General features: G+C 68.4%; 201 protein-coding genes and 2 riboswitches. Of the genes, 108 read left to right on the forward strand and 93 right to left on the reverse strand.

The features are described 5' to 3' along the window. Window positions 1–117: 117 nt before the first annotated feature. The 19 genes from HFGMBDPB_RS00245 to HFGMBDPB_RS00335 form a co-directional block, all read right to left on the reverse strand. Complete coding sequence (locus HFGMBDPB_RS00245) at window positions 118–1,404, reverse strand: TRAP transporter large permease (RefSeq protein WP_016452769.1); 1,287 nt, start codon at window positions 1,402–1,404, stop codon at window positions 118–120. 149 nt (window positions 1,405–1,553) lie between these two features. Then, window positions 1,554–2,069, reverse strand: a complete 516-nt coding sequence (locus HFGMBDPB_RS00250) for a TRAP transporter small permease (RefSeq protein WP_013800419.1) — start codon at window positions 2,067–2,069, stop codon at window positions 1,554–1,556. A gap of 150 nt (window positions 2,070–2,219) precedes the next feature. Beyond that, window positions 2,220–3,206: a TRAP transporter substrate-binding protein gene (locus HFGMBDPB_RS00255; RefSeq protein ID WP_046237939.1), complete on the reverse strand. Its 987-nt coding sequence runs from the start codon at window positions 3,204–3,206 to the stop codon at window positions 2,220–2,222. Window positions 3,207–3,439: 233 nt separating this feature from the next. Further along, window positions 3,440–3,772: a helix-turn-helix domain-containing protein gene (locus HFGMBDPB_RS00260; RefSeq protein ID WP_013800421.1), complete on the reverse strand. Its 333-nt coding sequence runs from the start codon at window positions 3,770–3,772 to the stop codon at window positions 3,440–3,442. Continuing rightward, window positions 3,769–4,113 (reverse strand): type II toxin-antitoxin system RelE/ParE family toxin, encoded by a 345-nt coding sequence (locus HFGMBDPB_RS00265; RefSeq protein ID WP_013800422.1) that lies wholly within the window; start codon window positions 4,111–4,113, stop codon window positions 3,769–3,771. Before HFGMBDPB_RS00265 ends, HFGMBDPB_RS00260 begins: the two co-directional genes overlap by 4 nt. 152 nt (window positions 4,114–4,265) lie before the next feature. Next, complete coding sequence (gene putP / locus HFGMBDPB_RS00270) at window positions 4,266–5,768, reverse strand: sodium/proline symporter PutP (RefSeq protein WP_046984091.1); 1,503 nt, start codon at window positions 5,766–5,768, stop codon at window positions 4,266–4,268. Between the two features lie 78 nt (window positions 5,769–5,846). Next, window positions 5,847–9,884 (reverse strand): trifunctional transcriptional regulator/proline dehydrogenase/L-glutamate gamma-semialdehyde dehydrogenase, encoded by a 4,038-nt coding sequence (gene putA, locus HFGMBDPB_RS00275; RefSeq protein WP_212644675.1) that lies wholly within the window; start codon window positions 9,882–9,884, stop codon window positions 5,847–5,849. A 200-nt stretch (window positions 9,885–10,084) separates the two neighbouring features. Beyond that, entirely contained in the window at window positions 10,085–11,107 is a 1,023-nt protein-coding gene (locus HFGMBDPB_RS00280) for a fimbrial protein (protein WP_212644676.1), read from the reverse strand. A gap of 86 nt (window positions 11,108–11,193) precedes the next feature. Then, a complete protein-coding gene (locus HFGMBDPB_RS29600) occupies window positions 11,194–11,793 on the reverse strand; it encodes a fimbrial protein (protein WP_223275367.1) in 600 nt (199 codons plus the stop codon). Window positions 11,794–11,800: 7 nt separating this feature from the next. Further along, complete coding sequence (locus HFGMBDPB_RS00290) at window positions 11,801–14,893, reverse strand: fimbria/pilus outer membrane usher protein (RefSeq protein WP_212644677.1); 3,093 nt, start codon at window positions 14,891–14,893, stop codon at window positions 11,801–11,803. Between the two features lie 274 nt (window positions 14,894–15,167). Further along, on the reverse strand, window positions 15,168–15,929 hold the full coding sequence (locus tag HFGMBDPB_RS00295; RefSeq protein ID WP_212644678.1) for a fimbrial biogenesis chaperone: 762 nt from the start codon (window positions 15,927–15,929) through the stop codon (window positions 15,168–15,170). A 113-nt stretch (window positions 15,930–16,042) separates the two neighbouring features. Then, window positions 16,043–16,630: a fimbrial protein gene (locus HFGMBDPB_RS00300; RefSeq protein WP_034363243.1), complete on the reverse strand. Its 588-nt coding sequence runs from the start codon at window positions 16,628–16,630 to the stop codon at window positions 16,043–16,045. A 623-nt stretch (window positions 16,631–17,253) separates the two neighbouring features. Next, on the reverse strand, window positions 17,254–18,051 hold the full coding sequence (locus HFGMBDPB_RS00305; protein WP_026062949.1) for an HAD-IIB family hydrolase: 798 nt from the start codon (window positions 18,049–18,051) through the stop codon (window positions 17,254–17,256). Between the two features lie 86 nt (window positions 18,052–18,137). Continuing rightward, complete coding sequence (locus HFGMBDPB_RS00310) at window positions 18,138–19,973, reverse strand: hypothetical protein (RefSeq protein WP_212644679.1); 1,836 nt, start codon at window positions 19,971–19,973, stop codon at window positions 18,138–18,140. Between the two features lie 47 nt (window positions 19,974–20,020). Further along, window positions 20,021–20,977, reverse strand: coding sequence for a glycosyltransferase family 2 protein (locus tag HFGMBDPB_RS00315; RefSeq protein WP_212644680.1), 957 nt, complete (start codon window positions 20,975–20,977; stop codon window positions 20,021–20,023). 16 nt (window positions 20,978–20,993) lie between these two features. Next, entirely contained in the window at window positions 20,994–21,338 is a 345-nt protein-coding gene (locus HFGMBDPB_RS00320; RefSeq protein ID WP_212644681.1) for a DMT family transporter, read from the reverse strand. 20 nt (window positions 21,339–21,358) lie between these two features. After that, window positions 21,359–22,702, reverse strand: a complete 1,344-nt coding sequence (locus tag HFGMBDPB_RS00325) for a hypothetical protein (protein ID WP_212644682.1) — start codon at window positions 22,700–22,702, stop codon at window positions 21,359–21,361. Window positions 22,703–22,772: 70 nt separating this feature from the next. Next, window positions 22,773–24,788, reverse strand: a complete 2,016-nt coding sequence (locus tag HFGMBDPB_RS00330; protein ID WP_212644683.1) for a hypothetical protein — start codon at window positions 24,786–24,788, stop codon at window positions 22,773–22,775. A 34-nt stretch (window positions 24,789–24,822) separates the two neighbouring features. Further along, window positions 24,823–26,451, reverse strand: coding sequence for a peptide chain release factor 3 (locus HFGMBDPB_RS00335; protein WP_212644684.1), 1,629 nt, complete (start codon window positions 26,449–26,451; stop codon window positions 24,823–24,825). Between the two features lie 289 nt (window positions 26,452–26,740). On the opposite strand from HFGMBDPB_RS00335, the gene HFGMBDPB_RS00340 reads away from it, so the two are divergent. The 11 genes from HFGMBDPB_RS00340 (at window position 26,741) to HFGMBDPB_RS00390 (ending at window position 40,776) form a co-directional block, all read left to right on the forward strand. Further along, a complete protein-coding gene (locus HFGMBDPB_RS00340; protein ID WP_013800438.1) occupies window positions 26,741–26,839 on the forward strand; it encodes a potassium-transporting ATPase subunit F in 99 nt (32 codons plus the stop codon). Window positions 26,840–26,953: 114 nt separating this feature from the next. Continuing rightward, window positions 26,954–28,660 carry a potassium-transporting ATPase subunit KdpA gene (gene kdpA, locus HFGMBDPB_RS00345; protein ID WP_016448469.1) on the forward strand — a complete coding sequence of 569 codons (1,707 nt, stop codon included), beginning with the start codon at window positions 26,954–26,956 and terminating at the stop codon, window positions 28,658–28,660. Window positions 28,661–28,731: 71 nt separating this feature from the next. Next, window positions 28,732–29,466, forward strand: coding sequence for a potassium-transporting ATPase subunit KdpC (kdpC, locus tag HFGMBDPB_RS00350; RefSeq protein WP_212644685.1), 735 nt, complete (start codon window positions 28,732–28,734; stop codon window positions 29,464–29,466). A gap of 3 nt (window positions 29,467–29,469) precedes the next feature. After that, window positions 29,470–31,554, forward strand: coding sequence for a potassium-transporting ATPase subunit KdpB (gene kdpB, locus HFGMBDPB_RS00355; protein WP_016452759.1), 2,085 nt, complete (start codon window positions 29,470–29,472; stop codon window positions 31,552–31,554). Window positions 31,555–31,636: 82 nt separating this feature from the next. Beyond that, window positions 31,637–32,512, forward strand: coding sequence for a TorF family putative porin (locus HFGMBDPB_RS00360; RefSeq protein ID WP_016448466.1), 876 nt, complete (start codon window positions 31,637–31,639; stop codon window positions 32,510–32,512). Window positions 32,513–32,546: 34 nt separating this feature from the next. Continuing rightward, window positions 32,547–35,252, forward strand: a complete 2,706-nt coding sequence (locus tag HFGMBDPB_RS00365; RefSeq protein ID WP_016448465.1) for a DUF4118 domain-containing protein — start codon at window positions 32,547–32,549, stop codon at window positions 35,250–35,252. An 11-nt stretch (window positions 35,253–35,263) separates the two neighbouring features. Further along, entirely contained in the window at window positions 35,264–35,998 is a 735-nt protein-coding gene (locus tag HFGMBDPB_RS00370; RefSeq protein ID WP_212644686.1) for a response regulator, read from the forward strand. A 7-nt stretch (window positions 35,999–36,005) separates the two neighbouring features. Then, window positions 36,006–36,090, forward strand: a riboswitch (S-adenosyl-L-homocysteine riboswitch). Window positions 36,091–36,160: 70 nt separating this feature from the next. Continuing rightward, complete coding sequence (gene ahcY, locus HFGMBDPB_RS00375; protein WP_016448463.1) at window positions 36,161–37,591, forward strand: adenosylhomocysteinase; 1,431 nt, start codon at window positions 36,161–36,163, stop codon at window positions 37,589–37,591. A gap of 157 nt (window positions 37,592–37,748) precedes the next feature. Next, window positions 37,749–38,951, forward strand: coding sequence for a TlyA family RNA methyltransferase (locus HFGMBDPB_RS00380; RefSeq protein ID WP_017406719.1), 1,203 nt, complete (start codon window positions 37,749–37,751; stop codon window positions 38,949–38,951). A 22-nt stretch (window positions 38,952–38,973) separates the two neighbouring features. Next, entirely contained in the window at window positions 38,974–39,801 is an 828-nt protein-coding gene (gene metF, locus HFGMBDPB_RS00385; protein WP_016448461.1) for a methylenetetrahydrofolate reductase [NAD(P)H], read from the forward strand. A 78-nt stretch (window positions 39,802–39,879) separates the two neighbouring features. Next, window positions 39,880–40,776 carry a septal ring lytic transglycosylase RlpA family protein gene (locus tag HFGMBDPB_RS00390; RefSeq protein WP_212644687.1) on the forward strand — a complete coding sequence of 299 codons (897 nt, stop codon included), beginning with the start codon at window positions 39,880–39,882 and terminating at the stop codon, window positions 40,774–40,776. A gap of 6 nt (window positions 40,777–40,782) precedes the next feature. Here the strand turns inward: HFGMBDPB_RS00390 and HFGMBDPB_RS00395 are convergent, their stop codons facing one another. Further along, window positions 40,783–41,655 carry a 23S rRNA (adenine(2030)-N(6))-methyltransferase RlmJ gene (locus HFGMBDPB_RS00395; RefSeq protein WP_017406717.1) on the reverse strand — a complete coding sequence of 291 codons (873 nt, stop codon included), beginning with the start codon at window positions 41,653–41,655 and terminating at the stop codon, window positions 40,783–40,785. Between the two features lie 267 nt (window positions 41,656–41,922). On the opposite strand from HFGMBDPB_RS00395, the gene rplM reads away from it, so the two are divergent. From rplM to HFGMBDPB_RS00430, 7 genes are all read left to right on the forward strand, one after another. Continuing rightward, window positions 41,923–42,351, forward strand: a complete 429-nt coding sequence (gene rplM, locus HFGMBDPB_RS00400; RefSeq protein WP_012207711.1) for a 50S ribosomal protein L13 — start codon at window positions 41,923–41,925, stop codon at window positions 42,349–42,351. Between the two features lie 10 nt (window positions 42,352–42,361). Next, window positions 42,362–42,754: a 30S ribosomal protein S9 gene (rpsI, locus tag HFGMBDPB_RS00405; protein WP_012207710.1), complete on the forward strand. Its 393-nt coding sequence runs from the start codon at window positions 42,362–42,364 to the stop codon at window positions 42,752–42,754. Between the two features lie 202 nt (window positions 42,755–42,956). Next, the gene (gene erpA / locus HFGMBDPB_RS00410; protein WP_016448458.1) at window positions 42,957–43,331 is read left to right on the forward strand and encodes an iron-sulfur cluster insertion protein ErpA; all 375 of its coding nucleotides are present in this window, start codon (window positions 42,957–42,959) and stop codon (window positions 43,329–43,331) included. 115 nt (window positions 43,332–43,446) lie between these two features. Continuing rightward, entirely contained in the window at window positions 43,447–44,889 is a 1,443-nt protein-coding gene (gene mdtD, locus HFGMBDPB_RS00415) for a multidrug transporter subunit MdtD (RefSeq protein ID WP_016448457.1), read from the forward strand. Between the two features lie 279 nt (window positions 44,890–45,168). Continuing rightward, window positions 45,169–46,782, forward strand: coding sequence for a xanthine dehydrogenase small subunit (xdhA, locus tag HFGMBDPB_RS00420; protein WP_016448454.1), 1,614 nt, complete (start codon window positions 45,169–45,171; stop codon window positions 46,780–46,782). Window position 46,783: 1 nt separating this feature from the next. Further along, window positions 46,784–49,210, forward strand: a complete 2,427-nt coding sequence (xdhB, locus tag HFGMBDPB_RS00425; RefSeq protein ID WP_016448453.1) for a xanthine dehydrogenase molybdopterin binding subunit — start codon at window positions 46,784–46,786, stop codon at window positions 49,208–49,210. 176 nt (window positions 49,211–49,386) lie between these two features. Further along, entirely contained in the window at window positions 49,387–50,685 is a 1,299-nt protein-coding gene (locus HFGMBDPB_RS00430) for an NCS2 family permease (RefSeq protein ID WP_016448452.1), read from the forward strand. A gap of 197 nt (window positions 50,686–50,882) precedes the next feature. Here HFGMBDPB_RS00430 and HFGMBDPB_RS00435 read toward each other — a convergent pair whose 3' ends face one another. After that, window positions 50,883–52,031: an anhydro-N-acetylmuramic acid kinase gene (locus HFGMBDPB_RS00435; RefSeq protein WP_212644688.1), complete on the reverse strand. Its 1,149-nt coding sequence runs from the start codon at window positions 52,029–52,031 to the stop codon at window positions 50,883–50,885. 104 nt (window positions 52,032–52,135) lie between these two features. Then, entirely contained in the window at window positions 52,136–53,530 is a 1,395-nt protein-coding gene (locus HFGMBDPB_RS00440; RefSeq protein WP_052151611.1) for a peptidoglycan DD-metalloendopeptidase family protein, read from the reverse strand. Between the two features lie 164 nt (window positions 53,531–53,694). On the opposite strand from HFGMBDPB_RS00440, the gene tyrS reads away from it, so the two are divergent. Beyond that, window positions 53,695–54,927 (forward strand): tyrosine--tRNA ligase, encoded by a 1,233-nt coding sequence (gene tyrS, locus HFGMBDPB_RS00445; RefSeq protein WP_047327906.1) that lies wholly within the window; start codon window positions 53,695–53,697, stop codon window positions 54,925–54,927. Between the two features lie 152 nt (window positions 54,928–55,079). Here tyrS and HFGMBDPB_RS00450 read toward each other — a convergent pair whose 3' ends face one another. Then, window positions 55,080–56,054, reverse strand: coding sequence for a LysR substrate-binding domain-containing protein (locus HFGMBDPB_RS00450; RefSeq protein ID WP_012207701.1), 975 nt, complete (start codon window positions 56,052–56,054; stop codon window positions 55,080–55,082). A 104-nt stretch (window positions 56,055–56,158) separates the two neighbouring features. Between HFGMBDPB_RS00450 and glmU the strand changes: the two genes are divergently transcribed. Together glmU and HFGMBDPB_RS00460 are read left to right on the forward strand one after the other, a co-directional pair. After that, on the forward strand, window positions 56,159–57,589 hold the full coding sequence (glmU, locus tag HFGMBDPB_RS00455) for a bifunctional UDP-N-acetylglucosamine diphosphorylase/glucosamine-1-phosphate N-acetyltransferase GlmU (protein WP_070080840.1): 1,431 nt from the start codon (window positions 56,159–56,161) through the stop codon (window positions 57,587–57,589). A 94-nt stretch (window positions 57,590–57,683) separates the two neighbouring features. Continuing rightward, window positions 57,684–58,541 (forward strand): sensor histidine kinase, encoded by an 858-nt coding sequence (locus HFGMBDPB_RS00460; protein WP_016448447.1) that lies wholly within the window; start codon window positions 57,684–57,686, stop codon window positions 58,539–58,541. A 25-nt stretch (window positions 58,542–58,566) separates the two neighbouring features. Here the strand turns inward: HFGMBDPB_RS00460 and HFGMBDPB_RS00465 are convergent, their stop codons facing one another. Next, window positions 58,567–59,691, reverse strand: a complete 1,125-nt coding sequence (locus HFGMBDPB_RS00465; protein ID WP_016448446.1) for a GGDEF domain-containing protein — start codon at window positions 59,689–59,691, stop codon at window positions 58,567–58,569. A gap of 217 nt (window positions 59,692–59,908) precedes the next feature. Beyond that, window positions 59,909–60,424 (reverse strand): Lrp/AsnC family transcriptional regulator, encoded by a 516-nt coding sequence (locus HFGMBDPB_RS00470; RefSeq protein WP_016448445.1) that lies wholly within the window; start codon window positions 60,422–60,424, stop codon window positions 59,909–59,911. 137 nt (window positions 60,425–60,561) lie between these two features. Between HFGMBDPB_RS00470 and glmS the strand changes: the two genes are divergently transcribed. From glmS to HFGMBDPB_RS00490, 4 genes are all read left to right on the forward strand, one after another. Beyond that, on the forward strand, window positions 60,562–62,481 hold the full coding sequence (gene glmS, locus HFGMBDPB_RS00475; protein ID WP_046238518.1) for a glutamine--fructose-6-phosphate transaminase (isomerizing): 1,920 nt from the start codon (window positions 60,562–60,564) through the stop codon (window positions 62,479–62,481). Window positions 62,482–62,734: 253 nt separating this feature from the next. Further along, window positions 62,735–62,890 carry a hypothetical protein gene (locus HFGMBDPB_RS00480; protein ID WP_164474684.1) on the forward strand — a complete coding sequence of 52 codons (156 nt, stop codon included), beginning with the start codon at window positions 62,735–62,737 and terminating at the stop codon, window positions 62,888–62,890. A gap of 39 nt (window positions 62,891–62,929) precedes the next feature. Next, window positions 62,930–63,085, forward strand: coding sequence for a hypothetical protein (locus HFGMBDPB_RS00485; RefSeq protein WP_016448436.1), 156 nt, complete (start codon window positions 62,930–62,932; stop codon window positions 63,083–63,085). Window positions 63,086–63,234: 149 nt separating this feature from the next. After that, complete coding sequence (locus tag HFGMBDPB_RS00490) at window positions 63,235–64,281, forward strand: hypothetical protein (protein ID WP_212644689.1); 1,047 nt, start codon at window positions 63,235–63,237, stop codon at window positions 64,279–64,281. A gap of 113 nt (window positions 64,282–64,394) precedes the next feature. On the opposite strand, the gene HFGMBDPB_RS00495 is transcribed toward HFGMBDPB_RS00490, so the two are convergent. From HFGMBDPB_RS00495 to HFGMBDPB_RS00510, 4 genes are all read right to left on the reverse strand, one after another. Continuing rightward, a complete protein-coding gene (locus HFGMBDPB_RS00495; RefSeq protein ID WP_212644690.1) occupies window positions 64,395–66,920 on the reverse strand; it encodes a TonB-dependent receptor in 2,526 nt (841 codons plus the stop codon). Between the two features lie 96 nt (window positions 66,921–67,016). Beyond that, window positions 67,017–67,970, reverse strand: a complete 954-nt coding sequence (locus tag HFGMBDPB_RS00500) for a FecR domain-containing protein (protein ID WP_212644691.1) — start codon at window positions 67,968–67,970, stop codon at window positions 67,017–67,019. Between the two features lie 2 nt (window positions 67,971–67,972). Then, window positions 67,973–68,452, reverse strand: coding sequence for a sigma-70 family RNA polymerase sigma factor (locus HFGMBDPB_RS00505; RefSeq protein WP_070081029.1), 480 nt, complete (start codon window positions 68,450–68,452; stop codon window positions 67,973–67,975). A 147-nt stretch (window positions 68,453–68,599) separates the two neighbouring features. After that, entirely contained in the window at window positions 68,600–69,238 is a 639-nt protein-coding gene (locus HFGMBDPB_RS00510) for a TetR/AcrR family transcriptional regulator (RefSeq protein WP_017407121.1), read from the reverse strand. A gap of 140 nt (window positions 69,239–69,378) precedes the next feature. On the opposite strand from HFGMBDPB_RS00510, the gene HFGMBDPB_RS00515 reads away from it, so the two are divergent. The 8 genes from HFGMBDPB_RS00515 to HFGMBDPB_RS00550 are packed head-to-tail and all read left to right on the forward strand — an operon-like array spanning window position 69,379 to window position 76,424. Next, window positions 69,379–70,725: an NAD(P)/FAD-dependent oxidoreductase gene (locus HFGMBDPB_RS00515; RefSeq protein ID WP_061288794.1), complete on the forward strand. Its 1,347-nt coding sequence runs from the start codon at window positions 69,379–69,381 to the stop codon at window positions 70,723–70,725. Beyond that, window positions 70,722–71,474 (forward strand): DUF1365 domain-containing protein, encoded by a 753-nt coding sequence (locus HFGMBDPB_RS00520; RefSeq protein ID WP_047468187.1) that lies wholly within the window; start codon window positions 70,722–70,724, stop codon window positions 71,472–71,474. Before HFGMBDPB_RS00515 ends, HFGMBDPB_RS00520 begins: the two co-directional genes overlap by 4 nt. Beyond that, window positions 71,471–72,739 carry an SAM-dependent methyltransferase gene (locus HFGMBDPB_RS00525; protein WP_016448428.1) on the forward strand — a complete coding sequence of 423 codons (1,269 nt, stop codon included), beginning with the start codon at window positions 71,471–71,473 and terminating at the stop codon, window positions 72,737–72,739. Before HFGMBDPB_RS00520 ends, HFGMBDPB_RS00525 begins: the two co-directional genes overlap by 4 nt. Before the next feature lie 17 nt (window positions 72,740–72,756). After that, window positions 72,757–73,326: a chalcone isomerase family protein gene (locus HFGMBDPB_RS00530; protein WP_016448427.1), complete on the forward strand. Its 570-nt coding sequence runs from the start codon at window positions 72,757–72,759 to the stop codon at window positions 73,324–73,326. A gap of 17 nt (window positions 73,327–73,343) precedes the next feature. After that, the gene (locus HFGMBDPB_RS00535) at window positions 73,344–74,624 is read left to right on the forward strand and encodes an MFS transporter (RefSeq protein WP_212644692.1); all 1,281 of its coding nucleotides are present in this window, start codon (window positions 73,344–73,346) and stop codon (window positions 74,622–74,624) included. Next, entirely contained in the window at window positions 74,621–75,181 is a 561-nt protein-coding gene (locus HFGMBDPB_RS00540) for a DUF3833 domain-containing protein (RefSeq protein ID WP_016448425.1), read from the forward strand. The genes HFGMBDPB_RS00535 and HFGMBDPB_RS00540 overlap by 4 nt, the downstream gene beginning before the upstream one ends. 5 nt (window positions 75,182–75,186) lie before the next feature. Beyond that, the gene (locus HFGMBDPB_RS00545; protein WP_016448424.1) at window positions 75,187–75,978 is read left to right on the forward strand and encodes an SDR family NAD(P)-dependent oxidoreductase; all 792 of its coding nucleotides are present in this window, start codon (window positions 75,187–75,189) and stop codon (window positions 75,976–75,978) included. Window positions 75,979–75,983: 5 nt separating this feature from the next. Continuing rightward, a complete protein-coding gene (locus HFGMBDPB_RS00550; RefSeq protein ID WP_212644693.1) occupies window positions 75,984–76,424 on the forward strand; it encodes a nuclear transport factor 2 family protein in 441 nt (146 codons plus the stop codon). Here HFGMBDPB_RS00550 and HFGMBDPB_RS00555 read toward each other — a convergent pair. After that, the gene (locus tag HFGMBDPB_RS00555; protein ID WP_016452725.1) at window positions 76,408–77,775 is read right to left on the reverse strand and encodes an aminotransferase-like domain-containing protein; all 1,368 of its coding nucleotides are present in this window, start codon (window positions 77,773–77,775) and stop codon (window positions 76,408–76,410) included. The genes HFGMBDPB_RS00550 and HFGMBDPB_RS00555 overlap by 17 nt on opposite strands. Window positions 77,776–77,843: 68 nt before the next feature. Between HFGMBDPB_RS00555 and HFGMBDPB_RS00560 the strand changes: the two genes are divergently transcribed. From HFGMBDPB_RS00560 to HFGMBDPB_RS00570, 3 genes are all read left to right on the forward strand, one after another. Continuing rightward, window positions 77,844–78,248 (forward strand): VOC family protein, encoded by a 405-nt coding sequence (locus HFGMBDPB_RS00560; protein ID WP_016448421.1) that lies wholly within the window; start codon window positions 77,844–77,846, stop codon window positions 78,246–78,248. A 63-nt stretch (window positions 78,249–78,311) separates the two neighbouring features. After that, window positions 78,312–79,169: a PhzF family phenazine biosynthesis protein gene (locus HFGMBDPB_RS00565; RefSeq protein ID WP_034363277.1), complete on the forward strand. Its 858-nt coding sequence runs from the start codon at window positions 78,312–78,314 to the stop codon at window positions 79,167–79,169. A gap of 22 nt (window positions 79,170–79,191) precedes the next feature. After that, window positions 79,192–79,752 (forward strand): DinB family protein, encoded by a 561-nt coding sequence (locus HFGMBDPB_RS00570; RefSeq protein ID WP_061288814.1) that lies wholly within the window; start codon window positions 79,192–79,194, stop codon window positions 79,750–79,752. Here HFGMBDPB_RS00570 and HFGMBDPB_RS00575 read toward each other — a convergent pair. The 8 genes from HFGMBDPB_RS00575 to HFGMBDPB_RS00610 form a co-directional block, all read right to left on the reverse strand. Further along, window positions 79,722–80,480, reverse strand: a complete 759-nt coding sequence (locus tag HFGMBDPB_RS00575; protein ID WP_212644694.1) for a glycosyltransferase family 2 protein — start codon at window positions 80,478–80,480, stop codon at window positions 79,722–79,724. The two genes, HFGMBDPB_RS00570 and HFGMBDPB_RS00575, sit on opposite strands and share 31 nt — an antisense overlap. Further along, entirely contained in the window at window positions 80,477–81,085 is a 609-nt protein-coding gene (locus HFGMBDPB_RS00580) for a methyltransferase domain-containing protein (protein WP_071956938.1), read from the reverse strand. The genes HFGMBDPB_RS00575 and HFGMBDPB_RS00580 overlap by 4 nt, the downstream gene beginning before the upstream one ends. Beyond that, the gene (locus HFGMBDPB_RS00585) at window positions 81,082–81,840 is read right to left on the reverse strand and encodes a PIG-L deacetylase family protein (protein WP_212644695.1); all 759 of its coding nucleotides are present in this window, start codon (window positions 81,838–81,840) and stop codon (window positions 81,082–81,084) included. Before HFGMBDPB_RS00585 ends, HFGMBDPB_RS00580 begins: the two co-directional genes overlap by 4 nt. After that, window positions 81,828–82,904: an acyl-CoA dehydrogenase family protein gene (locus HFGMBDPB_RS00590; protein WP_212644696.1), complete on the reverse strand. Its 1,077-nt coding sequence runs from the start codon at window positions 82,902–82,904 to the stop codon at window positions 81,828–81,830. The genes HFGMBDPB_RS00585 and HFGMBDPB_RS00590 overlap by 13 nt, the downstream gene beginning before the upstream one ends. Before the next feature lie 111 nt (window positions 82,905–83,015). After that, entirely contained in the window at window positions 83,016–84,542 is a 1,527-nt protein-coding gene (locus tag HFGMBDPB_RS00595) for an alpha,alpha-trehalose-phosphate synthase (UDP-forming) (RefSeq protein WP_212644697.1), read from the reverse strand. Beyond that, the gene (otsB, locus tag HFGMBDPB_RS00600; RefSeq protein WP_209800122.1) at window positions 84,539–85,357 is read right to left on the reverse strand and encodes a trehalose-phosphatase; all 819 of its coding nucleotides are present in this window, start codon (window positions 85,355–85,357) and stop codon (window positions 84,539–84,541) included. The genes HFGMBDPB_RS00595 and otsB overlap by 4 nt, the downstream gene beginning before the upstream one ends. A gap of 7 nt (window positions 85,358–85,364) precedes the next feature. After that, complete coding sequence (locus tag HFGMBDPB_RS00605) at window positions 85,365–85,598, reverse strand: hypothetical protein (RefSeq protein WP_212644698.1); 234 nt, start codon at window positions 85,596–85,598, stop codon at window positions 85,365–85,367. Between the two features lie 251 nt (window positions 85,599–85,849). Beyond that, window positions 85,850–86,173, reverse strand: coding sequence for a hypothetical protein (locus HFGMBDPB_RS00610; protein WP_016448411.1), 324 nt, complete (start codon window positions 86,171–86,173; stop codon window positions 85,850–85,852). Between the two features lie 318 nt (window positions 86,174–86,491). Between HFGMBDPB_RS00610 and HFGMBDPB_RS00615 the strand changes: the two genes are divergently transcribed. Beyond that, on the forward strand, window positions 86,492–87,457 hold the full coding sequence (locus tag HFGMBDPB_RS00615) for a ferritin-like domain-containing protein (protein WP_016448410.1): 966 nt from the start codon (window positions 86,492–86,494) through the stop codon (window positions 87,455–87,457). 25 nt (window positions 87,458–87,482) lie between these two features. On the opposite strand, the gene HFGMBDPB_RS00620 is transcribed toward HFGMBDPB_RS00615, so the two are convergent. Next, window positions 87,483–88,895 (reverse strand): short-chain fatty acyl-CoA regulator family protein, encoded by a 1,413-nt coding sequence (locus HFGMBDPB_RS00620; protein WP_212644699.1) that lies wholly within the window; start codon window positions 88,893–88,895, stop codon window positions 87,483–87,485. A 117-nt stretch (window positions 88,896–89,012) separates the two neighbouring features. Here HFGMBDPB_RS00620 and HFGMBDPB_RS00625 point away from each other — a divergent pair, with 117 nt between their 5' ends. The 3 genes from HFGMBDPB_RS00625 to acnD are packed head-to-tail and all read left to right on the forward strand — an operon-like array spanning window position 89,013 to window position 93,283. Further along, window positions 89,013–89,411: an acyl-CoA thioesterase gene (locus HFGMBDPB_RS00625; protein ID WP_074922441.1), complete on the forward strand. Its 399-nt coding sequence runs from the start codon at window positions 89,013–89,015 to the stop codon at window positions 89,409–89,411. Beyond that, a complete protein-coding gene (prpC, locus tag HFGMBDPB_RS00630; RefSeq protein WP_212644700.1) occupies window positions 89,408–90,595 on the forward strand; it encodes a bifunctional 2-methylcitrate synthase/citrate synthase in 1,188 nt (395 codons plus the stop codon). The genes HFGMBDPB_RS00625 and prpC overlap by 4 nt, the downstream gene beginning before the upstream one ends. A gap of 60 nt (window positions 90,596–90,655) precedes the next feature. Then, window positions 90,656–93,283: a Fe/S-dependent 2-methylisocitrate dehydratase AcnD gene (acnD, locus tag HFGMBDPB_RS00635; RefSeq protein WP_212644701.1), complete on the forward strand. Its 2,628-nt coding sequence runs from the start codon at window positions 90,656–90,658 to the stop codon at window positions 93,281–93,283. Here the strand turns inward: acnD and HFGMBDPB_RS00640 are convergent. Further along, entirely contained in the window at window positions 93,271–94,185 is a 915-nt protein-coding gene (locus HFGMBDPB_RS00640) for a LysR family transcriptional regulator (RefSeq protein WP_043790963.1), read from the reverse strand. The two genes, acnD and HFGMBDPB_RS00640, sit on opposite strands and share 13 nt — an antisense overlap. Before the next feature lie 144 nt (window positions 94,186–94,329). Beyond that, on the reverse strand, window positions 94,330–94,896 hold the full coding sequence (locus tag HFGMBDPB_RS00645) for a TetR/AcrR family transcriptional regulator (protein ID WP_043790964.1): 567 nt from the start codon (window positions 94,894–94,896) through the stop codon (window positions 94,330–94,332). Between the two features lie 137 nt (window positions 94,897–95,033). Here HFGMBDPB_RS00645 and HFGMBDPB_RS00650 point away from each other — a divergent pair, with 137 nt between their 5' ends. The 3 genes from HFGMBDPB_RS00650 to HFGMBDPB_RS00660 are packed head-to-tail and all read left to right on the forward strand — an operon-like array spanning window position 95,034 to window position 100,935. Next, on the forward strand, window positions 95,034–96,263 hold the full coding sequence (locus HFGMBDPB_RS00650; protein ID WP_212644702.1) for an efflux RND transporter periplasmic adaptor subunit: 1,230 nt from the start codon (window positions 95,034–95,036) through the stop codon (window positions 96,261–96,263). Between the two features lie 26 nt (window positions 96,264–96,289). Then, window positions 96,290–99,439 carry a multidrug efflux RND transporter permease subunit gene (locus tag HFGMBDPB_RS00655; protein ID WP_212644703.1) on the forward strand — a complete coding sequence of 1,050 codons (3,150 nt, stop codon included), beginning with the start codon at window positions 96,290–96,292 and terminating at the stop codon, window positions 99,437–99,439. A 5-nt stretch (window positions 99,440–99,444) separates the two neighbouring features. Next, window positions 99,445–100,935: an efflux transporter outer membrane subunit gene (locus HFGMBDPB_RS00660; RefSeq protein ID WP_212644704.1), complete on the forward strand. Its 1,491-nt coding sequence runs from the start codon at window positions 99,445–99,447 to the stop codon at window positions 100,933–100,935. Here the strand turns inward: HFGMBDPB_RS00660 and dsbG are convergent. The 3 genes from dsbG to HFGMBDPB_RS00675 all read right to left on the reverse strand — a co-directional run bounded on the left by dsbG (window position 100,881) and on the right by HFGMBDPB_RS00675 (window position 104,745). Continuing rightward, window positions 100,881–101,489 (reverse strand): thiol:disulfide interchange protein DsbG, encoded by a 609-nt coding sequence (gene dsbG, locus HFGMBDPB_RS00665; protein WP_212644705.1) that lies wholly within the window; start codon window positions 101,487–101,489, stop codon window positions 100,881–100,883. The genes HFGMBDPB_RS00660 and dsbG overlap by 55 nt on opposite strands. Before the next feature lie 346 nt (window positions 101,490–101,835). Next, complete coding sequence (locus tag HFGMBDPB_RS00670) at window positions 101,836–102,963, reverse strand: FecR family protein (RefSeq protein ID WP_212644706.1); 1,128 nt, start codon at window positions 102,961–102,963, stop codon at window positions 101,836–101,838. A gap of 18 nt (window positions 102,964–102,981) precedes the next feature. After that, window positions 102,982–104,745 (reverse strand): methyl-accepting chemotaxis protein, encoded by a 1,764-nt coding sequence (locus HFGMBDPB_RS00675; RefSeq protein ID WP_212644707.1) that lies wholly within the window; start codon window positions 104,743–104,745, stop codon window positions 102,982–102,984. A gap of 223 nt (window positions 104,746–104,968) precedes the next feature. Here HFGMBDPB_RS00675 and HFGMBDPB_RS00680 point away from each other — a divergent pair, with 223 nt between their 5' ends. From HFGMBDPB_RS00680 to cobJ, 4 genes are read left to right on the forward strand one after another with little or no spacing between them, the layout of a single operon-like run. Beyond that, window positions 104,969–106,213: a ferredoxin-like domain-containing protein gene (locus HFGMBDPB_RS00680; protein WP_212644708.1), complete on the forward strand. Its 1,245-nt coding sequence runs from the start codon at window positions 104,969–104,971 to the stop codon at window positions 106,211–106,213. Beyond that, complete coding sequence (locus HFGMBDPB_RS00685) at window positions 106,213–106,842, forward strand: precorrin-8X methylmutase (protein WP_013800507.1); 630 nt, start codon at window positions 106,213–106,215, stop codon at window positions 106,840–106,842. The genes HFGMBDPB_RS00680 and HFGMBDPB_RS00685 overlap by 1 nt, the downstream gene beginning before the upstream one ends. Then, entirely contained in the window at window positions 106,832–107,602 is a 771-nt protein-coding gene (gene cobI, locus HFGMBDPB_RS00690; protein ID WP_212644709.1) for a precorrin-2 C(20)-methyltransferase, read from the forward strand. The genes HFGMBDPB_RS00685 and cobI overlap by 11 nt, the downstream gene beginning before the upstream one ends. Then, window positions 107,596–108,438 carry a precorrin-3B C(17)-methyltransferase gene (cobJ, locus tag HFGMBDPB_RS00695; RefSeq protein ID WP_212644710.1) on the forward strand — a complete coding sequence of 281 codons (843 nt, stop codon included), beginning with the start codon at window positions 107,596–107,598 and terminating at the stop codon, window positions 108,436–108,438. The genes cobI and cobJ overlap by 7 nt, the downstream gene beginning before the upstream one ends. On the opposite strand, the gene HFGMBDPB_RS00700 is transcribed toward cobJ, so the two are convergent. Beyond that, window positions 108,363–109,166: a cobalt-precorrin-6A reductase gene (locus HFGMBDPB_RS00700; protein ID WP_212644711.1), complete on the reverse strand. Its 804-nt coding sequence runs from the start codon at window positions 109,164–109,166 to the stop codon at window positions 108,363–108,365. The two genes, cobJ and HFGMBDPB_RS00700, sit on opposite strands and share 76 nt — an antisense overlap. On the opposite strand from HFGMBDPB_RS00700, the gene cbiE reads away from it, so the two are divergent. The 7 genes from cbiE to HFGMBDPB_RS00735 all read left to right on the forward strand — a co-directional run bounded on the left by cbiE (window position 109,165) and on the right by HFGMBDPB_RS00735 (window position 115,235). Then, window positions 109,165–110,367 (forward strand): precorrin-6y C5,15-methyltransferase (decarboxylating) subunit CbiE, encoded by a 1,203-nt coding sequence (gene cbiE / locus HFGMBDPB_RS00705; protein ID WP_212644712.1) that lies wholly within the window; start codon window positions 109,165–109,167, stop codon window positions 110,365–110,367. The genes HFGMBDPB_RS00700 and cbiE overlap by 2 nt on opposite strands. Continuing rightward, a complete protein-coding gene (locus HFGMBDPB_RS00710; protein ID WP_047219211.1) occupies window positions 110,364–110,861 on the forward strand; it encodes a cobalamin biosynthesis protein in 498 nt (165 codons plus the stop codon). The genes cbiE and HFGMBDPB_RS00710 overlap by 4 nt, the downstream gene beginning before the upstream one ends. Further along, window positions 110,858–111,736 carry a precorrin-4 C(11)-methyltransferase gene (gene cobM / locus HFGMBDPB_RS00715; protein ID WP_212644713.1) on the forward strand — a complete coding sequence of 293 codons (879 nt, stop codon included), beginning with the start codon at window positions 110,858–110,860 and terminating at the stop codon, window positions 111,734–111,736. Before HFGMBDPB_RS00710 ends, cobM begins: the two co-directional genes overlap by 4 nt. Next, window positions 111,733–112,530, forward strand: a complete 798-nt coding sequence (gene cobF / locus HFGMBDPB_RS00720; protein ID WP_212644714.1) for a precorrin-6A synthase (deacetylating) — start codon at window positions 111,733–111,735, stop codon at window positions 112,528–112,530. Before cobM ends, cobF begins: the two co-directional genes overlap by 4 nt. Window positions 112,531–112,593: 63 nt before the next feature. Next, window positions 112,594–112,923 carry a DHCW motif cupin fold protein gene (locus tag HFGMBDPB_RS00725; RefSeq protein ID WP_013800515.1) on the forward strand — a complete coding sequence of 110 codons (330 nt, stop codon included), beginning with the start codon at window positions 112,594–112,596 and terminating at the stop codon, window positions 112,921–112,923. A gap of 275 nt (window positions 112,924–113,198) precedes the next feature. Next, entirely contained in the window at window positions 113,199–114,608 is a 1,410-nt protein-coding gene (locus tag HFGMBDPB_RS00730) for a chloride channel protein (RefSeq protein WP_046988679.1), read from the forward strand. 114 nt (window positions 114,609–114,722) lie between these two features. After that, window positions 114,723–115,235: an MgtC/SapB family protein gene (locus HFGMBDPB_RS00735; protein WP_016448386.1), complete on the forward strand. Its 513-nt coding sequence runs from the start codon at window positions 114,723–114,725 to the stop codon at window positions 115,233–115,235. 14 nt (window positions 115,236–115,249) lie between these two features. Here HFGMBDPB_RS00735 and HFGMBDPB_RS00740 read toward each other — a convergent pair whose 3' ends face one another. The 5 genes from HFGMBDPB_RS00740 to HFGMBDPB_RS00760 form a co-directional block, all read right to left on the reverse strand. Then, window positions 115,250–115,741, reverse strand: a complete 492-nt coding sequence (locus HFGMBDPB_RS00740) for a type II toxin-antitoxin system YhaV family toxin (RefSeq protein WP_212644715.1) — start codon at window positions 115,739–115,741, stop codon at window positions 115,250–115,252. Beyond that, the gene (locus HFGMBDPB_RS00745) at window positions 115,738–116,067 is read right to left on the reverse strand and encodes a type II toxin-antitoxin system PrlF family antitoxin (protein ID WP_016452695.1); all 330 of its coding nucleotides are present in this window, start codon (window positions 116,065–116,067) and stop codon (window positions 115,738–115,740) included. The genes HFGMBDPB_RS00740 and HFGMBDPB_RS00745 overlap by 4 nt, the downstream gene beginning before the upstream one ends. A 97-nt stretch (window positions 116,068–116,164) precedes the next feature. Beyond that, on the reverse strand, window positions 116,165–118,405 hold the full coding sequence (locus HFGMBDPB_RS00750; RefSeq protein WP_209671824.1) for a TonB-dependent receptor: 2,241 nt from the start codon (window positions 118,403–118,405) through the stop codon (window positions 116,165–116,167). Between the two features lie 123 nt (window positions 118,406–118,528). Then, on the reverse strand, window positions 118,529–118,933 hold the full coding sequence (locus HFGMBDPB_RS00755; RefSeq protein ID WP_209671825.1) for a hypothetical protein: 405 nt from the start codon (window positions 118,931–118,933) through the stop codon (window positions 118,529–118,531). 28 nt (window positions 118,934–118,961) lie between these two features. Next, a complete protein-coding gene (locus HFGMBDPB_RS00760) occupies window positions 118,962–119,624 on the reverse strand; it encodes a pyridoxamine 5'-phosphate oxidase family protein (RefSeq protein ID WP_212644716.1) in 663 nt (220 codons plus the stop codon). A gap of 70 nt (window positions 119,625–119,694) precedes the next feature. Here HFGMBDPB_RS00760 and HFGMBDPB_RS00765 point away from each other — a divergent pair, with 70 nt between their 5' ends. Further along, a complete protein-coding gene (locus HFGMBDPB_RS00765) occupies window positions 119,695–120,528 on the forward strand; it encodes an AraC family transcriptional regulator (RefSeq protein ID WP_212644717.1) in 834 nt (277 codons plus the stop codon). Between the two features lie 66 nt (window positions 120,529–120,594). Beyond that, a complete protein-coding gene (locus HFGMBDPB_RS00770) occupies window positions 120,595–120,870 on the forward strand; it encodes a ribbon-helix-helix domain-containing protein (RefSeq protein WP_016448378.1) in 276 nt (91 codons plus the stop codon). A 31-nt stretch (window positions 120,871–120,901) separates the two neighbouring features. Here HFGMBDPB_RS00770 and HFGMBDPB_RS00775 read toward each other — a convergent pair whose 3' ends face one another. Both HFGMBDPB_RS00775 and HFGMBDPB_RS00780 read right to left on the reverse strand, forming a co-directional pair. Beyond that, window positions 120,902–121,594, reverse strand: a complete 693-nt coding sequence (locus HFGMBDPB_RS00775; protein WP_212644718.1) for a GntR family transcriptional regulator — start codon at window positions 121,592–121,594, stop codon at window positions 120,902–120,904. 57 nt (window positions 121,595–121,651) lie between these two features. Then, entirely contained in the window at window positions 121,652–123,430 is a 1,779-nt protein-coding gene (locus HFGMBDPB_RS00780; protein ID WP_212644719.1) for an IlvD/Edd family dehydratase, read from the reverse strand. A 203-nt stretch (window positions 123,431–123,633) separates the two neighbouring features. Here HFGMBDPB_RS00780 and HFGMBDPB_RS00785 point away from each other — a divergent pair, with 203 nt between their 5' ends. From HFGMBDPB_RS00785 to HFGMBDPB_RS00815, 7 genes are all read left to right on the forward strand, one after another. Beyond that, window positions 123,634–124,662 carry a Bug family tripartite tricarboxylate transporter substrate binding protein gene (locus HFGMBDPB_RS00785; protein WP_212644720.1) on the forward strand — a complete coding sequence of 343 codons (1,029 nt, stop codon included), beginning with the start codon at window positions 123,634–123,636 and terminating at the stop codon, window positions 124,660–124,662. Between the two features lie 150 nt (window positions 124,663–124,812). After that, complete coding sequence (locus HFGMBDPB_RS00790) at window positions 124,813–125,754, forward strand: AraC family transcriptional regulator (protein ID WP_212644721.1); 942 nt, start codon at window positions 124,813–124,815, stop codon at window positions 125,752–125,754. Window positions 125,755–125,884: 130 nt separating this feature from the next. Continuing rightward, the gene (locus HFGMBDPB_RS00795; protein WP_016448373.1) at window positions 125,885–126,469 is read left to right on the forward strand and encodes a carboxymuconolactone decarboxylase family protein; all 585 of its coding nucleotides are present in this window, start codon (window positions 125,885–125,887) and stop codon (window positions 126,467–126,469) included. Then, window positions 126,459–127,547, forward strand: coding sequence for an acyl-CoA dehydrogenase family protein (locus HFGMBDPB_RS00800; RefSeq protein WP_016452686.1), 1,089 nt, complete (start codon window positions 126,459–126,461; stop codon window positions 127,545–127,547). Before HFGMBDPB_RS00795 ends, HFGMBDPB_RS00800 begins: the two co-directional genes overlap by 11 nt. Further along, window positions 127,544–128,359, forward strand: a complete 816-nt coding sequence (locus HFGMBDPB_RS00805) for an ABC transporter ATP-binding protein (RefSeq protein WP_013800535.1) — start codon at window positions 127,544–127,546, stop codon at window positions 128,357–128,359. Before HFGMBDPB_RS00800 ends, HFGMBDPB_RS00805 begins: the two co-directional genes overlap by 4 nt. An 89-nt stretch (window positions 128,360–128,448) precedes the next feature. Next, the gene (locus tag HFGMBDPB_RS00810; RefSeq protein ID WP_212644722.1) at window positions 128,449–129,690 is read left to right on the forward strand and encodes an ABC transporter substrate-binding protein; all 1,242 of its coding nucleotides are present in this window, start codon (window positions 128,449–128,451) and stop codon (window positions 129,688–129,690) included. Continuing rightward, a complete protein-coding gene (locus HFGMBDPB_RS00815) occupies window positions 129,687–130,445 on the forward strand; it encodes an ABC transporter permease (protein WP_016452684.1) in 759 nt (252 codons plus the stop codon). Before HFGMBDPB_RS00810 ends, HFGMBDPB_RS00815 begins: the two co-directional genes overlap by 4 nt. A gap of 22 nt (window positions 130,446–130,467) precedes the next feature. Here HFGMBDPB_RS00815 and HFGMBDPB_RS00820 read toward each other — a convergent pair whose 3' ends face one another. Continuing rightward, window positions 130,468–132,054 carry an Ig-like domain repeat protein gene (locus HFGMBDPB_RS00820; RefSeq protein WP_212644723.1) on the reverse strand — a complete coding sequence of 529 codons (1,587 nt, stop codon included), beginning with the start codon at window positions 132,052–132,054 and terminating at the stop codon, window positions 130,468–130,470. Window positions 132,055–132,283: 229 nt separating this feature from the next. Between HFGMBDPB_RS00820 and HFGMBDPB_RS00825 the strand changes: the two genes are divergently transcribed. The 3 genes from HFGMBDPB_RS00825 to HFGMBDPB_RS00835 all read left to right on the forward strand — a co-directional run bounded on the left by HFGMBDPB_RS00825 (window position 132,284) and on the right by HFGMBDPB_RS00835 (window position 134,317). Further along, window positions 132,284–133,036: a helix-turn-helix transcriptional regulator gene (locus tag HFGMBDPB_RS00825; protein WP_043790986.1), complete on the forward strand. Its 753-nt coding sequence runs from the start codon at window positions 132,284–132,286 to the stop codon at window positions 133,034–133,036. 396 nt (window positions 133,037–133,432) lie between these two features. Then, window positions 133,433–133,600, forward strand: a complete 168-nt coding sequence (locus HFGMBDPB_RS00830; protein ID WP_080649906.1) for a Com family DNA-binding transcriptional regulator — start codon at window positions 133,433–133,435, stop codon at window positions 133,598–133,600. A 9-nt stretch (window positions 133,601–133,609) separates the two neighbouring features. After that, window positions 133,610–134,317, forward strand: coding sequence for a hypothetical protein (locus HFGMBDPB_RS00835; protein WP_016452681.1), 708 nt, complete (start codon window positions 133,610–133,612; stop codon window positions 134,315–134,317). A 75-nt stretch (window positions 134,318–134,392) separates the two neighbouring features. Here the strand turns inward: HFGMBDPB_RS00835 and HFGMBDPB_RS00840 are convergent, their stop codons facing one another. Further along, complete coding sequence (locus HFGMBDPB_RS00840) at window positions 134,393–134,644, reverse strand: DUF2191 domain-containing protein (RefSeq protein ID WP_502757455.1); 252 nt, start codon at window positions 134,642–134,644, stop codon at window positions 134,393–134,395. A 166-nt stretch (window positions 134,645–134,810) separates the two neighbouring features. On the opposite strand from HFGMBDPB_RS00840, the gene HFGMBDPB_RS00845 reads away from it, so the two are divergent. The 4 genes from HFGMBDPB_RS00845 to HFGMBDPB_RS00860 all read left to right on the forward strand — a co-directional run bounded on the left by HFGMBDPB_RS00845 (window position 134,811) and on the right by HFGMBDPB_RS00860 (window position 139,724). After that, entirely contained in the window at window positions 134,811–136,484 is a 1,674-nt protein-coding gene (locus HFGMBDPB_RS00845) for a VRR-NUC domain-containing protein (RefSeq protein ID WP_212644724.1), read from the forward strand. Beyond that, window positions 136,481–138,835, forward strand: coding sequence for a helicase C-terminal domain-containing protein (locus HFGMBDPB_RS00850; protein WP_212644725.1), 2,355 nt, complete (start codon window positions 136,481–136,483; stop codon window positions 138,833–138,835). The genes HFGMBDPB_RS00845 and HFGMBDPB_RS00850 overlap by 4 nt, the downstream gene beginning before the upstream one ends. Window positions 138,836–138,914: 79 nt before the next feature. Beyond that, entirely contained in the window at window positions 138,915–139,268 is a 354-nt protein-coding gene (locus HFGMBDPB_RS00855; protein WP_012207609.1) for an energy transducer TonB, read from the forward strand. 66 nt (window positions 139,269–139,334) lie between these two features. Beyond that, window positions 139,335–139,724 carry a VOC family protein gene (locus HFGMBDPB_RS00860; RefSeq protein ID WP_016452676.1) on the forward strand — a complete coding sequence of 130 codons (390 nt, stop codon included), beginning with the start codon at window positions 139,335–139,337 and terminating at the stop codon, window positions 139,722–139,724. Window positions 139,725–139,757: 33 nt separating this feature from the next. Here HFGMBDPB_RS00860 and HFGMBDPB_RS00865 read toward each other — a convergent pair whose 3' ends face one another. After that, window positions 139,758–141,542 (reverse strand): monovalent cation:proton antiporter-2 (CPA2) family protein, encoded by a 1,785-nt coding sequence (locus HFGMBDPB_RS00865; RefSeq protein WP_017405210.1) that lies wholly within the window; start codon window positions 141,540–141,542, stop codon window positions 139,758–139,760. Between the two features lie 139 nt (window positions 141,543–141,681). Between HFGMBDPB_RS00865 and HFGMBDPB_RS00870 the strand changes: the two genes are divergently transcribed. From HFGMBDPB_RS00870 to HFGMBDPB_RS00885, 4 genes are all read left to right on the forward strand, one after another. Then, a complete protein-coding gene (locus HFGMBDPB_RS00870) occupies window positions 141,682–142,542 on the forward strand; it encodes an ABC transporter ATP-binding protein (RefSeq protein WP_126311024.1) in 861 nt (286 codons plus the stop codon). 6 nt (window positions 142,543–142,548) lie between these two features. Continuing rightward, on the forward strand, window positions 142,549–143,388 hold the full coding sequence (locus tag HFGMBDPB_RS00875; protein ID WP_212644726.1) for an ABC transporter permease: 840 nt from the start codon (window positions 142,549–142,551) through the stop codon (window positions 143,386–143,388). 5 nt (window positions 143,389–143,393) lie between these two features. Continuing rightward, the gene (locus tag HFGMBDPB_RS00880) at window positions 143,394–144,209 is read left to right on the forward strand and encodes an ABC transporter permease (protein ID WP_043796569.1); all 816 of its coding nucleotides are present in this window, start codon (window positions 143,394–143,396) and stop codon (window positions 144,207–144,209) included. Between the two features lie 189 nt (window positions 144,210–144,398). Further along, window positions 144,399–144,869, forward strand: a complete 471-nt coding sequence (locus HFGMBDPB_RS00885) for a RidA family protein (protein ID WP_212644727.1) — start codon at window positions 144,399–144,401, stop codon at window positions 144,867–144,869. A 35-nt stretch (window positions 144,870–144,904) separates the two neighbouring features. Here HFGMBDPB_RS00885 and HFGMBDPB_RS00890 read toward each other — a convergent pair whose 3' ends face one another. Then, a complete protein-coding gene (locus tag HFGMBDPB_RS00890) occupies window positions 144,905–145,096 on the reverse strand; it encodes an oxidoreductase-like domain-containing protein (protein WP_016448358.1) in 192 nt (63 codons plus the stop codon). Between the two features lie 61 nt (window positions 145,097–145,157). Between HFGMBDPB_RS00890 and HFGMBDPB_RS00895 the strand changes: the two genes are divergently transcribed. Next, window positions 145,158–146,321: a Kelch repeat-containing protein gene (locus HFGMBDPB_RS00895; RefSeq protein ID WP_212644728.1), complete on the forward strand. Its 1,164-nt coding sequence runs from the start codon at window positions 145,158–145,160 to the stop codon at window positions 146,319–146,321. Window positions 146,322–146,340: 19 nt separating this feature from the next. Here the strand turns inward: HFGMBDPB_RS00895 and HFGMBDPB_RS00900 are convergent, their stop codons facing one another. Continuing rightward, window positions 146,341–147,261: a LysR family transcriptional regulator gene (locus HFGMBDPB_RS00900; RefSeq protein ID WP_212644729.1), complete on the reverse strand. Its 921-nt coding sequence runs from the start codon at window positions 147,259–147,261 to the stop codon at window positions 146,341–146,343. 83 nt (window positions 147,262–147,344) lie between these two features. Here HFGMBDPB_RS00900 and HFGMBDPB_RS00905 point away from each other — a divergent pair, with 83 nt between their 5' ends. The 5 genes from HFGMBDPB_RS00905 to HFGMBDPB_RS00925 all read left to right on the forward strand — a co-directional run bounded on the left by HFGMBDPB_RS00905 (window position 147,345) and on the right by HFGMBDPB_RS00925 (window position 152,425). Further along, entirely contained in the window at window positions 147,345–148,562 is a 1,218-nt protein-coding gene (locus tag HFGMBDPB_RS00905) for an alpha-hydroxy acid oxidase (protein WP_047327857.1), read from the forward strand. 65 nt (window positions 148,563–148,627) lie between these two features. Continuing rightward, entirely contained in the window at window positions 148,628–149,305 is a 678-nt protein-coding gene (locus HFGMBDPB_RS00910; RefSeq protein WP_047327856.1) for an RraA family protein, read from the forward strand. Next, entirely contained in the window at window positions 149,305–150,357 is a 1,053-nt protein-coding gene (locus tag HFGMBDPB_RS00915) for a hydroxyacid dehydrogenase (protein WP_212644730.1), read from the forward strand. The genes HFGMBDPB_RS00910 and HFGMBDPB_RS00915 overlap by 1 nt, the downstream gene beginning before the upstream one ends. Before the next feature lie 65 nt (window positions 150,358–150,422). Further along, the gene (locus HFGMBDPB_RS00920) at window positions 150,423–151,424 is read left to right on the forward strand and encodes a tripartite tricarboxylate transporter substrate binding protein (RefSeq protein WP_016450801.1); all 1,002 of its coding nucleotides are present in this window, start codon (window positions 150,423–150,425) and stop codon (window positions 151,422–151,424) included. A 44-nt stretch (window positions 151,425–151,468) separates the two neighbouring features. Continuing rightward, complete coding sequence (locus HFGMBDPB_RS00925) at window positions 151,469–152,425, forward strand: Bug family tripartite tricarboxylate transporter substrate binding protein (RefSeq protein WP_034363353.1); 957 nt, start codon at window positions 151,469–151,471, stop codon at window positions 152,423–152,425. Window positions 152,426–152,524: 99 nt separating this feature from the next. Here HFGMBDPB_RS00925 and HFGMBDPB_RS00930 read toward each other — a convergent pair whose 3' ends face one another. From HFGMBDPB_RS00930 to HFGMBDPB_RS00970, 9 genes are all read right to left on the reverse strand, one after another. Next, window positions 152,525–153,529, reverse strand: coding sequence for a fimbrial protein (locus HFGMBDPB_RS00930; RefSeq protein ID WP_235434685.1), 1,005 nt, complete (start codon window positions 153,527–153,529; stop codon window positions 152,525–152,527). Between the two features lie 272 nt (window positions 153,530–153,801). Further along, on the reverse strand, window positions 153,802–155,700 hold the full coding sequence (locus HFGMBDPB_RS00935; RefSeq protein ID WP_212644731.1) for a family 2A encapsulin nanocompartment cargo protein cysteine desulfurase: 1,899 nt from the start codon (window positions 155,698–155,700) through the stop codon (window positions 153,802–153,804). Window positions 155,701–155,712: 12 nt separating this feature from the next. Beyond that, window positions 155,713–156,645, reverse strand: coding sequence for a family 2A encapsulin nanocompartment shell protein (locus HFGMBDPB_RS00940; RefSeq protein WP_013800566.1), 933 nt, complete (start codon window positions 156,643–156,645; stop codon window positions 155,713–155,715). 82 nt (window positions 156,646–156,727) lie between these two features. Then, window positions 156,728–157,000 (reverse strand): helix-turn-helix domain-containing protein, encoded by a 273-nt coding sequence (locus tag HFGMBDPB_RS00945; protein ID WP_012207587.1) that lies wholly within the window; start codon window positions 156,998–157,000, stop codon window positions 156,728–156,730. Further along, window positions 156,997–157,911, reverse strand: coding sequence for a serine O-acetyltransferase EpsC (gene epsC / locus HFGMBDPB_RS00950; protein ID WP_013800567.1), 915 nt, complete (start codon window positions 157,909–157,911; stop codon window positions 156,997–156,999). Before epsC ends, HFGMBDPB_RS00945 begins: the two co-directional genes overlap by 4 nt. A 12-nt stretch (window positions 157,912–157,923) precedes the next feature. After that, window positions 157,924–158,403 carry a rhodanese-like domain-containing protein gene (locus HFGMBDPB_RS00955; protein WP_034363355.1) on the reverse strand — a complete coding sequence of 160 codons (480 nt, stop codon included), beginning with the start codon at window positions 158,401–158,403 and terminating at the stop codon, window positions 157,924–157,926. Window positions 158,404–158,552: 149 nt separating this feature from the next. Then, entirely contained in the window at window positions 158,553–159,923 is a 1,371-nt protein-coding gene (locus tag HFGMBDPB_RS00960) for an Nramp family divalent metal transporter (protein ID WP_212644732.1), read from the reverse strand. Window positions 159,924–159,968: 45 nt separating this feature from the next. Beyond that, window positions 159,969–160,208, reverse strand: a complete 240-nt coding sequence (locus HFGMBDPB_RS00965) for a hypothetical protein (RefSeq protein ID WP_212644733.1) — start codon at window positions 160,206–160,208, stop codon at window positions 159,969–159,971. 91 nt (window positions 160,209–160,299) lie between these two features. Then, window positions 160,300–161,271, reverse strand: coding sequence for a ferritin-like domain-containing protein (locus tag HFGMBDPB_RS00970; protein ID WP_016450780.1), 972 nt, complete (start codon window positions 161,269–161,271; stop codon window positions 160,300–160,302). 311 nt (window positions 161,272–161,582) lie between these two features. On the opposite strand from HFGMBDPB_RS00970, the gene HFGMBDPB_RS00975 reads away from it, so the two are divergent. Further along, entirely contained in the window at window positions 161,583–162,146 is a 564-nt protein-coding gene (locus HFGMBDPB_RS00975) for a fasciclin domain-containing protein (RefSeq protein WP_016450779.1), read from the forward strand. Window positions 162,147–162,187: 41 nt separating this feature from the next. Here the strand turns inward: HFGMBDPB_RS00975 and HFGMBDPB_RS00980 are convergent, their stop codons facing one another. Continuing rightward, a complete protein-coding gene (locus HFGMBDPB_RS00980) occupies window positions 162,188–162,754 on the reverse strand; it encodes a winged helix-turn-helix transcriptional regulator (RefSeq protein ID WP_034363362.1) in 567 nt (188 codons plus the stop codon). 162 nt (window positions 162,755–162,916) lie between these two features. Between HFGMBDPB_RS00980 and HFGMBDPB_RS00985 the strand changes: the two genes are divergently transcribed. Both HFGMBDPB_RS00985 and HFGMBDPB_RS00990 read left to right on the forward strand, forming a co-directional pair. Next, window positions 162,917–163,723, forward strand: a complete 807-nt coding sequence (locus HFGMBDPB_RS00985) for an SDR family NAD(P)-dependent oxidoreductase (protein WP_212644734.1) — start codon at window positions 162,917–162,919, stop codon at window positions 163,721–163,723. Window positions 163,724–163,786: 63 nt separating this feature from the next. Further along, complete coding sequence (locus HFGMBDPB_RS00990; protein WP_013800576.1) at window positions 163,787–164,203, forward strand: tautomerase family protein; 417 nt, start codon at window positions 163,787–163,789, stop codon at window positions 164,201–164,203. 15 nt (window positions 164,204–164,218) lie between these two features. On the opposite strand, the gene HFGMBDPB_RS00995 is transcribed toward HFGMBDPB_RS00990, so the two are convergent. Then, window positions 164,219–165,208 (reverse strand): tripartite tricarboxylate transporter substrate binding protein, encoded by a 990-nt coding sequence (locus HFGMBDPB_RS00995; RefSeq protein WP_016450776.1) that lies wholly within the window; start codon window positions 165,206–165,208, stop codon window positions 164,219–164,221. A 234-nt stretch (window positions 165,209–165,442) separates the two neighbouring features. Here HFGMBDPB_RS00995 and HFGMBDPB_RS01000 point away from each other — a divergent pair, with 234 nt between their 5' ends. Beyond that, window positions 165,443–167,653, forward strand: a complete 2,211-nt coding sequence (locus HFGMBDPB_RS01000; RefSeq protein ID WP_212644735.1) for a rhodanese-like domain-containing protein — start codon at window positions 165,443–165,445, stop codon at window positions 167,651–167,653. A 724-nt stretch (window positions 167,654–168,377) separates the two neighbouring features. Here HFGMBDPB_RS01000 and metC read toward each other — a convergent pair. The 10 genes from metC to HFGMBDPB_RS01050 form a co-directional block, all read right to left on the reverse strand. Beyond that, complete coding sequence (gene metC / locus HFGMBDPB_RS01005; RefSeq protein WP_097201319.1) at window positions 168,378–169,601, reverse strand: cystathionine beta-lyase; 1,224 nt, start codon at window positions 169,599–169,601, stop codon at window positions 168,378–168,380. Beyond that, window positions 169,598–170,269 carry a cysteine dioxygenase family protein gene (locus HFGMBDPB_RS01010; protein ID WP_154833492.1) on the reverse strand — a complete coding sequence of 224 codons (672 nt, stop codon included), beginning with the start codon at window positions 170,267–170,269 and terminating at the stop codon, window positions 169,598–169,600. Before HFGMBDPB_RS01010 ends, metC begins: the two co-directional genes overlap by 4 nt. Before the next feature lie 25 nt (window positions 170,270–170,294). Beyond that, complete coding sequence (locus HFGMBDPB_RS01015) at window positions 170,295–171,182, reverse strand: amino acid ABC transporter ATP-binding protein (protein ID WP_016448808.1); 888 nt, start codon at window positions 171,180–171,182, stop codon at window positions 170,295–170,297. Then, a complete protein-coding gene (locus tag HFGMBDPB_RS01020) occupies window positions 171,169–171,990 on the reverse strand; it encodes an amino acid ABC transporter permease (RefSeq protein WP_212644736.1) in 822 nt (273 codons plus the stop codon). The genes HFGMBDPB_RS01015 and HFGMBDPB_RS01020 overlap by 14 nt, the downstream gene beginning before the upstream one ends. Next, the gene (locus tag HFGMBDPB_RS01025; protein ID WP_034397155.1) at window positions 171,980–172,729 is read right to left on the reverse strand and encodes an amino acid ABC transporter permease; all 750 of its coding nucleotides are present in this window, start codon (window positions 172,727–172,729) and stop codon (window positions 171,980–171,982) included. The genes HFGMBDPB_RS01020 and HFGMBDPB_RS01025 overlap by 11 nt, the downstream gene beginning before the upstream one ends. After that, on the reverse strand, window positions 172,726–173,997 hold the full coding sequence (locus HFGMBDPB_RS01030; RefSeq protein WP_212644737.1) for an aminotransferase class I/II-fold pyridoxal phosphate-dependent enzyme: 1,272 nt from the start codon (window positions 173,995–173,997) through the stop codon (window positions 172,726–172,728). The genes HFGMBDPB_RS01025 and HFGMBDPB_RS01030 overlap by 4 nt, the downstream gene beginning before the upstream one ends. Beyond that, window positions 173,994–175,535, reverse strand: coding sequence for an FAD-binding oxidoreductase (locus HFGMBDPB_RS01035; protein ID WP_212644738.1), 1,542 nt, complete (start codon window positions 175,533–175,535; stop codon window positions 173,994–173,996). Before HFGMBDPB_RS01035 ends, HFGMBDPB_RS01030 begins: the two co-directional genes overlap by 4 nt. Next, window positions 175,532–176,350, reverse strand: a complete 819-nt coding sequence (locus tag HFGMBDPB_RS01040; RefSeq protein ID WP_016448804.1) for a transporter substrate-binding domain-containing protein — start codon at window positions 176,348–176,350, stop codon at window positions 175,532–175,534. The genes HFGMBDPB_RS01035 and HFGMBDPB_RS01040 overlap by 4 nt, the downstream gene beginning before the upstream one ends. Further along, window positions 176,347–177,270, reverse strand: coding sequence for a transporter substrate-binding domain-containing protein (locus HFGMBDPB_RS01045; RefSeq protein ID WP_016448803.1), 924 nt, complete (start codon window positions 177,268–177,270; stop codon window positions 176,347–176,349). The genes HFGMBDPB_RS01040 and HFGMBDPB_RS01045 overlap by 4 nt, the downstream gene beginning before the upstream one ends. A 102-nt stretch (window positions 177,271–177,372) precedes the next feature. After that, window positions 177,373–178,233, reverse strand: coding sequence for a transporter substrate-binding domain-containing protein (locus HFGMBDPB_RS01050; protein ID WP_212644739.1), 861 nt, complete (start codon window positions 178,231–178,233; stop codon window positions 177,373–177,375). 224 nt (window positions 178,234–178,457) lie between these two features. Here HFGMBDPB_RS01050 and HFGMBDPB_RS01055 point away from each other — a divergent pair, with 224 nt between their 5' ends. Continuing rightward, window positions 178,458–178,871 (forward strand): lysozyme inhibitor LprI family protein, encoded by a 414-nt coding sequence (locus HFGMBDPB_RS01055; RefSeq protein WP_212644740.1) that lies wholly within the window; start codon window positions 178,458–178,460, stop codon window positions 178,869–178,871. Window positions 178,872–178,886: 15 nt separating this feature from the next. Here the strand turns inward: HFGMBDPB_RS01055 and HFGMBDPB_RS01060 are convergent, their stop codons facing one another. From HFGMBDPB_RS01060 to HFGMBDPB_RS01085, 6 genes are all read right to left on the reverse strand, one after another. After that, window positions 178,887–179,975 carry a fimbrial protein gene (locus HFGMBDPB_RS01060; RefSeq protein WP_283247995.1) on the reverse strand — a complete coding sequence of 363 codons (1,089 nt, stop codon included), beginning with the start codon at window positions 179,973–179,975 and terminating at the stop codon, window positions 178,887–178,889. A 338-nt stretch (window positions 179,976–180,313) separates the two neighbouring features. Continuing rightward, on the reverse strand, window positions 180,314–181,282 hold the full coding sequence (locus HFGMBDPB_RS01065) for an ADP-ribosylglycohydrolase family protein (protein WP_227468491.1): 969 nt from the start codon (window positions 181,280–181,282) through the stop codon (window positions 180,314–180,316). After that, entirely contained in the window at window positions 181,279–181,860 is a 582-nt protein-coding gene (gene ybiA, locus HFGMBDPB_RS01070; RefSeq protein ID WP_212644741.1) for a riboflavin biosynthesis intermediates N-glycosidase, read from the reverse strand. The genes HFGMBDPB_RS01065 and ybiA overlap by 4 nt, the downstream gene beginning before the upstream one ends. Next, complete coding sequence (locus HFGMBDPB_RS01075) at window positions 181,857–182,615, reverse strand: DUF4291 domain-containing protein (RefSeq protein WP_349305355.1); 759 nt, start codon at window positions 182,613–182,615, stop codon at window positions 181,857–181,859. Before HFGMBDPB_RS01075 ends, ybiA begins: the two co-directional genes overlap by 4 nt. A 17-nt stretch (window positions 182,616–182,632) precedes the next feature. Continuing rightward, window positions 182,633–183,565 (reverse strand): diacylglycerol kinase catalytic domain-containing protein, encoded by a 933-nt coding sequence (locus HFGMBDPB_RS01080; protein WP_016448796.1) that lies wholly within the window; start codon window positions 183,563–183,565, stop codon window positions 182,633–182,635. After that, a complete protein-coding gene (locus HFGMBDPB_RS01085) occupies window positions 183,552–184,625 on the reverse strand; it encodes an SPFH domain-containing protein (RefSeq protein ID WP_012207555.1) in 1,074 nt (357 codons plus the stop codon). Before HFGMBDPB_RS01085 ends, HFGMBDPB_RS01080 begins: the two co-directional genes overlap by 14 nt. 88 nt (window positions 184,626–184,713) lie before the next feature. Here HFGMBDPB_RS01085 and HFGMBDPB_RS01090 point away from each other — a divergent pair, with 88 nt between their 5' ends. After that, on the forward strand, window positions 184,714–185,448 hold the full coding sequence (locus HFGMBDPB_RS01090; RefSeq protein ID WP_016448794.1) for an NUDIX hydrolase: 735 nt from the start codon (window positions 184,714–184,716) through the stop codon (window positions 185,446–185,448). Window positions 185,449–185,479: 31 nt separating this feature from the next. On the opposite strand, the gene HFGMBDPB_RS01095 is transcribed toward HFGMBDPB_RS01090, so the two are convergent. Then, entirely contained in the window at window positions 185,480–186,442 is a 963-nt protein-coding gene (locus HFGMBDPB_RS01095) for a threo-3-hydroxy-L-aspartate ammonia-lyase (RefSeq protein WP_016454412.1), read from the reverse strand. Between the two features lie 44 nt (window positions 186,443–186,486). Next, entirely contained in the window at window positions 186,487–187,128 is a 642-nt protein-coding gene (locus HFGMBDPB_RS01100; protein ID WP_016448792.1) for a helix-turn-helix transcriptional regulator, read from the reverse strand. An 81-nt stretch (window positions 187,129–187,209) separates the two neighbouring features. Between HFGMBDPB_RS01100 and HFGMBDPB_RS01105 the strand changes: the two genes are divergently transcribed. The 11 genes from HFGMBDPB_RS01105 to HFGMBDPB_RS01155 all read left to right on the forward strand — a co-directional run bounded on the left by HFGMBDPB_RS01105 (window position 187,210) and on the right by HFGMBDPB_RS01155 (window position 201,842). Further along, on the forward strand, window positions 187,210–187,701 hold the full coding sequence (locus HFGMBDPB_RS01105; protein WP_016454410.1) for a YbaK/prolyl-tRNA synthetase associated domain-containing protein: 492 nt from the start codon (window positions 187,210–187,212) through the stop codon (window positions 187,699–187,701). 57 nt (window positions 187,702–187,758) lie between these two features. Further along, window positions 187,759–188,649, forward strand: a complete 891-nt coding sequence (locus tag HFGMBDPB_RS01110; RefSeq protein ID WP_212644743.1) for a CHAD domain-containing protein — start codon at window positions 187,759–187,761, stop codon at window positions 188,647–188,649. A gap of 54 nt (window positions 188,650–188,703) precedes the next feature. Further along, window positions 188,704–188,987: riboswitch (cobalamin riboswitch) on the forward strand. A gap of 129 nt (window positions 188,988–189,116) precedes the next feature. Continuing rightward, entirely contained in the window at window positions 189,117–191,348 is a 2,232-nt protein-coding gene (locus tag HFGMBDPB_RS01115; protein WP_212644744.1) for a TonB-dependent receptor, read from the forward strand. Between the two features lie 10 nt (window positions 191,349–191,358). Then, complete coding sequence (locus tag HFGMBDPB_RS01120) at window positions 191,359–192,300, forward strand: ABC transporter substrate-binding protein (RefSeq protein ID WP_212644745.1); 942 nt, start codon at window positions 191,359–191,361, stop codon at window positions 192,298–192,300. After that, window positions 192,297–193,319 carry a FecCD family ABC transporter permease gene (locus HFGMBDPB_RS01125; protein ID WP_017407715.1) on the forward strand — a complete coding sequence of 341 codons (1,023 nt, stop codon included), beginning with the start codon at window positions 192,297–192,299 and terminating at the stop codon, window positions 193,317–193,319. The genes HFGMBDPB_RS01120 and HFGMBDPB_RS01125 overlap by 4 nt, the downstream gene beginning before the upstream one ends. Next, complete coding sequence (locus HFGMBDPB_RS01130; protein WP_212644746.1) at window positions 193,316–194,080, forward strand: ABC transporter ATP-binding protein; 765 nt, start codon at window positions 193,316–193,318, stop codon at window positions 194,078–194,080. The genes HFGMBDPB_RS01125 and HFGMBDPB_RS01130 overlap by 4 nt, the downstream gene beginning before the upstream one ends. Before the next feature lie 4 nt (window positions 194,081–194,084). Next, on the forward strand, window positions 194,085–195,107 hold the full coding sequence (locus HFGMBDPB_RS01135) for an LLM class flavin-dependent oxidoreductase (protein WP_212644747.1): 1,023 nt from the start codon (window positions 194,085–194,087) through the stop codon (window positions 195,105–195,107). A gap of 27 nt (window positions 195,108–195,134) precedes the next feature. Further along, window positions 195,135–196,184 carry a cobalamin biosynthesis protein CobW gene (cobW, locus tag HFGMBDPB_RS01140; protein WP_046241471.1) on the forward strand — a complete coding sequence of 350 codons (1,050 nt, stop codon included), beginning with the start codon at window positions 195,135–195,137 and terminating at the stop codon, window positions 196,182–196,184. Window positions 196,185–196,213: 29 nt separating this feature from the next. After that, window positions 196,214–200,032 carry a cobaltochelatase subunit CobN gene (cobN, locus tag HFGMBDPB_RS01145; RefSeq protein ID WP_154833510.1) on the forward strand — a complete coding sequence of 1,273 codons (3,819 nt, stop codon included), beginning with the start codon at window positions 196,214–196,216 and terminating at the stop codon, window positions 200,030–200,032. Beyond that, on the forward strand, window positions 200,029–201,171 hold the full coding sequence (locus HFGMBDPB_RS01150; RefSeq protein WP_212644748.1) for a magnesium chelatase ATPase subunit I: 1,143 nt from the start codon (window positions 200,029–200,031) through the stop codon (window positions 201,169–201,171). Before cobN ends, HFGMBDPB_RS01150 begins: the two co-directional genes overlap by 4 nt. 209 nt (window positions 201,172–201,380) lie before the next feature. Further along, window positions 201,381–201,842 (forward strand): vWA domain-containing protein, encoded by a 462-nt coding sequence (locus tag HFGMBDPB_RS01155; RefSeq protein ID WP_235434683.1) that lies wholly within the window; start codon window positions 201,381–201,383, stop codon window positions 201,840–201,842. Window positions 201,843–201,860: 18 nt separating this feature from the next. Here the strand turns inward: HFGMBDPB_RS01155 and HFGMBDPB_RS01160 are convergent, their stop codons facing one another. Continuing rightward, window positions 201,861–202,934 (reverse strand): ATP-binding protein, encoded by a 1,074-nt coding sequence (locus HFGMBDPB_RS01160; protein ID WP_016448780.1) that lies wholly within the window; start codon window positions 202,932–202,934, stop codon window positions 201,861–201,863. Further along, entirely contained in the window at window positions 202,931–203,665 is a 735-nt protein-coding gene (locus HFGMBDPB_RS01165) for a response regulator (RefSeq protein WP_016448779.1), read from the reverse strand. The genes HFGMBDPB_RS01160 and HFGMBDPB_RS01165 overlap by 4 nt, the downstream gene beginning before the upstream one ends. 380 nt (window positions 203,666–204,045) lie before the next feature. On the opposite strand from HFGMBDPB_RS01165, the gene HFGMBDPB_RS01170 reads away from it, so the two are divergent. After that, window positions 204,046–207,186 (forward strand): multidrug efflux RND transporter permease subunit, encoded by a 3,141-nt coding sequence (locus HFGMBDPB_RS01170; RefSeq protein ID WP_160852778.1) that lies wholly within the window; start codon window positions 204,046–204,048, stop codon window positions 207,184–207,186. A gap of 375 nt (window positions 207,187–207,561) precedes the next feature. Next, window positions 207,562–209,187: an ABC-F family ATP-binding cassette domain-containing protein gene (locus HFGMBDPB_RS01175; RefSeq protein WP_212644749.1), complete on the forward strand. Its 1,626-nt coding sequence runs from the start codon at window positions 207,562–207,564 to the stop codon at window positions 209,185–209,187. Here HFGMBDPB_RS01175 and HFGMBDPB_RS01180 read toward each other — a convergent pair. Further along, a complete protein-coding gene (locus HFGMBDPB_RS01180) occupies window positions 209,184–209,891 on the reverse strand; it encodes a Crp/Fnr family transcriptional regulator (RefSeq protein ID WP_017407025.1) in 708 nt (235 codons plus the stop codon). The two genes, HFGMBDPB_RS01175 and HFGMBDPB_RS01180, sit on opposite strands and share 4 nt — an antisense overlap. 116 nt (window positions 209,892–210,007) lie before the next feature. On the opposite strand from HFGMBDPB_RS01180, the gene HFGMBDPB_RS01185 reads away from it, so the two are divergent. The 3 genes from HFGMBDPB_RS01185 (at window position 210,008) to HFGMBDPB_RS01195 (ending at window position 212,607) form a co-directional block, all read left to right on the forward strand. Continuing rightward, window positions 210,008–211,651 (forward strand): adenylate/guanylate cyclase domain-containing protein, encoded by a 1,644-nt coding sequence (locus HFGMBDPB_RS01185; protein ID WP_212644750.1) that lies wholly within the window; start codon window positions 210,008–210,010, stop codon window positions 211,649–211,651. Between the two features lie 163 nt (window positions 211,652–211,814). After that, window positions 211,815–212,177 carry a DUF4148 domain-containing protein gene (locus HFGMBDPB_RS01190; RefSeq protein ID WP_212644751.1) on the forward strand — a complete coding sequence of 121 codons (363 nt, stop codon included), beginning with the start codon at window positions 211,815–211,817 and terminating at the stop codon, window positions 212,175–212,177. Window positions 212,178–212,184: 7 nt separating this feature from the next. After that, window positions 212,185–212,607, forward strand: a complete 423-nt coding sequence (locus tag HFGMBDPB_RS01195) for a DoxX family protein (protein WP_047218891.1) — start codon at window positions 212,185–212,187, stop codon at window positions 212,605–212,607. Between the two features lie 166 nt (window positions 212,608–212,773). On the opposite strand, the gene HFGMBDPB_RS01200 is transcribed toward HFGMBDPB_RS01195, so the two are convergent. The 4 genes from HFGMBDPB_RS01200 to HFGMBDPB_RS01215 all read right to left on the reverse strand — a co-directional run bounded on the left by HFGMBDPB_RS01200 (window position 212,774) and on the right by HFGMBDPB_RS01215 (window position 216,810). Next, entirely contained in the window at window positions 212,774–213,448 is a 675-nt protein-coding gene (locus HFGMBDPB_RS01200) for a GntR family transcriptional regulator (protein WP_012207532.1), read from the reverse strand. 70 nt (window positions 213,449–213,518) lie between these two features. Continuing rightward, window positions 213,519–214,574: a threonine aldolase family protein gene (locus tag HFGMBDPB_RS01205; RefSeq protein ID WP_212644752.1), complete on the reverse strand. Its 1,056-nt coding sequence runs from the start codon at window positions 214,572–214,574 to the stop codon at window positions 213,519–213,521. Beyond that, a complete protein-coding gene (locus HFGMBDPB_RS01210) occupies window positions 214,574–215,575 on the reverse strand; it encodes a tripartite tricarboxylate transporter substrate binding protein (RefSeq protein ID WP_212644753.1) in 1,002 nt (333 codons plus the stop codon). The genes HFGMBDPB_RS01205 and HFGMBDPB_RS01210 overlap by 1 nt, the downstream gene beginning before the upstream one ends. Before the next feature lie 68 nt (window positions 215,576–215,643). Then, window positions 215,644–216,810 carry an ABC transporter substrate-binding protein gene (locus HFGMBDPB_RS01215; RefSeq protein ID WP_016448770.1) on the reverse strand — a complete coding sequence of 389 codons (1,167 nt, stop codon included), beginning with the start codon at window positions 216,808–216,810 and terminating at the stop codon, window positions 215,644–215,646. A gap of 406 nt (window positions 216,811–217,216) precedes the next feature. On the opposite strand from HFGMBDPB_RS01215, the gene HFGMBDPB_RS01220 reads away from it, so the two are divergent. From HFGMBDPB_RS01220 to HFGMBDPB_RS01245, 6 genes are read left to right on the forward strand one after another with little or no spacing between them, the layout of a single operon-like run. Further along, window positions 217,217–217,966, forward strand: a complete 750-nt coding sequence (locus tag HFGMBDPB_RS01220) for a DUF969 domain-containing protein (RefSeq protein ID WP_016448769.1) — start codon at window positions 217,217–217,219, stop codon at window positions 217,964–217,966. 1 nt (window position 217,967) lies between these two features. Beyond that, complete coding sequence (locus HFGMBDPB_RS01225) at window positions 217,968–218,921, forward strand: DUF979 domain-containing protein (protein WP_016454392.1); 954 nt, start codon at window positions 217,968–217,970, stop codon at window positions 218,919–218,921. A gap of 16 nt (window positions 218,922–218,937) precedes the next feature. After that, on the forward strand, window positions 218,938–219,606 hold the full coding sequence (gene pcp / locus HFGMBDPB_RS01230) for a pyroglutamyl-peptidase I (RefSeq protein ID WP_016454391.1): 669 nt from the start codon (window positions 218,938–218,940) through the stop codon (window positions 219,604–219,606). Between the two features lie 33 nt (window positions 219,607–219,639). Continuing rightward, the gene (locus HFGMBDPB_RS01235) at window positions 219,640–220,398 is read left to right on the forward strand and encodes a LamB/YcsF family protein (protein WP_034397115.1); all 759 of its coding nucleotides are present in this window, start codon (window positions 219,640–219,642) and stop codon (window positions 220,396–220,398) included. A 9-nt stretch (window positions 220,399–220,407) separates the two neighbouring features. Further along, window positions 220,408–222,015: a 5-oxoprolinase subunit B/C family protein gene (locus tag HFGMBDPB_RS01240; RefSeq protein ID WP_212644754.1), complete on the forward strand. Its 1,608-nt coding sequence runs from the start codon at window positions 220,408–220,410 to the stop codon at window positions 222,013–222,015. A gap of 10 nt (window positions 222,016–222,025) precedes the next feature. Beyond that, window positions 222,026–223,753 (forward strand): acetyl/propionyl/methylcrotonyl-CoA carboxylase subunit alpha, encoded by a 1,728-nt coding sequence (locus tag HFGMBDPB_RS01245; RefSeq protein WP_212644755.1) that lies wholly within the window; start codon window positions 222,026–222,028, stop codon window positions 223,751–223,753. The last annotated feature ends 680 nt before the right edge of the window (window positions 223,754–224,433 follow it).

Here is a 224,433-nt window from a genome sequence, read left to right on the forward strand (position 1 = left end):
AAAAAAGGCCCCCACGCTGCCCTTGCTGCGCAAGGTCCGCTGCCCACCAGGGGGGCGCTTTATGCCTTGGGGCGGCCAGGCGGCAAAAAAAAGGGCCTCACTCGGAGGCCCTTGTCGTCACTGGAAGCCCAGCGTATGCGGCAACCAGGTGGACAGCGCGGGGATGAAGGTCAGCAGGCACAGCACCACGAAGTGCGCCAGCAGGAACAGCGGCATCTCGCGCGTGAGATCGGTGATGGACACGCGCGTGGCCACCGAAGTCACGAACAGCAGCCCGCCCACGGGCGGCGTGATCATGCCCAGCGTCAGGTTCACGATCACCACCATGGCGAAGTGCGTGGGATCGATGCCCAGGCTGAACGCAATGGGCGCCAGGATGGGCACCAGGATCATCACGCCGGGCAGCGGCTCCATGAAGATGCCGAACACCAGCAGCAGGATGTTCACCGCGATCAGGAACAGGGTGGGCGACAGCTGCCAGCTCACGATCAGCTCGGACAGGTACTGCGGAATGCCCTCCACCGTCAGCACCCAGGCAAAGGCCGCCGAAGTCGCCATCACCAGCAGCACCGAGGCCGTCAGCATGGCCGAGCGCGCCGCAATGCCCGGCAGCGCCGACCACTGCAGCGTGCGGTACACCCACTTGCCGCAGACCAGGGCGTAGAACACGGCCACCACCGAAGCCTCGGTGGGCGTGAAGATGCCGAAGCGGATGCCCACCACGATGAGCACGATCAGCATCAGCGCGGGAATCGCCTTGAAGCTGTTGATCCACATCGTGCGGCCGTCGGGGCGCGGCTCGGTGGAGCGGTAGTCGCGCTTCTTGCACACCCACCAGTTCACGGCGGCCATGGCCAGCGCGATCAGGATGCCGGGGATGAAGCCGGCCATGAACAGCCCGCCCACCGACACGTTCTCATCCTGCAGCGCGTAGATGATCATGCTCACCGACGGCGGAATGATGGGTCCCACGATGGCCGTGCTGGCCGTCAGCGCCGCCGCGTAGGAGCGCGCGTAGCCGGCCTTGTCCATCATCTTGACCATCATCGAGCCGGGGCCGGCCGCATCGGCCAGGGCCGAGCCCGAAATGCCCGAGAACAGCGTCAGCGACAGCACATTGGCATAGCCCAGGCCGCCGCGCAGATGGCCCACGAACTGCGCGGCAAAGCGCAGCAGCACATGCGTGAGCGCCCCGCCCGACATCAGCTCGGCCGCCAGGATGAAGAAGGGCACGGCCATCAGCGGAAAGCTGTCTATGCCCGTGAACATCTCCTTGAACACGATGAGCTGCGGATAGCGGCCGCCCACGAAGACGGCCAGTGCGGCGGAGATCGCCAGCGCGAAGGCCACCGGAAAGCCCAGCGTGAGCAGGACGATGATGGCGATGAAAAGCGTGATACCCATGATGTGCGTTCGAATCAGTTATTCATGGCAGAGCGATGGAACTGACACGCTCCAAGGCAGGAGACACCAAGCAAGGGCCTGGGCCGGCCGCGCCGCCCCGCAGCGAGGGTGTCGTCCCCTGGGGGAAGGCGCGCAGCGACTCAGGGGGGTCATATGGATGCGGCTGCGTCGGCATCCATCTCGTCGGATTCGGCGAACGAGCCGTCTGCGATATAGCCGCGCGCAATGAACAGCAGATGCACCAGCATCAACACGAAGCCCACGGGCATGGCCGCGTAGACGAAGGAGATGGGAATGTCCGTGGCCGCCGTGGTCTGGAAGCGCGTGGCCCAGACGTACTGCGACGAGGCCACCGCCATCACCGCGCAGAACAGGCCCACGCCCAGCACCACAAGGCGGCGTAGCCACTGCGCCTTGCGCGTGCCCACCGAGCGGTGCAGGTTGTCGATGGCCACATGGCCACCGAAGCGCAGGACCAGGCCCGCGCCCAGGAAGGTGACCCAGATCATCATGTGCCGGGCCACTTCCTCGGCCCAGACAATGGAGTCGCCCGTGGTGTAGCGCAGCACCACATTGGCAAACACGATGCAGGCCATGGCCAGCAGCAGCACGATCAGCAGCCAGCGGTTGCAGGCCACAAGGGCGCGTTCGATTCGGTTGAGCATAGGAGTGGGCGAGGGCAGGAGGGGAGTGGCGCAAGGGCCGGGCTGCCGCCGGAGGTCAGATCATCGGCGCGGGCGCCGTGCGGGGCCACAGGTGTTGCCCGCAGCGGGTCGCCCTGCATTGCGGGCCGCAGCCCGCAATGCGTCAGGGGGTTACTTGGCGTTGGCGATGGTGTCCAGCGTCTTCTGGCCGAACTTCTTCGCGTATTCCTTATAGGCCGGCTCCAGCGCGGTGCGGAAGGCGGCCTGGTCCACCTTCTCCACCACCTGCATGCCGTGGCTCTTGGCCTCTTCCACGCCCTTCTTCTCCACCGTGTCCACGAACACGCGCGAAGCGATGGCACCTGACTTGGCGCCCTGCGTGAAGGCCGCCTTCTGGCTGTCGTTCAGCGTGCCCCAGAACGAGGGCGACACCAGCAGGGCCATGGGCGCGTACACGTGGGCCGTCAGCGTCAGGTGCTTTTGCACCTGCCACAGCTTGGCCGAGGCCAGCACCGAGATCGGGTTCTCCTGGCCGTCGATCGTGCCCTGCTGCAGCGCACCGATCACTTCGGGCCAGGACATGGGCGTGGGCGATGCGCCCAGCGTGCGGAAGGCCGTGATGTGCACGGGGTTCTCGGTCACGCGGATCTTCAGGCCCTTGAGATCGGCCACGCCGTTGACGGCGTGCTTGTTGTTGGACAGGTGGCGAAAGCCCTGCTCGCCCCAGGCCAGCGCGACCAGGCCGCGCTTGCTGAACTTGGCCAGCAGCTCCTGGCCGAAGGCGCCGTCCAGCACGGCGCGCGCATGCTGCGTGTCGCGGAACAGGAAGGGAATGTCCACCACGCCCACATCGGGCACGAAGTTGCTGATGGCGCCCGTGGAGACGATGGCCGCCTCCACCGTGCCCAGCTGCAGGCCCTCGATCAGCTCGCGCTCGCCGCCCAGGGCGGAGGCGGGGAACTGCTTGAACTTGTAGGCGCCGTTCGTGCCCTTTTCCACCGCATCGGACCAGGCCTGGGCGGCCGCGCCGTAGTGCGAATTCACGGCCAGGGCGTAGCCCACCTTGACCTCCTTGGTCTGGGCCAGGACGGCGCCAGCCGAGGCAGCCGCCATGGCGGCCACGCAGGTCGAAAGAAGGGTGCGGCGGATCATTTGCATAGCGGCAGTCTCACTTGTTGTGTGTTGAAAAATGGCCCCCACGCTCCCCTTGCAGGGCAAGGTCAGTGGCTGTCCCGCAGGGAGCCGTTTTTCATCCTGGGGCGGCCCGGCGATGAAAAAAAGAGCCCATGGATTGTAGTGACCACTCCCCTTGTGGCGACCACGTACAAAGCGCTCGTCATGTGCGTTGAGGTACATCTGATTTGGCGATGTCGTGGGCAGCGACCGGCATATCAACCAATGGACAGACGCACCGGCTTTCCCACGCGGCTCAACATTTCAACCAGGGCGTCAATGGTGAACTTTGCAGTCTTTCTGTTCACCACATCCGAGATGCGCGGGCGGGACACCATCAGGATCTCTGCCGCGTCTGACTGCTTCAGGTGATGCTGTGCAATCCATTGCGCCAGCTCCGCCATCAGCTGCTCCTTGAGAAGATGGGTGTCGTTGATCTGCTGGCGCGATGCAGCTTGCAGCTTCAATGCCTCGTCTTCAGGAAAGCCCAGCTCCAGAAAGAGGTTTGCCTTCGCCTTGGTCACATGGCGGATTTCTGTATCGATCTTCATTTGTTGGCCTTTCTCATGTGGACCACGGCACGGTAGCGCGCCGATGCGATGTCCTTGTCGTGCCGGCTTGTCACCTGTGATTTCTTCTGGAAGCAGTGCAATACATAGACCGCTTCCTCGAACTTGGCCACATACATCACCCGGAACGCTCCGCTGGCGTCCCTCACGCGGATCTCCCGTGTCCCGGCGCCCACGTCGTCGAAGGGTTTCCAGTCCTCCGGTTCCTGGCCTGCCTGAACCTTGCTCAACTGAAAGCCCGCATCTCGCCTGGGGCCTGCGGGAAAGTCCCGCAGATCGTCGTATGAGGATCCGACCCAGCGGATGTCTTTGTCCTGCTCCATGGAAGATCCTTGTATAAAATTTTATACAGGCATGCCGAAGGCGTAAAGCGGCTGTATGGCCTTTCGAGTGCGTGCATCAAAGCAAAAACGCCCGAGGCGCAGGCATCGGGCGTTTTGCGTCATGGCAGGGGTGCCGTCTTCGTGCGCACGGCTCAGCGTGCCCCGATCCGCTCGAACTCGCTCTCCACCGCCGCATGCGCCTTCAGGATGCTTTGCGAAGGCGCAGGGCCCATGCGGCTGACGACCACCGTGGCCAGCCAGGCCAGGATGAAGCCGGGGATGATCTCGTACAGGCCCAGCCAGCCGAACTGCTTCCACACCAGCACCGTCACGGCGCCGGTGATGATGCCGGCCAGCGCGCCGCCGCGCGTCATGCGGCTCCAGAACAGCGACAGGATGATCACCGGGCCGAAGGCGGCGCCGAAGCCGGCCCAGGCGTAGCTGACCATGCCCAGCACCTTGGAGTCGGGGTTGCTGGCGATGGCGATGGCGATCAAGGCCACCAGCAGCACCATGGCACGGCCGATCCAGACCAGTTCGATCTGGCTGGCGTTCTTGCGCAGGAAGGTGCGGTAGATGTCTTCGGTCAGCGCGCTGGAGCACACCAGCAGCTGGCACGACAGCGTGCTCATCACGGCCGCCAGGATGGCCGCCAGCAGCGCGCCCGAGATCCAGGGGTTGAACAGCTGCTTGGTGATTTCCATGAACACCGTCTCGGCATTGGCGTTCACGGCGGCAGCGCCAGCGGGGTTGGCCGCGAAGTAGGGGATGCCGATGAAGCCCACGGCCACGGCGCCGGCCAGGCACAGGATCATCCAGGTCATGCTGATGCGGCGGGCCGAGGGAATGGTCTGCACCGACGATGCCGCCATGAAGCGCACCAGGATGTGCGGCTGGCCGAAGTAGCCCAGGCCCCAGGCCAGCAGCGAGACCACGCCCACGAAGCTGGCGCCACGGAACAGGTCGAACTTCTCTGCCGCCACGATGGCGTGCAGGTCCTGGCCCGGCTGCAGATGGCCCTGCACGGCCAGCCAGGCGATCACGGGCGCCAGGATCAGGGCCGTGATCATCAACGATGCCTGGATGGTGTCCGTCCAGCTCACAGCGAGGAAGCCGCCGATGAACACATAGGCGATGGTGCACAGCGCGCCCACCCACAGGGCCGTGCTGTAGGGCATGCCGAACATGTTCTCGAACAGGCGCGCGCCCGCCACCACGCCCGAGGCGCAGTACAGCGTGAAGAACACCAGGATCACCACGGCCGTCACGATGCGCAGCACGCTGGAGTGGTCCTCGAAACGGTTGGCCAGGTAGTCGGGCAGCGTCAGCGCATTGCCGGCACGCTCGGTGTACAGGCGCAGCCGCGCCGCCACCAGGCGCCAGTTCAGGTAGGCGCCCAGGATCAGGCCGATGGCGATCCAGGCTTCCGACAGGCCGGACAGGTAGATGGCTCCGGGCAGGCCCATCAGCAGCCAGCCGCTCATGTCCGAGGCGCCGGCCGACAGCGCCGTCACGAAGCTGCCCAGGCTGCGGCCGCCCAGGATGTAGTCGGAAAGATTCTTGGTGCTGAAGTAGCCGATGGCGCCGATGCCGAGCATGGCGACCAGGTAGATGGCGAACATGATCGCCGTCGGGTCGTTCCAGTTGAATTGCATTGAAGTGTCCTGCGTTGGTCGTGTTTTTCGGGTGGTGCGGGGCGCTTGCCAGGGGCCGGTTGTGCCGGCCCCGGCGGTTCAAGCCATGGTCATGAGCTGTGCATTACCGCCTGCGGCGGCGGTATTGGTGCTGATGGATTGCTCGTGGAACAGCGCAGCCAGGTCATAGCCGCGGCCCGCATGCAGCTCATCGCTGTTGCGGCTTTCCACGCGCACCAGGGCACCGTCGCGCGCGGCGACCTGGGCGCAGACCTGCAGCAGGGCGTCGCCATCGCCCTCGAACAGCAAGGCCGCCATGGGCGCTGCCGAATCGCCCAGGGAGTCGGCGCTGGCGCTGTGCAGCCATGGCACACCGGCATCGCCCGCAGCGGCGCGCAGCGCCTGCCAGGTGGCGGCGCAGCCGCTGTCGGCGCCTGTTCCGTTGTCGGGCAGCACGGCATGGCAGGCGTTGCCGCTGGCCAGGGCTGCTGCCACCTGGGCCACCAGGCCCAGCGGCGTACGCGGCAGTGCCCAGACGGGGCCGCGCGGCAGCAGGCGGTAGCGGTTGGATTCGCCCGTGGGGCCGGGCAGCGGCATGGCCGCGTCCAGGCGCGATGCGGAGGCTGCCGCGTCGCAGGCGGCCAGGGCCTGCACCTGCTCGTCGGCGGACATGGCATCCGGCGGCGCCTTGGTCAGCGTCTCGCGCAGCAGGCCCAGCAGCTGCAGCGGCGCCTGGACGGGCGACTCCGCCCGTGCGAAGACCGACAGCGCCGCGCTGGCAGGCCCCTGCACCAAGCGGTGCAGATACAGCGGGCCGCCGGCCTTGGGGCCCGTGCCCGACAGGCCCATGCCGCCAAAGGGCTGCACGCCCACCATGGCGCCGATCACATTGCGGTTCACATAGATGTTGCCCGCATGCACGCGCTGGGTGAGGTGGGCAATGGTCTCGTCGATGCGGCTGTGCACGCCGAAGGTCAGGCCGTAGCCGGTGGCGTTGATGCCATCGACCAGCGCGTCCAGCTGCTCACGCCTGAAGCGGATCACGTGCAGCACGGGGCCGAAGACCTCGCGCTGCAGGCGCTCCGTGCTGTCGATCTCGATGAGGGCGGGTGCCACATAGTGGCCGTTGAGCACGCCGTCCTTGCGCTCCACGCGGGTGACCTTCTGGCCCGCTGCGGTCATCTGCTCTATGTGCTCCTCGATCTGGCGGCGTGCCGCGTCGTCGATCACGGGGCCCACATCGGTGCTCAGGCGGTCGGGGTTGCCCAGCGTCCACTCCTGCAGCGCATCGCGCAGCATGGTCAGCGTGCGGTCGGCCACCTCTTCCTGCAGGCACAGCAGACGCAGGGCAGAGCAGCGCTGGCCGGCCGAATCGAAGGCCGAGGCCAGCACATCGGCCACCACCTGCTCGGCCAGGGCCGAGGAGTCCACCACCATGGCGTTCTGGCCGCCGGTCTCGGCAACCAGCGCAATGGGGCGGCCTGCGGGCGACAGGCGGCGCGACAGCTGGCGCGCAATCAGGCGTGACACCTCGGTGGAGCCCGTGAACATCACGCCGGCCACCAGCGGATGCGCCACCAGGGCGGCGCCCACGGTCTCGCCCGCACCGGGCACCAGCTGCAGCGCATCGCGCGGCACGCCGGCCTCGTGCAGCAGGGCCACCATGGCGGCGGCCGTCAGCGGGGTCTGCTCGGCGGGCTTGGCCAGCACGGTATTGCCGGCAGCCAGGGCTGCGGCCACCTGTCCGCAGAAGATGGCCAGCGGAAAATTCCAGGGGCTGATGGCCAGCACCACGCCCAGCGGGCGCTGCGTGGCGTTGTCGAAATGCGCAGCCACCTGGGCGCCGTAATAGCGCAGGAAGTCCACCGCCTCGCGGATCTCGGCCACCGCGTTGGGCAGGGTCTTGCCGGCCTCTCGCATGATCAGGCCCATCAGCGGCTGGCTGCGCTGCTCCAGCAGATCGGCGGCGCGGGCCAGCGCATCGGCGCGGGCGGCGGCAGGCGTGCCGGCCCAGATCGGCGCGGCCTGGGCGGCGCGGGTGGCGCAGGCCTCGGCCTCCGCAGCGGTGGCCTCGCGCACCCAGCCCACGATGTCGGACAGCTCGGCCGGATTGCGCATGGCCTGCCAGCCCTCGGTACGCGCCGGGTCGGCAGGCAGGTCGGCCTCTGCGGGCGCGGCCAGATAGGTCTGGCGCGTGCTGTGCAGCAGTGCGGCGGCCAATGAGGCCAGCTGCTGCTCGTGCGCCAGATTCAGGCCCTGGGAATTGGCGCGGGCCTGCGCGTCTTTCTCGCCCTGCCGTGCAAACAGGTCGGCCGGCAGTGCAATGCGCGGGTGCGGCGCACCCAGCCGGCCTTCAACGCGGGCGATCTTCATCACCTCGTCCACCGGGTCGGCCACCAGCTCGGAGACCGGCACGGAGGCGTCGCCGATGCGGTTCACGAACGAGGTGTTGGCACCGTTTTCCAGCAGGCGGCGCACCAGATAGGCCAGCAGCGTCTCATGGCTGCCCACGGGCGCATAGATGCGGCAGGGGCGGGCCAGCTTGCCTTCGGAGGCCGGGCCCGTCACCTGTGCGTACAGCGGCTCGCCCATGCCGTGCAGGCACTGGAACTCGTACTGGCCGCTGTAGTAGCTGCCGCCCACAGCCTGGGCCATGTGGTAGATGCTGGCCAGCGTCTGCGCGTTGTGCGTGGCGAACTGGGGGTAGACGGCGTCGGGCGCATCCAGCAGCTTGCGCGCGCAGGCCAGGTAGCTCACGTCCGTATAGACCTTGCGCGTATAGACGGGGTAACCGGCCTGGCCGCCTTCCTGGGCGCGCTTGATCTCGCTGTCCCAATAGGCGCCCTTGACCAGCCGCACCATCAGGCGGCGGCGGCTGCGGCGGGCCAGGTCCACCAGGTGGTCCAGCACCTGCGGGCAGCGCTTTTGATAGGCCTGCACCACGAAGCCTATGCCGTTCCAGCCCTTGAGCGAGGGCGCCGCGCACAGCGACTCCAGCAGGTCCAGCGACAGCTCCAGCCGGTCGGCCTCTTCGGCGTCGATGTTCATGCCGATGTCGTACTGCTTGGCCATCTCGGCCAGCCGCAGCACGCGCGGCAGCAGCTCGGCCATCACACGCTCGTACTGCGCGCGGCTGTAGCGCGGGTGCAGGGCCGACAGCTTGATGGAGATGCCCGGCCCCTCGAAGATGCCGCGCCCGTTGGACGCCGCGCCGATCGCGTGGATGGCCTGCTCGTAGGCCTGCAGGTAGCGCTGCGCATCCGCCTCGGTGGCGGCCGCCTCGCCCAGCATGTCGTAGCTGTAGCGAAAGCCCTGCTTTTCATAGGCGCGGCTGTTGGCCAGCGCCTCGGCGATGTCCTGGCCCGTCACGAACTGCTCGCCCATCAGCTTCATGGCGCGGTGCACGCCCTGGCGGATCAGGGGCTCGCCGCCCTTGCCGATCACGCGCGTCAGCGCCGAAGACAGGTTCTTCTCGCTGCTGGTGGATGTGAGCTTGCCCGTCAGCACCAGGCCCCAGGCCGCCGCGTTCACGAACAGCGAGGGCGAGCGGCCCACATGGGCGCGCCAGTCGCCCTTGCTGATCTTGTCGCGGATCAGCGCATCGCGCGTGGCACGGTCGGGAATGCGCAGCAGCGCCTCGGCCAGGCACATCAGCGCCACGCCTTCCTGGCTGGACAGGGAAAACTCCTGCACCAGCGCCGCCACGCCGCTGCCGGCCGGCGCATCGCGCAGGCCCTGTACCAGCCGGGTCGCCAGCTCGCGCACCCTGTCGGCCTGCTGGGCATCCTGGGCGCGTGCCAGCGGCAGCAGCACGGGCAGGCACTCGGGCTCGGGCCGGTGCCAGGCGGCCGTGATCGCGGCGCGCAGCGGCGTCTGCGGCAGGATGGATTGGGCGAATTCCAGAAAGGGTTGCACCTCTTGGCCGGCATTGGGTTGCGCCTCTTCGATCGCGACATCGCCAGGGCTGTCGCCTGCGCCTGCAAGCCGGATGATGGTTGCGCCGCGCTCCAGCGCATCGACGTACTGGACGACGGCCTGCTTGATCAGCCAGTGCGGTGTGCGACCCATCTGCTGGGCTGCGACGCGGATGCGCTCGCGCAAGGCGTCGTCGACTTTGATGCCTACGGTGGTGGACATAATGGATTGGAAAGGGAAAGTGGTTTTTCGATGACTGGGGTGCAACCGGATTCGGCGTGATTTCACATGGGTTGCACCTTTTTTGATAGGGGGTAAACCCTTTGTGTTTGCCCAGGTAGGCTGGGTCCCGTGGAGCCCGTCCAGGCGGGCCGCTCTCACGGCCTCTCGGGTCTTCCCCCGGATGGCTCCAGCGCCTGCGCTTACTGATAGTGGATGGTGAACTCTGCGGAAGCATTGGCGCTGCCGGGTACAACCCGTTCTTCCGTTTGAACGTAGCGCCCCTGCAGCGGAATCGAGAACGCCGTCTGCCCTTGCGGAACGTCGCCAGCCAACCATCGGCTGGTGCCGTCCGCCTCTGAGCCGAACCGCACCGGCTTGCCGTTGCTGAGGATTTGCGCGGCAATGCCGCGTGCCGTGGAGGTCCTGTTCAGCGTGAGGTTGGAGGACGTGTTGTTGCGGTCGGTCACATCGGTCAGCGTCACGTACACCTGCGTTGCGGTTCCTGTATCGCCACCCGAGCAGTCCAGCTGAACGCTCTGTTCCTCGCTGCTAGCGCTGGTGGCTCCCACGCCACCGGACGACCTCATGAGTACGGCGCCCATGTCGAACCTTATTTCTTTCATCCTGACCTTGCAGGTAGGAACGCGGGGACGAATGACGACCGGGGCCGCGAAACGAAAATCGACCAGCAATTGTCCGGCCGCATCATTGGCGCGGGATTGAGCGAAAGAGCCAGATAAGATTCCACCGCTGGTGATGGGACCCATTTTGATTAATTCGATATCATAATAAAAGCTCGCTTCATTCCAATTGCCACTTGTCTTTGGAACTGTTGAGTAGACCAAAAAAGGGAACGGAATTGTGAAGGCGCTTAATTTTAACTTGATGTTCTTGATGGTTCCAGGGGCTGCATAGAGACCATTTTCATGAGGGCCGATGCCTGTGAGGTAGTCTTCTATTCCAGGAACACATTCAAACTGTGGTTTCTTGGATTCTGGGATTTTATTGGTAAGTTTCAACGGACCGCTGTATTTGTAGATGGTGCTTCCAATGTTGTAGTCACCAGGCGCGAATTCGGGAACTGTCATGCCGGAGAGCTCGGCCGTAAAGTACGGCAAGCCGTCGCTGGTGTTCAATTTGCACAAGGCCCATGTTGAAGGGGTAGTCAAGGCCCAAGTCAATGGAATAAATGAACTTTTGAGGAGGCGAAGTGCATTTTTCACGGAGTTTCCTTTCGAGCATCAGGTAAGGGCTGCCCAATGCACGCATGAACGTTGTTTCCCCAAAAGCTCAGAAGTACCAGACCGTGCTACTGATAGCTCATCGTGAATGTGGCCGCACCATTGGCCTTGCCAGACATCACCTGGGCGACGGTCTTCAGATAGCGGGCCTTCAAGGGGATGTCCAGTTTGCCTTGCCCAAATACGGCGTTGCCTGCAAACCACTGGTTTGTATTGCCCGCGGCTGCGGAGTTCTGGCCGAATTTCAGTGGAGTATCGAGCCTGGTGATCTGGATGCCTACGCCTGTTGCGTTGGATGCCTGGGACGCCGTTGCGATGTTGCCCCCAGCGCGATTCAGCGAAATATTGAAGGCTTGTTCGCTGGCTGTGGTGCCCACGGGCGTGGAAGACGGAAAGAACACATTCCCCAAAGGAAGATTTATGGTGGAGGCGGATACGCGGCAGGTTGGCACCTGAGGGATGATTTGTACTGGTGTGATTGTTTGAAAATCGACCAAGAGTTGGCCAGAATTGCTGCCGGCACGGTATTGCAATATTGAACCGCTCAATTTTTCAATCTGCTGCGTGCCGCTGGCGCGTAAATGGGCGCTATCGAAAAGCTTGTCGGTTGCCGCACCATGTGGTGTTTCCTGGGCGAGCGCGAACCCTCTTTTGGGAAGAGGGCTCACCTCAGGTTCAGGTCTTGTCCGCCGCCTTCAAGGCGCTGATCTTCAGGCTGGGCTGCAGGATGGCCAGCGGACGGTCAGCCCGCAAGGTTTGCTGCGGCGGCTTGTGCTTGCCGGTGCCTGCGTCGTGCCCTGCCGCTACGGGAGTTCTGCCCGCGTTGCCGATGACTGGTGCAGTGGTGGGCAAGGCGCTGATCTTGACGCTCATGCGCAGGCCGTCCAGGTCGCGCTCCAGCTTCAGTGCCTGCTGGCTGCCGCTCGGCTGTGTGGCACGAGCGGGCAGCACTGCCGCCGCAGTGACTGCCGGGGCGCTGGCGACTGCCGTGGCCGGTGCCGTTGCTGCCATGCGTTCCTGGGTGATGCCGGCCAGAGACACAGCCGACGCAGCGTTGGAGGCCGGGGCGCCTGCCACGGCTGTCTTGGCATTGGTGGTTGCGGTTGAGGTTGCCGCGGTCTTGCCCGGCTTGGCAGATGCCACGTCGGTGGCCGCAGGCAGCAGCTTGTTGCTGGCCACGCAGGGCAGTTCCAGGCTTTGCGGCGGCTGGTGGGTGGTGCTGCGCTTTCTTTCAGGCAGGGTATAGGAGAGGTTGCAGCCCACCATGCCGGTGTCGGTCTTCCACTGCACCTGCAGCTCGCCCTGGTCTGATAGCCCGCGCGCCAGCAGCTTGCCGGCCTGGCCGATCACGCCCAACTCCTTGCCGTCCATGTCCAGCACGCTGGCGCCAAAGGGCACAGGCATGTTGCCGGCCTGCCGCGCGCGGATCACGGCCGAGCGGCCGTAGGCCGTCTTGAAGACCAGCAGCGGCACGGCACCGGCCAGCGGCGCGACGTGCTGGCTGGTTTCCTTGAGCTCAACGTCGGTGGAAAGGCCCTTGGGATCAATGGAGACTTCGTTCATCGAGAACGGTGTGAGGTAGGGCACGACGGCATAGCCCCGGCTGTCCACCTTCACTCCGGGCGCGTTGTTGATGCGCGCGCCCTCCGCGTTCTTGGCCTCCACGATGGCAAAGGTGTCAGACACCGATTGCGACAGCGTCACGCCGCCCGGGTGGGCCACGATGGCGCCACGCGCGCCTACCGAGAACTGCTGGTAGCCGCTGCTGGCGCTGACGCTGCCGCTGAGTTCGGTCTGCGATGCGCGGTAGGTGGCGTTGGCGCTGGCACTGGTGCTGCTGCCATTCATGCCACCGGTGTTGTGGCTGGCGCTGAGGCCGTAGGAGATGGCGTTGTCGTCGCCCAGCAGACCGGACAGGTTGGCCTGGGCCTGCACGCGGCCGCGCGAGTCGCGGTTGGTATTGGTGGAAAGCATCATGCCGCGCTCCATGCTGAGCGGAATCGACAGGCCCACGTGCAGGAACGTGTTGGACTGTCCCCAGGCATCACGCTGGCGCGCCGCAGAGAGGTTGTAGGAGATGTTGCGGAACGAGTTGCTGTAGCCAATGGCGTAGTCGACGTTGGAGCCCTGTCGGTTCCAGTACTTGGCAGTGGACGCCGTGAGGCTGAGGTTGCCTCCCCCAGGCCCGAACTGCTGTCCCATGACCAGGGAGGCGCGGTTGCGCGGCCGGTACAGGTCCGTGGAGGGCCGTAGCAGATTGGCCTGATCCCGTGCGCGCATGGCGTCGTTGAGGCCGAAGAATCCGTTGGTGGAGTAGCGATAGGCGGCAATGGCCACGTGGGTGCCGGTCTGGGCAAAGGATTTTGCGTAGCTGGCCCGCAGGCTCTGCCCGGAAAAGGAACCGTCGTGGGGGATGCTGGTGGAGGCGTGCGTGATGTCTGCACCGAAGGCGCCCCAGGGCGTGGTGAGCGCTGCGCCAATCATGGGCGAGATATGGCCCTTGGCCAGGGACACGCCGCCGTAGCCTGTCAGCATATTGGTGAAGCCGTGCTGCCACGTGGCCTGGGAGAACATGGGCGAGGTGTTGGGCAGGTGGCGCACCACGCCCGCAGTGAGGCTGTATCGGTTCTGCCCTTCACGCAGCGACAGCGGCACGGCCGCGTAGGGAACGGAGAAGCTGCGCACGGCGCCATTGGCCTCGGTGATGCTGACTTGCAGGTCACCACCGTAGCCCGTGGGATAGAGGTCGTTGATGACGAAGGCGCCGGGCGCCACCGTGGTTTCGTAGAGCTTGATGCCGTTCTGCGTGATGGTGACTCGGGCATTGGTGTTGGCCACGCCGCGCACCACGGGCGCGTAGCCGCGCTGGGAGTCGGGCAGCATGCGGTCATCACTGTTCAAGCGTATGCCGCGAAACGAGGTGGAGTCCATCAGGTCGCCACCCGTGTAGGTGTCGCCCAGTATGAGCTGGGAAGACCAGTCGGCAATGTCGCGCTGTGCGTAGGTGGAGATGTTCTGGTAGTTGCCCCGTCCAGTGTCCGCCCAGCTGAAGGAGCCGTTGTGCCGGAAATGCCAGCGGTCGATGTTGACGCCGCCGTTCAGGCCCAGGTAGCTCTGCGTGGTGTTTTCTGCGTTGCTGGAGCGCCCGTGGTAGGTGTTGAACTGGTAGCCGAGCAGGCCGACAGGCACGCCGACGCTCCATTGGTCGGGACTGACATAGCCGCGCACCGAACGGCGTAGCGAGGCCTGGGGCACGCTCAGGTCCAGTCGCTGCTTGCCGAAGTCGAAACTGGTCAAGGCGCCCGCAACGATCTGGTCCAGACGGTTGCAGCCACCGTCGGCCGCCAGCTTCAAGGCGGCCTCGGGCGGCAGGCGTGAGAGGTCGATGCCCACCTTCTCCAGCAGGGCCTTGTCCAGGCAGGGCAGCGCGTCCTGTGAGCCGGACTGGGCCTTGAACTGCACTTCGCGGCGGCCAACCCAGTTGCCGTTGATGTAGATGTCGGGGCTGTAGTTGCCGGGCGTGACCACGTTGGCGCGCGAGTAGCGCGAGACGTCAATGGTCTGCTTGCCGGTGTTCAGAAAGCTGGGGTCGAAGTCGACGGCAGCCGGCGTGGGCTGCCACTGGCCGGTGGACGTGGAGGTCGTGACTTCCTTGACCTGCTGCCCCTGCTGGGCCTCGGACTGCCAGCACACCAGCACGGAGAGCAGCAGCGCATGGCCGGGCTTCAGTTGGAAATATCCGGCAGGGCCTTGGCCTGGCCCCGGCATTGTTCCTTTTCCTTGCCTTGTATGCCGGCTTTTGATTCCCTTTTCTGAATCTGGAAAGACTGGCCTGATCATTTGCTTATCTCCTAATGCTGTGCGCCCGATGCAAAGCGAACGGCCAAGGCCGATGTGCCAGTCCCGGTAAAGAGACCGATGCCGTTTCGCCGGGTATTAACGCTGGGTATCGGTGTGCTGGCCGGGCTGAAAATGCAGTGGCATTAGATAATCAGGCCGGAAAGGACGGGGGATTCGCGTGGCTGTGCTCGCATTGCCCTGTTTATTGGGCGGAATTTCCGATTCTGGCTTCGTGGTTGAGACTGGCGCCCCAATCATTGATGCTGCTGAACATCACCGTGGCACCTGCCGCGCCAGCCATGTTGGCACCCGCAGGTTCCTTGATTGGAAAGGTGGCCACCTGGCCGGGAAGAACGGGCCCGACGCCTGCCTCGAAGGATTTGCCGCCGAGTTGCACTTCAACGCCAGCCACATTGACCACAAAGGCGCTGGGATTGCGTGCTTTCAATACAGGCTGGTTTTTGGCGTCAACGTCTACCGACCATTGAAGCTGGGTAGGAGCTTCCTGGGCATTGCCGGGCAGGTTGCTGGGTCGGTATATGAGCTTGACACGGGTGCGAAAGGCGAACTGGAGATTGTTGGAGTCGCCTTCCATTTCCGCCTTGGGCGGGACGTCCAGCACGTTGAGCCAGAACAGGGATTCCTTGTCGGCAGGCAGTGCTTCGCCCGAATAGATGATGCGCAACGTCTGGCTCTTGCCCGCCTCGATGCGCATGATGGTGGGCGTGATGACGAAGGGAACGTCGATGTTCTCAGGCGATTCCTGGTTGTTGCCCTTGTCCAGCCAGGTCTGCACCAGGGCAGGTTTGCTGCCTTCGTTGGTGAGCTGGATGGTGGCTTCCTTCTCGCCACTGGGGAAGATGATGCGCGTGCCCGTCAATGTCACGCTGGCCTGTGCCGCCGTTCCAAGAAGAAGGGACAACAGGATGGCAGCAAGCCCATATGAACGTTTGATCGTCAGCATCGGAGAACTCTCTGGGTTTTGAGCGAAAGAATGGGGCCAGGCCCATGTCGTGAAAGCAGAAGACACGGCATATCGACCACCGCAAGGCGGCCGATATGCCTGAAAGTCAGTGATTACTGATAGACCAGCGAGTAGGTCACCGAGGTGTCGGTACGGCCTGCGGTCACGGGGCCTGTGGCCACGTATTCGGAGGCGAAACGCATGATGGCCCGGCCATTGCCACCGACCTTGTTGTCGATGTCCACAAAGCGCGATTGGGCGGAACCGATCTTCAGGCGCTCGTTGTTGCTGGGATCCACGATGGCGATCTGGACACCGGAGGCCACGGCGGGCGCACCAGTACCGCTGGCCGCTGCGGGCTTGAGCATGCCGGTGACCAGGTCCACGTTGGGGCCGGCTTCGAAGAACACGGCGACCTTGGAGACGGGCGCTGTGGAGGTGGCGGTGGCCAGCTCACAGCCGCTGAGTTCCAGCGAGAACGCCTGGCGGCCGACCGTGGCACCCACGGTGGCCAGCTGGTTGTTCGCCACGTTGGGCAGCTTCACGCCGTCCTTGGCGGCGCCGGCGACCGTGGTGTCCACCTTGCAGGTGGTGGTGACCACCTCGCCCGTGAAGTTGATGGTGCCGTCTGCTGCTTGAGCGGTGTTCATGGCCATCATGACCAGGCCGGCAACCGATGTCAGCAATGCGATCTTTTTCATGGGTATTCCCTCGAGTTGAAGAGATAAATGAAATTCCAGCAGCGATGAATGCGCTGATGGAATAGGAGAGTGTGTGAATGGTTGAGTGGTTAATAAATCATCAGTGTTCCATGTTCACCTCATCAATCCAATGGTTGGTAACTGTCAGCATGGTCAATGATTTGCAGGGGTTGCGATCATGCTGGAATAGGTGGTGGCGCTGACATGGAGAAATTGTTCGGATGAGGGAGCGTTGGCGAGGGATGGGCGAGGTTTGTTTCTCTGGCATGTTTGAAATTGAATTGCTCAAAGACACCAGTGCCCAATGGCGCGGACGGGGTTCAGGAGAGAATATGTCAAAGAAAAAGGCGAAAAAACCTGTTCTTTGGGTATGTGATGGATTCTAGGTGTGCGCCGCCGTTATATGAAATAGGGCGCATTCTGATTATTGGAGCCTGAATCTAGGAATAGTCCTAGATTTGCTCTGTCGAATGGGGGAAAGAGGGTGCGCAGCCCGCCTGCGCCGGGCGGTTGCCTGTGCTGAGGGTGATGGTGTCTGCGGAGGGGGCGCGGGTCCCGCAGATCGGGAGGGGTGGTCGAGGGCGAAGGCCTGCAAGGGCAGCACCGGCCCTCGGCCCTGTGGATCAGGGGCGCTGGGACAGCAAATACTGCGCCATTTCGGCAAAGCCGTCGCCGCGCTCGGCCTGCGTGACATGGCGAGGCAGGTGCTTGAGCTGGGGCACGAAGCGCGCGATGTTGGCCACGCCCAGGCTGTGGGGCATGTGCTCGAACATCAGCTGGTCGTTGGTGGAGTCGCCGATGTAGATCCAGCGGTCCAGCGTGGCGTCGAGGTCGATGTCGAACAGGGTGCGCAGGATCCATCGCGCGCCTTCGAGCTTGTTGTGCGCGCCAAACCAGCCGTTGATGTGGATGGAGCTGACGGTAGCGTTCATGCCCGCCGCCTTCATGATGGCCACGCACCGGTCAATGTCCTGCTGGGGCATCTGCGTGAATTCGCTGTGGTCCACGGCAATGTCGCATTCGCGGCCCGCCGAGTCGGTGGCGCGCAGCGCGCCGGGCACGGTGGCCTCGATCTCGGCCAGCACCTGCTGCATGCGCGCGTAGTTGGCAGTGCGTGTGGCCTCGTCCTGCTGGTAGAGCTTGTCCAGCCCGCCCTGCGCATTGCGCCGCAGTGCCACGGCGCCGTTCTCGGCCACGATGGCATCCACGGGCCAGGCCTGGGCAAACGGCTCGCTCCAGCCTACGGGGCGGCCGGTGATCGGTACCACGCGCAGCCCGGACTGCTTGAGCTGGGCAATGGCATCAACGACATGGGCCGGCACCACGCCTTCCGTGGTCAGGGTGTCGTCGATGTCGGTGAGGATGCCGAGCGGCGATGCGGGAGGTGTCCAGAGGGACAGCGGCTGGAGGGTTGTAGGCACGGTCGTCAAAATGCAAAAAGCCGCCCGGGGCGGCTTGTAGAAGGGCAGCGTTTGCACGCACGGACCGTGCGCGCAAGGGCTCCATCCTACTGCCTGGCGAACTCGACGATGGCCTTGTAGAACTTGTCGGAGCCGTCCTTGGGGTTGTCGGGGGACAGTTCCATGCGGTTGACGCCGTGTTCGGCCGCGCCCAGGCGGGCGGGAATCAGCGAGAAGTAGTAGGGACTGATGAAGGTTGCGCCGTTGTCATAGTGCGACTGCATGGCTTTCAGGTGCGGTCCTTCGCGCTTCCACTGCTGCGGGTTGAACTCTGGGACGCCGTAACTGGTGATGCCAATTTGCCTCATGTAGTTGCGCATCCACTCGCTGTTGGTGGTGCCGCCATACATGTTCACGCCGGTTCGCCAGGGTGTATCGCCACCGATCGTCTTGTCGGAGGCAAGCAATTGCGGGTTCCAGGACGAGTTCACATTCGCCACGATCTGATGCGAGTAGATTTTTTCAGCCGGCAGCCCTGCATCTACGGCCTTTTGGTGGAAGGCTTTCAGAAGACCGTACACCTGCGATTCGCGGTAGGTGTTCCAGTCGTGCGCCAACGGGTTGTAGTAGAGGTCTTGCGGTCCGGCCGGCATGTCCAGCCAGGTGCGCACTCCGCGCAGCGTTGAGATCCGCTGCATCCATCCCAGTCGCTTGGGCGGCTGTGCCGATACCTTGCTCTGGTCGCGCGGAACGACCATAAACTCCACATTGGCCAGCAGGTACCGTCGTTCATGGGTTGCGGCAACGACCTGTGCGATGTGCTTTCCTGGCGGCAGGTCTCGATAGTCCAAGTCATGCCGAAAGCCAGTGTTGGGATCGGTGATCGCATCCAAGGCACGGTAGACATCCAGCCTGCCCAGGCCGCGGGCAACAGGCGCGACGAATTTGCCATCCACGTACAGATCCAGCTTTTTCACGGCCTGCTCAGGGTCCCACAGCCAGCCTGCAATCGGCAGCGTGCCACCTGCGAAGGCGTCATAGTGCTCGCCAAAGGAGCTCAGGCGCTCCTTGCGAATGTCCTTGGATGGGGCTGGGACGGCATCAAACGAAGGATAGTCCAGTCCGGTCTGCATTTTCAGCTGTCCCACATCCTTGTACTTGGACTGCAACCAGCGCCGAAAGCCTGCAACGGAATCCGGACTGTAGTCTGTGACTTGGATGGATTGGTAGGCGCCCATGCCGTTCTGGAAGTCAGGGAACATGTGGTGCAGTTCGCCCGGCAGCGTGTAGGCGACGATGCGCTTTTGCACCGCCTCGGGAAGCGCTCGGATTCTCTTTGCAACGTACTCCAGCGCCTTGAAACGGTACAGGTTGACGGCAATGGCGGGGTCATCCGACAGCGTGTACGGCATGATCCGATAGCCGAAATAGCCAAGCTCCAATCGTTTGCCATCACGCAACTGCATCAGGTTGCGAGGATCTTGGGCAAGGTCGACGACGATGGGGCCCGTGGAGTCGAAGTGATCTGCCATGAGATAGACCACAACCGGGCGCTCCACCTTGCGGATGACATTCAAAAAGCTTTCCACACGGGATGCGTCGATCTCCCAGCCTTGAGGGGTATGCCCATACAGCGTCAGCAGGGGCAGGGTGATGGTGTAGCCCACTTGGACGGAGCCTTGAGGTCCACCCGGCTCCAGCTTGTTCAGCAATTGCTCGATGGCTGGAGCACCATCAAGGCCTCTCGTGCGGCAGAAATTGAACAATTCCTCGAGCGTTCTCAACTTCGCATTGCCAGCAGCCTCATCGCAGATGAACCATCCTTCGATGCTGGGAGCGAGGATAAGCGGCGACCGAGAAGGTGAGGCCGCTTGCGATCCGCTGGCAGCGGCGGTACATGCAAGTGCAAGCACCGCCAAGGAAAGACGAAGATGTTTTTGCATTGGACTGTGCGACGGGGTGGCGTACTGGATACGTTGATCGTTACGTATCAATTGGCCGAGTCTTCCAGAGAAAGGCTGACAGGCTCGGAGGGAACACTGTCGACGTCATAGTGCAGAAAGGCGATCAGGCACTGGATACCGATGATGATGGGCAGGGCCGCAAGCATGACGGTGCCGCTGGTCGCGGGATGGCTGCCGCTCCCAATCCAATGCCAGAGACCGAAGAGTGTGCCCAACAAGACAAGCAGCGTACCGCTCAGGCTGTATATCGTGCCTATATTGAAGTCGCGCACCAGATAGTTGTAGACGTAGCGCCGCCATAGGCGCGAAGCATGCTTGCGCAGGAACTCAGGCAGCACCTTGCCGATCTTGAGGTTGGATTCTTCATCCGCGTAGACAGAATCCATGGGCACATCCTTGACTACGGCGCGCACCGTGTTCAAGCGAAACAGCATGTCGGTCTCGAAGAAGTAGCGGTTCTCCAGCTTGTCCAGTGGCAACTCGGCCAGCACGCAGGTGCGCACGGCGGTGTAGCCGTTGGTGGGGTCCATCACGTTCCAGTAGCCGCAGCTGAGCTTGGTCATGAAGGACAGAACCGCATTGCCGAACAGGCGCACAGGCGGCATATCCTGCACGGACTCCGGCCGGTAGAAACGGTTGCCCTTGGTGTAGTCGGCCTGTTTGCGCAGCAGTGGCCGCACGAACAGCGGCAGCAATGAAGGGTCCATCTGGCCGTCGCCGTCAATCTTGACCACGATCTCCATGCCGTCGGCAATGGCTGCCTTGTAGGCTGTGACGATGGCTCCGCCGACGCCACGGTTCTCTGGGTTGTAGAGCACACGTACGCGCGGGTCGGTGTTGTGTTCCTCAATGAAGCGTCCGCTGCCGGCGGGGCAGGCATCGTCCACGGCATAGATGACCTCGACCTCGGGGCCGATGGCATGGATGACACCGAGCACATGCTGGGTGACCTTGTAGCAGGGGATGGCGACGGCTATACGCATGTTCTGTTCTTTCTATTTACTGAGACGCTAGAGCGACACCGGCAAGTATCAGTGTGCCTCCGACAAGCGTGCGCCAGTGCAAGGGCTCACCCAGGAGCAACCACGCCAGAGTAGGAACAATGATGAAGGCAAGGCCCATGAAAGGATAGGCGAGGTGCAACGGCGCTTGGCGCAGTATCCAAATCCAGCCCAGCGTGGTGACACCATAGAGTGCAAGTGATGTGATCAACCACCCATTTAAGACCCAATCCATCCACGTCGCGTCAATGGGAATGGCAAAGGCCGCCTTCTTAAAGAGAATTTGGCCCAGAGAAATGCATACAACACAGATTATTGTGAGGAACGTGAGAAGAAGTGTCATAAAATAATGTCAGGTTCGCATCATGTTTTGCTAGGCTCATTTTTCCGCATTGAAAAAATTGGCAGCAAAACTAATGACAGTGTGAAGAATGGTAGTAAATATCGATATTCCGCTGCGATCGAGAATATGAAAATTGCCCCCAACTGGATGAGCATAGGAAGGGAAATTAATAATATTGGGATATCGCGCAGATTGAATCCTTGGCGAATTGCCCATATCAATAGTGCAATGCCAAGGAATGGAGTCCAGAATATCCAGCGGTATGTGTAGCTAACATCAAACATGCCGAAGAGGAAATCTTCTGATGTTTTTAAATTGAATTTACGGAAGATAGATTCTGATTTCACAAAATCCAGTACATGCTTGGCATAACCGAACCCTGGTAACCCCCCGTCGGCGAAGGCGGATGCCAAGAAGATATTAACTCGGCTGCCCATGAATTTTGGAATGTTGTGCCATACGTTATAGCGCAGAAACTCCTTGGTAATTATCTTTCTGTCGGTTTTTGGAATGGACATCACGCGCGGTCCGTCTGGCTTGAAGTTCAGTGTGTCCCAATAGTCGGGATCGTAATTCTTTATGTAAGTTTCCAGAGGATGATTTTTTTCCAATGTCTCGACTGTCAGAGGTGAGAGCCTGGGGCTTGCCGTCCACAAGTTCATGGGGCGAGGTTGCAAAAAATTGACAGTTTCGAAAATGGCCATCGGGTAGATGGCGCCATGGCTTGCAGACCGGTGGGCATTCATGCCTACTGCCATTAACGCTGTCCAAGAAAGGAGAATGACGCTTAATAGAATCTTGCTTCGACGTTCAACGAGGAATATTAGTATAAAGATCGGTATGAGAAAGATGATTCCGTTAGGTCGAGCAAATGCGGAAATAGGCAATGTCAGTGCAATGATGAACAATGAGGCTGCCTGGGCTTTTTTGGCTTTTGCTATAAGCCATATTTCAAAAAGCAGTCCGGCGATGGCGATGGAGTAGATCCCGTCTGGATAAAGCGAGCCAGCAAAGAAAATCAAATGTGGCGTTAGGCAGACAAAAAACAGAAGGAAGATCGTCGTCTTGTATATTTTCTGATCCCAACACCATGCCAGTATACGAGCCAGTATGGCGGCACTCATGAGCAGCATAGCCCCAATGGGTACCTCGGCCCTCTGATGTCCTTCATAGAACACTCGAACAAAATAATACCAGAAGGCTGGTTTTCCTGAGTTCTGCTTTTCAGGGTCTAGAACTTCCAGAAGAATTCCCAGGCTATCTTCGCCAAGAATCCCTGGCCAGAAGGTCATAAGCCAGTAACCGTAGAAGGTTAATAATAGCGAGAAAAGTAAAATAAAAGGGTTATTTATCTTCTTGGGCATAACATAATGGTGAGAAATGCTTCTTGATTTTGCTAGGTAAAAATCATTAAAGAGCCAATAATATTTCGCCTTATTGTAGGATATCTCCCCGATAAGGATTGATCGGCGTGCCATCCCGTATGAGGGCGCGAGCGGCTTGAGGCGTTGCAACGCCTAGCAACTCGGCGGCTCCCCATGTCACCAGAGTTCCTGGTGGGCAGGCAAAGCTGATATCAAGGTGGCCTGTGCCAGCAGGGCGCAATTGATCGTTTCCGAAGATTGCGTAGGTATGCATAGTCGCATCAAGCTTCAAATTGATAACCTGTTCTACTGGAAAACTATGTCGCGACACAGCTAGGCTATTGCCTAGTGTCACACGAGCTTTTCGGCATGAGCGGGGAGCATTTGGTGGAGTCGATACCGCAAACCGCAGGCGCCAAATCGCATCCATTATTTGCGTATGTGATAGCGCATCGGGATCGGGTGGTGCGATGGGTAGCCGTAGTACGGCGCTATGAGATTCCAGAAGCCATCGATCATCGCCCTGAAATGTGGCTGTGGCCGAATCGATGGTGCCCATCGCACTGCTGTCAAGCAATTTAAGGGTAGGTCCTGGACGATGAGGATCCATGCCCCAGGTTTCGTAGCGCAGCGAGTATCTGGTGAGTGCGGAAGGAACAGTCGCAAGAATCAAACCGGCAATCAATACCTTCGCTCCCCAGCTGGCCTTGACGCCCATTCCATCGAGCGTAAGCAGGTTTGATGGCGATACGGGAGTGAGTTTGGGTATTTGAAGCAGCACCGCAATGCTCACGCCTGTAAGTATAATTAGCCAAGGCTCCATGAAGAAAAGGTTGTAGCGATCATTGTAAAGGACAGGGGTTAATTGAATGGCCATTCCTAAAGTTGCCACCAATAGGCCACTGATCAGCGTGAGTTTTTTGTGAGGTTTTTCGTGACATCCAGGGAGTATTGGGAGACTGGATTTTGAGAGGCTGAGGCGCCATGCCATAACAATCGATGCGAATGCAATGGACATCAACTCGAAAACTCGGACGGTACGCTTGGGTTCAGTACGCAATTCCGGGGTGCTATAAAATATCCAAGTCTTGAATTTAAAAAGAAAGAATTTAAGATTGTCAAGCAGTGATGTATTTTTTATTATCTCAATTGCGACCTGTTTGTTAATTTCGTCCGCCCTGCGCATCAGTGGATTGCCGAGTGTTTCGGGGTCAGCTGTGCCAGGGATAACGCTAGCATCATAGCTAAATCCAGAGAATGCGGGTTCAAGTCCCATTTTGAATGGGCTGATTCCATAGTATAAGGCTGCTCCCGTTCCGGTGCTTATTCCCCATACGTTGAAATAAGCGCTATTTTTAATAACGGTAGCGGCTGGTAGTAATAAGGCGAGCATCAATGCAATGCATAGTTGACGGTTCACGATCTTATCAACTGAGACCCATCTTTCGGAGGAAGATGATTGCCTTCGTCCAATCCGCAGTGATACTAAAATGAAAATTGCCAAGGAGAGTAAGGCAAAGTACTGCAAAACGGGGCGGGTAAGCAGTGTAATTGATAGTCCGCAGGAAAGAAGTCCAAGCCAAAATATGCGTAATTTTGGATTAAGAACATATTCAATGGTTGCTGCTGTAAAAAGTAAAAGTCCAAATAGATAAAGGGACTCTGTCAGAACTTGCGGGATGTAGTAAATGAGCGTAGGATGGTAAACCAGCAAACAGGATGCTACAGTTCCGGCCCACCAGCCACCCAGTCGTTGGGCACAATGCCATATCAATATGACAGAAATCAAGAAGATGGCGCAATTGGCTATCTGGGTATCTGTTGGGCTCGCTCCCCAGAGCGCCGGCCAAATATAGCCCATGGGTGCTACGTGATAACTTTCGGGTGATTGCGTTAGAAAACCCCAAGGGTCGGACAGAATTTTCTTCGCATTGGGTATGTAAACCCAATGGGCATCTGAATTAAGGGGCGCACCAGGTTCTGGTAAATATTGAGTAAGACGCTTGATGGCTTCGTAAAGTATCCATGCGAGCCATCCTGCGGTTGCATAAAATCTCAATGAATACGATTTTTTTTTATTGAACATCGGACTACTGGTGCGCCTGGCGATTGTCGGTAAGTTAAGCGCTGACTTGCAACGCCAACCCCGCATGCTCGCGCAGCGGATGGAAATGGATCTTCGGAAACCGCTCCTGCGCCAGCCGCACGTCATACGGTGACGTGCACAGATAGGCCAGCGTGTCGGCCGCATCGCGCGCCATGCGCAGTGGGTAGGCGTTCTCGAATTCGCGCAGTTCGCCCGGCGTGTCGGCCGTGATCCAGCGGGCGGCCGTGTACTGGCAGCCTTCCAGGCGGATGTCGCAGTCGTATTCGGTGTTCAGGCGGTGCTGCACCACTTCGAACTGCAGCTGGCCCACGGCGCCCAGCAGCATGTTGCCGCCGGCTTCGGGTTTGAAGACCTGGATGGCGCCTTCCTCGCCCAGCTGCATCAGGCCCTGCTGCAGCTGCTTGGTGCGCAGCGGGTTCTTGAGCACCACGGTCATGAACATTTCAGGGGCGAAGAAGGGCAGGCCCGTGAATTGCAGGCTCGCGCCGTCGGTGATGGTGTCGCCCAACTGCACGCCACCATGCGTGGTGAAGCCGATGATGTCGCCCGCATAGGCTTCTTCGACGGCTTCGCGGCGCTGGCTCATGAAGGTCACGACCGAGGTGGGGCGCAGTTCCTTGGCGGTGCGCTGCACCTTCATCTTCATGCCGGGCGTGTACTTGCCCGAGGCCACGCGCACGAAGGCGATGCGGTCGCGGTGGTTGGCATCCATGTTGGCCTGGACCTTGAAGACCACGCCGGAGAAGCCTTCGTCCTCGGGGTGGATGATCTTTTCCACAGGCTGCTTGTTGACCAGCAGCGAGCTTTTGCGGGGGCCGGGCGGGGGCGACATGTCGACCACGGCATCCAGCACTTCCATGACACCGAAGTTGTTCACGCCCGAGCCGAAGAAGACCGGCGTGAGCTTGCCGGCCAGGAAGGCCTCATGGTCCCAGGGGGCCGAGGCGCCCTGGGCCAGTTCCATGCTGTCGAGCGCGTCGTCAAAGGCCTGCCCGAAGCGCGCACGCAGCTTGTCGGCCTCGGCCAGGGGAATGGCCTCGAAGTCCTGGGGGCGGCGTTCGCTGCCAGGCTGGAATACCGTCATGGTCTGGGTGAGCAGGTTGATGATGCCGCCAAACTGCTTGCCCTGGCCCACGGGCCAGGTGACGGGGCAGCAGGGCATGCCCAGCTCGCGCTCCACTTCGTCAAGAATGTCCAGCGGATCGCGCACTTCGCGGTCCATCTTGTTGACGAAAGTGATGATGGGGGTGTCGCGCTGGCGGCAGACCTCGATCAGGCGGCGGGTCTGCGATTCCACGCCGTTGGCGGCGTCGATCACCATCAGCGCCGAGTCCACGGCCGTGAGCACGCGGTAGGTGTCTTCCGAGAAGTCCTTGTGGCCCGGGGTGTCGAGCAGATTGACCACATGGTCGCGGTAGCTCATCTGCATGACCGAGCTGGCCACCGAGATGCCGCGCTGCTTTTCGATTTCCATCCAGTCGGAGGTGGCATGGCGGCTGGCCTTGCGGCCTTTGACGGCGCCCGCGATCTGGATCGCGCCCGAGAACAGCAGCAGCTTCTCGGTCAGCGTGGTCTTGCCCGCGTCGGGGTGGGAAATGATGGCAAAAGTCCGGCGGCGCCGGGTTTCAGAGGCGTATGACACAGTATTGAAAGCGCAGAGGCAGGGCGGTGCCTGCCAGAAAAGGGAGACGTAATGTCTGTCGCGGGCGGCCATTGGGGCATGGAGCCAAGCGAGGCCGCAAATGGCCGCCATTCTACTTTCGCACCGGGAATATCGGCGAACAGGGATGTAAGTCGTGTCCCTGGTTTCTTGATGCCGTCTTGATACGGCACGTCGCAATCTCAATCCGCTTTTGACAGCCCCGGCCCTAGAGTTTTCCCCATCGCAACAACAGGTGCCGCCATGCGGCGCCGATGCGGGAGAAATCCCTATGACCCTGACCGAAATCACCGGATGGCTGGGCGCCCTGGGCGCCCTGGCTGTGTTTGTCTACCTCGGATACGCATTGCTGCGGCCCGAACAGTTCTGAGGTGGCGCAGATGCAAGACCTGATCTTTATCGCCCTGAGCCTGGGCTGCTTCGGGGGCCTGCTGGCCTTCGTGGCGGCGCTGGGCCGGATTTGACTGCCTGAAAGGAGACCTCCATGTGGTTGACCTGGATGGAATATGCACTGGTGCTGCTGCTGATGACGGCGCTGGCCGTGCCCATGGGGCAGTGGCTGGCACGCTGCTTCACGAGTGAGCACCATGCCTGGATCGAGCGGCTGAGCTTTCGCGCCCTGGGCGTGAACCCGGCCGAGCGCATGGGCTGGCAGCGCTACGGGCTGGCGCTGCTGCTGTCCAACGGCGCCATGCTGCTGCTGGGCTATGCGCTGCTGCGCCTGCAGGGCTGGATGCCGCTCAATGCGCTGAGCAATGCGGCTCAGACACCGGACCTGGCCTTCAACACAGCCGTGTCCTTTGTGACCAATACCAACTGGCAGGCGTATTCGGGCGAGAGCAGCCTGTCCAACGCCACGCAGATGGTGGCCATCACCTTCATGATGTTCGCTGGCGCGACCACGGGCGTGGTCGCCGCGGCGGGTGTCATCCGCGGCCTGGCGCGCTCCAGTGCCTCGGACCTGGGCAACTACTGGGTGGACTATGTGCGCATGCTCTGGCGCGTGATGCTGCCGCTGAGCTTTGTGGTGGCCCTGGTCTATGTGTGGCAGGGTGTGCCTCAGACGCTGGATGGCCAGGTCTGGGCGACGACGCTGGAGGGCGCTCGCCAGCAGATTCTTCTCGGCCCCGTGGCCAGCCTGGAGAGCATCAAGCACATCGGCACCAACGGTGGCGGCTTCTTCGGCATGAATGCTGCCCATCCGTTCGAGAACCCCACGCCGCTGACCAACGCATTCCACATCCTGGGCATGCTGCTGATCCCGTCGGCGCTGACCTATGCGCTTGGCTCCATGCTGCTGCGCCGTCGCCAGGGCTGGGTGCTGTTCGGCGCCTGCCTGGTGATGTTCGTGGGCTTTCTGGCGCTGGTGTTCACGGCCGAGCAGGCCGGCAATCCGCTGCTCACGGCCGCAGGTGCCGACCAGCAGATCAGCGCCACCCAGCCGGGCGGCAACATGGAGGGCAAGGAGCTGCGCTTCGGCATCGCCGATACGGCGCTGTTCGTGACTACGACCACGGCCGCGACCACGGGCTCGGTCAATGCCATGCATGACTCGCTGACGCCCCTGGGCGGGCTGGTGCCGCTGGCGCAGATGATGCTCAACTGTGTGTTCGGCGGCGACGGCGTGGGCCTGATCAACCTGCTGCAGTACGCCATCCTCACGGTCTTCCTGGCCGGCATGATGATCGGCCGCACGCCCGAGTTCCTGGGCAAGAAGATCGAGGCGCGAGAGATCAAGCTGGTGATGCTGGCCGTGATGGCGCACCCGATCTCCATCCTGGGCTTCACGGCGTTGGCTGCGGTCTGGCCCGACACCATGGCCAGTCTGACCAACCGGGGGCCGCACGGCTTCTCGGAGGTGCTCTATGCCTATGCCTCGGGCACGGCCAACAACGGTTCGGCCTTTGCGGGCCTGAATGCGAACACGCCGTTCTTCAACACCACCATCGGCCTGGCCATGCTGGCTGGCCGCTATCTGACACTGCTGCCCATGCTGGCCCTGGCCGGCAGCCTGGCGGCCAAGCCCACCGTGCCTGCGGGGCCGGGCACCTTCCCGACGGCCACGCCGCTGTTCATGGGCTTGCTGGTCTTCGTGGTGGTAGTGGTCGGTGGACTGACCTTCCTGCCTTCGCTGGCCCTGGGCCCTGTGGTCGAGCAACTGCAGATGCTGTCAGGACAGGTCTATCCCTGAACACCCCTGAGCCCGTTTTTTTCCTGGCCGCCTGCTGTGCCTGACACAGCAGCGCGGCGGAGGTTTCCGAAATGCAAGTTCAAACACACACTTCCGGCCCGTTGCCGGTGCTGCGCACCGATGCGCAGGTTCCATCCCAGACCGATGCCGGCGGGCTGCGCTCGCTGTTCGGCCCCAGCCTGCGGTCGGCGCTGTTCGTCGCCGTGGTCACGGGCCTGGCGTATCCGCTGGTCACCACGCTCGTGGCCCAGGCCGCGTTTCCCAAGGCCGCCAATGGCAGCCTGATCACGCGCCAGGGCTCGGTCGTGGGCTCGGCCCTGATCGGGCAGGAGTTCGCTTCGCCCCGTTATTTCCAGGGTCGGCCCAGCGCCACCACGGCGCCGGATCCCGACAAGGCCAATGCCACGGTGGCCGCGCCCTACAACGCCGCGCTGTCGGCTGCCACCAACCAGGGGTCGACCCACGCGGCGCTCAAGGAGTCCGTGGCGGCGCGCGTGGCGGCCTACCGCGAACTCAATGGTCTGGCGGCAGATGCCGCTGTACCTGTGGATGCCGTGACGGCCTCGGCCTCCGGCCTGGATCCGCACATCTCTGTGGCCAATGCCGAGCTGCAGCTGTCGCGCGTGGCACGCGAGCGCCAGCTGCCTGTGGCCAAGGTCCAGGAACTGCTGCGCCAGCAGATGCAGCCGCGCGTTCTGGGCCTGCTGGGTGAGCCGCGCGTGAACGTGCTGCAGTTGAATCTGGCGCTGGACGATCTCTCGGCCGCGACGCTGCAGCCTGCGGCAGCCAATGCCGCCAAGGAGTAAGCCATGTCGCGCAAAACTGCTTTGTCCCTGTTCGATCCTTCGCTGGTGCGCCAGGCGCTGGGTGACTCCATCCGCAAGCTGGCACCGAGCGCGCAATGGCGCAACCCGGTGATGTTCGTGGTCTATCTGGGCGCCATCTTCACCAGCCTGCTCTGGGCCCAGGCCCTGGCGGGCGAGGGCGAGGCGCCTGCGGGCTTCATCCTGGCCATTGCGCTGTGGCTGTGGTTCACCGTGCTGTTCGCCAATTTTGCGGAGGCGCTGGCCGAGGGGCGCAGCCGCGCCCAGGCCGCGAGCCTGCGCAGCATGAAGCGCAGCACGGTCGCCAAGAAGCTGGAGCAGGCCAGCTACCAAAGCCGCTGGCATCCCGTGGGTGCGGAAGAACTGCGCTCGGGCATGTGGGTGCTGGTCGAGGCCGGCGACACCATACCGCTGGACGGCACGGTGATCGAGGGCGTGGCCTCGGTGGACGAGAGCGCCATCACCGGCGAATCGGCCCCCGTGATCCGCGAGGCCGGCGGCGACTTCTCTTCGGTCACCGGCGGCACGCGCGTGCTGTCGGACTGGCTGGTGGTGCAGATCACCGTGAACCCCGGCGAGTCCTTCCTGGACCGCATGATCTCCATGGTGGAGTCGGCCCGCCGCCACAAGACGCCCAACGAACTGGCGCTGACCATCTTGCTGGTCGGACTGACACTGCTGTTCCTGCTGGTCATCGTCACGCTGCGGCCCTATTCGGCCTTTGCGGTGGAGCTGACGGGCAGCGGGCAGGTCGTGGGACTGACGGTGCTGGTCGCCCTGCTGGTGTGCCTGATCCCGACCACCATCGGCGGCCTGCTGTCGGCCATTGGCGTGGCAGGCATGAGCCGCATGATGCAGGCCAACGTGATCGCCACTTCGGGCCGCGCCGTGGAGGCGGCCGGCGACGTGGACGTGCTGCTGCTGGACAAGACCGGCACCATCACGCTGGGCAACCGCCAGGCCAGCGAATTCCTGCCCGCTCCCGGCGTGACGGCCGCGCAGCTGGTCGATGCGGCGCAGCTGGCATCACTGGCCGACGAGACACCCGAGGGCCGCAGCGTGGTCGTGCTGGCCAAGGAAATGCATGGCCTGCGCGAGCGTGACCTGGCAACCCTGCATGCCGTCTTCGTGCCCTTCACGGCCCAGACGCGCATGAGCGGCGTGGACATGCCGCAGCCCGACGGCGGCACGCGCAGCCTGCGCAAGGGCGCGGCCGACGCCGTGCGCCGCCACGTCGAAGCCATGGGCGGCAAGTTCCCGCCCGCCATGCTCAAGGTGGTGGAGGATGTCTCGCGGCGCGGCAGCACGCCGCTGGTGGTGGCCGATGGCGCCCGCGTGCTGGGCGTGATCGAGCTCAAGGACGTGGTCAAGCACGGCATACGCGAACGCTTTGCCGAGCTGCGCCGCATGGGCATCAAGACCGTGATGATCACGGGCGACAATCCGCTCACGGCCGCCGCCATTGCGGCCGAGGCCGGCGTGGACGACTACCTTGCCGAAGCCACGCCCGAGGACAAGCTGCGCCTGATCCGCGAACACCAGGCCGCCGGCCGGCTGGTGGCCATGACCGGCGACGGCACCAATGACGCACCCGCCCTGGCCCAGGCCGACGTGGCCGTGGCCATGAACAGCGGCACCCAGGCGGCCAAGGAAGCCGGCAACATGGTGGACCTGGACAGCAACCCGACCAAGCTCATCGAGGTCGTGGAGACCGGCAAGCAGATGCTGATGACGCGCGGCGCGCTGACCACCTTCAGCGTGGCCAACGACGTGGCCAAGTACTTCGCCATCATCCCGGCCGCCTTCGTGGGCACGTATCCGCAGCTGTCGGCGCTCAATGTCATGGGACTGGCCAGCCCGGGCTCGGCCATCCTGAGCGCCGTGATCTTCAACGCGCTGATCATCATCGTCCTGATACCGCTGGCCTTGCGTGGCGTGCCCTACCACGCCATCGGCGCCTCGGCCCTGCTGCGGCGCAACCTGCTGGTCTACGGGCTGGGGGGCCTGGTCGTCCCCTTCATCGGCATCAAGCTGATCGACATGCTGCTGGTGGCTTTCGGCCTGGCCTGATCTTTGGCGGCAAGCCTGCCCGCCCGGGCAGGCACCGCCTTGCTTTCTCTGTACAAAAACCAAGATGAAATCCGCTTCTTCCATGACGGCCGCTTGTGCCGTCCCCCGCTTCTTCCCCCGTGCCTCACTGGCTGCACTGCTGTCGCTGGCGGCTGCGTCCTGCCATGCCCAGGCCGAGACCTCCCCAGTCAACGCTGCCAGTGCCGATGCCCAGCAATCGCCCGCACCCGCCTACGCGCTCACCGGCAGCGTGGCGCTGCTCAGCGACTACCGTTTCCGTGGCATCTCGCAAAGCTGGATGGGGCCGGCGCTGCAGGGCGGGCTGGAGCTGTCGCTGCCGCGCGGCGCCTACCTGGGCGTGTCCGGCTCCAGCGTGTCGCGCCACAGCTATCTGGACGGCCGCGCGCTGGAGCTGGACCTGTACGGCGGCTGGCGCACCGAGCTGCTGCCGGGCTGGACGGGCGACATCGGCCTGCTGCACTACAACTACCCCGGCGCGCGCGTGCCCCGCGGGGATGGCAGCGGCGGCGTGCGCTACGACACCACCGAGGCCTATCTGGGCGTCACCCACGGCGGCTTCAGCGCCAAATGGTCGCTGGCGCTGACGCCTTACTTCGGCCTGCGCGACAGCACGGCGGCCACGGCCTTTGCCGAGGCACTTCCCGGCAGCGGCAGCTCACGCGGCAGCAGCTATCTGGACCTGAACTACCAGCATCCGCTGGGCGACTGGGCGGTGCTGGGCCTGCATGCCGGCCACACGCAGGTGCGCAACTACAGCGAACTGTCGTACGCCGACTGGCGCGTCTCGCTGGCCCGCAGCTGGGGGCCATGGACGGCCACGCTGGCCTGGGCCGGCACCTCGGCCGACACGCGCTACTACCGCGCGGCCAATGCGGCAGGCCAGATGCAAAGCCTGGGCCGCAGCGGCTGGGTGCTGTCGCTGTCGGCGGCGTTCTAGTGTGGGAGCACGCTCTGGTGCTAGGCTGAGAACCATGCCCATTTCGTCCTCTGCCGAGCCGGCGCCGCCCGGTCTGCCGCGCCCCGATCCCGACGCCCTGGTCGCGCGCCTGCGCCATGAGCGGGCGCAGGAGGGGCGGGGCAAGCTGCGCATCTACTTCGGATCGAATGCAGGCGTGGGCAAGACCTACGCCATGCTGGCCGCCGCCCAGCGCGAACGCCAGGGGGGCCGCGAGGTTCTGGTGGGACTCGTGGAAACCCATGGCCGCAAGGAAACGGCGCAGCAGCTGCATGGCCTGGAGCAACTGCCGCTGCGCGAGCTGCCGCACCAGGGACGGACGCTGCGCGAGTTCGACCTGGATGCGGCGCTCGCGCGGCGTCCGCGCGTGCTGCTGCTCGATGAACTGGCGCACAGCAATGCGCCAGGCTCACGCCATCCCAAGCGTTGGCAGGACGTGCAGGAGCTGCTGGACGCAGGCATCGATGTCTGGACCACGATCAACGTGCAGCACCTGGAAAGCCTGAACGACGTGGTGGGCGGCATCGTCGGCATCACGGTGCGCGAGACCGTGCCCGACCAGATCTTCGACGATGCCGACGAGGTCATCGTCGTCGACATCTCGCCCGACGAGCTGCTGCGCCGCTTGAAGGACGGCAAGGTCTACATGATGGAGCAGGCCGAGCGGGCCTCGCGCAACTTCTTCAGGCGCGGCAACCTGCTGGCGCTGCGCGAGCTGGCACTGCGCCGCACGGCCGACCGCGTGGACGAGGACATGCGCGACTACCGGCGCGAGCGCTCCATAGGCACGGTCTGGCCTGCGCGTGAGCGCCTGCTGGTGGCCGTGGCAGGTCATGCGGGCGACGACGCCCTGGTGCGCCAGGTGGCGCGCATGGCACGCCGGCTGGATGCTGGCTGGATGGTGGTGTACGTGGACGCGCCCCAGCGCCAGCACCGCCCACGCAGCGTGCAGGCCGCCGTGCTCAAGACCCTGGCCCTGGCCGCGCGCCTGGGGGCCGAGACGGCCACGCTGCCGGGCGCCGATGTGGCCGAGGCCCTGGTTGCCTTCGCGCGCGAGCGCAACGCCAGCCGCCTGGTGCTGGCCCAGCCGCCGCGCCCGGCATGGTCGCCCTGGCGCTGGTGGGGCCGCAGCCTGCCCGACCGCATCGTCCAGCTGCATCCCGACATCGACGTGCTGGTGCTCTCCGGGGGCTCCAGCGCGGCCCGGACCGAGGCCGCGCCTGCCGCACCGCTGCGGCGCAGGCCGCTGCCCTGGAAGGGCTATGCCGGCGTGACCCTGGCCTGCTTGACCGCCACGGTGCTGGCCGAGCAGCTGCTGCGCATCTTCGACCCGGCCAACGTGGTGATGCTGTTCCTGCTCATCGTCGTGCTGTCTTCGTTGCGCTGGGGGCGTGGCCCGGGCGCCTGGGCGGCGCTGCTGTCGGTACTGTGCTTCGACTTTTTCTTTGTGCCCCCGCGCGGATCCTTCCATGTCAACGACACGCAGTACCTGTTCACCTTCGTGCTGATGCTGGGCGTGGCCCTGGTCTGCGGCCAGCTCATGGCGCGGCTGCGCCACGAGGCGCGCGTGGCGGCCGAGCGCGAGCGGCGCGCGGGCGCCCTGGCGCGGCTGGCGCGCGACCTTTCGGGCGCGCTCACGCAGGAGCAGGTGGTGGAGATTGCGCTGAGCACGGTCTCGGGCGTGTTCGACGCCCAGGCCGGGCTGCTGTTGCCCGATGCCGACGAGCGCCTGCGCCCCGCCGGCGGCGGCTCCTGCCCCATGGACGACAGCATTGCGCGCTGGGCCATGGACCACGGTCAGCAGGCCGGCCAGGGCACGGACACGCTGCCGGCCGCGCCGGCCCGCTACGTGCCGCTGGCGGCGCCCGTGCGCATGCGGGGCGTGCTGGTGCTGCAACTGCGTGCGCCCCAGCGCCTGGAGGTGCCCGAGGAGCAGCGCCTGCTGGAGGCCTGTGCCAGCCAGGTGGCGCTGGCGCTGGAGCGTCAGCACTTCGTGGCCGTGGCCCAGCAGACCCAGATCGCCATGGAGGGCGAGCGCATGCGCAACACCTTGCTGTCGGCCGTCTCGCACGACCTGCGCACGCCGCTGACCACCATCCTGGGCGCGGCCGAGGCCGCGCAGCGCCATGTGCCGCCGGGCGGCGCAGCCGACATGCTGGAGCAGGTCCGCATCCAGGCCCAGGCCATGCAGCGACTGGTGGAGAACCTGCTGGACATGGCGCGCCTGCAGCAAGGCGGCGTGCACCTGCAGCGCGAATGGCTGCCGCTGGATGAAGTGGTCGGCAGCGCGCTGCGCCAGATGCGCGCGCGCCTGCACGAGCATCCCGTGAGCACCGACGTGCCCGCCAGCCTGCCGCTGCTGCAGCTCGATGCCGTGCTCATGGAGCGCGTGCTGGTCAACCTGCTGGACAACGCCGCCAAGTACACGCCGGCCGGCACGCCGCTGACCATCCACGCACGCGAACAGGACGGCGAGGTGCTTGTGGCCGTGCAGGATGGCGGGCCCGGCCTGCCGCCACACCTGCCCGTGGAGACGCTGTTCGAGCCCTTCACGCGCGGCACGGCCGAGTCCACCGTCTCGGGCATAGGCCTGGGGCTGGCGCTGGTGCGCAGCATTGTCGAGGCCCATGGCGGGCGCATCGAGGCCGCTGCCGCGCGCCCAGGCCCCGGCACCGTGTTCACGCTGCGCTTTCCGGTGCCGGAGCAGCCATTGCTCGATTAGAGTCTTGCGCCATGAGCACGCCCACCAACCGCATCCTGATGATCGAGGACGACCCCGGCATCCGCCGCTTCGTGCGCCTGGTGCTGGAGGACGAGGGCTGGCAGGTCTTCGAGGCCGACAGCGCGCGCCGGGGCCTGATCGAGGCGGCGAGCCGCCAGCCCGATCTGGTCATCCTCGACCTGGGCCTGCCGGATGCCGACGGCAAGCAGGTTCTCACCGAGCTGCGCGGATGGTCCTCCGTGCCCGTGCTCGTGCTTTCCGCGCGCGAGCGCGAGGACGAGAAGGTGGCCGCCCTGGACGCCGGCGCAGACGATTACCTGGTCAAGCCTTTCGGTGTGCCCGAGCTGCTGGCCCGGCTGCGCGTGATGCTGCGCCGCCGCCAGCAACTGGGGGCCGCAGGCGGCGCAGTTGCATCCAGCCAGGTGCACTTCGGCCAGGTGCAGGTGGACCTGGCCACGCACGAGGTGCGGCGTGCGGGCCAGCCGGTGCACCTCACGCCCATCGAATTCCGCCTGCTGGCGGCGCTGATCGCCGCCCAGGGCCGTGTGATGACCCACCGCCAGCTGCTGCTGCAGGTCTGGGGACCCGAATACCTGGGCCGTGCCCATTACCTGCGCGTGCACATGGCCAATCTGCGCCAGAAGATCGAGGACGAGCCGGCCCAGCCGCGCCACCTGGTGACCGAGCTGCAGGTGGGCTACCGGCTTGTGGGGCTGGGCGGTGAGACATCCCCGGGATCGGTATAATCAGCGCCTCTCCGAGGAGCGTTGCAGCAGGCCCATTCACCAGATGCGGTCTGCGAGGCTCGGAGTCATTCCTGCAACGACGCTCGCCCACGCTTTCTGTGCGGTGAGCTTTTTTTCGTCTCCCGCAGAACGTGGTTTTTCATTCATCTTTTGGAGAAAACCATGAACGCTGCTGTTCGTCCCGTTTCCGCCGACACGGCCATCGCTGACATTTCCCTCGCCGCCTGGGGCCGCAAGGAAATCCTGATCGCCGAAACCGAAATGCCCGGCCTGATGGCCACGCGCGAGGAATTCGCCGCGGCGCAGCCGCTCAAGGGCGCGCGCATCGCCGGCTCGCTGCACATGACCATCCAGACGGCCGTGCTGATCGAGACGCTCAAGGCCCTGGGTGCCGACGTGCGCTGGGCCTCGTGCAACATTTTCTCGACGCAGGACCATGCCGCCGCCGCCATCGCCGCCACGGGCACGCCCGTGTTCGCCATCAAGGGTGAATCGCTGGCCGACTACTGGGACTACACCCACCGCATCTTTGAATTCGGCGCCGCCGGTACCGAAGGCGAAGGCCCCAACATGATCCTGGACGACGGCGGCGATGCCACCATGCTGCTGCACCTGGGCATGCGCGCCGAAAAGGACCTGTCCGTGCTGGACAACCCCGCCTCCGAGGAAGAGAAGATCGCCTTCGCCGCCATCCGCGCCAAGCTGGCCCAGGACCCCACCTGGTACACGCGCAAGAGCGCCCACATCATCGGCGTGACCGAAGAGACCACCACCGGCGTGCACCGCCTCAACGAGATGTCGGCCAAGGGCACGCTGAAGTTCCGCGCCATCAACGTCAACGACTCCGTCACCAAGAGCAAGTTCGACAACCTCTACGGCTGCCGCGAATCGCTGGTGGACGGCATCAAGCGCGCCACCGACGTGATGATCGCCGGCAAGGTCGCCGTGGTGGCCGGCTACGGCGACGTGGGCAAGGGCTGCGCCCAGGCGCTGCGCGCGCTGTCGGCCCAGGTCTGGGTCACCGAGATCGATCCCATCAACGCCCTGCAGGCGGCCATGGAAGGCTACAAGGTCGTGACCATGGAGTGGGCGGCAGACAAGGCCGACATCTTCGTGACCACCACCGGCAACCGCGACATCATCCGCCACGAGCACATGGTGGCCATGAAGAACGAAGCCATCGTCTGCAACATCGGCCACTTCGACAACGAGATCGACGTCGCCTCCATCGAGCAGTACCAGTGGGAAGAGATCAAGCCCCAGGTGGACCACATCACCTTCCCTGACGGCAAGAAGATCATCCTGCTGGCCAAGGGCCGCCTGGTGAACCTGGGCTGCGCCACCGGCCACCCCAGCTTCGTGATGAGCGCCTCGTTCGCCAACCAGACCATCGCCCAGATCGAGCTGTTTACCAAGCCCGATGCCTACGAGGTCGGCAAGGTCTACGTGCTGCCCAAGATCCTGGACGAGAAGGTTGCCCGCCTGCACCTGAAGAAGGTCGGCGCCATGCTGACCGAGCTGACGGACGGCCAGGCTGCCTATATCGGCGTGAGCAAGCAGGGTCCCTACAAGCCCGAAACTTATAGGTATTAAGCACCCCCTGAGGCGCTGACGCGCCTTCCCCCTCTCTACCCGCTTCGCGGGGGAGGGGGACGACGCCCTCGCTGCGGGGCGGCCCTTGCTTGGCGTCCCTGAGTTGGGTCGCGCCGGTTTCGGGCATTAGTCAACTGAGATTTCCTGGAGCGACGCTATGCGCGCAGATGTATTTTTGGTGGAAGCCGGCCATGCGGCCACGCGCTCGCAGGCGCAGCGGCTGATTGCGGGTGGCGTGCAGTGGCGCATGACGCCGTTGACGCCGTGGAAGAAGGTCGCCAAGAACGGTGACGAGATTCCCGCAGGTGCCGAGCTGCAGTTGCTGGACGGGGCCGAGGCCCGGTTCATCTCGCGCGGCGGGCTGAAGCTGGAAGGCGCGCTGGCGGCCACCAAGCTGTCGGTGGACGGCCTGCGCTGCCTGGACGTGGGCCAGAGCACGGGCGGTTTCACCGACTGCCTGCTGCAGGCAGGCGCCGCCCAGGTCATCGGCGTGGACGTGGGCCATGGCCAGCTGCATGACCGGCTGCGCTCGGATGCGCGCGTGATCTGCGTCGAAGGCGTCAATGCCCGCGCGGTGACGGCCGAGGGCCTGCAGGAGGCCTGCGAGGAAGTGCTGTCCGAACGCTGGGAAGAAGATCCCGACGACAACGACACCCAGCCCGTGGCGCCCTATGCCTGGATGCGCAACGGCGGCGTGGTCGACGAGGACTACGACGACAGCGACGACGCCAAGGAAAACGAGATCGAGGCCTTCAAGGCCGAGCGCGCGGCCAAGGGCAAGGCGCGCGATGAGGGCACGGTGGCCACGCAGCGCCGCCGCCGCGCCGAGTTTGCCGACGTGGACATCACGCCGCAGTTCGACTTCGTCACGGGCGATCTGTCCTTCATCTCTCTGACCCTGGTGCTGCCGGCCGTCACGCGCCTGCTCAAGCCGCATGGCCAGCTGCTGATGCTGGTCAAACCGCAGTTCGAGCTGCAGCCGGGCCAGGTCGGCAAGGGCGGCATCGTGCGCGATGCGGCCCTGTTCACCGAGGTGGAGCAGCGCATCCGCACCTGCCTGGGCGAGCTGGGCCTGGAGGTCAAGGGCTGGATGGAGTCGGCCATCGAAGGCGGCGACGGCAACCGCGAATTCTTCGTGCATGCCCAGCAGGCGGCCGTGGTGAAGGAGCCAGAGCAGCCTGAAGCGCAGGACGACGACCAGCCCCGTTCGGCCGTGAAGGCCGCTCCTAAGCCGGCCGCGCCTAAGCGCGTGTCCCGCACCGTGCTGCGCGAGCAGCGCAACGAGCGTGTGATCGACACCAGTACCGAGTTCGGCGTGCCCGGTCCGGGCCGCGCCAAGCTGCGCAAACGCAACGAATGAAACACTGAGCAGCGAGTCTTACATGAGCTTTCCGATCAGCTTCGAGTTCTTCCCGACCAAGACGCCCGAGGGCGCGACCAAGCATGTGCAGGTGCGCAAGAACCTCTATGCGCGCAAGCCCCAGTTCTGCTCCGTCACCTATGGCGCGGGCGGCTCCACGCAGACGGGCACCTTCGCCATGGTGCGTGACATCCAGAACGAAGGCGTCAGCGCGGCATCGCATTTCTCCTGCGTGGGCGCCACGCACGACAAGGTGCGCGCCGAACTGCAGGAGCTGAAGGCCATGGGCGTGCGCCGCATCGTCGCGCTGCGCGGCGACCTGCCCAGCGGCTATGGCCTGGGTGGCGAATTCCAGTACGCCAGCGATCTCGTGGAATTCATCCGCCGCGAGTTCGGCGACTGGTTCCACATCGAGGTGGCGGCCTACCCGGAGGTCCATCCGCAGGCGAAATCCCCACAGTCCGATCTGGATGCGTTTGCGGCTAAAGTGCGCGCTGGCGCGGATTCCGCGATCACCCAATATTTCTACAATGCCGACGCCTACTGCCGTTTCGTTGATGCGGCGCGCGGCATGGGGCTTGATGCACCGGTTGTTCCCGGCATCATGCCCATCACCAGCTCTACGCAGCTGATGCGCTTCTCGGACGCCTGCGGCGCCGAGATCCCGCGCTGGATCCGCCTGCGTCTGCAGGCTTACGGAGATGACACGGCGTCCATTCGCGCCTTCGGCCTTGATGTCGTGTCCCGTCTATGCGAGCAGTTGCGCAGCCAGGGCGCTCCCGGGCTGCACTTCTATACGATGAACCAGAGCGTCGCCACGCTGGAAATCTGCGATCGATTGGGCCTTTGAGCGCGCAGCCACTGCGCCGGCCCCGGGCGACCCTCTAGAACTTGGGAACGGTCAGGCGTTCCCTGGAGGTTTTTGCCCATGGATCGTGGTTTTCGACGCCTGCACTGGCGCTGGCTGGCCATGTGCGCCATCACCGCCACCCTGGCCGGCTGCGCGCCGGCTCCCGTGGCACAAAGCGATGCCGAGTCCGGCGCCCTGACCGCAGGTGCGGCGGCAATGGATGAAGGCCAGACGCCAGCGGCCGTGCCCTCGGCCGGCAAGCGCGGTGGCCGCACATCGCGGGCCGCGCAGCCGGCCAGCAAATCCCCGGATGCCGAGCCCTCCGAGTCGGCCTCGCCCGAAGACAGTGCCGAGGCTCCCTCCAATCCCGACTTCGCCCTCGTGCCCTCGCGCGACAGCGACCAGCAAGGCCTGGCCTCCTGGTATGGCCCGGGCCTGCATGGCCGGCTGACCGCCAGCGGCGAGCGTTTCGACAAGGAAGAATTGACGGCCGCGCACCGCAGCTTTGCCTTCGGCAGCCGCGTCTGCGTGCGCAGCGCCGCCACGGGCAAGACAGTGGTGGTGCGCATTAACGACCGCGGGCCGTTTGCGCCTGGCCGCGTGATCGATCTGAGCCAGGCCGCAGCGCAGGAGCTGGGCATGGTCGGCCTGGGCATCAAGCCCGTGGAGCTGTGGCAGCTCGACGATGGTGAGCAGGAATGCCCCGAAACCCTGGTCACGGCCAGGAAGGCCAAGTCCATCGAGAAGACGCAGCAGGCCAAGGCACAGGCACAGACAACACAGGCACGGACCCGGGTTCAGGCCAAGGCGCCAGTGCGTCCGCGTGTCCAGGCCAAGGCGCCTGCACCCAGGCCCAATGCACGCACGGCCGTGGCCAGCCGTGCCGTCCCTGCCGCCAAGCCGGTGGCGAAGGCTGCGGCGCCCGCCGCTGCCTCGTCCACCGCAGTGGCCTCTGCGGCCTCGAACGCGCGCTGAACGGGCTCAGCCGCCGGATTCGAGCGTGAAGGCCGCGTTCTCGTCCTGACCTAGCAGCTTGACCAGCTGCGGCATGGCCGGCTTGAGCTGTTCCTTGAGATTGAACGGCGGATTGATCAGGAACATGCCGCTGGCCGGCAGGCCGCCGCGCTCCGAGGTCTTGTTGCTCTTGACCGTGAGCTCCACATGCAGCCAGCTCCTGCCGGCCTTGGTGGTCATGGTCTTCAGGCGGCGCGGCAGATCGTGCGCCTCGGGGCGCGGGATGATCGGATACCAGAACGCATACGTGCCCGTGGCAAAGCGCTTGAGGCTGTCGGCCGCCATGTCCAGCACCTTGGCGTAGTCGCTCTTGAGCTCGTAGCTGGGGTCGCACAGCACCAGGGCTCGGCGCGACGGCGGCGGCAGGAATTTCTTGATGCCCTCGAAGCCGTCCTCGTGCAGCACGGCCACCTGGCGGCCCGCTTCGAGCTGGGCAATGTTGCCGGCCAGCGAGCGCATGTCGGTGGGATGCAGCTCGAAGACCTTGAGCTTGTCGCGCTCCTGCACGCGCAGCAGGGACTGGATGATGAACGGCGAGCCCGGATAGTTGCGCAGCTGCGCTCCCTGGTTGAAGGAACGCACCGAGGCGATGTAGGCCTGCAGCACCGGGGCCAGCTCGGACTCCTTGGCCTGGGCCAGGCGCAGGATGCCGTCTGCGGCCTCGCCGCTCTTGTTGGCATAGTCGCCGTCCAGACGGTACAGGCCGGCGCCGGCGTGCGTGTCCAGCACCGTAAGGGCGGCCTCCTTCTGGAGGAGGTATTGCAGGGTGGCGATCAGCACGGTGTGCTTGAGCACATCGGCATGGTTGCCTGCATGGAAGGCGTGGCGGTAACTGAACATAGGCGTGATGGTAACCAGCCGCGCTGGCGGGTGGACACCCATGGCGGCTGCAAGGTTGCCCGGCGCTGGCGCCTCGCGGCGAGGGCTGCCGGGGACTTGCGGATCGGGGGGATGGTGCGGTTGCGCCAGTTTTGTATAATGGCGGGCTTCGCAGCGATTTTATGGGTCCCGCGGCGAAGTTTACATCCCCGCCTAAGAGGCTTCCTTTTTGAAGAAGCACCGACCGCGGAAAAGGGCCCGCCAAACCTTTCTTGAAAGAGAAAACTCATGTCTACATTCAGCGCAAAGCCCGCTGAGGTGCAACACGAGTGGTTTGTGATTGACGCCACCGATAAGGTGCTCGGACGTGTCGCCAGCGAAGTGGCACTCCGTCTGCGCGGCAAGCACAAGGCCATTTACACACCTCACGTTGACACCGGCGACTTCATCGTCATCATCAACGCCTCCAAGCTCAAGGTCACCGGCACCAAGAACCTGGACAAGGTGTACTACCGCCACTCTGGTTTCCCCGGCGGCATCACTGCCACCAACTTCCGCGACATGCAGGCCAAGTTCCCCGGCCGCGCTCTGGAAAAGGCCGTCAAGGGCATGCTGCCCAAGGGTCCCCTGGGCTACGCAATGATCAAGAAGCTCAAGGTGTACGGCGGTGCTGAGCATCCCCACACCGCCCAGCAGCCCAAGGCTCTGGAAATCTAAGGAGACCTAGATGATTGGTGATTGGAACAATGGCACCGGCCGTCGCAAATCCAGCGTCGCACGCGTGTTCCTGAAGAAGGGCTCCGGCAAGATTACCGTGAATGGCAAGGACATTCAGGAATACTTTGGCCGCGAAACTTCGATCATGATCGCAAAGCAGCCCCTGGCTCTGACGAGCAACCTGGAAGCTTTCGACATTCAAGTGAACGTCCACGGTGGTGGTGAATCCGGCCAGGCCGGCGCTACCCGCCACGGCATCACCCGCGCCCTGATCGACTATGACGCAGCGCTCAAGCCCGTCCTGAGCCAAGCCGGCTTCGTGACGCGTGACGCTCGTGAAGTCGAACGTAAGAAGGTCGGCCTGCGCTCCGCACGCCGCGCCAAGCAGTTCTCCAAGCGTTAATCCGCTGGCACTGCAGGAAAGTCCCCCGGGGCTTTCCCCAGAAAAAAACCGCCTTTGCCGGCGGTTTTTTTCTGGGCGATGCAAACCTTTCTCATTCAGTGGGCAATGCCCCCACTTGCACTGTCGTCAAGCCGGCAGCCCCGGGAATTCCCGAGCCCTTTGCTGTACCATTCGGGCCAATTGAGAACTTCGGAGTATCCCCATGAGCGCCGTCGCAGAAATCACCGAAACCACCACCGCCGAAATGCCCACCCCGATCGTCTTCACCGACAGCGCAGCTGCCAAGGTGGCCGATCTGATCGCCGAGGAAGGCAACCCTGACCTGAAGCTGCGCGTGTTCGTGCAAGGTGGCGGCTGCTCGGGCTTCCAGTACGGCTTCACCTTCGACGAGATCACCAACGAAGACGACACGACCATGACCAAGAATGGCGTGTCGCTGCTGATCGACGCCATGAGCTACCAGTACCTGGTGGGTGCCGAGATCGACTACAAGGAAGACCTGCAGGGCGCGCAGTTCGTGATCAAGAACCCCAACGCCTCCACCACCTGCGGCTGCGGATCGAGCTTCTCGGTGTAAGCCTTGTCGGCCGCGCTGCAGTGAAGCCCGCAGCAGCCCGCCGCACAACACGCCACCAACCGCCGCGCAGCAATGCGCAGGCGGTTTTTTAACGCCTGCGCATTGCTGCCTTGCCATGATTCCTGAAGACAAAAGCGCTTCCGCCTCCACCACATCCTCCTCGCGTTCGGTGCTCCTATGGCTCGTGGCCATCGGCTTTTTCATGCAGACGCTGGACGGCACCATCGTCAATACCGCGCTGCCCACCATGGCCGAGGCCCTGGGCGAGAGCCCGCTGCGCATGCAGTCCGTCATCGTCGCCTATTCGCTGACCATGGCCATGCTGATCCCGGCATCGGGCTGGATGGCCGACCGCTTCGGCACGCGGCGCGTCTACCTGTGGGCGATTGCGCTGTTCGTGCTGGGATCGGTGCTGTGCGCGATTGCTCCCAACCTGCAGCTGATGGTGGCCGCACGCGTGCTGCAGGGCATGGGCGGTGCGCTGCTCATGCCCGTGGGCCGGCTGGCCGTGCTGCGCGCCTTTCCGCGCGAGCAGTTCCTCAAGGCCATGAGCTTCGTGGCCATTCCCGGCCTGGTCGGGCCGCTGATCGGCCCCACGCTGGGCGGCTGGATGGTCGAGTACGTGAGCTGGCACTGGATCTTCCTGGTCAACGTGCCCGTGGGCCTGATCGGCCTGGCCGCCACGCTGCGCTTCATGCCCGTGGGCGACCGCTTCGCCGTCAAGCGCTTCGACGGCGTGGGCTATGCGCTGCTGGCCTTCGGCATGGTGGCCGTGTCGCTGGCGCTGGACAGCATGTCGGGCAAGGGCATCCACGGCGCCATGGTCTTCGTGCTGCTGATCTTCGGCCTGGCCAGCCTGGCCGCCTACTGGCTGCATGCGCTGCGCCGGCCCGACCCGCTGTTCGCCCCCGAGCTGTTCGCCGTGCGCAGCCTGCGCGTGGGCCTGCTGGGCAATCTGTTCTCGCGCCTGGGCAGCTCCTGCATGCCCTTCCTGATCCCGCTGGTGCTGCAGGTCTGCCTGGGCTTTTCGCCGCTGCAGGCCGGCATGATGATGCTGCCCACGGTGCTGGCCAGCATGGCCATGAAACGCCAGACCACCACGCTGATCCAGCGCATCGGCTACCGCCGCGTGCTCATGGGCAACACCCTGGTGCTGTCGCTGATGATCGCCAGCTTCGGCACGGTCTCCACGGCGCTGCCGCTGTGGGTGGTCATCGTCCAGCTGCTGATCTTCGGCGCCACCAACTCCATGCAGTTCACGGCCATGAACACCGTCACGCTCAAGGACCTGGATGCCGGCAACGCCAGCAGCGGCAACAGCCTGCTGTCCATGGTGCAGATGCTGGCCATGGGCATGGGCGTGGCCGCCGCAGGTGCGGTGCTGGCCGGTTTCAGCGAATGGTTCGGCGGCGATACGCCGCAGCACACCCTCAATGCCTTCCGCGCCACCTTCGTCTGCATGGGCGCGGTGACGCTGGCCTCGACCATGATCTTCTCGCAGCTGGGCGACGATGAGGATGTGCGGCCCAAGCCTTTGGAGCCGGCCGAGCACGAGTGAGGGCTGTGCATGCCTTTTGCACCCTGAACCGCTGCAATCCACACTTTTGTTGCGGGTTTACCCTTGTTTTTGGCAAGGATATATGGCAGCCCGCATAGGAAATATCGAGGCCGTCTTATGCGTTTGGGCGGGGCTGGACTTAATCTCGCGTACATCCGCAGGACTTACGCAAGCAAGAACGCAAACACGCCATCGCCACAGGGCCAGCGGCTTTCTTCCTCGGAATTTGCGTAAGTCGTGATCCGAACAGTCCACGCACCAGCAGTTGCCCCCACGAGCATGAGCCAGAGCCCCAGTTCCCAACCCATCCGCTTCTATCACCGCGGCCAGATCGTCGAGGTACAGGGGCCGCATCCCACGCGCTCGGTGCTCGACTGGCTGCGCGGCGACGCGCGCTGCACCGGCACCAAGGAGGGCTGCAACGAAGGTGACTGCGGCGCCTGCACCGTGGTCATCGCCGAGCTGGCCGAAGACGGCGCGCCCGACGCCGTGGGCGGCCTGCAGCTGCAGACGGTCAATGCCTGCATCCAGTTCCTGCCCACGCTGCACGGCAAGGCGCTGTTCACGGTGGAGGACGTCAAGGGCCAGTGCGCCGGCAAGCAGGGCTGTGCCACGGGCAAGCCCGCAGGTGGTGCCGAGCTGCACCCCGTGCAGCAGGCGCTGGTGGACTGTCACGGCTCCCAATGCGGCTTTTGCACGCCGGGCTTCGTGATGTCGCTGTGGTCGGCCTACGAGCACCACCAGCAGGCCGGCACGCGTCCCTCGCGCCAGCAGCTGGCCGACGAGCTGTCGGGCAATCTGTGCCGCTGCACGGGCTACCGTCCCATCCTGGACGCAGGCCAGCGCATGTTCGACCTGCCCGCCACGCGCATGGCCACCGAACCCGTGGTGCAGGCGCTGCAGGGCCTGCGCGCGCAGGATGCCGGCCTGGACTACGCCGCTCCCAACGCCGCCCAGGGCGGCCGTGTGGACAGCTTCCACGCTCCGCGCACGCTGGACGAGCTGGCCGCCGTGTGCGAGACCAAGCCCCGCGCGCGCCTGCTGGCAGGCTCCACCGATGTGGGGCTGTGGGTGACCAAGCAGTTCCGCGACCTGGGCGACATCGTCTATGTGGGCGACGTGGCCGAGATGAAGCGCGTCGAGGAGCGCCGCGGCGCGGGCAGCCTGGACGGCGGCGAGCTGTACATCGGCGCCGGTGCCTCGCTGGAATCGGCCTGGTCGGCGCTGTCGCAGCGCTTCGAGGGGCTGACCGATGTGTGGCTGCGCTTTGCCTCCGTGCCCATCCGCCATGCGGGCACCATGGGCGGCAACGTGGCCAATGGCTCGCCCATTGGCGACTCCCCGCCCGTGCTGATGGCGCTGGACGCGCAGATCGAGCTGCGCAAGGGCGCGCGCGTGCGCCGCATGCCGCTGCATGACTTCTATCTGGACTACATGAAGAACCAGCTGGAACCGGGCGAGTTCGTGCAGGCACTGGCCGTGCCGCTGGACGCTGCACGGCGCCAGACCCGTGCCTACAAGATCAGCAAGCGCTTTGACTGCGACATCTCGGCGCTGTGCGCAGGGCTGGCCATCGAGCTCGATGGCGAGGTGGTGAAGTCCGCGCGCCTGGCCTTTGGCGGCATGGCCGCCGTGGTCAAGCGTGCGGCCCTGGCCGAGGCGGCCATCGTGGGCCAGCCCTGGGACCAGGCCGCAGTGAAGGCCGCCCAGGCCGCGCTGGCCCAGGACTTCAAGCCCATGTCCGACATGCGCGCCAGCGCCGACTACCGGCTCAAGGTGGCGCAGAACCTGCTGCAGCGCCTGTGGCTGGAGACACGTCCGCAGCAGCCGCTGCCGCTGCAGGCCACCAGCGTCTGGAGCGTGATGCCCCACGCAGTGCACCAAGGAGCCTGAAATGAACCGCCCCATCGACCCTTCCCTGCTGCACTCGTCCGAGGCCTTTGCGCATTACCTGAAGAACACCGCCTTCCGCGTGGACGAGCGTGCCGAGGCCGGTGCCCACACCCAGGGCCAGCGCGTGGGCATCAGCCGCCCGCATGAGTCGGCCCATCTGCATGTGGCCGGCGAGGCCGCCTACATCGACGACCTGCCCGAACTGGACGGCACGCTGCACTGTGCGCTGGGCCTGTCGCCCGTGGCCAATGGCCGGCTCAATGCGCTCAGGCTGGATGCCATCCGCGCCATGCCCGGCGTGGTGGCCGTGCTCACGGGCGAGGACATTCCCGGCGTCAACGACTGCGGCTCCATCATCCACGACGACCCCATCCTGTGCAGCGGCGAGATCCGCTACCTGGGCCAGCCGCTGTTCGCCGTGATCGCCGAAAGCCGCGAGGCGGCGCGCCTGGCTGCGGCCCAGGCCAAGGCGGCGGCCGACATCACGGCCGAGCCGCCCGTGCTCACGCCCCAGCAGGCGCATGAGCTGGGCCAGTACGTGCTGCCGCCCATGCACCTGGCGCGCAGCACGAATGAAGGCGGCGCGCGCCGCGCCATGGACGAGGCGCCGCACCGCCTGAAGTCATCGTTCTACGTGGGCGGCCAGGAGCAGTTCTACCTGGAAGGCCAGATCAGCTACGCCATCCCCAAGGAGGACGGCGCCGTCCACCTGTACTGCTCCACCCAGCACCCCAGCGAGATGCAGCACCTGGTGGCGCATGCGCTGGGCGTGGCCTCGCACGCCGTGCATGTGGAGTGCCGCCGCATGGGCGGCGGCTTCGGCGGCAAGGAGTCGCAGTCTGCCCTGTTCGCCTGCGTGGCCTCGGTGGCCGCGACGCGGCTGCGCCGCCCCGTCAAGCTGCGCCTGGACCGCGATGACGACTTCATGATCACGGGCCGCCGCCACTGCTTCTGGTACGAGTACGAGGTGGGCTACGACGACGAGGGCCGCATCCTCGGCGCCGAGATCTCCATGGTCTCGCGCGCCGGCCACTCGGCCGACCTGTCCGGCCCCGTGATGACGCGCGCGCTGTGCCACTTCGACAACACGTACTGGCTGCCCGATGTGTCCATGCACGGCTACTCCGGCAAGACCAATACGCAGAGCAATACGGCGTTCCGCGGCTTCGGCGGCCCGCAGGGCGCGATCGCCATCGAGAACATCATGGAGACGGTGGCGCGCGAGCTGGGGCGCGACGCGCTCGATGTGCGCCGCGTCAACTTCTACGGCAAGACCGAGCGCAATGTCACGCCCTATAGCCAGGTCGTGACCGACAACGTGATCCACGAGCTGGTGGCCGAGCTGGAGACCTGCAGCGACTACCGCGCGCGCCGCGATGCCATCGCCGAATTCAACGCGGCCAGCCCCGTGCTCAAGCGCGGCCTGTCGCTGACGCCGCTCAAGTTCGGCATCTCCTTCAACGTCAAGCACTTCAACCAGGCCGGCGCCCTGGTCCATGTCTACAACGACGGCTCCATCCTCGTGAACCACGGCGGCACCGAGATGGGCCAGGGCCTGAACACCAAGGTGGCCCAGGTCGTGGCGCACGAGCTGGGCGTGGGCTTCGGTCGCGTGCGCGTCACGGCCACCGACACCACCAAGGTGGCCAACACCTCGGCCACGGCGGCATCGACGGGGGCCGACCTCAACGGCAAGGCCGCGCAGGACGCGGCGCGCCAGATCCGCGAGCGCCTGGCCGCCTGCGCCGCAGAGCGCCATGGCGGCCGCGCGGAGGACGTGCGCTTCGCCAACGACCAGGTCCACGTCAACGGCAAGGTGCTGGACTTCAAGGCCGTGGTGGGCGAGGCCTACATCGAGCGCGTGCAGCTGTGGTCCGACGGCTTCTATGCCACGCCCGGCCTGTCGTGGAACAAGGACACCATGCAGGGCCGGCCCTTCTTCTACTACGCCTACGGCGCCGCCGTGAGCGAGGTGGTGGTGGACACGCTGACCGGCGAATTCAAGCTGCTGCGCGCCGACGTGCTGCACGATGTGGGCCGCTCGCTGAACCCCGCCGTGGACGTGGGCCAGGTCGAGGGCGCCTTCATCCAGGGCATGGGCTGGCTGACCACGGAGGAGCTGGTCTGGCATCCGCAAAGCGGCAAGCTCACCACGCACGCGCCCAGCACCTACAAGATCCCGACGGCCAACGACTGCCCGCCCGTGTTCAACGTGCGGCTGTTCGAGGGCGACAACTTCGAGGACTCCATCCACCGCAGCAAGGCCGTGGGCGAGCCGCCGCTGCTGCTGCCGTTCTCGGTGTTCTTCGCCATCCGCGATGCCGTCTCGGCCGCGGGCGGGCACCGCAGCAACCCGCCGCTGCAATCGCCGGCCACGCCTGAATCCATCCTGCGCGCCATCGAGGCCGTGCAGGCCGCCGGGAGCTGAGCGGACCGGCGCCGCCCCCTCATTCCTTGAATCCGCGCGCAGCGATGCGCGCAACCAGGTCCATGGCCGCCCGGCAGGGTGCCATGCCTTGTGCCGGCCTGGACAGCCGGTGCTCAACCCTGGGCGCTTTCACAACCGTTGCGCCCCGCATGCGAAAACAACACGGAGACAATGCGATGAACTGGATGGAACGGGTGTTCAAGCTCAGTGAGCACGGCACCAATGTAAGAACCGAGCTGGTCGCGGGCCTGACGACCTTTCTGACGATGGCCTACATCATCTTCGTCAATCCCTCGATCCTGGGGGATGCGGGGATGCCCAAGGGGGCCGTCTTCGTGGCCACCTGCCTTATCGCGGCGCTGGGCACGACCATCATGGCGCTGTACGCCAACTATCCCATCGCGCTGGCGCCGGGCATGGGCCTGAACGCCTATTTCGCCTACGTGGTGGTGCTGCACATGGGCTTCACCTGGCAGGCCGCGCTGGGCGCGGTCTTCGTCTCGGGCTGCCTGTTCCTGCTGGTGACGCTGTTCGGCCTGCGGGAGCTGATCATCAAGGGCATACCGCAGTCCATACGCATAGCGATCACCGTGGGCATCGGCCTGTTCCTGGCGCTGATCGCGCTCAAGAGCGCGGGCATCGTCGCCGCATCGCCGGCCACCTTCGTGACCCTGGGCGACCTGCACAAGCCCGAAGTCATCCTGGCCTCGCTGGGCTTTCTGATCATCGTGGTGCTGGACCGCCTGAAGGTGCCGGGCGCCATCCTGATCGGCATCGTCGTGGTCACCGTGGCCTCGTTCTTCTTCGCGGGCAACGAGTTCCACGGCGTGTTTTCGGCGCCGCCCTCCATTGCACCCACCTTCCTGCAGCTGGACATCAAGTCCGCGCTGACCGGCGGCATCCTCAACGTGGTGCTGGTGTTCTTCCTGGTCGAGCTGTTCGATGCCACGGGCACGCTGATGGGTGTGGCCAAGCGCGCGGGCCTGCTGGTGCCCAGCCGCATGGGCCGCTTCAACCGCTCGCTGCTGGCCGACAGCGGTGCCATCTTCGCGGGCTCGCTGCTGGGCACCTCCAGCACCACGGCCTACGTGGAAAGCGCGGCCGGTGTGCAAGCGGGTGGCCGCACGGGCCTGACGGCGCTGACCGTGGCCGCGCTCTTCCTGTGCTGCCTGTTCCTGTCGCCCCTGGCCGGCGTGGTGCCCGGCTACGCCACGGCGCCCGCGCTGTTCTTCGTGGCCTGCCTGATGCTCAAGGAGCTGACCGAGATCGAATGGGGCGAGACCACCGAGGCCATCCCCGCTGCCGTCACGGCCCTGCTCATGCCCTTCACCTACTCGGTGGCCAATGGCCTGGCCTTCGGCTTCATCACCTATGCCGTGCTCAAGCTGTTCACGGGCCGTTCCAAGGAAGTGCACTGGATGGTGTGGCTGATCGGCGGCGTCTTCCTCTTCAAGTTCGTCTATATAGGCGGATAGCACCCCCTGAGGCGCTTACGCGCCTTCCCCCGTATGCACGGCGCCCTCTCTCGCTTCGCGGGAGGGGGACGACGCCCTCGCCGCGAGGCGGCTCTTGCTCGGCGTCCCTGCTTTTGGGCCGCGCCAGTTTCATAGGCTTTGGGCTCAGGCAAGATGTTTGGTGGGCCCATGCTTGGCGGATGCCTTGCATGGTTTTTTTATGCGGGGTGGATGGCGCCCAGGATGCGCGGGCCGCGTGCGCCTGTGACGGCCGGCAGGTTGCCGGGCAGGCCCAGCAGGGCCTGGCGCGCCAGCCAGGCGAAGGCGGCGGCCTCCACCTGCTGCGGCGGCAGGCCGCGCGCGGCCGTGGTGTCCACGGCCACGCCGGGCAGCAGGGCGGCGATGCGCTGCATCAGCTGCGTGTTGAAGGCGCCTCCGCCGCAGACCAGCAGCTCGCCGCCGCCACGCCCGAAGCGCTGCACGGCACCGGCGCAGGCGCGGGCCGTGAATTCGGTGAGCGTGGCCTGCACGTCGGCGGGGCGGGCATCGGCGGCGCTGGTTGCACTGGCGGACAGATGGCCGGCCAGCCAGTCCGTGTGGAACAGGTCGCGCCCCGTGCTCTTGGGCGGCGGCTGCTGCAGGAAAGGCTCGGCCAGCAGGCGGTCGAGCAGGGCGGGCAGCACCTGGCCCGTGGCCGCCCACTGGCCGCCGTCGTCATAGGGCTGGCCCGTGTGCGTCTGGCACCAGCCGTCCATCAGCGCATTGCCGGGGCCGCAGTCGAAGCCCAGCACCGTGCCATCGCCGGCCAGCACGCTGAGATTGGCGATGCCGCCGATGTTGAGCACCAGTACCGTCTCGCCGGGCCGGCCGAACACGCCCTGGTGGAAGGCGGGCACCAGTGGCGCACCCTGGCCGCCAGCGGCCACATCGCGGCTGCGCAGGTCGGCCACCACGGCAACGCCGCTGAGCTCGGCCAGCAGGGCCGGGCTGTTGAGCTGCAGCGTGTAGCCCATGCCGTCGAACATCTGCGGCCGGTGGCGCACGGTCTGGCCGTGGGCGCCGATGGCGGCGATCTGGCCGGGCCTCAGGGCTGTGGCCTGCAGCAGCTCCCGCACCACCTCGGCATAGCTGCGCGCCAGCGCATTGGCCGCCAGCGCCGCGCGGTGCAGCTCGTCGCGGCCCTCGGGGGTGTTCAGGGCCAGCAGCTCGGCGCGCAGCGCGGCATCAAAGCCACGGCTGGCATGCCACAGCACCTGCGTGCCTTCGGCAAAGTCCACGAGAACGCCGTCCACCCCGTCGAGCGAGGTGCCGGACATCAGGCCGATGCAGTAGCGGTGGGCGATGGGGGAGGGGGCTGGCTGGTTCATGCCGGCAATGGTAGCCCTGCAGGACCCCGGGGCTGGCGATCACAAAAGGATGCGTCTGAAACAACAAAGGCTGCCAGGGCAGCCTTTGGAGGGGGGTGCAGTGCTCAGCGCTCGGTGGCCAAGGCCAGCGCCTCGTTCGATGCCTGCAGCTCGATGCGCATCTGCGCGGCCATCTTGTCGAAGGCGGCGCGGCCGGCCTTGGAGACGGGGCGGGCGGCATCGGTGGCCTGGACGATGGTCATGGGGTCGCGGTGCTCGCCATTGACGCGGAACTCGAAGTGCAGGTGCGGGCCCGTGGCCCAGCCCGTGGAGCCCACGTTGCCGATGATGTCGCCCTGTTCCACGCGCTGGCCGCGCGTGACGCCGATGTGGCTCAGGTGGGCATAGACCGTGGTGTGGTTGTTGGCGTGGTCCACGAAGATCACGTTGCCGTAGCCGTTCTGCACTCCCGCGAAGGAGACGGTGCCGTCGCCCACGGTGCGTACCTTGGTGCCCGTGGGCGCCGCGAAGTCCGTTCCCAGGTGGGCTCGCCAGGTCTTGTGGATGGGGTGCATGCGCATGGCAAAGCCGCTGCTGATGCGCGAGAACTCCACGGGCGAGGTCAGGTAGGCCTGGCGGCGGCTCTTGCCGTCCATGGTGTAGTAGTCGCCCTTGGCCTTGCCTTCGTCCTGGAACCACAGGGCCTGCACGACCTTGCCGTTGTTGTGGAACTCGGCGCTGAGCACGCGGCCCGCGCGCAGCGGCTCGCCATCGGCTTCCAGCGATTCGTAGACCACCGAGAAGCGGTCGCCCTTGCGCAGGCCGCGGCGGAAGTCCACGTCGCCCTGGAAGATGTCGGCCATCTGCATGGCCACGGCGTCGGGAATGGAGGCCGCATCGGTGGCGGCGAACAGCGAGCTGCGGATGATGCCGCCGGCCAGGCGCGGCGAGGCGGTCAGCTTGCCCGTCTCGATGCGTGTGCTCAGTTCATTGTTCTTGCGCTCGACCACGAGGCGGCGGAAGCTGCCGTCCTCGTCGGGTGCCCAGCGCACGGTCAGCAGGGACAGTTGGTGGTCGGGCGTGGTCTCGGCCGTCACCAGGCGGCCGGCGCGGCCCAGCACATGCTGGCGCACCTGGTCGTTGCCGCGCATGAAGGCGGCGGCGGCCGGATCGGCCACGCCCAGGCGCTGCAGCAGGGTTTCGGCCGTGTCGCTGCCACGCGTGTATTCGGAACGGTACAGGGACATGCCCTGCACGCTGTCGGTCAGCTCGGCCAGCGTCTGGCCCTCGGCCAGCGATTCCACGGGCGTGGACAGCATGCGCACCGGCAGGTCGGCAGGATCGGGTCCCAGGTTGGCCACGGCGAAGGCGCCGCCGCCGCCCGTGAGCAAGATGGCTGCCAGTGCCGCGGTGACACGCTGGGGGTGTTGCTGGATCACGGAGGTCAGCCGCGCAACAAGAGCACCGCTGGCATGGTTCAAGCCATATTTCACAACATCAGATCCTTGGGTTGCGCGCATCCGGCCTGGGGGCCGGACAGCATCGCAGCGGCGGGATACGCTCTCCAGACGGGCAACAAGTCCGCGCTCTGTGGTGCGGAAAGGCGGGCGTCTAGAATTCGCCGCAGCGGGAAAATCCCCGGAGTATACCGACGCGGTCCTACGCGGCCTGGCGAAAAACCCTTATGAATCAATCTGCTGTTACAACATACCCGGTCACTGAAGGTGTAGGCCAAGCGCTTGAAATCACCCTGCGCGGCGTGGATGAACTGCTGCCCCAGGCCGACTGGGTGCAGAAACTGGCCCGCTCCGAGGCCACGGGCGTGCCGCTGCGCATCAAGCTGGGCCTGGATCCGACGGCGCCCGACATCCATCTGGGCCACACCGTGGTGCTCAACAAGATGCGCCAGCTGCAGGACCTGGGCCACCAGGTGATCTTCCTGATCGGCGACTTCACCACCCTGATCGGCGACCCTTCGGGCCGCAACAGCACGCGCCCGCCGCTGACGGCCGAGCAGATCAAGGTCAATGCCGAGACCTACTACACCCAGGCCGCCAAGGTGCTGGACCCGGCGCGCACCGAGGTGCGCTACAACAGCGAGTGGTGCGACAAGCTGGGCGCGCGCGGCATGATCGAGCTGTCGGCCAAGTACACGGTGGCCCGCATGATGGAGCGCAACGACTTCCACCAGCGTTTCACCGACGGCAGCTCCATCAGCCTGCACGAATTCCTCTACCCGCTGCTGCAGGGCTATGACTCGGTGGCGCTGCGCGCCGACCTGGAAATGGGCGGCACGGACCAGAAGTTCAACCTGCTCATGGGCCGCCACCTGCAGCAGGAATACGGGCAGGACACGCAGTGCGTGCTCACCATGCCGCTGCTGGTGGGCCTGGACGGCGAGCACAAGATGTCCAAGTCCAAGAACAACTACATCGGCATCACCGAGGACGCCAACACCATGTTCGCCAAGGTGCTGAGCATCTCGGACACGCTGATGTGGAACTGGTACACCCTGCTGTCATTCAAGAGTCTGGCCGAGATCGCCGCGCTCAAGGCCGAGGTGGAAGGCGGGCGCAATCCCAAGGACGCCAAGGTGCTGCTGGCCAAGGAAATCACGGCGCGCTTTCACAGCGCGGCGCTGGCCGATGCGGCCGAGCAGGATTTCAACAACCGCAGCAAGGGCGGCATTCCCGACCAGATCGACGAGGTCAGCCTGTCGGGCGCGCCGCTGGGCATCGGTGCCCTGCTCAAGCAGGCCAACCTGGCGCCCTCGACCAGCGAGGCCAACCGCCTGATCGACGGCGGCGGCGTGCGCGTGGACGGCACGGCCATCAGCGACCGGGGCCTCAAGCTCGAAGCCGGCACCTATGTGGTGCAGGTGGGCAAGCGCAAGTTTGCGCGCGTGACGCTGGGCTGATGCCCGCGCCGGGCCATGCGCCCGGCTGCACAGGAATGAAGGACGCCGGCATGCCCGCGTCCTTTTTTCATCGCCGGGCCGCCCCAAGATGAAAACGACCCCCTCGGGGGGGCGCGGACCTTGCGCAGCAAGGGGAGCGTGGGGGTTATTTTTCAAGCCGGGGGCGATTCGACGGTTTCGCGCGTGACCTCGGCCTGCTCCTGCAGCCACCGGCAGAAGGCGGCCACCTCGGGACGCGCGGCGCTGCGCGGGCCCACGATCAGCCAGTAGGCCAGCGGCGATTCCAGCCGGTGCGCGGGCAGCACCTCGACCAGGTCGCCAGCCGCCAGCGCATCGGCCACCAGCGGCAGCCGTGCAATGGCCAGGCCCTGTCCGGCCAGTGCGGCTTGCACGATCTGGTGGGCGTAGTTGAAGTACAGCCAGCGCGGCGGCTGCAGCTGGTCGCAGCCCTGCACGCCGAACCAGCGCTGCCAGCCCAGCCACTCCAGCTGGGGCATGCGGTGGGCGTCGCCGGTCTCGATCAGCGTGTAGCGGGCCGCGTCGGCCGGCGTCCTGAGCGGCGGGCCGCCGGCCAGCAGGCGCGGGCTGGCCACCACGGCCAATTGCTCGCCGAACAGGCGCTGCGCCTGGGGCCAGCCGTCGCCCGCACGGCCGTAGCGCAGGGCCAGGTCCACATCGGTGGTGTCCAGGTCCATCACGGTGTCGCTGGTGTCGATGCGGATGTCGATATCGGGCCAGGCGCGCTGGAAGGACTCCAGGCGCGGGATCAGCCACATGGCGGCAAAGCTGGCCCAGGTGGTGATGGCCACGCTCTTGCGGCCCACGGTCTGGCGGATCTGGCGCACCGAGGCGTCGATCTGCTCCAGCGCGGGCGCCACCGAGCGCAGCAGCTGGGCGCCGGCCCCGGTCAGCTCCACGGCGCGCGTGTGACGCAGGAACAGCGGCACGCCGACTTCATCCTCCAGCGACTGGATCTGGCGGCTCACGGCCGACTGCGTCAGCGACAGCTCGTCGGCGGCCGCGCGGAAATTCAGGTGCCGGGCCACGGCCAGGAAGGCACGCAGATGGCCGGCTCCGATGGCGCGTGTGCGCAGCAGGGGAACGGGTGCAGTGGTGGCATGGGGCATGGCGCCGCCAGCATACGTCAATCGTGTGACCGGCCGCAGCCCTTGGCGGACAGATAATTGGCGGCGTTGCCGGCACAGGTTCTGGCGTTTTGGATGAATCACCTATGACAGCACCTCTGGATCTCGTCATCATGGCCGCGGGCAAGGGCACGCGCATGAAAAGCCGCCTTCCCAAAGTCCTGCAGCGCCTGGCGGGGCGCCCGTTGCTGGGCCATGTGCTTTCCACGGCGGCGCAGCTGGATGCGCGCTCGGCCGTGGTGGTCACGGGCCACGGCGCGGACCAGGTGGAGCCCGCCATGGCGGCGGCCTGCCAGGGCGGCTCCATGGCGCTGAAGTTCGTGCGCCAGGAGCCGCAGCTGGGCACGGGCCATGCGGTGCAGCAGGCCGTGCCTGCGCTGGCGGGCGACGGCATGGTCATCGTGCTCTCGGGCGATGTGCCGCTGACGCAGGCCGACACGCTGCGCGCCCTGGTCGATGCGGCCGATGGCCAGCGGCTGGCGCTGCTGACCGTGCGCCTGCCCGATCCCACGGGCTACGGCCGCATCGTGCGCGGCGAAGACGGCACGGTGCAGCGCATCGTCGAGCAAAAGGATGCCAATGACGCCCAGCGCGCCATCCAGGAAATCTACAGCGGCATCATGGCCGTGCCGGCCCGCCACCTGGCCGGCTGGCTGGCCCGCCTGACCAATGACAACGCCCAGGGCGAGTACTACCTGACCGACGTGGTCGCCATGGCCGTGGCCGACGGCGTGCCCGTGGTCGCGCACTGCATTGCCGACCCCGTGCAGGTGGCCGGCGTCAACAGCCCGCTGCAGCTGGCCGAGCTGGAGCGCGCCCACCAGGGCGCCCAGGCCCGCACGCTGATGGAGCAGGGCGTGCGCCTGGCCGACCCCGCGCGCTTTGACCTGCGCGATGACCCGCGCACCGGCCGCGCGGCACGCCTGGTCTGCGGGCAGGATGTGGAGATCGACGTGGGCTGCATCTTCAGCGGCCATGTGGAGATTGGCGAAGGCGCGCGCATCGGCGCCTATTGCAGCATTGCCAACGCCACGATTGCGGCGGGCGCCGTCATCCATCCGTACACGCATGTCGATGGCGAGAAGGCCGGCGTCAGCGTGGGCGAGGGCGCCCTGGTGGGCCCGTTTGCGCGCCTGCGCCCCGGGGCGCAGCTGGGCCGCGAAGTGCACATCGGCAACTTCGTCGAGGTCAAGAACTCCGTGCTGGCCGATGGCGCCAAGGCCAACCACCTGGCCTACCTGGGCGATGCCACGGTGGGCGAGCGCGTCAACTACGGCGCCGGCTCCATCACGGCCAACTACGACGGCGTGAACAAGCACCGCACGGTGATCGAGGCCGACGTGCACATCGGCAGCAACTGCGTGCTGGTGGCGCCCGTCACCATTGGCGCGGGCGGCACGGTGGGCGGCGGCTCCACGGTCACCAAGAGCACCGAGCCCGGCGTGCTCACGGTATCGCGGGGCAGGCAGGTGAGCATCACCAGCTGGAAGCGCCCGGTCAAACTGCCCAAGTCCTGAGACTTCCGAGACACGTGGGCTCGAGGGCCCGCATCGCCGGCGGGTCCCGTACGGGGCAAGCCGATTTTCCGAATCTCCTGACCCTGTCCATGCCATGACGGAACCTTTCGCCCACCCTCCGCCCGACCCTGCCGCCGACCTGCAAGGCCCGCCCCGCACGCTGCAGGACGCGCTGGAGCGCCTGGCCCAGCGCGAGCAGGAGCTGCAGGCCCTGCGCGCCGCGCAGCAGGAATGGCTGCACGCGGTGTCGCACGACCTGCGCGCGCCGCTGCGCCATGTGCTGTCCTTCGGCCCCCTGGTGGACGAGCTGCTGTCGCAGGCCGCGCCTTCGCCGCAGGAACTGCAGGAGGCACGCGGCTTCCTGCAGACCATGGACCAGTCCGCCCGACGCATGGGCGGCATGCTCGACGGCCTGCTGGCCCTGGCGCGCGCCGCCCGCACGCCCATGCAGTGGCAGCCCATCGCCTTGCAGGAACTGCTGGAGCAGGCGCGCACGGCGGTGCTGGCGCAGCCGCGCTGGGCGGCCTGCGGCGCGGCGGCGCGGCTGCAATGGAGCCTGCCGCAGCAAAGTCCCGCCGTGCGTGCCGACGCGGCCCTGCTGCGCCAAGTGCTGGAGGCGCTGCTGGACAACGCCGTCAAGTTCACCCAGCCCGTGGCCCAGCCGCGCATTGCCATCGATGTGGAGCGCCATGCCGACGGCGGCATCACGCTCAGCGTGACGGACAACGGCGTGGGGTTCGACCCCTCGCGTGCGGGCGCGCTGTTCGGCATCTTCCAGCGCATGCACCGTGAGTCGGAGTTTCCGGGCCTGGGCACGGGCCTGGCCCTGGTGCGCGGCGTCATGCGCCGCCACGGCGGCGAGGCCACCATCCGCGCCACGCCGGCGGGCGGCTGCAGCGTATGCCTGAACTGGCCCGGCGGCGAAGTGCGGCGCACGGATCGCGGGCTCTGAGTCTGCCTGCCGCTGGCGCCAGCCCTCAGATCAGCGTGTCGTCCGGCTCGGGCTGGTGTGCCTGGCGCGAGGCCTCGCTGCCCGCGTCCGTGCCCGACCTGGTGGGCGCGCTGCCGGCCATCAGCGGCGCAGCAGGTATCACCTGGTCGCGCCCGGCGTCCTTGGCGCTGTAGAGAGCGCTGTCGGCCGCATTGATCCAGTCCTTGACCGACAGAAAGCTGGGGTCCGCCGCCGCCACGCCAATGCTGGCGCTGACGCGCAGATGCGGGTGCTCGCGCACGCGCAGCTGGCTCAGCTGGTTGCGTATGCGCAGGGCCACCGCATAGGCATCGTCCAGATGGGTGTGCATGCACAGCACGGCGAATTCATCGCCTCCGTAGCGGCCGGCCGCGTCATGCGATCGCAGGCAGTGCCGGATGGTCAGGCCGATGGCCTGCAGCACCTCGTCACCCACGGTGTGCCCAAAGCTGTCGTTGATGCGCTTGAAGTGGTCTATGTCCACGATCAGCAGGCAGGCCGAGGTCTGCGTCTGCCGGTAGTCGCGCAGCGCGGCGCGCGCCTTCTGCCACCAGTAGTCGCGGCTGTACAGCGTGGTCAGGGGGTCGATGCGGCTGAGCACCTGCAGCTTCACGTTCTGTCGTGCCAGCTTGCGCACCAGCTGGCGCGTGGACCAGCTGGAGAACACGCTGTGCAGCAGGAGCAGGGGCAGCATGCTCAGCTGCACTGCCAGGCTGGCCTCCCACTCGGGCGCGGGCCGCAGCAGCAGGGCCCCCGCGGCGGCGGCCAGGAAGGTGGCGAACAGCGATTGCAGCCAGCCGTCGCGCGTGGCCGTGTGGTTGCGGTCTGCAATGCTGATGGCCAGCAGCGCAATGCTGGGCAATGCACAGAAATGCATGACGGGAATCCAGCTGCCGATGATCAGCGCATCTATCTTCAGATTGGCGTGTTCGGCGCGGTGGCTGTCACGGCTGTGGCGGGCGTGGAGAAAGGCGATGTGCGGCCAGACCAGGGCGCTCACCAGCACAAAGCCCCAGACAGCCGTGCTGGCGCCCAGCTCGGTCATGGTCGTGCCCACGACGAGGCCACCCAAAGCCATGCTGGAGACGCGCAAGGGATAGGTGCGGCGATGGATGCGCTGGCGCAAGGACATGGCGGTGCGAGCCGAGTGCGCGCCGATTGCCTAGCGCGTCAGAAAGTGTTGTTGCATCAATTTGTATCATTGTCCCCGTGCGTGCGCAACGCCTTAAAGTCCAACGTTGCCCAAAGTTGGCGTTCGGGACACATTGCAGGCTTGCTGTCCTACGCAGTCCCGCCGCCGCGCAGTTTCCTGATGCGCACAATTACTCGCAAAATCAAGCGTCCTGGCCTCATTGGGCGCCTGTTCCGGGATTTGCCGGCGGCAGCGGCATGGCGGTGGAGAACTTGGCGCGCCTGACGCTGAAAAAACTCTTGACATTGCGCACGTTGGCGTCGCCCGTGAATAGCGCCCGGCTCAACTCCAGGTAGGCCGGCATGTCGGGCGCGGCCACCACGAGGATGAAATCAGGCCCCGCCGATACGCGCCAGCACTGCTGCACGGCGTCCAGCGCCACGGCGCGGCGCTCGAATCCGTCCAGCGCGTCACTGTCCTGGCGGTCCAGCGAGACCTCCACAATGGCCTGCAGCCCATGGCCCAGGGCGGCGGCCAGGCGTTCGGGCTGCAGGATGGCCACCTGCCGCTCGATCAGCCCGGACTCCTGCAGCCGCCGCACGCGGCGCAGGCAGGTGGGCGGCGACAGCTGCAGCAGCGCGGCCAGTGCCTGGTTGCTGCGGCTGCAGTCTTCTTGCAGCAGCTGCAGCAACTGCAGGTCGGTAGCGTCCAGCTGAATGGAATTTTGGTTCATTTTGTTATTTATATTGAAATAATATTTCTTGAATGCCTGATGATGAAATATTAATTCAATAGATAAGGAAATCTGGAGAGAAATTTCTTTTCAACCTGCGTAGCATCCGTCGTCATCTCGAAACAAGGAGCTTGTCCATGTGTGGCATCGTCGCAGCGGTTTCCTTCCGCGATATCGTCCCCGTTCTCGTCCAGGGCCTGCAGCGCCTGGAATATCGCGGCTATGACTCCTGCGGCGTGGCCGTGCAGGCGCTGGACGCACAGGGCGTGCACAGCCAGGGCCTGCGGCGCGCCCGCTCCACGGCGCGCGTGGCCGAACTCATGGACCAGGTGCAACAGGACAAGGTCATCGGCCACACCGGCATTGCCCACACGCGCTGGGCCACGCATGGCGAGCCGGCGGTGCGCAACGCCCATCCGCATTTCAGCCACGGCCCTGGCGTCTCGCCCGTGGCCGACACCGACCAGCCGGCCCGCGTGGCCCTGGTGCACAACGGCATCATCGAAAACTACGAAGCCCTGCGCGCCGAGCTGCAGTCCAAGGGCTATGTCTTCGCCAGCCAGACGGACACCGAGGTCATCGCCCATCTGGTGGACAGCCTCTACGGCGGCGACCTGTTCGAGGCCGTGCAGGCCGCCACGCAGCGCCTGCATGGCGCCTTTGCCATCGCGGTCATGCACAAGGACGAACCGCAGCGCGTGGTGGGCTCGCGCGCCGGCTCGCCGCTGATCCTGGGCGTGGGCCAGGATGGTGCCGAACACTTCCTGGCCAGCGACGCCATGGCCCTGGCCGGCGTGACCGACCAGATCGTCTACCTGGAAGAGGGCGACATCGTGGACCTGCAGCCTGGCCGCTACTGGCTGGTGGGCAAGGGCGGCGAGCGGCTGGCGCCCGAGCAGCGCCCCGTGCGCACCGTGCACGCCCACAGCGGCGCGGCCGAGCTGGGTCCCTACCGCCACTACATGCAAAAGGAAATCTTCGAGCAGCCGCGCGCCATTGCCGACACGCTGGAAGGCGTGCAGGCCATCGTGCCCGAGCTGTTCGACGGCGTGGCCTCGGACGGCAAGGCCGGCACTTCGGCCTGGCGCGTGTTCAAGGAGATCGACCGCGTGCTCATCCTGGCCTGCGGCACCAGCTACTACAGCGGCTGCACTGCCAAGTACTGGATCGAGTCGCTGGCCGGCCTGCCCTGCAGCGTGGAAGTGGCCAGCGAATACCGCTACCGCACCAGCGTTCCCCATCCCAAGACCCTGGTCGTCACCATCAGCCAGTCGGGCGAGACCGCCGACACCCTGGCCGCGCTGCGCCATGCCCAGAACCTGGGCATGAAGCACACGCTGACCGTCTGCAACGTGGCCACCAGCGCCATGGTGCGCGAATGCGAGCTGGCCTACATCACGCGCGCCGGCGTGGAGATCGGCGTGGCCTCCACCAAGGCCTTCACCACCCAGCTGGCAGGCCTGTTCCTGCTGACCCTGGCCCTGGCCCAGTCGCAAGGGCGGCTGAGCGAGGAAAAGGAGCAGCAATACCTGGCCGCCATGCGCCACCTGCCCGTGGCCCTGCAATCCGTGCTGGCGCTGGAGCCCCAGGTCATCAGCTGGTCCGAGGACTTCGCCAAGCGCGAGAACGCGCTCTTCCTGGGCCGTGGCATCCACTACCCGATTGCGCTGGAAGGCGCGCTCAAGCTCAAGGAAATCAGCTACATCCACGCCGAGGCCTATCCGGCCGGCGAGCTCAAGCACGGTCCGCTGGCCCTGGTGGACAGCGCCATGCCCGTGGTCACGGTGGCGCCCAATGACGAGCTGCTGGAAAAGCTCAAGAGCAACATGCAGGAAGTGCGTGCGCGCGGCGGCGTGCTCTATGTGCTGGCCGATGCCAAGACCAACATCGAAAGCAGCGAAGGCATGCACGTCATCCGCATGCCCGAGAACTACGGCGCGCTCAGCCCCATCCTGCACGTGGTCCCGCTGCAGCTGCTGGCCTACCACACGGCTTGCGCACGCGGCACCGATGTGGACAAGCCGCGCAACCTGGCCAAGAGCGTGACGGTGGAGTGAGGCGGGGGCCGGGGTAGGGCGCAGGCCGTGGCCTGCCCTGGTCCTTCGTTGCCCCCTGTGCGAAATGTCCGTCGGACACCCGGCGGCTGGCCTACCTGCGGTGTCGCAACATGGGGCTGCGCACGCTCTGGCCGGTCCTACGGCTGAGCCGCATGTCCGGGCCCACACTGGTTACCAGCGCAGTGCATATCTGCGCTGCAGTCGGGCGCTTCGTTTGACGCGCCTCTTTGACCACCATGTGAAGGAGATACCCATGGCTCAGCAAAACGACCAGCAACAGCAGCAAAACAACCCGCAGCAGCAGAACCCGAACCAGCAAAACCCGGGACAGCAGCAGCAGGACAACCCCCAGCACAAGCAGCCTGGCCAGAACCAGCCAGGCCAGCAGCAGCCCAATCAGCCCCGCTGACAGGCTGGGCGGCGTTCCGTTTGACGTGAGGATGGAACCATGAAACAGCTTCTTCCCACGAGAGGCCCGCAGCATCCGGCCTATGTTCCCATGCAGATGGGGCAACCCATCACGGACAGGAACTACAGCCAGATGCAGTGCAAGGCGAACGTCCGCCAACAAGGGCAGCCTTTGCGCCAGCCACAGCAACGCTGATTGATCGCAGCCAGCGCTGGTGCAGCGCTCCCTGGAACCGGCCGCCTTCGGGCGGCTTTTCCATGTCGAGGGCCTGCCCTGGCCGGGGCCGCCGGAGATATCCCCGCACAATGACGCCTTTCCAGCATCAACCTCCAAGGATTTCAACGATGACACTGCAGCGCCCCTGCCTCGTTTTGCCGACCCTGGTGCTCGCCCTGGGATTGTCGGGGTGTGCCGCGCCGCCTTCCAGCGGGCAGCTCGAGAAGGAGGAAGCGGAGCAGGCGAAGACGCTGTGGGTGATCAGCGAGGCCTTGAAGGCCAACATGGCCGTGGTGCTGGTGGCTGACTTGACGCCGCACAAGTCGCTGGCCGACGCCAACGGCATGTCCAAATGGACCTCGAACGTGCTGTGGACCCACCAGGACAGGCCGGAGATCGTGTTCGGCCGCAAGTTCCAGAACAACGCGCTGCAGCGCGATCCCAAGACCACCTACCTCTTCAAGGCCTTCGAGGTCCATGTCCTGCCCCCCGGCAAGTACCTGCTGACGGGCGGCGATGACTACTGGCTCAATGCTCGGCTCGACCAGCTGGGGGCCAAGGCGGGCGCTGCGGGCGCAGGCCGCGGCGCCAGCGGCACGGTGTCCCTGGCGCCCGAGACCTACCGCGAGTTCTATACCGAGATGAACTGGAAGGAGGCCACCACGCACACGCAGACCCGCACCGAGAAGTACTGCACCACGGTGCACCGTGCCTCGGGCCATTGCGTGGCCTGGGGCGAGCGGCAGGTCACGGACAGTACGCCGGGCATGGGTGCGGGCTACTACCAGGATACGGACTCGCGCGACATCCCCGCGCTCAAGGTCCAGGTGCGCGTGCCGCCCCGGCAGGCCCTGGCCAGTTTCACGCTGGAAGGCGGGCAGCTGGTGCTGAGCCAGCGCTCGTATCTGAAGACGCCCAGCTACCAGTTCCGCCAGGCGGGCTGCCGCAAGGTGGCGGCCGAGAAGGTCGAATGCCCGCTGGAGGACTTCACCGTCCACACGCTGCCGGTGCCCATGGAATTCACGCGCACCTATCTGGCCTCCCGCGCCAACCTGACCCCTGACCAGGAAAAACTCATGGCGCGGCTGGTGCCCATGCAGGTCACCACCCTGGGCCGCCAGGGCGCCGCCGATCCGATCTGGGGCACGCCGATCTCGCTGCGCAAGGGGCCTTGAGGTCCGGGCGCAGCCGATGGTCGATGGTCGTTGATCGGCTGCGTCGGGTGGAGGCCCTTTCCTTGCCCGGCCGGTTGTTGGCGGGCTGCGGCGACCGGTGCCTGCCTATGGGGTCACCAGGTGTGCGCGTAGCTGATCTTCAGCACCGTGCCGGCCGCTGGCAGGCGGCTGGTGTTGTTGTTGCTGCGCAGCAGCTGGCTGTAGAGCGGGAAGTACTGGCGGTTGAACAGGTTTTCCACGCCCAGGGACACACGGTTCTTGGGGTCGATCTTCCACTGGCTGATCAGGTCCACCGTGGTGTAGCCCCGTGTGTCATAGCGGCCGAAGCCGGTCTTGCCGTCCAGGCGGTAGTCCTTGGAGGCATAGGCGGTGGCCTGGAGGCGGTGGCTCCAGCGCGTGTCGGGCCGGTACTCCACATAGGCGGTGAGCTTGAGCGGAGGGATGCGAAAGCCCGTCATGTCCTGGTAGCCGCTGGCGGCCTGGGGCAGCTCGCGGCCCTTCATCCAGGTGAAGCTGCCGCCCACGCTCCAGTGGTCGTCGTCGCTGAAGTAGTCCAGGCCGCCTTCGATGCCATGGATCTTCTCGCGGGTGCGCAGCAGGGTCAGGCCATTGTTGAAGCTCTGCACGGCGCCCAGGTTGGAGCGCGACTGGAAGACGCTGAGGTTGGCCATCACGTTGGAGAACTTGCCGCGCCAGCCCATTTCATAGGTGTTGGTCTTGACCGCCTGCAGGTTGGAGTTGCCCAGGTTGAAGGCCGGCGTGGCATTGCGCACCACCACGCCGATGTCCGGCAGCTCGAAGCCCTGGCTGTACGAGGCATAGAGCTCCTGGCCGGGGACCGGCGTGAAGACCGTGCCCAGGTTGTAGGTCCAGGCGTTGTACCGGACGGTGCCGCCGTTCACGGACTGGGGGCTGGGGGCGCGTGACTGCGACAGCGGCGTGAAGTCATTGAAGCTGGCCTGGGCGCGGTCGTAGCGCAGGCCGCCTTCCGCCGACCATTGCGCATTGAACCGGTGCTGCAGCTGGGCGAAGGCGCCGATGCTGCGCGTGGTGACGGGCGGCATGTAGATCAGCTGGCCCGTCTTGTGGAAGACCAGGCCGCCGCTGGCGTCATAGGCCCGGGGATCGAAGATGTCGATGGGCATGTCGGTGCGCTCCTGGTTGAAGTCCGCACCCCAGATCAGCAGGCTCTTCTTGCCGGCGCCCAGCGGCGTCTTCAGGGTCAGGCGCCCGCCAAAGACCTCGGAGTTCTGCATGGACTGGTCGACATTGGCGCCCCGCACCGGCACGGCGCGTGCGTCGAAGGGCGCAAAACGGGTGAAGAAGTCCCGGTAGTAGAGCTGGGCGGCCAGCGTGCTGCCTGCGATGTCCCGGTTCTCGTAGTCCAGGCCCAGCATGGTGTTCTTGATCTGGTTCTGGTCGGCCAGCACCAGGCCCTTGATGGGGCGGGCCGCCGCCGTTCCTGCCGGCAGCCGCGCCACCGACGGGTCGGAGGCGTAGTCCGTGTCCTGGGCTGCGTTGTAGTGGCTGGCGGTCAATTGCAGGCGCTGGTCGGCATCGAGCTTGAAGCCGATCTTGGCCGAGGCGTTGTAGATGTTGGAGTCGAACAGGTCGCCCTGGCTGGGCTCGGGCGCAATGCGGTTGCCCTTGGCGTCGAAGGCGCCGCCCATGTGCCTGGCGCCCAGGCTCACCGAATAGTCGACCACCTCGCCACCGCCGGACAGGTAGTGCTGCACCTCGCCGCCCAGTCCTGCGCCGCGCAGGCGGGACAGCGGGGCCGAGCCGGTGACGATGGTCTCGGCCCGCGTCTCGCCCGAGGGCCGCTTGGTGCGGATGGAGACAATGCCGCCCGCCGCACCGCTGCCGTAGATGGCGCTGCTGCCGCGCAGCACCTCGATCTGCTCGATGTCGGCCGGGTTGATGTTGGCCAGGTTCCTGGACGAGTCGCGGTTGGTGTTCAGCGGAACGCCGTCCACCAGCACCAGCATGTTGCGGCCCCGCAGCGTCTGGCCGTAGTCGGTGATGGTGTGGCTGGAGTCCGCCATGCCGGGGACCACCTTGCTGAGCATGGTGGCCAGGCTGTCCGAGCCCTGGCGCAGCTGCTCCACCTCCTGGCCTTCCAGGATCGTGACCTGCCGCGAGGGTGCGACCAGGTTGTTCTGCGTGCGTGCGGTCACCGTGATGGCGGCAAGCTCCGTGGCCTGTGCTGCGACCAGGGCTGCGGCCGGCGCTGCGGGCACGGCCGCTGCAGCGGACGGCGCCTGGCGGGCCGCCGCAGGCAGCTTCTCCAGCGCGTAGTTGCCCGCACCCACGCGGCGCGCTGTCCAGCCTGACGTGTTCAGCAGCTGCGCAAAGCCGTCTTCCACGGAGAACGTGCCGGACAGGCCGCGTGTCTCCATGCCGACGAGCTGCTGCAGGTCCATGCCCAGGTTCACGCCTGCCTGCGCGGCAAAGGCCATCAGCGCCGGGCCCAGCGGACCCGGCTGGATCTGGTAGCTCCGGGCAGCGGCGCTGGCGGCCGGCTCGGCCGCCTGGACTGGCAGCGCGTGCAGCAGCAGCGAGGTGCTGACGGCCAGGGCCGCCAAGGCGGTGGCGCGCAGGCTGGCGCGTGGTCCGGCGGTGGAAGAAGGGGAGTGCATGGTGTTCTGTCCTCTGGGCTGTCGATGAAAGTGGTCTTCGCAAGCCTTGACAGGCGAGAGCGAAAAACCGGACAGCCACGGCAGAAAAAAATCGGATCAGCGCCGCGCCACCGTCACCCAGTACCGGCTGCGCTCGTGCACGCGCACCGGCAGGGTCTGGGCCAGCAGGGCCAGGATGCGGTCGGTGTCATGCAGCTGGTAGGTGCCGGAGACGCGCAGGTCGGCGACATCGTCGTCGCACCGCACAAGGCCCTCGCGGTAGCGCGACAGCTCGGCCAGGAAGTCCTGCAGGCGCAGGTTCTCGGCATAGAGCACGCCCAGCGTCCAGGCCGAGTCCCGCGGCGCCACCGGGCGGGTGGCGCTGGCGCCTTGTCCATCGAATTGCAGTTGCTCGCCCGCATGCACCACCACGGCCTTGGCCGATGCTGCCGGCGTGACGAGCACCGCGCCCTCCAGCACGGCCAGCGCCGTGCCCCGCTCCAGCTTGCGCACGATGAAGCGCGTGCCCAGGGCCTGCATCTGGCCGTCGTCTGTCTGCACCATGAAAGGCTGGGAGGCGTAGGGCGCCGCATGCGCGGTCTCGACCAGGATTTCCCCGGCATGCTGGCGGATGCGCCGCGCCGTGCCATCCATGCGCACGCTGATGGCGGAGGCCGTGTTCAGCTGCACGCGGCTGCCATCGGCCAGCGTGACCGCGCGGCGCTCGCCCCTGGCCGTGCGGTAGTCGGCCGTCCAGTCCTGCAAGGGCAGATGGCGCCAGGCCAGCCAGCCCAGCGCAGGCGTGGCCAGGGCCAGCACGGCCGAGCGCAGCAACTGGCGCCGTGCCGCCGAGGGGCGCGCGCGGTTGAGCGTGGCCATGCCGACGGCGGCGGGCACGGTGTTGAAGCGGCCCTTGAGCTGCTCGGCGCATTGCCAGATCTGTTCATGCCGGCTGCTCTGGCTGCGCCAGCGCGCCAGTTCGGCCTGCTCGGCCGCGCTGAAGTCCGAGGCGTGCCTGCGGGCCAGCCAGCGGGCGGCCTCGTCCAGGATGCGTGCGTCTGCGGCCTGCATGCTCAGCGCTCCAGCATCACCAGCAGGCATTGCCGAAAGCCCTGGGCCATGTAGCGCGTCACGGTGCGCACGCTCAGCTGCATCCGGTCGGCAATGTCCTCGTAGGACAGGCCTTCCAGCTGGGACATGAGAAAGGCCGTGCGCACCCTGGCGGGCAGGGCGTCCAGCAGCGCATCGAGCTCCTGCAGCGTCTCCAGCAGGATGGCCCGCGCCTCCACGGACGGCACGGTGGCCTGGGGCAGGAGGTGCAGCGACGCCAGGTAGGCCTGCTCCAGCGAGCGGCGTTCGAGGTGATTGACCAGCAGCCGCCTGGCCACTGTCGTCAGGTAGGCCCGGGGCTCCCGGATGTCCTCGATGGCCTGCGTCCTGGCGCTGACCCAGATGCGCGTGAACGTGTCCTGGGCCAGGTCGGCCGCATCGCAGCGGTTGCCCAGCCTGCGTTGCAGCCACGCGACCAGCCAAGGGTTGTGCTGCGCGTACATGCTGCCCAGAGCCTGGCTGGCGCCACTGTCGGTGGATGGATGCACGTGCCGGGCCTTTCCTCTTGTGCGTCAAGAAACTGCCGGCATTTTATCCAGTTGATATGAATTCTCATTTGCATTGGGGTCGGTGCGATCCCGCGCACCGGATCAGCCCGCCGCCGCCAGCCCGTCGAAGGTCGTGCTGGTCACCCAGTCGATGATCTGCGCGTGCGTGTACTGGCCCGACTCCTTGAGCAGTGCCACCACCGGATCGCAGGCCCGCGCGAACAGCGTGTAGAGCACCAGTTCGGCCGGCAGCGTGGCCTGCATCTGGCCGCTGGTCTGGGCCTCGGTGATCCAGATGCTCAGGCGGTTGCTCAGCGCGATCAGCCGGTCCATGTAGTCGTCGTTGGATTGCAGCGAGGCGCTGAGGTTGGAGTTCTGCGCGGGCAGGGAGGGCATCTCGCCTTCCAGCTGGGTCTGCATGGCCCAGCGCGTCACGGCCTTGAGCTGGTCCAGCGGGCGCGTGGGCGTGCCGGCCTCGGCCGCCAGGCTGGCTTCGTCGCGCAGGCCGTCCACGAAGGCCAGGGCGCGGTCCAGCACGCCCACCATGGCGGCCCCTGCCAGTTCTTCCTTGGAGGTGAACAGCTTGTACAGGCTGGCCTTGGCCATGCCGGCCTCGGCCGCCACCTCGTCCACCGTCATGGCGTCGTAGCCCTTGGTGGCCAGCAGCCGGTTGACGGCCGCCACGATGGCCTGCTCGCGCACGCGCTGTATCTGTTCTTTGATGGAGGAGCGGCTTGTCATAGCCATATTTTAGACCCGACAGGTCATATCCGATACCAAATAGTGCAAAGCGAATACGTTTGGTATATAGTTTGAACTCATCAGTTCACAGTTTGATCTTCATGGTCTGACTGATCGATTCAACCAGGAAGGACGCTCCCATGCATCGCATTGCAGTCATCGGGTCGGGGATTGCGGGGCTGGCCGCAGCACGGCGGCTGGCCGGCGCGCCGGGCGGGCATGGCGTGACCCTGCTGGAGGCAGGCAGCCATTTCGGCGGCCATGCCAACACGGTCGATCTGGCGCTGGGCGGCGTGAGCCAGGGGGTGGACACGGGCTTTCTGGTGTTCAACCACCGCACCTATCCGCTGCTGACCCGTCTGTTCGAAGAGCTGCAGGTGCCCACGGCGGAGGCCGAGATGTCGTTTTCCGTGCAGGTGCCGCAGGCCGGCGGCCGGGCGGGCCTGGAGTGGAGCGGCAGTTCGCTGGGCGGTGTGTTCGCCCAGCGCAGCAATCTGCTGCGGCCCCGTTTCCTGAAGATGCTGGCCGAGATCCTGCGCTTCAACCGCCTGACCACGCGCATCGCCGAGGAAGGCGATGAAGCGCGGCTGCGCAGCTGCATCGAAGATTTCCTGGACGACCACGGCTTCGGGCCGGCCTTTCGCCAGGACTATCTGCTGCCCATGATGGGCTGCATCTGGTCCTGCCCCACCGACCAGATGCTGCGCTTTCCCGTGGCCACGCTGATCCGCTTTTGCCACAACCACGGCCTGATCCAGGTCACGGACCGGCCGCAGTGGCGCACCGTGCGCGGTGGTTCGCGTCAGTATGTGCGGCGCATGGTGGCCGCGCTGCAAAAGGACGGCCGCCACGAGGTCCGGCTGAACGCGCCCGTGCTGGGCCTGCGCCGCGCCGCCCACGGCGTGCTGCTGCAGATGGCGCACGGCACGGAGCGGTTCGACGCCGTGGTGCTGGCCTGCCACAGCGACCAGGCCCTGCGCCTGCTGGGCTCCGATGCCACGCCGCTCGAGCGCAGCGTGCTGGGCGCCATCCGCTACCAGCCCAACCAGGCCGTGCTGCACACCGATGCCGGCGTGCTGCCGCGCCGCCCGGCGGCCTGGGCCGCCTGGAACTACGAACGCGCCGCCGATCCCGGAAAAGACCGGGCCGGCGTCTGCCTGCACTACCTGCTCAACCGCCTGCAGCCCCTGCCGTGGCAGCAGCCCGTGATGGTGTCGCTGAACCCGGTGCGCCCCATCGATGACAGCCAGGTCCACGCGCGCATCGAGTACAGCCACCCGGTGTTCGACCTGGCCGCCATCGAGGCCCAGGGCCGGGTGGATGCCCTGCAAGGCCAGCGCAGGACCTGGTTCTGCGGCGCATGGTGCGGCTACGGCTTCCATGAGGACGGCCTGCGCTCGGGCCTGGTCGCGGCCGACGGCCTGCTGCATGCCCTGCAGACCTTGCCCGTCCTGCCCGCCAGCGCGGCCTTCGAGGGGGTCGCATGACGGCCCGGCCGCTCATCGGCTTCGGCCATGTCTGGCACCGCCGCCTGCGGCCGGTGGAGCATGCCTTCCGCTACCCGGGCTATTTCCTCATGCTGCCCATGCGCAGCCTGCGCACGCAGCCGGACGCCGCGCTCAGGCGCAACCGCCGTGGCTGGCTGAGCTTCCATGACAGCGACCACGGCGAGGGCGGCTGCGACGCACTGGCCTGGTTCGAGCAGCTGCTGCACAGCGAAGGCATAGCCGACGCCGATGGCGAAGTCTGGCTGCACACCTTTCCGCGCGTGCTGGGCTACGTGTTCAAGCCCGTGAGCTTTTGGTATGCGCACCGCGCCGACGGGTCGCTGGCCGCCGTGCTGGCCGAGGTCAACAACACCTTTGGCGAGCGCCATGCCTATCTGCTGGCGGGGCCGGACCTGGCCTGGGGCCGCGAGCAGGTGGCGCGCAAGCAATTCCACGTCTCGCCGTTCTGCGAGGTGCGCGGCGAGTACCGCTTCCGCTTCGAACGCAGCGAAGACCGCACCCTGGCACGCGTGGACCTGCATGACGAGGACGGCCCGCTGCTGCAGACCAGCGTGGGCGGCGTGCTGCAGGTGCTGGATGCCGCCGCCGTGCGCCGCGCCTTCTTCGGCACCCCTTTGATGACGCTGGGCGTGGTCGCCCGCATCCACTGGCACGCGCTGCGCCTTTGGGCCAAGCGCGTGCCTTTCCATGGCAAACCCTCCGCGCCCAAGCGCTTCGTCACAAGATGAACACTACCGCCGCCCCCCTGCTGAGCCCCACCGCCGCAGCGCCGCGCCGCACGCCTGCGCGGGCACGCCGTGTGCTGAACCTGCTCGAACGCCTGCCCCACGGGCAGCTGGACCTGGAGCAGCCCGATGGCCGCCTGCTGCACCTGCCCCGTCCGCCGTCGGGGGCTGCCGACGCGCATTGCGTGCTGCACGACTGGCGGGCGCTGGAGCGCACCCTGAAATCGGGCGACATCGGCCTGGCCGAAGGCTATATCGCCGGAGAATGGGACAGCCCCGACCTGGCCGCCCTGCTGCGCCTGTGCATGGCCAACCGCGACCATGTGCAAAGCCTGGTGTACGGCAGCTGGTGGGGCCGGCTGGGCTACCGCCTGCGCCACCTGCTGCAGCGCAATACGCGGGCCGGCAGCGCCAGGAACATCCATGCCCACTACGACCTGGGCAACGATTTCTACCGCCTGTGGCTGGACCCCGGCATGAGCTACAGCGCCGCCTGGTTCCAGGGGCGCACGGGTGAATCGCTGCGCCACGCCGACCTGCAGGACGCCCAGCAGGCCAAGCTCAGGCGCACGCTGGACGAGGTGCGGCTGCAGCCCGGCCAGCGCCTGCTGGAGATCGGCTGCGGCTGGGGCGGGCTGGCCGAGGCGGCGGCGCAGGAGTTCGGCGCCCGGGTCACGGGCGTGACGCTGTCGCGCGAGCAACTGGCCTGGGGACAGCAGCGCATGCGGCAGGCCGGCTTGGCCGACGCCGTGGAGCTGCGCTACCAGGACTACCGCGACCTGCCGGCACGGCATGCGGGCGAGCCCTTCGATGCCATCGTCTCCATCGAGATGTTCGAGGCCGTGGGCCGAGAATACTGGCGCGGCTACTTCCAGACGTTGCGCGACTGCCTCAAGCCCGGGGGCCTGGCCTGCATACAGACCATCACGCTGCGCGAGGACCTGTTCGCGCGCTATCTGCGCTCCACCGACTTCATCCAGCAGTACATCTTCCCGGGCGGGCTGCTGCCCAGCATTCCTGCCTTCGAGCAGGAGGCACGGCGCGCCGGCCTGGTGGTGGAGCGCCGCATGGCCTTCGGCCGCGACTATGCGGAGACGCTGCGGCGCTGGCGCCAGGCCTTCGATCACCACCTCGACGCCGTGCGGGCCCAGGGCTTTGACGAGCGCTTCGTGCGCATCTGGACCTTCTACCTCGCCTACTGCGAGGCGGCCTTCGACACCGGCAACACCGATGTCGTCCAGTTCACGCTGCGCAGGCCCCTGCCATGAAATCGCCACCACGTCACATGCCGCGCCGCCAGGCGCTGGCCTGGGGCGCCGCCTGCGCCCTTGTCCCTTCACTGATCGCCATGCCCAACGAACTCCACGCCAAGACTCCGACTGCCGACCTTCCGGCCGAACTGCGCAGCGCCCTGCCGGCCGCGCGCCTGGTGGGCACGGGCGTGCTGCGCTTTTTCGGCCTGCGCGTGTACGAGGCACGGCTGTGGGCCGCACCGGGCTTTGTGCCCGAGGACTACGCCCGCCACCCGTTCGCGCTGGAGCTGGTCTATGACCGCAAGCTCGAAGGCGCGGCCATCGCCGAGCGCTCCATCGCCGAAATGCGCAGGGTCGACGGCTTCACCGAGGAGCAGTCCCGCCAATGGCTGGCGCTGATGAAGCAGGCGTTTCCCGATGTGGCTGCCCAGGACCGGCTGCTGGGCCTGAACGACGGCCAGGGCGAGGTGCGCTTCTTCCACAACGGCCGCCAGACTGCACAGCTGCGTGATGCCGACTATGCGCGCCTGTTCTTCGGCATCTGGCTCGCGCCCCAGACCTCGGCACCTGCCATGCGCAGCTCGCTGCTGGGCCAATCCTGAGCGCCCGGGACCACGCCATGGCCTCGCACCCTGCCGCCGCCCCCTTGCTGCCCTGGCGCACAGGGCTGGCCTATGGCGGCCTGGCCGCGCCGCTGGCGTTCGTGTCCCTGCCGCTGTATGTGAACCTGCCCTACCACTACGCCAGCGTGGCCGGTGCGCCGCTGGCGGGGCTGGGCGCGGTGCTGCTGGCCACGCGTGCCTTCGATGCCCTGGTGGACCCCGCCATCGGCCGCCAGGCCGACCGGCTGCTGCGCCGGGGCATGCGGCCAGCGTGGTGGGCGGCTGCACTGGCCAGCCTGCTGATGGTCCTGGGCTTCTGGGCGCTGTGGCATCCGCCGCGCGGTGCCCAGGCCGCCATGCTGGGCTGGCTGGCCTGCAGCCTGCTGGTGTGCACGCTGGCCTACAGCTTCGTCACCATCGTCCACCAGGCCTGGGGCACGCGCTGGGGCGGGCAGCCCGCCTGGCGGGCCCGCGTCACGGCCTGGCGCGAGGGCGCTACGCTGGGCGGTGTGCTGCTGGCCAGCGTGTTGCCGGCCTGGCTGGGCTTGGACGCCACCAGCGCCGTGCTGGCGCTGGGCCTGGCGCTGGGGCTGGTGGGGCTGTACCGGCTCAAGGCGCCGGTGACGCTGCCGCAGCAGGCCACGGCGGACACCTCTCGGCTCTCACCATGGGCGGATGCCGGCTTTCGCCGGCTGCTGGCCGTCTTCATGGTCAACGGCGTGGCCGCGGCCATTCCGGCCACCTTGCTGCCCTTCTTCGTGGCCGATAGATTGCAGGTGCCCGGGATGCAGCCCCTGCTGCTGCTGTGCTTTTTTGGCGCGGCCGCCCTGGGCCTGCCGCTGTGGGTGAAGGCCGTCTCGCGCTGGGGCCTGGCGCCCAGCTGGCGCGCGGGCATGCTGGCCAGCGTGCTGGCCTTCGGCTTCACGCCCTGGCTGGGCACGGGTGACGGCCTGGCCTTCGCCGTGATCTGCCTGGCCAGCGGGCTGGCCCTGGGCGCGGACCTGGCCCTGCCGGGCGCACTGCTCACGGGCGTGATCCACGAGTCCGGCCAGGGCGGCCAGGGCGAGGGCCGCTACCTGGGGTGGTGGACCTGCGCCACCAAGCTCAACCTGGCCCTGGCCGCGGGCCTGGCCCTGCCCCTGCTGTCCGTTGCGGGCTACCGCAGCGGCAGCACCGATCCGGCCGGCCTGCAGGCCCTGGCCTGGGCCTATGGCGGGCTGCCCTGCCTGCTCAAACTGGCGGCGGCCGGGCTGCTCTGGCGCGCCGAGCGACTGCATTCTTCCTGGAGGCACACATGAGCCACATCACCCACTGCGCTTCGTTTTCACCACTGCGGCGCGCCTGCCTGGGGGCGGCATTGGCGCTGTCTCTGGCGGGCTGCGCCGGTCCTTCCGTGCAGGACTACGCCAAGGAGCAGCCGACGCTGGACCTGCGCCAGTACTTCAACGGGCCGCTGACGGCCCACGGCATGTTCACGGACCGCTCGGGCAAGGTGGTCAAGCGATTCACCGTGCGCATGACGGGCCGCTGGAATGGCGACGAGGGCACGCTCGATGAGCACTTCGTCTACAGCGACGGCAGCACGCAGCAGCGCATCTGGCATATCCGCCACCTGGGCGAGGGCCGCTACAGCGGCCGGGCCGACGACGTGGTGGGCGAGGCCCAGGGCCAGAGCGCGGGCAATGCCATCCGCTGGAGCTACGTGCTGGCCCTGCCCGTGGACGGAAGGGTCTGGAACGTCAGCATGGACGACTGGATGTACCTGATGGACGGGCGCACCCTGCTCAACCGCACGGCCATGAGCAAGCTCGGCCTGCACCTGGGCGACGTGACGCTGGCCATCATCAAGGAGTGATGGCCATGCCACTGTTATCCCGCCGGCTGAACCCGCCGCTGCGCGACTGGAAGGGCCGCTCGGCATGGCTTCTGGGCGCCTCTTCGGGCATAGGGCGCGCCACGGCCGAAGCGCTGCACGGCCAGGGCGCGCGCGTGATTGTCTCTGCGCGGCATGGCGGTGCGCTGCAGGATTTCGTGCGCGGCCGCGAAGGCTGCCTGGCCCTGCCGCTGGACGTGACCGATGCCCAGGCCGTGGCACAGGCAGCCCGTGCCGTGCGGGCCCATGTGGGCAGGGCGCCCGACCTGGTGGTGTACTGTGCCGGCCACTACCGGCCCCAGCGCGCCACCGAGTTCGACCTGGCCGAGATGCAGCGCCACCTGGCCGTGAACTATGGCGGCGCGCTGCACCTGCTCGATGCGGTGCTGCCCATGCTGCTGGAGGCCGGCCAGGGGCATCTGGCCCTGGTCGGCTCGGTGGCAGGCTATCGCGGGCTGCCCATGTCCCTGGCCTACGGTCCTACCAAGGCGGCGCTCAACAACCTGGCAGAAAACCTCTACCTGGACCTGCACGGCCCGGGCCTGGGCGTGTCCATCATCAACCCCGGCTTTGTCGATACGCCGCTGACGGCGCAAAACAGCTTCAGCATGCCGGCCCTGATCGGTGCCGACGAGGCCGCCCGGCACATGCTGCAGGGCTGGGCACAGGGGCGCTTCGAGATGAATTTTCCGCGCCGCTTCACGCGCTGGGTGCGGCTGCTGCGCTGCCTGCCCGATGCCTGGTATTTCTCGGCGGTTCGCCGCATCACAGGAGCCTGAAACCGATGAGCACTGCCCTCGGCGATCCCCGACTGGACCGGCTGGCCCAGGCCTATGAGGCGCTGCGCCGCGACAACCTGCCGGCGCTGCTGGCCCTCTATGCGGAACAGGCCCGGTTCAAGGACCCGTTCAACGATGTGCGCGGCCACGCAGCGATACAGCGCGTGTTCGCCCACATGTTCGAGCAACTGAACCGGCCCCGCTTCGCCGTCAGCCAGGGCGCGGTGCAGGGGGACAGCGGCTTTTTGCTGTGGGAGCTGGGCTTTGTCAGGGCATCGGGCCAGCCCATGCACATCTGCGGCACCAGCTACCTGGAGTTCGATGCGCAGGGACTGGTGGCAGTGCACCGCGATTTCTGGGACCCGGTGGAGGAAATCTTTGCCAAGGTGCCCGTGCTGGGTGCCGTGGCCAGGGCGCTGCAGAACAAGCTCAGGGCTCCGCAGTAAGCAGCCTGGCCAATTGCGCCAGGGCGCCGTCCAGGTCGTCCAGGCCTGGGGCGCCCAGGCAGATGCGCAGCCCGCTGGCACGGTCGTGCGGCTCCACCATCAGCGAGCCCGGATCGGTCAGCGTCACGCCCAGCGCCGCTGCGGCCGACACCAGGCGGTCGGCGGCCTCGCGCTCCATGGGCAGCCAGGCGTTGTAGGCCTCGGGGTGCAGCACCAGGCGGCTGTCGCCCAGGTGTGGGGCAAGGTGCGATGCGGCCAGCCGCACGCGCCGCTGTGCCTCATGGCGCAGGTCGGCCTGCAGGGAGGCGACCACGCCCTGGGACAGCCATTCATCGACCACGGCGCATGACAGGGCCGAAGGCGCCATGGACAGCTCCTGCAGCGTCGCCAGCGCGGCGCCGCACAGCGCTGGCGGCAGCACCAGCGTGCCCACCTGCAGCCCCGGGCCCAGCGACTTGGACAGCCCGTTCACATGCAGGGTGATCTCGGGCGCCAGGGTCGCCAGGTGCGCAAGGCGCGCGTGATCGGGCGAGCAGGCGGCATACACGCCGTCCTCGATGATCCAGGCGCCTGCGTTCCGGCAGATATCCACGATCGCCCGCCTGCGCTCCGCGCCCATGGTGGCCGTGGTCGGGTTGTGCAGCGTGGGGGTGAGGTAGAGCACCTTGCCTTCGGCGGCGGGAATGCCGTGCAGCGCCTCGGCCAGCGCCTGCGGCAGCAGGCCCTGCGCGTCCATGGCCAGGCCCTGCAGGGCGCAGCCCTTGCGCCGGGCCAGGGCAATGGCACCGGGGTAGGTGATGCGCTCGGTCAGCAGCCGGCCCCGGGGCTGGCAGACCAGGTCCAGGGCCAGGGACAGCGCCTGGCGCGCGCTGCTGGTCAGCACCATGTGGCCGGGTTCCACGTTCAGGCCCAGCGTCTGCAGCCAGCGCGCGAGCACGCGGCGATGCTCCGCATGTCCGCCCGGCGGCGCGTAGGAATTGAAGTGATCGGCATCGATGCGGCGCGCAATCGCGGTCAGCGTGCGCGCCAGCAGGCGTTCGCTGATGGCGGCCGGCGGCGCGTTGGAGGACAGGTCGATGGCCTCGCCGCCCTGCGTCCGCCGGGCGGCCACGAAGGTGCCCCGGCCCTTGACGCTGCGCGTCAGCCCCCGGCGCTCCAGCAGCGCATAGGCCCTGGTCACCGAGCCCAGGCCGATCTGCAGCCTGTCGGCCAGGTCTCTGTGGGCGGGAAGGCGGTCGCCGCCGGCCAGCCGGCCTTCGACGATGTCGTCGGCCAGGGCGCGCGCCAGCCGCTCGGCGGCACTGGCTTCAATGCGCGCAAGACGGGGTGTCCAGGGGGAGGGCAGGAGCATGGTCGGGGCAAGGAAAAAAGAGTGTGCCGTGACACTATTTCATTTATCGATAGTGTAACGTTCACCCCATGTTCAGCCACATCACCGTCGGCGCCCGTGATCTCGAGCGGGCCGGCCGCTTCTATGACGCGGTGCTTTCCCCGCTGGGACTGCAGCGCCGCGCCGTCCAGCCCGATGGCGGGCCGGCCGCGCTGTGCTGGGTGGCGCCGCAGGCTTCCTTGCCGCGCTTTTATGTCTACAGCCCCTTCAACGGCGAGCCGGCCACGGCGGGCAACGGCAGCATGGCGGCCTTTCTGGCACCGTCGCCCGAGGCGGTGGATGCGGCCCATGCCGCCGGGCTGGCCCGGGGCGGCAGCGACGAAGGCCCGCCCGGCCCGCGACCGCATTACGGTGATGGCTACTACGGTGCCTACCTGCGCGACCCCGACGGCAACAAGGTCCATGTGGTGCATCGCGCCGATGTGCGGCCCTAGCGCAGATCGGGCCCGCCGCCCGTTTCCCCTTCTTTTCCTTCCCATGCAACAAGGACTGTCTTCATGAGCATTGCCGTTCATATGGTCGACGTTTTCGCCAGCGGCCCGCTGTCCGGCAATCCGCTGGCCGTGATCACCGGTGGGCAGGCGCTGACCACCGCACAGATGCAGCAGCTGACGCGCTGGTTCAACCTCTCCGAAACCGCATTCCTGCTGCCGCCCACGCAGGCGCAGGCCGACTACCGCGTGAGGATTTTCACGCTGGACCGGGAGATGCCTTTTGCCGGCCATCCCACGCTGGGCAGCTGCCATGCCTGGCTGTCCCAGCGCGGTGCGCCCAGGAACGCAGGCCACATCGTCCAGGAGTGCGGGGCGGGCCTGGTGCAGATACGGCAGGAGCATGGGCGGCTGGCATTCGCCGCGCCGCCCATGCTGCGCTTTGGCGCGCCCACCGCCGACGAGCTGGATGCCGCGCTGCGCATGCTGGGCATCACCGCCGAAGAGGTGCAGGCCGCCTCGTGGATAGACAACGGCCCCGGCTGGCTGGGCATCCGCCTGGCCTCGGCCGAGCAGGTGCTGGCACTGAACCCGGCCCGGCAGTGGCCCACGCGCATGGACGTGGGCGTGGTGGGACCCTATGCCAGGGGTGTCGGCGGTGCCAGCCCTGCCGCCTGCGAGGTGCGCGCCTTCTTCTCCGATCACCAGGGCGCCATCGTCGAAGACCCCGTCACCGGCAGCCTCAACGCCTCGCTGGCGCAGTGGCTGTTTGCGACGGGGGTGATGGACAGCGACTACGTTGCCGCCCAAGGCCGCTGCCTGGGCCGTGACGGCCGCATCTTCCTGACCCGTGACGGTACGGGCCAGGTCTGGGTGGGCGGCACGGCGCGCACCCATGTCGAAGGCGCACTGAGCGGCCTTTGATCCACACCGAAAGAACCCACGAATGACAGCGATCCAAGAGAGCCTGTGCGCTCCCGTCTCATCGGCCAGGGCCAACCTGAAAATGCTGGTGCGCTACAAGGCCTGGGCCAACGGCCTGACCTTCAAGAGCGTGATGGAGCTGCCCGAAGGCGAGGCCTTGAAGCAGCGCCCCACGAGCTTCGGCAACATGGTGCGCACGCTGAACCACGTCCTTGTGGTGGAGGACATCTTCAGGCACCACCTGCAGGGCCGCAAGCATGGCTACACCATGCGCAACACCGACCACACGCCCACGCTGCAGGCGCTGTGGGAATCCGTGCAGGCAATGGACCGCTGGTATGTGGAGTTCGTCGATGCGTGCCCGGACGAGGAACTGGCGAAGGTCGTGCACTTCGAGTTCGTGGGCGGCGGGCAGGGTGCCATGACGCGCGAGCAGATCGTGCTGCACGTGGTGAACCACGGCAGCTACCACCGTGGCTTTGTCAGCGACATGATGTACCAGGTGCCCTTCGTGCCGCCGGCCAACGACCTGCCGGTGTTCCTCAGGGACTGCTACCGCGTGGACGAGCCGGCCTGCGGTTGAGGCAGGGCCAGGGCCTGCTGCGCCAGGGCGCCCCGGAGCACGGGCAGCGCAGGCGGCGCGTCGCCGGGCAGGGCCCATCCCTGGCGCAGCGCACCGGCAAAGCCGTCGGCCACGCGCGAGTAGGCGCGGCCGCTGGTCATCACCCGGGGCCGGGCCGACCAGGCGATGCGGGCGCCGCCGGCCGCCAGGCGGTCCACCAGGTCCTGGTCCTCGCCGCAGGTGCGTGCGTCGAACCCGCCGGCCTGGCGGTAGTGCCAGGCCGAGATGCCCAGGTTGGCACCATGCACGTGGCGGTGGCCGTCGCGGTCCGTGTAGGTGGTCTCGAAGTGCCGCCGCGCCGTGTCCGCCTGGACGCCGTGGGCCGACCAGTCGGCCACCTGCACCGTGCCGCAGACCACGTCGGACTGAAGCGCCAGCTGGTCGGCCAGCCAGCTCGGCGAGACGGTGGTGTCGGCGTCCGTGAAGGCCAGCCAGCGGGCGCCCAGCAGCAGCAGGTACTCCGACCCCAGGGCCCGCGCCTTGCCCACGTTGCGCGCGGCAATGGACAACGGGATGGCGGGCCAGCGGCGCACGGCCGATTCGGTGGCGTCCTGGCAGCTGTCCAGCACCACCACGACGGCCACGGTCTCGCCTTGCAGGTCGGCATGGGCGGCCGCGCAAAACACGCTGTCCAGGCAGCGGCCTATGAGGTCTTCCTCGTCATGGGCTGGTATGCACACGCCGATCATCTGTCCGTCCTTTCAGGGGTTTTCTGCCAGATGTCCAGCTGGAAATCCGGTTCGCTGTGGCTCAGCAGCAAGTGCAGCTGCGCATGGGCCGACACGCTGTCATGCAGGGTGCGAGTGGTCTGCAGGTGATCGTGCGCCCCATGCCGCCAGTGGCACATGAGCCAGTGGCCGCCGCCCTGCAGTGAGGCCAGGCACTGGCGGTTGAAATGCGCCAGTGCCGCGTCGTCGAAGTAGTAGGCAAGCTCCGAGACCACGATGAGATCGAAGCCTTGCTGCGGCACCTGGGGCACCTGTGGCCATTGCCAGGGCAGGGGCAGGGCCTGCAGGTCCAGGCGGGCGCGGTCCTGCGGCGCAATCCGCTGCCGGCACAGATCCACGGCCCTGTCCGAGAAGTCGACGGCGCACAGCCGGTCGCAGCGCTGCAGCAGGCGCTGCGTGGCCTCGCCATTGCCGCAGCCGGGCTCGAAGCCGTGGGCATAGCGCTCGCGCGGCAGGGCGGCCAGCAGCAGGTCGCGCTTGCGCCGTTCGTACCAGCGTGATGCGACCTGCCAGGGGTCGGGGTCGGCCTGGTACATCTGCTCGAAGTGCTGCCGGGCGCCGTTCATAGAAACACCACTTCAAACGGACGCAGCAGGCGCTGCGTGGCCCAGGACGGCAGGATGGCGTCGCGGCCCGTGGACGGGTCGGGCAGCAGCTGGCTGCGAAAGCACGACAGGGCCTGGCGCTTGAGCGCCAGCTCCTGCGGCGCCAGCGCAATGGCGGCGGCGCGGTGCCAGGGCACGCGCGTGTCGCCGGGCTCGGCCCAGTGCCAGGCCCAGATCGGCAGCTCGAAGAGCCGGCAGCCCGTGCGCCGGGCTGCCGTGGCGCAGGCCTGGCCCGTGGCCTCGTGGTCCGGGTGCCCGTCTTCGCGCCAGGTGCACAACAGCGCATCCGAGGGCTGCAGCAACGGCTCCAGCCGCTGCAGCAACTGCGCTGCATGCTCGGCGATATGGCCGTCGGGCAGGCCCAGCCGCAGCACCTGCGCCTGCGGCGCAAGCAGGGCCAGGGCCTGGGTGCTCTCCTGCACGCGCTCGCGCACCAGACGCTGCGGCGGCCACAGCGTCGAGTCGGGGTGGCTGGCTCCGCCATCGGTCACGGAGACGATGAGGCAGGGCATGCCCCGCTCGGCACAGCGGCGCAGCAGGCCGGCGCAGCCCAGGATCTCGTCATCGGGGTGCGGCGCGACGATGACGGCGCGGCGCCGGCCGTCCAGCAGGTCGTCCATGGATACCTGCGCTGGCCGGCGCTGCGCAAACCAGGCCTGCCAGCGCGATTCGGGCGTGCCCCGGCCCTCGATGAGGCGCGGCTTCACAGCATCCATGCCGCGCCTCCCGGTGCCTGCGAGGCCTGTGCCTTGTCGGCCAGCAGGCGGCCCAGCGCGGCCTGGTCGCGCTCGGCATGGCTTTGGCGGATGAAGACGGGCAGGTCGGCCATCAGCTGTGCCAGGCCCCTGTTCTTGCACAGTGGGCCCGGTCCGATGGCGCGCGGCACGCGCCGCAGCACCTCTTCGGCGGCGGCTTCCACGGCCAGGCGGGCGCGGTTCACGGCCAGCAGGCAGGGGTCCGAGGGCGTGGCATCGATGCGGGCTGCAGCGTCGCGCAGCAGGCCGGCCGCGCCGGCCAGGGCCACATCCAGCGCGCCCAGGTGGGCCTGGCGGTGCGGGTCCTCGCCTTGACCGACGGCCTGCTGCAGATGGCTGGCGATGCGCGCTGCCGCGCCATGCCAGCAGGCAGCAACGCCCGCGCCGCCATGGTGAAAGCCGGGGCGGCTCAGGTACTGGCCCGGGGCCCCGACCAGCACGCCGGTGGCGCCGTCGAAATGCACGTCGGCGCTGGCGCTGGCGGCCATGCCCACGGCCTGCCAGTGGCTGTCGTCCCTGCGGATGCCGGGCTGGTCCATGGTGACGGCGATCAGGCAGCGCCGGCCGTCGGCCAGCCAGCCGCTGACCAGGGCACGGTCCACCGCGCGCGCGCCCGAACACCAGGGCTTGTGGCCGGACAGCTGCACGGCCATGCCGGCATGTGCCGCAGCATGGGGAGCCGTGGGCGTGGCCTGCACGCGCTCGCCCGGCGGCTCGGCGCACCAGACGGCCCAGCGCAGGCCTTCGGTGGCCAGGTCGGCCTGCAGTTCGGACAGGATGGCCAGGGCATCGGTATGGCCTTCATAGAGCTTGGCCAGGCTCAGGCTGTGGGCGGCCACCTCGGCCAGTGCGCGCCAGCGCTGCAGCGTGTGGCCATGGCCCGGCAGCGGCAGGCGGTCGGCGCCCTGCGCCACCAGCAGGGCCAACTGGTCCGCTGGCGACAGGTCCGTGTGGCCGCGCAAGGCCTGCGCCAGCGTGTCGCTGCATGTCCACGCATGGGCGTGCTCGTTGTCGTGCTGGGCCATCGCCGCTTGCCTTCCTTTTGTGTGTCGTGCGCAGCCCTGGAAATGGGGGTGGGGCCGGGCGATGCCATGGTGCCGGGAGGATGAACGCGGCGCCGCAGGAGCAGGAAGGCATTACCTGTCGGAGACCACCGACCGGCAGGCGTCCCGTTCCACGCCGTCGGCAGGGCAGGCGGCCAGCTCCAGGCGCAGCGGTGCCTGCTCCTGCCTGATCGAAGGAACGGGGATGCCGAAGGCTTCCCTTTCCCTGTGCTCCAGCGGTCTGGCCTCTTTCAAGGCAGACAGAAAGGCCTTGCGCCACCAGTGCACGTCCTGCTCGGCGATGCGCTGCAGCAGCCGCTGGTGCCGCTGGCGCCTTTCCTGCAGGGGCATCTGCAGGGCCTGCTGCACCATGGCGGCCGTGCCGTGCACGTCGTAGGGATTGACCAGCAGCGCCTCCTGCAGCTGCTCGGCCGCGCCGGCAAACCGCGACAGCACCAGCACGCCCGGGTCGGCCGGGTCCTGGGCCGCCACATATTCCTTGGCCACGAGGTTCATGCCGTCGCGCAGCGGCGTGACCAGGCCCACGGCCGCCGCGCGGCACAGGCCCGGAATGCCATCGCGCGGCAGGGTCTGGTGGATGTAGCGCACGGGCATCCAGTCCAGCTCGCCGTAGTCGCCGTTGACGGCGCCGCATAGCGATTCAAGCTCCCGCCGTATGTCGGCATACGCGTCCAGGCCCTCGCGCGTGGGCGAGCCGATCTGGATCAGCGTGGCGCGCCGGCGCTGCTCGGGATGGCGGGCCAGCAGCTCCCGGAAGGCACGCAGGCGCTGCGGCAGGCCCTTGGAGTAGTCCAGCCGGTCTATGCCCAGCAGCAGGCGACGCTGTGCGTACTCGTGCTTCATGCGCGCATGCATGTCCTGCGATGCGCCGGACAGGGCCAGCGCCGCGAAGCCCTCCACATCGATGCCGATGGGGAAGGTGCGGCACACCAGGCGCTGCCCATGGGCACGCAAGGCGCCATCGCCCAGCGACTGGCCCCCGGCCTCGTCGCAGACATAGCGCTCGAAATGCTGCACGTCCTGGCGGGTCTGCAGGCCCACAAGGTCGTAGGCAAACAGGCAGCGCATCAGCCATGCATGCTCGGGAATGGCCGCCAGCAGGGTCGGCGGGGGCAATGGGATGTGCAGGAAAAAGCCGATGCGCTGGCGGCAGCCCAGGGCGCGCAGCTCGGCCGCCAGCGGGATCAGGTGGTAGTCATGCACCCAGAGGATGTCGTCCTGCGCCAGCAGGGGCAGCAGCCTGCGCGCAAGCAGCTGGTTCACGCGGCGGTAGCCGGCCGCATGGCCCGTGTCGAAGCTCGCCAGGTCCAGCCGTCCGTGAAAGACGGGCCACAGTACGCCGTTGCTGTAGCCCGCGTAGTAGCTGTCATGGTCCGCGCGGTCCAGGTCCACCGTGGCCAGCGTGACGTTGCCTGCCTGGGTGCGGTGCACATGGCCGGCCGGCGCGGCCTGGGCACCGTCGTCGGTGACGGTCCCGCTCCAGCCGAACCACAGGCCGCCCGTCTGCCGCAGCGCATCGCCCATGGCCACGGCAAGGCCCCCGGCCGCGGCCCTGCGCGGATCGACCACGCGGTTGGAGATCACCACCAGCCGGCTCATGGCAGCACCTCCGCGCAGGTCTGCGCAGCCAGGTGCATGCATGCGGACTTCAGCCAGGCATGCACGGCCTGCGGGCTGCCCAGCCGGTGGCGGGCCCTGCTTGCGCCTTCGCCCACCTTGATCGCCATGCCGCCGTGCGCCTGCACCACGGCAAAGCCGCTCTCGTCCGTGACATCGTCACCGGCAAACACCGGGGTGCGGCCGGCGAACGGCGCTTCGCGCAGGAAGGCCGCAATGGCGTGGCCCTTGTCCACGCCTGCGGGCCTGACCTCCAGCACGCATTTGCCGTGCAGCAGCTCCAGACCGGGCTGGTGCCGCAGTGCGCGGCCCAACATGTCCAGGCACAGCGCCGCCAGCTCTGGCGCACGCCGGTAGTGCAGTGCGACCGAAGAGCGCTTGCGCTCCACCAGCAGGCGCGGATGATCGGCCGCCAAGGCATTGCACATCTGCAGCACGGTCTCTGGCATGGCCGATGCCTGCATGTGCAGGCGGCCTGCGGCATCCCGCCGCTGCAGGCCGTGCTCGCAGGCGGCGGGCAGATGCAGCGGCGCCAGAAAGTGGTCCAGCATCTCGACCTGCCGACCCGTGACGATGGCCAGCGCACCGCCCAACAGACCCTGCAGCCTGGCCAGCATGGGGATCAGGACGGGGTCTGGCGCAATGGCGTCCGGGGTCTCGGCCAGCGGCACGAGCGTGCCGTCGAAGTCGAGGAACAGTGCGGATCTGCAGGTGGGGAATGGGGGTGTTTCCATGGAGGCGCCAGGGTATGGGTTGCCGGTTTCGTGGATCGACATCAGGAAAGCGTCTGCTGCCATGGCCTGCTCACCGCTCGGCCTTGATGGAGCCGCGGATGTTGGTGATGGCCAGGCAGAACTGCAGGCTCACCAGCGCCCAGGCCGCCGTGGACCAGCCCCATAGCGACCACAGCGCATTGCTGAGCATCAGGATCCAGAAGCCCAGGTTGCGCCTTTGCGCAGAACGCGAGCCCACACACCAGGCGCCGGCGATGGAGGCCAGAAAGGCAGGCCACTGGAGCCAGTCGGGAATGTCGGACATGGGGTTGCTCCTGTATGGAGTAAAGCGCGGGCACCTCAGTTGCAGGGCCGTGCCGGGTCGTCTTTGTCGATGGAGTGGCATTCCTTGCAGGCTCCGCTTTCGTGCGCGCGGGCGGCCAGATTGACGTGGAAGGCCGCCCCTTGCTGCAGCTGCTCCCCGTCCAGAGCCCTTCGATGCCGGTCATGCGGTTGCTGGCGATCTTGTTGGCTGCCAGCAGCTCGTTGCGCTTCAGGTGCAAGCTTCAGGTGCCATCAAGGCTGCTTGCGCACCATCTTCTTGCGCCGTTCGGCATCCAGGCCCGGCGTCTGGCGCATGTCGGTATCGACCTGGCCGGAGGCGAGGTCGTCATGGGCCTGGCGCATCACCGGATCGGGCGCATCGCTGGTAGCGTCCAGGCTCTGGTCGCGCTCGTGCGGAAGGCGCAGGCCCTGTTCGGATGCGTCGGATGCATCGGATTCACCGGGCGCATGGGGCGCCTTGCCGACCTGTCCGGGCAGCTTGGTCTGGCCATCGCCCGACGGCTTCGCCTGTGTGGGTGCAGAGGACTTGGATGCGGATGGGGTCTTGTCTTTCATGGCGTCTTCCTTTCATTCGCGGGCCTGCGCAGGCGGCGCTTGGGCCATGGTCTCTTGGCCCTTTCGCAGCCGCCGTGGGACCACGCCGAAAGCGCAGGAACGAAAAGATGCCTCGCGCATGAACGCCGTTCTCAGGCACGCCGATTGCCCTGTGATTGCCCTGTGCCGGGGTGCGAAAAATGTCCACAGGCCACTGGCGCGATGTCCGCAAGGCCCGGTCGCCGCGTTCCTACGGCACATGGCCGCAAGCGCGCACGCCGGCGGCGCGCCACGGCGATCACGATAGACATCACTTTCAACTGCCAAGGAGCACATTCCATGACGCAATCGAATCCCGCAAACCGTGACCCGCTGTCCGACGCGCCCGGCGCACATCCCGTGGGCACCGGCATAGGCGCTGCAGGCGGTGCCGTGACCGGCGCTGCATTCGGCGCAATGGGCGGCCCCATCGGTGCTGCCGTGGGCGGTGTGGCCGGTGCCGTGGTCGGCGGGCTGGCCGGCAAGGGCGCGGCCGAAGCCGTCAATCCCACGGTCGAGGACGCCTACTGGCGAGACGCCTACCAGAACGAGCCCTACTACGTGGCAGGCCGCAGCTACGAGGAATACCGCCCCGCCTACGAGCTGGGCTGGAACGCGGCCGCCGCGCGCCGCGATGCCGATTTCGATGCCTTCGACGCCGAATGGGAGCGCGAATGGACCACGCGCCGTGGCGCCAGCCATCTGGACTGGGACCAAGCCCGGCCCGCAGCGCGCGCAGCCTGGGAGCGCGCAGGCGTTCGCGATGTCCGTGATGACACGGGGACCATCGTGGCACCGGCCTACACCGGCGACATCGACAACGACGATGTGGCCGACGTGCTCAACGACCTGCTCGAATCCTGCCGCGATGGCGAGTACGGTTTTCGCACCTCGGCCGAGAACGCCGACTCGCCGGACCTCAAGACCCTGTTCCTGCGCCATAGCGCCGAGTGCGGCGCCGCCGCGCTGGAGCTGGAGGCCGAGATCCGCAAGCTGGGCCGCGAGCCCGCATCGGGCGGCACGGTGGCCGGCGCGCTGCACCGGGGCTGGGTGTCGGTGAAGACGGCGCTGACCTCGCAGGACGACAAGGCCGTGCTGGAGGAGTGCGAGCGCGGCGAGGATTCCGCCGTGGCCCAGTACCGCAAGGCGCTCAAGCAGCCGCTGCCTCCGGCCATCCGCGTGATGGTGGAGCGCCAGGCCCAGGGCGCGCAGCGCAACCACGACGAAGTGCGCGATCTGCGCGACCGCATGCGCGCGGCCTCCTGACCCGGCACAGGATGCCTGGGGGTTGCTAGCCGCCTACGCCGTACGGCGCAAAGCGGCTGGCGTTCTCATCCACATGCAGCGCCTTTCCCACATAGGGAAAGGCGCGCTGCGTGCACTGGTCGCGCTCGCAGACCTTGCAGCCCATGCCGATGGGCGTGGCCGATTCCGGATCGCCCAGGTCCAGCCCCTTGGCATAGACCAGGCGCGCGGCATGGCGTATGTCGCAGCCCAGGCCGATGGAGAAGGTCTTGCGCGGCGAACCATATCCGCGCTGACCGTGCGAGACCGAGCGTGCAATCCACAGGTAGCGCCGCCCGTCGGGCATGCTGGCGAGCTGGCGCAGCACCTGGTCGGGCTGGCCGAAGGCCTCGTACACCGTCCACAGCGGGCAGGTGCCGCCGGTGCGGCTGAAGTGGAAATGCGTGGCCGACTGGCGCTTGGAGATATTGCCCGCGCGGTCCACGCGCACAAAGAAGAAGGGCACGCCGGGCGCGCCGGGCCGCTGCAGCGTGCTCAGCCGGTGGCAGACGGTTTCAAAGCCCACGCCAAAGCGCTGGCCCAGCAGGTCGATGTCATAGCGCAGCTGCTCGGCCGATTCCAGGAACAGGTCGTAGGGCAGCAGCAGCGCGCCCGCAAAGTAGTTGGCAAGGCCCACGCGGGCGAGCTTGCTTGAGGCCGGGTCGCCCTGGAAGGCGGCGGTGGCGATCAGCCGGTCCAGCGTGTCGCCCATCTCCAGCAAGGCCAACTGCGTGCCCAGCTGGAAGGCCTGTTGCGCAGGCTCCAGCGCCGAGGACAGCCACAGCGAGCGCGTGGCCGGGTCGAACCGGCGCTGGCTTTGCCGGGAGTCTTCCAGGCGATGCACCTGCACGCCGTGGCGCTGCTGCAGCCGCCGGACCAGCCAGTCCGCCAGATGGCCCGGGTCCGCACGCGCCTCGCCGGCCAGGGCCTGGGCCGCGCGGTCCACTTCATCGAAGTAGTTCTGGTGCGCAAAGAAGAAATCGCGCACGGCCTCGAACGGCATGGTGCGCGCCACCGGCATGTCCGAGCGGTCATCGCCCAGCCTGAGCGACATGCTCTCGATGCGCTCCAGGGCTTCCAGATGGCGGCGGTGCAGCGCCATCACCGCACGTCCCAGGGCGGGCATCTGCGTGGCGACTTCCTGCAGCTCGGGCAGGGCAATGGATTCGGGCGCCTCGGCAAGGGCCTCGCGCAGGCCGGCGACCAGGCGCGCTTCCTCGTCCTCCGAGAACTGCTGGATATCGACGCCCAGCGCGCGGTTGAGCTTGAGCAGCACCGACACCGTCAGCGGCCGCTGGTTTTGCTCCAGCTGGTTCAGGTAGCTGGGCGACAGGTCCAGCGCGTGGGCCAGGGCGATCTGGGACAGGCCGTGCTCCGCGCGCAGTTTGCGCAGCTTGACGCCCATGAACGTCTTCTTCATGGCTGTTTCCTCGGGTGGCTGTTATTCGCAGAATTTGCAAATTCGCGGACTTCGTTTCGCAAGAATTCGCCTTTTCAGCACTATGGCAGGGGCGCTATTTTGCGTAAATTGCGAAACATGACAACACCCACCGGAACCGCCGAGTTGCATGAACTGGTATTGCCCGCGCTGGCCAACCACCACGGCACGCTGTTCGCGGGCCAGGGCCTGCAGCTCATGGCCAAGGCGGCCTTTCTCGCTGCGCGCAGCCTGGCACAGCGCGAGGTCGTGATGGCCGCCGTCACCGGCGTGGACTTCCTGGCACCCGTGCCCGTGGGCCACGAGATCGTCCTGCGCGGCTGGGTCAGCCGCGTGGGGCGCAGCTCCATGACGGTCTGCGTCACCGCATCGGCCCAGGCGCCGGGCATTGCCTGCGAGGACGTGCTCAAGGGCCTGTTCGAGATGGTGGCTGTCGACCACAACGGCCTTCCTGCGGCCATTGCCCATTCCTATCTGAACCAGGAGACCCTTCCATGAGTACCACGACCATCGACGCGCCATCTGCGCCAACTTCGCCATCTGCGTCCGCATTCAAGCCCAAGAAATCCGTCGCGCTGTCGGGCGTGACCGCCGGCAACACCGCGCTGTGCACCGTGGGCCGCTCGGGCAACGACCTGCACTATCGCGGCTACGACATCCTGGACATTGCCGAGGTCTGCGAGTTTGAGGAAATCGCCCATCTGCTGGTGCACGGCAAGCTGCCCACGCGCCCCGAGCTGCAGGCCTACAAGACCAAATTGCAGGCGCTGCGCGGCCTGCCGGCCAGCGTCAGGCAGGCGCTGGAGCAGCTGCCTGCCGGCGCCCATCCGATGGACGTGATGCGCACCGGCGTCTCGGCCCTGGGCTGCGTGCTGCCCGAAAAGGACGACCACAACCTGGCGGGTGCCCGCGACATTGCCGACCGGCTCATGGCCAGCCTGGGCTCCATGCTGCTGTACTGGTACCACTGGAGCAATTCGGGCCGGCGCATCGAGGTGGAGACCGACGACGACTCCATCGGCGGCCACTTCCTGCACCTGCTGCACGGCCACCGGCCGTCCGAAGGCTGGGTGCGCGCCATGCACACCTCGCTCAACCTCTATGCAGAGCATGAGTTCAACGCCTCCACCTTCACGGCGCGCGTGATCGCGGGCACGGGCAGCGATATGTATTCCTCCATCGCGGGCGCCATCGGCGCGCTGCGCGGGCCCAAGCATGGCGGCGCCAACGAGGTGGCCTTCGAGATCCAGAAGCGCTACGACACGCCCGACGAGGCCGAGGCCGACATCCGCCGCCGCGTCGATGCCAAGGAAGTGGTGATCGGCTTCGGCCACCCGGTCTACACCGTCAGCGACCCGCGCAACGTGGTCATCAAGGGCGTGGCCAAGCGCCTGTCCGACGAGGCCGGAACCACCCGCATGTACGACATTGCCGACCGGCTGGAATCGGTGATGTGGGAGGTCAAGAAGATGTTCCCCAACCTGGACTGGTTCAGCGCCGTCAGCTACCACATGATGGGCGTGCCCACGGCCATGTTCACGCCGCTGTTCGTGATCGCGCGCACCAGCGGCTGGGCCGCGCACGTGATCGAGCAGCGCCAGGACAACAAGATCATCCGCCCCAGCGCCAACTACACGGGGCCGGATGACCAGAAGTTCGTGCCCCTCGATGCGCGCGCCTGAGCCGCCGCTGTCCTGAACCTGGCGGGCGGGCTGCAGGCCTGCCCGCATTGCACCCGCCCCATGAACCACACCCACAAGAAACCCCTGCCCGGCACCACGGTGCACTACATCGATGCCCGCGCCGCCGTCGATGCGCTCTCGCCCGGCGCCTGGGCACGCCTGCCCTACACCGCCCGCGTCCACGCCGAGAACCTCGTGCGCCGCGCCGATCCCGCGCAGCTGGACGGCTACCTGCTGCAGCTCATCGAGCGCCGGCGTGACATCGACTTTCCCTGGTACCCCGTGCGCGTGGTCTGCCACGACATCCTGGGCCAGACCGCCCTGGTGGATCTGGCCGGCCTGCGCGACGCCATCGCGGCCGAAGGCGGCGACCCCGCCCAGGTCAACCCCGTCGTGCCCGTGCAGCTCATCGTGGACCACTCGCTGGCCGTGGAGTGCGGCGGCTTCGATCCCGACGCCTTCGTGAAGAACCGCGCCATCGAGGACCGCCGCAACGAGGACCGCTTCCACTTCATCGAGTGGACAAAAAAAGCCTTTGCCAACGTGGATGTGATCCCTGCAGGGAACGGGATCATGCACCAGATCAATCTGGAGAAGATGTCCCCCGTGGTGACAGTGCAGGATGGCCTGGCCTTCCCGGACACCTGTGTCGGCACCGACTCGCACACGCCCCATGTCGATGCCCTGGGCGTGATCGCCGTGGGCGTGGGCGGCCTTGAGGCCGAGAACGTCATGCTGGGCCGCGCCTCCTGGATGCGCATGCCCGAGATCGTGGGCGTGCGCCTCACGGGCCGGCGCCAGGGCGGCATCACCGCCACCGACATCGTGCTGGCCCTGACCGAATTCCTGCGCCAGCAAAAAGTCGTCGGCGCCTATGTGGAATTCTTTGGCGAGGGCGCCGACAGCCTGAGCATCGGCGACCGCGCCACCATCTCCAACATGTGCCCCGAATACGGCGCCACGGCGGCCATGTTCTCCATTGACGACCAGACTCTGGCCTACCTGCGCCTGACCGGCCGCGACGAGGCCCAGGTGCGCCTGGTCGAGGCCTATGCGCGCACCGCAGGTTTCTGGAGCGACAGCCTGGCCGATGCCCAGTACGAGCGCGTGCTGCAGTTCGACCTGTCCACCGTGGTGCGCAACATGGCCGGTCCCTCGAATCCGCACCGGCGCCTGCCCACCTCGGCCCTGGCCGAGCGCGGCATTGCCGATGCGGCAAAACTGCAGGCCGCCCGCGCCCAGGAGCGCCAGGGCCTGATGCCCGATGGGGCCGTCATCATCGCGGCCATCACCAGCTGCACCAACACCAGCAACCCGCGCAACGTCATCGCCGCGGCGCTGCTGGCGCGCAATGCCAATCGCCTGGGTCTCACGCGCAAGCCCTGGGTCAAGTCCTCGCTGGCGCCGGGCTCCAAGGCCGTGGAGCTGTACCTGAAGGAGGCCGGGCTGCTCACCGAGCTGCAGCAGCTGGGCTTTGGCATCGTCGCCTTTGCCTGCACCACCTGCAACGGCATGAGCGGCGCGCTGGACCCCAGGATCCAGCAGGAAATCGTCGAGCGCGACCTCTACGCCACGGCCGTGCTCTCGGGCAACCGCAACTTCGACGGGCGCATCCATCCGTATGCCAAACAGGCCTTCCTGGCCTCGCCGCCGCTGGTCGTGGCCTATGCGCTGGCGGGCACCATCCGCTTCGACATCGAGCAGGACGTGCTGGCTGTGGTGGACGGGCGCGAGATCCGCCTCAAGGACCTGTGGCCCGCCGACGAGGAGATCGACGCCATCGTCGAGCAGGCGGTCAAACCTGCACAATTCCGCGCCGTCTACGACCCCATGTTCGCCATCCGCAAGGACGATGGCGACAAGGCACGGCCCCAGTACGACTGGCGCCCCCAGTCCACCTACATCCGCCGCCCGCCCTACTGGGATACCGAAGGCGTGGGCGCGCTGGCGGCCTTCCCGCGCACGCTGCGCAACATGCGGCCGCTGGCGCTGCTGCCCGACAACATCACCACCGACCACCTGTCGCCCTCCAACGCCATCCTGGCCGACAGCGCGGCGGGCGAATACCTGGCGCGCATGGGCCTGCCCGAGGAAGACTTCAACTCCTACGCCACCCACCGCGGCGATCACCTGACGGCCATGCGCGCCACCTTCGCCAACCCGCAGCTGGTCAATGAAATGGCCGTCATCGATGGCGTGCAGCACAAGGGCTCGCTGGCGCGCATCGAGCCCGAAGGCCGCGTGGTGCGCATGTGGGAGGCCATGGAAACCTACCTGAACCGCCGCCAGCCGCTGATCATCATCGCGGGCGCCGACTACGGCCAGGGCAGCTCGCGCGACTGGGCGGCCAAGGGAGTGCGGCTGGCCGGAGTCGAGGCCGTGGTGGCCGAAGGCTTCGAGCGCATCCACCGCACCAACCTCATCGGCATGGGCGTGCTGCCGCTGCAGTTCCTGCCGGGCACCGACCGCAAGACCCTGGGGCTGGACGGCACGGAGGTCTATGGCGTGGAAGGCGAGCGCACGCCGGGCACCCAACTCACGCTGGTGGTCGAGCGCAGAAACGGCCAGACGCTGCGCGTGCCCGTGACCTGCCGGCTGGACACGGCCGAGGAGGTATCGGTCTACGAGGCCGGCGGGGTGCTGCAGCGGTTTGCGCAGGACTTCCTGGCGCAGGCTCAGGCAGCCTGAGAAGGGGGCGTGCCAGCGGCCAGCGGCTGGCGCGCCAGCTCGATGAAGGCCTGCAGATAGTCGGTCTGCAGGTCCGCCACGCGCGCGCCCAGGAAGATCTGCTTGGCAATGCCCTGGGCGCCCAGGCGCACGGGAACCACGTCCAGCTTGCCCGCGTACTCCTGCACCAGCCAGCGCGGCAAGGCCGCCACGCCCCGGCCGCTGGCCACCATCTGCATCATGATGTCCGTGGTCTCTATGGCCTTCTGGCGGCGCGGCGTGATGCCGGCCGGCATGAGGAACTGGTTGTAGATGTCCAGCCGGTCCATGGGAACGGGATAGGTGATCAGCACCTCGGGCGCGAGCTGGGCGGCCTCCACGAAATCGGCCCCTGCCAGCGCATGCGCGCTGGAGACCACCAGCACCTGCTCGTAGTCGAACACGGGCACGAACTCCAGGCCCGTCTTGAACAGCGGATCGGGCGTGACCAGCAGGTCGATCTCGTAGCCGAACAGCGCGCCGATGCCGCCGAACTGGAATTTCTGCTTCACATCCACATCCACATCGGGCCAGCTCGCCAGATAGGGCGCGACGATCTTGAGCAGCCACTGGTAGCAGGGATGGCACTCCATGCCGATGCGCAGCGCGCCGCGCTCGCCCTGGGCGAACTGGCGCAGCCGCTCCTCGGCCAGGTCCAGCTGGGGCAGCACGCGCTGGGCCACGGCCAGCAGGTACTGGCCGGCCTGCGTCAGGCGCAGGCTGCGGCCTTCGCGCAGCCAGATGTCCGTGCCCAGCTGCTGCTCCAGCTTCTTCATGCTGTGGCTCAGCGCCGACTGCGTCACGCACAGCACGCCGGCCGCCGCCGTCAGCGAGCCCTGTTTTTCGACTTCACGGACGATGGCGAGGTGGGTGCGTTCGAGCATTTTGGTGAGAAAAATTCATGGATTTGTGAGCTAAAAAAATTCTAGTTCATTGATGTGGATCCATTCCATGGCTGCCTTCATCGATTGAAAGCAGTGCATGACCATCATTCATCACCTGGGTTTTCCCCATCGGCGCCCGGTGCACTACGCGGCCGGTGCGCCGGGCTGCAGGGCGCCGTGCAGGAAGGCCTGCTCCATCACGGCCGCCACGCTGGCCCGCGCAACACGGCCGCGCCGCTCCGCATCCAGCAGCCCCACGACCATGGACAGCCACAGCTCGGTCATGGCCGCAGCCGTGATGTCGATGCGGAACACGCCGGCCTGCTGGCCGCGCAGGAAAAAGGCATCCATGGCCGCCACCCATTCGCTCTCTATCTGGCCGACCACCGAGATGTCGGAGCGCCAGAAATACATCAGGAACAGCAGCAGCGTCTGGTGGTCCTGGCAGTGGGCGGTGAGGCGGCGCAGCGCCTCCAGCGGCGCGTGGCGCTCCAGCTCGGCCGCGCGCATGGCGCGCGACAGCGTGTCGGCCGCATGCCCTATGAGCCGGTCTATGAGCTGGTCGCGCGTGGGGCAGAAGCGGTAGAGCGTGGCCTTGCTGATGCCGATGGCGCGTGCCAGCTCCTGCAGATTGGCCTTGGGATCGTCCAGCAGCGCCAGTGCCAGTGCGCCCAGCAGCTTGCCTTCGTCCTCTTGCTTGGTGCTCGTCATCGCTTGTCATGCCTCCTTGGAAAGTGCGGGGATTTTATCTGTTGATGTTTTAAAGAATCAAATGAATCGATGTTGACTCATTTGATTCTGATATGTACCATCGCGGCCTTCGTATCGAACTCAATCAGGTTGTGAACATGAGCATGCGTCTGAACAAGCGACGTGGCCTGCCGCTGGCGGCCCTGGTGCTGGCCGCCCTGGCCGCCCTGGCAGCGGGCTGCGGCCGCAACGAGGCTCCGGCCGCAGCGGGTGACGCGCTGCCCGTGGTGCAGGCCGTCACCGTGCAGCCCGCGCCGCTGGCCCTGTCCAGCGAGCTGCCGGGCCGTATCGAGCCCGTGCGCGTGGCCGAGGTGCGTGCGCGGGTGGCCGGCATCGTGCTGCGCCGCCATTTCGAGGAAGGCGCCGACGTCCGGGCCGGCCAGGTGCTGTTCCAGATCGACCCGGCGCCCCTGCGCGCCGCCCTGTCCCGCGCCCAGGGCCAGCTGGCCAGCGCCGAAGCGGCCCTGATCGAAGCGCGTGCCGTGGTCGGCCGCAACGCGCCGCTGGTGGCCCAGGAGGCGGTCAGCCGCCAGGACTTCGAAGCCATGCAGGCCCGCCTGCAGGCGGCCCAGGCCGCGCGCCAGTCCGCCCAGGCCGAGGTGCAGGCGGCCGCCCTGAACCTGGAATACGCCACGGTCAGGGCGCCTATCGCGGGCCGCATCGGCCGTGCGCTGGTCACCGAGGGCGCCCTGGTGGGCCAGGGCGAGGCCACGCCCATGGCGCTGGTCCAGCAGCTCGACCCGGTCTATGCCGACTTCCAGCAGCCCGTGGCCGAAGCCCAGCGCCTGCGCGCGGCCCTGGCCGAGGGCCGCCTGGCACAGACGGCGGGCAAGGACGGCACGCCGGTCTCCCTGAAGGTGGACGGCACGGGCCTGCAGCGCACGGGGCGGCTGCTGTTCTCGGATGTGACGGTGGACCGCGGCACCGGCCAGATGGCGCTGCGCGGGCGCTTCGACAACCGCGACGGCATGCTGCTGCCCGGCATGTATGTGCGCGTGACCGTGGGCCAGGGCGTGGACCCTGCCGCCATCCTGGTGCCGCAGCGGGCCGTGCAGCGCAGCACCGACGGGCAGGCCCACGTGCTGGTTGTGGACGGCCAGGACACGCTGCAGATGCGCCCCGTGCAGACCGCGGCCATGCATGGCGCGCAGTGGCAGATCAGCGCAGGCCTCAAGGGCGGCGAGCGCGTGGTGGTGGGCCGCATGGCAGGCCTGCAGCCCGGGGCGCGGGTTCAGGTCACGGCCCTTTCCGATGCCGCGGCCTCCCCTACGGCGGGGCTGTCCGGCACCTTCAGCGCCTCCGGCAGCTCCGCCACGTCCAGCGACTGAGCCGGCGCGTGCCCAAGGAATAGACCATGTCCAAGTTCTTCATCAACCGCCCCAACTTCGCCTGGGTGGTGGCCATCTTCATCATGCTCGCCGGGCTGCTGGCCATACCGGCGCTGCCCGTCTCCCAGTTTCCCAACGTGGCGCCGCCGCAGATCTCGATCACCGCCAACTATCCCGGCGCCTCCGCCACCACGGTGATGGAGTCGGTGACCAGCGTCATCGAGGAGGAGCTCAACGGCACCAAGGGGCTGCTGTACTTCGACTCCTCCAGCGGCTCCACGGGCCTGGCCGAGATCACGGCCACCTTCGCCCCGGGCACCGAGCCCGCGCTGGCCCAGGTGGAGGTGCAAAACCGCATCAAGAAGGCCGAGGCGCGCCTGCCCGCGTCCGTGATGCAGATGGGCCTGCAGGTCGAGCAGGCCAGCGCCAACTTCCTGATGATCTACTCGCTGACCTACAAGGACGGCAGCGGCGGCAACAGCGAGGTGGCCCTGTCCGACTACGCCGTGCGCAACATCAACAACGAGATCCGCCGCGTGCCCGGCGTGGGCAAGGTGCAGTTCTTCGCGGCCGATGTGGCCATGCGCGTCTGGGTCGATCCGAACAAGCTGCTGGGCTACGGCCTGTCGGTGGCGGACGTGAACGCGGCCATCGCCGCCCAGAACGCGCAGGTGCCGGCCGGCAGCTTTGGCGCCTCGCCCGCAGGGCCCGGCCAGGAGCTGAGCGCCACCATTGCCGTCAAGGGCACGCTGGCCTCGCCCGAGGAGTTCGGCCAGATCGTGCTGCGTGCCAGGGCCGATGGCTCGGCCGTGCGCCTGGCCGATGTGGCGCGGCTGGAGGTCGGCCAGCTGGACTACAGCTTTTCCTCGCGCGAGGACGGCCGCCAGGGCGTGGCCGCCGCCGTGCAGCTGGCGCCCGGCGCCAACGCCATGCAGACGGCCAAGGCCGTCAAGGCGCGCCTGGCCGAGCTGTCGCAGAACTTCCCTGCCGGCATCCAGTACGCCGTGCCCTATGACACCTCGCGCTTCGTGGAAGTGGCCATCGGCAAGGTCATCCAGACCCTGGTGGAGGCCGTGGCGCTGGTGTTCCTGGTGATGTGGCTGTTCCTGCAGAACCTGCGCTACACGCTGATTCCCACCATCGTCGTGCCCGTCTGCCTGGCCGGCACCCTGGGCGTGATGTATGCGCTGGGCTTTTCGGTGAACATGATGACCATGTTCGGCATGGTGCTGGCCATCGGCATCCTGGTGGACGACGCCATCGTGGTGGTGGAGAACGTGGAGCGCCTCATGGCCGAGGAGGGGCTGTCGCCTCTGGCCGCCACGGTCAAGGCCATGCAGCAGGTCTCGGGCGCCATCGTCGGCATCACCCTGGTGCTGGTGGCGGTGTTCCTGCCGCTGGCCTTCATGAGCGGCTCGGTGGGCGTGATCTACCGGCAGTTCTCGCTGTCGCTGGCCGTGTCCATCCTGTTCTCGGGCCTGCTGGCGCTGACCTTCACGCCGGCGCTGTGCGCCACGCTGCTCAAGCCCGTTGCCAAGGGCCACCACGCCGAGCGCAAGGGCTTCTTCGGCTGGTTCAACCGCCGCTTCGCGGCGCTGACCGAGCGCTTCGACCTGCTCAACCAGCGGCTGGTGCGCCGCGCCGGGCGCTGCATGCTGGTGTATGCCGCCATCGTGGCCGGGCTGGGCGTGGCGTACACGCGCATGCCCGAATCCTTCGTGCCCTACGAGGACATGGGCTACTACATCGTCGGCGTGCAGCTGCCGCCGGGCGCCACCACGGAGCGCACCAAGGCCATGGTCAAGGACATGGAGGACTATGTTCAGAGCCGCCCCGCCACGGCCCAGGCCGAGTTCCTGATGGGCTACAGCTTCTCGGGCATGGGGCAGAACGCGGCCCTGGCCTTCGTCACGCTCAAGGACTGGTCGGTGCGCGGCGCCGGGCAGGCGTCGTGGGACGAGGTGCAGGCCTTCAACCAGCGCTTTGCCAGCCTGTCCGACGGCACCGTCATGGCCGTGGACCCGCCGCCCATCGACGGCCTGGGCAACTCCGGCGGCTTTGCGCTGCGCCTGCAGGACCGCGCCAGCCTGGGCCGCGAGGCGCTGATCGCCGCGCGCGACCAGCTGCTGGCCAAGGCCAATGCCTCGCCCATCATTGCCTACGCCATGATGGAAAACCTGGAGGATGCGCCCCAGCTGCGGCTGGACATCGACCGGCGCAAGGCGCAGGCCCAGGGCGTGGATTTCAGCGCCATCAACACGGCCCTGTCCACCGCCTACGGCTCGGCCGTGATCAACGAGTTCCCCAACGCGGGCCGCCTGCAGCGCGTGGTGGTGCAGGCCGATGCCCAGGCCCGCGCGCGGCCCGAGGACATCCTGCGCCTGCACGTGCCCAACGCCGCCGGCCAGCAGGTGCCGCTGTCGGCCTTTGCCACGGTGCGCTGGGAAAGCGGGCCGGTGCAGATCTCGCGCTACAACGGCTATCCGGCCTTCCGCATCTCGGGCGATGCCAGGCCCGGCCACACCACGGGCGAGGCCATGGCCGAGCTGGAACGCATCATGGCCGAGATGCCGCGCGGCATAGGCTACGAGTGGACGGCCCTGTCCTTCCAGGAGAAAGCCGCCGGTGCCCAGGCGCCCAAGCTGTTCGCGCTGGCCATCGTGGTGGTGTTCCTGCTGCTGGTGGCCCTGTACGAGAGCTGGAGCATTCCCGCCGCCGTGATGCTGATCGTGCCCATAGGCGCGCTGGGATCGGTGCTGGCCACCTCGGCCGTGGGCCTGTCCAACGACGTGTACTTCAAGGTGGGCCTGATCACCATCATCGGCCTGGCGGCCAAGAACGCCATCCTGATCGTGGAGTTCGCCAGGGACCTGCATGCGCAGGGGCACAGCCTGGCGCAGGCCGCGCTGCAGGCGGCGCGGCTGCGCTTTCGGCCCATCGTCATGACCTCGCTGGCCTTTATCCTGGGCGTGGTGCCGCTGGCGCTGGCCTCGGGCGCGGGCGCCTCCAGCCAGGCCGCCATCGGCTTCGGCGTGATTGGCGGCATGCTGTCGGCCACGCTGCTGGGGGTGGTCTTCGTTCCTGTCTTCTTCGTCTGGGTGCTGTCCCTGTTCCGGCGCAAGGCGCCGGCCGGCACCCCGCCTGCCCTGCAGGCCCCGGCAACCCGCATCGAGTAAGCGCCATGTCCATGCACTTCTTCCCACGCGCCCTGTGTGCGCTGGCCGCCAGCCTGGTGCTGGCGGGCTGCTCCCTCGCCCCGGTCCACCAGCGTCCGCAGGCGCCCATTCCCACGCAATGGCCGCAGCAGGATGCCGCGCCCGTGCTGTCCTCGTCGGCGGCCACGCTGGACTGGAACAGCTTCATCGCCGACCGCCAGCTGCGCCAGCTGGTGGACCTGGCCCAGGCCCACAACCGCGACCTGCGCCAGACCCTGCTCAACGTGGAGGCGGCACGCGCCCTGTACCAGGTGCAGCGCGCCGACCGCCTGCCGGGCGTGGGCCTGCAGGGCGGCGGCACGCGCCAGCGCCTGCCGGGCGACATGAATGCCACGGGCCAGCCGCAGGTGCAGGGCAGCTGGCAGGCCGGCCTGGGGCTGGCCGCCTTCGAGCTGGACCTGTTCGGCCGCGTGCGCAACCTGTCCGAAGCCGCCCTGGGCGAGTACCTGGCCACCGAAGAGGCCGCGCGCGCCGCCCGCATCAGCCTGGGCGCCGAAGTGGTCCAGGCCTACCTGTCCCGCGACGGGGCCCTGCGCCGGCTGCAACTGGCGCAGCGCACGCTGCAAAGCCGTGAATCCTCGCTGCGCCTGACCGCGCAGCGGCGCCAGGCGGGCACGGCCACGGCCCTGGACCACCAGGACGCCCTGGGCCTGGCCGCCCAGGCCCGCGCCGACGTGGAGCGAAGCGAACGCGAGCTGCGCCAGGCCGGCAACGCCCTGCTGCTGCTGACGGGCGTGGAGGATCTGGGGCCGTACTTGTCCGCAGAGTCGTCCCAACCGTCCCAGCCATCCGATGTACCCCTGCTGCTGCAGGACCTGTCGGCCGGCACGCCTTCCGAACTGCTCATCCACCGCCCCGACATCCAGGCGGCCGAGCACCGGCTGCGCGCGCGCAGCGCGGACATTGGTGCGGCGCGCGCGGCCTTCTTCCCGCGCATCTCGCTCACCGGGTTCCTGGGATCGTCCAGCGCCGATCTGTCCGACCTGTTCCGCTCGGGCCAGCGCGCCTGGTCGTTCACTCCCCAGGTCACGCTGCCCCTCTTCGACGGGGGGCGCAACCGCGCCAACCTCGACCTGGCCGTGCTGCGCAAGGACATGGCCGTGGCAGCCTACGAGCAGGCCATCCAGACCGCCTTCCGCGAAGTGGCCGACGCCCTGGCCGCCACCGACACGCTGCGCCGCGAGGAAGCCGCGCGCCTGGCGCTGCGCGACAGCAGCCGCGAAAGCCTGCGGCTGGCGCAGGCCCGTTACCAGGCGGGGGTGGACGACCATCTGCGCTACCTGGACGCACAGCGCAACGCCTTCGCCAATGAAAGCGCCTACATCGATACCGTGACCCAGCGGCAGCTGGCGCTGGCCCAGCTGTTCCGCGTGCTGGGCGGCAGCTGGACGGCGCCGCCGCCTCACAGCGCCCCGAACACCTCCGGCAAGGCGGCCTCGCGCGGCATGCCGCCATAGCTCTTGGTGCCGCCCTGGCTGTCGATCACCACGATGCCCGGCGTGCCACGGAAGCCCAGGGACATCATCAGCTTGCGGTGGGCCTCCAGCGTCTTGCGCACGTCTGGGCTGACGCTGAAGGCGGGCGCTATGCCGCCCTGGGCGGACTTCTTCTCGTGCTCCATCAGTGCGGCCGCGCGGTCCGGGGCCTGCAGGATGGCGGCGGCCTTGGCCGGGCTGTCGTCCCGGATCACGCCCACCAGGATGTGGCGCAGCTGCACCTTGCCTGCGTCCACCCAGGGGCGTGCGGCCTCCCAGAACTTGTGGCAGTACTTGCAGTTGGGGTCGGTGAAGGTATAGATCACGCGCGGCGCATCGGCCTTGCCGTCGGGCACCCAGGTGGAGGTCTCCAGCTGCGCCTGCACGGTGTCGCCCGCCGGCTTGGCGGCCTGGGCCTGGGCCTTGGCCTGGGGGGCCTGGGCCGTGGCAGGGCCTTCTGCGGCGCTTGCCCGTCCTGCCGCCAGAAAGAGGCTGGCAGCCATGCCTGCAAAAAGGACGGTGCGTTGAAGATGCATGGGAACTCCTTGGAACGGTTGGATGAATGAGGGTGCGGCGCCTGGTGCTGTGGCAACAGCTGCGGACGGTGTGAGTCGGAGTGCATCCGCCGCGTTCCATCGGTCCAGGAAATCGCTTGCGGCAATCTCTTACACGACGGCCGACCGACCACACGCCGTTTCCGCCGCGTTGCAGCCCATGGGCTTCGCACGCCGCTGATTGTCATTGACACCCTTGCAGATGCTGCGCATCGGCGCTGGGCAGTCGTCATTGCAGACAGCCAGGGCGAGCGGGGCAGGGTGGAGGAGGGCTTGCGCCCGGCGCGGCAGGCAGTCTTGAAAGCGGGGGGCGGTCCCGCCTACGTGCTCAGGGCGCAGTGGCAATCTCGGTCTGGCCATCGGGCCCGGCCACCAGAGTGACGGGCAGGATCTGGGCCAGCATGCGTGCGAACTCGGCGGGGCGGCTGGCCTGGTAGGTGCCGCCAATGCGCAGAGCCGCCACGGCCGGGTCGTGCACCACCAGGCCGGTAGGCCCGTAGCGCTCCAGTTCCACCAGGGCGTCGGCCAGGGGCGTGTTCTCGAAGCGGATCAGTCCCTTGCGCCACAGCGCAATGCTGCCGGGCGCCACAGCCGACACCGGACCGAGCACGCCTGCAGGCGACACGCTCAGGGCCTGGCCAGCGACCAGGTCGGCAGGCGTTGCCGCGCCTTGCGCACCGGCCACGCGCACATGGCCCTCCTGCACGGCCACCTGGGCGCTGCCCGCCTCCATGCCCGTGGCGCGATAGCGCACGGAAAACCGCGTGCCGCCCACGGTGACGCGCGCCGGGCCGGCCAGCACATGAAAGGGCCTGGCGCTGTCGGGTGCCACGGCGAACAGGATCTGCCCTTGCGTGATGCGCACCTCGCGCCGGTCGCGGTACAGAGTTACCTGCGCCTGGGTATCGGCATCCAGGGACAGTGCGGTGCCATCCGGCAAGGTGATGGTCCTGGCCTGGCCGCGTGGGGTCAGGTGGCTGCTGGTGAAGGTGGGCTGCTGCTGCCACTGGTGCCAGCCCACGCCCACGCCCACGGCCAGGGCCACCGTGCAGCACAGGGCCGCCAGGGCAGGTCGCGGCAGCAGGCGGGACCAGCTCCAGCCTTGGCGCTCTTCGGAGGACGGGCGCTGCGTGGCCGGTTCCGGGCGTGCGTGAGGCGCCGACTGCGAGCGCCGGCGTGCCTGCTCCGCGCGCAGGCGCGCCACCTGTTCGGGGGGAATGGACCGCGCGGCCGCCAGGCTCTGGCCCAGGTGGCGCAAGGCGGCCTCGTGCGCCGTGCTGGCCGCCAGCCATTCGGTGAATTCGGCTTCTTCCTCGGCAGTCAGGCCTTGCTCCATGCGCGTGTGCCAGTCGGCCGCAGCGAGGTCGATGGGGTTTTGCCCGCGGAAGAACTCTTCCAGTTCGCGCACCTGCGCAGCCTTGTCCAGGGGCGCGGTGCAGGAGCGGTGGCGGCGCATGCGTGCGGCTTGCCGGCTTCAGAAGCTGGTCCAGTCCTGCGATTCGGCGGACGGCTTGGCCGCAGCCAGGCGTGCAGGGCTTGCAGGGCGCGCGCCAGCTGCGGGTCGTGCCGGTGCCGGCCTGGCCGGCGCCAGCGCAGATGCCGTGGCCGCGCGCGTGGGCACGGACGCCGGCAGCGGCGCCTGCAAACGCGGCTGCTGCGCCGCGCCACCCTGGTCGCCCAGGCGGAAGATGGCCACGGCCTGCACCAGGCGCTGGGCCTGGGCCTTGAGGCTGGAGGCCGCCGCCGCGCTTTCTTCCACCAGCGAGGCGTTTTGCTGCGTGACTTGGTCCATCTGGCTCATGGCCTGCCCGACCTGGGCCACGCCGGCGCTTTGCTCGTCGCTGGCATTGCTGATCTCGCCCATGAGGTCGGTCACGCGCTGTATGGATTGCAGCACCTCGGCCATGGTGGCGCCGGCCTGGTCGGCCAGCTCCGCGCCCTGGCTGACGCGCGTGGCGCTGTCAGTGATGAGCTGCTTGATCTCGCGGGCGGCCTGCGCGCTGCGCTGGGCCAGGGTGCGCACTTCGGCGGCCACCACGGCAAAGCCCTTGCCCTGTTCACCGGCGCGAGCGGCTTCGACGGCGGCATTGAGGGCGAGGATGTTGGTCTGGAAGGCGATGGAGTCGATCACGCCCACGATGTCGCCGATCTGGCGCGAGCTGGCATGGATGTCCTGCATGGCGCCGACGACTTCCTGCACCACGGTGCCGCCCTTGACCGCCACCTGGCTGGCGCCGAGCGCGAGCTGGTTGACCTGGCGCGCGTTGTCCGCGTTCTGCTGCACGGTGGAGGACAGCTCGTCCATGGAGGCCGCCGTCTGCTGCAGCGCGCTGGCCTGCTGCTCGGTGCGGCGGCTCAGGTCGGCATTGCCCTTGGCGATCTGCTCGCTGGCCACGGCCACGCTGTCGGCGTTGTTGCGCACGTCGCTGACCACGCTGGCCAGGCTCTGGTGCATGGCGTTGAGCGAGGCCTGCACGCTGCCGGCGGGCGCTTCGCTGCGCAGCAGTCCGGGGTCGAGGTTGCCGTCGGCTATCTGGCGGGCGACTTCACCGAGCTGGGCAGGCTCGGCGCCCAGCGCGCGTGTCAGGCCGCGTGCGATCAGCCGGCCCATGAGCAGGGCCAGCACGAAGGCGACCGCGCTCACGCCGATCTGCATGTTGCGTTGCTGCACATAGGACTGCGTGGCCTGCTCCACCATGACCTGGGCGTGCTGGCGCGTGAGCTGGCTGTACTCGTCGGTGGCCGCGATCAGCTGGGCCAGCAGCGGCCGGCACTCGCTGTTCATCTTGGCAATGGCCTCTTCCCTTTGCTGGCGCAGCGCCAGCGAAACGATGTCCAGCGCCACCGGGCCGTAGCGCTGCTCTATCTGGTCGATGCGGGCGACCAGGGCGCGAGCCTCCTCGCCTACCCCGGGCGCGGCCACCAGGGCCTTGAGCTGGTCCAGGTGGGACTTGACCGCGGCATGGGCGGCGTACACGGCCGTTTTTTCCATGTCCAGATCGGCTGGCGTGTTCACCAGCACCAGGTTGCGCGCCGCGATGGCGCGGCTGTCCACGGCCGCGCGCACCTGTTCGGCCAGATGGGCGCGGGCGTTCACGCCGTCGACGAACTGGGTCAGGTTGCGGTCGGAACCGTCCAGCGCATGAAGGGCAGATACGGAAACCAGTGCGACCAGTAAAGCCAGGGCGGTAAAGGCGGCGTAGAGCTTGGTCTTGACGGTCCAGGTGCGGAGATTCATGGCGCTTTCCAGGTAGGTGGTGCAAGTATCAGTTTCTATCAAAAATAAATGATTTATTTGATAAAGCCCTAAGGGTGAATTGTTAAATTTCAACTTGAATTGACAAATTCAGGCTAGGTGGGTGTTAGCGGGCTGGATCAAGAAAGTCCGCTTTTCATGAACGCATGCGGGTCTTGCACCTGGGATGCCGGGTGCGCCGGCGCTACAGTCGGGGCCCCTACCCATGCATACCCCTCCCCACATCCAAGGCTGGTGCCCCGGCGCCTGGCAGCCCATGGCCTCCGGCGATGGGCTGGTGCTGCGCGTGCGCCCGCCGCTGGGCCGCCTGACGGTGGCCCAGGCGCGGCGGCTGGCGCGCCTGGCCTGGGTGCATGGCAACGGCGCGCTGGAGCTGTCCAGCCGCGCCAATGTGCAGTTGCGCGGCATTGCGCCCGGGCGGCACGCCGCAGTGCTGCGCGCCCTGGCGGCCGTGGGCCTGCTGGACGCCGACGCGCGCCGCGAGCGCCGCCGCAACCTGGTGATCGACCCGCTGTGCCGGCCGCAGGAGGCCGTCCATGCGCTGGGCCAGGCCCTGCAGCAGGCGCTGGATGCGGCCGACGACCTGGCGGGGCTGCCGGCCAAGTTCGGCTGGTCAGTGGAGGGCGCGCCGGGCCGGCTGGCCGGCGTGTCCGCCGATATCCGCCTGCAGCGCACCTCCACCGGCTGGCTGGTGCAGCCCGATGGACGGCAGCAGGCGCTGGCCGTGGCCGATGCCAGCCAGGCCGTGGCCGCAGGCCTGGCACTGGCGCGCTGGTTTGCCGGTCAGTCCTCCCTTCGCCGCGCCCAGGGCTTACGGCCCGGGCGCATGGCCGCGGTGGCGGCGCAACTGCAGCCGCTCCCCGGACTGGACTGGGTGGAGACAGAAACCCCGGCCCACAGCGAAGGACCGGCGCCCGGTGCCGTGCCCGGCCTGGGCTGGCTGCTGGGCGCGCCGCTGGGCCGCTTGCCGGCCGTGGCGCTGGCGCGGCTGGTGCGCGCCTTGCCTGAGCAGGCCTTTTTGCGTGTGACACCCTGGCGCATGCTGCTGGTGGAAGACGCCGGAGCCGGCGCGGCGCTGCCCCGCTGGTGGGCGGCTGCAGGGCTGGACGACGCCGCTGACTGGATCACCCACGCCCATGACCCGCGCCTGCGCGTATCCGCCTGTACCGGCGCGCCTGGCTGCATCCAGGCCCTGGGTCCCACGCAGACATTGGCGCTGGAGCTGGCGCCGCAGGTACGCCACGGCGCGCACCTGCATGTGACCGGATGCGCCAAGGGCTGCGCGCGGCAGGCGCCGGCCACGGTGGTGCTGCGGGCAGAAGGTCAAGACGAGGGCGAAGGCCCTGTCTATTCCGTAGTGCGCCACGGCCGTGCCGGGGATAGGGCGCAGGAGCAGCGGACCCTGGCCTCGGTGCGAGACAATCCGGGATTGCTGTTTTCAAAAGAATAATGCTGCACCGCTACGAAACCGATGGCGCCGAGATCTACCGGCAGTCCTTTGCCACCATCCGCCGCGAGGCGGCGCTGGAACGCTTCACGCCTGTCGAGGAACGCGTGGTGGTGCGCATGATCCACGCCGCTGGCCTGGTGGAGCTGGCCCCGCACGTGGCCTTCTCCCCCGGCATGGCCGAGGCCGCCGCGCAGGCCCTGCAAAACGGCGCGCCCGTGCTGTGCGACGTGCGCATGGTCAGCGAGGGCATCACGCGCTCGCGACTGCCCGCCGCCAATCCCATCATCTGCACGCTGCAGGACGAGCGCGTGCCCGCGCTGGCCCGTGACATGGGCAACACGCGCAGCGCCGCCGCGCTGGAGCTGTGGCGCCCGCACCTGGCCGGCGCCGTGGTGGCCATCGGCAATGCGCCCACGGCCCTGTTCCACCTGCTCAACATGCTGCAGGACCCGGCCTGCCCCCGGCCGGCCGCCATCATCGGCTGCCCCGTGGGCTTTGTGGGCGCCATGGAATCCAAGCAGGCGCTGATGCAGGACCTGCCCGTTCCCTGCATGGCCGTGCATGGCCGCCTGGGCGGCTCGGCCATCACCGTGGCCGCCATCAACGCACTGGCCAGCCATGTCGAGTAGGCAGCCGCGTCCCGGCCAGGGCGGGCCCGGCATTGTCTGCGTGGGCCTGGGCCCGGGCGACCCCGAACTCATGAGCGTCAAGGCCGACCGCCTGGTGCGCGGCGCCCGCCAGGTGGCGTTCTTCCGCAAGAAGGGCCGGCCCGGCAAGGCCCGCCAGCTGGTGGACGGCCTGCTGGCCCAAGGCGCCGCCGAGCACGCCATGGAGTACCCGGTGACCACCGAGCTGCCCGTGGACAGCCCCGCCTATGTGGACCTGCTGGCGCGCTTCTACGACGACTGGTGCCTGCGCCTGGAAGCGCTGGCGCAGACCGGGCAGGTGGTGGTGCTGTGCGAGGGCGACCCCTTCCTCTACGGCTCCTTCATGCATCTGTACACCCGGCTGCGCGAACGCGGACAGGTGCCGCTGGACGTGGTGCCCGGCATCCCCGGCATGGTGGGCTGCTGGCACGCCACGGGCGAGCCCATCACCTGGGGCGACGACGTTCTCAGCGTGATGACGGGCACCCTGTCGGAAGACGAACTGGTGCGCCGCATGCAGACGGCCGAGGCCCTGGTCGTCATGAAGGTCGGCCGCAACCTGCCGCGCATTCGCCGCGCCCTGCAGCGCACGGGCCGGCTTGACGCCGCCTGGCTGGTGCAGAACGGCACCACGGACAGCGAGCAGGTCGCGCGCCTGGGCGATGTGTCCGACGACGCCTGCCCCTATTTCGCCATCGTGCTCGTGCACGGCCAGGGCCGCCGGCCGGAGGCCGCATGGTGAGCGCCGGCCGCCTGACGGTGGCGGGGCTGGGCCCGGGCGCACTGGACCAGATCACGCCCGAAGCCGCAGCCGCCTTGCACGGAGCCGACGATGTGGTCGGCTACCTGCCCTATGTGTCCCGCGCGCAGGCCCTGCTGGCGCAGGCGGGTCAGGGCCAGGCGGTGGCCTGGCATGCCTCGGACAACCGCGTGGAGCTGGAGCGCGCGCGCCAGGCGCTGGCGCTGGCCGCGCAGGGGCGGCAGGTGGTCGTGGTGTCCTCGGGCGACCCGGGCGTGTTCGCCATGGCGTCGGCCGTGTTCGAGGCCATGGAATCCGCCGATGCGGTGCAGGCCGCCGCCTGGCAGGCGCTCGATATCCAGGTGCTGCCCGGCATCACCGCCATGCTGGCGGCCGCCGCGCGCGCTGGTGCGCCGCTGGGCCATGACTTTTGCTGCATCAATCTCTCGGACAACCTCAAGCCCTGGCCGGTGATCGCGCGGCGCGTGGAACTGGCGGCCGAGGCCGACTTCGCCATGGCCTTCTACAACCCGCGCTCCAAGAGCCGGCCCGAAGGCTTTGTGCGCCTGCTGCAGCTGCTGCGCACCCGCTGCGAGCCGCAGCGCCTGCTGGTGTTCGCGCGCGCCGTGTCCACGCCCGAGGAACACTTGCACGTATGCACGCTGGCCGAGGCCACGCCCGAGATGGCCGACATGCGCACCGTGGTCCTGGTGGGCAACAGCGCCACGCGCCGCGTGGGCCGCTGGGTCTACACGCCACGCCACTACGGCATGGATGGCGGCGCGGACGGTGCTGGCGGCGTGGGCGGTGCGGGCTGCGCTGTCGGCAGCACGCCATGAGCAATCCAGTGCAGCACCGCAGCCACCGACCCGGTGCGCTGGCGCTGCGGCAGCGCCGGGCGCTGCACCATCACCACGGGCAGGCCCAGGGCACGCGCGGCATCGAGCTTGCCGCGCGTGGCCTCGCCGCCTGCGTTCTTGGCCACCAGCCATTCGATGCCGTGCGTGCGCAGCAAGGCTTCATCGTCGTCCGCGCTGAAAGGCCCGCGCCCCAGCACCACCGTGGTGTGGGGCAGGGGCAGGCTGCCGGGCTCGGGCGCATCGACCAGGCGCAGCAGGTAGTGGTGCTGCGGCTGGCCCGCAAAGGCCGCAAGCTGCTTGCGGCCCACGGCCAGAAACACCCGGGCGGCTGCCTGGGGCAGGGCGGCAGCGGCGGCTTGCATGTCGGGCACGTCGATCCAGGCGTCGCCGGCACTGGCCTGCCAGGGCTCGCGCTCCAGCGCCAGCAGCGGCGTGCCGGTGGCGGCGCAGGCCTCGCAGGCATTGCGGCTCATCTGTGCGGCAAACGGATGGGTGGCATCGACCACATGGCTGATGGCCTGCCCGCGCAGGAATTGCGCCAGGCCCTGGGCGCCGCCAAACCCGCCCACGCGCGTGGGCAGGGGCTGGGCGACGGGCGACTGCGTGACGCCCGCATACGAGAACACGGCGGCAATGCCGGCGCGGCGCAGGGCCTGGGCCAGCTGGCTGGCGCCGCTGGTGCCGCCCAGCAGGAGAACATGGGGCATGACTGATCCCTGGTTGACATTGGTGGGCCTGAACGAAGACGGCCTGGACGGCTTCTCGCCCGCCGCGCTGCGCGCGCTGGACGCGGCCGAGACCGTCTTCGGCGGGCCGCGCCACCTGGCGCTGGCCGGTGCCGGCGAGCGGGGCCGTCCCTGGCCCGTGCCCTTTGACGTGGCACCCGTGCTGGCCTGCCGTGGCCGGCCCACGGTGGTGCTGGCGTCGGGCGATCCGTTCTGGTTCGGGGCGGGCGGCAGCCTGGCGGCGCATCTGGCGCCGCAGGAGTGGCGCTGCCACGCCCAACCCTCGACATTTTCGCTGCTGGCGTCGCGCCTGGGCTGGAAGCTGGAAGACACGGTCTGCCTGGGCCTGCACGCCGGCCATGTGCAGCAGTTGCTGCCGCACCTGTCGCCAGGCCGCCAGTCGCTGGTGCTGCTGCGCGATGGCGCCGCCGTGGCCGCACTGGCGGACTGGCTGGTGCAGGAAGGCTGGGGCGACAGCCGCCTGGAGGTCATGGAATCCGTGGGCGGCCCGCGCGAGCGCCGCCGCGCATGGCGCGCCGCCGAAGCCGCCCAGGCCCTGGCCGCCGACCCTGCCTGTGCGCCCGTGGCCGTGGCCGTGCTCGCCCAGGGCGGCGCGGCCCTGCCGCTGGTGCCGGGCCGGCCCAACCACTGGTACGCCAACGACGGCCAGATCACCAAGGCCCCGGCCCGCGCGCTGACCCTGGCGGCTCTTGCGCCGCGCCACGGCGAATGCCTGTGGGATGTGGGCGGCGGATCGGGCTCGGTGGCGGTGGAGTGGTGCCTGGCCGGTGGCTCGGCCATCAGCCTGGAGCAGCATGCGGCGCGTGCGGACAACATCCGCCACAACGCCCGGCGCTTCGGACTGCAGGCGCGCCTGCGCGTGGTGCAGGGCGTGGCGCCCGAGGCGCTGGCCGAACTGCAGGCGCTGGCCCGGCCCCAGGCCGTGTTCGTGGGCGGCGGCTTTGACGCCGAATTGTTCGAGCGCCTGCAGGCCCTCATGCCCGCAGGCTGCCGCCTGGTGGTCAATGCCGTGACGCTGGAGACCGAGGCCCTGCTGGTGCAACTGCAGGCCGAGCACGGCGGCCAGCTGCTGCGGCTGGAGATTTCCAGCGCCGAGCCGCTGGGCCGCATGCGCAGCTGGAAGGCTGCGCGGCCGCTGGTGCAGTGGAGCTGGCAGCGGTGAACCCGGACGAAGCCATCCCCCACCGCTGCGGCGTGCTGGGCCTGGGCCTGCACACCGACGCACTGCCCCATGCGCTGCAGGCGCTGTGGCAGCGGGCGCAGGCGCAGCTGCCGGAAAGCGCAGACGCAAGCGCCTGCGCGCCCCAGCCCATCTGCGCCGTGGCCGTGCTGGACACCAAGGCCGGCCACCCGGCGCTGGCCGCCTGGATGGCGGCTGTCGTGCCCACGGCCGTTCTGGTGCGCGTGCCGCCAGGGCAACTGCCTGGGCAGCCCGTGGTCACGCAGTCGCCGCGCATGCTGGCGCGCTATGGCACGGGCAGCGTGGCCGAGGCGGCGGCGCTGGCCGCCGCAGGCCCGCACTCCGCCCTGAGCGTGACCCGCCTGGTCGCGGACGATGGTAGCGCCACCCTGGCCCTGGCCGTGGGCCAGGGCGGACCTCTGAACTGTTGCCTGGCCCACGCCAGCCAGGCCAAGAACCAAGGAGCAACGGCATGACCGTGCATTTCATCGGCGCCGGCCCCGGCGCCGCCGACCTGATCACCGTGCGCGGGCGCGACCTCATGGCGGCCTGCCCGGTCTGCCTGTACGCAGGCTCGCTGATACCGCGCGAGCTGCTGGCGCACTGCCCGCCGGGCGCGCGCATCGTCAACACCGCCTCCATGAGCCTGGACGACATCGTGGCCGAGATCCAGGCCGCCGAGGCGCGTGGCGAAGACGTGGCGCGCCTGCACTCGGGCGACCTGTCCGTCTGGTCGGCCATGGGGGAGCAGCTGCGCCGCCTGCGCGAGGCCGGCATTGCCTACACCGTCACGCCCGGCGTGCCCTCGTTCGCGGCCGCCGCCGCCACGCTGGGCGCGGAGCTGACCCTGCCCGGCCTGTGCCAGTCCGTGGTGCTGACGCGCACTTCGGGCCGCGCCACGGCCATGCCCGAGGGCGAGAACCTGGCCGCCTTCGCGGCCACGGGCGCCGTGCTGGCCATCCATCTGTCCATCCATGTGGCCGCCAAGGTGCAGTCCGAGCTGCTGCCGCACTACGGCGCCGACTGCCCCGTGGCCATCGTCTGGCGCGCCAGCTGGCCTGACGAAACCGTGGTGCGCACCACGGTCGGCGGCCTGACCGAGGCCGTGGCCACCCACATGGAGCGCACGGCCCTGATCCTGGTGGGCCGCAGCCTGCAGGCCGAGGACTTCGGCGAAAGCCGCCTCTACGCGGCCGACTACGACCGCCGCTACCGCCCGCTGGGCACCGAGCCGCGCTTTCCCGCCACCGATGTGCATGCGAATGCCACGCTGGATACCGCGAGGGATACCTTGAGGGTCACCGTGAGGGACCCCGTGAGCGACGTGCCCCCCGGGAACCCCGCCCCATGAGCGCGGCCCTGCCGCCCGTGGCGCTGAGCCTGATCGGCATCGGCACGGGCAACCCCGACCACCTCACGCGCGAAGCCCAGGCCGCCATGCAGGCCGCCGACCTGATCCTGCTGCCGCACAAGGGCGAGGACAAGGCCGAACTCGCCGCCCTGCGCCGCGACCTGTGCGATGCCGTGCTCACTGCGCCCGGCCCGCGCATCGAAGGCTTCGACATGCCCGTGCGCCGCAGCGTGGGCGACGACTACCTGGCCCAGGTCGATGAATGGCATGCTGCCATCACGCGCTGCTGGCAGGCGGCCATCGCCCGGTCCCTGGACGAGGGGCTGCAGCCGCGCACCCCCGGCCAGCCCTTGCAGGTCGCCCTGCTGGTCTGGGGCGACCCGGCGCTGTACGACAGCACGCTGCGCATCGCGGCGCGCATGCAGCCGGCGCCGCACAGCGTGCGCGTGGTGGCGGGCATCAGTTCCATGCAGGTGCTGTGCGCCGCGCATGCGATTGCGCTCAACGGCATAGGCCAGCCCTTCGTGGTGACCACGGGCCGCCAGCTGCGCGAGCAGGGCTGGCCGCCCGGCGTGGACACGGCCGTGGTCATGCTGGACGGGCAGTGCAGCTTCACCGAGCTGCCCTCCCACGGCCTGCACATCTGGTGGGGTGCCTACCTGGGCATGGACCGCCAGATGCTGGACAGCGGCCCGCTGGCCGAGGCGGCACCGCGCATCGTGCAGGCCCGCGCCGCAGCGCGCGAGCGGCATGGCTGGATCATGGATATCTACCTGCTGCGGCGCGGGGACTGAGACCGAGGCTGCTGCCGACGCCGGCCCTCTAGCTGCACACCCCCTTCATCAAGGAATCCCGCCATGCAGATGGACAACATCCCCTTCAACACCACCGACTGGGCCGCCGTGGCGCCCACCGAGCATTCGGCCGAGGCCGGCCAGGCGTTCTGGCGCACGCAGAACTTCGGCAACATCCGCGTGCGCACGGTGGAGTACACGCCCGGCTATGTCTCCGACCACTGGTGCACCAAGGGCCATGTGCTGCTGTGCCTGGAAGGGGAGCTGGAGACCGAACTGGCGGACGGCCGCCGCTTCACTCTGACACCCGGCATGAGCTACCAGGTGGCGGACAACGCCGAGCCGCACCGCTCGCGCTCGCCCAAGGGCGCCAGGCTCTTCGTGGTGGACTGAACCTGCAGGCACGATCGGCACGGCAGCGCGTTGCAGGTCTGCGACAGGTTCGCGCCGGCGCGGGCGAGAGCTGCGCAAACGTGCCGTCATTGAGTGGCGTACGGCACGGGTTGCCAGGGTGCCCATGCCCGGGGGGTGGAATGCCTGACGGACGGCTCTCCAGGTACACAGTCATCGGCCATCAACTCAGCGGCGAAGTAGGCATTGCCGATGGCGACAGCCCCTGTGGCCGGGCTTGTGCACAATGAAGAGCTTTCGCCCAGCCTCTTCACGCGATGCAGCAAGAACCCGACTTCCTCCACAACCTGAACCAGGAATTCCGGGACGGCAGGCGCTGGCTGGACCGCACCATCGTGCTGGCCTATGCCGCCGCCGCCGGGCTGTGCGTGGTGGCCTTCACGCTGATGGCGGACGCGGGCTTCGAATTCTTCGAGAGCATCTACCACTGGCAGGGCGGCTGGGCCGTGCTGCTGTGGATGCCTGCCGTCACGGCGGGCGCCGTGTGGCTCACGCGGCGCTGGGCGCCGGGTGCGGCGGGATCGGGCATTCCGCAGGTGATCGCCACGCTGGACCCGGCGCTGGACTCCACGCAGCGCGGGCGCTTCGTGTCGCTGTGGCTGTCCTTCGCCAAGATGGCGCTGGCCAGCGCAGGCTTTGCGGCGGGGCTGTCCATCGGGCGCGAGGGGCCGTCGGTGCAGGTGGCCGCCGGTGTCATGCACCATGCGCGGCGCTGGTTCGGCCCGCATTCGGGCATCAGCCACCATGCGCTGCTGGTGGCTGGCGGCGCGGCCGGCATTGCGGCGGCCTTCAACGCGCCGCTGGCCGGCGTGGTCTTCGCCATCGAGGAGCTGTCGCGCAAGCTGGAGTCACGCTCCAGCGGCCTGATCATCGCGGCCATCGTGCTGGCCGGCCTGATGGGCGTGTCGGCCTTCGGCAACCTCAGCTATTTCGGCCGCATCCAGGTGCCCCACCTGACCTGGGACGCGCTGCTGCCCGGCCTGTGCGTGACCCTGGCCTGCGGCGTGCTGGGCGGGCTGTTCGCCAAGCTGCTGGCCGCCTCGCTGACCCGCGCGCCCGAGCGGCTCAACCAGCTGCGCGCGCGCTTTCCCATCCGCTTCGCGGCGGCGGTCGCGCTGGTGATCGCCGTCATCGGCATGGTCACGGGCGGCGCCACCTTCGGCGCGGGCTCGGAAGCCGTCAAGCACATGCTGGCGGGCCAGGCCGACGTGCCTTCGTTCTACGTCACCCTGAAGTTCATCGCCACCTGGCTGTCGGCCTGGGTGGGCGTGCCGGGCGGCATCTTCGCGCCGTCGCTGTCCATTGGCGCGGGCGTGGGCCACAACGTGGCCGGCCTCATGGGCGCAGACATCGCGCCCGCCCTCATCGCCATGGGCATGGCCGCCTTCCTGGCCGCCGTGACGCAGGCGCCGCTGACGGCCTTCATCATCGTCATGGAGATGGTGGACGGCCACTCCATGGTGCTCAGCCTCATGGCGGCGGCCATGCTGGCCAGCCTGGTCTCGCGCATGCTGGCCCGGCCGCTGTACGAGACGCTGGCCCAGCACATGCTGAGCATGGTGGTCGCACCTGCACCTGCACCTGCACCTGCTCCTGCGTCGGCACCCGCACCGGTGCCCGAGCAGGCCTCTCCCCCGAAGGACCAGGACAAGCCCGCAGGCGCCTGAAGCGGGCGCGCTTGGCTGACAGCCAATGGCGAATGCCGATGGCCTGGGTGTGCTGCACGCCACGCCATGCTCCCTTCCTGAGTCCGGACGCAAACCCAAGGAAAGGAACGCGGCATGTGGGAGGAAGTGGCCAACACCCTGGTCGAGGAATTTTCCAGCCTGCCCGATGCGGCCGAGGTCACGCGCGTCATGGTGCGCCTGCTGCTGGCGGCGCTGCTGGGCGGCATCGTCGGCTACGAGCGCGAGCACAAGGGCAAGGCCGCAGGCCTGCGCACCCACATGCTGGTGGCCATGGGCGCGGCGCTGTTCGTGCTGGTGCCCGAGCGCGGCGGCATGGACATTGCCGACATGAGCCGCGTGATCCAGGGCGTGGTGGCCGGCGTAGGCTTCCTGGGCGCGGGCGCCATCATCAAGCGCCACTCCGAGGAACAGGTGCAGGGCCTGACCACGGCAGCCGGCATCTGGATGACGGCCGCCATCGGCGTGGCCTGCGGCCTGGGGCGCGAAGCCATCGCGCTGCTGGCCACGCTGCTGGCCATCGTCATCCTCGTGATGCTGCCGCATGTGGTCAGTGCGCCGCCCCCGCACGATGACGCGGAGCCGGACACCAAGCCGCGCGAGACCTGAGGGCGGGCTGCGGCTCAGGCGTGCGGCTGTGAGTCGGGTGGCGGGGACTTCGCCTGTGCCAGCAAACTGTCCCAATCGCCAGGAGGGTGCCCGTTGGCGAGCATTTTTCGGAACACCCTGTAGGCATCGTCGCTGCCCTCATAGGCTCGCCTGGTGTCCTCATCGCTGACCCAGGCGAACACGATGATTTTGCTGGGGGCGTGAAAGCGAAAGAACAGGCGGTACTGCTGGAAGAACCTGGCCCGAAACCAGTGCTTGTGCTCCTCGCCCAGGGTATGGCCCTGGCGGTAGTCTGGCCGCGTCGGATCCTGCGGGATGACATCGAATGCCAGCTTGCGGATCGTCGCCAATCGCTTGGTCGCGTTCTTGCGTGTGTACCCGCCAGGGTCCTTGGTTTTCAGACCCTCCACTTCGTGGCTCAACGCCTGCAGCTGGGCCAGGAAAAGCGGGTGCATGAATACCGTCCAGCCGTGGATGCGCAAGGGGGCGGGCGGTACGGCGCTCATTCGTCGTCTGCCGAAAGCGGTGCATCCAGATCGACCTCGATGCCTTCGGTCAGCGCCTGGATCTGCTGCGCCAGACGGGCATCCATGGTCTGCAGGCGCTCGGGGTGGGCTGCCATGTCCTGGGCCAGAAAGCCGAGAAACTGGCCCAGCACGGGATCGGCATCCTCGGCGGAGTCGGCGCGACTGAGAACGACCTCACCGCCGGGCAGGATGGTGTAGTGGATCCTGTCGCGCTTGCTCAGGTGCAATGCGCGGCGAACGGCTTCGGGAATGGTGGTCTGGTAGCGGTCAGTGAGCGTGGATTCGGCTTCAAGCGTCGAAAACATGATGGCATCTCCTGATAGGCTGCCATGCATGGTAATGCAGGTGCATTACCATGCCCGGGCGAAAGGTTCCTTCCCCAAAAAGCACGCGCATCCCGCCTCAGAAATCCACACTCGCACTCAGCGAGAACGTGCGCGGACCGCCCACCGTCAGGTAGCCCGAACCCGGGTAGCCGCCTACGGAGGCCCAGTAGTTGCGGTCCGTCGCGTTGTCCACGCGCAGGCGCAGCGTGAGCAGCTTGCCCTGCACTTCGGTCATGTAGCGCACGCCCAGGTCCAGGCGGTTCCATCCGGCCACGCGCAGGGTGTTGACGTCGTTGGCGTAGCTGGCGCCGGTGTGCACCAGGCGGCCGTCCAGCGCCAGGCCGTTGATGCCCGGCACATCCCACTCCACGCCCGCCGTGGCCTGGAAGCGCGGCACGCCGATGACGCGCTTGCCGTCGGTGGTGGCGCGGCCCGTGCTTTGCTGCCTGGCGTCCAGCCAGGTGGCGCCGCCCAGCAGGCGCAGGCCGCGCATGGGTTCGCCGAAGACGTTGAATTCCACGCCCTGGTGACGGTCCTTGCCGGCCGAGGTGAAGAGGTTGCCGTCGATCAGCGAGCGTGGCTTGTCGGTGGAGAAGAAGGCCAGGCCGCCGCCCAGCTTGCCGCCGTCGTACTTGACGCCCACTTCCTTTTGCTTGGTCACGTAGGGCGACATCTGCTGGCCCGCGTTGGCGATGATGGTGTCGCCCGACTTGGCCGGCGCCGTGTCGCCCTGGGCCAGTCCCTCGATGTAGTTGCCGTAAAGCGATACCTGGGGCGTGAGCTTGAACACCGCGCCCAGCACCGGACTGGTGCGGCTCTGGTCGTAGGCCGTGCGCACGCCGCCCTGGCTGGTGACGGCGCCGTTGCTGACGAGGCGATAGCTCACCGAGTCGGTCTCTATGGTCTGGCGGCGCACGCCGGCCGTCACCAGCATGCGGCCGTCCATCAGCGACAGCGTGTCGCCCAAGGCAAAGCTGTTCAGGCGCGTGCCCCGGTTGTAGGCGGGGTTGGACAGGTCGTTGCCCAGGTAGTTGAGCGGCGTGATCGCGTAGTAGCGCGGGTCGTAGAGATTGGTGGCCAGCGTGTTGCTGCCCCCGCCGGTGCTCATGCCGTAGGCGTTGTAGACCTTGAGGTCGAAGGCCGAGTAGCTGGCCACGATCTCATGGCCCACGCTGCCCGTGTTCAGGCGTGCGCGCACGCCCAGCTCGCCCGTGCTCACGCGGTCCTTGCGCGCGTTGTCGAAGCGGCTGGTGGTGGCCGCGCCATTGCCGGCCGCCGCCAGCGTGATGTTGGCCAGCGAGTTGTTCTCGGAGCTGCGGCGCAGGCCGTAGGCGGCCCAGGCCGTCACGTTGCTGTTGATGTCCCATTCGCCGCGCAGCGTGCCGAACAGGTCGCGCTCGTCGGAATAGGTCCAGGGCTGGGCCCAGTTGGAGGAAGCATCGGGCGCCGCAGGAATGGCCGCCAGCCCTGCGCCCGGCGTGACATTGGTGCGCGTGCGCTTGAGGCGGTTGTCCTGCCAGCCGATGTCGCCCGACAGGCGCACATTGCGGCTGCGCCAGTCCATGCCCACGGACAACAGATCGAGCTTGGAGCTTTCCTGGTCGATGGCGGTATCGCCGCCCCGGTGCGCGGCGTTCAGGCGGATGCCCGTGGCCTGGTCGGGGCCGAAGCGCCGGCTCACGTCGGCCGCCACAAAGGCCTGGCCGCCGCTGGCAATGCCCGCCGTCACGCGCGACAGCGGATCGCTGCCCGCGCGCTTGGGCAGCAGGTTGATGTTGCCGCCCAGGCCGCCGCCATTGGGGCTGGCGCCCATCAGAAAGGCCGATGCGCCGCGCAGCAGCTCCACGCGCTCGAACAGCTCGGTGGCGATGTACTGGCGCGGCAGCAGGGCGTACAGGCCGTTGTAGGCCACGTCGTCCGAGCCCAGCACGAAGCCGCGCACGAAGTAGGACTCCTGGAAATTGCCGAAGCCGCGCGCCACGCGCACGGAAGGATCGTTCTGCAGCACATCGCCCACGCTCTTGGCCTGGCGGTCCTGGATCAGCTCGTTGGTGTAGCTGGTGATGGAGAACGGCGTCTCCATGTTGTCGCGCGTGCCCAGAATCCCGGCCCGCCCGCCGCGTGCCACCTGGCCGCCCGCGTAGGGCCTGGACAGGCCTTCAGCCGACGCATCGGCGCTGGCCTCCACGGTGACGGTGCCCAGCTCGGGCGCGGCCGTTGCCGTGGAAGGGGCAGGCTGGGCCCATGCGGCGCCAGCAGACAAAAGAAGGGCCAGGGCCCCGGCGATCGGGGTCAGCGTGTGGAGGGGGGAGTGCATGGAAAAAACGGGATGAGAATGCGGGATGAGAATGATTCCCAATAATTTTATCGATGCGACTCCCCCGTATGGAGCTTGTAGGGAGATGTGTCTGTTTGTGCCCACACTCCGCCTGGCCCGCCTTCACGCCTGTCCAAGCAGCTCCCACGAGCAGACCTGCGCCTCATCCTCCCCCTGCACGAACGCAACCCGCATGCCCAGCGCCTTGCCCATGCCTTGCACGGCCAGGCGCAGGGCGGCGGGCACGGCGCGCTCGCCCGTGATGACGACCATGCCCCGGCACAGCTGGCGCATGCGTTCGCGGTTGCGCTTGAAGAACAGGGCGCGCTGCTTGCGTTCTTCGTGGCTTTCCTCGGGGTGGTCGCCGGGCAGGTGGTCGGTGAGCAGCACGAAGTGCCGGCCCTGGTCGAGCAGGGATTCGATCTGGGCTTCGGCCGATGCGTCATTGCCGCTGCCTGCGTCTGCAGGTGCCTGCGCTTCGGGTTCGCGCAGGTAGACCAGGGGAAAGCGGGAGGTATCGATCAGCATGTCATGGTTCCTGGGAAAAAGCAGGGCATCAGTACAGGTCGTGCCTGACCGCATGGGCATAGTGGGCGTTGGCCTGTTCCTGTTGGGCGGCATCCATGGCGGGCGCCGTGGCATCGGCCAGCTGCGTGAGGGCGGCCATCATCTGGCCCACGGTGGGCAGGGCGGCGCAGTCCAGCTGGCTTGACGGGTTCCACAGGCCGGAGCGGTGGATGGCCTTGCCGCAGTGCAGCAGCACCTCGTCGACCAGGACCACGGTGGCGGTCTTGGGCGTGCCCCGGCCTTCGCTCAACTCCTGCAGCAGATGGGGGTCGGTGGAGATACGGCCGCGCCCGTTGATGCGCAGGAAGATGTCCAGCCCCGGGAACAGGAAGAGCATGGCCAGGCGGTCATCGGCCTGCAGGTTGCGCAGGGATTCGATGCGGTTGTTGCCGGGCCAGTCGGCAAAGGCCACGGTGCGCTCGTCCAGCACCTGCACAAAGCCGGGTGGCCCGCCGCGCGGCGAGGCATCCAGGCCGCGTTCGCCGGCCGTGGCCAGGCAAAAGAAGCTGGCCTGGCGCAGATAGGCCTCGTGGAAGTCGGACAGGCGGTCGCGCACGGCCTTCTGGATTCTTTCTGCCGGGGCGGCGTAGAGCGAATCCAGGTCGATGGCCGGGCCTGGCAGCTCTGCAAGGGCGGTGTTGTCTGTGTGCATGGCACAAGCGTAAGAACAAAGGCGTTGGCGGCTGTAGACTGGATCAGCCAACAAATAGCTCAAAGACGCCATGCCCGATGCCATTCTTGAACTGGTCAGCCATGTGAACCGTGCCGATGGCCCCGTGCTGATCGCGGCCGTGGGCAACCAGGACGAGGAGCTGGCCTCCGAGCCGCACCGGCACGCGCGCGGCCAGCTGTTCGGCTCGCTGCGCGGGCTGCTGTCGGTGGGCGTGGAAGACGCGGTCTGGGTGGTGCCCGCCATCCATGCCGTGTGGCTGCCGCCGCACCAGCTGCATTCGGGCCGCTCCCATGGTCCCTTCCACGGCTGGAGCGTCTATGTGGCGGAGCCGGCCTGCGCCGACTTGCCGAAGCGGCCCTGCGCCATCCGCACCTCGGGCCTGCTGCGCGAGGCCGTGCTGCGCGCCGCCGGCTGGGGATGGCAGCAAGGCGTGCCCACAACGCAGCCCGTGCAACCAGGCCCTTCGGCGGACCAGGCCCGCGCCCATGTGATGGCGGTGATCCTGGACGAGATCCGCACCCTGCCCGTGGAGCCCCTGGGCCTGCCCCTGCCCGCCGACCCGCGCCTGCAGCGCATCGCCCGCGCACTGATCGCCGACCCGGCCGATGCCCGCGACCTGGAGGCCTGGGCGCGCTGGGCCGCGGTCAGCTCGCGCACGCTGAGCCGGCGCTTTGTGTCGGAGACGGGCTTCAGCTTCACCGCCTGGCGCCAGCGCGCGCGGCTGATGCGCTCGCTGGAGATGCTGGCCGCCGGCGCGCCGGTGACGAACATCGCGCTGGACCTGGGCTACGCCACGGCCAGCGCCTTCATCGGCTTGTTCCGGCGCACGTTCGGGGAGACGCCTGCGGCGTACCGGGGGAGGTTGGGGGCGAGTGCAAGCTGAGGCAGGGTCGGCGACTGGATTGCCACATGAAAGTAGGATCACTCACTTGCCTACAGGGAGCCTCCCATGCAGACCACTCAGCAAATGAGCATCACCTTGCCCAATGACATCGCCGATGCGGTCAGGGCCAAAGTCAGGGCCGGTGAGTACGCCAGCGAAAGCGAGGTAATCTGCGCGGGGTTGAAAGCGCTGATGGACAAGGATCGCGGCCTGGATAGCTGGCTGCACCTGGAGGTAGGCCCTGCTTATGACGCCTTGAGGGCTGATCCCTCCAGCGCCGTCACCCTCGGCCAGTTGCGGGAGCGTCTGGCTGCCGAGCGCAGCGGCGGCAACGGCGCGTGACGCTGCCCGCGTCGCTCCTGGGTGACTTCGCCTACAACCGCTGCAACTGCGCATTCAGATACGCATCGCGCGAGGGCAGCAGGTGCTCGGCGCACAGGCGGACCAGGGCGTCGCGGTCCTGGGCGCGCAGGGCTTCGATCATTTGCCAGTGTTCCTGGCGTGCGCGCTCGCGGTAGTCGGCCGAGACCAGGGAGGCGAAGCGGATGGGGTGCGTCTGGCGCGCGTATTCGGTGATGGCCTTGTGCAGCGTGTCGTTGCCCGCCAGCGCAAACAGTTCCTGGTGAAAAGCCAGGTTGATGCGGAACACCAGGCGCGCGTTGCCTTCGGCCACGGCGGCGTCGTGCTGCTGCTGGATGGCGGTCAGGCGGTCCAGGCTTTCGGGGGGAACGGGCAGGGGGATCTTGCGCGCGGCCTCCACTTCGAGCATGCCGCGCAGCTCGTACAGCTCCTGCACCTCCTGCGTGGAGAAGGAGCGCACCAGGGCGCCCACGTTCTTGCGGCGCTCGATGAGGCCCATGCGGTCCAGCGCGGCCAGGGCCTCGCGGGCCACATGGCGCTTGACGTCGAAGCGGGCCATGAGGTCGTCCTCCACCAGGCGTTCGCGCGGGTGCAACCGGCCGAAGACCACGTCCTCTTCCAGCGCGGCCACCATGGCGCCCAGGGCGTCGGCTGCGGGGGCGGGTTCGGCATCCAGGGAAATCGGCAGTGAGGCGGCAGCGACCATCAAGACAGGCGGTTGGGACAAAGACGCCATTTTGTCCGAATTGACCGCCTGCGCCGACTATTCACGCCGGCCGGGAATGGTGCCGCGCTCGGTGGCGCAGCGCAGGAAGTCGAAGTCCACGCCCTGGTCGGCCTGGTTCACGGTGGTGAGGAAGAGCTTGCGGTAGCCGCGCTCGGCCGTGGGCACGGCCACCGGCTGCTCGCGGGCGCGGCGGGCCAGTTCCTCGTCGCCGACCTGCAGCGTCAGCTCGCGGCGCGCCACCGACAGCGTGATGCGGTCGCCATTCCTCACATGGGCCAGCGGCCCTCCCACGGCCGATTCGGGCGTGACGTGCAGCACGATGGTGCCGAAGGCCGTGCCGCTCATGCGCCCGTCGGAGATGCGCACGATGTCCTTGACGCCGGCCCGCGCCAGCTTGCGCGGGATGGGGATGTAGCCGGCCTCGGGCATGCCGGGCGCGCCCTTGGGGCCGATGTTCTTGAGCACGAGGATGTCGTCGGCCGTCACGTCCAGGTCGTCGCTGTCGATGCGGTGGGCCAGGTCGGCCGCGTTCTCGAAGACCACGGCGCGGCCTTCGTGCTCCATGAGCTGGGGATGGGCGGCCGACTGCTTGATGATGGCGCCGCCCGGCGCGAGGTTGCCGCGCAGCACGGCGATGCCGCCCTGCGGGTAGATGGGGTTGGAGCGCGGGCGCACCACGTCCTGCGCAAAGCCGGGGCCCGCGCGATCGATCTCTTCGCCCAGCGTGCGGCCGGTGACGGTGAGGGCGTCCAGGTTCAGCAGGGGCTTGAGCTCGCGCAGCAGCGTGGCCATGCCGCCCGCATGGTGGAAGTCTTCCATGTAGTGGTCGCCCGAGGGCTTGAGGTCCAGCAGCACGGGCGTGTCGCGGCCCATGCGGTCCAGGGCCTGCAGGTCGATGTCATAGCCCATGCGCCCCGCGATGGCGGCCAGGTGCACGAGCCCGTTGGTGGAGCCGCCGATGGCCAGCAGCACGCGCATGGCGTTCTCGAAGGCGGCGGGCGTGAGGATTTTGTCGATGGTCAGGCCCCCGCGCGCCATGCGCACGGCCTCGGTGCCGGTCTGCTCGGCAATGCGGATGCGGTCGGCCGTGACGGCGGGGGGCGAGGCGCCGCCGGGCACGGTCATGCCCAGCGCCTCGGCAATGCAGGCCATGGTGCTGGCCGTGCCCATGACCGAGCAGGTACCCACGCTGGCCACCAGCTGGTTGTTCACGTCGGCGATCTCTTCGGCGTCGATCTCTTCGGCGCGGAACTTGCCCCAGTAGCGGCGGCAGTCCGTGCAGGCGCCCACGCGCTCGCTGCGGTGCGAGCCGGTGAGCATCGACCCGGTGATCAGCTGGATGGCCGGAATGCCCGCCGAGGCCGCTCCCATCAACTGGGCCGGCACCGTCTTGTCGCAGCCGCCGATGAGCACGATGGCATCCATGGGCTGGGCGCGGATCATCTCCTCGGTGTCCATGGACATGAGGTTGCGCAGGTACATGCTGGTCGGCGCCGAGAAGCTTTCGTGCACCGAGATGGTGGGAAAGTCCATGGGCAGGCCGCCCGCCAGCATGACGCCGCGCTTGACGGCCTCGATCAGCTGGGGCGCGTTGCCGTGGCAGGGGTTGTAGCTGCTGCCCGTGTTGGCAATGCCGATGACGGGGCGCTGCAGCGCCGAGTCCGTATAGCCCGCGCCCTTGATGAAGGCCTTGCGCAGGAACAGCGAAAAGCCGCGGTCGCCGTAGTTGGTCAGGCCCTTGGAGATGCCCGTGGCCGCATCGGCGGGGGCGATGTCATGGCCTGGAGCGCCATCGGGAGTCTTGGGGTCGGTCATGGGTGGGGTGCTTTGCAGAGGGTCTTGGCGGGGTCGGAAGGCAGGCGCTGCCTTGTCGTGGGGCAGGATAGCGGCGGATGCTGCGGATTATTATCGTCGTTATCACCTATATTATTAATAATCTATCTGGCCAACCATGCAGCCGTGCCCGGCGTGCGTGCCGGGCATGTTTTTCCGACACAAGACAAAAGGAGGAGACACCCATGGTTGTTGCTGCATCCCGCATCCGTCGCATTCATGCGCCCAACCGGCGCGCCGCCCTGGCTGCGGCGCTGCTGGCCGCGCTGGCGCTGGGCCCAGGCCTGGCCACGCCCGCGCTGGCCGACGGCGCCTATCCGGCCCGGCCCATCAAGCTGGTCGTTCCGTACACGCCCGGGGGCGCCACCGACGTGATCGGCCGCGTGGTGGGGCAAAGGCTCTCGCTGGCGCTGGGCCAGCCCGTGGTGGTGGAGAACCGGGCCGGCGCGGCCGGCAACCTGGGCGCCGCAGCCGTGGCCAAGGAAAGGCCCGATGGCTATACGCTGCTGCTGGGCGCGCTGACCAGCCATTCCATCAACAGCGTGCTCATGCCTGCCACGGCGGGCTTCACCATGGACAAGAGCTTCGCGCCCATAGCCGTGGTGGGCCGCGTGCCGCTGGTGATCACCGTGGGGCCGTCGGTGACGTCGGCCAATCTGGCGGAGTTCATCGCGCTGGCCAAAGCGAAGCCGGGCGGGCTGAACTACGGCTCCTCGGGCAATGGCTCACCCCAGCATCTGGCGGCCGAGCTGTTCAAGCGGCAGGCCGGCGTGCCGCTGACGCACGTGCCCTACAAGGGCAGCACGCCCGCGCTCAACGACCTCATGGGCGGCCAGGTGGATGTGGTGTTCGACACCCTGCCCGCCACGCAGGGCTTCATCAAGGGCGGGCGGCTGCGCGGCCTGGCCGTGACCACGGCGCAGCGCGTGCCCTCCATTGCCGACATTCCCACCACGGCCGAGGCCGGGCTGTCGGGCTTCGAGGTGACGTCGATGTTCGGCCTGCTGGCGCCTGCGGGCACGCCCGCGCCCATCGTCGCCCGGCTCAGCGGCGCGCTCAAGGAGGTGATGGGGCAGCAGGAAGTGAAGGACGCCCTGGTCGCCCAGGGCGCCATGCCCACCTTCACCACGCCTGCCGAGGCGCGCATGCAGATCGCCAAGGAGGTGAGCCGCTGGTCGGCCGTGATCAAGGAGTCGGATATCAAGCCGGACTGAGGCCGGGTGCGGGGCGGGGCCGGGTGGGGCCGCGCTGATATCGGTAAGGGCACAAGCATATGCCCAAAGATTCGTTCCCCCGCGCGTGCATCGTGGCGATACTGGCCGGCCGCATTCCCTCCACCGCCTCAGCTTTTTCACCGCCGCACCGTGCTACCCGACCCAGTCCCCGACAGCGCGGCCGAAGCGCAGGTCGATCGCGTCATCGACGGCCTGCTCAACGGCCTGCAATGGCGCGCCAGCGTTTTCCATGTGGGGCAGTACTGCGGGCGCTGGCGGGCCTCCACGGCGGGGCGCGCGCGGGCCAGCTTTCACCTGATCCTGGACGGGCGCTGCTGGCTGCACCTGCCGGGCCAGCCCTCGGTGGAGCTGCAGCCGCGCGACGGCGTGTTCCTCTCGCGCGACGTGCCGCATTTCATCTCGCCCTATGCCGACCCGGACATGGCCTGCGCCCCGCAGGCCATGCGCCCCGCCACGGGCGATGCCGGCATCGGAGAGACGGCGCTGGCCTGCGGCTTCTTCACCTTCGAGGGCCCCATGCGCGGCCTGCTGGTCGATGCCTTCCCCGACCATCTGGTGCTGCGCGGCGACGACCATGCGATGAGCGGCGCCTCCATGCTGTTCGACCTGATGCGCGCCGAGGCGCTGCGCACGGGCACCGAGCCCTCGGCCGTGATGGACCGGCTGGTGGGCCTGCTGTTCTTCTACGGCCTGCGCCAGCTGGCGCATGGCGATGCGCGGGCGCGCGGCATCTGGAGCCTGCTGCGCCGGCCGGGCTTTGCGCCGCTGGTGGCCGAGCTGCTGCGCGAGCCGGCCCGCAACTGGAGCGTGGCCGACATGGCCGCGCGCGTGTGCCTGTCGCGCGCCACGTTCTTTCGGCAGTTCGCCGAGGCCTGCGGTCAGCCGCCCCAGCAATTCCTGCTGCTGCTGCGCATGCAGCTGGCCGCGCGCCGCCTGGCCCAGGGCGACGCGATAGGCCAGGTGGCCGAGGCCGTGGGCTACGAGTCCTACGCGGCATTCTCGCGCGCCTTCAAGCGCGTGATGGGCGAGCAGCCCGGCGCCTGGCAGCGCGCGCAGGCACGCTGCTGCTGAGCCGGCATCCGGGCCCGCCGCATCTGCCTGCGGGTTGACACGTTCGGGCATAAATCCGCGACGCGGCGGCATTGATGGCAAGGGGGGCGCGGCCGATCATGAAGGCATTCCTTCATTCCTGCAAAGCACCATGGCACGCCTGACCCTGCACACCCCGCAAACCGCCCCTGAAGCCAGCCGCCCCTTCGTGGAGCGCGCCCTGGCCGGCAACGGATTCCTGCCCAACCTGATCGCCATCCTGGCCAACTCGCCCCAGGCGCTGGAGACCTATGTGACCGTGGGCCAGATCAACGCGCGTGCCCAGCTCACGCTGGCCGAGCGCGAGGTGGTGCAGATCACGGCGGCGCGCATCCATGGCTGCGACTTCTGCGTGGCCGGCCACACCAAGCTGGCCTTCAAGCAGGCCGGCCTGACCCAGGCCGAAGTGGTGGCGCTGCAGGACGGCCGCGACACGGGCCAGCCGCGCCTGGACGCCGTGCGCCGCTTTGCCGAAGCCGTGATCGCCACGCGCGGCGCCGTCGCCGACGAGGCCCTGGCCGCCTTCCATGCGGCAGGCCTGAGCGAGCAGCAGGCGCTGGAGGTGGTGCTGGGCATCAGCCTGGCCACGCTGTGCAACTTTGCCAACAGCCTGGCGCAAAGCCCCGTCAACCCGCAGCTGCAGCCCTATCTGCCCGAACAGTTCCGACAACCGCAGGAGAACGCACATGCTGGCTGATTCGCTGCGGCAGTGGCTGGACGCCCATGCCGACTCCCTGGACGAAGGCCCCGCGCATGCGCACGAAGTGCTGCCCCGGCTGGCGCAGCACGGCCTGTTCGGCCTGGGCGTGCCCGTGGCCGAGGGCGGGCAGGGCGGCAGCCTGGGCGATGCGCTGGAGGCCATTGCCGGCGTGGCCGGGCATTCGCTGACGGCGGGCTTCGTGTTCTGGGCGCAGCGCGCCTTTGTCGAATACCTGCTGCAGTCGCCCAACGCGGCGCTGCGCCAGCGCTGGCTGCCGGGCCTGCTGCAGGGCACGCAGGCGGGCGCCACGGGCCTGTCCAACGCCATGAAGTACCTGGGCGGCATCGAGGCCCTGCAGGTCGAGGCCACGCCCGTCGGCTCCGGCAACGCCGACGGCCTTGCACTGCGCGGGCGCGTGCCCTGGGCCACCAACCTGGTGCCGCCGGGTCGCTTCGTGGTGGCCGTTGCCGTCTCGCGCAGCGACGGTGCAAAGCCCTTCGTGGCCGCGCTGCCCGGCGATGCGGCGGGCCTGCAGCGCAGCGCCGACCTGGACCTGATCGCGCTGCGCGGCAGCCATACGGCGGCGCTGTCCATCGAGGGGCTGCAGATCGGTCCGGCCGATGTGATCCATGCCGACGCCAACCATTTCCTGCCGCGCGTGCGGCCCGCCTTCATGGGCCTGCAGCTGGGGCTGTGCATCGGGCTGGCGCGCGCCTCGCTGGCGGCGGCCTCGGCCCGTGCCGGCGCCGGGCGCGATGTGCTGGGCGGCCCGCTGCAGCAGCAGCGCCACGCGCTGGAGCTGGCCACGGCCACGCTGCATGCGGGCCTGTCCGACGGGCGTTTTCTTGACCGACCTCAAGCCCTGTTCCGCCTGCGCCTGGAATTGAACGACATCGTGCAGCAGTCCCTGCAGCTGGAGCTGCACGCCAGCGGCGGGCGCGCTTATCATCGCGACCAGCCGCTGGGATTTGCGCGCCGTTGGCGCGAGGCGGCCTTCATCCCCATCGTGACGCCCAGCGTCACGCAGCTACAGGGCGCGCTGGCTGGCGCAGCCCTGGCAACCACCAGTTCATGACCCAGACGGAAGCTTTCTCCCCTGACGCTCCCGCGCCCGTGCTGCAGGCACGCGGCGCGGGCTTTGGCTATGCGCCCGGCAAGGCCGTGTTCGAGGACATCTCCCTGAGCATTGCCCCGCGCGAGATCGTCTGCCTGCTCGGCGGCAGCGGCTGCGGCAAGTCCTCGCTGCTGCGCGTGCTCGGCGGCCTGGAGTCGCCGGACGGCGGCGCCTGGAGCCGGGGCGAGCTCCAGTTCCTCGGCCAGCCGCTGACCGCGCCGCACCCGCGCGCGGGCTTCGTGTTCCAGCAGCCCAGCCTGCTGCCCTGGCTGGACGCGCGGCGCAACGTGGGCTTCGGCCTGGACTTCGAGCGCCAGCCGAAGCTGGAGGCCGAGGCCCGCCGCCAGCGCGTGGAGCAGGCGCTGCAGGCCGTGGGCCTGGGCGGCAGCGGCGCGCTCTATCCCTCGCAGCTGTCGGGCGGCATGGCCCAGCGCGTGGCCCTGGCGCGCGCCCTGGCGCGCGAGCCGCAGCTGCTGCTGGCCGACGAGCCGTTCTCGGCCCTGGACGCCATCACGCGCGCCGAGATGCAGGAGCTGATGGTGGACGTGGTCCACCGCTGGCACACGGCGGCGCTGCTGGTCACGCACGACATCGACGAGGCCATCCTCGTGGGCGACCGCATCCTGCTGATGGGCGGGCGGCCCGGCCACATCGTGCGCGAATGGCGCGTGGACATTGCGCGCCCGCGCGAGGACCAGGCCGCCGCCGTGACCGCGCTGCGGCTGGACATCCTCTCGGCCCTGCACGGCGTGCGCCATGCGGCCCAGGCCTGATCCGGCTCGCCTGCCTGCCCGCCTGCCGATCCGCCTGCAGATCCGCCATTTCTTCGACTTCAACCATGCTCTTCTGAAAGGTCTTTCGCATGAGCTTCCAGGACCACCCTTCCTACACCCACATCTGCGCCTCGTCGGACTGCGGCTGCGGCCTCACGCGGCGCGACATGCTGCGCCTGGGCGCGCTGGCCACGGCCTCCGTGGCCGCGCCGCTGCTGGCCGCAGGCGATGCGCGCGCCCAGGCCTTCAAGGGCGATGACCAGCCCGTGAAGATCGGCTACCTGCCCATCACCGACGCCACGCCGCTGCTGGTGGCCCACGGCAACGGCCTGTTCGAGGCCGAAGGCCTCAAGGCCGAGGCGCCGCGCCTGTTCCGCTCCTGGGCCCAGATCGTCGAGGCCTTCGTCTCGGGCCAGGTCAACGTCATCCATCTGCTCACGCCCTCCACGCTGTGGGTGCGCTACGGCGCCAAGTTCCCCGCCAAGATCGTGGCCTGGAACCACGTCAACGGCTCGGGCCTGACCGTGCTGCCCGAGATCCAGAAGGTGCAGGACCTGGGCGGCAAGACCGTGGCGATCCCGTTCTGGTACTCCATCCACAACATCCTGCTGCAGGACGTGCTGCTCAAGGCCGGCCTCACGGCCGTGACGCGGGCGCGCGGCGGCGCCATCGCGGCCAACGAGGTCAACCTCGTCGTGCTGGCACCGGCCGAAATGGTCTCGGCCCTGGCCGGCAAGTCGATTGCGGGCTTCATCGTGGCCGAGCCCTTCAATGCCGCCGCCGAGATCGCGGGCGTGGGCAAGATGCTGCGCTTCTCGGGCGATGTCTGGAAGGACCACGCCTGCTGCGTCACCTTCCTGGCCGAGCGCGATATTGCCGACAAGCCCGAATGGGCCCAGCGCGTGACCAATGCCGTGGTCAAGGCCCAGCTGTGGACGCGCGACAACCGCCTGGCCGCCGCGCGCCTGCTGTCGAGCACCGGCGAGCGCCGCTATACGCCGCATCCGCAGCAGACGCTGTCCAAGGTGCTGGCCGCCACCGACTACGCCAGCTACGAGGCCAGCGGCGTGGTCGTCAACAAGGGCTGGCACCAGCGGCGCATCGACTTCCAGCCCTATCCCTATCCCTCGTACACCGAGCAGCTGGTGCGCGCCATCAAGGCCACCAAGGTCGAGGGCGACACGCGCTTCCTCGACAAGCTGGAGCCCAGGTTTGCGGCCACCGACCTGGTGGACGACCGCTTCGTGCGCAAGGCCATCCAGGCCGTGGGCGGCCCGCAGGTCTTCGGCATTCCGGCCGATTTCTCGCGCCGCGAAACCATCGTGGTGTGATCCAGGTGTTGCGACGTATTGGATTGCCGCTGCTGGGCGCGGCCCTGGTCCTGGCCCTGTGGTGGGTGGGCGGCGCGCTGCTGGCGCGCAGCACGCCCGTGGCTGCGGCCTTCGCGCCCTGGCCTTCCCTGCAGGCGCTGGGCCAGCTGCTGACGGGCGCCGACATCTGGATGCACACCTTGCTGAGCCTGCAGCGCGTGGCCGTGGGCCTGCTGCTGGCCTTCGTGGTCGGCGTGCCGCTGGGCGTGCTGGTGGGCCTGTCGCGCGGGTTCTCGCAGGCGTTCTCGCCCGTGTTCCAGTTCCTGCGCATGATCTCGCCGCTGTCGTGGATGCCCATTGCCGTGATGGTGCTGGGCGTGGGCGACGCGCCCGTGTACTTCCTGCTGGCCTTCGCCGCCGTCTGGCCCATCCTGCTGAGCACGGCGGCCGGCGTGGCCCAGCTGGACCGCAACTGGCTGCTGCTGGCGCGCAGCCTGTCGGCCACGCGCACCGAGACCGTGCTGCGCGTGGTGCTGCCCGGCATCACGGCCCAGATCCTCACGGGCGTGCGCCTGGCCATCGGCATCATCTGGATCGTGCTGGTGCCCGCGGAAATGCTGGGCGTATCGGCCGGCCTGGGCTACTTCATCCTCGACACGCGCGACCGCCTGGCGTATTCGGAGCTGATGGCTGCCGTGGTGCTGATCGGCGCCCTGGGCTATGCGCTGGACCATGCGGCTCGGTGGCTGCACCAGCGCTGGATGCATTCGGCCTGAGGCCTGCGGGCAGGCGGTGGCATCAGGTGCCGTGCACGCGGCGCAGCCGCAGTCCTGCCCATCCCGTCAGCACGGCGCACAGCAGCACTCCCCAGGGGCCCAGCGCGGGCACGGGGGTGGCTGTGGCCGGGGCCGGGGCTGCGGGCTCCACGGTCTGGGTCCATGCGCCGCTGTCCGCGGCGAGATAGTTCGCATCGCCGCCGTACCGGGCCACGATGGCATGCGGGCCGGCCGCCGTCAGTTGGGTGGTGGCGATGATGGCCCTGGCATTGGACAAACCCGCCGTGCCCAGCGATAGGCCGCCAGCCAGGATTTCGACCGTTCCCGTGGGGACGGCGGCGGTGCCCAGGGAGACATCGGGTGCGACCACCACGGAGAAGGACAGCGACTGCCCGGAGCGCGAGGGATTGGCGCTGGAGGTCAGCGTGACACGGGAGGGGCCCTGTCCCACCGCCGCCATCTGCACCGCCTGCGGAGCCGCGTCATGGTCCGCATCGCCGAGCTGGCTGGCGTTGATCGTGCATGTCCCTGCGGCCTGGAAGCGGATGGTGCTGCCGGAGGCGCTGCAGATCGCCGCGGTCAATGCATCCACGGCGAACATGACGGGGTTTCCCGAGGCGCCTCCGACGGCGGCCACGTCATAGGTATCCCCCACCCGTGCGCCGGCCGGTGGTGCCGTGGTGAAGGTGATGGCCTGCGGCGCTTTGGCGATGGCACCTGCCGCCGCCGGGCAACTGGTATCGCTGGCCGGCCAGTAGCGATTGCCCGTCCCCGTGAACGTTTCGCCGCCACAGTTGTTGCCGGGCGCGTTGTTCGTGATCTGGTTGCCGTGGAGTGTGCGGGGGCGGGTGAGGGTGAACGAGACGCCGGCACCCGAGCCCGGAGACACCAGCACGTTGCCGGTGACGGTGCTGTCGGTCATGGTGGTCGGCACCCCGCTGCGCAGGCCCCCGCCCAGCGTGCGGGCCGTGTTGCCGGACAGGCGGCTGCGCTCCACCGTCAGCGAGCCGCTGCCCGTGCTGTAGATGGCACCGCCCTGTCCCCCTGCCTGGTTGCCGCTGAACACACTGTCCACGATGGTCACCGTGCTGTCGCGGCTGTACAGTCCCCCGCCGTTGATGCCGGCCGTGCTGTCCTGCACCACGCTGCGCTCCAGGCGCAGGGTGACGCCGTTGTCCAGGTAGATGGCGCCGCCGTCTTCACCGGCGGCGGTCTGCCCGCCGCGCAGTGTCAGGCCGCGCAGCGTGAGCTGGACACCGCTGCCCTGGGCCGACACCAGGCGGGAGGCATTGTCCCCATCGAGCGCCACCCGCTGGTCCCCGTCGATCGTGATGTCCGAGGTGGTGAAGTTGAGGTCGATGGAATGGCCTGCCAATGCAATGGCGGTGAGGCTGCCTGCCGGAAAGACGGCCGGGTCGAACACGATGGTGTCCGCGCCATTGCCCGATATGCATGCGCCGTTGCCCCAACTGCCGTCATCCATCTGGGCACTGGTCAATGCCTCATTCAGGCTGCAGTCCGCTGCACCGGGCGTGTTGTCCGTGGTATTGACCACGATGGTCGCGGCCTGGCCATTGAGTGCCAGGAGGCTGCACAGCGCGCCAGGCACTGCCAGAAGCCGGAGGCGTCGAAGGGGTCTGTGAAGAAAAGCGTGCACGGTTCCTCCCGTTGCGCTGCGTGTCCCGGGCAGACCCGCGCGCTGTTGTTGCGGACCGCGTGACCTTAGCTTTCTGCGAAGATCGTGAAAATGTGCCGACGGCACATCGCAGGCCTGAAAATGCGGCCTCAGCCGGCCCACCTATCGCCAGCACCTCGAGCACGCCATTGGATTTCGCGACATGACCCTGTCAACGCAGCAACTGGGGCAACTCAATCAGGCCATCCTCGCGGTGCACGGCGCGCCCGATCTGCACGCGCTGGCCACGCATTTGCTGCACGCGCTGCGCCTGGTGGTGCCGGGTGACATTCGGGTGGTGGATTTCTCCGGCATTGCGGAAGTCCGTGGCTACACGGCCTACGATCCGGTGCGGGCCATTTCCTCCGAAGTCAACGCTGCGGTGCACCGGCATCTGGCCGACAACCCCTTGTATCGGCAGCGCCAGACGCAGGCCGCCAGCATTTCCGACCTGCTGACTCGCGGGCAATGGCAGAGGACGGCGCTCTATGCCCAGGCCTACTCCCAGGTGGGCCAGCAGGACGGACTCGCGCTGGACGTGGAACTGGGCCACGGAGCGATGCTGACCCTCAATGTCACACGCGCCTCGCGCGGCTACACCGCGGCGGAGCGCATGGCGCTGACCTTGCTGGGGCCGCATGCGCAGGCGCAGTGGCGGCGCCTGAGCCAGCAGCAGCGAATCAGCCAGGCGGCATGGCAGGCGCTCTCACCGGGCTCGCCGGCTGCCGACGTGCTGAGTCCGCGCGAACGTGAAGTGCTGCAATGGGTCGCCAACGGCAACACCAACGCAGAAATCGCCACCATGCTGGAGTTGCGTGCAGGCACGGTGAAGCGGCACCTGGAAAACATCTACCGCAAGCTGGGAGCCGCCAATCGGCAGGACGCCTTGTCGAGGATGCGCAGGCCGGATTTCTAGCGCGTGTCGCGCGCTTGTGCGAACCCGCGCGTGCGCCGTGCGCGGGGCCAGCCCTTCGAGAAGCAGGGAAACCGGCCCTACGGCAAGACGCTCCGGCAGGCAATGCCAAACCGCTGGGCCAGCGCGTGCAGGCGCCTGTCTCGCGACCACAGGCTTGCTCGACGTAAGCGGTGCAGCCACGTCCGGCACAGTTTTACCTACAGGTTTCGCGCCAGCACAATAAAAGTCCGCCCAAGCCATACGGCGGACTTCCTGAAATCCACTGTGCCGAGGCCTCATGTTTTGTTTTGCCAGTTGCTCTCCTGTCGGCTTCAACGCCGTCCTTCTCAGCGGCGGTACGTTGCCATTTCTGGTGTCCGACGGCATGTTGTTTCAACCATTGCAGTGAGGCAGCGCATGGAGCAGGAAGTGAGATGCGCGAACTGCAATCGAAAGCTCGCCATGGGCGTCTTTCAGCTACTGAACATCAAGTGCCCGCGTTGCGGCACGTTGAATTCCCTGAGGGTCCAAGCGAACCCCCCACCCGAGTGCCGCCGAGCGCCTTCGACTCCATCCATTGAATAGGAGGCCTCCATGGCTCAAGTTTCCAAGGTTCTCGTCTCGGATCAGTACATGCCGCCGGACAACATCCAGCAGTACAAAAGCACGACGGGTTTCCCTCTTGTTTACGATTCGCGGCATATCAATCCGCATGCGCTCGTGTTCGACAACACGGGGCGTCCTGCCAACTACAACCCTGCCAACAACCGCCACACCATCGTGATGGATGTGCGCTTCAGCGATGGCTATCTGGCCGCTTGCCACATGGGCATCATTGCCAGGCACAAAGGCTCATACAGTGTGGCGGGTGACAACCGTGGCGGTGCTGTCATTGCGGGCAATTGGGGCTATTCGCCAGGCAGCGTGGCGCTTGAGGAAATTGAGATCACCAACACCAAGGACAACGGTGACTCGCACCATCGTCCGTCCGCTCAATATCCGCGTGGTGCCATCGGCGAGGCCAAGCTCGAGGAACTGCGCTGGTATCGACTGGTGATCGAAAGCATTTCCAAGAACGGCAGCATCGGCCACGCAGTCCGGGCAACGGACAAGAGTACGGGCCAGACCGTATTCAGCCTGCCAACCTTCTGGTCGGATTACTCGGCCAACTATGACTCCCGTGACGCAGGCAAGGTGGTGTTGTTCAGCATCAGTGATCCCAACAAGCCTGCCGCCGGCTTTGTCTATACACGCCTGATCAGCTATTGGTCGGATGCTGACGAGGTGATAGCCAATCCGTAAGTGATCTGAGAGCGGGTCCCAGGGCAGCGTGTAGCCGTATCGCCGCCATGCCCTGGTCCTCCTGGCAGGGGGTGGTCAATACGCATGCTGCCATGCGTTGCGCATCGTGCTGCCTTTGGTGGAAAGCCAGTCTGTAGGCGAGGGCCAGCGATACGCAATCTCCTGGGAATCCGGCATATCGGTTGCCCTGCCGCCAAGTGCTGCGAGGCGTTTGACTGCCTGCACCCTCACGAAAGTTCTGAGGACCTGTTGGAACAGAGCTGCCTCGTCCATGCCTGGCTCCAGCATCTGCAGGGCTTCTTCGTACAAGGCATCGTCGATCGTCACGGTGATCCGCATGGCGGGCCCTCTGTCATCAAAACAGATGCAATTCTGGGCTTGCGCCAGCCTGCAGACAAGCGCGCTTCCCTCCGAAGTGGTCACTCCTGTTTTGCTATGATGACTGTATAAAGATACAGTTTCGAGCGGCCTGGCTGCCCGATCTGCCAGGCCCATGCTCCCTCCCCACCGCTTCTACTACCTGCACAACTTCCAGCGCGCGCTGGACTGGATTGGCCAGCGTTACGGCGATCTGCTGGACGCGCCCGAGCAGGCATTCCTCACCCGTTTCACGCAGCTGCCCCAGCCCTCGCAGGCGCTGATGGTGCGTTTGCTGATGCGGCGCGGGCCGTGGTTTCGGGCCGGCAAGCTGGTGTACGAAGAAATTCCCGGCATTGCCGAGGCAGCCGCGCCCCTGCTGGAGCTGGGCTGGCTGGACGCGGACCACCCCATGGCGCTGGAGGAGCTGTTTGCGCTGCACACCAAGCCCGAGCTGCTGCAGCTGTTCGCAGGCGCACCCATTCACTCAGGCCTGCGCAAGGCCGAGCTTTTGCAGGCCCTGCAGCCTCTGCATGAGGCGCCCAGGCCCTATGCGCAATGGCACCAGGGCGTCGGAGCCGGCGAAGCCGCCTGGCGCGTGATGGTGGGTGCGCTGTGCGAGCGCTTTCGGCTGATGTTCTTCGGCAATCTCTACCAGGACTGGTCGGAATTCGTGCTGGCCGACCTGGGCGTGTTCCGCTACGAGGCCGTGGCCTTCGATGCGGCGTCGCGGGCCTTCCAGTCGCGTGCCGATGTCGATGGCTACCTGGCCCTGCAGGCCTGCCGCGCGGCGCTGGATGAGGGCGTGGAGATCGATGCGCTGCTGCAGCAGGTGGCCGGCTGCGCCAGCGGCAATGCCTGGCTGGAGCAGCGCCGCGCCAAGGTGCTGCTGCGCATAGGCCAGGCCTGCGAACGCATGCAGGACTGGGAGCGTGCCGAGCAGGCCTATGCGCAAAGCCGCTACCCCGGCGCCCGCCACCGGCGCATGCGTGTGTACGAGCGCATGGAGCGCTTTGCCGATGCCATGGCGCTGGCCCAGGCCGCCCAGGCCCAGCCCGAGAGCGACGAGGAGCTGCAGCGCGTGGCGCGCATGCTGCCGCGCCTGCGCCGCAGCCTGGGGCAGGGCGCACGCGGGCGTGCGGCGGCGCTGGCGCCCGTGGTGGCGCAGATGCGCATGGACGTGGAGCTGGAGCTGCCGGCGCGGCCCGCATCGGTCGAATACGTGCTGCGCGACCATTGGCACAGCGACTCCGCGCCGGTGTTCTACGTGGAGAACGCGCTCATCAACTCGCTGTTCGGCCTGCTGTGCTGGCCGGCCATCTTCGCGCCGCTGCCGGGCGCCTTCTTCCACCCGTTCCAGAGCGGCCCGGCCGACCTGTCCGCGCCCGACTTCGTGCAGCGGCGCGCAGCCTTGTTCGAGGAATGCCTGGCGCATCTGGACGATGGCAGCTGGCGCGAGGTCATCGTGCAGCGCCATGCCGACAAGCAGGGCCTGCAGTCACCCTTCGTGTTCTGGGGCACGCTGAGCGCGCCGCTGCTGGCGCTGGCGCTGGACTGCATTCCAGCCGCCCACCTCAAGCTGTTCTTTGCGCGGCTGCTGCGCGACGTGCAGGCCAACCGCACGGGCTTTCCCGATCTGGTGCGTTTCTGGCCGGCCGAGCGCCGCTACGAACTGGTCGAGGCCAAGGCCCCCGGCGACAAGCTGCAGGACAACCAGATCCGCTGGCTGCAGTACTGTGCCGAGCACGGCATTCCCGTGCGCGTGTGCCATGTCCAGTGGCGCGGCCAGCCGCTGGGAGAGGCCGCGTGAGCTACACCGTGGCCGTGCGCGCGCTGTGCGAGTTCACGGCACGCGCGGGCGACCTGGACCTGCGCTTCACGCCCGCGCCCAGCGCACTGGAGGGCATGGCCGGCCACAGCCTGGTGCAGTCGCGCAGGGGCAAGGACTACGAGACCGAGATCAGCCTGGCCGGTGAATACGGCGACCTGCGCGTGCGCGGCCGCGCCGACGGCTTCGACGCCGGGGCTGGCCAGCTCGAGGAAATCAAGACCTACCGGGGCCAGATCGAGGGCGTGCGCGCCCACCACCGCGCCCTGCACTGGGCCCAGGCGCGCATCTACGCCCATCTGCTGTGCCAGGCGCGCGGCCTGCAGCGGCTGCGCGTGGCCCTGGTGTATTTCAACGTGGGCAACTCGGAGGAAACCGTGCTGGTGCAGGAGGAAGACGCGGCCACGCTGCGCGCCTTCTTCGAGCAGCAATGCGCGCTGTTCCTGGACTGGGCGCGCAGCGAGGCCGCCCATCGCGCGGCGCGCGAGGCGGCGCTGGCCGCGCTGCGCTTTCCCATGCAGGGCTTTCGCGCGGGCCAGCGCGAGCTGGCCGTGGCCGTCTACCGCGTGGCGCGCGGGCAGCAGGGTGGCCAGTGCCTGATGGCGCAGGCGCCCACGGGCATCGGCAAGACGCTGGGCACCATCTTCCCCATGCTCAAGGCCATGCCGGACCAGGGCCTGGACCGGCTGTTCTTCCTCACGGCCAAGGGCACGGGCCATGGCCTGGCGCTGCAGGCGCTGGCCAGCGTGAACCGGCAGATCGCCGAGCAGCACCAGCCACCGCCGCCGGAACCGGCTGCGCCGCAACCGCTGCCCGCGCCGTCCGCGCCACCCGCAAGGCTGCGCGTGCTCGCCATCCTGGCGCGCGACAAGGCCTGCGAGCATCCCGACAAGGCCTGCCACGGCGACTCCTGCCCGCTGGCGCGCGGCTTCTTCGACCGCCTGCCCGCCGCGCGCGCCGCTGCGCTGCAGCAGGCGCCCTGGGACCCGCCTGCCGTGCGTGCCGTCGCCCTGGCGCACGACATCTGCCCCTACTACCTTGCCCAGGAACTGGTGCGCTGGAGCGATGTGGTCGTGGCCGACTACCACTACTTCTACGACAGCGCCGCCATGCTGTACGCGCTCACCCAGGCCCAGCAATGGAAGGTGGGTGTGCTGGTGGACGAAGCCCACAACCTGCTCGAGCGCGCGCGCCGCATGTACACGGCCGAGCTGTCGCAGTTCGCACTGGCGGCCGCCCGCAAGTCGGCCACCGGTGCCGTGCGCAAGGCGCTGGACCGGTTCAGCCGAAGCTGGAGTGCGCTGAACAGGGAGCAGACCGCCAGCTACCAGGCCCATGAGGAAGTGCCCGCAGGCCTGCTGGGCGCCGCGCAGCGCGCCGTGGCCGCCATCGCCGACGCCAATGCCGACAGCCCCATGCTGCCCGGCGACCCCGTGCTGGATTTTTACTGGGAGGCGCTGCAGTTCATGGCGCTGGCCGAGCAGTTCGGCGGCCATGCGCTGTTCGATGTCCACCTGCTGCCCGGGCGCCCAGGCCCCCGTCGCACGCCGGCATCCACGCTGTGCATACGCTGCGTGGTGCCCGCGCCCCACCTGGCGGCACGCCATGCGGCGGCCCATGCCTCGGTGCTGTTCTCGGGCACGCTGAGCCCGCCGCACTTCTACCGCGACATCCTGGGCCTGCCCGAAGGCACGCACTGGCTGGAGGCCGAATCGCCCTTCCAGGCCGACCAGCTCGATGTGCAGGTGGCCGGCCACATCTCCACGCGCTACCGCGACCGCGACCGTTCGCTGCGGCCCATCGCCGATCTCGTGGCCGCGCAGTACGCGCGCCGGCCCGGCAACTACCTGTGCTTTTTCAGCAGCTTCGACTACCTGCAGCGCGTGGCCGAATGCCTGCAGCGTGCCCATCCCGATCTGCCGGTCTGGCTGCAGACCCCCTCCATGGACGAAGAGGGCCGCGCGGCCTTCCTGGCCCGCTTCACCGAAGCCGGTCAGGGCGTGGGCTTCGCCGTGCTGGGCGGGGCGTTCTCCGAGGGCGTGGACCTGCCCGGCGAGCGCCTCATCGGCGCCTTCGTGGCCACGCTGGGCCTGCCCCAGGTCAATCCCGTGAACGAAGAGATGAAGCGCGCCATGGACCGCCAGTTCGGCGCGGACAAGGGCTATGACTACAGCTATCTCTACCCGGGCCTGCGCAAGGTGGTCCAGGCCGCAGGCCGCGTCATCCGCAGCGAGCGCGACCGCGGCGTGGTCTTTCTCATCGACGACCGCTATCGGCGCGGCGAGGTGCAGGCGCTGCTGCCGCGCTGGTGGCGGGTGGAGGGCATGCGATGATCCGGGGCCGCACCAGTCCGCGACTGCCATCCCATCCCCATCCAGTCCCCCATCCCGCCCCCATCCAGGAGCCTTCCGAATGCCCCGCATGCGCTGCGCCATCCTTGCATTGACCCTGGGCCTGCTGGCCGGCGGCCCGGCTGCGGCAGGCGTGGTGCAGCCTGTGCCTGACAGGCAGGCCAGCGAGAACAAGATGCCGGCCTATCCCAAGGAAGCCAGGCGGCTGGAGCAGGAAGGCAAGGTGGTGCTGCGGGTTCTGGTGGGCGCCAGCGGAAAGGCACTGGCCGTGGATGTGGCAGACAGCAGCGGCTATCCTCTGCTCGACCAGGAGGCGCTGGACGCCGTGCGGACGTGGCGCTTTGTCCCCGGCACGCGCGACGGCGTGCCGGACAGCATGTGGACGCGCGTGCCCGTCACCTTCCTGCTGAAATAGCGGCATGCCGGTGGTGGCAGGTGTGTACCCGGTGCGTGCCCTGCGCAGCGACACAAGGAGCATTCCATGAAGATCGTCATCACCAGCGTGCTCGTCGACGACCAGGACAAGGCCCTGGCCTTCTACCGCGACGTGCTCGGCTTCGTTCTCAAGCACGACATTCCCATGGGCGGCGACGCGCGCTGGCTCACCCTGACATCGCCCGGCGATGCCGATGGCGTGGAGCTGCTGCTCGAACCCGACATGCACCCGGCCGCCAGGCCGTTCAAGACCGCCCTGCATGCCGACGGCGTGCCGGCCACCTTCTTCGGCGTGGACGACGTGCAGGCCGAGTACGAGCGCCTGAGCGCGGCCGGCGTGTGCTTCACCAGGCCGCCGACGCATCTGGGGCCGGTCACGATTGCGGTGTTCGACGACACCTGCGGCAATCTCATACAGATCAACCAGCGGCATTGAGCGGGGCCTGCGGCCCCTGCGGCCCTTGCGCGCTCAGTCCCTGGCGGTGGGCTTGTCGTGCCGGGGCGGATCGATGCGCTCGATATTGCCCAGCAGCAGCGCGCGCCCCGCAAAGGTGCCGCCGGCGGTCTCCAGCGCAAAGCGCTCGGTGTCGCGGCCGCGCACTTCGGACTCCAGCGTCCGGGCCTCGTCCTCGGTGGCGCCCAGGGCCAGCACGGCGTGGCGGCCCATGAGCAGGGCGGACTCGAAGCTCTCGCGTACGACATGGTCGGCGTCCTTCTGGATCAGCTCCAGCGCGTGCTCTCGGTCATAGGCGCGCACGATGAGGCGGGCGTGCGGGCATTCGTGGCGCACATTCTCCACGATGCGCGTGGCGGCGGCCTTGCTGTCCACGCAGACCAGGATGGCGCTGGCATGGCTGGCGCCGGCCGCATGCAGGATGTCGGCGCGCGCGCCGTCGCCGAAGTAGACCTTGAAGCCGTAGGGCTCGGCGTTGCGGATCACGTCGGGGTCGTTGTCGATGATGGACAGTCTGGCCCCATGCGCCAGCGGCCCCTGGCTGGCGATCTGGCCCACGCGGCCGAAGCCGATGACCAGCACGTTGCCGCGCAGGTCCTGCGGCGCCTCCACGCCGTCCAGCGACACGGCCTGGGCGCCGGCCAGGCGCTTGTGCAGCACCACCACCAGCGGCGTGATGGCCATGGACAGCACGACGATGGCCGTCATGTTGGCATGCACCTCGGGGCTGAGCACCTTGAGCTTGAGCGCCTCGGCAAACAGCACGAAGGCGAACTCCCCGCCCTGGGCCATGAGGATGGCGCGGTCCAGCGCATCGGCATGGCTGCTGCGCGCCACGCGGGCCACGGCATAGATGCACAGCGCCTTGCCCAGCATCAGCGCCACCACGCCCATGCCCACGATGCGCCAGTTCAGCGCCACCACCTCCAGGTTCAGTGCCATGCCCACGCCCAGGAAGAACAGGCCCAGCAGCAGGCCGCGGAAGGGCTCCACATCGGCCTCCAGCTGGTGGCGGAACGAGGATTCGGACAGCAGCACGCCCGCCACAAAGGCGCCCATGGCCATGGACAGGCCGCCCATCTCCATCAGCAGGGCGGCGCCCAGCACCACCAGCAGCGCGGCGGCCGTCATCACCTCGCGCGCCTTGGCCTTGGCCAGGATGCGGAACAGCGGGTTCAGCAGCCACAGGCCCGCGCCCACCAGCGCGCCCAGCGACAGCAGGGCCACGCCCGCGCGTTGCCACAGGGGCGAGGTGGCCACGGGCGCCGCATCGGCCGGCGCCAGAAAGGCCACGGCGGCCAGCAGCGGCACGATGAGCAGGTCCTCGAACAGCAGGATGGAGACGATGCGCTGGCCGCGCGGCGCCAGGATGTCGCCACGCTCGGCCAGCACCTGCATGACGATGGCCGTGGAGGTCAGCACGAAGCCCGCGCCGCTCACGAAGGCCACCTGCCACGGAAAGCCGAAGGCCATGCCCACGCCCGTGAGCAGCAGCGCGCACACCACCACCTGCAGGCTGCCCAGCCCGAAGATCTGGCCGCGCAGATCCCACAGGTGCGAAGGCTTCATCTCCAGCCCGATGACGAAGAGGAACATCACCACGCCCAGCTCGGCCACGTGCAGGATGGTCTGCGCGTCCGTCACCAGGCCCAGCCCGTAGGGGCCTATGGCCAGGCCAGCGGCCAGGTAGCCGAGCACGGCGCCCAGGCCCAGCCGCTTGAACAGCGGCACGGCCACCACGGCGGCCCCCAGCAGCGTGACGATTCCTACGAGCTGGCTTGCATTGCCTTCAGCGGCCATGTTGTGTTTCCTTTGTGCGTGCGTGCGGCAAGGCGGATTTCCATCCGCGAATTTGCGCGCAGGATAGCAAAGCCCGGTCCTGTGTAGAATCGCGCCCCCTCTGTGCCCCCCCTCTGCGCTTACCTCACCGCCCAGCGCCATGCCCCAGATCCTCGTCCACGACCTCCGCAAGACCTACCGCATCCATGAGCGCGACCCCGGCGTGATGGGTGCGCTGCGCGCGCTGGTGCATCCGCGCCATCGCACGGTGCAGGCGCTGGATGGCGTGTCGTTCGCACTGGAGCGTGGCGAGCTGCTGGGCTTCATTGGCCCCAACGGCGCGGGCAAGTCCACCACCATCAAGATCCTGTCGGGCATCCTGCGGCCCGATGGCGGGCGCGTGGAGGTGGACGGGCGCGACCCCTTCGCCGACCGCCAGCGCCATGTGGGCCGCATCGGCGTGGTCTTCGGGCAGCGCTCGCAGCTGTGGTGGGACCTGCCCGTGGGCGATGGCTTCAACCTGCTGCGCGACCTGTACCGCGTCGATCCCGCACGCTACGGGCGCACGCGCGACGAGCTGGTGGCGCTGCTGAACCTGGAGCGCGTGCTGGACCAGCCCGTGCGCCAGCTGTCCCTGGGCCAGCGCATGCGCGCCGAGATCGCCGCGGCCCTGCTGCACGAGCCCGAGATCCTGTTCCTGGACGAGCCCACCATCGGCCTGGACGCACCCTCCAAGCTGGCCGTGCGCGAGTTCGTGCTGCGCGCCAACCACGAGCGCGGCACCACGGTGCTGCTGACCACGCATGACATGCACGACATCGAGGCGCTGGCGCGGCGCGTGATCGTCATCGGCCATGGCCGCGTGCTGGCCGACTGCGCGGTCGATGCGCTGCGCGCCCAGGTGGTGGCAGCGCAGGGCGAGGGGCGTGGAGGTGGTGATGGCGAAGGCAATGGAGAAGACATGGCCATCGAGGCCGTGATCGCCCGCTTCTACGCCATGCACGGAGCGGCCGAAGGCTGAGCCGGCATGACGCTGCGTGAACTCCTGCGCCCCTATGTGGCGGCCTTTGCATCGCGGTTCCTGGTGATGCTGCAGTACCGCACGGCGGCCTACGCGGGCTTTGCCACGCAGTGCTGGTGGGGCGCCATCAAGACCATGGTGCTGGCGGCGTTCTACGGCAGTGCCTCGGCATCGGCCGGCGCGCCCATCTCGCTGGAGCACGCCATCACCTACACCTGGCTGGCCCAGGGCCTGTTCGCGCTGCTGCCCTGGAGCGGCGACCCCGACGTGGCCCTGGCCGTGCGCACGGGCGCCATCGCCTATGACCGGCTGCGGCCCGTGGATGCCTATGCGCTGTGGTTCGTGCGCTCGGCGGGCTGGATCGCTGCGCGCGTGCTGCCACGCGTGGCGCTGATGGTGGCGTTTGCAGGGCTGGCCCTGCCGCTGATGGGGCTGGGCGCCTGGGGCTGGCAGCCGCCGGCCGGCTGGGCCGCAGGCCTGGGCTTTACCGCATCCATGCTGCTGGCGCTGCTGCTGTCCACGGCACTGGTCATGCTGCTGAACGTTGCCGCTGCCGCCGCGCTCAATGAAAAAGGCATCAACACGCTGGCCGCGCCCGTGGTCATCGTGCTGTCGGGCAACCTGCTGCCGCTGGCGCTGATGCCCGACGCCTGGCAGACCGCGCTGCTGCTGCAGCCGCTGGCGGGCGTGATGGACATCCCTGCGCGCATCTATTTCGGCCAGATGGCCGGCGCGCAGATGCTGGCCTGCCTGGCGCTGCAGGTGTTGTGGATTGCCGTGATCGTGGCCCTGGGCCGCGCGGCCATGGCGCGCACCATGCGCCGGCTCGAAGTGCAGGGCGGGTGAGCGCCATGGCCAAGCAAAAAGGATCGCTGTCCATGTTCCTGCGCCTGGCGCTGGCCTCGCTGGGCGGGCAGGCGCGCTACCCGGCCTCGGCGCTGATGCTGACCCTGGGCCAGTTCCTGGTCACGGGCATCGAGGTCATCGCCGTCTGGGCGCTGTTCCACCGGTTTGGCGAGGTGCAGGGCTGGCGCATCGGCGAAGTGGCCGTGTTCTATGGCCTGGTGAACTGCATGTTCGCCCTGGCCGATGCGCTGGGCCGGGGCTTCGACGTGCTGGGCACGCAGTTCCTGCGCACCGGCGCCTTCGACCGCCTGCTGCTGCGCCCGCGCCCCGTGTGGCTGCAGCTCATGGGCCATGACGTGCGCATCAGCCGCCTGGGCCGCCTGCTGCAGGGCCTGCTGGTGCTGGGCTTTGCCACGGCCCAGGGCGCCGTGGTGTGGACGCCCCAGGCCGTCGCCGTGGCGCTGTTCGCCGTGGCGGGCGGCGTGGCGCTGTTCCTGGGCATCCTGGTGCTGCAGGGTGCGCTCTCGTTCTGGACCGTGGAAAGCCTGGAAGCCGCCAATGTGCTGAGCTACGGCAGCGTCGAGGCCGCCCAGTACCCGCTGGCCCTGTACGCGCAGTGGTTCCGCCGCCTGCTGACCTTCGCCGTGCCGCTGGCCTGCGTGGCCTACTACCCGGCGCTGGCCGTGCTGGGCAAGCCCGACCCGCTGGGCGCGCCGGCCTGGCTGGGCTGGGTCTCGCCGCTGGCCGGCTTTGCCTTCCTCTGGCTGGCCTCGGGCGCCTGGCGCATGGGAGTGAGGCATTACGCGTCCACGGGCAGTTGAAGCCGCCGCAGGCGCCGGTGCGCCACAGGCTCTGCGCGCAGGCGCTCGCGGCGTTGCAGCGCTTGCCAAGGCATGAGCCTTGGCGGCGCACTGCGCCTTGCGATCACCAGCGTGCAGAACCAACGCGGGTACTTAAAAGTGCATAACACGCTCTAGACTGCGCGCTTGCCTTACTCCGGACACCAGACCATGACAGCAGATGAACGCTTCGCCCAGGCCGCCCTCGAGCTCGGCCACCGCTTCGATGGCGAGATCAAGATAGGCGGCAACTACAGCCCCGTCGTGCGCGACAGCCAGCAGCTGTTCGTCAGCGGGCAGATTCCCCGCGTGGGCGATGAAGTGCTCTACGTGGGGACGGTCGGCGCCGGGATCGACCTGGCAACGGCCAGAACGGCCGCCGCCATCTGCGCCATGCGGGCCCTGGCCTTCGTGCAGCGCGCGGCCGGCTCGCTCGATGCCGTGCGCGCCGTTGCACGCATCACCGTCTATGTGCGCTCGGCGCCCGATTTCACCCAGCAAAGCGAGGTGGCCGATGGCGCCTCCGACCTCATCGCCCGGGTGCTGGGCCCCGTGGGTGCCCACACGCGCACTTCGGTGGGCGTGCTGCAGCTGCCCAAGGGCGCGGCCGTGGAGCTGGACCTGATCGCCCGCGTGGACTGATCGCGCTACCCCTATCCCTATTCCTATCCCTATTCCTATCCCTGGCCCGCTGGCGTTTCGTTGCGCGCCTTCCAGGCCCGCAGCGCCTGGCGGTACTCGTCCATGGCCAGGTCATAGCTGTCGAAGATGCAGGGGTCGCAGCCATTGCCGCAGCAGGCGTCCAGGTCGGGCTGCTCGGGCGGCTGGGGCATGGGGTCGGCGAAATCTGGAATCGGCGCGGTGGTCATGGGCTCGATTGTCTCGCGCTGCTTGTGGCGTTGTTTTGTACGGTTTTTGAGGAGGCAGGCCATGCAGGCTGGCGATCAGAGCAAACAGGATGAGATTGCGCAATTTCTCGCTGAGGAGGACGCCGCCGAGCGCAGAAAGGCCGAGCCGCCGCCCGAGGAAGCCGTGCGGGATCTTGCCCTCTGGCGCTCGCCCCGGGCCGGAGCGCTGAACCCGACGCGGCAGGACAATCCGCTGTGGCACTGGATGGTGCGCACACGCTGGAGCGCCTATGGCGCGAACGAACTTCTGCGTGGACCGTCGCCCTTTGCGCAAGGGCCCATGTGGTGCTTTGCCCGGTATGGCAAGAGCGAGACGGTGCTGGCCGATGGCCGGGTCGTGCACATCGGCGGCGAGCACGAAGACAGCTGCGATCCCGACTTCTTCATCTACAACGATGTCATCGTCATCGACGCGAATGGCGGCATCGCCATCCACGGCTACCCGGACGATGCCTTCCCTCCCACCGATTTCCACAGCGCCACGCTGGTGGGTGACGCCATCTTCATCATTGGCGGCCTGGGTTACCGGCACCAGCGCATGCCGGGGATGACGCGGGTGTACAGGTTGCTGCTGGACAGCATGCGCATCGAGGCGGTTCCCACGCATGGCGAGGCGCCCGGCTGGATCTATCAGCATGAGGCCTGTCTGGCAGGCGATGGAAGAACCATCGTGGTGAGCGGTGGCGAGCGCTGGTTTGGCGAGCAATGCCTGACGCCCGAGAACATCGACGACTGGTCGCTGGACACAGTGACCGGCGAGTGGCGGCGATTGACCCGCAGGCCCTGGCAGCGTTGGGCCATGCGGCGTGCCGATGGCAAAGGCAACCGGCTCATGAGCATGCGGCTTGCGCATTCACTGCGCAAATACAAGCACCTGAATCTGCCAACGATCGAGGGCCTGGGTGACGCGCCTGACTTCGAGGCGCTGGACCTGCTCTACCGGATCGATGAGACAGTTGCCCCGCCGGTCCAGGAAGCGGTCGGGGAAATGTACGCCGTGGTGATGGACGGAGTGACGCTGCGCTTCAAGGAAGGCAACCTCCATGTGGAGGCCCTCGTCGAGGGGGCGCTGGAGCCGAACAGGCTGCATGCGCTGCAGCAGGCCACGCTGGCACTGCTGGCGCGCATTGAAGAGGCTCCGTGGGTGATGGAGGATCTGCCGCGGGAGCCGGATACCGTGGGCTGACGGCACGCTTTCCGTCTGTTCAACTCAAACAGCGCGGCGCCGGGAAATCGATCACGCTGCGGATGATCTCGCGCATTTCCGTGATCAGGGGCCGGGCATCGTCGCGGCGCCATTGCACGGTGTAGGTCAGCGGGGCCAGCGCGCTGTGCTTTGAGGCCTCGGCGCTGCCGTCCAGCACGCGCAGGCGGCCGCGTTCCTGAAGGGCCAGTGCCCATTGCTCGGGCATGTAGGTGAAGCCCAGCCCGTCCACCACCATGCCCACCACGGCGCCCCAGCTGTTGCAGGAAAGGCGCCGCTCCACGGCCAGGCCGTGGCGGCCCAGCCAGTCGTCCAGCGTGCGCGTGGCGCCCGAGCCGGTGGGAAGGGCGATCAGCAGTTGCTCGCGCACCAGGCGCCGGGGCAGGCCGGTGCCGGCGCGGGCGATGAAGTCGTCGCTGGCGGCCCAGACGAAGCGCACCTGGGCGACCTGCTCGAAGGCCAGGCTGCTGCGCGACGATGGCCCGGCGATGACCACGCAGTCCAGCTCGCCATCGACGATGCGCTGCTCCAGCACCTGGCCGATGTCCGTGTGGGGCTCCAGCTGCAGGTCGGGGTGCAGCTCGGCCACCTTCTGCACCAGCCGGGGCAGCCAGGTCAGGCCGCTGAGTTCGCCAAAGCCGATGCGGCAGCGGCCCTGCAGGCCCACGCTGCGGCCCGCCGCCTCGCGCAGCTGGGCGGCGCCGTGCAGCAGCTCGCGGATGCGCGGCAGCAGCTGCTCGCCCTGGGGCGTGAGTTCGGCGGCGCGGCCGCTGCGGTCGAACAGCTGCACGCCCAGTGAGGCCTCCAGCTCCGCAATGCGCTTGGACAGCGATGAGACCGACAGGTGCACGCGGTCGGCGGCCACGCTGAAGTTCAGGCAGGTGGCGGCCCAGTAGAAGGCTTCGAGCTGTTTGAGGGTCATGGCGATATTTTCACAAAAGCGAAACATTGATTCCGATTTATTTCGCTTTTCTTTGGAATTGCGCCCTCCTACATTGGCTGGCAATGCCTACGCCTGCCGTCCCTGCCGTCCCTGCCGCTTCCGCCACGCCACCGCGCCGCCTGCGCGGCGTGCTGTCGCTTGACGATTTCGAGCGGCTGGCGCGGCGCCATCTGCCGCGCCCCATCCATGCCTACATCAGCGGGGCGGTGGAGGACAACGCCTCGCTGGCGGACAACCGCCGCGCCTTTGCCGAGCTGGCCTTCGTGCCGCGCGCGCTGGTGGGCGTGGCACAGCGCGACCCCTCCTTCGAGCTGTTCGGGCGCCGCTACGGGGCGCCCTTCGGCGTGGCGCCCATGGGCATTGCCGCGCTGTCGGCCTACCGGGGCGACCTGGTGCTGGCCCAGGCCGCACAGCAGGCGGGCGTGCCGGTCATCATGAGCGGCTCCTCGCTGATCCGGCTGGAGGAGGTGATGGCGGCCGCGCCCCACACCTGGTTCCAGGCCTACCCGCCGGGCGACCAGGGCCAGATCGATGCGCTGCTGGACCGCGTGGCCGCCGCCGGCGTGCAGACCCTGGTGATCACCGTGGACACGCCCGTGGCCGCCAACCGCGAGAACAATGTGCGCGCCGGTTTCTCCACGCCGCTGCGGCCCGGGCCGGGCCTGGCCTGGCAGGGCATCAGCCACCCGCGCTGGCTGTTCGGCAGCTTTCTCAAGACCCTGTGGCGCCACGGCATGCCGCATTTCGAGAACAACTATGCGCACCGGGGCGCGCCCATCCTGTCGGCCAGCGTGATGCGCGATTTCTCGGACCGCTCCCATCTGGCCTGGCCGCATCTGGCCGCCATCCGCCAGCGCTGGCAGGGGCAACTGGTGGTCAAGGGCATTCTTTCGGCCGCAGACGCCGTGCTGGCGCGCGACCACGGGGCCGACGGCCTCATCGTCTCCAACCACGGCGGGCGCCAGCTCGACGGCGCCGTGGCACCGCTGCGCGTGCTGCCCGGCATCGTGCGCGCCGTGCCCGGCCTGCCGGTGATGCTGGACAGCGGCGTGCGCCGGGGCACCGATGTGCTCAAGGCCCTGGCCCTGGGCGCGCGCTGCGTGTTCGTGGGCCGGCCCTTCAACTACGCGGCCTCGGTGGCCGGGCCGGCGGGCGTGGCCCATGCCATGGCCCTGCTGCGCGAGGAGGTGCTGCGCGACATGGCCATGCTGGGCGCCACGCGCCTGGACCAGGTCACGCCGGCCTGCGTGCGCCACGCGCAGGCCTGGGATGCGTTCTGAGCGGCAAGACAGCGGTATCGACACAGACAACAGACACAGACACGGACACAGACGGAGACACAGCAGTGAGCAAGATTCCCGGATTCCATATCCACGCCCGGCCCGAGGCCGCCCTTGGTGATGCGCTGCTGCAGCGCTATCGCGGCTTTCCGGTCGCCAATGTCAGCGACGCCATGAGCCGCACCACGGGCACCTCGGCGCTGCGGCCCTTCCATCGCCGCCAGGGGCCGCTGGTGGGCCGTGCGCTGACCGTGCGCACGCGGCCCGGCGACAACCTCATGGTGCACCAGGCCATCGACATCTGCGGCCCCGGCGACGTGATCGTGGTGGACGCGGGCGGCGCCGGGCCCAACGCCATCATTGGCGAGATCATGCTGGCGCTGATGATGGCGCGCGGCGCGGCCGGCATCGTCATCGACGGGCTGATCCGCGACAGCGACACCATCGGCCAGCACGGCCTGCCCGTGTATGCGCGCGGCGTCTCGCACCGCGGCCCCTACAAGGACGGCCCCGGCGAGCTGCATGTGCCCGTGAGCATCGACGGCATGGTCGTCCACCCGGGCGACCTGGTGCTGGGCGACGGCGACGGCCTGCTGGCCGTGCCCGCCGCCGAGGCCGCCGCCATTGCCGACCGCGTGGAAGCCATACAGCGGGACGAGGCCGACGTGCTCGCCGCCATTGCCGCAGGCCGTGCCGACCGCTCCTGGGTGGCGCGCACGCTGGCCGCCAAGGGGGTGCTGTGATGGACCGCCGCGTTGTCCGCTTCGACTACTGGCTGGATGCGGCCTTTGACCGCATCGTCTCGGCCGCGCCTGGCGTGCAGCTGGTCACCTGCCGGCGCGAGGGCGACGATGCCGCCGCCTGGCAGGCCCTGGCCGGCGCCCAGGTCTACCAGATCACGGCCGCCAAGGACGAGCTGCCGCGCCACTGGTTCGCCACGGCGGACCTGCTGGCGCGCTGCCCCGATCTGCTGGCCGTGTCCTCCAGCGGCTCGGGCTGCGACACCATCGACATCGAGGCCTGCACGCGCGCCGGCGTGGCCGTGATGAACCAGTCGGGCGGCAACGCGGATTCGGTGGCCGAGATGGCCACCGGCCTGATGCTGTCCGTGCTGCGCCGCATCAACGAATCCGACCGCCTGCTGCGGGCCCCGGCCCGGGGCTTCAGCCGGGAAGACGTCATGGGCCACGAGCTGCGCGGCCGCACCCTGGGCCTGGTGGGCGTGGGCGAGGCCGGCAGCCGCGTCGCGGCCCTGGGCCGGGCCTTCGGCATGCAGGTGATCGGCTGCGACCCGGCCTACGACGCGGCCGGCCTGGCAGCGCGCGGGGCCGAGGCCGTCGGCTTCGACGAGCTGCTGCAGCGCGCGGACATCGTCTCCCTGCACTGCCCGCGCGATGCCTCCACGCTGGGGCTCATGAACGCCGCTGCCTTTGCGGCCATGCGGCCGGGCGCCGTTTTCGTGAGCACGGCGCGCGGCGGTATCCATGACGAGGCCGCCCTGCACGCCGCCCTGGCCAGCGGCCACCTGGCCGGCGCCGGGCTCGATGTCTGGGACCAGGAGCCGCCGCCCGCCTCCCATCCGCTGCTGGCCCTGCCCCAGGTGGTGGCCACCTTCCACACCGCCGGTGTCACGCACGAGGCCCGGCGCAACAACGCCGAGCTGGCTGCCACCCAGATCGTGCAGTTGCTGGCCGACGGCCAGCGGCCCGCGCGCCTGGTCAATCCCGAGGTCTGGCCGCATGCGCGCGAGCGCATCGCCCGGGCCTTGGACCCGTCCCGTTCCCCGTCCCGTTAGCCGCTTCCTTCACCATGACTACAAAGCCTCTCAGACCACTGCAAGAGGCGACCCAGGAGACAAAGATGACACAGCAAGCAAGGCGCGCATTGTGCGCAGGCCTGGCCGCCGCCTGCATGGCGCTGCCGGCCCTGGCCCAGGCTCAGACCCAGACTCAGGGCGAGGCCCCCTATCCCTCGCGCAACATCGAGATGATCGTGGCCTACGGGCCCGGCGGCGGCACCGACCTGGTGGCGCGGCTGCTGGCCCGCCATCTGGAAAAGAAGCTGGGCGGCAGCGTGGTCGTGCTCAACCGCCCCGGCGCGGGCGGCGGCATCGGCTTTGGCGAACTGGCGCGGGCCAAGCCGGACGGCTACACCATCGGTTTCATCAACACGCCCAACGTGCTGACCATCCCCATCGAGCGCAAGAGCAGCTTCCACTGGAGCCAGTACGACCTGCTGGGCAACCTGGTGGACGACCCGGGCGGCTTTGCCATCCACAACAGCAACGCCATCACCACGCTGGCCGGCCTGGCCGCCTACGCCCGGGCCAACCCCGGTGCCGTGACCGTGGGCACCACGGGCACGGGCTCGGACGACCACCTGGCCATGCTGCTGTTCGCCAAGGCCACGGGCACGCAGCTCACCCATGTGCCCTACAAGGGCGCGGGCGAGGTGCGCGCCGCCGCCACGGGCCAGCAGATCACCATCGGCGCCATCAACGTGGGCGAGGTGCTGGCCTACCAGAAGGGCGGCACTCCCATCCGCCTGCTGGGCCAGATGTCGGCCGCGCGCAGCTCGCTGGCGCCCCAGGTGCCTACGTTCAAGGAGCAGGGCATCGATATCGAGCTGGCCTCCCTGCGCGGCCTGGCCGCGCCCAAGGGCTTGCCCGAAGGCGTGCGCAAAAAGCTGGTCGATGCCGTGGCCGCCATCGCGGCCGACCCGCAGTTCAGGCAGCAGGCCGAGGCCATGTACGCGCCGCTGCGCTACCTGGCGCCGCCCGCCTACGCGGCCGAGCTGGAGCGCACCGAGGCCGGCTTTCGCAAGCTCTGGACCGAAATGCCCTGGCAGGACGGCAAGCCCTGAAGGCCATGCCCATGCCAACCTTTGAATTCACAAGGACGACCGCCATGCACTGTCTGCCGCGCCGCAGCCTGGCTGCGCTGGCCCTGTGCGCCCTGGCCCTGCCGGCCCTGGCGCAAGGCCCCATCACCCTCATCGTGGGCTGGCCTGCGGGCGGCCCCTCCGACAACGTGGCGCGGCTGGCGGCCACGCGCATGAGCGAGGCCCTGGGCCAGCCCATCACCATCGACAACCGGGCCGGTGCAGGCGGCAACCTGGGCAGCGACGCGGCGGCCCGCGCAAGGCCCGATGGCAACACCATCATGCTGGCCACCGTGGCCTCGCACGGCCTGAACTCCGCGCTCTACGCCAAGCTCAACCACGACCCGCTCAAGGACTTCGCGCCCATCGGCATGATCACCACCTCGCCCAGCGTGCTGCTGGTGCCCGTGGCCTCGCCGCTGCGCTCGGTCAACGATCTGCTGGAGGCGGCGCGCGCCAGGCCGGGCCAGCTCAACTACGGCTCGGGCGGCGTGGGCTCCAGCCAGCATCTGGCCGGCGCCAGCTTCAAGCAGCTCACGGGCGTGGATGTCACCCACATCCCCTACAAGGGCACGGCCCCGGCCATGACCGACCTGATGGCGGGCCGCGTGGACTTCGTGCTCACCACGGGCGCCATCCCCTTCATCCGCTCGGGCAAGCTGCGCGCCCTGGCCGTGGCCTCACGCCAGCGCCTGCCGGCCCTGCCCGATGTGCCCACCTTCGAGGAAGCAGGCGTCAAGGGCTTCTACACCGACTCCTGGTACGGCCTGGTTGCCCCGGCCGGCACGCCGCGCGCGGCGCTGGAGCGCCTGAACGGCGCACTGGCCACGGCGCTGCGCAATCCCGAGGTGCAAAAGCAGTTCATCGACCAAGGCTCGCTGCCCGTCAAGCCCATGGGCGTGGACGCGTTCTGGCGCTTCGTGCGCGAGCAGATGCCCGTGGCGGCCGAGCAGGTGCGTGTGTCGGGGGCCAGGGCCGAGTGAGCGCAGCCGGGTGCGGCAGCGCAGGATCGGCACGAGCGCCTGCACAGCCGCAATGCAGCCAGCGTGTCACTGGCAGGTCACTGGCAGGTCACTGGCAGGTCACTGGTAATTGAGCGTGAAGGTGGCCCGTCCGTTGGCCAGGCCTGTGGTGACGGAGGGCTGGGTCTGGACATAGCGCGCCGTCAATGGAATCACGTGGTTTCTGGTGTCTGGGGTGATGGTGCCCGCCTGCCACTGGTTGGGATTGCCGAAGTTGGCGGAGTCCTCGCCGTAGCTGATGACCTTGTCGCTGCTGCGGATCTGGATGCCGATGCCGGCAGCCCCTCCGGTCACCGTCAGCACATCGGAGCGGTTGGCGGCATCGTTGGCATCCGTGAGCGTGACGAACGGGCGCAGGGTGGAATTGGCTTCGCCACCGGTGCAGATCAATTCCAGATCGAATGGCTGGGGCGCGGAGGTAGCGCCTATCCCGTTGAACAGTGACCTGTTGATTCGCTGCAGGTTCACGGCGATGTTGCTCGTCTTCACCCGGCAACTGGCGCCTGTGCGCACCACGGTGCTGCCGGTCGCCTTCACGAGCCAGTTATTGCAAAGGCTATTGCAGTCAAACTGGGCGGATGAATAGCTGCTGACGCTGAAAGTGCCCGATTGAACGGCGCCTGTCTTGATGAGTTGCATCCATATGGTTTGCTCATGTACATCATCCTTTTGCCATCCCGTGGCTCCTGCATTGTTGGACGTAGTGGTGATGGACATGGTTTTGCCATTGGGGAAATTCCTGGCTTTCCATGTGGCACGCCAACGGACTCCTATTCCGCGCAAAGATGTGGAGTAGATATCGCCGTCCAGCGTAGTGGGGTTCATGATTTTGGGCCATATTTCTGAAGATGGCCCCGAAAGCACACTGTAGGAAATTGTGTCGAGGGTGGATTTGACCATGGGCGATTCCCATAGCACTGATCCATTCATGATATTTCCTGCGGGAACGTTGATGATTTCCGGTAATTGGATGGTGGACGACACCGGGGTAAATATGCCTCCATAAATGGAGCTTACAGAAAAGCAAAGCGTTGCCGTAATGAGAAAATATCTGATTTTTTTCATATGAATGAAACCGGAAACGATGCAGGGGAGTTTGATGGGCGCGCTCCAAAGTCTATTCCTATGATTGATGGAAATCCATAGGATCATTCTGATATTGGCAATGCTTTTTCATGACTCCAATGCCGTGTTCCGTCCGCTGCTGTGGTGCGGCATGGCCACCGGGTCCGGCCTGCGGCACACCTGGCGCAAGCGGCGCCAACGACGTGGGCGGCCGCCTGGGCATGGGCGCCACGGGCGACGCCTTTGCAAGACGCCTGGGCTGAGCCGGTGGCTCAACCCCGCCTGCGCGCCGCCAGCCCCTGCACCACGGCCGCCAGCCGGTCGATTTCCTCGGTGGTGTTGTAGAAGGCCAGCGAGGGCCGCACGGTGGTCTCCACGCCGAAGCGCCGCAGGATGGGCTGGGCGCAGTGGTGGCCGGTGCGCACGGCGATGCCTTCGGCGTTGAGCGCCTCGCCCACCTCGGCCGTGGTCCAGCCCTTGAGCACGAAGGACAGCACGCTGGCCTTGTCGGCCGCCGTGCCGATCAGGCGCAGGCCGGGGATGGGCGCCAGCGCCTGCGTGCCGTACTGCAGCAGATCGTGCTCGTAGCGCGCGATGCGCTCCATGCCCAGGGCCTGCACGTAGTCGATGGCGGCGCCCAGGCCCACGGCGTCGGCAATGTTGCCGGTGCCGGCCTCGAAGGTGTTGGGCAGGGGCTGGTAGACGGTTTTCTCGAAGGTCACGTCGGCAATCATGTTGCCGCCGCCCTGCCAGGGCGGCATGTCCTCCAGCACCTCGCGCCGTCCCCAGACCACGCCGATGCCCGTGGGGCCGAAGACCTTGTGGCCCGAGAACACGAAGAAGTCCGCACCGATGGCCTGCACGTCCACGGCCATGTGCGAGACCGACTGCGCGCCATCGACCAGGGCCCGGGCGCCCGCCTGGTGGGCCAGCTCCACGATCTGCTGCACGGGCACGACCGTGCCCAGCGCGTTGGAGACCTGGGTGACGGAGACGATCTTGGTGCACGGGTTCAGCAGCCTGCGGTATTCATCGATGAGCACCTGGCCCGAGTCGTCCACCGGGATCACGCGGATCTTCGCGCCCTTGGCGGCCGCCAGCTGCTGCCAGGGCACGATGTTGGCGTGGTGCTCCAGGTGGGAGACGATGATCTCGTCGCCCTCGCCCACATGCTGCCAGCCCCAGCTCTTGGCCACGAGGTTGATGGCCTCGGTGGTGCCGCGCACGAAGATGACTTCGTTCACGTCGGGCGCGTTGATGAAGCGGCGCACGCGCTCGCGCGCGCCCTCGTAGGCGTCGGTGGCGCGCGCGGCCAGTTCATGCGCGGCGCGGTGGATGTTGGAGTTCTCGTGCTCGTAGAAATGGCGGATGCGCTCTATCACCGCGCGCGGCTTGTGCGTGGTGGCCGCGTTGTCCAGCCAGGCCAGGGGCCGGCCGTTGACGCGCTCGGACAGGATGGGAAAGTCCCGGCGCACGGCATGCACGTCGAAGGGCGCCTGCACGCCGGCCGCTCCATGCCTTGCCCCGTGCGAAGCCTGCTGGCGCTGCAGCGGATGGGCCGGCGTGGTGTAGCCGGCGGGCAGCACCACGGGATCGACAAAGTAAAAGCGCGGCTCGGCCGAAGGCACGGTGGACGCAATGCCGGGCCCTTCTGTGGGCACGCCGATGCGCGGCACGGCGGGTGCCGCAGGTGCAGCAGGTGGCGTGAACGGGAGCGCGGCCAGCGCATCCAGCGGATCGCCCTGGCGCTGGGGCACGCCCAGCACCTGCGATCCCAGGCGCGGCTCGTAGGCGGGCAGGGCGCTCACGACATGGTCGGGCACGCCGTTGCCGGCCTGGGCATGGGGCAGCAGCGCGGGCGCGCGGTGGGCCAGCGAGGCCAGCGGCGCGGGCGAGGCCGGCAGCAGGTTGCTGCCCGGCGCCAGGCCCTGCGGGATGGGCGTACCCGGCACGCCGGGGCCCAGGCCTGCGGGACTGGCCAGCGGCGAGCCGGGCGGCGCCACGTTCACGGGCGCCTGCACGCCAGCAGGCAGACCGGGAAGACCCGGAAGACCAGGCAGGGCAGGAGCCGATCCCGGTGCGGCGGAGAACAGGGCGTTGGCCATGCGCGCCAGCGCCTCGGGGTCGAAGGGCGCCTGGGGCGCCACGGAGGTGATTGCAGACACGGTCAACGCCCGGCCTCTTTACTTGTAGGTGTCGGGATAGTCGTGGTACTTGCCGATCTCGACATCGTCGAGCACGGCCAGCGCGTCGGGCGTGAGCACGGCCAGCGAGCAGTACAGCGAGATCAGGTAGGACGCGATGGCATGGTTGTTGATGCCCATGAAGCGCACCGACAGGCCCGGGCTTTGCTCGCCCGGCAGGCCGGGCTGGTACAGGCCGACCACGCCCTGGCGCTTGTCGCCCACGCGCAGCAGCAGGATCTTGCTCTTGCCATCGGCCACGGGCACCTTGTCCGAGGGGATCAGCGGAATGCCGCGCCAGGTGATGAACTGCGAGCCGAACAGGCTGACCGTGGGCGGCGGCGTGCCGCGGCGCGTGGCCTCGCGGCCGAAGGCGGCAATGGCCAGCGGATGGGTCAGGAAGAAGGCGGGCTCCTTCCAGACCTTGGTCAGCAGCTCGTCCAGGTCGTCGGGCGTGGGTGCGCCGGTCAGCGGGAAGATGCGCTGCTCGTCCGTGACCTGGGCCAGCAGGCCGTAGTCGGGGTTGTTGATCAGCTCGCTTTCCTGGTTCTCCTTGATGGTCTCGATCGTCAGGCGCAGCTGTTCCTTGATCTGGTCATGCGGGCTGCTGTAGAGGTCGGAGATGCGCGTGTGCACATCCAGGATGGTGGAGACGGCGTTGAGGAAGTACTCGCGCGGCTGCTCCTCGTAGTCCACATAGGTGCGCGGCAGCTGGTTGTCTTCCTGCTTGGCCGTGCAGGTGACCTTGATGGCCTCCGGGTTCTTGACGCGGTTGAGGCGGTAGATGCCCGCCTCCACCGGCGACCATTGCAGCAGGTGCGTCAGCCAGCGCGGGCTGATGGTCGAAAGCTGGGGAACGGTTTTGGTTGCGTTGGCCAGTTGCCGCGCGGCGTTGTCGCCTAGCGCGGTCGTGCCGCCCACTGTTGCCGACATGTGCAGACTCCGTGATCAGTTCAGGAAAAAGGGAAGGGGAAGGAGGGAAACAGGGCCAGTGTCCCGGCCCGCGCACATGTCTTCAACATGCTATAGCCGCCAAGCGCAGGCCCCGCACCAGCTGGTCGTGGGCCACGGTTTCGCCGCGCATCACCAGGGCCGAGGGCTGCACGCCCAGCGAGACGGCCAGCTTCTCCACGGTCAGCAGCGAGGCGATGACGCGGCCGCGCTCTATCTCGCCCACGTAGGAGCGGTTCAGGTCCGAGTGCTCGGCCAGCCGCTCCTGCGACCAGCCATGGGCCTCGCGCGCCTGGCGCACGGCAATGCCGAAGCTGGTGACAAGACGGGTGCTCATAGGGCCACCTCCCGGGGCTGCTGCGCGTGCTCGCGCGCATGGGCCTGGGTGACATGGGCGCCGGGCGGCACGTCCTCGGTCACCCAGACATTGCCGCCGATGACGGCGCCGCGCCCCAGCGTGACGCGGCCCAGGATGGTGGCGCCCGCGTAGATGACCACGTCGTCCTCCACCACCGGATGGCGCGCCAGGCCCTTGCGCAGGTGGCCGTGCTCATCGGTGGGAAAGCGCTTGGCGCCCAGGGTGACGGCCTGGTACAGCCGCACGCGCTCGCCGATCACGGCGGTCTCGCCGATCACCACGCCCGTGCCGTGGTCCATGAAAAAGCCCCGCCCGATCTTCGCGCCCGGGTGGATGTCGATGCCCGTCTGCGCATGCGACAGCTCGGCCACGATGCGCGCCAGCAGCGGCTGCTCCAGCAGGTACAGCTGGTGGGCCAGGCGGTGGTGGATCATGGCCAGCACGCCCGGATAGCACAGCAGCACCTCGTCCACGCTGCGCGCGGCGGGATCGCCCTGGAAGGCGGCCAGCACGTCGCTGTCGAGCAGGCGGCGGATCTGGGGCAGGGACTCGGCAAAGGCGCGTGCGATGTCCAGCGCCATGGCATCGGCGCCCGCTGCCGTGTGGGGCGCGGACAGCCGCAGCTCCAGCCGTATCTGGCCCAGCAGCGCATGCAGGGCCGAGTCCAGCTGGTGGGCCACGAAGATGTCCTCGCTTTCCTGGCGCAGGTCGTGCGGGCCCAGGCGCATGGGAAACAGGGCTGCCTTGAGCTGGTCGATCAGGGTGGAAAGCGCGTCGCGCGAGGGAAACTCGCGCGCCCCGGGCTCCTGGGTGCGGCCGTGCGCCTCGCGCCATTCGCGGCGCGCCGCATGCAGGTTCTGGGTGAGTCCGGCAATGTCGAAACTGGCCATCTGCGTGCTCCTTCAGTCTTGAATCCAGGGCAGGCCGTGGAAGCGCCAGCCGTCGTTTTTGCCGCGCTGCTGACGCGCATCGATCTCGCCCTCGAAGCCTTCGAGCACGTTGAACACATGGGCGAATCCGGCCTGGGCGGCCGCCTGGGCCGCCAGCACCGAGCGCTTGCCGCTGCGGCACAGCAGCAGGGCCACGGCCTCCTTGCCGCCGTGCGGGGCCAGGCGCGCTTCCAGCTCGCGGGCAAAGCGCGGGTTGCGCGTCAGGGCCGTGCCCGTGGCCCAGGGCACGTGCAGGGTGCCGGGCACCTGGCCGACGAACTTGCGTTCCTCGGCCGTGCGCACATCGACCAGCACGGCCTGGCCGGCCTGCACCAGCGCCCAGGCCACGGGCGGGCGCACGCCGCCTGCGTGGCCCAGCCCCTGTGCGCGGGCGTGGTCCTGTGCCTCCTGCAGCGCCCGGGGCAAGGCGGTTTCCAAAGTGAGGGCTGTCATGTCGTCGTCCTTGCGGAGAGTTCGCGGGTTGGTGGCTATGGGCACCAATCTAAGAACTTCGCGGCAAGCCACCAACGAACAAGAGCGGCGTTTGATAGAAGCAAAACGTCTATGAAGGCGCCGCGCGGCGCTATGCCCGGTTCGGGCGATCAGGCCGTCAGCACCCGCTGCAGCATCCACAGGTTCAGCGACACCACCAGGGCCGCGCAGCACCACAGCACTGCCGACATCCTTGGGCCAAAGGCCAGCTCCCCCAGCGTCTTGCGCCGCGTGGTGAACAGCAGCAGCGGCACGATGGCAAACGGCAATTGCAGGCTCAGCACCACCTGGCTGAACACCAGCAGGGCGCTGGCGCCGGTGCTGCCGAACCAGGCGGTGGCCACCACGGCGGGCACGATGGCGATGCAGCGCGTCAGCAGGGCGCGCAGCGCGGGCGACAGGCGGATCTGCAAGAAGCCTTCCATCACGATCTGCCCGGCCAGCGTGCCCGTGACCGAAGAACTCAGCCCCGAGGCCAGCAGCGCCACGCCGAACACCGCGCTGGCGATGCCCACGCCCAGCAGCGGCGACAGCAGGTGGTAGGCGTCCGACAGCTCGGTCACCGGCGCCTGGCCGGGCCGGTTGAACGCGCCGGCCGCCACCACCAGGATGGCGGCGTTCACGAACAGCGCCAGCCCCAGCGCCACCGTGGAGTCCAGCGTGGCCAGGCGGATGGCCTGGCGCGTACCCTGGAGCGTGGTGTCATGCCGGCGTGTCTGCACGATGGACGAATGCAGGTAGAGGTTGTGCGGCATCACCGTGGCCCCCACGATGCCCACGGCCAGGTACAGCATCTGCGGATCGGCCACGATCTCCATGCCCGGCAGCAGCCCGCGCAGCACGGCCGCCACGGGCGGCTGCAGCCACACCAGCTGGGCGGCAAAGCACAGGCCGATCAATGCCACCAGGGCGATCACCACCGATTCCAGGCAGCGAAAGCCCCGGCTTTGCAGCGCCAGGATCAGCATCACATCCACCACCGTGATGCACACGCCGGCCAGCAGCGGCAGGCCGAACAGCAGGTTCAGGCCGATGGCCATGCCCAGCACCTCGGCCAGGTTGCAGGCCACGATGGCGATCTCGCAGAAGAACCACAGCACCAGGTTGATGCGCGGTGAAAACTGCGCGCGGCAGGCCTGGGCCAGGTCCCGCCCGCTGGCCAGGCCCAGGCGCACGGCCGCCGCCTGGAACAGCATGGCCATCAGGTTGGAGGCAAAGATCACCGCCAGCAGCGAGTAGCCGAACTGCGAGCCGCCCGCGATGGAGGTGGCCCAGTTGCCCGGGTCCATGTAGCCCACGGCCACCATGTAGCCGGGCCCGGCAAACGCCAGCACGCGGCGCGCGTTGTCCGAGCGGCTGTCGCCGCGCGGCACGGCGATGCTGCGATGCACCTGCGGCAGGCTGGGCGTGCCCGCGTGGCCGTGGTCCGGTTCGATGGCGCCGAAGCGGCCCTGTTCAGCCGCAAGCACGGTGTCGTTCATGGGGGCCTTTCCGCCGGCGGGGGCACGCGGTTGCAGGGGGGATGCCTATCGGGCCGTCGGCACCAGGCTGCTGGCGGGTGCCATGGCTGCGGCGGCGGGTGCGGCATCAGTGCCTGCGCCGCGCCACAGCGCCACGAGATCTGCGGTCACGATGACCGCGCCGGCCAGCAGAATCAGGCTGCCCACGCAGCGGCGCGCCACGGTGGCAGGTTTCAGGCGCCGCGGCGTGCGGCCCGGCGTGCTGGCCGGCGTGCGGGGGGCGGATGAAGGCAGAAGGGACATCATGGCAACTCCTTGGCAGGGGAACGCTTGTCTCGGGCCAGCCCCGGGGAAGCCCGCCTGCCCCGGCCGGTGCGGGGCAGGCGGGCGGTCCGCGTCAGGCGTAGGCGCTGCTCATCACCAGCGAGCCGTTCACGCCGGACGGGAAGAACCCGCCCTTGGTCGCCGTGTCCTTGGTCAGGTACACGATGTTCAGCACGTCGCCCGGCGAGCGGCTGTAGGCGATGCCGTTGGCATCCAGCGGCACGATGTTGGACGTGGTGGCATCCCCCGTGATGCCCTGGTCCACGTCGGTGGAGCCGTCCAGGCTGTCGCGCGCATCCGAGATGGCGCCGGCCGCCGTGCGCAGCGCGGGCGTGGCCAGTCCCTTGGCGTACAGCACCGTGCGCACCAGGCCTGCGTGGTAGGCCTCGGCGGCCAGGATGCCGGCGGCTGCCTCCAGATAGGTCTTGTTGGTGATCAGCGGCGATGCGCCCTTGTAGGCGGTGACGCCCACGTCCTCGAAGATGAAGGCCCCCAGCAGGAAGTTCTCGTCACTCGCATAGGGATCGAAGGCCGTGCCCGCGCCCACCAGCCCGGCCGCTCGCGCGGCCACCGAGAACGCGCCGTTCGGGTCGGTTCCGCCGATGTCGATCTGCGGCTGCGCCACCGCGGCCGAGCCCAGCGCCGCGCGCAGGAAGGCCACGTGGGCGATCTCGTCCTGGGCGATCTCCTTGGCGTACTGCGCCACCACGGGATCCTTGAAGGCCACGGCACGGCCGCCCGTGATGGCGCCCTGCGTGCCCACGCCCGACTGCAGGTTGGCGGGCAGGCCGGTGCCGAACACCGCGTAGTGATAGAACTGCGACTCCAGATACTCCAGGTTGAGGGCGAAGTTCAGGATCTCCGCATCCGTGGGCCCGTTGGCCTGCGCATTCGCATCGCCTCCGCCGCCGCCGCAGGCGGACAGGATCACCCCGCCCGCCATGCCCACGGCCACGCCGCTGGTCTTGCGGAAGAACTGGCGCCTGTCCTCCAGCTTCTTGGCACGTTTTTGCAAAACCCCGATCAACACTGATTCGTCAGACATGATGGTTCCTCTCGGTTCGCGGCAGGCGCGAACGGTCAACGTGAAGAATGCGCCTCCGGCCGAAAGCACACGGGTGTGGCGAAAGCGCGTTCCACTGAAGAGGTGGCCACCTGCTCCAGGGGAATGGGATGCGTCCCCGCTATCCGGCAGTACGCAGGCCGCGCAGGTCTGGATGTGCCGCAATTGAAAGTGGTTGTAACTTTTTGTGTTCGACGTCGATTGCCGTTTTTTTTGAATCCAGACCCCGCTGCGCTGCGTATCCAGATCAGCCGGAATCGTTCGGCTTGTCATCAACCCGCTAGGAGCATTCCATGGTCTCGATTCAAAACACCCGCAAGCTGGCCTCGTTCGGCCTGGCCATCGTGATGTCGGCTGCCTCCGTGGCCGCCATGGCCGATGTGATGGTGGGCGGCGCACCCATGCTGCCGTCCAAGGACATCATCGACAACGCCGTCAACTCCAAGGACCACACCACCCTGGTCGCAGCCGTCAAGGCGGCGGGCCTGGTCGATACGCTCAAGGGCCCGGGTCCGTTCACCGTTTTCGCGCCCACCAATGCCGCCTTCGAGGCCCTGCCCGCAGGCACGGTGGACACCCTGCTCAAGCCCGAGAACAAGGGCACGCTGACCACGGTGCTGACCTACCACGTGGTGGCCGGCAAGTGGGATGCAGCGGCGCTGTCCAAGATGATCAAGGACGGCAAGGGCATGGCCAGCATCAAGACCGTCAGCGGCGGCACGCTGGTGGCCAAGTCCAGCGGCTCCAAGATCATGCTGACCGATGAAAAGGGCGGCATGGCCACGGTGACCATCCCCGACGTCTACCAGTCCAACGGCGTGATCCACGTGATCGACAAGGTGCTGCTGCCCAAGTGAGCGGCACAGGCAGCGAGCGGGCCGGCCACTGACCGCCGTGGTCAGTGGCCGGAGCCTTGTGCCTTCGCCATGCGCCTTGCGGGCGCAACGCCGCAAGCCGCTGCCGGCGTCCCGGCCTGCGCGGCTAGCTTGGACAGCCGCCAGCGCGTCAGGTCGTCCGCGCCGGGGCCGGCCTCCACGCGCAGCTCGGAAAAGGGCACGCTCTGGCCCGACTCCTCCTCCACCAGCGCCAGCCGCAGGGGCGTGCCCGACTGCGCACGCACAAAGCGCATGGGCGGCTGCGCTTCTTGCTGCAGGCGCCACCGGTCGCCGACCTGGGCCAGCGCCTGGATCACCAGGGACAGGTCGCGGCCCTTGGGCGTGAGCAGGTACTCGTAGCGGTCCGGGCCGCTTTGGTAGAGGCGGCGCTCGACCAGGCCGGACTGCTCCAGCTGGCGCAGGCGGTCGGTCAACGTGGCGTTGGTGATGTCCGTGGACTTTCTCAGGTCGTCATAGCGGCTCAGGCCCAGCATCAGGTCGCGCAGCACCAGCATGGCCCAGCGGTCGCCTACGGCCTCCAGCGTGGTGGCGATCGAGCAGGCCATGCCCTCGAAGCTCTTGGATCGCATGGGGTTTCCCTTGTGTGTTCGCGGTTGTCGCAGGCCTGGAGTGTCTCAGCAAAACGCAAGCCCGGTCCGCAAAGGTGGATTGCGTGCTTGTAGCTCTAATGATTGAAGTTTATAGTTGAAGTCACTTTCAACCACCGCTTGATCCAAGCAAGGACTTCTCCCATGAGCACGCATCAAGGCACTGCCATCGTCACTGGCGCCTCCTCCGGCATCGGCGCCGTCTACGCAGACCGCCTGGCCGCCAGGGGCCATTCCCTGATCCTGGTGGCCCGCCGCGAGGACCGGCTGCAGGCGCTGGCGCAGCGCCTGCGCAGCGCGCATGGCCGCGAGGTCGAGGTGGTGGCCGCCGACCTGGCCGACGCCGCCGGCCTGCAGCGCGTGGCGGCGCTGCTGTCGGGTGAGCGTGACATCCGCATGCTGGTGAACTGCGCCGGCCTGGGTGCCCTGGGCCCGGCCGCCCAGGTGGATGCAGGCGAGGTCGATCGCATGGTCATGGTCAACATCCATGCGCTGACGCGGCTGTCGCTGGCGGCAGCGCGGCTGTTCGCCACGCGCGGCCGGGGCACGCTGATCAACATCGGCTCCATCCTGGCCGTGATGCCGGTGCCGGGCGCCTCCAGCTACGGCGCCTCCAAGGCCTATGTGCTGAACTTCACGCGCTCGCTGCAGGCCGAGCTGGCACCCAGCGGCGTCACCGTGCAGGCCGTGATGCCCAGCCTGGTGCGCTCGGAGTTCTTCGGGGGCAAGCCTTCTCCTTTTCCCGAGCACCTGTTCATGTCGCCCGAGACCCTGGTGGACACGGCCCTGGCGGCGCTGGACCAGGGCGAGGCCATCTGCTTTCCCACGCTGGGCAGCACGACCGCCTGGCTGGACTTTGACCAATCGCGCGCCAATCTCGTCAAGGCGTTGACGCTCAGCGGCGTGCCGGCGGCGCGCTACCAGGCTGCGGATGCAGGCCAGCCGGCCTGACGGCCGCGCTGCGTCGCCACCCCGGATTCCCGTACTCCTCTTTTTTTGCCCCCGGAGAAAGCCATGCCCCTGTGGAAGATCTACCACCCCGAAAACGCCTTCAGCGATGAAGACAAACAGGCCATCGCCCAGCGCATCACGGCCGTCTACGGCGACCTGCCGCGCTTTTACGTGGGCGTGGTGTTCGAGGCCGTGGCGCGCACTTCGTTCTTCATCGGCGGAGAGCCTGCCGACGATTTCGTGCGCATCTCCGTGGACCACATCGCGCGGCAGATCCGCGACGAGGAGACCAAGACACGGTTCCTCGAAGGCGTGCGGCGGCAGCTGTCCCCCTTCATTGCCGACCGTGGCCTGCGCTGGGAGATGCATGTGGACGAGACGCCCTTCAGCCTGTGGAGCATCCAGGGCCTGCGCCCGCCCGTGCCGGGCACGCCCGAGGGGGAGAAGTGGCGCCTGGACAATCGGCCCTCTCCCCTCTGAGGACCTGCCTGCATCTCAGCGCAGCGACAGCCCCGCCGACTGGATCGCGCGGGCGTAGCGCGGGCGCTCGCTTTGCAGGCTCTGGCCCAGGTCGGCCGGGGAGCCGCCCGCCACCTTGAAGCCCATGTGCTCCAGCTGCGCGCGCACATCGGGCGCCTGCAGCACGGTCTGCAGGTCGCGGTTGATCTTGGCGACGATGGGCGCAGGCGTGCCGGCCGGGGCGAAGTAGCCCTGCCAGCTTTCCACCGAGAAGCCGGGCACGCCGGCCTCGGCCATGGTGGGTACCTGGGGCAGGGCGTCGGAGCGGTAGGGCGTGGTCACGGCCAGGGCGCGCAGCTTGCCGGCGCGCACGTACTCGGTCACGGCGGCCAGCGTGATCAGCGTGGCGTCGGTATGGCCGCCCAGCACGTCCAGCGCGGCGGGGCCACCGCCCGGGTAGGGAATGTAGTTGACCTTGGCGCCCGTCTCCTGCGTGAGGATTTCATGCGCCACATGGGCAATGCCGCCATTGCCGGGCAGGCCCAGGCTGATGCTTTGCGGCTTGGCCTTGGCGCGGGCCAGGTAGTCGCCCAGCGTGTTCAGGCCCGTGCCGGGGTTGACCACCAGCACCTGCGGATTGACCACGGCCTTGATGATGGGCGTGAAGGCCTTTTGCGTGTCGTAGGGCAGCTGGGCGAACAGCAGGCCGTTGAGCGTGAGGCCTTCGCCCTGCTGCAGCAGGGTGTAACCGTCGGGCGCGGCCTTGGCCACCTTGGCCGCACCGATGGTGCCGCTGGCCCCGGCCACGTTCTCCACCACCACCGACTGGCCCCACAGCGCGGCCAGCTTGTCGGCCAGCGTGCGCGTGAGCTTGTCGGCGCTGCCCCCGGGCGCCACGGGCACGATGATGCGCACCGGCTTGTTCGGAAAGCTGTCGGCCGAGGCCAGGGCCGCAGGCGCGTGCAGGGCCAGGGCGGAGAACAGGGGAAGCAGCAGTGCGCGCAGCGCAGACGGGGTGCGGATCATGGGAGTGCCGGAGTGCAGAGAGTCGATGCCCGCAGTCTGGGAGGCTCCTGGCGCGGCGTGAACTAAGCATTGCGGCTATGCATATGCGGCTGCCGCACAACGTGCGTCACGCTTGCGCCACGCATGCGCGCGCAGTGCCCAAAGCTCATATCCATATCTGCAATGCGTCGTTGGCGCCAGGGCGGGAGAGGCCTAACTTCGTGTCCTCCCGCGAACGTCCCCCCAGGCACTCCCATGACACAGACCCATCTCTCCATCGACTTCAGCGGCAGCGACGTGGCCAGCCGCCGCGCAGCCGCCATCACCGGCTTCATCGCCACGGCCCGGCGCCTGCTCCCCGATCCCGAGCGGGCCACGCCCGAGCAACTGCAGGCCGTGGCCCGCGAGCTGGAGGCGCTGGGCCTGCAGCGCGAACTGTTCCCGCACGCGCACTTCCCCGTCTCGTCAAGCAACCCGGCCCAGGTCTACCGGCTCAGCGAAGACCTGGGCGGGCGCTATGCGCTGTACCTGTCCACCGGCCTGCCGGGCAAGTCCCAGCCGCCGCATGACCACACCACCTGGGCCATCATCGCGGGCGTCGAAGGCGTGGAGCGCAACGTGTTCTTCACACGCGGCAAGACCGACGACCCGCTGCGCGACACCCTGGCGGTGGGGCGCAGCGTCGATGTGGGCAGCGGAACCTCGGTGGTGCTCACGCCCACCGACGTGCACACCATCGAGCTGATCGGCGAGGAGCCCGGCCTGCACCTGCACTTCTACGGGCGCGGCCTGGAGCGCATGCCCGAGCGCGTGGTCTTCGAGAGCCTGGAGGGCGGCAGCTTCCGCACCTTCGGCCCGCCCAAGTCCATTCGCCATGCGCTGGTCACGCCCGCCGCGCTCCGGCAGGCCCTGGCCGACGGCGAGGAAATCGCCGTGCTCGACGTGCGCGAGGCCGGTGTCTTCGCGCACCGCCACATCCTGTTCGCGGCGCCGGCCCCGGCCTGGCGGCTGGAGCAGCTCATCGACCGCCTGGTGCCGCGCCGCGGCACGCGCATCGTGCTGGTGGATGGCGACGGCACGCTGGCCCATGAAGCCGCCGCCAAGCTCGTGCGCCTGGGCTGGCCCAATGTCTCCGTGCTGGAAGGCGGCACCGAAGGCTGGGCGGCCGAGGGGCTGGAAATCTTCAGCGGCACCAACGTGCCCAGCAAGGCCTTCGGCGAAGTCATCGAGCATGAAAAGCACACGCCCTGGATCACCTCGGACGAGCTGGGCGCGCGCGTGCAGCGCGGCGACAACATCGTCGTCGTCGACAGCCGCACCCCCGAGGAATTCGCGGCCTTCAGCCTGCCCTTTGCGCTCAGCGTGCCGGGGGCCGAACTGGTCTACCGCATCGGCGAAATCGCCCCGGACCCGCAAACCCTGGTCGTCGTCAACTGTGCGGGCCGCACGCGCTCCATCGTGGGCGCGCAGACCCTGATCGATGCCGGCATCCCCAACCAGGTCGTCTCGCTGCGCAACGGCACCATGGACTGGCTGCTCACCGGCCGCAGGCTCGCCCATGGCCGCCGCACCCCGCTGCCCGAGCCCGGCGCCATCGCCCTGGCCACCGCCCGCGAACGCGCAGCCAGCGTGGCGCAGCGCGCGGGCGTGCAATCCATTGATGCGGCCGAACTGGCCCGCTTCGAGTCCGAAGCCACCGAACGCACGCTCTACCGCTTCGACGTGCGCACCCGCGAGGAATACCAGGCCGGTCACCTGCCCGGCTGGCGCTGGGCGCCGGGCGGCCAGCTCGTGCAGGCCACCGACGAATACGCGGCCACGCGCGGCGCACGCATCGTGCTGGCCGACTGGGACGGCGTGCGCGCCCTCACCACCGGCGCCTGGCTGGCCCAGCTGGGCTGGGAAGTCTTCACCTACGTTCCGCCCACGCTGGCCACCCTGGAGGTCGGCGCCGAACCCGTGCGCGTGCTCGCCTCCCACGCGCCTGCGCCCCAGCTGTCCGTGCAGCAGGCGCAGGAACTGCTGGGCGAAGGCCGGGCCATCGTCTTCGACGTGGACAGCCGCCCCGCCTTCGAGAAGCAGCACATCGCCGGTGCGCGCTTTGCCGTGCCTGATCGTCTGCCCTCCTTCGTGCAGGCCCTGCCGCCGGCCCAGGTCGTGGTGCTGACCTCGCCGGACGGCGTGCTGGCGCGCAGCGTGGCGGCCGAACTGGCGGCGCGCACGGGGCGCGATGTGCGCTCCGTCGTCGGCGGCACTTCTGCCTGGGCTGCTGCCGGGCTGCCGCTGGGGCAGGGGGATGCGGATGTGCTGACGGGGGATGATGACCAGTGGTACAGCCCTTATGCGCATCGGGATCTGGGGTTGAGGGATGCGGGGTTTCGGGCTTATCTGGATTGGGAGTTGGGGTTGGTGGGGCAGTTGGAGAGGGATGGGTGGGCTGCTGAGATTCGGCTGGTGCCTGTCTGAGTTGCTTTTTTTGTCCCTGCCGGGTGGTTGTTTTTCGAGGCCGGGTCTCGGCCCGGCAGCCGACTCCCTTTCTTATCGCGCGATAAGAAAGGAAGCAAAGAAGCGCGCCCCGCACTGCCCACGACCCTTCGCTTCGCTGCGGGCGACCTGCGTTGGGCGGGATGCGGGGTGCGCCGTGAAACTCGTTGCGCGCTGCGCGCTTCACTCAAACATCACGGCGAGCTAGACAACGAAGCAAGCCTGTCCTTCGGCAGGCTTGCCACCCCGCATCCCGCCCAACGCAGGCGTGGGCAGAAGGGGGGGAGGCTGTGGAACAGCCAACAGCCAACAGCCAACAGCCAACAGCCAACAGCCAACAGCCGGCGCCATCACTGCGTTCGGCTTCAAACCAGGGGCCGAGCGAAGCGAAGGCCCGGGCAAACTCCCCGTATGTCAGCGCCTGCGGCGTGGTGGTTGCGGGGTGGCAGTCCTGCCGAAGGACAGGACTGCTTCGTGATCTGACTTGCCGTGATGTTTGAACGTAGCGCGCAGCGCGAAGAGAGTTTCACGGCGAACCCCGCAACCGCCACGACGCAGGTTGCCCCGCAGCGAAGCGAAGGGGTCGCGGACATTCGGGTCGCCTTCTTTGATCTGACCTTTCTTGGCGAATCAAGAAAGGGCAGTCGGCTGCCGGGCCGAGACCCGGCCTCTGTCGCCAGAGGCGCGACAGAGTCAAAAAGGAAGCTCAGGCAGCCAACCTGAACCGCTCCACCACCCCCCCAAACCCCCTCTCCAGATCCGCAATCAGATCCAAAGGATCCTCCAGCCCCACATGCAGCCGCACCACAGGCGCAGTCCCCGTCCACACACTGTGCTCCCGCAACCGCTCAGGCTGCGCCACCAGGGCCAGGCTCTCGTACCCACCCCAGGAAGCCCCCTGTGCAAACTGCCGCAACGAGTCAACGAACACGGCGCCGGCACCGGCGTCCACCCCTTCGGCAAACGCGAATGACACCAGCCCGCTGGCCCCGCTGAAGTCCCGCTTCCACAGCGCATGGCCGGGATCGGAGGGCAGGGCCGGGTAGAAGACGCGGCCGACCTGGGGCTGCTGCTCCAGCCACTGGGCGATTTCGGTGGCGTGGCGCTGGTGCTGGGCCAGGCGCACGGGCAGGGTGCGCAGGCCGCGCAGTGCCAGGTAGGCGTCGTCGGCGCCTATGGTCAGTCCCAGGGCCTCGTAGGCGGTGGATATCTTCTTCGACAGCGCGGGGCCGTCGGTGATGACGATGCCCTGCATCACGTCGGAGTGGCCGGCGATGTACTTGGTCGCGGCCTGGATGGAGAGGTTGGCGCCGTGCTCCAGGGGCTGGTAGAACCAGCCGCCGCTCCAGGTGTTGTCGGTGGCCACGGCAATGCCGTGCTGGCGCGCCACGGCGGCCAGGGCGGGCAGGTCCAGCACCTCGTAGAGCAGGGAGCTGGGCGATTCCAGGTAGACCAGGCGGGTGTTGGGGCGGATCTTGCCGGCCAGATCGTCGCGCGAGGGCGAGAAGTACTCCAGCGTGATGCCCAGGCGCTGCAGCAAGGTGGCGTCCACGCGGCGCACGGGCGAGTAGACGCTGTCGGCCACCAGGGCATGGTCGCCGGGCGAGAGCAGGGCGATGAGCACCAGGGTGATGGCGGACAGGCCCGAGGGCGTGAGAAAGGCGCGGTGCCCGCCCTCCAGCGCGACCACGGCGTCTTCCAGCGCGCGGTGCGTGTCCAGGCCGTGGCGGCCGTAGGAGGCCACGCGCTCGCCGGCCTCGCGGCGGTGGTGCAGGTCGGCGTAGGCGGCGCTGTCGGCAAAGCGCACGGTGCTGGTGCGCACCACGGGCACGTTGACGGGGCCGGAGCCGCCCTGCAGCGGCGGCGTGCCTGCGTGCAGCAGGCGGGTCGACGGGCCCAGGGGCCGGTGCTTGTCTTGGGGGATGCTCATGCCACGGCCTCGCTGGGACGGAAGTAGGCGGCGTTGTAGTTCTTGACTTCGCCGGTGTCGGGGTCGATGGCCACGCGGCCGCTCAGGGTTTCCAGCGGTTGGCCGTAGAGATGGAAGTGCAGCGTGGGCTGCTCGCCCACCACGGCAATGCTGTGGATGTCATCGGGCAGGAAGGCGATGGAGGCGCCCGGCTGCACGGTGAATTCGCGCGCCAGGTGGATGCTGGCGCGTGCGGGGTCGCTGCGGTCGTCCGTGCGCTCGTAGAGGCGGTTGAGCTCCTGGCCTTCGACGGCAACGATCACGGCCCAGGTCGTGTGGTTGTGCGGGGCCGTGGTCTTGCCGGGGTTGATGGAGTTCAGGTAAAGGGCCAGGCCCGCATCGCCATCGGCCGGGTTGAGGCGGTAGCGCGTGGAGGCGCCCACGCCCTCGGTCTGCGCGGGCGGGGGGAAGTCCGCGCGGCTGAACAAGGCCTTGTGCGCGGCCAGCTGCTCCAGGCGTGCGGTGATGGCCGACAGGGTGCTGCGGTCGGGCGCGCCGGCCTGCAGCAGCTGGCGCACGTCGGCCAGGGCGGCGTCCACGGCCTGGCGGCGCAGGGCGGCGGCGTCTGTATGGATGCCTGTATCTGCGCCTGTGCCGGCCGGGGTTTCAGTCGTTGTTTCTGCGGTCATGGGATGTGCTCCTGGAGGTGGGGGATCAAAGGGCAAAGCGCAGGCTGTTGAAGGGCAGCGGCGCTGTGGCCGGTGTGGCCGGGGCGGCTGGCGCAGGCCTGGGCCGTGCACCATCGCCCAGGGCGCGCTGCAGGAATTCGCGCGTGCGCTCGCTGCGCGGGCTGCCGAAGATCTGGGCGGCCGGGCCGTGCTCGACGATGCGGCCGGCCTCGGTGAAATACACCTGGTCGCTGACCTCTTCGGCAAAGCGCATTTCGTGCGTGACCAGCACGCAGGTCATGCCGTCCCTGACCAGGTCGCGGATCACGGTCAGCACCTCGCCCACGGTCTCGGGGTCCAGGGCCGAGGTCACTTCGTCGAACAGGATCAGCTCGGGCCGCATGGCCAGGGCGCGCGCAATGGCCACGCGCTGCTGCTGGCCGCCGGACAGCTCGCCGGGGTAGGCGGATTCCTTGTGGTCCAGGCGCACCTTCTGCAGCAGGGCGCGGGCCTCGCGCTCGGCCGTGGCGCGGTCGCGGCCGACCACGCGCGTGGGGGCGATGACCAGGTTCTCCAGCACCGACAGATGGGGGAACAGGTTGTACTGCTGGAAGACGAAGCCCACGCGCTTGCGCAGGGCGATCAGCTCGGCCTCGGTGCGCAACTGGTCCACGCGCGTGCCCGCCACCGAGATGGCGCCGCGCTGGGGCCGCAGCAGGCCGGTGATGCAGCGCAGGATGGTGGACTTGCCCGAGCCCGAGGGCCCGATGATGGTCACCGCCTCGCCGCGCCGCACCTGCACGTCGATGCCCTGGAGCACCTGGTTGTCGCCAAAGGACAGGTGTACATCCTGCAGTTGGACCAGTGCGGGCGCCGTGCCTGCTGGGGCATCGGCAGTGGCGAGTTGGGAGAGAAAGGAGTCAGTGGCGTTCATGGCGTCGCTCCAGGGCGCGGGTGGCGCGGGCAATCGGATAGCAATAGGCGAAAAACAGCGCGAGCAGCGTGAAGTACACAAGGATGGTGAAGTCCGTGCGTGCCACGGTGTTGCTGGCGATCTGGGCGGTGTCCACCACGTCGTGCACGCCCACCAGCGAGGCCAGCGAGGTGCTCATGGTGATGCTGGCGTAGAGGTTCATCCACGGCGGCAGCATGCGGCGCACGCACTGCGGCAGCACGATGAGGCGGAAGATCTCGCTGCGGCGAAAGGCCAGCGACTGGGCCGCCTCCCACTGCGCGCTGGGAATGGACTGGATGGCTCCCCGGAAGATCTCGGCCACGTTGGCGCTGGTGGGCAGGGCCAGGCCCAGCACCACCTTGACCCAGTCGGGGAACGGAAAGGTCCAGCCCACCAGCTTCAGCTCGAACGGGAACACATAGGTGGTGAAGTAGATGAGCACCAGGATGGGCGCATTGCGAAACAGCTGCACATACCAGCGCACGCCCGTGCGCACGGCCGGCGTGGGCGACAGCGACAGGGCGCCCAGCACCAGGCCGGCCACGGTGCCGATGGCCACGGCCAGTACGCTGATCTCGATGTTGACCAGGAGGCCGCGCAGCAGCGCGGGCAGCCATTTCCACAGGTGCACGAAGGCGGGCGGTGCGCTGTCCGTGGCGGCCCAGCAGGCGCACAGGGCCAGCAGTGCGGCGCCCGCGATCAGCCAGGGGCTGCGCGACGCGCGCAGCAGGGCGGCGGGCAGCAGGCGGGGCGCGGCGCCGGTGTTCAGGGTGGCTTCATTGGCCATAGCCGGGCATCCTCAGGTGTTGTTCCAGCCAGCGGCCCGCCAGGCTGACCAGCCAGGTCAGCAGGCCGAACCACAGCAGGATGAGCAGCAGCAGCTCCAGCACGTTGTCGCGCTGCGACCAGATCATGATGGACTCGTAGGTCACGTCGCCCACGGCGATGGCCGAGGCCACGGCCGTCATCTTCACCAGGTCCACCAGGTTGTTGGTCAGCGAGGGCAGGGCAAAGCGCACGGCCAGCGGCAGCTGCACGCGCACCAGCAGCTGGCGCTGCGAAAAGCCCAGCGAGCGCGCTGCCTCCAGCGTGGTGGCGGGCACGGCCTCGATGCCGGCGCGCAGCGCCTCGGCATGGAACACGCCCTTGTGCAGCGAGACCACGATCACCACCCAGACAAAGGGCGTGAGAGGGTTGTTGCCCGCGCCCCAGTCGCGCAGTTGCTGGGTGATCAGCATGTTGAGCACCAGGAAGGCGCAGTACAGCTGCACCAGCGTGGGCGTGTTGCGCGTGACCTCCACAAAGGCGCGCGCAGGCCGTGCCAGCCAGGCACGGCCCGAGGTCAGGGCCGCCGCCAGCGCCACGCCGGCCGCCAGGCTGCCGGCAATGGTCAGCAGGGCCAGCTGCACGGTCACGAACATGCCGCGCACAAAGGCCTGGCGCTCGGACACATCCAGCACGAAGGCGTAGTTCAGGCCCAGGCCCTTGAGCGCTTGCACGCCCTGGGCAAGCAGGCTGTCGTTCATGGCACGGCCTCCAGGGCGGCCGGCTGTGCATGCGCTTGCGCTTGCGCAGCGGGGTCTTTCAGCGCGGCCACGGCGCGTGCGATGCGGGCCGTGGCCTCGACCAGCACCTCGTCGCTGGCGGCCGTGGAGATGCGGAAGTAGGGCGACAGGCCGTAGGCCCCGCCATCCACGGCAGCCACGCCTTCGGACTCCAGCAGCCATTCGGTCAGGTCGGTGTCGCTGGCGATGGGCTGGCCGTCCGGGCGCAGGTGGCCTATCAGCGCGCCGCAGTGCACAAAGGCAAAGAACGATCCGCCCGGCGGCAGCAGGGCCAGGCCTGGCACCTGGTCCAGCGCCTGGGTGACCCGTTGCGCGCGCCGCGCATAGGCGTTGCGGGCCTGCTGCACAAAGCTCTGGTCGGGCGACTGCAGCGCCGCCGCGGCTGCGGCCTGGGCCACGGAATTGGGGCCTGACGAGGCCTGCGACTGGATCACCACCATGGCCTGCACCAGCGCGGCCGGGCCTGCGCCCCAGCCGATGCGCCAGCCGGTCATGGCATAGGTCTTGGAGACGCCGTTGACCAGCAGCGTGCGCTCGCGCAGGTCGGGGGCCACGGCCAGCCAGTGCGCGGGGGCCTGGGGCGTGAACCAGATGTGCTCGTACAGCTCGTCCAGCAGCACCAGAACCTGCGGATGAAGGCGCAGCACCTGGGCCAGGGCGGCCAGTTCCTCGCGGCTGTAGACGGCGCCCGAGGGGTTGCCCGGCGTGTTCAGCACCAGCCAGCGCGTGCGCGGCGTGATGGCGGCCTGCAGCGCGGCCGGCGTGAGCTTGAAGCCCTGCTCAATGCCGCAGTCCACGATGACCGGCGTGCCGTCGTTCACGCGCACGATGTCGGGAAACGAAGGCCAGTACGGCGCGGGCACGATGACTTCGTCACCCGCATCCAGCGTGGCCGCCAGCGCGTTGTAGATCACCTGCTTGCCGCCGTTGCTGACGATGATCTGCCCGGCGTCGAAGTCCAGGCCGTTCTCGCGCCGGTACTTGGCGCTGATGGCCTGGCGCAGCGCGGCCGTGCCGGGCGTGGGCGTGTACTTGGTTTCGCCACGGGCCAGGGCCGCGATGGCGGCCTGCTTGATGGGCTCGGGCGTGTCGAAGTCGGGCTCGCCCGTGGTCAGCGCAATGATGTCGCGGCCCTGGCGGGCCAGGGCCGTGGCCCGCGCGCTGGCCGCGGCATTGGGCGAGAGCCTGACGCGCTGCACGCGCTGCGAAAGGGGAAAGGGCGTGGTCATGGCGTGGGGCCTTCCTGGAATGCGGCGGCTGGCGTTGGAGAAACCTGCGGCAAGTCGTGCAGCAAATCGTCCGGCAGGGCTTGCAGCACCTTGCCGGGATTGAGCAGGCCCAGCGGGTCGAAGGCCTGCTTGAGACGCCGCATGAGCTGCAGCTCCACGGCGCTCTTGTAGCGGGGCAGCAGGTCGCGCTTGGTCTGGCCCACGCCGTGCTCGGCGCTGATGGAGCCGCCGTGGGCGTGCACGCTGTCGTGCACCACCTCGTGGATGGCGTCTTCCTGGGCAAACAGCTGCGCGGGCGTGCTGTCCGGCGCGTGCGAGACGTTGTAGTGCAGGTTGCCGTCGCCCAGGTGCCCGAAGGCCACGGGCCGCACGGCGCCAAAGCGCGCCTGCAGCAGCGCGGCCGTGGCCGCAAGAAAGTCGGGGATGCGCGAGATGGGCACCGACACGTCGTGCTTGATGTTGCGGCCGTCGCGCCGCTGGGCCTCGCCCAGGGCCTGGTCGCGCAGCCGCCACAGGGTCTGGCTTTGCTGGAGGCTCTCGGCAATGGCGGCATCGGTGACCAGGCCGTCCTCGAAGGCCTGGCCCACCACGCACTCGAAGCGCTGGCGCGCATGGTCCTCGCCCTCGCTGTCGGACAGCTCGATCAGCGCAAACCAGGGCGCCTTGAGCGCCAGCGGTATCGGCTGCTCGGGCACATGGCGGGCTATCAGGCCCAGGGCCGTGTCCGACATCAGCTCGAACGCCGTCAGGCCGGCGCCGAAGCCCGCCCGCGCCTGACTGAGGAAGGCCACCGCATCGCGTATGCAGCCAAAGGCCAGCAGGGCCGTGTGCTGGGCGCGGGGCAGCGGATGCAGGCGCAGCGTGGCCGCCGTGATGATGCCCAGCGTGCCTTCGCTGCCCACATACAGGTCGCGCAGCGCATAGCCGGTGTTGTCCTTGCGCAGCCCGCGCAGGCCGTCCCAGATGTCGCCCTCGGCCGTCACCACTTCCAGGCCCAGCACCAGTTCGCGCGCGTTGCCGTAGCGCAGCACCTGGGTGCCGCCCGCGTTGGTGGACAGGTTGCCGCCAATGGTGCAGCTGCCCTCGGAGCCCAGGCTGAGGGGAAACAGCCGGTCCGCATCGCGCGCTGCCTGCTGCACATGGGCCAGCACGGCGCCGGCTTCCACGGTCAGGGTGTCGTTGTCGGTGTCTATGGCGCGCACGCGGTTCAGGCGCGCCAGCGACAGCAGCACGGCGTGGCCCGAGGCGTCGGGCGTGGCGCCGCCCATCAGCCCGGTGTTGCCGCCCTGGGCCACGATGGGCGTGCGGTGGGCGCGGCACAGGCGCACCAGCTGCGCCACCTGGGCCGTGTCGGCAGGCCGTGCCACGGCCAGGGCCTGGCCCGTGAGGCGGCCATGCTGGTCGGTCAGGTAGCCGGCCGCATCGGCACCCGTGAGCACATGGGCATCGCCCAGGGCGTGGCGCAGCGCGGTGACCAGGTCGGCGGGGCCGGTGATGTGGCCGCTGGTGCTGGTGTTGGTGCTGGTGTGGGTGCTCATGCGGGCGCCTTCCTGAACTTGTCGTGCAGCTGGTGCAGCAGCGGCGTGGGCGTCATGCCGTTGCGCTGCTCCACCTCGATCAGCCAGCCCGTGCGGTGCCAGTCCTGCACGATGCGGTCGATGGCCGCCTGCGTGTCGGACTCGCCCTTGCGCAGCCAGATCACCGAGGGCGAGGGAATGATGTCGGCGGGCGAGACGATCTCGTAGTCCTTCCAGTCCGCATTGCTGGCCACGAGTTCGCGCAGCGTGGGGCTGACATGCACGGCGGCCGCGCAGTTGCCGCCCTTGAGGGCCAGCAGCGACTCGGGCTGGCCCCGGAAGGCCTTGATCTGGGCACCGTATTGATCGGCCAGCGGCTTGGTGAAATTGCTGCCCTGCGACACGCACACGGGCTTGCCGCGCAGGTCGTCCCACTGGCGCACGCCGCTGCCCTTCTTGGCGATGGCGGCGCCGCCGACTTCCTCGAATGGCGTGGGCACGAAGGACAGGATCTCGCTGCGCTCCTGCGTCCACTGCATGTTGGCGATCAGGATGTCCACCTTGCCCTGCTGCAGGAACTGCACGCGGTTGGACGGCTGGACCTGCACGGTCTCCACCCCCACGCCCAGGCCCTTGGCCACGCCTTCGGACAGCTGCACGTTGTAGCCCACGTGCCTTTGCGTGACGGGGTCGATGGTGCCGAACGGCGGCCCCGAAAGCATCACGCCCACCACGATCTTGCCGCGCTGCTTGATGCGGTCCAGCGTGGCGTCGGCATGGGCTGCCAGGGCCGTGAGGGCGAGCAGGGCCGCCAGTGCGGTGCGGGTCGGTTTCATGGCTTGGCTCCCTTGGCGGCGGGCTGGGTTGCCTGCGTCGCCTGCACTTGTGCCTGCGCTGCCGCATACACCGCGAAGTCGTAGGGCGCGCGGTCGAACTGGCCCTTCAGCGCGCGTTCGTGGCGCTCGGCGATCCAGGTGTCGGGCACGCCGCTGGCGCGGGCCACCTTGAGCAGAAAGCCCGTGCGGTGCCAGTCCTGTATGGCCTTGTCCACGAAGGCCTGGGTGTCGGCCTCGCCGCGGCGCGTCCACACCACGGTGGGCGAGGGAATCAACTGGTCCTGCGTGCCCAGCTCGAAGTCCTTCCACTCGGCCGCATTCGGGCCGGTGAGCTTTTCATAGAGGGCGGGCTGGATATGGACCGAAGCCGCGCAGGTGCCGCCCTTGAGCGCCAGCAGCGACTCGGGAATGCCGCGCAGGCCCTTGACCACGGCGCCATAGCTCTCGGCCAGGGGCTTGGCGAAGTTGCTGCCCTGCGACACGCAGGCCACCTTGCCGCGCAGGTCTTCCCAGCGCTTGATGCCGCTGGCCTTGGCCACCAGGGCGCCGCCGCCGATCAGGTCATAGGGCGTGGGCGCGAACGAGAGGATCTCGCTGCGCTCCTGCGTCCACTGGATGTTGGCGATCAACAGGTCCACCTTGCCGCTTTGCAGGAACTGCACGCGCGTGGAGGCCGTCACGGGAACCGTCTCCAGCGGCACGCCCAGGCGGCGCGCGATGTCGGCGGCCAGCTCGGTCTGGTAGCCGCCGGTCTTGCCGGTGGCGGGGTCCAGCACGCCGAACGGCGGGCTGGCGCCATCAATGCCCACGGACAGCTTGCCGCGTTGCTTGATCTTGTCCAGCGTGGCATCGGCGTGGGCGGCACCGGCGCCCAGCAGCAGGGCCAGGGCGGCGGCAAGGGGGGGAAGAAGGCGGGGCATGCGTGAATCCATCAGGGAACGGAAGGCCCGGCCCCGTCTTGCGGGGCCTGGGCCTGGGTGGTCGGAAAAAAAGCAGGGGTGGACCGCCGTGGCGGTCGGCGGTCAGCTGGCGGACTTGAACTTGGCCTGCAGCTCGGGCAGCAGCGGGTTGGCCGGCTCGATGCCCACGCGCTTTTCGGCGGCGATCAGCCAGCCCGTGCGGTGCCAGTCCTGCACCACCTTGTCCACGGCGGCGATGGTGTCGGCCTCGCCCTTGCGGGTCCAGACCACGGAAGGCGCGGGCAGCACCTCGCCGGCGATGGGGGCCGAGTACTGCGCCCATTCGGGGTTGCTGCGCAGCAGCGGGTAGATCAGCGTGCTGTCATGCACGGCGGCCACGCAGTTGCCGCCCTTGAGCGCCAGCAGCGAGTCCGACGAGCTCTTGTAGCCATGCACCTGGGCGCCGTACTCGCTGGCCAGCGGCTTGGCAAAGCTGCTGCCCTGGGACACGCACACGGGCTTGCCGCGCAGGTCTTCCCACCTGGCGATGCCGCTGCCCTTGCGCACGGCGGCAGTGCCGCCCACGCGGTAGAAGGGTGTGGGCGCGTAGCCCAGGGTCTCGGCACGGTCGGGGTTCAGCTCCATGGAGGCGATCAGCAGATCCACCTTGCCGGCCTGCAGAAACTGCACGCGCGTGGCGGTCTGCACCTGGACCAGCTCGGCCTCCACGCCCAGGCCCTTGGCCAGGGCGCGTGCCAGCTCGGGGTTCCAGCCCACCAGCTGCTGGGTGGACGGGTCGATGGAGCCGAAGGGCCCGCCATTGACCAGCACGCCAATGGTGACCTTGCCGCGCTGCTTGATCTTGTCCAGCGTGGCATCGGCCCGGGCCTGGGTGCAGGCCAGGGCCAGCGCGGCGGCGATGAAGGTCAGGGATGCGGAAAGGGTGGCGCGGGGCTGGCGGCGCAGGGTGGGGCTTGTGTGCATGGCGGGAGCGGGGCGGTCGGGACGAACGAAAGATGTGTACGCCTGCATCTTCTGGCCGCCCTTGACCCACGGCAACAAAGCTTTGGGAGCATGTTTATGCGCTTTGCGTCGCTGCATCAGGGTGATCACCAGGGAAATGTGGGCCCGAGGCAGGGCGGGTCGATGGTGTAATCGCGACGGCCGGGGTGCTGCGCCCACCGGCACCTCCCAGCGAGCCCTCTTCCATGCACCAAGCCCTAGCGTCCCTACTCGCCCCTCTCGCCTGCGCTGCCCTGTTGTGTGGCAGCCCCGTGGCCCGGGCCGCCAATCCCACGAGTTCTGGCAATTGCGAGGAAAGCTCCACCAACATGTCCGAGGTGCGCGCCTGCCTGCACGAGCAGAACGTGGCCCTGGTCAATACCGCCTACGTCTCGCTGTCGCTCAAGCTCAAGGCGCGCATGCCCCAGGCTTCGGAAGAGCTGGAAGTGGCGCAGAGAAACTGGGTGCAGTACGCGCGCAGTGCCTGCGAGTTTCTTTCCGAGTTCAACTCGGCCAGCTTTGCCAAGGACGATGCGCGCACCAACTGCTGGAGCGACTTCGCCCGCGCCCGCGCCAAGCAGCTCAAGTCCTGGGAAATGCAGCTGGACAAGAAGCCCTGAGGGCGGGGACGCTGCTCACTGGTAGTTCAGCGTGAAGGTGGCCCTGCCGTTGGCCTGCCCCGTCGTGACTGCCGCAGCGGTCTGCACGTATTTGGCAGTCAGCGGGATCTTGAACTGGGCAACGCCCTGAACGATGGTTCCCGCACTCCATTGGTTGGTGTTGCCAGGCACGTTGGAGTCGGGGCCGTATGCGAGTGCGGTGTCATCCTTCAGTATCTGTATGCCTATTCCGGTGGCAACCGGTTTGCCGCCTGACGTGGCCTGGCTCAAGGTCAGGACGGTGCTCCGATTGCTGGTGTCGTTGGCATCGGTGAGCGTGACGTGGGGGTGCAGAACGCTTGCGGGCGCGCCGCCCTTGCATTCCAGCGTGATGTCGAAGTGCTGGGGGATGGAGGTGGATTGGAGGCCCGTGAATCGCAGGATGGGCACAGCGCCCATGGGTACGGAGATGGCCGAGGCGGCCACCGAGCAGGAGGGACCGACCACCACCCTGGTACGGCCGGACAGGTTGACGTATCCTGCGGTGCAGCCGGGGCACTGGAATCGCATCTCGACGTTCATCCCGGAGCCCGTTAGCGTGCCAGCGGAAACGTTGCCGGTTTTCACCAGCTCGATCCAGACATCCTGGCGGGATGAAGCATTCCAGAAATAACCCAGCGCGCCCGAATTATTTTCTGATTCGGTAGTAATGGGCACGGTTCTGCCACTGGGAGCGCCGGGGCCGCGCCATGTGGCCCACCAGCGGATTCCAATGCCGGGAATATTGGTGCTGTAGACATTATTGTATCCGGGCGTCTTGCTTCCGGATTGAACATTGGCAGCTACAACGGCTTTTTCAACATCGTACTCGAATGCCGTGTTCAGCACTGCTCGCAGATTAAATACGGTTACCGTAGACTTCCATAGCGTCGATCCGTTGGCGTAATTTCCGGGTACTGTTATTTCCTCGGGCAGTGAAATGCTGGAGCTGGTGGGGGAGAATACGCCACCGGCAAAGGCATTGGTGTTCATCGTTGCCGCTGAAAAGGCGATGAGAAATGGAAGGGCGATCAATGCAAGGCGGCGTACTTGCGAAGGAAATGAGGGAATGAAAGAAAAATGCATGATACTGATTCGGTCCATTGCTGAAGTATGATTCTCGAAAATATCACGCAATAGTTTTATCGAACTTTTGAGTGACTAAGGAGGGGGTGGAAATGAAAGCATCGAATCATTCGATGTGTGGCCTCTTAGGTATTTCACACTCTACGCCGAAGATATGAGTTGATGCAATCAGATTGTTCTGAAAATGGAGCGTGGCTCAGTCAAAAGCCGCCCATGCACGCCATTCGTAAAGAGCAAGGCCCGAGTGTCACGCAGCTCGGGCGTGTGGGTTGTCGCGCAGACAAGCCTGGTTCAGTCCGCTCGCGGCCCCGGCGACTGTCGTGAGCGCGCCAGGCCGCTCAGGTGCTGAGAGGTGCGGTCGGAGAAGCGTCCCTGGCACCTCTGGCGGCTTGCCAGAGCGCATCGGCCAGGGCTGTGATCTCAGGGGCCAGGTGCAGGCGTTCCAGCCAGCGGCCCGCAATGCCGCTGGCGCCGTGGAAGGCTCCGGCCAACTGGCCCGTGATGGCTGCCGTGGTGTCGGCGTCATCGCCCAGGTTGGCGGCCTGCAGTACCGCGCCTTCAAAGCTGTCATGCCTCGCAAAGCACCACAGGGCCGCCTCCAGGCTGTCCACCACGTAGCCGCTGCCGCGTATCTGCGTGGCTGGCTTGTTCAGATAGCGGCCACGGGCAATCTCTTGCAGGCGCGGGCTGGCGCTGTCTTGCAGAACGCCGCCCAGGTCCAGAACCTGCGACCGGGGCAGTCCCTGTAGTGCCCGGCACAGCGCCACGGCGAACAGGCGGCAGGCCTGCAGGCATTCAGGTGCCGCGTGGGTGGTGCGTGAGCTGAGTTCAGCCATGCGCTGCACCAGGTCCTCGTCGGGGCCGAAGAACATGGGCACGGGCGCCAGCCGCATCAGGGAGCCGTTGCCGGCCTGGTCCGGGTCGGGCGACCCGGCCAGCGGATCGCCGGTGGCCAGGAAGCGCTGGATGGCCGCCCTGGTGGCCATGCCGATGTCAAAGCAGTTGCCGGTGGAGCTCCAGTAGCCCCATTCGTACCAGTTGGCATAGCGCGCCATCTGGTCCTGCGGGTCGCAGCCGCCGCGCTGGAGCAGGCTTTCGGCCAGGCACAGGGCCATGGAGGTGTCGTCGGTCCACTTGCCTGCGGGCAGCGAGAAGGGGCCGCCGCCCACCATGTCGGTCAGCGGCGCAAAGCTGCCGCGCGGCTGGAATTCCAGCGTCGTTCCCACGGCATCGCCACAGGCCAGGCCCAGCAGGGCACCACGGTATCGGTCCAGCGTGTCCATGGCCATGCCTGTGCTCGCGCTCATGGTCGGTCAGGAGCGGTGCTGCGCAGCCGCGCGCGCACCTGCATGAGGGCAAAGCCCAGCAGGTTCAGGCCCTGCCAGCGCGCGGGGTCGGTGGCTCGCACATCGTCGGCTGCCAGGCCGATGCCCCAGATGGCGTCCACGGGGCTGGCCTCCACCAGAACCCGGTCGCCCGTGTTCAGCAGATAGCCGGCCAGGGCCGGGTTCTGGGAGAACTTGGCCTCGTTGGCGCGCACCACGATGCCCATGCGCGCGGCCACCCAGGCCGCTTCATCGAAGCCCTGGATGCCACGCCCCAGCTTCTTGGCCTCGCCCGGCGTGCGGCAGCGCACGATGGCGGCGTGCGCCGCCTCGTCGCCAAACAGCCGCGCCTTGCCCGCCATCATGAAATGCTCGGCCGTGGGGTAGTGCTGGCCATCGACCTCGAAGCCCGCCTCGAACCACTGGCTCATGCAGGTCTTGCCGATGGAGCCATCGGCCGCAGGCTGGTGGCCCCAGAACGGCAGGAAGCGCGGGGTGAGACCCTGGGCCATGGCGTGCTGGAGGTCTTGCAGGGAGGCGATGTGGTCTGTGGTGGTCATACGGAGTTCTCAGGTGCGCAATTCTTCCTGTCGAGCCGCACGTAGACGCGCTCCACGGGAGTCATGAGCATCGGATTTCCATCCTGGGCATGGGCCCGCTGCTCGATGACGAAGGATGTCATGTCAATGACCTCCAGCAGTTCCTCCGTGGCGAAACTGCGTAGCAGCTTGCCACGCAAGCCCAGCTGGATGGCACGCAACGGCAGCTTGGCGCCGCTGGGGGCATGGTCCGGATCCCATTGCTGGCGCACCTCGGAGGTGGCCACCGCTTGCTGCCACTCGGGCAGGCCAGCGTAGAGCCGGGGGTTGAAGGTGGAAGGTACGGCGGCATCCAGCAGGCTCTCGAAGAAAGTCCGGCGTATGCGCAGGCCGAGGATGACTTCCTGGCCGGCCTTGGTCGCCCAGCCGCAGCGATACATCATCCAGAGGAAATTGGGCTTGATCCAGCTCATGCGCGCGAAGCTGAAGTCCGGGCCGCCGAACCGGCCATGCTCCAGCGCGTGAAGGCCGATGGCCGGGCTATAGGCCTGGTAGACCACCACGGTGGAGTCGTCGTAGTGGGCGAGGATGTGCTCTCCCTCGGAAGGCCAGGTGGCAGATTGCTGCAGGTAGGGTGCTGTTGCGAGATTCATGGTCTGTTCGTTGTCGTTGTCGTTGTCGCTGTCGTTGTCGTTGTTGTTGTTGTTGTTGTTGTTGTTGTTGTTGTTGTTGTTGTTGTTGTTGTTGTTGTAGGTGTTCTGAGGACGCTGCGCCACGCTGCAGGGCCGGTCCTTCACACCACCAGGCAGCCCTGCCGATCCGACAGGCCGATGGTGGCCTGCATGCCCGCCGTGAACTGCAGGTAGTCGGCCTCCATGCCGTCCGAGAAGATGACGCCATGGTCGGGCATGCGCGAGCGCAGGGTCAGCGGCTGGCCGGCGGTGACCTGGCCGTAGACCAGTTCGGCCGTGGAGGAGCGGCTGGGAAAGGGCTCGCGCACGGCGAAGTCCAGGCGTGGCGCATCCCAGGCGAAGGGCTGGTAGTCGAAGTCGGTGGACGCGCCGCGCACGGCGCGGGCAATGCCCATAGATCCCGTGACGATGCTCTTGATCCAGGCCGACGAGCCCAGCCCCGTGGCGACGATGAGGCCGGAGGACGACTGGGATTCCTGCCGGTCGCCCAGCGCGATGTCGTACAGGGCGGAGGTGTGGCTGCGCGGGCCGATGAACAGGTCGTTGGCGGCGCGCAGCACCTGGCCGTCGCTCAGGCGTGCCTCGGCCAGGGTGACGGCGCGCGTGGGACGGCGGTTGGCGGCCACGTCGCCCAGCAGGGCGGCCAGGTCGGCGGGGGCGAAGGGCAGCAGCAGGCCGTCCCAGCGCGCGGGCTCGGGGTTGACGCCGATGAGCGGCTGGCCGTCCAGGTATTTCATGGTGTTGGCCACCATGCCGTCCTGGCCCAGCGCCACCACGATGTCGTCGGCGCCGAAGACGAAGTTGGGCACCAGGGCGCGGTCCACGATCTGGTAGCGGCCGCGTGCCTCCAGCGCCTGCACCACGGCCTGCAGGGCGGCGGCGTAGGCGGCGCTTTCGCGCAGGTAGTCGCCGAAGTCGGCACCCAGGTGCTCGATGTAGAAGCGCGCCTGGGACAGCGTGTGGTACCTGGCCACCAGCTCATCGAGCCGCGTGCGCCGCACCACCAGCACGGTCTTGCGTTCATTGGCGTTCACGGCGGCTCCTTGCGGGTTCGGGATCGGCCACGGCGGCTGCATGGCCTGCACCGGCGCCCATGAGCGACTGCAGCAGCTCGGGCGAGACGTTGAGCTGGCCGATGCGCTCGGCCTTCTCGGCAATGCCGCCAAAGGCCTGGGCGATGAGCTGGCCCGGCTGCATGCCCACGGCGGCCAGCGATTGCACGATGCGCGGATCGGCCTTTTCCAGGGCCTGCATGACGGCGCCCACGCGGTAGGCCTCGGCCTCGGCCAGGGTGCGGCTGTTGGCGGCCTGGCCTTCGACGAAGTCGCGGCGGCTGGTCTCCAGCGCCACGTCGGCGGACATCTGTTCGGCGCGCAGCTCGTTTTCCTTGCGCATCTGGGCGGCCTTGGCTTCCAGCTGGGCCTCGCGGATCTGGCGCTTTTTCTTTTCCACGGCCACATCGGTATCGAGCTCGTTCTGGCGGATGGCGCGCTCGTTTTCCACGGCAGCCATGCGGCGGGCATAGACGGCGTCGTCCGCAGCCTTGAGGTTGGACTCGCGCGCCTCGGCCTCCAGGGCGCGGGCGATGTCGGGCGTGGGTTTGACGGCCATGACCGAGACGCCCAGGATCTCCAGCCCCAGCGCCTCGATCTCGGGCTGGGCGGCCAGCTCCTGCTGGGCCGTGCGCGCAATGAGTGCCGAGGAGCGCAGCGCCTGCTTGAGCTCCAGCGCCTGCACGGCCTGCTGGATGATGACCTCGGCCTGCATGGTCACGCGGTCGCCCAGGCGCTGCGGGTCTTCGGACAGGTATTTCTGGCCGTCGCGTGCCAGGGAGAAGTCCATCAGCGTGGCGGTCTGGCGCGGTGTGCTGATGCGGTAGGTGACCTGGCCCTGCACGGTGACGCTCTGGAAGTCGGCCGTCACCAGCTCCAGCATGAAGTGGCAGTCCTGGCTGCCCACGGGCACCGCGACCAGGGTGGTGGTGGGGGCGTAGTAGAAGAAGGACTGGCCCGCACCCTCGCGCACCACCTTGCCGGCGCGGAACTGCATGAGGTGGACCGTGGGTTGGGACTTGATGAAACGGATGCCGAACATGGTGCTTCTCCTTTTAAGTTGTTCTATACAACTCGTATGGGTTGTATAGTGCAACTTAAAATCCGGCACGTCAAGCACAATCCATCCCATGGCTGAAAAAAATTCCCCATCCCCGCAGGGCGCGCTGGACTTCCCGCGCCCGTTCACCACGGTGGACGTGGTCATCTTCACGGTCGCAGACGATGCCCTGCAGGTGCTCCTGGTGCAGCGCCCCACGGCGGGCAGCGAGCCGTTCCCGGGGCTGTGGGCGCTGCCCGGCGGTTTTGTGGATGTGCGCCAGGACGCAGACCTGCTGGCCTGCGCGCGGCGCAAGCTGCTGGACAAGACGGGTGTGGACAGCCCCTACCTGGAGCAGCTGGGAAGCTGGGGCGGCGCGGCGCGCGACCCGCGTGGCTGGTCGGCCACGCATGTGTATTTCGCGCTGATCCCGGGCCATGACCTGATCCTGGCCAAGGGCGCGAATGCGGCCGATGTGTCGTGGTTTGCCGTCGATGAACTGCTGCGCGCGCCTGCGCTGGCCTTCGACCACGGCGAGATCCTGCGCGCAGCGGTGGAGCGGCTGCGGGGCAAGGTGGAATACACCTCGCTGCCGGCCTTTCTGCTGCCCGAGCCTTTCACACTGCCGCAGCTGCAGCAGGCCTACGAAGTGGTGCTGGGCCGCCCCGTGGACAAGAGCGGTTTTCGCACGCGCATGATGGCGGCCGGCTTTCTGGTGGAGGCCGGCCAGGTGGAGGGCACGTCACGCCGCCCCGCCATGGGCTACCGCCTGGCCGACCGCAGCGCGCCCGTGGTGTTTCCGCGCACCTTCAGCCCGCGGGGGTGAGGGCGGCCTTCGATCAGGGCCAGGATCAGGATCAGGCGCCCAGCAGGCTGCAAAAGCGCTGCATGTCCACGTTGCCGCCGCTCAGGATGATGCCCACGCGCCGGCCGCGCAGCTCCTCGCCTTTCTGGCGCGCGGCGGCCAGGCCCAGGCAGCCGGTGGGCTCGACCACGAGCTTCATGCGCGTGGCCAGGAAGCCCATGGCATCGACCAGCTCGGCATCGCTGGCGGTGAGGATGTCGGTCACGTCGCGCTGGATGATGGGGAAGGTGATGCCGCCCAGGTGCTGGGTCTGGGCGCCGTCGGCAATGGTCTTGGGGGTGTCTATGTGGACGATGCGGCCTGCGCGCAGCGACTGCTGGCCGTCGTTACCGGCCTCGGGCTCCACGCCGTAGAGCGCGCACTCGGGGCTGAGCGCACGCGTGGACAGGGCGGTGCCCGACAGCAGGCCACCGCCGCCCAGCGGCACGAAGAGGGCGTCCAGCGGGCCGGTTTCCTCCAACAGTTCCTTGGCGGCCGTGCCCTGGCCGGCCAGCACGTCGGCATGGTCGTAGGGCGGGATCAGGGTCAGGCCATGGCGCTCGGCCAGGTCGCGGCCGATCTGCTCGCGGTCTTCGGTATAGCGGTCGTAGACCACCACCTGGCCGCCATAGCCCTTGGTGGCCGCCACCTTGGCGGCGGGCGCGTCATGCGGCATGACGATGGTGGCGGGAATCTCCAGCAGCCGCGCTGCCAGGGCGATGGCCTGGGCGTGGTTGCCCGAGGAAAACGCCACCACGCCGGCCTTGCGCTGCGCGGCGCTGAAGCGAGACAGGGCGTTGAAGGCGCCCCGGAACTTGAAGGCGCCCATGCGCTGCAGGTTCTCGCACTTGAGGAAGACACGGGCGCCCAGCGCCTCGTCCAGCGTGCGCGAGGTGAGCACGGGCGTGCGGTGGGCATGGCCCTGGATGCGTTGGGCCGCTGCGGCCACGTCGTCGTAGGTGGGAAGGCTTGTCATCGGTACGGGAGAGAAGGGGTTGCAGACCGGCGGGGTGCCGGGACCTACTTGGCGTAGCTGTAGACCGTGGCGCGCGACACGCCCAGGTGGGCGGCAATGGTCTCCATGGAGCGGCGAAGGTCCAGCAGGCCGTCGCCCTTGAGTTCACGGACCAGGGCGCGCCGCTCCTCGGGCTTGAGGGCGCGCGGCGTGGTCGCCAGGCGCGCCGCGAACTGGTCGATGCGGGCGCGCACCGTGTCGGCACCGGCCCCGGCGCCCATGGGTGCCAGCATTTCGCGGGCCGGCGTGTCGCCGCTGACGGCGGCAAAGCGGTTGAGCATGCTCTGGAAGCCCTGGAACATCGTCAGGTCCACATTCATGCACAGGGCGGCGATGTAGCGGCCCTCGGAGTCGCGGATGCCGATGGACGTGCTCTTGGCCTGGCGGCCATCGGCGAACTGGTTGGGGTAGTTGGCGATGACCTGCTCGTAGCCGGGGTCCTGGATGCGGGCCAGGCCCAGCTCGGTCGCGCCCTGGCCGACCTCGCGGCCCGAGAGATTGTTGTGGATGGCCAGCACCGCATGGGACGGGTCGAGCAGGTCATGCACCACCACCTCGCAGAACGGGGCAAGGGTCTGGCCCAGGCCTTCGGCGATCTTGGCCACCTGTTCCAGCAGTTGGCGCTGCTCGGGAGTGCGTTGTGTCATATTGGACATTTTGTTTTGAATTGGACAAAATGTCAAAACCCAGGCGACCTGCCTTCTTGTCCGTTTCTTGTGCTCCCTGCCATGTTCGACACCCTTGTTCACCTGCTGCAATCCCAGGACGCGCGCTTTCGCGTGATCGAGCACCCTGCCGAGGGCCGCTCCGACCTCGTCGCCGAAATCCGGGGCACCGCCCCCGGCCAGGGCGCCAAGGCCATGCTCTGCAAGAGCCGCGATGCGTCCGGTGCGGGCGATCCCCAGCTGTTCCTGGCCGTGCTGCCCGGCGACCGCAAGCTGGACTTCAAGCGCCTGGCCCAGGCCGTGGGCGTGCGCAAGGCCACGCTGGCCTCGCCAGAGGAGGCCCAGGCCGCCACCGGCTGCGTGATGGGATCGGTGCCGCCGTTCTCCTTCAACCCGCAGGTGCGCCTGGTGGTGGACCCGGCACTGGTGGAGCGCTTTGCCGAGATCGCCTTCAATGCGGGCCGGCTGGACCGCTCCATCGTGCTGGACTCGGCCGACTATGTGCGCATTGCCCGGCCCGCGCTGCACAGCCTGAGCGGGGATGGCGCCGATTGACCCGGGGGCCGGGCGGTGCCCACAATCGCAGCAACGCCCGCACATCCTCTCCTGACCATGACCACCCCTGCCAGGCAGTTCCCCGACCGGCCCGATGCGGCCGGCTTTGTGCGTGCGACGCTGGCTGCCGCACTGGCCCAGGTGCAGTCGCATATGGATGCCGTGGATGCCGTGGACGCCGGCAGCGGCGAGGCCGAACGCATCCACCAGCTGCGCGTGGCCCTGCGGCGCCTGCGCACCCTGCTGCGCGAATGCGCAGGGCTGGCGCCCGGCATGCGCGCCGAATGGGATGCCCCGCTGGCCCTGGCCTTTGCGCGCCTGGGCACGCTGCGCGATGCCGGCACCCTGGCCGACGTGGTGCGGCCGCTGCTGCAGGACGCCGATGCGCCCTTGTGCGAATGGACCGTGCCGGATGCCGGGCAGGCCGACGCGGACGCGGCCGCTGCGGTGCGCGAGCCGCAGTTCCTGCAAACGCTGGCCGAGATCCATGCGCTGGCGCAGGCGCCTGCAGGCAAGCGGCAGCCCGGCCTGGTCAGCCTGTCCGCCGCAGGCACGCGCAAGTACCTGGCACGGCGGCTGGCGCGCCTGCACCGCCAGGTGCTGCGCGACGGCCGGCACTTCGACCGCCTGCCGCTGGCGCAGCAGCACCGCGTGCGCAAGCGGCTCAAGCGCCTGCGCTACCTGGCGGACTTCGCGCGGGAATTCGCGCCCGGAATGTGGCCCGGCAAAAAGGGCCGGCGCTTTGCCGAGGCGCTGGTGCCCGCCCAGGACGCGCTGGGCCTGCACAACGACATGGCCGTGGCGGCCGCGCTTTTTCGTGACGAGGCCGGCACGGATCCGCGCGCCTGGTTTGCCGCCGGCTACCTGCAGGCCCGCCTGGCCACCAGCGCGCGCAGCAGCCGCCGCGCGCTGCGTGCGCTGGCCCGCGTGCCGGGCTTCTGGGCCTAGACCGCATCAGCGATAATCCGCCGCTGGCGCACCGCCGCAGCCCCTGGGCCGTGGCGGTGCGCTGTTGCTGAAGGTGCCCCATGCCGCTTGCCGGCCAGGGGTTCAACGGGAAGCAGGTGCGCGATGCCATCGAGGTGGCCGCTCGCAATGCCTGCGCTGCCCCCGCAACGGTCAGCGGAATACAACTCCCCACGCTGGCGCGCCACCCACCGGTTGCGCGCCGCAAGCCACTGTGTCTGGACGGACATGGGAAGGCGGGGATGCCTGCTGCAGCGCGCCCACGATGCGCGCCGCAGCGTTCCGCAAGCCCGGATACCGGCCTTCTGCATTGCTTTCGGACGCCGCGGGAGTGCGCCTGTCCGGTCCGGCCCCAGCCTGCGCTGGCGTGGCCGGCTCCGGCGTGCGCGCCGTGCGGCGTGGTTCAGACGATAGGCCCCACGGGTGACTGGGGCAGTTGGATTCAACGCATGCGCTTCGCTTCTTTGGCCGCCGATTGTTCCGGCCCCTTTCCCCTTCCTCCCTTCCTGCGCCCGGCCACCGCTGCGGCCGTGCTGGCCTGCTGCGCCGCGGCGGCCGGCGCCGCACAGGAACCGGCGGCCGGCAAAGCCGGTGCATCCGCCGACGATGCGCTGGACGCCGTCTTCGTGACCGCCACGGCGCGGCCCGAGGCGCGCAGCCGCATCGCGGGCACCACGCAGACCATCGACCGCGAGGCCATAGAGCGCTCCAGCGCGCGCTCGGTCACCGACCTGCTGGCCGAGAACGCCGTGGGCTTTCTCAGCGAGTGGACGGCGGCCCAGACCTCGATGAACCTGCGCGGCGCCTCCACCGACGGCCAGGGGCGCGACTTCCGCAGCCAGGTGCTGGTGCTGGTCAACGGCCGGCGCGCGGGCACGGCCAACCTGTCCAAGCTCAGCCCCTCGGATGTGGAGCGCATCGAGATCGTGCGCGGCCCGTCCTCGGTGATCTACGGCAGCCAGGCCCTGGGCGGGGTGGTCAACATCATCATGAAGACGGGAGCGACGGCGCCTGGCACGCGCGCCCAGGTCCAGGCCGGCTCGTGGGACCTGTGGCGCACCGATGCGCAGACGGCCGGCGCCAATGACCGCTTCGACTGGTACTTCGGCGTGAGCGCAGGCGGGCGCGGCGACTACGAGTCGGGCGACGGCGGCACGCGCATGGAGAACACGGGCTGGAAGCGGCGCGGCGCCAGTGGCGCCCTGGGCTGGCAGCTGCACGAGCTGCACCGCGTGGAGCTGCAGCTGCGCACGGACGGCATCTACAACGCGGGCTTTCGCGGATCGGGCGCCAACATCTACAGCCGCGACAACCGCAGCAACCGCTCGCTGGACCTGACCTACGAGGGCGCACTGCCCGGCCAGCGCCTGAGCTGGACGACCCACCTCTACAGCCTGGTCGATACCGATGAGTTCAACTGGGCATCGCCCGTGATCCGCTCGGGCAACAGCGCCGTGCCCGGCACGGCGCGCGACTACAACCACCGCCAGCTGGACGCCACGGGCCTGCGCTTTCAGCCGCGCCTGCGTGTGAGCCAGACCAATGACCTGCTGATGGGCTTCGACTGGGAGCGCAGCAAGCTGCGCTCCGACCGCCTGCGCGTGGCCATGCCGGGCGGCCCGGCGGGCCAGGTCGCGCCCTACGACAACAACCAGAACGAGCAGGTGCACGCGCTGTACTTCGAGGACGCGCAGACCCTGTTCGACGACCGCTTGACCCTGCGTGCCGGCCTGCGCAAGACCTGGGGCACGACGCGCTTCGACGATACGCCCAACCTGGCCCTGGCCCAGGCCAGCACGCGCGACTACGACAACCACACATGGTCGGCCGGCGCCACCTGGAAGGCCACGGACCAGCTTACGCTGCGCGCTGCGGCCTCCACGGGTTTCCGCGCGCCCACGGCCACGGAGCTGGCCTCGGACTTCACGGCCGTCGGCGGTGGCCGCACCTTCGGCAACCCCAACCTCAAGCCCGAGACCAGCCGCCAGATCGAGGTCGGCGCCGCGCTGCAGCAGCCCGGCTGGCGCGTGGATGCGGCCCTGTTCCAGAACACCATCAGCGACCGCATCATCACCGTCTCGCGCGGGGCGACGACCAATACCTCGGACTACGCCAACAACGCGGCCGACATCGTGGCGCGCGGCCTGGAAATGCAGGCCGACATGGACCTGGCGCGGGCGCTGAACCTGACGGGCCACCAGCTCAAGGCCTGGGCTGGCGGCTACTACCACTTCAGCATGCGGGACAAGGGATCGCCAGCCTCGGCCAATACCGACAAGGTGCAGCGCATGTACCGCTACGAGGCCTCGGCCGGCGTGCGCTACGGGCGCGGCAGCGGGCGCCTGCAGGGCGACTGGAGCCTGCAGCTGTCCACGCTGCTGCGCGGTCCCATGTGGTACGACACGGAAGAGGCGCTGCTCATCCCGCAGGGCGAGCCCCGCAGCACCTTCATCCACCGCAAGGGCGCCTTCACCATCTGGAACCTGCGTGCCGACTACCGCGTGTCGCCGGGCGTCAAGCTGTTCGCGGCCGTGAACAACCTGTTCGACCTGAACCGCCATCCCATCTTCATCGCGCTGGACCGCGCGCCCTGCATCGCCAACCCGGCGTACCAGAACGGCGGCTGCGGAACGTCGATGGCCGGGCGCGAACTCATGGTCGGCCTGCAGGCAGAGTTTTGAGGACCACGGCATGAGGCAATCCAGCACCACGCGCCGCCAGTTGTTGCGCCAGGGCGCGGCGGCGGCCCTGGGCTGCGGCCTGCCCGCGGCCTGGGCCGACACCGTCGCTTCAGGCGGTCCGGTGGTGCTGCAGGATGCGCTGGGCCGGCGCGTGGAGATTGCCGCGCCGCCGCAGCGCATCGTCTCCATCTTTGCCTCCAACACCGAACTGGTGGCCGCGCTGGGCCTGCTGGACCGCGTGGTGGGCGTGGAGGATTTCACGCGCTTTCCACCGGGCGTGGAGCGCATTCCCAAGGTGGGCGGGCGGCTGGGGTTTTCGGTGGACGCCGTGGTGGCGCGCCAGCCGGACCTGGTCATCGTCACGCCCGCGCGCCAGGCGGCGCACCAGCTGGTCGATCCCATGGAGCGCATCGGCGTGCCGGTGATGGTGCTGCTCAGCCGCTCGCTGGCCGAGGTGATGGACAACCTGCGCCTGGTGGCCCGCGCCACGGGCGTGCAGGCGCGCGGCCAGGCGCTGGCCACCGCGCAGGAGGCGCGGCTGCTGCGCGTGGACCGGCAGGTGGCCGGCCAGCCCCGGCCGCGCGCCCTCATGGTCACGGGCCGGCTGGGCAACGGCATGCTGCTGGCGGCCCGGCCGGGTACCTATACGGGAGAGGCCATGGTGCGCGCGGGCGCTTCGTTCGCGCTGGACGGCCTGGGCACGGTGCCCCAGGTCTCGCCCGAGGCCGTGCTGGCCGCCGACCCCGACGTGCTGCTGTTCGCGGGCACGCAGGAGGCCATGCAGGACCTGATCGGCCAGCGCGGCTGGCGCGACCTGCGTGCCGTGCGCGCGGGCCGGGCCACCACAGTGGCGCGTGCCGAGTTCCTGATTCCCGGGCCGCGCACCTTCGGCGGCGTGGAAAAGCTCTCGCGCTGGCTGCACCCTGCGGCCTGGGCCGGGGAGGCCGCATGAATTCCCTTTCACATCCACCTGCGTGGCGCCCCTGGGCCGGTGCGGTCCTGCTGCTGCTGGCCAGCCTGCTGATTGCCGCCTGCGCGGGCCACCAGTGGGCCAGCCCGGCCGACCTGCTGGCCGCGCTGGGCGGCGAAGACAGCCTGCGCAGCCGGCTGCTGCTGCAGTGGCGCGTGCCGCGCGTGCTGGCAGCCGCCCTGGTGGGCGCGCTGCTGGGCCTGTCGGGCGCCATCTTCCAGGGCGTGTTCCGCAATCCGCTGGCCGAGCCCTATCTGCTGGGCGCCTCGGGCGGCGCGGCGCTGGGGGCGACTGTCGCCCTGCTGGTTCCCATGCATCTATTGTTCGGCCTGTCCCAGGCCTGGACGCTGCCCGTGCTGGCCTTTGCGGGCGCCTGGGGCTCGACCATGCTGGTGCTGGCCGTCTCGCGCGTGGCCGGTGCCACCGATGCGGCCGGCATGCTGCTGGCCGGCGTGGCGCTGGCGGCCGTGCTGGGCGCGCTGCGCTCGTTCCTGATGCTGGCGCTGTCCGATGAGACGGTGAGCCTGCAGGTGGTGCTCAGCTGGGTGCTGGGCGGCATACAGACGCCGTCCTGGAGCGGCCTGGGCCTGCTGGCCGGCGCCTCCCTGGCCTGCCTGGCCGGGGCCATGGCGCTGGCGCGCGGGCTGGACCTGCTGGGCCTGGGTGCCGATGCGGCCCAGGGCTTCGGCCTGGATGTGGCGCGCTTCACGCCGCTGGCCGTGCTGGCCGGCTCGCTGGTGGTGGCCGTGGCCGTGGCCTATGGCGGGCTGGTGGCCTTCGTGGGCCTGGCTGCGCCGCACATCGCGCGCTGGATGGCGGGACCGCTGCACCGCGCAGCCCTGCCGGCGTCGGCGCTCACGGGCGCCATCATCGTCACGCTGGCCGATGCGATTGCGCGCAGCGTGCTGCCGCCGGCGGAGATCCCGCTGGGCCTGGTCACGGCCGTGGCGGGCGGGCCCTTCTTCATCGTGCTGCTGGCGCGCAGGCTGAGGTCCGCATGAACGGTGCCATCCCTTCCGTCACACCGCGCCTGCAGGCCCGGTCCCTCACGCTGCGCCACCGTGGCCGCAGCGTGCTGGACGCCGTCTCGCTGCATTTGCCCGCCTGCGGCGCCGTGGCCCTGGTGGGACCCAATGGCGCGGGCAAGTCCAGCCTGCTGTCCCTGCTGGCGGGGCTGCAGGCGCCTGCATCCGGCAGCGTGCTGCTGGACGGGCAAGACATCGCAACCCTGCCCGTGGCCGAGCGCGCACGCCGCGTGGGCTACATGCCCCAGCGCTTTGCGCCGCACTGGGACCTGACGCTGGCCGAGCTCATGCACATGCGGCTGGCGGGCCGGGGTGATGTCGAGGCGGCCATTGCAGGCGCCGGGCTGCAGGATTTCGCGCGCAGGCGCTGGTCCACGCTGTCGGGCGGCGAGCAGGCGCGTGCCCTGCTGGCCACCGTGCTGGCCACCGACCCGCCCGTGCTGCTGGCCGACGAGCCCGGCGCCGCGCTGGACGTGCGCCACCGCCTGGCCCTGGTGCAGGCGCTGGCGCAGCGCGGGCGCGAGCGGCTGGTGCTGGTGGTCATGCATGACCTGGACCTGGCGCTGGCGCACTTCGGGCGCGTCATCGTGCTGGACCAGGGGCGCATTGCGCTCGATGGGGCCCCTGCCGAGCTGCTGCATGCGCCGGGGCTGGATGCCGTGTTCGGCGTGGATTTCGAGCGCATCGACGCACCTCCGCAAACCTTGCTGCGCGCGCGGCTGAAACAGGAGAACTGACCCCATGCGCATCGATCTGGCCGGCTGGACGCGCGACGCCACGCGCGGCGACCACCGGGAATTTCTGGCGCTGTTCGAGCGCGCCGAGCGCCTGGGTTTCCAGGGCGTGTGGTTCAACGAATTCCGCGTGCCCGATACCGCCTGGCCCTATCCCTCGCCCCTGCTGCTGGCCGCCGCCGTGCTGGCGCGCACCGAGCGGCTGCGCGTGGGCACCTCGGTGCTGGTGCTGCCGCTGCACCATCCGCTGATGCTGGCCGAGGAGATTGCCCAGCTGGACCTGCAAAGCGCGGGCCGCATCGACGTGGGCGTGGGCCGGGGCACGGAGCCGGCCGCGCTGCGCGCCCTGCAGATCGATGCTGACAGCACGCGCGAGCGCTTCGAGCAGTCCTGCCGCATTCTGGTGGAGGCGCTGTCCGGCAGGCCCATCGTGGCGGGGCAGGGGCCGTGGAGCTTCGAGGACCGGCCCGCCCTGCCTTCGACCGTGCAGCGTCCGCATCCTCCCTTGTATGTGGCCGGCTCCACGGCTGAGACCCTGGGCTTTGCCGTCGATCAGAATCTGCCCCTGCTGCTGAGCCTGGAGCCGCCCGAAGGCATGCAGCTGGAGCGCCTGGAGGCCGCTGCCCGGGAGCGCGGGCGCGATGCCGCCGCGCTGCGTGCGCGTTCATCGCTGGCGCGCTATGTCTGCATCGGCGCAGATGAGGCCGCCGTGCAGGCCCAGCTGGCCACGCTGTGGCCGCAGCTGTACCAGCGGCGCGTGTACTTTGCGGGCAAGCGCGGCGTGCCGGCCGACCAGGTGCTGCCCATCGATGTGACGCGCGTGCTGGCCGAGCAATTCATCCATGGCACGCCCGAGCAGTGCCATGCGCAGATCACCGCCTTGCGCGAGCGCACGGGCATGGGCCAGCTGCGCTGCGTCTTCAACGCCAACGGCCTGTGGAGCGACGCCCAGGCCCTCGCCGGCATGGAGCTGTTTGCGCAGGAGGTTCTTCCTTCATTGCGCAGCGCCGTGCCTTTCGCCACCGTCTGACTTCCTCTTTTTTCTGGAGAACCTTCCATGCAAACCGCCAAGATTCCCGCCACCATCGTCACCGGCTTCCTGGGCAGCGGCAAGACCACGCTGCTGCGCCACATCCTGGACAACGCGGGCGGCCGGCGCATTGCCGTCATCGTCAACGAGTTCGGAGAGCTGGGCATCGACGGCGAGATCCTCAAGGGCTGCGGCATCGGCTGCGACGACGAGGGCAACGAGCGCGAAGGCGCGCTGTACGAGCTGGCCAACGGCTGCATGTGCTGCACGGTGCAGGAAGAGTTCTTCCCCGTGATGCGCGCGCTGGCCGAGCGCCGCGACCAGATCGACGCCGTGATCATCGAGACCTCGGGCCTGGCCCTGCCCAAGCCCCTGGTCCAGGCCTTCCAGTGGCCCGAGATCGCCAACGTGTTCACCGTGGACGCGGTGGTCACCGTGGTGGATACGCCGGCGGCCGCCAGCGGCCAGTTCGCCGCCAATCCCCAGGCCGTGGACGAGCTGCGCCGCGCCGACCCCAACCTGGACCACGAATCGCCGCTGCACGAACTCTTCGAGGACCAGCTGGGCGCGGCCGACCTGGTGGTGCTCAACAAGACCGACCTGGCCGATGCCGATGCCCTGGCGCGCGTGACCGCCCTGGTGCGCGAGGAGCTGCCGCCCGAGGTCAAGATCGTGCAATCGTCCCAGGGCCGCCTGCCGCTGGACGTGGTGCTGGGCCTGGCCAAGGCGGCCGAGACCACCATCGACCAGCGCGTGAGCCACCACGACCACGACGAGGACCATGACCATGACGACTTCGACTCCTACGTGATCGACCTGCCCGCCGTGGACCGCGACCGCCTGCTGGCCGCGCTGGAGACGCTGGTGGAGCAGCACAGCATCCTGCGCGTCAAGGGCTTTGCCGAGATCCCGGGCAAGCCCATGCGCTGGCTGCTGCAGGGCGTGGGCCGCCGCTTCGACCACCATTTCGACCGCGCCTGGCGCGAGGGCGAGGCACGCGGCACGCGCCTGGTGTTCATCGGGCAAGACCTTGACGAAGCAGCGCTGCGCAAGGGCCTGGAGAATGTGGCCGCCTGACCTTCCGATTCCGCACTGAAACCTGTTCCATGCACCTGCTGTCCACGCGCCCCGGCGGCTTCGTCGAGGACGAGAGCATCGTCACCCGCCTCGACCAGACGCCGGCCGACATCGTCATCCTGAGCTCGGCCGACACCACGCTGGCCCTGCTGTCCTCGGCCGTGGCCGCGCTGGCCGGGGCGTCAGCGGACTTTCCCTCGGTGCGGCTGGCCAATCTGCTGTACCTGCGCCAGCCGGCCTCGCTGGACCTGTATGTGGACGAGGTGCTGCGCCATGCCCGCGTGGTCATCGTGGACCACCTGGGCTCGGAATCGGCCTGGCCCTACGGCATCGAGCAGATCGGCTCTCTGGCGCGCCGCAAGGGGCAGCGCCTGGCCATGTTCTCGGGTGACCTGCAGGAGGACCCGCACCTGCTGGCGCGCAGCACGCTGCCGGCCGCCGCCTGCCGCCAGCTGTGGCAGTACCTGCGCTCGGGCGGCGCGGCCAATGCGCGCGAATTCCTCAAGGCCACCGTCTACCACGGGCTGGACCGGGGCGATGCGCCGCTGCCGCCGCGCACCCTGCCGCAGGCGGCTGTCCACGTTCCCCCGGCGCTCTTCGCTGCCAGGAGCCATGCCCAGGTCCATGCCCATGACGTGGCCGGCATCGACGACCTGCAGCGCGCCTGGACGCCGGGCGCGCCCACCGTGGCCCTGGTGTTCTACCGCTCCCACCTGCTGGCGGGCAATACGGCGGCCTTCGACGTCATGGCCCTGTCGCTGCAGCAGCGCGGCATGAACCCGCTGCCCGTGGCGCTGGACTCGCTCAAGGACCCGCTGTGCCTGGCCACGCTGCGCCAGCTCTGCGAAGACCATGCCGTGCAGCTGGTGCTCAACACCACGGCGTTCTCGGCGCTGGAATCGGGCACGGCCCTGGCCGGCGATGCGCCCGTGCTGCAAGTCATTGCCAGCGGCGGCAACCGCGAGGACTGGTGGGCCGACAGCCAGGGCCTGCGCCCGCGCGACATCGCCATGCAGGTGGTGCTGCCGGAGATGGATGGCCGCATCATCACGCGCGCCATCAGCTTCAAGGGCCTGTCCCACCGCTGCGCCTTCACCCAGGCCGACGTGGTGGCCTACCAGCCCGAGCCCGACCGCGTGGACTTCGTGGCCGACCTGGCCTGGCGCTGGTGCCGCCTGCGCAGCCTGCCCGCGCGCGACAAGCGCCTGGCCCTGGTGCTGGCCAACTATCCGGGCAGCGAAGGCCGCATCGGCAGCGGCGTGGGGCTGGATACGCCGGCCTCGGTGATCGCCATCCTGCAGCACCTGGCGGCCGAAGGGCACGAGCTGGGCGACCCCGCGCAGCTGCCCGCCGATGGCGAGGCGCTGATGCACACCCTGCAGCAGGGCATTGCCAACGACCCGGCCCAGTGGCCGCTGCGACCGGCCTGGCAAAGCTATGCGCTGGACGAGTACCTGGCGCGCCTGGCCGCGCTGCCGGACGGCATGGCCGACGCCATCACGGCGCGCTGGGGCGCGCCCGAGGCCGACCCGCTGCTGCGCCAGGGCCGCTTCATGATCGCGGGCCTGCGCCTGGGCCATGTCTTTGTCGGCATACAGCCGGCGCGTGCATTGGGCGGTAAAGGCATGGGCGCGCAGGACTATGCGAGCTACCACGATGCCGAGCTGGTGCCGCCCCACGGCTACCTGGCCTTCTACTTCTGGCTGCGCGACCGCTTTGCCGTGGACGCCATGGTCCACGTGGGCAAGCATGGCAACCTCGAATGGCTGCCGGGCAAGAGCCTGGCGCTGTCGGGCGCGTGCTGGCCCGATGCCATCCTGGGCCCGCTGCCGCACCTGTACCCCTTCATCGTCAACGATCCCGGCGAAGGCGCCCAGGCCAAGCGCCGCAGCCAGGCCGTGATCATCGACCACCTGATGCCGCCGCTGACGCGCGCCGAAAACCACGGCCCGCTGCAGGACCTGGAGCGCCTGGTGGACGAGTACTACGACGCCCTGCTGGTCGATGCGCGGCGCGGCGCGCTGCTGCGCCGCCAGATCCTGGACATCGTGCGCCGCCAGCACCTGGACCAGGAGCTGGACCTGGCGCCCGGTGCCGCGCAGGACGACGATGCCGTGCTCGAACGCATAGACGCCTACCTGTGCGAGCTCAAGGAAACCCAGATCCGCGACGGCCTGCATGTCTTCGGCGCCTCGCCGCAGGGCCGCCAGCGCCGCGACACGCTGCTGGCGCTGGCGCGCTTCCCGTCGGACGAAGGCCAGGGCCTGATCCAGGCGCTGGCCGCCGACCTGCTGGACAGCCCCGGGTTCGACCCGCTGCGCATGGAGCCTGCACGTCCCTGGACCGGCGCGCGCCCCGCCGCCCTGCAGGCCGTGAGCGACGAGCCCTGGCGCCATGAAGGCGACACGCGCGAGCGCCTGGAGCTGCTGGCGCAGCAACTGCTGGAAGGTGAGGCCCCGGCCGGTGACTGGCCGCAGACACGCGCCGCGCTGCAACAGGTGCATGCCGTGCTGGCGCCCGCGCTGGATGCCTGCGGCGGCGAGGAACTGCGCCAGCTGCTGCGCGGCCTGCAGGGCCGCTTCGTGCCGCCCGGGCCCAGCGGATCGCCCTCGCGCGGGCGGCCCGACGTGCTGCCCACGGGGCGCAATTTCTACACGCTGGACACGCGCGCCATTCCCACCCAGGCCGCCTGGGAGCTGGGCCAGCAGGCCACGCTCAGGCTGCTGGAGCGCTATCTGCAGGAGCATGGCGAGTACCCGCGCACCCTGGGCCTGTCGGTCTGGGGCACGGCCACCATGCGCACGGGCGGCGACGACATCGCCCAGGCCTTTGCGCTGATCGGGGTGCGCCCCAAATGGGCGCCCGGCAGCCAGCGCGTGGTGGACTTCGAGGTGGTGCCGCGCGTGGGCATGGGCCGGCCGCGCGTGGATGTGACGCTGCGCATCTCGGGCTTCTTCCGCGATGCCTTCCCGGGCGCCGTGCAGATGTTCGACGCGGCCGTGCAGGCCGTGGCCGCGCTGGACGAGGACGCCGAGGACAACCCCATACGCGCGCGCATCCTGGCCGAGGCCGAGCAGTTGCAGGCGCAGGGCATGGACGCCGTGCAGGCCCGCCTGCAGGCCGGCTGGCGCGTGTTCGGTGCGCCGCCCGGCCACTATGGATCGGGCCTGGGCGGACTGTTCCAGAGCGGCGACTGGCAGGGCGATGCCGACCTGGCCCAGGCCTACCTGGGCTGGAGCCAGCATGCCTACGGCCAGGACGCCGAGGGCGTGCCCGCAGGCGATGCGCTGCGCCGCCGCCTGGGCGAGCTCGACGTGGTGGCCCACAACCAGGACAGTCGCGAGCACGACATCCTCGACTCGGGCGACTACTTCCAGTTCCAGGGCGGCATGGCCTCTGCCGTGCGCCACCTCTCGGGCCGCCAGCCCGCGCTCTACCACGGCGACCATGCCAACCCGGCCCAGCCGCGCGTGCGCTCGCTCAAGGAGGAGATTGCGCGCGTGGTGCGCTCGCGCGTCACCAATCCCAAGTGGATGGACGGCGCCAAGCGCCATGGCTACAAGGGCGCCTTCGAGATGGCGGCCACGGTGGACTATCTCTTCGGCTTCGACGCCACCACGCAGCAGGTGGGCGACCACCAGTACGCCCTGGTGGCCGACGCCTATGTGCTGGACGCGGCCACGCGCGACTTTCTCGTGCAGCACAATCCGCAGGCCCTGCGCGACATGCTGGAGCGCCTGCTCGAAGCCATGCAGCGCGGCCTGTGGGAGCAGCCCGGCGACTATCGCCAGCAGCTGGAAGACCTGCTGCTGGAACATGAAAACCATCTCGAAGGATTGCGCGCATGACCGCATCTCCTGACCTGGGCAGCGGCGCCCCGCCCGCGCTGCCGCCGCTGTTTCCCTTTGCCGCCATTGCCGGCCAGCCCCTGCTGTGCCAGGCGCTGCTGCTGGCCGCCATCGACCCGCAACTGGGCGGCGTGCTGATCGAGGGGCCGCGCGGCACGGCCAAGTCCACGGCCGCGCGTGCCCTGGCCGAGCTCATCGATGCCGCGCCCTTCGTCACGCTGCCGCTGGGCGCCTCGTTGGAGCATCTGGCCGGCTCGCTGGACCTGGGCCAGGCCATGGCCGGCCATGCGCTCAAATTCGCGCCCGGCCTGCTGGCACGCGCCCATGGCGGCGTGCTCTATGTGGACGAGATCAACCTGCTGCCCGATGCCCTGGTCGATGTGCTGCTGGATGCGGCCGCCAGCGGCGTCAACGTGGTCGAGCGCGACGGCATCTCCCACCGCCATGCGGCGCGCTTCGTGCTGGTGGGCACCATGAACCCCGAGGAAGGCCAGCTGCGCCCGCAGCTGCTGGACCGCCTGGGCCTGTGCGTGCGCCTGGCCAATGTGCAGGATGCGGCCCAGCGCCAGGCCATCGTGCGTGCACGCCTGGTGTTCGATGCCGACCCCGCAGCCTTCCGCGCCCGCCATGCAGACGCCCAGGCCGCGCTGGCCGCGCAGCTGCGCACGGCACGCGAGCGCCTGCAGCCGGCCGGCGCGCTGCCCTGGTCCGACGCGGTGCTGCAGGCCGCCGGAGCGCTGTGCATTGCCGCCCAGGTGGACGGCCTGCGCGCCGACCTGGTGCTGCTGCGTGCCGCACGCGCCTGGGCCGCCTGGCTGGGCGATGCCGAGGTCACGCCCGACCATGTGCAGGCCGTGGCCGAGCTGGTACTGGTGCACCGCCGCAAGCCGGGGGCGCCGCAGCAGCAGCCACAGCAGCCATCCCCACAGCAAGCGCCATCGAATCCGCCTTCGCAGTCGCCGGCACAAAGCCGGCCGCCTGCGGAATCCACGGCCAACGGCGCAGGCGACAGCCCGCCCTCCGAGGCCGACTGGGGCGCCATGCCGCCCGAGCCCGTGGGCCTGCTGCGTGTCGCAGTGCCCTCATTGCTGGCCCGCGAGGCCGCAAAGGCGGGAGCGCCCGCCACAAAAAAAGCCTGAGCCCTCGCGGCCCCGCGCCACAGGCAAGGGATGCGAGGGCGGGCCAGCAGGCGGCCAGCCAGCCCCGGCTGGCCCAGGCGCAAGGCGGGCCGCCCACCGGCAGCTGGGACTGGCCGCGCACGCTGGCCGCGCGCGGCGCCCAGGCGCTGGCGCCCGAACATCTGCAGCGCCGCCGCGAGCCGCCCCAGGCCACGCGGCTGCATTGCTTTGTGCTCGATTGCTCGGCCTCCATGGCCGCCAGCGGCGCGCTGGCGCGGGCCAAGGGCGTGCTGCTGTCGCTGATGGAAGAGGCCTACCGCCGCCGCGAGCAGGTGGCGCTGATCTGCTTTGCGGGCACGCGCGTGGAATTGCGCCTGCCGCCGCGCAAGGCTGCGGCCTGGAATGACGACTGGATCGCTCCCATCGGCGGGGGCGGCGGCACGCCGCTGCAGGCGGCCGTGGAGCATGCGGGCCAGTTGCTGCAGCGCCATTGCGGCGCAGAGGCCTCCTGCCAGGGCTGGCTGTGGCTGCTCACCGACGGCCGCACGCGCGAGCGGCCCGCGCGGCCTGCGGCGGCGCAGGAGGCAGGCATCGTGGACTTCGAATCAGGCCGCGTGCGCCTGGGCCGGGCCGCTGCGCTGGCTGCTGCCTGGGACGCACGCCATGTGCGGGCCGATGATTTCGCAGGCTGATCTGCGGCTTTGACGAGGTCAGGCCGGCCAGCTCAGCTCGAACAGCGCGCCGCCGCGCTCGCCCGGCAGGCATTGCGCCCGCCCGCCATGGGCCTGGGCAATGGCCTGGACCACGGCCAGGCCCAGTCCGCTGCCCTTGCTGGCCCCCACTCCGGCGTTTTTGCGGCTGCGGGCGCCTTCGCCGCGCTGGAAGGCGTCGAAGATGCGCGGCGCAAGGTCCGCCGCCACGCCGGGGCCGCTGTCTTCCACGCGCACGGTGCACAGGCCCTGGCGCACGCGCGCGGCCACCAGCAGGGGGCCGGGCTGCGCATACAGCATGGCGTTTTCCAGCAGGGCCAGCAGGGCCTGGCGTATGCGCACGGGGTCGCAGACCACGGGCTGCTCGTCCAGCTCCAGCGCCAGTTGCAGGCCCGCCTGCTCCAGCGCCGGCCCCACGGCCAGGGTCACCGATCGCACCTCGCCGGCCAGGCAGGTCTGGCGCAGCTCCAGATGCAGGTGGCCGTTGTCCTGCAGGCCCAGCAGGCGCAGATCGTCGATCAGGCGGGTCAGCCCCTCGACCTGGGTCATCAGGCTGGCCAGCATGTCCTTGCTGGGCAGGAAGACGCCGTCGGACAGGCCTTGCAGCCGTCCGCTGAGGATGGTCACGGGCGTGCGCAGCTCATGGGCGATGGCCGCGCTCCAGAAGGCGCGCTCCTGCGCCATGCCTTCCAGGCGCTGGGCCAGGCTGTTGAAGTCGTGCACCAGCTGGGCGGCCTCGTGCAGCGCGCTGTCGTCGGTGTGCGCGCGCGCCGAGAGGTCGCCCTGGGCCAGCTGGCGCAGGCTGATGGCCACCGAGTCCAGCGAGGGCAGGATGCGCCGCGACAGCCGCGTGGCCACGAAGATGGCGATCAGCAGGGCGATGACCAGGGTCAGCAGCACCCAGGCCAGCTCCACGCTGGAGGGCATCCAGCCGTCGGAGACGCTGGCCGGGTGAAAGGTCAGCAGCAGTGCATAGAAGGCGTACGAACCCAGCACGCACAGCACGACCACGGCCAGCGTGACGGCCGACATGGTCAGCACCACCTGCCGGCGCAGGCCCGGCACTGCGCTCATGGATCCATCCCCAGCCGGTAGCCCACGCTGCGCACGCTGTCGGGCATGCCCTGCAGGCCCAGGCCTTCGAGCTTCTTGCGCAGCTTGCTGATGTGGCTGTCCACGGTGCGTTCCAGCGTGTGGCCTTCGGGCAGGCAACTGAGCAGCAGCTCGGCGCGGCTGAACACGCGCCGGGGCGAACGCACCAGGCTGGCCAGCAGGTTGAATTCGGTCACGGTGAGTTCGGGCACATGCGTGGCGCCCTGCACCTGCACGCTGACCTCGCGGCTGTCCAGGTCCACGCGAAAGGGGCCGGCCTGCAGCAGCTTGGTATCGCGGAGCCGGCCCTGGCCGCAGCGGCGCAGCACGGCCTGCACGCGCGCCACGACCTCGGCCGCATTGAAGGGCTTGCCCACGTAGTCGTCCGCGCCAATGCGCAGGCCGATGAGCTTGTCCACGTCCTGGTTGAGGGCGGTGAGCATGATGACGGGCGTGTCGCCGCGCCGGCGGATTTCGGACAGCACCTGCCAGCCGTCGAGGCGTGGCATCTGCACGTCGAGAAGAACGAGATCGGGTTTCAAGTGGTGGTGCAGTTCAAGGGCCTGCTGGCCATCGGCGGCATGGACGGTGCGCAGGTCGCTGCGGGCCAGGTAGGCGCACAGGATGTCTGCGATCTCGGGCTCGTCCTCGGCAACGAGGATGAGCGATGTCGATGGCTGGAAAGGCAAGGGCTGGGCAATGATAGAAGCCATTTTGGGTCGCGGCGGCGGCTGTGTTCATCTCCATCGTTCTTCCACATTTCCCGGGCCGAAATGCCATCGAAAGAACGCAAGCTGTTTCCCTGTGCCGCCGCCATTGGCCGGCATGCGAAACAAAGCGATGAATATGAAGTCACAGCGGCAGTGCCGTATGAGCGGGTGGAGCGGTCAGCTTTTGCAGCGGCTCCCTGAGTGAATGGCCCTTGCGGCAACACGCCGCAGGCCGAAGCCGCACCGGCAGGAGTTTCCATCATCCCCATGCCTCCTGGCAATCTGGATTTGCATCCGGATGACCCCTCAGATGATTCGGCGCCAGGCGCCGTATTTTTTCCGCAGCGCGCCCTGGCGCGCATTGAAAACCAGACCTCGCGTCCATGCCACAGTTCTTCATTCACCGGCCCGTCTTTGCCTGGGTCATCGCGCTGTTCATCGTGCTGCTGGGCGTGCTCGCCATCCCGCAATTGCCGATATCGCGCTATCCCACGGTGGCGCCGCCCACGGTGAGCCTGTATGCCACCTATCCGGGCGCCACGCCCAAGACGCTCAATGATTCCGTGGTCTCGCTGATCGAGCGCGAGCTGTCCAGCGTCCGCCACCTGCTGTACTTCGAGTCCTCGGTGGACACCTCGGGCTCGGCCGAGATCAAGGCCACCTTCAAGCCCGGCACCAACCCGGAGCTGGCCCAGGTGGATGTGCAAAACCGCATCAAGGCCGTGGAGCCGCGCCTGCCGCAGGCCGTGCGCCAGAACGGGCTGCAGGTGGAGTCGGCCACGTCGAGCTTTCTGCTGCTGGTGGGCCTGATCTCGCCGGGCGGCGAGTTCGACGAGCTGGCACTCAATGACTACATGGCGCGCAACATCGTGGAGGAGCTGCGCCGCATCGAGGGCGTGGGCCGCGTGCAGCTGTTCGGTACCGAGCAGGCCATGCGCGTCTGGGTCGATCCGGCCAAGCTGATCTCCTACGGGCTGTCCATGGGCGACCTCACCCAGGCCATACAGCAGCAGAACATGCAGATCGCCCCGGGCCGCGTGGGCGATGCGCCGACCGCGCCGGGCCAGCGCGTGACCACGCCGCTGACGGTGCAGGGCCAGCTGACCTCGCCCGCGCAGTTCGCGGCCATCGTGCTGCGCGCCCATGCCGACGGCTCCCGCCTGGTGCTGGGCGACGTGGCGCGCGTGGAGCTGGGCGCGCAGTCCTATGCTTTCTCCAACCGCGAGGACGGCAAGCCCGCCACCAGCGCCGCCGTGCAGCTGTCGCCCGGCGCCAATGCCGTGCGCACGGCCGCTGCCGTGCAAAAGCGCATGGCCGAGCTGGCCTCCATCCTGCCGAAGGGCATGCAGCACACCATCTCGTTCAACACCGCGCCCTTCGTCAAGATCTCCATCGAGAAGGTGGTGCAGACCCTGGTCGAGGCCATGGTGCTGGTCTTCCTGGTGATGTACCTGTTCCTGCAGAACCTGCGCTACACGCTGATCCCGGCCATCGTGGCGCCCGTGGCGCTGCTGGGCACCTTCGCCGTGATGCTGGTGGCGGGCTTTTCCATCAACGTGCTGACCATGTTCGGCATGGTGCTGGCCATCGGCATCATCGTGGATGACGCCATCGTCGTGGTCGAGAACGTGGAGCGCCTGATGGCCGAGGAGGGCCTGTCGCCGCGCGATGCCACGCTCAAGGCCATGAAGGAGATCACGGGCGCCATCATCGGCATCACCCTGGTGCTGACGGCGGTGTTCATTCCCATGGCGTTCGCCAGCGGCTCGGTGGGCGTGATCTACCAGCAGTTCACGCTGTCCATGGCCGTGTCCATCCTGTTCTCGGCCTTCCTGGCCCTGAGCCTGACGCCGGCGCTGTGCGCCACCTTGCTCAAGCCGGTGGCGGCAGGCCACCACGAGAAGAAAGGCTTCTTCGGCTGGTTCAACCGCGGCTTCGAGCGGCTGACGAACCGCTACGAGGCCCATGTCACGGGCCTGGTCCGGCGCACGGGCCGCATGATGCTGCTGTTCGCGGCCATCGTGGCCATCCTGGTGTTTGCGCTGCGCCAGCTGCCATCGGCTTTCCTGCCCGAGGAGGACCAGGGCTACTTCATGACCTCCATCCAGCTGCCGGCCGATGCCACGGCCGAGCGCACGCTGGACGTGGTCAAGCGCTATGAGGAGCATGTGGCGCAGCGCCCCGGCATCGCCTCCAGCATCTCGGTGCTGGGCTTCAGCTTCGCGGGCTCGGGCCCGAACGCGGCCATGGCCTTCACCACGCTCAAGGACTGGGACCAGCGCAACGGCGCCACGGCCGGCGAGGAAGTCTCGCTCGCGCAAAAGGCCATGGAACACGCGCCCGAGGGCGCCATCATGGTGCTGCAGCCCCCGGCCATCGACGAGCTGGGCACTTCCTCGGGCTTCACCATGTACCTGCAGGACCGCACGGGCCAGGGCCATGCCGCGCTCAAGTCGGCCACCGACCAGTTGCTGGCGCTGGCCGGCAGCAGCAGCGTGCTGGGCTCGGCCTACCAGGACAGCCTGCCTTCGGGCACCAGCGTGCGGCTGGAGATCGACCGCCAGAAGGCCCAGGCCCTGGGCGTGGGCTTTGCCGCCATCAGCGAGACGCTGTCCACGGCCATGGGCTCGCTGTACGTCAACGATTTCCCCAACGCCGGGCGCATGCAGCAGGTCATCGTGCAGGCCGACGCGCCCGCGCGCATGCAGATCGATGATGTGCTCCGGCTGAACGTGCGCAACGCTGCGGGCGGCATGGTGCCGCTGGCCGAGTTCGCCACGCCCGTGTGGTCCGAGACGCCGCTGCAGCTGGTGCGCTACCAGGGCTTCCTGGCGTCGCGCATCTCGGGCACGCCTGCGCCCGGCACATCCAGCGGCGCGGCCATGGCCGAGATGGAGCGGCTGGTGGCCCAGCTGCCGCCCGGCTTTGCCGTGGCCTGGACCGGCCAGTCGCTGCAGGAGCGCCAGTCGGCCGCGCAGGCGCCCCTGCTCATGGCCCTGTCCATGCTGGTGGTCTTCCTGGTGCTGGCCGCGCTGTACGAGAGCTGGTCCATCCCGCTGTCGGTGATGCTGGTCGTGCCCCTGGGCCTGCTGGGCGCGGTGGCGGCCGTGCTGCTGCGCGGCATGCCCAACGATGTGTTCTTCAAGGTGGGCCTGATCACCATCATCGGCCTGTCGGCCAAGAACGCCATCCTGATCGTGGAGTTCGCCAAGCAACTGCGCGAGGAAGGCCAGGATCTGCGCGAGGCCGCCATCAAGGCCGCGCGCCTGCGGCTGCGGCCCATCCTCATGACCTCGCTGGCCTTTGCGCTGGGCGTGGTGCCGCTGATGCTGGCCTCGGGCGCCAGCGCCGAGACCCAGCACGCCATCGGCACGGGCGTGTTCGGCGGCATGGTCAGCGGCACGGTGCTGGCGGTGTTCTTCGTACCCGTCTTCTTCGTCTTCGTCCTTGAATGGCAGCGGCGCATCGCCGGGCCGCGCGGCAGCGCGCGCCGGCCGCCGCCCGCTGCGGACCCCGGAACATAAACACATGCCCCTCTGGATCGCGCTCAACGCCCTGTGCTTTCAGGGCCGCCCGCCGGCACAGTCTTCGAACCCTTGCGCGCCATCGGCGCCTGCAGCCCCCGCGCGGCAGGCCGGGCCCACCGGACCCGAGCCGCCGCGTGCAAACGCCGGTGCGCATGCCGGCCCCCTTGGCGCCGACGGCGCCGATGGCGCCCCCTTCGGCACGGCCAGCACGTCCGTCCCATGATTTCTATAATGGCGGCTTCGTTCGCCATTGCAGGAGGTATTCGTCCCATGCGCCATTGATGCTGCCGCTGTCCCAGCGGCCCGCTTTTCCCGACCCTGCCCACGGCATGCGCAATGCATGCAAAGCGGCAAGGAACTGCGTTGGCATCCATGAACCGCGATATGACGAATACCACGATCACGCTCGACGGCGTTTCCTGCGTGCTGCCCGATGGCAGCCCCCTTTTCTCCGATCTTTCCGAAACCCTGGACCAACGCCGCACCGGCCTGGTGGGGCGCAACGGCGTGGGCAAGTCGCGGCTGGCGCGCATCCTGGCCGGGCTGGATGCGCCCTCGCAGGGCCGCTGCCTGCGCTCGGGGCAGGTGCTGTACCTGGCCCAGCGCACGGACTGGCACGGCCAGCCTTCGGTGGCGGCGCTGGCCGGGCTGCAGCCCGCGCTGGAGGCGCTGGCGCGCATCGAGGCCGGCAGTTGCGAGCCCCGCGACTTCGAGCTGTTGGCCGACCGCTGGGACCTGCGCCAGCGCCTGCAGGCCCAGCTGGAGCTGGCGGGCCTGGGTCATCTGCGTGCCGATACGCCGGGCCACGCCCTCAGCGGCGGCGAGGCCATGCGCGCGGCCCTGGCGGGCGCGCTGCTGTCGGGCGCCGACCACCTGGTGCTGGACGAGCCCAGCAACCACCTAGACCGCGAAAGCCGCCAGGCCCTGGCCGCGCAGCTGCAGCGCTGGCCCGGTGGCCTGGTCGTGGTCAGCCATGACCGCAGTCTGCTGCAGGGCATGGAACGCATCGTGGAGCTGTCGCCGCAGGGGCTTCGCAGCTACGGCGGCGGCTACGCCTTCTATGCCGAAGCCAAGGCGCGCGAGATGGCCTCGGCGGTGCAACTGCTGGAGCAGCGCAAGCTGGAGCGCCGCCGCGAAACGCAGCAGTTGCGCGAGCAGCATGAGCGCCAGCAGCGCCGCGAGGCGCGCGGCCGCCGCCAGGGCCAGGAGGCCAACCAGGCGCGCATTCTGCTGGACCGGCAAAAGGAGCGCAGCCAGGCGTCGGCCGGCCGGCTGCGCCGCCAGCATGCGGACACGCGCGAGGCGCTGGACCAGCGCGTGCGCGAGGCGGCGCGCCAGATCGACCATCAGGCGGCCATCCGCATGCAGACGCCGCCCCCGGCCGGTGCTCCCTGCGACGTGGTGGCGCTGCTGGACGATGTGCTGCTGCCGTTTTCGTTGTCCACGGGGCCGCGCCTGAACCTGTCTCTGTATGGCGGCCAGCGCCTGGCCGTGACCGGTCCCAACGGCTGCGGCAAGACGCGCCTGCTCGATGTGCTGTCAGGCCGCCTTGCGCCCCAGGCGGGCGAGGTGCGCCGCATGCAGGCCTGTGCCTACCTGGACCAGCGCCTGTCCCTGTTGCAGCCCGGGCGCACGGTGATGGAGCAGTTGCAGGACGCCTGCCCCGGCACCCCCGTGGATGTGCTGCGCACGCGCCTGGCCTGGCTCGGGCTGGCGGCCCGGCAGGTGGAGCAGCCCGCGGGCCGGCTCAGCGGCGGCGAGCAGCTCAAGGCTGCCCTGGCCTGCGCGCTGCATGCCGAGCCGCCCGCGCCCCTGCTCCTGCTGGACGAGCCCTGCAACCATCTGGACCTGCCTTCCCTGCAGGCGCTGGAGGCCATGCTGCGCGGCTACGCCGGCACACTGGTCGTGGTCTCGCATGACGAGGATTTTCTGCAGGCCATCGGGCTGACCGACCGCCTGGTGTGGTCGCCGCAGGGCTGGCGAATGGAGCCCGCCTAGCTTTCCTGCGCTATCAGCGCCTGCAGTGCGCGCACATCGGTCACCAGCAGCGCCTGGCGCCCCTCCTTGCGCAGCAGGCCGCGCCGGGTGAGGGCGCCCAGCTCGCGCGTGACCTGCTCGCGGTTGGTGCTGATCTTGCTCGCCAGCACCGAGTGCGAAGGCACGGGGCTGATGAGGGCCGTGTGCTCGGGCGATACGCCCGCCTCCCGGGCCAGGCGCAGCAGCTCCCTGTGCAGGCGCGTGGGCACGCCCAGGGTGCTCAGCTCCATGACGCGGTCGGTCAGCCGGCGCACCAGGCCGGCCAGGCCCTCCATCATGCGCAAGGCGATGGCAGGCTCGCGCGCCAGCAGGGCCAGGAAGTCCTGGCGCGAGAGGCTGGCCAGCAGCGAGGATTCCAGGGTGACCACATCGGTGGAGCGGGCCTGGCCGTCGATGGCCGCCAGGTCGCCGAAGTGCTCGCCGGGCCCGTAGTCGCGGAAGCTGACCTCGCGCCCGCCCGGCGAATAGGTGGTGATGCGCACGCGCCCGCTGACCAGGAAGAACACGTCGCTGCCCGTGGAGCAGCGGCTGAACACGGGCTGGCGGGCCTGCAGCGGGCGCCATTCGCAGTCGGCCGCGATGCGGTCCAGGCTGGCGCTGCCCAGGCCCTCGAACAGGGCGATGCCGCGCAGGGCGAAGCTGGAAGGCGGGGTAGGGTGGGCCATGGAACCAATAGCGGGCGGAATGTACAAAGATTCTGGATCGGGCTGCGCTGTCCCAAGTTCCTTCAAGCCGCCATTGTTCCTGTCTTGTCCTGCCGTCGGGCGCATCATCCGTTTCCATGGCCCGTGTCCTTCCTCCGTCCCTGCGCAGTCTCCACTGGTCCACCGGCCTGGTGCTGTGGACCTATGCGGCGCTGCACCTGTCCAACCATGCCCTGGGCCTGGTCTCGCTGGCCACGGCCGAGGCCGTGCGCGAGGTGGTCCACGGCGTGTGGCGATCCCTGCCCGGCAGCCTGCTGCTCTACGGCGCGCTGGCCGTGCACATGGGACTGGCGCTGCAGGCGCTGGCGCGGCGGCGCAGTCTGCGCATGCCGGCGCTGGAGGCCGTGCGGCTGCTGCTGGGCCTGAGCCTGCCGCTGCTGCTGGCCCTGCACGTGCCGGCCACGCGGCTGGCGCAGGAGGCCTGGGGCGTGGACCCCTCGTATGCGCGCATCGTGCGTTCTTCCTGGAATCCGTCCAGCATGGCCATCCAGCTGCTGCTGATGGCGGCCGCGTGGACCCACGGCTGCATGGGCCTGCACATGGCCCTGCGTGCGCGCGGCTGGTGGCGGCGCTGGCAGCCGCTGCTGCTCACGGCCGCCGTGCTGCTGCCCGTGCTGGCGGCGCTGGGCATCGTCTCCATGGCGCGCGAGATCGCGGCGGCCGGTGTGCCCGCGCCGGCCGGGCCTTCGCCGCAGGCGGCGCAGCTGCTGCGCGATCTGACATCGGGGCTGCGCCAGGGCTGGCTGGCCGGCCTGGCTGCCTTGCTGGCCGGCCCCTGGCTGTGGCGGCGCATGCGCCTGCGCGGGGCCCGCCAGGTGCTGCTGCACTATCCGGGCCGCACCGTGCAGGTGGCCCAGGGCATGAGCGTGCTCGAAGCCAGCCGCGAGCATGGCATTGCCCATTTGTCGCTGTGCGGCGGCAGGGCGCGCTGCTCCACCTGCCGCGTGCGCGTGTCCGGCCCGGCGGCCCACCTGCCTGCGCCGGGGCGCGATGAGCGCCTCACGCTGGAGCGCGTGGGTGCGCCGCAGGACGTGCGGCTGGCCTGCCAGCTGCGGCCCACGGGCGATGTGCAGGTGGCGCCGCTGTTTCGCTCGCCGGCAGCCGCCCAGGCCGGGCGGGGCGATGAGCAGCGCGAGGTCCGCGAAGTGCGCGCGGTGGCCATCCTGTTCGTGGACCTGCGCCGCTGGTCCGGCCTGGCCGAGCGGCAATGGCCCGTGGACCTGTCCTGGGTGCTGGACCAGTATTTCGAGCGCGTGGGCCAGGCCGTGCACGACAGCGGCGGCATGGCCAACCAGTTCATCGGCGACAGCGTGATGGCCATCTTCGGCCTGGACACCGACCTGGATACGGCCTGCCGCCAGGCCGTGCAGGCCAGTGCCCTGATAGACCGGCGCATGCAGGAGTGGAGCGCGAGCTTCGAGGCGCAGTTCGGCCAGCCGGTGGATTTCGGCATGGGCCTGCATGCGGGGCGCGCCGCCGTGGGGCGCGTGGGCTTCGAGCACACCACCACCTTCACGGCCGTGGGCGAGGTGGTCAACACGGCCAGCCGCCTGCAGGAATACACCAAGAGCGCCCAGGCGCGGCTGGTGCTGTCGCTGGAGGTGGCGCGCCGCGCGGGCGTGGCCGATGGCCTGGGCGAAGTCCGGCAGGTGCAGGTGCGCGGGCGCTCCGAGCCCCTGCCGGCCCTGCATGTGGCACGGCCCGGCCTGCAGTGGCCCTGAGCGTGGATGGTGGGCGTGGACGATGAGCGTGGACAGTGAGCGCGGGAGCCGGAGAGTTTGCGCAAAGCTGTGCGTTTAGGCACTGACGCGCAGGCGGGCGAAGACGAGACTGCAGCCATGCAGAACGCAATCACGCGCTGCAGGATTTGACAAAGGATTCGCCATGAAGCACGCAAAGACCCTCTTCGCCATCACCGCCCTTTCTGCCGCCCTTTCCTCCGCCTTGTGGTCGGGCATGGCCTCGGCCGCCACGGTATCTGCAGAAACCTGGTTCGGCGCCGAGCCCGCCAGCTCCGGCCCCGCGCTGTCGCGCGCCGAGGTTCAGGCCGACCTGGCCCTGTGGAACCGCGCCGGCCTCAACGTCTACCGCGAGTCCGACGTGAACCACTGGGATGCCGACTACCAGCAGCGCCTGGCCCAGTACCAGCGCATGCGCAGCGGCCCCGAGTACCTGGCCGAAGTGCAGCGCCTGGGTGGCTCGGTGAAGGCGGCCGAAGGCCAGGGTTCCGGCCGTGTCCCGGGCTGAGCCGACGATGCGCGCCGCCACGCATTCCACTGCCCATGCCGCCGCATCGCCCTGGGCCGACTTCGCACCGCTGCTGGCCCGGGTGCTGCTGAGCCTGCTGTTCATCTACAGCGGCATCGGCAAGCTGATGGGGCCGGAGGGCACCATGGCCTATATCGCCAAGGCGGGCCTGCCGCTGCCCATGCTGTCGTATGCCATGGCGCTGGTGGTGGAGCTGGGCGTGGCCACGGCCCTGCTGCTGGGCTGGCGAACCCGCGAGGCCGCGGCCGTGATGGCCGTGTTCAGCGTCATGTCGGCGCTGATGTTCCACAACCAGTTCGGCGATAAGGGCCAACTGGTGCAGTTCCTGAAGAACCTGGCGATCGCCGGGGGATTCGTGCAACTGATGCTGGCGCCCGTGGCGCGCTGGAGCCTGGACGCACGGCGTTGAATGCGAGCCAGTGTTGTGCACTGAACACTGCCTATGAAACCGGCGCTGCCCAAAGCCGGGGACACCGAGGAAGGGCCGCCCCGCCCCGAGGGTGTCGTCCCCCTCCCTCGCGAAGCGAGTAGAGAGGGGGAAGGCGCGTAAGCGCCTCAGGGGGTGTCTATTGTTTTCACACCTTGATGCCTTTTTCAGCCAGGCGGCGGGCATAGGCGGCCAGGATCAGCCGCTCCGAATGCACCAGGTAGTCATTGAGCGCGGCAGCGGCCTCGGCCGGCTTGCCGTCCTCGAACTGCTGCAGGATGCGCGCATTCATGTCCACATAGGGCGCATGCAGGAAGTGCGGGTCGCGCAGCAGGCCGAAGGCCAGGCGCAGCTCGGCCAGCAGGTGCTCGAACATGGTGTCCAGGCGCTCGCTGTCGGCCAGCTGCACCACGGCCTTGTGGAAACTCATGTTGGCCGTGCCCACGCCGGACCAGTCCTGGGCCTCGCGGTGGCGCTGTGCCGCTTCCACGGCTTCGCGCATCAGGCTGCGCGCCGGGTGCATGGGATAGGCCTGGGCCAGGGCCTGGCACTCCACCATGCGGCGCACGCGGTAGATGTCGATGATGGAGGCGATGCTGGGCGCCGCCACCGACACGCCCTTGTTGGGCTCGTGCACCAGCAGCCCCTCCTTGGTCAGCAGCCGGAAGGCCTCGCGCAGCGTGTTGCGCGAGATCTGCAGGCTTTCGCTGAGCGAGGCTTCCGACAGCTTCTGCCCGGGCTCCCAGGCACCATCGATGAGCTTGCTGCGCAGCTGCTCGGTCACGCGGTCGGTCAGGTTGAGGATGTCGGTGCTGCGGGTCATGGTGGTCGGGATGCAAGGGCCAGAGCGCAGTGTAGCCAGCGCCGGGCCGGTCGCCGGTTTCGTGCAGTGCTCAGGTGGGGTGTTGCAGCCTGGCGAAGGCCTGCAGCGTGCTGTCCACGGCGGCATCGTCGATATGGCGGTGCGTGACCAGGCGCAGCAGGCCGGCGCTGCCCGTGCGCACCAGCACGCCGGCCTGGGCCAGGCGTGCTTGCCACAGGCGCGCTTCGGCCGCGCTGGTGTCAACGCGAACCTGGACGATGTTGGTCTGCGGCAGTTCGGCCGCGCACCAAGCCGGGTCGATGGCGCGCAGGCCCTGGTGCAGGCGGCAGGCGCGCGCATGGTCGTCGGCCAGGCGCTCGACCATGTGCTCCAGCGCCACCAGCCCTGCCGCCGCAATCACGCCGGCCTGGCGCAGGGTGCCGCCGAGCATGCGCCGTATGGTGCGCGCCCGCGCGATGAAGTCGGCCGGCCCCATGAGCACCGAGCCCACGGGCGCTGACAGCCCCTTGGACAGGCAGACGGTGACCGAGTCAGTGTGCGCAGCCATCTCGCGGCAGGACAGGCCCAGTGCCACGGCGGCATTGAACAGGCGCGCGCCATCGGTGTGCACGGGCACGCCATGGCGGCAGGCCAGCGCATGCACGGCGGCCAGCGCCTGGGGCCCGGCGACGGTGCCGCCCCGCGCATTGTGCGTGTTCTCCACGGCCACCACTGCGCTGGGGCAGCGTGCGGAGATGGAGGTGTCCAGCGCCGCCTCCAGCGCGGGCAGGGCGATCAGGCCGCCGTCGCCGGCCAGGCTGTGGTAGTGCATGCCGGTCAGGCCCGCGGCGGCGCGCTCGGCGTTCAGCAGATGGCTGCCGGCCTCGGCCAGCACCTCGCCGGGCATGCGGCCATGGGCGAGCACGGCCACCAGATTGCCCATGGTGCCGCTGACCACGAACAGGCCCGCAGCCTTGCCGAAGCGCTGGGCTGCGGTCTCCTCGAGCGCGCGCACGGTCGGGTCGCCGTCCAGGCCGTCATCGCCCAGCGGGGCGCGGGCCATGGCTTCGAGCATCTGCGGCGTGGGGCGCGTGACGGTATCGCTGCGCAGGTCGATGGCGTCGGGAAGAGGGTGCAGGCTGGACATCAGTCGGCCTTGATGTTGCGTTCCTTGACGACGCGCGCCCAACGCGCCGCGTCGGTCTCCATCTGGGCGCCGAACTCTGCCGCAGTGCGGGGCGTCAGCTCCAGCCCCAGGGACTGCAGCTTGGCCTGCAGCGTGGGCGTGGCCATGGCGCGGGCCACGGCATCGTGCAGCGTGGTCTGGATGCCGGAGGGCAAACCGGCAGGCCCCAGCAGGCCGAACCAGTGCAGCACGGTCAGGCCGCGCACGCCGCTTTCGCCCAGCGTGAGAACCTGGGGGAGGGCCGGCGAGCGTTGGGCGCTGGTGGTGGCCAGGGCGCGCAGCGCACCGCTTCGGATATGCGGGATCACGGTGGGTGCCGAGGCGAACATGCTCTCGGTATGCCCGGCAACCACATCGGCAATGGCCTGCCCCGAGCCCTTGTAGGGGATGTGGGTGATGAAGGTGCCGGTCTGCTGCTTGAACAGCTCACCCGCCAGATGCGTGGCCGTGCCCGTGCCGCCCGATGCAAGGTTGAGCCGGCCCGGCTGCGCTTTGGCCAGGGCCACGAATTGCTTCACGCTCTGCGCCTTGAAATTCGGGTTGACGGCCAGCACCAGCGGCGATGATCCGATCAGGGCCACGGGCGTGAAGTCCTTGAGCGCGTCGTAGGGCGTCTTGTACAGGCTGGGCGTGATGGTGTGCGGCATGTCGGCCATCAGCAGCGTGTAGCCGTCAGGCGCGGCCCGCGCCACCATTTCTGCGCCCAGCATGGCCGAGGCCCCGGGCCTGTTGTCCACGACCACGGGCTGGCCCAGTTCACGCGACAGTTCCGTGCCCAGCGCGCGGGCGATGTTGTCCGAGCCGCCACCGGCCGTATAGGGAACGATGATGCGCACGGGCTGCGCCGGCCATTTCTGCGCCGGCGCAAGGCCGGGCAGGGCAGCGGCGGCCAGGATGAGCAGGCGGCGTGGCACGCCGCGGTGGGAAGCGCAGGGCACAAGGCGGTGGCGTTCGGCAGGCATGGCGAGAACTCCTTGGTGCGGCGAGAGAAAGAAACCATCGCGGCCCGGCCCGCGAGCCACCACCGGCATCAACCGATGAAGCGCCCCGCGTTGCCCAGCACGCCCAGGTCGATGAAGCTGGAGCCCACATGCGGCGGCTGGCCGCTGTAGTCGATCACAAAGCCGCCCATGTCCCAGTTGCGCATGCCGGCCAGCGCCGAGCGCAGCCTGGCCTGGGTGGGGTCGCGGCCGGCGCGTTCCAGGCCCTCGGCCAGCACGCGTGCATTCACATAGGCTTCCAGCGAGCCCATGGAGAACTCCTGCTGGCCGTGGGCGCGCAGGGCCGATTGGTAGTCGCGCACCAGTTGCAGCCGGGCCTGATGGGGCGCGGGGACGACCATGGTCATGGCAAGGCCCCGGGCGTCGTCGCCCAGCGGCTTGAGGCTGTCGTTGGGCAAGGTCACGCTCAGGCCCGTGAGCAGCACGCCGGGCACACTTTTGCGCAGGCCGCGCACCAGCGCGACCGACACCGTGCCGGCCGTGGCCAGCAATACGGCGGACGGACGGGCCGCATGCACTTTGTTCAACACTTCGGCCAGGTTCTTGCCATCGGTGGCAATGGCCGCCTGTACGGAGGGGGCCATCTTCCCGGCTTCCAGTGCGCGTGTGGCGTCTTCCAGTATTTCCCGGCCGTAGGCGTTGTCCAGGTAGACGATGCCGATGCCCTTGAGGCCCATGCCTGCAAGCCGCTGTATCAGTCGGTGGACCTCATTGGTGTAGCTGGCCCGGACATGGAAGACGTTGCGCGCGCCCTTGCGCAGCGACGAGGCGCCCGTGATCGGCGCCACGTAGGGAACGCCAGCCTCTTCGATCAGCGGAATGATGGCCGCATTGTTGGGCGTGCCGTTGCACGACAGCAGGGCGAAGGCCGTGCCCTTGGACAGCATCTGCCGCACGTTGTCGGCCGAGCGCTGGGGCACATAGCCATCGTCCACGATCTGCAGCTGCAGCGTGCGGCCGTGAATTCCGCCGCGGGCATTGATCTGCGCCATGGCCGCTTCCGTGCCCAGCTTGATGTCGGTGCCGTATGCGGCCAGCGGGCCGCTCAGGGACACCGTGGAGCCGATGGTGATGGCCTTGGCGGACAGGCCGGCCTCGTCGGCAAAGGCATTGCGCACGAAGGCCGGCGCCAGGGCCGGGACCGCTGCGATGGCCGCAGCGCGGGGAACCAGGGAAACAATCTGACGGCGTCGCATGGATTCAGGGCTCGGGCAAGGTGGTTTGGGAGCAGGAAGGGCCATTCACGACGCCTGCCGCGCATGCGCCCCGCGCTGGGAGCGCGGCCCATTGTAGGAGGCGGCCTTGCCGCAGGCGATACCGGCGCAGGGGCATTGTTGCATTCATGTCTTCTATCGGTATTCAATCATCGATAGTTTTTCTGACTTTGGCAAGAACCCTGTCAGTGCACATTGCGTAGGCAGGTGTATGCGGGTTTGTACTATCAGTATGCGTTGATTGTCTTAATCACAATTAGTTTCTGTAAGACAAATTACTAGTTTTGTTGAACAAAACCAGGTCGGCAGCGCACTCCTTGCCACCGGGTTGGGCATGCGGGGTGGCTCGACGGCCGTCGCGCACCGGGGGTGTGAAGGGGGAATCAACATGCTGACTGACGTCAATCTCTGGCCGCTTATCGGGGTGGCCATCATCGTTGCGGGCTTCGTGCTGCGCTTCAATCCCATGCTGGTCGTGATCGTCACGGCCATCGGCACGGCACTGGCGGCGGGCTTTCCCGTCGACAAGGTGCTGGCCACCATCGGCACGGGCTTCATCAAGACGCGCAACCTGCCGCTGATCATCCTGCTGCCGCTGGCCGTGATCGGCCTGCTGGAGCGCCATGGCCTGCGCCAGCATGCGCAGAACTGGATCAGCTCCATCAAGTCGGCCACCGCTGGCCGCCTGCTCATCGTCTACCTGGCGGCGCGCCAGCTGACGGCCGCCGTGGGCCTGACCAGCCTGGGCGGGCATCCGCAGATGGTGCGTCCGCTGCTGGCGCCCATGGCCGAAGGCGCGACCCAGTCGCGCTTCGGCATCCTGCCCGCCAAGGTGCGTGACAAGCTGCGCGCCTACTCGGCCGCCACGGACAACGTGGGCCTGTTCTTCGGCGAGGACATCTTCGTGGCCTTCGGCGCCATCGTGCTGATGACCACCTTCCTGAAGGAAGCCGGCATCGAGGTCGAGCCCATCCACGTCGCGCTGTGGGGCATTCCCACGGCCATCTGCGCCTTCGTGATCCACGCCTGGCGCCTGGGTCGCCTGGACCGCATGCTCGAGCGCGAGCTGGCCCAGTACAAGGCGGGCGTCGCAGCCGACGCGGCCAATGCCAACGCCACCCAAGCCAAGGGAGCCTGAAATGACGCTGACCATCCAACACCTGTACTACCTGGTCGGCTTCGTCCTGGCCGTCACGGCCGTGATGACGCTGCGCGATGCCAGCAATCCCAAGCGCTGGTCCAGCGGCCTGTTCTGGGCGCTGTATGCGGCCGTGTTCCTGGTGGGCCATGAGCTGCCCCCCATGGTGGTGGGCGTGATCGCCGTGGCCATGGCGCTGATCGCCGGCTTCGGTGGCGTGGGCAGCGGCCGCCACGCGCCGCGCAGCGATGCCGAATACCTGGCCAGCGCCAAGCGCCTGGGCAACAAGCTGTTCGTGCCGGCCCTGGCGATTCCGCTGATCACCATGGTGGGCACGCTGAGCGCCTCGCACCTGGTCTTCGGCGGAACGCCCCTGCTGGACCCCAAGGCCACCACGCTGGTGAGCCTGGGCGTGGGCTGCGTGCTGGCGCTGGGCCTGGCCTGCTGGCTGACCCGCGAGACGCCGGCCCAGGGCATGCGCGAATCGCGCCGCCTGACCGATGCGCTGGGCTGGGCCCTGGTGCTGCCCCAGATGCTGGGCATGCTGGGCCTGGTGTTCTCGGACGCCGGCGTGGGCAAGGCCGTGGCCTATGTGACCACCACCTATATCAACATGGACATCCGCTTCGTGGCCGTGGCCGTCTACGTGCTCGGCATGGCGCTGTTCACGGTGGTGATGGGCAATGGCTTCGCGGCCTTCCCGGTGATGACGGGCGGCGTGGGCGTGCCCATTCTGGTGGGCGTCTACCATGGCGACCCGGCCGTGATGGCGGCCATCGGCATGCTCTCGGGCTACTGCGGCACCCTGCTGACGCCCATGGCGGCCAACTTCAACCTGGTGCCCGCCGCGCTGCTGGAGATCGACAAGAATGCCGTGATCCGCGCCCAGGTGCCCACGGCCCTGGCCCTGCTGACGGCCAACGTCTTCCTCATGTATTTCCTGATGTTCCGTTAAAGGACGGACTGTTGCCATGACCGATTCCACTTCCCCGCGCATCCTGGTGACCGGCTTCGAGCCGTTCGAGCAGGACCCTGTCAATCCCTCGTGGGAAGTGGCGCGTGCCCTGCATGGAGAGATCGTGGAGGGCGCCACCGTCCACGGCCTGCAGCTGCGCTGCGTGTTCGGCGAATCGCTGCGCCAGCTGCAGGAGGCGCTTGCGCAGCTGCAGCCGGTGCTGGTCATCAGCCTGGGCCTGGCCGGCGGCCGCAGCGAGTTCACGCCCGAGCGCGTGGCCATCAATATCGACGACGCCCGCATTCCCGACCATGCGGCGCGCCAGCCCGTGGACCAGGTGGTGATCCCGGGCGCGCCCGCCGCGTACTTTTCCACGCTGCCCATCAAGGCCGTAGTGCACAACCTGCGTGCGCGGGGCATTCCGTCTTCCGTGTCCAACACGGCGGGCACCTTTGTCTGCAATCACGTGTTTTTCGCGCTCATGCACTGGCTGGCCCAGGGCAAGGCTGCGCCGGGTGCGCGGGGCGGCTTCATCCATGTGCCGGCCCTGCCTGAGCAGGCAGCGCGCAAGCCGGGCATGCCCAGCATGTCGCTGGCCGACCAGGTGGCTGCCGTGCGCGAGACCATCCGCACGGCCCTGACCGTGTCCCAGGATCTGAAGGAAAACGCCGGCCAGCTGCACTGAACCCCGTGCACCGAGTCCGGTGAGGAGAGAACGATGAAAATTGACCTGAACAGTGATCTTGGCGAGAGCCTGGGCGGATGGCGCATGGGCGACGATGCCGCCATGCTCGATATCGTCAGCAGCGCCAACGTGGCCTGCGGATTCCATGCCGGCGACCCGGCAGGCATCCTGGAGACGCTCAAGGCCGCCCGCGCGCGCGGCGCCATCGTCGGCGCCCATGTGTCCTATCCCGACCTGGTCGGCTTCGGCCGGCGCAACATGGACGTGGCCAGCGCCGACCTGGTGGCCGGCGTCATCTACCAGATCGGTGCGCTGCAGGGCCTGGCCCGCGTGGCCGGCACCGAGGTGCGCTACGTCAAGCCGCACGGCGCGCTCTACAACACCATTGCCCACGACAGGCGCCAGGCCACCGACGTGATCACCGCCATGCGCGCCATCGACCCCAGCCTGGTGCTGGTGGCGCTGGCCGGCTCGCCGCTGATCGACTGGGCGCGCGATGCGGGCCTGACCGTGGTGGCCGAGGCCTTTGCCGACCGCGGCTACACGCCCGAGGGCACCCTGGTCTCGCGCCGCGATCCGGGCGCCGTGCTGCACGATGTGGACCAGATCGCCGCGCGCATGCTGTCCCTGGTGCGCGACGGCGTGGTCGAGGCCGTCGATGGCAGCCTGGTGCGCATTGCCGCCGACTCCATCTGCGTGCACGGCGACAGCCCCGGTGCCGTGGCCATTGCACGCCACCTGCGCGAACGTTTCGAGCAGGAGGGCGTGCGCATTTCCTCCTTCGTGGGCTGAGGGCACACCATGCGTTTTCTACCCGTCAACCGGCAGGCCCTGATGGTGGAGCTGGCCGATCTCGATGAAACCCTGGCCCTGCTGGGCTCGCTGCAGCGCGAGCCCATCGATGGCGTGCAGGAGCTGGTGCCGGCCGCGCGCACCGTGCTCGTGCAGTTCGCTCCCGCCAGGCTGGGCGTGGCCGAGCTGGTGCGCCGCATTGCCGCGCGCGACCTGGGCCAGCGGGCCGAGCGCAGCAATGTGCTGGTCGAGATTCCCGTGCACTACGACGGCGAGGACCTGGCCGACGTGGCGCAGCTGCTGGGCCTCACGCCCGAGGAAGTCGTGCGCCGCCACACGGGCAGCGAGTACGCCGTGGCCTTCACGGGCTTCGCGCCCGGCTTCGCCTACCTCAGCGGGGGCGATCCGATCTTCAACGTGCCGCGCCGCACCACGCCGCGCACGCGCGTGCCGGCCGGCTCGGTGGCGCTGGGCGGCACGTTCAGTGCCGTCTATCCCCAGGCCAGCCCGGGCGGCTGGCAACTGATAGGCCGCACCTCGGCCCGCATGTGGGACCTGGCGCGCCAGCTGCCCGCGCTGCTGCAGCCCGGCTACCGCGTGCGCTTTGTCGATGCGGCCGGCATGGCCCAGGTGGATGAGGCGCCCGCGCCCGCCGTGGCGCAGGCCGCGCCGCATGAAGGCAACGCGCTGCGCGTCAAGGCCACGGGCCTGATGACGCTGTTCCAGGACCGGGGCCGCCTGGGCCAGGCCGGGCAGGGCGTCTCGGCCTCGGGCGCCATGGACCAGGCAGCCTTCAAGGCCGCCAACCGCCTGGTCGGCAATGCCAGCGACCTGGCCGTGCTGGAGACCGTGGGCGGTGGCCTGTCGCTGCAAAGCCGGGGCGAGACCGTGGTGGCCGTCACGGGCGCCGATGCGCCCCTGACCGTGACCACCGGGTCCGGCCAGCGCTGGAGCGTGCCGCGCTACCAGGCCGTGGCCCTGGCCGATGGCGACCTGCTGACCATTGCCCAGCCCGTGGCCGGCGCGCGCTGCTATGTGGCCGTGCGCGGCGGCTTTGCCGTCACGCCCGTGCTGGGCAGCGCCTGCACCGACATCCTGGCGAATGTCGGCCCAGCCGCCCTGGCCGTGGGCCAGATCCTGCCCGTGCGGGCTGCGGACCGCACGGCCGTGTCCGCACCCGAGCTGCCGCCCGAGTCCCTGCCCATCGCCGGGCAGGACGTGGTGCTGGACGTGGAGCTGGGCCCGCGCACCGACTGGTTCACGCCCGAGGCCGTGGCCCTGCTGGCCGCGCAGCGCTGGCAGGTCACGCCGCAATCGAACCGCGTGGGCCTGCGCGTGGCGGGCGAGCAGCCCCTGGCGCGCGCCGTGGCCGGCGAGCTGCCCAGCGAAGGCACGCCGCTGGGCGCCATCCAGGTGCCTCCCAGCGGCCAGCCCGTGCTGTTCCTGGCCGACCATCCGCTGACGGGCGGCTATCCCGTCATCGGCTGCGTGGCGCCGCACCACCTGGATCTGGCCGGCCAGATTCCCGTGGGCGCCTGGATCCGCTTCAACCCCATCCGCGCCTTCGAGGAATATTCCCCCGGCGCGCAAGGCGCCCAGCGCCTGCAGAACAATTGAAGGTATTGCGATGAAAAAAGTCCTGATTGCCAACCGTGGCGAGATCGCCGTCCGCATCGCCCGCGCCTGCGCCGACTACGGCGTGAAATCCGTGGCCGTCTACGCCGATGCCGACATCGACGCCCTGCACGTGCGCATGGCCGACGAGGCCTATGGCCTGGACGGCGAGCGCCCGGCCGACACCTACCTGAACATTGCCAAGCTCATCGCCATCGCGCACAAGAGCGGCGCCGACGCCGTGCACCCCGGCTACGGATTCCTGTCCGAAAGCGAAGCCTTCGCGCGCGCCGTGCTGGATGCGGGCCTGCGCTGGATCGGCCCCACGCCCGAGACCATCGCCAAGCTGGGCGACAAGGTCGAGGCGCGCAAGATCGCCCTGCAGGTCGGCGCTCCCCTGGTGGCCGGCACGCCCGACCCCGTCAAGGATGCCGGCGAAGTGCTGGCCTTTGCCCAGCAGCACGGCCTGCCCATCATCATCAAGGCCGCCTTCGGCGGCGGCGGGCGCGGCATGAAGATCGCGTGGCGCATGGACGAGGTGGAGGAACTCTTTCACTCGGCCGTGCGCGAGGCCGTCACCGCCTTCGGCCGCGGCGAATGCTTTGTCGAGCAATTCCTGGACCGCCCCCGCCACATCGAGGCCCAGGTGCTGGCCGACACCCACGGCAACGTGGTCGTGCTGGGCACGCGCGACTGCTCGCTGCAGCGGCGCAACCAGAAACTGGTGGAAGAGGCCCCGGCGCCCTTCCTCAGCGACGATCAGCGCGCCCGCATCCACAGCTCCGCACGCGACATCTGCGCGGCGGCCGGCTACGTCAGCGCGGGCACGGTGGAATTCCTGTTGAGCCAGACGGGCGCCATCTCCTTCCTCGAAGTCAACACGCGCCTGCAGGTCGAGCACCCCGTGACCGAGCAGACCACGGGCGTGGACCTGGTGATCGAGCAGCTGCGCGTGGCCGACGGCCTGCCCCTGTCCATCACCGAAACCCCGGCGCCGCTGGGCCACTCCATCGAATTCCGCATCAACGCCGAAGACGTGGGCCGCGGCTTCCTGCCCACGCCCGGCCCCGTGGTGCGGTTCGACCCGCCCTCGGGCCCCGGCGTGCGCCTGGACACGGGCGTGCAGACCGGCTCGGTCGTGCCCGGCAGCTTCGACTCGCTGATGGCCAAGCTCATCGTCAGCGGCGCCACCCGTGAACAGGCCCTGGCCCGCGCACGCCGCGCCCTGGCCGAGTTCCGCATCGAAGGCCTGTCCTCCGTCCTGCCCTTCCACCGCGCCGTCATCGGCCACGCCGACTTCGTGGGCAACGACGGCTTCAAGGTCCACACGCGCTGGATCGAATCCGACTTCGCCGAACCCCTGGCCGCCGCCGTGCGCGCCGAGCCGCTGCCCGACGCCAGCCTGGTGCGCTGCGCGGTCGAGATCGACGGGCGACGGGTGTCGCTGGGCCTGCCTGCGGTGCTGCTGCAGGGGCTGGCATCGGCTGGCGGCGGTGTGTCTGCCGCGCCGGCTGCCGAATCTGCCGTGGACCCCGCTGCCGTCACCTCACCCATTGCAGGCAATCTGCATGCGTGGAAGGTGGCCGATGGCGATACCGTTCAGGAGGGCGATGTGATTGCCGTCATGGAGGCCATGAAGATGGAGATGCAGGTGACTGCGCATCGCAGTGGGGTGGTGGCTTTGGTGGCTGAGGCGGGGAAGGCGCAGGTGCTGGGGGCTGTGATTGCTCGGATTGGCTGATTTCTGGTTGACCTGTTTTTGATTCTGTTGTGCCTCTGGCGGCAGGAGCCGGGTTTCGGCCCGGCGGCCGACCCGCTTTCTTGTCGCGCGATAAGAAAGTAGGCAAAGAAGCGCGCCCCAAACTGCCCACGACCCCTTCGCTTCGCTACGGGGCGACCTGCGTTGGGCGGGATGCGGGGTGCGCCGTGAAACTCGTTGCGCGCTGCGCGCTTCACTCAAACATCACGGCGAGCTAGACAACGAAGCAGCCCTGTCCTTCGGCAGGGCTGCCACCCCGCATCCCGCCCAACGCAGGCGTGGGCAGAAGGGGGGAGGCTGGGGAACAGCCAACAGCAAAATGCCAAAGGCCAGAAATGCAAACAGCCGACGCGCCACCGCTGCGCTCGGCTGTTTTCTCATAGAGGCCGAGCGAAGCGACGGCCCGGGCAAACTCCCCGTATGTCCGCGCCTGCGGCGTGGTGGTTGCGGGGTTGCAGTCCTGCCGAAGGACAGGACTGCTTCGTGATCTGACTCGCTGCGGTTGTCTGAGCGGAGTTCACGCAGTGAACGCAGCGAGTTCCGCAGCGAACCCCGCAACCGCCACGACGCAGGTTGCCCCGCAGCGAAGCGAAGGGGTCGCGGACATCCGGGTCGCCTTTTCTTGGCCTACCTTCTTTTGGCGAAGCAAAAGAAGGTAGGTC

The sequence above is a fragment of the Delftia sp. PE138 genome (genome assembly GCF_018320755.1).
Lineage (GTDB): Bacteria > Pseudomonadota > Gammaproteobacteria > Burkholderiales > Burkholderiaceae_C > Comamonas > Comamonas tsuruhatensis.

Coding starts and splice junctions, on each gene's coding strand:
- HFGMBDPB_RS00890 (WP_016448358.1), bottom strand. CDS start 145,096: ATGACCACCGCGCCGATTCCAGATTTCGCCGACCCCATGCCCCAGCCG.
- HFGMBDPB_RS01085 (WP_012207555.1), bottom strand. CDS start 184,625: ATGTTCGGCATCCGTTTCATCAAGTCCCAACCCACGGTCCACCTCATG.
- HFGMBDPB_RS00520 (WP_047468187.1), top strand. CDS start 70,722: ATGACGGCCCGGCCGCTCATCGGCTTCGGCCATGTCTGGCACCGCCGC.
- HFGMBDPB_RS00615 (WP_016448410.1), top strand. CDS start 86,492: ATGACGCAATCGAATCCCGCAAACCGTGACCCGCTGTCCGACGCGCCC.
- HFGMBDPB_RS00330 (WP_212644683.1), bottom strand. CDS start 24,788: ATGTTCAATAAAAAAAAATCGTATTCATTGAGATTTTATGCAACCGCA.
- HFGMBDPB_RS00745 (WP_016452695.1), bottom strand. CDS start 116,067: ATGTTTTCGACGCTTGAAGCCGAATCCACGCTCACTGACCGCTACCAG.
- cobW (WP_046241471.1), top strand. CDS start 195,135: ATGCAAACCGCCAAGATTCCCGCCACCATCGTCACCGGCTTCCTGGGC.
- HFGMBDPB_RS00290 (WP_212644677.1), bottom strand. CDS start 14,893: ATGCCGGGGCCAGGCCAAGGCCCTGCCGGATATTTCCAACTGAAGCCC.
- HFGMBDPB_RS01180 (WP_017407025.1), bottom strand. CDS start 209,891: ATGGCCCACCCTACCCCGCCTTCCAGCTTCGCCCTGCGCGGCATCGCC.
- HFGMBDPB_RS00570 (WP_061288814.1), top strand. CDS start 79,192: ATGACAGCGATCCAAGAGAGCCTGTGCGCTCCCGTCTCATCGGCCAGG.
- HFGMBDPB_RS00750 (WP_209671824.1), bottom strand. CDS start 118,405: ATGCACTCCCCCCTCCACACGCTGACCCCGATCGCCGGGGCCCTGGCC.
- xdhA (WP_016448454.1), top strand. CDS start 45,169: ATGAGCCAGAGCCCCAGTTCCCAACCCATCCGCTTCTATCACCGCGGC.
- HFGMBDPB_RS00670 (WP_212644706.1), bottom strand. CDS start 102,963: ATGCGCCGCCACCGCTCCTGCACCGCGCCCCTGGACAAGGCTGCGCAG.
- HFGMBDPB_RS01055 (WP_212644740.1), top strand. CDS start 178,458: ATGCACCAAGCCCTAGCGTCCCTACTCGCCCCTCTCGCCTGCGCTGCC.
- HFGMBDPB_RS00265 (WP_013800422.1), bottom strand. CDS start 4,113: ATGGAGCAGGACAAAGACATCCGCTGGGTCGGATCCTCATACGACGAT.
- acnD (WP_212644701.1), top strand. CDS start 90,656: ATGAACCACACCCACAAGAAACCCCTGCCCGGCACCACGGTGCACTAC.
- HFGMBDPB_RS00650 (WP_212644702.1), top strand. CDS start 95,034: ATGAGCATGCGTCTGAACAAGCGACGTGGCCTGCCGCTGGCGGCCCTG.
- HFGMBDPB_RS01040 (WP_016448804.1), bottom strand. CDS start 176,350: ATGAAACCGACCCGCACCGCACTGGCGGCCCTGCTCGCCCTCACGGCC.
- HFGMBDPB_RS00995 (WP_016450776.1), bottom strand. CDS start 165,208: ATGATCCGCACCCCGTCTGCGCTGCGCGCACTGCTGCTTCCCCTGTTC.
- putA (WP_212644675.1), bottom strand. CDS start 9,884: ATGTCCACCACCGTAGGCATCAAAGTCGACGACGCCTTGCGCGAGCGC.
- HFGMBDPB_RS00525 (WP_016448428.1), top strand. CDS start 71,471: ATGAACACTACCGCCGCCCCCCTGCTGAGCCCCACCGCCGCAGCGCCG.
- HFGMBDPB_RS00875 (WP_212644726.1), top strand. CDS start 142,549: ATGACGCTGCGTGAACTCCTGCGCCCCTATGTGGCGGCCTTTGCATCG.
- HFGMBDPB_RS00845 (WP_212644724.1), top strand. CDS start 134,811: ATGCTCCCTCCCCACCGCTTCTACTACCTGCACAACTTCCAGCGCGCG.
- putP (WP_046984091.1), bottom strand. CDS start 5,768: ATGCAATTCAACTGGAACGACCCGACGGCGATCATGTTCGCCATCTAC.
- HFGMBDPB_RS00470 (WP_016448445.1), bottom strand. CDS start 60,424: ATGAACCAAAATTCCATTCAGCTGGACGCTACCGACCTGCAGTTGCTG.
- kdpB (WP_016452759.1), top strand. CDS start 29,470: ATGTCGCGCAAAACTGCTTTGTCCCTGTTCGATCCTTCGCTGGTGCGC.
- HFGMBDPB_RS01170 (WP_160852778.1), top strand. CDS start 204,046: ATGCCACAGTTCTTCATTCACCGGCCCGTCTTTGCCTGGGTCATCGCG.
- glmS (WP_046238518.1), top strand. CDS start 60,562: ATGTGTGGCATCGTCGCAGCGGTTTCCTTCCGCGATATCGTCCCCGTT.
- HFGMBDPB_RS00610 (WP_016448411.1), bottom strand. CDS start 86,173: ATGAAAGACAAGACCCCATCCGCATCCAAGTCCTCTGCACCCACACAG.
- cobI (WP_212644709.1), top strand. CDS start 106,832: ATGTCGAGTAGGCAGCCGCGTCCCGGCCAGGGCGGGCCCGGCATTGTC.
- HFGMBDPB_RS01100 (WP_016448792.1), bottom strand. CDS start 187,128: ATGACACAACGCACTCCCGAGCAGCGCCAACTGCTGGAACAGGTGGCC.
- HFGMBDPB_RS00660 (WP_212644704.1), top strand. CDS start 99,445: ATGTCCATGCACTTCTTCCCACGCGCCCTGTGTGCGCTGGCCGCCAGC.
- HFGMBDPB_RS01020 (WP_212644736.1), bottom strand. CDS start 171,990: ATGGCCAATGAAGCCACCCTGAACACCGGCGCCGCGCCCCGCCTGCTG.
- kdpA (WP_016448469.1), top strand. CDS start 26,954: ATGTGGTTGACCTGGATGGAATATGCACTGGTGCTGCTGCTGATGACG.
- HFGMBDPB_RS00555 (WP_016452725.1), bottom strand. CDS start 77,775: ATGCTCCTGCCCTCCCCCTGGACACCCCGTCTTGCGCGCATTGAAGCC.
- HFGMBDPB_RS00340 (WP_013800438.1), top strand. CDS start 26,741: ATGACCCTGACCGAAATCACCGGATGGCTGGGCGCCCTGGGCGCCCTG.
- HFGMBDPB_RS00925 (WP_034363353.1), top strand. CDS start 151,469: ATGCACTGTCTGCCGCGCCGCAGCCTGGCTGCGCTGGCCCTGTGCGCC.
- HFGMBDPB_RS01105 (WP_016454410.1), top strand. CDS start 187,210: ATGTTCGACACCCTTGTTCACCTGCTGCAATCCCAGGACGCGCGCTTT.
- cobJ (WP_212644710.1), top strand. CDS start 107,596: ATGGTGAGCGCCGGCCGCCTGACGGTGGCGGGGCTGGGCCCGGGCGCA.
- HFGMBDPB_RS01015 (WP_016448808.1), bottom strand. CDS start 171,182: ATGAACGCCACTGACTCCTTTCTCTCCCAACTCGCCACTGCCGATGCC.
- HFGMBDPB_RS00895 (WP_212644728.1), top strand. CDS start 145,158: ATGCAGGCTGGCGATCAGAGCAAACAGGATGAGATTGCGCAATTTCTC.
- otsB (WP_209800122.1), bottom strand. CDS start 85,357: ATGGCAGCAGACGCTTTCCTGATGTCGATCCACGAAACCGGCAACCCA.
- HFGMBDPB_RS01030 (WP_212644737.1), bottom strand. CDS start 173,997: ATGACCACGCCCTTTCCCCTTTCGCAGCGCGTGCAGCGCGTCAGGCTC.
- HFGMBDPB_RS01010 (WP_154833492.1), bottom strand. CDS start 170,269: ATGACCGCAGAAACAACGACTGAAACCCCGGCCGGCACAGGCGCAGAT.
- HFGMBDPB_RS01060 (WP_283247995.1), bottom strand. CDS start 179,975: ATGCATTTTTCTTTCATTCCCTCATTTCCTTCGCAAGTACGCCGCCTT.
- HFGMBDPB_RS00245 (WP_016452769.1), bottom strand. CDS start 1,404: ATGGGTATCACGCTTTTCATCGCCATCATCGTCCTGCTCACGCTGGGC.
- HFGMBDPB_RS00965 (WP_212644733.1), bottom strand. CDS start 160,208: ATGATGTCCCTTCTGCCTTCATCCGCCCCCCGCACGCCGGCCAGCACG.
- HFGMBDPB_RS01235 (WP_034397115.1), top strand. CDS start 219,640: ATGAAAATTGACCTGAACAGTGATCTTGGCGAGAGCCTGGGCGGATGG.
- HFGMBDPB_RS01150 (WP_212644748.1), top strand. CDS start 200,029: ATGACCGCATCTCCTGACCTGGGCAGCGGCGCCCCGCCCGCGCTGCCG.
- HFGMBDPB_RS00545 (WP_016448424.1), top strand. CDS start 75,187: ATGCCACTGTTATCCCGCCGGCTGAACCCGCCGCTGCGCGACTGGAAG.
- HFGMBDPB_RS00260 (WP_013800421.1), bottom strand. CDS start 3,772: ATGAAGATCGATACAGAAATCCGCCATGTGACCAAGGCGAAGGCAAAC.
- HFGMBDPB_RS00505 (WP_070081029.1), bottom strand. CDS start 68,452: ATGTACGCGCAGCACAACCCTTGGCTGGTCGCGTGGCTGCAACGCAGG.
- HFGMBDPB_RS00870 (WP_126311024.1), top strand. CDS start 141,682: ATGCCCCAGATCCTCGTCCACGACCTCCGCAAGACCTACCGCATCCAT.
- HFGMBDPB_RS00905 (WP_047327857.1), top strand. CDS start 147,345: ATGCCTACGCCTGCCGTCCCTGCCGTCCCTGCCGCTTCCGCCACGCCA.
- HFGMBDPB_RS00880 (WP_043796569.1), top strand. CDS start 143,394: ATGGCCAAGCAAAAAGGATCGCTGTCCATGTTCCTGCGCCTGGCGCTG.
- HFGMBDPB_RS00390 (WP_212644687.1), top strand. CDS start 39,880: ATGGATCGTGGTTTTCGACGCCTGCACTGGCGCTGGCTGGCCATGTGC.
- HFGMBDPB_RS00460 (WP_016448447.1), top strand. CDS start 57,684: ATGACGGAACCTTTCGCCCACCCTCCGCCCGACCCTGCCGCCGACCTG.
- HFGMBDPB_RS00250 (WP_013800419.1), bottom strand. CDS start 2,069: ATGCTCAACCGAATCGAACGCGCCCTTGTGGCCTGCAACCGCTGGCTG.
- HFGMBDPB_RS01025 (WP_034397155.1), bottom strand. CDS start 172,729: ATGAACGACAGCCTGCTTGCCCAGGGCGTGCAAGCGCTCAAGGGCCTG.
- xdhB (WP_016448453.1), top strand. CDS start 46,784: ATGAACCGCCCCATCGACCCTTCCCTGCTGCACTCGTCCGAGGCCTTT.
- HFGMBDPB_RS00645 (WP_043790964.1), bottom strand. CDS start 94,896: ATGACGAGCACCAAGCAAGAGGACGAAGGCAAGCTGCTGGGCGCACTG.
- HFGMBDPB_RS00380 (WP_017406719.1), top strand. CDS start 37,749: ATGCGCGCAGATGTATTTTTGGTGGAAGCCGGCCATGCGGCCACGCGC.
- HFGMBDPB_RS01045 (WP_016448803.1), bottom strand. CDS start 177,270: ATGCCCCGCCTTCTTCCCCCCCTTGCCGCCGCCCTGGCCCTGCTGCTG.
- HFGMBDPB_RS01095 (WP_016454412.1), bottom strand. CDS start 186,442: ATGACAAGCCTTCCCACCTACGACGACGTGGCCGCAGCGGCCCAACGC.
- HFGMBDPB_RS00560 (WP_016448421.1), top strand. CDS start 77,844: ATGTTCAGCCACATCACCGTCGGCGCCCGTGATCTCGAGCGGGCCGGC.
- HFGMBDPB_RS00655 (WP_212644703.1), top strand. CDS start 96,290: ATGTCCAAGTTCTTCATCAACCGCCCCAACTTCGCCTGGGTGGTGGCC.
- glmU (WP_070080840.1), top strand. CDS start 56,159: ATGACAGCACCTCTGGATCTCGTCATCATGGCCGCGGGCAAGGGCACG.
- HFGMBDPB_RS00435 (WP_212644688.1), bottom strand. CDS start 52,031: ATGAACCAGCCAGCCCCCTCCCCCATCGCCCACCGCTACTGCATCGGC.
- HFGMBDPB_RS00740 (WP_212644715.1), bottom strand. CDS start 115,741: ATGAGCGCCGTACCGCCCGCCCCCTTGCGCATCCACGGCTGGACGGTA.
- HFGMBDPB_RS01225 (WP_016454392.1), top strand. CDS start 217,968: ATGACGCTGACCATCCAACACCTGTACTACCTGGTCGGCTTCGTCCTG.
- cobM (WP_212644713.1), top strand. CDS start 110,858: ATGACCGTGCATTTCATCGGCGCCGGCCCCGGCGCCGCCGACCTGATC.
- HFGMBDPB_RS01175 (WP_212644749.1), top strand. CDS start 207,562: ATGAACCGCGATATGACGAATACCACGATCACGCTCGACGGCGTTTCC.
- HFGMBDPB_RS00430 (WP_016448452.1), top strand. CDS start 49,387: ATGAACTGGATGGAACGGGTGTTCAAGCTCAGTGAGCACGGCACCAAT.
- cobN (WP_154833510.1), top strand. CDS start 196,214: ATGCACCTGCTGTCCACGCGCCCCGGCGGCTTCGTCGAGGACGAGAGC.
- HFGMBDPB_RS01135 (WP_212644747.1), top strand. CDS start 194,085: ATGCGCATCGATCTGGCCGGCTGGACGCGCGACGCCACGCGCGGCGAC.
- HFGMBDPB_RS00490 (WP_212644689.1), top strand. CDS start 63,235: ATGACACTGCAGCGCCCCTGCCTCGTTTTGCCGACCCTGGTGCTCGCC.
- HFGMBDPB_RS00640 (WP_043790963.1), bottom strand. CDS start 94,185: ATGCTCGAACGCACCCACCTCGCCATCGTCCGTGAAGTCGAAAAACAG.
- HFGMBDPB_RS01240 (WP_212644754.1), top strand. CDS start 220,408: ATGCGTTTTCTACCCGTCAACCGGCAGGCCCTGATGGTGGAGCTGGCC.
- HFGMBDPB_RS00760 (WP_212644716.1), bottom strand. CDS start 119,624: ATGCACACAGACAACACCGCCCTTGCAGAGCTGCCAGGCCCGGCCATC.
- HFGMBDPB_RS00960 (WP_212644732.1), bottom strand. CDS start 159,923: ATGAACGACACCGTGCTTGCGGCTGAACAGGGCCGCTTCGGCGCCATC.
- HFGMBDPB_RS00725 (WP_013800515.1), top strand. CDS start 112,594: ATGCAGATGGACAACATCCCCTTCAACACCACCGACTGGGCCGCCGTG.
- HFGMBDPB_RS00550 (WP_212644693.1), top strand. CDS start 75,984: ATGAGCACTGCCCTCGGCGATCCCCGACTGGACCGGCTGGCCCAGGCC.
- rplM (WP_012207711.1), top strand. CDS start 41,923: ATGTCTACATTCAGCGCAAAGCCCGCTGAGGTGCAACACGAGTGGTTT.
- HFGMBDPB_RS01210 (WP_212644753.1), bottom strand. CDS start 215,575: ATGCCTGCCGAACGCCACCGCCTTGTGCCCTGCGCTTCCCACCGCGGC.
- HFGMBDPB_RS00440 (WP_052151611.1), bottom strand. CDS start 53,530: ATGCGCGCAACCCAAGGATCTGATGTTGTGAAATATGGCTTGAACCAT.
- HFGMBDPB_RS00805 (WP_013800535.1), top strand. CDS start 127,544: ATGACCCAGACGGAAGCTTTCTCCCCTGACGCTCCCGCGCCCGTGCTG.
- HFGMBDPB_RS00310 (WP_212644679.1), bottom strand. CDS start 19,973: ATGCAAAAACATCTTCGTCTTTCCTTGGCGGTGCTTGCACTTGCATGT.
- HFGMBDPB_RS01215 (WP_016448770.1), bottom strand. CDS start 216,810: ATGCGACGCCGTCAGATTGTTTCCCTGGTTCCCCGCGCTGCGGCCATC.
- ybiA (WP_212644741.1), bottom strand. CDS start 181,860: ATGACCACCACAGACCACATCGCCTCCCTGCAAGACCTCCAGCACGCC.
- HFGMBDPB_RS00915 (WP_212644730.1), top strand. CDS start 149,305: ATGGACCGCCGCGTTGTCCGCTTCGACTACTGGCTGGATGCGGCCTTT.
- HFGMBDPB_RS00625 (WP_074922441.1), top strand. CDS start 89,013: ATGACAACACCCACCGGAACCGCCGAGTTGCATGAACTGGTATTGCCC.
- HFGMBDPB_RS00830 (WP_080649906.1), top strand. CDS start 133,433: ATGGAGCAGGAAGTGAGATGCGCGAACTGCAATCGAAAGCTCGCCATG.
- HFGMBDPB_RS01110 (WP_212644743.1), top strand. CDS start 187,759: ATGACCACCCCTGCCAGGCAGTTCCCCGACCGGCCCGATGCGGCCGGC.
- HFGMBDPB_RS00795 (WP_016448373.1), top strand. CDS start 125,885: ATGGCACGCCTGACCCTGCACACCCCGCAAACCGCCCCTGAAGCCAGC.
- HFGMBDPB_RS01165 (WP_016448779.1), bottom strand. CDS start 203,665: ATGGCTTCTATCATTGCCCAGCCCTTGCCTTTCCAGCCATCGACATCG.
- HFGMBDPB_RS00510 (WP_017407121.1), bottom strand. CDS start 69,238: ATGACAAGCCGCTCCTCCATCAAAGAACAGATACAGCGCGTGCGCGAG.
- HFGMBDPB_RS00300 (WP_034363243.1), bottom strand. CDS start 16,630: ATGAAAAAGATCGCATTGCTGACATCGGTTGCCGGCCTGGTCATGATG.
- HFGMBDPB_RS00970 (WP_016450780.1), bottom strand. CDS start 161,271: ATGTCTGACGAATCAGTGTTGATCGGGGTTTTGCAAAAACGTGCCAAG.
- HFGMBDPB_RS00940 (WP_013800566.1), bottom strand. CDS start 156,645: ATGTCGGCAACAGTGGGCGGCACGACCGCGCTAGGCGACAACGCCGCG.
- HFGMBDPB_RS00735 (WP_016448386.1), top strand. CDS start 114,723: ATGTGGGAGGAAGTGGCCAACACCCTGGTCGAGGAATTTTCCAGCCTG.
- HFGMBDPB_RS00515 (WP_061288794.1), top strand. CDS start 69,379: ATGCATCGCATTGCAGTCATCGGGTCGGGGATTGCGGGGCTGGCCGCA.
- HFGMBDPB_RS00900 (WP_212644729.1), bottom strand. CDS start 147,261: ATGACCCTCAAACAGCTCGAAGCCTTCTACTGGGCCGCCACCTGCCTG.
- HFGMBDPB_RS00360 (WP_016448466.1), top strand. CDS start 31,637: ATGACGGCCGCTTGTGCCGTCCCCCGCTTCTTCCCCCGTGCCTCACTG.
- HFGMBDPB_RS00945 (WP_012207587.1), bottom strand. CDS start 157,000: ATGAGCACCCGTCTTGTCACCAGCTTCGGCATTGCCGTGCGCCAGGCG.
- HFGMBDPB_RS01050 (WP_212644739.1), bottom strand. CDS start 178,233: ATGCACACAAGCCCCACCCTGCGCCGCCAGCCCCGCGCCACCCTTTCC.
- HFGMBDPB_RS00595 (WP_212644697.1), bottom strand. CDS start 84,542: ATGAGCCGGCTGGTGGTGATCTCCAACCGCGTGGTCGATCCGCGCAGG.
- HFGMBDPB_RS01195 (WP_047218891.1), top strand. CDS start 212,185: ATGCGCGCCGCCACGCATTCCACTGCCCATGCCGCCGCATCGCCCTGG.
- HFGMBDPB_RS01090 (WP_016448794.1), top strand. CDS start 184,714: ATGGCTGAAAAAAATTCCCCATCCCCGCAGGGCGCGCTGGACTTCCCG.
- HFGMBDPB_RS00605 (WP_212644698.1), bottom strand. CDS start 85,598: ATGTCCGACATTCCCGACTGGCTCCAGTGGCCTGCCTTTCTGGCCTCC.
- HFGMBDPB_RS00325 (WP_212644682.1), bottom strand. CDS start 22,702: ATGCCCAAGAAGATAAATAACCCTTTTATTTTACTTTTCTCGCTATTA.
- HFGMBDPB_RS00700 (WP_212644711.1), bottom strand. CDS start 109,166: ATGCCCCATGTTCTCCTGCTGGGCGGCACCAGCGGCGCCAGCCAGCTG.
- HFGMBDPB_RS00500 (WP_212644691.1), bottom strand. CDS start 67,970: ATGCAGGCCGCAGACGCACGCATCCTGGACGAGGCCGCCCGCTGGCTG.
- rpsI (WP_012207710.1), top strand. CDS start 42,362: ATGATTGGTGATTGGAACAATGGCACCGGCCGTCGCAAATCCAGCGTC.
- HFGMBDPB_RS00675 (WP_212644707.1), bottom strand. CDS start 104,745: ATGAATCTCCGCACCTGGACCGTCAAGACCAAGCTCTACGCCGCCTTT.
- HFGMBDPB_RS01115 (WP_212644744.1), top strand. CDS start 189,117: ATGCGCTTCGCTTCTTTGGCCGCCGATTGTTCCGGCCCCTTTCCCCTT.
- HFGMBDPB_RS00395 (WP_017406717.1), bottom strand. CDS start 41,655: ATGTTCAGTTACCGCCACGCCTTCCATGCAGGCAACCATGCCGATGTG.
- HFGMBDPB_RS00730 (WP_046988679.1), top strand. CDS start 113,199: ATGCAGCAAGAACCCGACTTCCTCCACAACCTGAACCAGGAATTCCGG.
- HFGMBDPB_RS00990 (WP_013800576.1), top strand. CDS start 163,787: ATGCCCCTGTGGAAGATCTACCACCCCGAAAACGCCTTCAGCGATGAA.
- HFGMBDPB_RS01125 (WP_017407715.1), top strand. CDS start 192,297: ATGAATTCCCTTTCACATCCACCTGCGTGGCGCCCCTGGGCCGGTGCG.
- ahcY (WP_016448463.1), top strand. CDS start 36,161: ATGAACGCTGCTGTTCGTCCCGTTTCCGCCGACACGGCCATCGCTGAC.
- HFGMBDPB_RS00865 (WP_017405210.1), bottom strand. CDS start 141,542: ATGGCCGCTGAAGGCAATGCAAGCCAGCTCGTAGGAATCGTCACGCTG.
- erpA (WP_016448458.1), top strand. CDS start 42,957: ATGAGCGCCGTCGCAGAAATCACCGAAACCACCACCGCCGAAATGCCC.
- HFGMBDPB_RS01185 (WP_212644750.1), top strand. CDS start 210,008: ATGGCCCGTGTCCTTCCTCCGTCCCTGCGCAGTCTCCACTGGTCCACC.
- HFGMBDPB_RS00825 (WP_043790986.1), top strand. CDS start 132,284: ATGACCCTGTCAACGCAGCAACTGGGGCAACTCAATCAGGCCATCCTC.
- HFGMBDPB_RS00480 (WP_164474684.1), top strand. CDS start 62,735: ATGGCTCAGCAAAACGACCAGCAACAGCAGCAAAACAACCCGCAGCAG.
- HFGMBDPB_RS00980 (WP_034363362.1), bottom strand. CDS start 162,754: ATGCGATCCAAGAGCTTCGAGGGCATGGCCTGCTCGATCGCCACCACG.
- HFGMBDPB_RS00810 (WP_212644722.1), top strand. CDS start 128,449: ATGAGCTTCCAGGACCACCCTTCCTACACCCACATCTGCGCCTCGTCG.
- HFGMBDPB_RS01000 (WP_212644735.1), top strand. CDS start 165,443: ATGACACAGACCCATCTCTCCATCGACTTCAGCGGCAGCGACGTGGCC.
- prpC (WP_212644700.1), top strand. CDS start 89,408: ATGAGTACCACGACCATCGACGCGCCATCTGCGCCAACTTCGCCATCT.
- HFGMBDPB_RS00255 (WP_046237939.1), bottom strand. CDS start 3,206: ATGCAAATGATCCGCCGCACCCTTCTTTCGACCTGCGTGGCCGCCATG.
- metF (WP_016448461.1), top strand. CDS start 38,974: ATGAGCTTTCCGATCAGCTTCGAGTTCTTCCCGACCAAGACGCCCGAG.
- HFGMBDPB_RS00565 (WP_034363277.1), top strand. CDS start 78,312: ATGAGCATTGCCGTTCATATGGTCGACGTTTTCGCCAGCGGCCCGCTG.
- HFGMBDPB_RS01130 (WP_212644746.1), top strand. CDS start 193,316: ATGAACGGTGCCATCCCTTCCGTCACACCGCGCCTGCAGGCCCGGTCC.
- HFGMBDPB_RS01245 (WP_212644755.1), top strand. CDS start 222,026: ATGAAAAAAGTCCTGATTGCCAACCGTGGCGAGATCGCCGTCCGCATC.
- HFGMBDPB_RS00685 (WP_013800507.1), top strand. CDS start 106,213: ATGCTGCACCGCTACGAAACCGATGGCGCCGAGATCTACCGGCAGTCC.
- HFGMBDPB_RS00860 (WP_016452676.1), top strand. CDS start 139,335: ATGAAGATCGTCATCACCAGCGTGCTCGTCGACGACCAGGACAAGGCC.
- HFGMBDPB_RS00985 (WP_212644734.1), top strand. CDS start 162,917: ATGAGCACGCATCAAGGCACTGCCATCGTCACTGGCGCCTCCTCCGGC.
- HFGMBDPB_RS00295 (WP_212644678.1), bottom strand. CDS start 15,929: ATGCTGACGATCAAACGTTCATATGGGCTTGCTGCCATCCTGTTGTCC.
- cbiE (WP_212644712.1), top strand. CDS start 109,165: ATGACTGATCCCTGGTTGACATTGGTGGGCCTGAACGAAGACGGCCTG.
- HFGMBDPB_RS00785 (WP_212644720.1), top strand. CDS start 123,634: ATGGTTGTTGCTGCATCCCGCATCCGTCGCATTCATGCGCCCAACCGG.
- HFGMBDPB_RS00770 (WP_016448378.1), top strand. CDS start 120,595: ATGCAGACCACTCAGCAAATGAGCATCACCTTGCCCAATGACATCGCC.
- epsC (WP_013800567.1), bottom strand. CDS start 157,911: ATGGCCAGTTTCGACATTGCCGGACTCACCCAGAACCTGCATGCGGCG.
- HFGMBDPB_RS00775 (WP_212644718.1), bottom strand. CDS start 121,594: ATGGTCGCTGCCGCCTCACTGCCGATTTCCCTGGATGCCGAACCCGCC.
- HFGMBDPB_RS00540 (WP_016448425.1), top strand. CDS start 74,621: ATGAGCCACATCACCCACTGCGCTTCGTTTTCACCACTGCGGCGCGCC.
- metC (WP_097201319.1), bottom strand. CDS start 169,601: ATGAGCATCCCCCAAGACAAGCACCGGCCCCTGGGCCCGTCGACCCGC.
- HFGMBDPB_RS00585 (WP_212644695.1), bottom strand. CDS start 81,840: ATGGATGCTGTGAAGCCGCGCCTCATCGAGGGCCGGGGCACGCCCGAA.
- HFGMBDPB_RS00535 (WP_212644692.1), top strand. CDS start 73,344: ATGGCCTCGCACCCTGCCGCCGCCCCCTTGCTGCCCTGGCGCACAGGG.
- dsbG (WP_212644705.1), bottom strand. CDS start 101,489: ATGCATCTTCAACGCACCGTCCTTTTTGCAGGCATGGCTGCCAGCCTC.
- HFGMBDPB_RS01120 (WP_212644745.1), top strand. CDS start 191,359: ATGAGGCAATCCAGCACCACGCGCCGCCAGTTGTTGCGCCAGGGCGCG.
- HFGMBDPB_RS00800 (WP_016452686.1), top strand. CDS start 126,459: ATGCTGGCTGATTCGCTGCGGCAGTGGCTGGACGCCCATGCCGACTCC.
- HFGMBDPB_RS01190 (WP_212644751.1), top strand. CDS start 211,815: ATGAAGCACGCAAAGACCCTCTTCGCCATCACCGCCCTTTCTGCCGCC.
- HFGMBDPB_RS00580 (WP_071956938.1), bottom strand. CDS start 81,085: ATGAACGGCGCCCGGCAGCACTTCGAGCAGATGTACCAGGCCGACCCC.
- HFGMBDPB_RS00620 (WP_212644699.1), bottom strand. CDS start 88,895: ATGAAGAAGACGTTCATGGGCGTCAAGCTGCGCAAACTGCGCGCGGAG.
- HFGMBDPB_RS00450 (WP_012207701.1), bottom strand. CDS start 56,054: ATGCCCCATGCCACCACTGCACCCGTTCCCCTGCTGCGCACACGCGCC.
- HFGMBDPB_RS01220 (WP_016448769.1), top strand. CDS start 217,217: ATGCTGACTGACGTCAATCTCTGGCCGCTTATCGGGGTGGCCATCATC.
- HFGMBDPB_RS01200 (WP_012207532.1), bottom strand. CDS start 213,448: ATGACCCGCAGCACCGACATCCTCAACCTGACCGACCGCGTGACCGAG.
- HFGMBDPB_RS00955 (WP_034363355.1), bottom strand. CDS start 158,403: ATGACAGCCCTCACTTTGGAAACCGCCTTGCCCCGGGCGCTGCAGGAG.
- HFGMBDPB_RS01065 (WP_227468491.1), bottom strand. CDS start 181,282: ATGAGCGCGAGCACAGGCATGGCCATGGACACGCTGGACCGATACCGT.
- HFGMBDPB_RS00590 (WP_212644696.1), bottom strand. CDS start 82,904: ATGGCCCAGCACGACAACGAGCACGCCCATGCGTGGACATGCAGCGAC.
- pcp (WP_016454391.1), top strand. CDS start 218,938: ATGACCGATTCCACTTCCCCGCGCATCCTGGTGACCGGCTTCGAGCCG.
- HFGMBDPB_RS00885 (WP_212644727.1), top strand. CDS start 144,399: ATGACAGCAGATGAACGCTTCGCCCAGGCCGCCCTCGAGCTCGGCCAC.
- HFGMBDPB_RS00370 (WP_212644686.1), top strand. CDS start 35,264: ATGAGCACGCCCACCAACCGCATCCTGATGATCGAGGACGACCCCGGC.
- HFGMBDPB_RS01035 (WP_212644738.1), bottom strand. CDS start 175,535: ATGAGCACCCACACCAGCACCAACACCAGCACCAGCGGCCACATCACC.
- HFGMBDPB_RS00365 (WP_016448465.1), top strand. CDS start 32,547: ATGCCCATTTCGTCCTCTGCCGAGCCGGCGCCGCCCGGTCTGCCGCGC.
- HFGMBDPB_RS00320 (WP_212644681.1), bottom strand. CDS start 21,338: ATGACACTTCTTCTCACGTTCCTCACAATAATCTGTGTTGTATGCATT.
- HFGMBDPB_RS00930 (WP_235434685.1), bottom strand. CDS start 153,529: ATGAAAAAAATCAGATATTTTCTCATTACGGCAACGCTTTGCTTTTCT.
- HFGMBDPB_RS00680 (WP_212644708.1), top strand. CDS start 104,969: ATGCATACCCCTCCCCACATCCAAGGCTGGTGCCCCGGCGCCTGGCAG.
- HFGMBDPB_RS00780 (WP_212644719.1), bottom strand. CDS start 123,430: ATGACCGACCCCAAGACTCCCGATGGCGCTCCAGGCCATGACATCGCC.
- tyrS (WP_047327906.1), top strand. CDS start 53,695: ATGAATCAATCTGCTGTTACAACATACCCGGTCACTGAAGGTGTAGGC.
- HFGMBDPB_RS00835 (WP_016452681.1), top strand. CDS start 133,610: ATGGCTCAAGTTTCCAAGGTTCTCGTCTCGGATCAGTACATGCCGCCG.
- HFGMBDPB_RS00575 (WP_212644694.1), bottom strand. CDS start 80,480: ATGATCGGCGTGTGCATACCAGCCCATGACGAGGAAGACCTCATAGGC.
- HFGMBDPB_RS00855 (WP_012207609.1), top strand. CDS start 138,915: ATGCCCCGCATGCGCTGCGCCATCCTTGCATTGACCCTGGGCCTGCTG.
- HFGMBDPB_RS00975 (WP_016450779.1), top strand. CDS start 161,583: ATGGTCTCGATTCAAAACACCCGCAAGCTGGCCTCGTTCGGCCTGGCC.
- cobF (WP_212644714.1), top strand. CDS start 111,733: ATGAGCGCGGCCCTGCCGCCCGTGGCGCTGAGCCTGATCGGCATCGGC.
- HFGMBDPB_RS00465 (WP_016448446.1), bottom strand. CDS start 59,691: ATGTCCTTGCGCCAGCGCATCCATCGCCGCACCTATCCCTTGCGCGTC.
- HFGMBDPB_RS00530 (WP_016448427.1), top strand. CDS start 72,757: ATGCCGCGCCGCCAGGCGCTGGCCTGGGGCGCCGCCTGCGCCCTTGTC.
- HFGMBDPB_RS00765 (WP_212644717.1), top strand. CDS start 119,695: ATGCCCGATGCCATTCTTGAACTGGTCAGCCATGTGAACCGTGCCGAT.
- HFGMBDPB_RS01160 (WP_016448780.1), bottom strand. CDS start 202,934: ATGAGCGCAGTGCCGGGCCTGCGCCGGCAGGTGGTGCTGACCATGTCG.
- HFGMBDPB_RS00485 (WP_016448436.1), top strand. CDS start 62,930: ATGAAACAGCTTCTTCCCACGAGAGGCCCGCAGCATCCGGCCTATGTT.
- HFGMBDPB_RS00920 (WP_016450801.1), top strand. CDS start 150,423: ATGACACAGCAAGCAAGGCGCGCATTGTGCGCAGGCCTGGCCGCCGCC.
- HFGMBDPB_RS00495 (WP_212644690.1), bottom strand. CDS start 66,920: ATGCACTCCCCTTCTTCCACCGCCGGACCACGCGCCAGCCTGCGCGCC.
- HFGMBDPB_RS01205 (WP_212644752.1), bottom strand. CDS start 214,574: ATGTCCAGCCTGCACCCTCTTCCCGACGCCATCGACCTGCGCAGCGAT.
- mdtD (WP_016448457.1), top strand. CDS start 43,447: ATGATTCCTGAAGACAAAAGCGCTTCCGCCTCCACCACATCCTCCTCG.
- kdpC (WP_212644685.1), top strand. CDS start 28,732: ATGCAAGTTCAAACACACACTTCCGGCCCGTTGCCGGTGCTGCGCACC.
- HFGMBDPB_RS00315 (WP_212644680.1), bottom strand. CDS start 20,977: ATGCGTATAGCCGTCGCCATCCCCTGCTACAAGGTCACCCAGCATGTG.
- HFGMBDPB_RS00755 (WP_209671825.1), bottom strand. CDS start 118,933: ATGCTGATCGATACCTCCCGCTTTCCCCTGGTCTACCTGCGCGAACCC.